At 68.9% G+C, this 224,842-nt stretch carries 223 protein-coding genes, 3 tRNA genes and 2 pseudogenes (2 of these 228 cut by a window edge); 111 read left to right on the top strand and 117 right to left on the bottom strand.

Translation table 11 applies throughout. The features are described from left to right. The 5 genes from BLQ62_RS01655 to dnaB form a co-directional block, all read right to left on the bottom strand. Positions 1–2,471, bottom strand: partial view of a TniQ family protein gene (locus BLQ62_RS01655; RefSeq protein ID WP_082756132.1) — the 5' portion only. The gene continues 145 nt to the left of window position 1, outside the view; the window shows 2,471 of its 2,616 coding nt (coding positions 1–2,471); its start codon is at positions 2,469–2,471; the stop codon falls past the left edge of the window. Then, positions 2,468–3,571: an AAA family ATPase gene (locus BLQ62_RS01650; protein ID WP_068563584.1), complete on the bottom strand. Its 1,104-nt coding sequence runs from the start codon at positions 3,569–3,571 to the stop codon at positions 2,468–2,470. The genes BLQ62_RS01655 and BLQ62_RS01650 overlap by 4 nt, the downstream gene beginning before the upstream one ends. Then, positions 3,568–5,676 (bottom strand): helix-turn-helix domain-containing protein, encoded by a 2,109-nt coding sequence (locus BLQ62_RS01645; RefSeq protein WP_068563599.1) that lies wholly within the window; start codon positions 5,674–5,676, stop codon positions 3,568–3,570. The genes BLQ62_RS01650 and BLQ62_RS01645 overlap by 4 nt, the downstream gene beginning before the upstream one ends. Before the next feature lie 35 nt (positions 5,677–5,711). After that, positions 5,712–6,446 carry a TnsA-like heteromeric transposase endonuclease subunit gene (locus tag BLQ62_RS01640; RefSeq protein ID WP_225536084.1) on the bottom strand — a complete coding sequence of 245 codons (735 nt, stop codon included), beginning with the start codon at positions 6,444–6,446 and terminating at the stop codon, positions 5,712–5,714. 134 nt (positions 6,447–6,580) lie between these two features. Then, positions 6,581–7,987, bottom strand: coding sequence for a replicative DNA helicase (gene dnaB, locus BLQ62_RS01635; RefSeq protein WP_068537264.1), 1,407 nt, complete (start codon positions 7,985–7,987; stop codon positions 6,581–6,583). 537 nt (positions 7,988–8,524) lie between these two features. On the opposite strand from dnaB, the gene BLQ62_RS01630 reads away from it, so the two are divergent. After that, complete coding sequence (locus BLQ62_RS01630) at positions 8,525–9,019, top strand: hypothetical protein (protein WP_068537265.1); 495 nt, start codon at positions 8,525–8,527, stop codon at positions 9,017–9,019. Positions 9,020–9,085: 66 nt separating this feature from the next. Here the strand turns inward: BLQ62_RS01630 and rplI are convergent, their stop codons facing one another. The 4 genes from rplI to rpsF all read right to left on the bottom strand — a co-directional run bounded on the left by rplI (position 9,086) and on the right by rpsF (position 10,734). After that, on the bottom strand, positions 9,086–9,538 hold the full coding sequence (gene rplI / locus BLQ62_RS01625; RefSeq protein ID WP_068537267.1) for a 50S ribosomal protein L9: 453 nt from the start codon (positions 9,536–9,538) through the stop codon (positions 9,086–9,088). A gap of 14 nt (positions 9,539–9,552) precedes the next feature. Further along, positions 9,553–9,810: a 30S ribosomal protein S18 gene (rpsR, locus tag BLQ62_RS01620; protein WP_068537269.1), complete on the bottom strand. Its 258-nt coding sequence runs from the start codon at positions 9,808–9,810 to the stop codon at positions 9,553–9,555. Positions 9,811–9,884: 74 nt separating this feature from the next. Continuing rightward, a complete protein-coding gene (locus BLQ62_RS01615) occupies positions 9,885–10,421 on the bottom strand; it encodes a single-stranded DNA-binding protein (protein WP_068537271.1) in 537 nt (178 codons plus the stop codon). A 28-nt stretch (positions 10,422–10,449) separates the two neighbouring features. Further along, entirely contained in the window at positions 10,450–10,734 is a 285-nt protein-coding gene (gene rpsF / locus BLQ62_RS01610; protein ID WP_068526178.1) for a 30S ribosomal protein S6, read from the bottom strand. A gap of 202 nt (positions 10,735–10,936) precedes the next feature. On the opposite strand from rpsF, the gene BLQ62_RS01605 reads away from it, so the two are divergent. Genes BLQ62_RS01605 through BLQ62_RS01545 form a run of 13 tightly spaced genes read left to right on the top strand, consistent with a single transcriptional unit; the run spans position 10,937 to position 21,279 of the window. Beyond that, positions 10,937–11,791 (top strand): MlaE family ABC transporter permease, encoded by an 855-nt coding sequence (locus BLQ62_RS01605; RefSeq protein WP_068563582.1) that lies wholly within the window; start codon positions 10,937–10,939, stop codon positions 11,789–11,791. A 3-nt stretch (positions 11,792–11,794) separates the two neighbouring features. Continuing rightward, entirely contained in the window at positions 11,795–12,652 is an 858-nt protein-coding gene (locus BLQ62_RS01600; RefSeq protein ID WP_068537274.1) for an ABC transporter permease, read from the top strand. A 3-nt stretch (positions 12,653–12,655) separates the two neighbouring features. Further along, complete coding sequence (locus BLQ62_RS01595) at positions 12,656–13,819, top strand: MlaD family protein (protein ID WP_115391410.1); 1,164 nt, start codon at positions 12,656–12,658, stop codon at positions 13,817–13,819. A 1-nt stretch (position 13,820) separates the two neighbouring features. Next, the gene (locus tag BLQ62_RS01590; protein WP_068563579.1) at positions 13,821–14,840 is read left to right on the top strand and encodes an MlaD family protein; all 1,020 of its coding nucleotides are present in this window, start codon (positions 13,821–13,823) and stop codon (positions 14,838–14,840) included. Then, the gene (locus BLQ62_RS01585) at positions 14,828–15,892 is read left to right on the top strand and encodes an MlaD family protein (RefSeq protein WP_068537279.1); all 1,065 of its coding nucleotides are present in this window, start codon (positions 14,828–14,830) and stop codon (positions 15,890–15,892) included. The genes BLQ62_RS01590 and BLQ62_RS01585 overlap by 13 nt, the downstream gene beginning before the upstream one ends. Continuing rightward, positions 15,892–17,004, top strand: coding sequence for an MlaD family protein (locus BLQ62_RS01580; protein ID WP_231857509.1), 1,113 nt, complete (start codon positions 15,892–15,894; stop codon positions 17,002–17,004). Before BLQ62_RS01585 ends, BLQ62_RS01580 begins: the two co-directional genes overlap by 1 nt. Then, positions 17,001–18,041, top strand: a complete 1,041-nt coding sequence (locus tag BLQ62_RS01575) for an MlaD family protein (protein WP_068563573.1) — start codon at positions 17,001–17,003, stop codon at positions 18,039–18,041. The genes BLQ62_RS01580 and BLQ62_RS01575 overlap by 4 nt, the downstream gene beginning before the upstream one ends. Next, the gene (locus BLQ62_RS01570) at positions 18,038–18,406 is read left to right on the top strand and encodes an MlaD family protein (RefSeq protein WP_068563571.1); all 369 of its coding nucleotides are present in this window, start codon (positions 18,038–18,040) and stop codon (positions 18,404–18,406) included. Before BLQ62_RS01575 ends, BLQ62_RS01570 begins: the two co-directional genes overlap by 4 nt. After that, positions 18,403–18,996 (top strand): hypothetical protein, encoded by a 594-nt coding sequence (locus BLQ62_RS01565; RefSeq protein ID WP_068563569.1) that lies wholly within the window; start codon positions 18,403–18,405, stop codon positions 18,994–18,996. Before BLQ62_RS01570 ends, BLQ62_RS01565 begins: the two co-directional genes overlap by 4 nt. Further along, on the top strand, positions 18,993–19,925 hold the full coding sequence (locus BLQ62_RS01560) for a hypothetical protein (protein WP_139184135.1): 933 nt from the start codon (positions 18,993–18,995) through the stop codon (positions 19,923–19,925). Before BLQ62_RS01565 ends, BLQ62_RS01560 begins: the two co-directional genes overlap by 4 nt. An 18-nt stretch (positions 19,926–19,943) precedes the next feature. Continuing rightward, entirely contained in the window at positions 19,944–20,159 is a 216-nt protein-coding gene (locus BLQ62_RS01555) for a hypothetical protein (RefSeq protein WP_068537285.1), read from the top strand. Further along, the gene (locus tag BLQ62_RS01550; protein WP_231857506.1) at positions 20,159–20,353 is read left to right on the top strand and encodes a hypothetical protein; all 195 of its coding nucleotides are present in this window, start codon (positions 20,159–20,161) and stop codon (positions 20,351–20,353) included. Before BLQ62_RS01555 ends, BLQ62_RS01550 begins: the two co-directional genes overlap by 1 nt. Positions 20,354–20,361: 8 nt before the next feature. Then, on the top strand, positions 20,362–21,279 hold the full coding sequence (locus BLQ62_RS01545) for an oxygenase MpaB family protein (protein WP_068563566.1): 918 nt from the start codon (positions 20,362–20,364) through the stop codon (positions 21,277–21,279). Positions 21,280–21,292: 13 nt separating this feature from the next. Here the strand turns inward: BLQ62_RS01545 and BLQ62_RS01540 are convergent, their stop codons facing one another. After that, positions 21,293–22,483, bottom strand: a complete 1,191-nt coding sequence (locus tag BLQ62_RS01540) for a TetR/AcrR family transcriptional regulator (RefSeq protein WP_068563564.1) — start codon at positions 22,481–22,483, stop codon at positions 21,293–21,295. A gap of 128 nt (positions 22,484–22,611) precedes the next feature. Here BLQ62_RS01540 and BLQ62_RS01535 point away from each other — a divergent pair, with 128 nt between their 5' ends. Then, positions 22,612–23,553 carry an oxygenase MpaB family protein gene (locus BLQ62_RS01535; RefSeq protein WP_082756129.1) on the top strand — a complete coding sequence of 314 codons (942 nt, stop codon included), beginning with the start codon at positions 22,612–22,614 and terminating at the stop codon, positions 23,551–23,553. A gap of 24 nt (positions 23,554–23,577) precedes the next feature. On the opposite strand, the gene BLQ62_RS01530 is transcribed toward BLQ62_RS01535, so the two are convergent. Together BLQ62_RS01530 and BLQ62_RS01525 are read right to left on the bottom strand one after the other, a co-directional pair. Beyond that, the gene (locus tag BLQ62_RS01530; RefSeq protein ID WP_068563563.1) at positions 23,578–24,087 is read right to left on the bottom strand and encodes an SMI1/KNR4 family protein; all 510 of its coding nucleotides are present in this window, start codon (positions 24,085–24,087) and stop codon (positions 23,578–23,580) included. Between the two features lie 142 nt (positions 24,088–24,229). Next, the gene (locus BLQ62_RS01525) at positions 24,230–25,813 is read right to left on the bottom strand and encodes an AMP-binding protein (protein WP_068563562.1); all 1,584 of its coding nucleotides are present in this window, start codon (positions 25,811–25,813) and stop codon (positions 24,230–24,232) included. A 110-nt stretch (positions 25,814–25,923) separates the two neighbouring features. Between BLQ62_RS01525 and BLQ62_RS01520 the strand changes: the two genes are divergently transcribed. Together BLQ62_RS01520 and BLQ62_RS01515 are read left to right on the top strand one after the other, a co-directional pair. Further along, positions 25,924–27,135, top strand: a complete 1,212-nt coding sequence (locus BLQ62_RS01520) for an acetyl-CoA C-acetyltransferase (protein ID WP_068563561.1) — start codon at positions 25,924–25,926, stop codon at positions 27,133–27,135. Between the two features lie 33 nt (positions 27,136–27,168). Further along, entirely contained in the window at positions 27,169–29,340 is a 2,172-nt protein-coding gene (locus tag BLQ62_RS01515) for a 3-hydroxyacyl-CoA dehydrogenase NAD-binding domain-containing protein (protein WP_068537298.1), read from the top strand. Positions 29,341–29,443: 103 nt separating this feature from the next. Here BLQ62_RS01515 and BLQ62_RS01510 read toward each other — a convergent pair whose 3' ends face one another. Genes BLQ62_RS01510 through BLQ62_RS01500 form a run of 3 tightly spaced genes read right to left on the bottom strand, consistent with a single transcriptional unit; the run spans position 29,444 to position 31,999 of the window. Next, positions 29,444–29,893 (bottom strand): hypothetical protein, encoded by a 450-nt coding sequence (locus BLQ62_RS01510; protein ID WP_068563560.1) that lies wholly within the window; start codon positions 29,891–29,893, stop codon positions 29,444–29,446. 49 nt (positions 29,894–29,942) lie between these two features. Beyond that, positions 29,943–31,454 (bottom strand): hypothetical protein, encoded by a 1,512-nt coding sequence (locus BLQ62_RS01505; RefSeq protein WP_068537303.1) that lies wholly within the window; start codon positions 31,452–31,454, stop codon positions 29,943–29,945. Beyond that, positions 31,451–31,999, bottom strand: a complete 549-nt coding sequence (locus BLQ62_RS01500; RefSeq protein ID WP_068537305.1) for a hypothetical protein — start codon at positions 31,997–31,999, stop codon at positions 31,451–31,453. Before BLQ62_RS01500 ends, BLQ62_RS01505 begins: the two co-directional genes overlap by 4 nt. Before the next feature lie 165 nt (positions 32,000–32,164). On the opposite strand from BLQ62_RS01500, the gene BLQ62_RS01495 reads away from it, so the two are divergent. Together BLQ62_RS01495 and BLQ62_RS01490 are read left to right on the top strand one after the other, a co-directional pair. Further along, complete coding sequence (locus BLQ62_RS01495; RefSeq protein ID WP_160126346.1) at positions 32,165–33,277, top strand: sensor histidine kinase; 1,113 nt, start codon at positions 32,165–32,167, stop codon at positions 33,275–33,277. Between the two features lie 14 nt (positions 33,278–33,291). After that, entirely contained in the window at positions 33,292–33,942 is a 651-nt protein-coding gene (locus tag BLQ62_RS01490) for a response regulator (RefSeq protein ID WP_231857505.1), read from the top strand. On the opposite strand, the gene BLQ62_RS01485 is transcribed toward BLQ62_RS01490, so the two are convergent. The 4 genes from BLQ62_RS01485 to BLQ62_RS01470 form a co-directional block, all read right to left on the bottom strand. Next, positions 33,934–34,404, bottom strand: a complete 471-nt coding sequence (locus BLQ62_RS01485) for a DUF3995 domain-containing protein (protein ID WP_068563556.1) — start codon at positions 34,402–34,404, stop codon at positions 33,934–33,936. The two genes, BLQ62_RS01490 and BLQ62_RS01485, sit on opposite strands and share 9 nt — an antisense overlap. Positions 34,405–34,519: 115 nt before the next feature. Continuing rightward, a complete protein-coding gene (locus BLQ62_RS01480) occupies positions 34,520–34,999 on the bottom strand; it encodes a DUF805 domain-containing protein (RefSeq protein WP_068537313.1) in 480 nt (159 codons plus the stop codon). A 106-nt stretch (positions 35,000–35,105) separates the two neighbouring features. Next, on the bottom strand, positions 35,106–35,867 hold the full coding sequence (locus BLQ62_RS01475) for an enoyl-CoA hydratase-related protein (RefSeq protein ID WP_068563555.1): 762 nt from the start codon (positions 35,865–35,867) through the stop codon (positions 35,106–35,108). Further along, positions 35,864–36,883, bottom strand: coding sequence for an NAD(P)H-dependent flavin oxidoreductase (locus tag BLQ62_RS01470; RefSeq protein WP_068563551.1), 1,020 nt, complete (start codon positions 36,881–36,883; stop codon positions 35,864–35,866). The genes BLQ62_RS01475 and BLQ62_RS01470 overlap by 4 nt, the downstream gene beginning before the upstream one ends. Positions 36,884–36,962: 79 nt before the next feature. Here BLQ62_RS01470 and BLQ62_RS01465 point away from each other — a divergent pair, with 79 nt between their 5' ends. Together BLQ62_RS01465 and BLQ62_RS24430 are read left to right on the top strand one after the other, a co-directional pair. Next, on the top strand, positions 36,963–38,453 hold the full coding sequence (locus BLQ62_RS01465; RefSeq protein WP_068563549.1) for an aldehyde dehydrogenase family protein: 1,491 nt from the start codon (positions 36,963–36,965) through the stop codon (positions 38,451–38,453). 305 nt (positions 38,454–38,758) lie between these two features. Further along, positions 38,759–39,844 (top strand): annotated as a pseudogene (locus tag BLQ62_RS24430) (hypothetical protein); the annotation flags it as partial. A 149-nt stretch (positions 39,845–39,993) separates the two neighbouring features. Here the strand turns inward: BLQ62_RS24430 and BLQ62_RS01455 are convergent. The 3 genes from BLQ62_RS01455 to BLQ62_RS01445 are packed head-to-tail and all read right to left on the bottom strand — an operon-like array spanning position 39,994 to position 44,859. Further along, positions 39,994–41,631 (bottom strand): glycosyltransferase family 87 protein, encoded by a 1,638-nt coding sequence (locus BLQ62_RS01455; RefSeq protein ID WP_068563597.1) that lies wholly within the window; start codon positions 41,629–41,631, stop codon positions 39,994–39,996. Between the two features lie 38 nt (positions 41,632–41,669). Continuing rightward, complete coding sequence (locus BLQ62_RS01450; protein WP_068563547.1) at positions 41,670–44,402, bottom strand: transglycosylase domain-containing protein; 2,733 nt, start codon at positions 44,400–44,402, stop codon at positions 41,670–41,672. Positions 44,403–44,460: 58 nt separating this feature from the next. Then, the gene (locus tag BLQ62_RS01445) at positions 44,461–44,859 is read right to left on the bottom strand and encodes a DUF5318 domain-containing protein (RefSeq protein ID WP_082756126.1); all 399 of its coding nucleotides are present in this window, start codon (positions 44,857–44,859) and stop codon (positions 44,461–44,463) included. 221 nt (positions 44,860–45,080) lie between these two features. On the opposite strand from BLQ62_RS01445, the gene BLQ62_RS01440 reads away from it, so the two are divergent. The 3 genes from BLQ62_RS01440 (at position 45,081) to BLQ62_RS01430 (ending at position 47,676) form a co-directional block, all read left to right on the top strand. Next, the gene (locus tag BLQ62_RS01440) at positions 45,081–45,683 is read left to right on the top strand and encodes a PadR family transcriptional regulator (protein WP_068537330.1); all 603 of its coding nucleotides are present in this window, start codon (positions 45,081–45,083) and stop codon (positions 45,681–45,683) included. Next, positions 45,676–46,767, top strand: a complete 1,092-nt coding sequence (locus tag BLQ62_RS01435; RefSeq protein ID WP_068537332.1) for an inositol-3-phosphate synthase — start codon at positions 45,676–45,678, stop codon at positions 46,765–46,767. The genes BLQ62_RS01440 and BLQ62_RS01435 overlap by 8 nt, the downstream gene beginning before the upstream one ends. A 162-nt stretch (positions 46,768–46,929) precedes the next feature. After that, positions 46,930–47,676 carry a hypothetical protein gene (locus BLQ62_RS01430; protein WP_068563544.1) on the top strand — a complete coding sequence of 249 codons (747 nt, stop codon included), beginning with the start codon at positions 46,930–46,932 and terminating at the stop codon, positions 47,674–47,676. 87 nt (positions 47,677–47,763) lie between these two features. Here the strand turns inward: BLQ62_RS01430 and BLQ62_RS01425 are convergent, their stop codons facing one another. From BLQ62_RS01425 to BLQ62_RS01410, 4 genes are read right to left on the bottom strand one after another with little or no spacing between them, the layout of a single operon-like run. Then, the gene (locus BLQ62_RS01425; protein ID WP_068563542.1) at positions 47,764–48,531 is read right to left on the bottom strand and encodes an AIM24 family protein; all 768 of its coding nucleotides are present in this window, start codon (positions 48,529–48,531) and stop codon (positions 47,764–47,766) included. Next, positions 48,528–49,220, bottom strand: a complete 693-nt coding sequence (locus BLQ62_RS01420) for an AIM24 family protein (RefSeq protein WP_068563541.1) — start codon at positions 49,218–49,220, stop codon at positions 48,528–48,530. The genes BLQ62_RS01425 and BLQ62_RS01420 overlap by 4 nt, the downstream gene beginning before the upstream one ends. Before the next feature lie 5 nt (positions 49,221–49,225). Continuing rightward, positions 49,226–49,846 carry an AIM24 family protein gene (locus BLQ62_RS01415; protein WP_068537338.1) on the bottom strand — a complete coding sequence of 207 codons (621 nt, stop codon included), beginning with the start codon at positions 49,844–49,846 and terminating at the stop codon, positions 49,226–49,228. A 38-nt stretch (positions 49,847–49,884) separates the two neighbouring features. After that, positions 49,885–51,090: a TerD family protein gene (locus BLQ62_RS01410; RefSeq protein ID WP_082756125.1), complete on the bottom strand. Its 1,206-nt coding sequence runs from the start codon at positions 51,088–51,090 to the stop codon at positions 49,885–49,887. Between the two features lie 182 nt (positions 51,091–51,272). Here BLQ62_RS01410 and BLQ62_RS01405 point away from each other — a divergent pair, with 182 nt between their 5' ends. From BLQ62_RS01405 to BLQ62_RS01365, 9 genes are all read left to right on the top strand, one after another. Next, positions 51,273–51,848, top strand: a complete 576-nt coding sequence (locus BLQ62_RS01405) for a TerD family protein (protein ID WP_068526211.1) — start codon at positions 51,273–51,275, stop codon at positions 51,846–51,848. A 103-nt stretch (positions 51,849–51,951) separates the two neighbouring features. Continuing rightward, on the top strand, positions 51,952–52,527 hold the full coding sequence (locus BLQ62_RS01400; protein WP_068537342.1) for a TerD family protein: 576 nt from the start codon (positions 51,952–51,954) through the stop codon (positions 52,525–52,527). 94 nt (positions 52,528–52,621) lie between these two features. After that, the gene (locus tag BLQ62_RS01395; protein ID WP_068537344.1) at positions 52,622–53,767 is read left to right on the top strand and encodes a DUF475 domain-containing protein; all 1,146 of its coding nucleotides are present in this window, start codon (positions 52,622–52,624) and stop codon (positions 53,765–53,767) included. Between the two features lie 12 nt (positions 53,768–53,779). Then, complete coding sequence (locus tag BLQ62_RS01390) at positions 53,780–54,979, top strand: coiled-coil domain-containing protein (protein WP_068563540.1); 1,200 nt, start codon at positions 53,780–53,782, stop codon at positions 54,977–54,979. Further along, on the top strand, positions 54,976–56,142 hold the full coding sequence (locus BLQ62_RS01385) for an HpcH/HpaI aldolase/citrate lyase family protein (protein ID WP_068563537.1): 1,167 nt from the start codon (positions 54,976–54,978) through the stop codon (positions 56,140–56,142). The genes BLQ62_RS01390 and BLQ62_RS01385 overlap by 4 nt, the downstream gene beginning before the upstream one ends. After that, positions 56,139–57,377, top strand: a complete 1,239-nt coding sequence (locus BLQ62_RS01380; RefSeq protein ID WP_068563536.1) for a phosphoribosyltransferase family protein — start codon at positions 56,139–56,141, stop codon at positions 57,375–57,377. The genes BLQ62_RS01385 and BLQ62_RS01380 overlap by 4 nt, the downstream gene beginning before the upstream one ends. Next, positions 57,374–58,510, top strand: a complete 1,137-nt coding sequence (locus BLQ62_RS01375) for a cysteine protease StiP family protein (protein ID WP_068563535.1) — start codon at positions 57,374–57,376, stop codon at positions 58,508–58,510. Before BLQ62_RS01380 ends, BLQ62_RS01375 begins: the two co-directional genes overlap by 4 nt. Then, the gene (locus BLQ62_RS01370; protein WP_068563533.1) at positions 58,507–59,358 is read left to right on the top strand and encodes an HAD family hydrolase; all 852 of its coding nucleotides are present in this window, start codon (positions 58,507–58,509) and stop codon (positions 59,356–59,358) included. Before BLQ62_RS01375 ends, BLQ62_RS01370 begins: the two co-directional genes overlap by 4 nt. Beyond that, the gene (locus tag BLQ62_RS01365) at positions 59,355–60,707 is read left to right on the top strand and encodes a TerD family protein (protein ID WP_068563531.1); all 1,353 of its coding nucleotides are present in this window, start codon (positions 59,355–59,357) and stop codon (positions 60,705–60,707) included. Before BLQ62_RS01370 ends, BLQ62_RS01365 begins: the two co-directional genes overlap by 4 nt. A 64-nt stretch (positions 60,708–60,771) precedes the next feature. Here the strand turns inward: BLQ62_RS01365 and BLQ62_RS01360 are convergent, their stop codons facing one another. Then, the gene (locus tag BLQ62_RS01360) at positions 60,772–62,784 is read right to left on the bottom strand and encodes an OPT family oligopeptide transporter (RefSeq protein ID WP_068563529.1); all 2,013 of its coding nucleotides are present in this window, start codon (positions 62,782–62,784) and stop codon (positions 60,772–60,774) included. A gap of 125 nt (positions 62,785–62,909) precedes the next feature. On the opposite strand from BLQ62_RS01360, the gene BLQ62_RS01355 reads away from it, so the two are divergent. From BLQ62_RS01355 to BLQ62_RS01345, 3 genes are read left to right on the top strand one after another with little or no spacing between them, the layout of a single operon-like run. Then, positions 62,910–63,785 carry an LLM class flavin-dependent oxidoreductase gene (locus tag BLQ62_RS01355; protein WP_068563527.1) on the top strand — a complete coding sequence of 292 codons (876 nt, stop codon included), beginning with the start codon at positions 62,910–62,912 and terminating at the stop codon, positions 63,783–63,785. Between the two features lie 27 nt (positions 63,786–63,812). Beyond that, positions 63,813–65,036 carry a sensor histidine kinase gene (locus BLQ62_RS01350; protein ID WP_068563525.1) on the top strand — a complete coding sequence of 408 codons (1,224 nt, stop codon included), beginning with the start codon at positions 63,813–63,815 and terminating at the stop codon, positions 65,034–65,036. Next, the gene (locus tag BLQ62_RS01345; protein ID WP_068563523.1) at positions 65,033–65,677 is read left to right on the top strand and encodes a response regulator; all 645 of its coding nucleotides are present in this window, start codon (positions 65,033–65,035) and stop codon (positions 65,675–65,677) included. The genes BLQ62_RS01350 and BLQ62_RS01345 overlap by 4 nt, the downstream gene beginning before the upstream one ends. Here the strand turns inward: BLQ62_RS01345 and BLQ62_RS01340 are convergent. Together BLQ62_RS01340 and BLQ62_RS01335 are read right to left on the bottom strand one after the other, a co-directional pair. Further along, complete coding sequence (locus BLQ62_RS01340) at positions 65,671–67,173, bottom strand: ABC-2 family transporter permease (RefSeq protein ID WP_068563522.1); 1,503 nt, start codon at positions 67,171–67,173, stop codon at positions 65,671–65,673. The two genes, BLQ62_RS01345 and BLQ62_RS01340, sit on opposite strands and share 7 nt — an antisense overlap. Then, entirely contained in the window at positions 67,170–67,889 is a 720-nt protein-coding gene (locus BLQ62_RS01335) for an ATP-binding cassette domain-containing protein (protein ID WP_068563521.1), read from the bottom strand. Before BLQ62_RS01335 ends, BLQ62_RS01340 begins: the two co-directional genes overlap by 4 nt. A gap of 185 nt (positions 67,890–68,074) precedes the next feature. Between BLQ62_RS01335 and BLQ62_RS01330 the strand changes: the two genes are divergently transcribed. From BLQ62_RS01330 to BLQ62_RS01315, 4 genes are all read left to right on the top strand, one after another. Then, on the top strand, positions 68,075–68,539 hold the full coding sequence (locus tag BLQ62_RS01330; protein WP_068563520.1) for a hypothetical protein: 465 nt from the start codon (positions 68,075–68,077) through the stop codon (positions 68,537–68,539). Positions 68,540–68,722: 183 nt separating this feature from the next. Further along, entirely contained in the window at positions 68,723–70,786 is a 2,064-nt protein-coding gene (locus BLQ62_RS01325; protein WP_068537363.1) for a PhoX family protein, read from the top strand. Positions 70,787–70,868: 82 nt separating this feature from the next. Beyond that, positions 70,869–71,354, top strand: a complete 486-nt coding sequence (locus tag BLQ62_RS01320; RefSeq protein WP_068563518.1) for a MarR family winged helix-turn-helix transcriptional regulator — start codon at positions 70,869–70,871, stop codon at positions 71,352–71,354. Between the two features lie 76 nt (positions 71,355–71,430). Then, complete coding sequence (locus BLQ62_RS01315; RefSeq protein WP_068537368.1) at positions 71,431–72,702, top strand: MFS transporter; 1,272 nt, start codon at positions 71,431–71,433, stop codon at positions 72,700–72,702. Between the two features lie 93 nt (positions 72,703–72,795). Here BLQ62_RS01315 and BLQ62_RS01310 read toward each other — a convergent pair whose 3' ends face one another. Together BLQ62_RS01310 and BLQ62_RS01305 are read right to left on the bottom strand one after the other, a co-directional pair. Then, the gene (locus tag BLQ62_RS01310; RefSeq protein ID WP_068537371.1) at positions 72,796–73,470 is read right to left on the bottom strand and encodes a potassium channel family protein; all 675 of its coding nucleotides are present in this window, start codon (positions 73,468–73,470) and stop codon (positions 72,796–72,798) included. After that, positions 73,463–74,836, bottom strand: a complete 1,374-nt coding sequence (locus BLQ62_RS01305; RefSeq protein WP_068563517.1) for a TrkH family potassium uptake protein — start codon at positions 74,834–74,836, stop codon at positions 73,463–73,465. Before BLQ62_RS01305 ends, BLQ62_RS01310 begins: the two co-directional genes overlap by 8 nt. A 59-nt stretch (positions 74,837–74,895) precedes the next feature. Between BLQ62_RS01305 and BLQ62_RS01300 the strand changes: the two genes are divergently transcribed. Both BLQ62_RS01300 and BLQ62_RS01295 read left to right on the top strand, forming a co-directional pair. Beyond that, positions 74,896–75,579 carry an SDR family oxidoreductase gene (locus BLQ62_RS01300; protein ID WP_068563596.1) on the top strand — a complete coding sequence of 228 codons (684 nt, stop codon included), beginning with the start codon at positions 74,896–74,898 and terminating at the stop codon, positions 75,577–75,579. A 42-nt stretch (positions 75,580–75,621) separates the two neighbouring features. After that, positions 75,622–76,260: an O-methyltransferase gene (locus BLQ62_RS01295; protein WP_068563515.1), complete on the top strand. Its 639-nt coding sequence runs from the start codon at positions 75,622–75,624 to the stop codon at positions 76,258–76,260. On the opposite strand, the gene BLQ62_RS01290 is transcribed toward BLQ62_RS01295, so the two are convergent. After that, complete coding sequence (locus tag BLQ62_RS01290) at positions 76,261–77,442, bottom strand: winged helix DNA-binding domain-containing protein (protein WP_068563513.1); 1,182 nt, start codon at positions 77,440–77,442, stop codon at positions 76,261–76,263. A 120-nt stretch (positions 77,443–77,562) separates the two neighbouring features. Here BLQ62_RS01290 and BLQ62_RS01285 point away from each other — a divergent pair, with 120 nt between their 5' ends. Further along, on the top strand, positions 77,563–79,188 hold the full coding sequence (locus BLQ62_RS01285; protein WP_068563511.1) for an HNH endonuclease signature motif containing protein: 1,626 nt from the start codon (positions 77,563–77,565) through the stop codon (positions 79,186–79,188). Here the strand turns inward: BLQ62_RS01285 and BLQ62_RS01280 are convergent. From BLQ62_RS01280 to leuS, 3 genes are read right to left on the bottom strand one after another with little or no spacing between them, the layout of a single operon-like run. Further along, entirely contained in the window at positions 79,173–79,811 is a 639-nt protein-coding gene (locus BLQ62_RS01280; RefSeq protein ID WP_068563509.1) for a maleylpyruvate isomerase family mycothiol-dependent enzyme, read from the bottom strand. The genes BLQ62_RS01285 and BLQ62_RS01280 overlap by 16 nt on opposite strands. 2 nt (positions 79,812–79,813) lie before the next feature. Next, a complete protein-coding gene (locus tag BLQ62_RS01275) occupies positions 79,814–80,839 on the bottom strand; it encodes a hypothetical protein (RefSeq protein WP_068563507.1) in 1,026 nt (341 codons plus the stop codon). A 16-nt stretch (positions 80,840–80,855) separates the two neighbouring features. Beyond that, positions 80,856–83,705, bottom strand: coding sequence for a leucine--tRNA ligase (gene leuS / locus BLQ62_RS01270; RefSeq protein ID WP_068563505.1), 2,850 nt, complete (start codon positions 83,703–83,705; stop codon positions 80,856–80,858). Between the two features lie 61 nt (positions 83,706–83,766). On the opposite strand from leuS, the gene BLQ62_RS01265 reads away from it, so the two are divergent. Together BLQ62_RS01265 and BLQ62_RS01260 are read left to right on the top strand one after the other, a co-directional pair. Continuing rightward, positions 83,767–84,237: an SdpI family protein gene (locus tag BLQ62_RS01265; RefSeq protein WP_068563503.1), complete on the top strand. Its 471-nt coding sequence runs from the start codon at positions 83,767–83,769 to the stop codon at positions 84,235–84,237. A 4-nt stretch (positions 84,238–84,241) separates the two neighbouring features. Continuing rightward, on the top strand, positions 84,242–85,231 hold the full coding sequence (locus BLQ62_RS01260; RefSeq protein WP_068563501.1) for a bile acid:sodium symporter family protein: 990 nt from the start codon (positions 84,242–84,244) through the stop codon (positions 85,229–85,231). Positions 85,232–85,289: 58 nt separating this feature from the next. Here the strand turns inward: BLQ62_RS01260 and BLQ62_RS01255 are convergent, their stop codons facing one another. After that, complete coding sequence (locus tag BLQ62_RS01255) at positions 85,290–85,658, bottom strand: hypothetical protein (RefSeq protein ID WP_068537399.1); 369 nt, start codon at positions 85,656–85,658, stop codon at positions 85,290–85,292. Between the two features lie 83 nt (positions 85,659–85,741). Here BLQ62_RS01255 and BLQ62_RS01250 point away from each other — a divergent pair, with 83 nt between their 5' ends. Continuing rightward, positions 85,742–86,221, top strand: coding sequence for a MarR family winged helix-turn-helix transcriptional regulator (locus BLQ62_RS01250; RefSeq protein WP_082756123.1), 480 nt, complete (start codon positions 85,742–85,744; stop codon positions 86,219–86,221). 6 nt (positions 86,222–86,227) lie between these two features. On the opposite strand, the gene BLQ62_RS01245 is transcribed toward BLQ62_RS01250, so the two are convergent. Continuing rightward, positions 86,228–87,229 carry an ABC transporter substrate-binding protein gene (locus tag BLQ62_RS01245; RefSeq protein WP_082756122.1) on the bottom strand — a complete coding sequence of 334 codons (1,002 nt, stop codon included), beginning with the start codon at positions 87,227–87,229 and terminating at the stop codon, positions 86,228–86,230. 41 nt (positions 87,230–87,270) lie between these two features. Further along, on the bottom strand, positions 87,271–87,900 hold the full coding sequence (locus BLQ62_RS01240) for a YqgE/AlgH family protein (RefSeq protein ID WP_082756120.1): 630 nt from the start codon (positions 87,898–87,900) through the stop codon (positions 87,271–87,273). A 74-nt stretch (positions 87,901–87,974) separates the two neighbouring features. On the opposite strand from BLQ62_RS01240, the gene BLQ62_RS01235 reads away from it, so the two are divergent. From BLQ62_RS01235 to BLQ62_RS01225, 3 genes are read left to right on the top strand one after another with little or no spacing between them, the layout of a single operon-like run. Continuing rightward, positions 87,975–89,303, top strand: a complete 1,329-nt coding sequence (locus tag BLQ62_RS01235) for an MFS transporter (protein ID WP_068563491.1) — start codon at positions 87,975–87,977, stop codon at positions 89,301–89,303. 1 nt (position 89,304) lies between these two features. Beyond that, entirely contained in the window at positions 89,305–89,838 is a 534-nt protein-coding gene (locus BLQ62_RS01230) for a hypothetical protein (RefSeq protein ID WP_068563489.1), read from the top strand. Between the two features lie 45 nt (positions 89,839–89,883). Continuing rightward, on the top strand, positions 89,884–90,402 hold the full coding sequence (locus BLQ62_RS01225) for a hypothetical protein (RefSeq protein WP_068537414.1): 519 nt from the start codon (positions 89,884–89,886) through the stop codon (positions 90,400–90,402). 13 nt (positions 90,403–90,415) lie between these two features. On the opposite strand, the gene BLQ62_RS01220 is transcribed toward BLQ62_RS01225, so the two are convergent. Next, positions 90,416–91,885 (bottom strand): CCA tRNA nucleotidyltransferase, encoded by a 1,470-nt coding sequence (locus tag BLQ62_RS01220; RefSeq protein ID WP_068563487.1) that lies wholly within the window; start codon positions 91,883–91,885, stop codon positions 90,416–90,418. A gap of 75 nt (positions 91,886–91,960) precedes the next feature. On the opposite strand from BLQ62_RS01220, the gene BLQ62_RS01215 reads away from it, so the two are divergent. The 3 genes from BLQ62_RS01215 to murJ are packed head-to-tail and all read left to right on the top strand — an operon-like array spanning position 91,961 to position 99,026. Next, the gene (locus BLQ62_RS01215) at positions 91,961–92,869 is read left to right on the top strand and encodes an NUDIX hydrolase (RefSeq protein ID WP_068563478.1); all 909 of its coding nucleotides are present in this window, start codon (positions 91,961–91,963) and stop codon (positions 92,867–92,869) included. Then, the gene (locus tag BLQ62_RS01210) at positions 92,866–95,337 is read left to right on the top strand and encodes a glycoprotein (protein WP_139184134.1); all 2,472 of its coding nucleotides are present in this window, start codon (positions 92,866–92,868) and stop codon (positions 95,335–95,337) included. The genes BLQ62_RS01215 and BLQ62_RS01210 overlap by 4 nt, the downstream gene beginning before the upstream one ends. Beyond that, positions 95,334–99,026 (top strand): murein biosynthesis integral membrane protein MurJ, encoded by a 3,693-nt coding sequence (murJ, locus tag BLQ62_RS01205; RefSeq protein WP_068563475.1) that lies wholly within the window; start codon positions 95,334–95,336, stop codon positions 99,024–99,026. The genes BLQ62_RS01210 and murJ overlap by 4 nt, the downstream gene beginning before the upstream one ends. Here the strand turns inward: murJ and BLQ62_RS01200 are convergent. After that, a complete protein-coding gene (locus tag BLQ62_RS01200) occupies positions 98,998–99,876 on the bottom strand; it encodes a hypothetical protein (protein ID WP_068563474.1) in 879 nt (292 codons plus the stop codon). The genes murJ and BLQ62_RS01200 overlap by 29 nt on opposite strands. 112 nt (positions 99,877–99,988) lie before the next feature. On the opposite strand from BLQ62_RS01200, the gene BLQ62_RS01195 reads away from it, so the two are divergent. Continuing rightward, entirely contained in the window at positions 99,989–100,588 is a 600-nt protein-coding gene (locus BLQ62_RS01195) for a DNA-3-methyladenine glycosylase I (RefSeq protein ID WP_068563472.1), read from the top strand. A gap of 9 nt (positions 100,589–100,597) precedes the next feature. Here BLQ62_RS01195 and BLQ62_RS01190 read toward each other — a convergent pair whose 3' ends face one another. Next, on the bottom strand, positions 100,598–104,089 hold the full coding sequence (locus BLQ62_RS01190; protein WP_082756118.1) for a bifunctional proline dehydrogenase/L-glutamate gamma-semialdehyde dehydrogenase: 3,492 nt from the start codon (positions 104,087–104,089) through the stop codon (positions 100,598–100,600). A 265-nt stretch (positions 104,090–104,354) separates the two neighbouring features. Here BLQ62_RS01190 and sigM point away from each other — a divergent pair, with 265 nt between their 5' ends. From sigM to BLQ62_RS01165, 5 genes are all read left to right on the top strand, one after another. Beyond that, a complete protein-coding gene (gene sigM / locus BLQ62_RS01185) occupies positions 104,355–104,933 on the top strand; it encodes an RNA polymerase sigma factor SigM (protein WP_068563594.1) in 579 nt (192 codons plus the stop codon). Between the two features lie 128 nt (positions 104,934–105,061). Next, a complete protein-coding gene (locus BLQ62_RS01180) occupies positions 105,062–105,679 on the top strand; it encodes a hypothetical protein (protein ID WP_068563470.1) in 618 nt (205 codons plus the stop codon). A 104-nt stretch (positions 105,680–105,783) separates the two neighbouring features. Then, positions 105,784–106,740, top strand: a complete 957-nt coding sequence (trxB, locus tag BLQ62_RS01175; protein WP_068537427.1) for a thioredoxin-disulfide reductase — start codon at positions 105,784–105,786, stop codon at positions 106,738–106,740. A gap of 29 nt (positions 106,741–106,769) precedes the next feature. Next, positions 106,770–107,093 carry a thioredoxin gene (gene trxA / locus BLQ62_RS01170; RefSeq protein ID WP_068537428.1) on the top strand — a complete coding sequence of 108 codons (324 nt, stop codon included), beginning with the start codon at positions 106,770–106,772 and terminating at the stop codon, positions 107,091–107,093. Positions 107,094–107,192: 99 nt separating this feature from the next. Next, complete coding sequence (locus BLQ62_RS01165; protein ID WP_068537430.1) at positions 107,193–108,386, top strand: N-acetylmuramoyl-L-alanine amidase; 1,194 nt, start codon at positions 107,193–107,195, stop codon at positions 108,384–108,386. A 180-nt stretch (positions 108,387–108,566) separates the two neighbouring features. Here BLQ62_RS01165 and BLQ62_RS01160 read toward each other — a convergent pair whose 3' ends face one another. The 9 genes from BLQ62_RS01160 to rpmH all read right to left on the bottom strand — a co-directional run bounded on the left by BLQ62_RS01160 (position 108,567) and on the right by rpmH (position 117,682). Next, positions 108,567–109,289, bottom strand: coding sequence for a hypothetical protein (locus tag BLQ62_RS01160; protein ID WP_068537432.1), 723 nt, complete (start codon positions 109,287–109,289; stop codon positions 108,567–108,569). Positions 109,290–109,296: 7 nt separating this feature from the next. Continuing rightward, on the bottom strand, positions 109,297–110,355 hold the full coding sequence (locus tag BLQ62_RS01155) for a ParB/RepB/Spo0J family partition protein (RefSeq protein WP_068563468.1): 1,059 nt from the start codon (positions 110,353–110,355) through the stop codon (positions 109,297–109,299). Between the two features lie 2 nt (positions 110,356–110,357). After that, entirely contained in the window at positions 110,358–111,272 is a 915-nt protein-coding gene (locus BLQ62_RS01150; RefSeq protein WP_068537436.1) for a ParA family protein, read from the bottom strand. Between the two features lie 2,799 nt (positions 111,273–114,071). Further along, positions 114,072–114,827, bottom strand: coding sequence for a 16S rRNA (guanine(527)-N(7))-methyltransferase RsmG (gene rsmG / locus BLQ62_RS01145; RefSeq protein WP_082756134.1), 756 nt, complete (start codon positions 114,825–114,827; stop codon positions 114,072–114,074). A gap of 78 nt (positions 114,828–114,905) precedes the next feature. After that, complete coding sequence (locus tag BLQ62_RS01140) at positions 114,906–115,466, bottom strand: Jag family protein (protein ID WP_068563464.1); 561 nt, start codon at positions 115,464–115,466, stop codon at positions 114,906–114,908. A gap of 50 nt (positions 115,467–115,516) precedes the next feature. Then, positions 115,517–116,686: a membrane protein insertase YidC gene (gene yidC / locus BLQ62_RS01135; RefSeq protein ID WP_068563462.1), complete on the bottom strand. Its 1,170-nt coding sequence runs from the start codon at positions 116,684–116,686 to the stop codon at positions 115,517–115,519. A gap of 107 nt (positions 116,687–116,793) precedes the next feature. Further along, positions 116,794–117,054 carry a membrane protein insertion efficiency factor YidD gene (gene yidD, locus BLQ62_RS24515; RefSeq protein ID WP_165824639.1) on the bottom strand — a complete coding sequence of 87 codons (261 nt, stop codon included), beginning with the start codon at positions 117,052–117,054 and terminating at the stop codon, positions 116,794–116,796. Beyond that, entirely contained in the window at positions 117,051–117,431 is a 381-nt protein-coding gene (gene rnpA, locus BLQ62_RS01125; RefSeq protein WP_231857502.1) for a ribonuclease P protein component, read from the bottom strand. The genes yidD and rnpA overlap by 4 nt, the downstream gene beginning before the upstream one ends. Before the next feature lie 107 nt (positions 117,432–117,538). Beyond that, a complete protein-coding gene (rpmH, locus tag BLQ62_RS01120) occupies positions 117,539–117,682 on the bottom strand; it encodes a 50S ribosomal protein L34 (RefSeq protein ID WP_068526256.1) in 144 nt (47 codons plus the stop codon). Between the two features lie 636 nt (positions 117,683–118,318). On the opposite strand from rpmH, the gene dnaA reads away from it, so the two are divergent. Continuing rightward, positions 118,319–119,815 (top strand): chromosomal replication initiator protein DnaA, encoded by a 1,497-nt coding sequence (gene dnaA, locus BLQ62_RS01115; protein WP_068537575.1) that lies wholly within the window; start codon positions 118,319–118,321, stop codon positions 119,813–119,815. A 59-nt stretch (positions 119,816–119,874) separates the two neighbouring features. Here dnaA and BLQ62_RS01110 read toward each other — a convergent pair whose 3' ends face one another. Continuing rightward, positions 119,875–120,753 (bottom strand): hypothetical protein, encoded by an 879-nt coding sequence (locus tag BLQ62_RS01110; RefSeq protein WP_068563458.1) that lies wholly within the window; start codon positions 120,751–120,753, stop codon positions 119,875–119,877. Positions 120,754–121,209: 456 nt separating this feature from the next. Here BLQ62_RS01110 and dnaN point away from each other — a divergent pair, with 456 nt between their 5' ends. The 5 genes from dnaN (at position 121,210) to BLQ62_RS01085 (ending at position 127,586) form a co-directional block, all read left to right on the top strand. Beyond that, positions 121,210–122,373: a DNA polymerase III subunit beta gene (dnaN, locus tag BLQ62_RS01105; protein ID WP_068537449.1), complete on the top strand. Its 1,164-nt coding sequence runs from the start codon at positions 121,210–121,212 to the stop codon at positions 122,371–122,373. A gap of 37 nt (positions 122,374–122,410) precedes the next feature. Further along, the gene (gnd, locus tag BLQ62_RS01100; protein WP_068537450.1) at positions 122,411–123,295 is read left to right on the top strand and encodes a phosphogluconate dehydrogenase (NAD(+)-dependent, decarboxylating); all 885 of its coding nucleotides are present in this window, start codon (positions 122,411–122,413) and stop codon (positions 123,293–123,295) included. Between the two features lie 18 nt (positions 123,296–123,313). Next, on the top strand, positions 123,314–124,513 hold the full coding sequence (gene recF / locus BLQ62_RS01095) for a DNA replication/repair protein RecF (RefSeq protein WP_068563456.1): 1,200 nt from the start codon (positions 123,314–123,316) through the stop codon (positions 124,511–124,513). 75 nt (positions 124,514–124,588) lie between these two features. Further along, positions 124,589–125,914: a glycosyltransferase gene (locus BLQ62_RS01090; RefSeq protein WP_068537459.1), complete on the top strand. Its 1,326-nt coding sequence runs from the start codon at positions 124,589–124,591 to the stop codon at positions 125,912–125,914. A gap of 1 nt (position 125,915) precedes the next feature. Then, on the top strand, positions 125,916–127,586 hold the full coding sequence (locus BLQ62_RS01085; RefSeq protein ID WP_068563455.1) for an MFS transporter: 1,671 nt from the start codon (positions 125,916–125,918) through the stop codon (positions 127,584–127,586). On the opposite strand, the gene BLQ62_RS01080 is transcribed toward BLQ62_RS01085, so the two are convergent. Further along, positions 127,517–127,978 (bottom strand): hypothetical protein, encoded by a 462-nt coding sequence (locus BLQ62_RS01080; protein WP_068563451.1) that lies wholly within the window; start codon positions 127,976–127,978, stop codon positions 127,517–127,519. The genes BLQ62_RS01085 and BLQ62_RS01080 overlap by 70 nt on opposite strands. Positions 127,979–128,034: 56 nt before the next feature. Here BLQ62_RS01080 and BLQ62_RS01075 point away from each other — a divergent pair, with 56 nt between their 5' ends. Together BLQ62_RS01075 and BLQ62_RS01070 are read left to right on the top strand one after the other, a co-directional pair. Next, positions 128,035–128,877 (top strand): hypothetical protein, encoded by an 843-nt coding sequence (locus BLQ62_RS01075; protein ID WP_139184133.1) that lies wholly within the window; start codon positions 128,035–128,037, stop codon positions 128,875–128,877. Positions 128,878–128,913: 36 nt separating this feature from the next. Further along, positions 128,914–129,456 (top strand): DUF721 family protein, encoded by a 543-nt coding sequence (locus BLQ62_RS01070; RefSeq protein ID WP_068563449.1) that lies wholly within the window; start codon positions 128,914–128,916, stop codon positions 129,454–129,456. On the opposite strand, the gene BLQ62_RS01065 is transcribed toward BLQ62_RS01070, so the two are convergent. Continuing rightward, the gene (locus BLQ62_RS01065; protein WP_068563448.1) at positions 129,453–129,908 is read right to left on the bottom strand and encodes a hypothetical protein; all 456 of its coding nucleotides are present in this window, start codon (positions 129,906–129,908) and stop codon (positions 129,453–129,455) included. The genes BLQ62_RS01070 and BLQ62_RS01065 overlap by 4 nt on opposite strands. Before the next feature lie 277 nt (positions 129,909–130,185). On the opposite strand from BLQ62_RS01065, the gene gyrB reads away from it, so the two are divergent. From gyrB to BLQ62_RS01040, 6 genes are all read left to right on the top strand, one after another. After that, on the top strand, positions 130,186–132,249 hold the full coding sequence (gyrB, locus tag BLQ62_RS01060; protein ID WP_068537577.1) for a DNA topoisomerase (ATP-hydrolyzing) subunit B: 2,064 nt from the start codon (positions 130,186–130,188) through the stop codon (positions 132,247–132,249). A 65-nt stretch (positions 132,250–132,314) separates the two neighbouring features. Next, positions 132,315–134,816 carry a DNA gyrase subunit A gene (gyrA, locus tag BLQ62_RS01055; RefSeq protein ID WP_068563446.1) on the top strand — a complete coding sequence of 834 codons (2,502 nt, stop codon included), beginning with the start codon at positions 132,315–132,317 and terminating at the stop codon, positions 134,814–134,816. Between the two features lie 27 nt (positions 134,817–134,843). Further along, complete coding sequence (locus BLQ62_RS01050) at positions 134,844–135,569, top strand: DUF3566 domain-containing protein (RefSeq protein ID WP_068563444.1); 726 nt, start codon at positions 134,844–134,846, stop codon at positions 135,567–135,569. A gap of 53 nt (positions 135,570–135,622) precedes the next feature. Next, positions 135,623–135,699: transfer RNA gene (locus BLQ62_RS01045), tRNA-Ile, on the top strand. A 19-nt stretch (positions 135,700–135,718) separates the two neighbouring features. After that, positions 135,719–135,780: transfer RNA gene (locus tag BLQ62_RS23655), tRNA-Ala, on the top strand. A 114-nt stretch (positions 135,781–135,894) separates the two neighbouring features. Next, a tRNA-Ala gene (locus tag BLQ62_RS01040) sits at positions 135,895–135,967 on the top strand. 1,338 nt (positions 135,968–137,305) lie between these two features. Here BLQ62_RS01040 and BLQ62_RS01035 read toward each other — a convergent pair. The 5 genes from BLQ62_RS01035 to BLQ62_RS01015 form a co-directional block, all read right to left on the bottom strand. Further along, positions 137,306–138,343, bottom strand: a complete 1,038-nt coding sequence (locus BLQ62_RS01035; protein WP_074850301.1) for a BtrH N-terminal domain-containing protein — start codon at positions 138,341–138,343, stop codon at positions 137,306–137,308. Positions 138,344–138,438: 95 nt separating this feature from the next. Next, entirely contained in the window at positions 138,439–139,110 is a 672-nt protein-coding gene (locus tag BLQ62_RS01030; protein WP_068526269.1) for a transglutaminase-like domain-containing protein, read from the bottom strand. Beyond that, positions 139,107–140,306: an NAD(P)/FAD-dependent oxidoreductase gene (locus BLQ62_RS01025; protein WP_068526270.1), complete on the bottom strand. Its 1,200-nt coding sequence runs from the start codon at positions 140,304–140,306 to the stop codon at positions 139,107–139,109. The genes BLQ62_RS01030 and BLQ62_RS01025 overlap by 4 nt, the downstream gene beginning before the upstream one ends. Further along, entirely contained in the window at positions 140,303–141,694 is a 1,392-nt protein-coding gene (locus BLQ62_RS01020; RefSeq protein WP_068526271.1) for a cytochrome P450, read from the bottom strand. The genes BLQ62_RS01025 and BLQ62_RS01020 overlap by 4 nt, the downstream gene beginning before the upstream one ends. Before the next feature lie 26 nt (positions 141,695–141,720). Then, positions 141,721–142,041 (bottom strand): 2Fe-2S iron-sulfur cluster-binding protein, encoded by a 321-nt coding sequence (locus BLQ62_RS01015; RefSeq protein ID WP_068526316.1) that lies wholly within the window; start codon positions 142,039–142,041, stop codon positions 141,721–141,723. 99 nt (positions 142,042–142,140) lie between these two features. On the opposite strand from BLQ62_RS01015, the gene BLQ62_RS01010 reads away from it, so the two are divergent. Further along, positions 142,141–143,166, top strand: coding sequence for an AraC family transcriptional regulator (locus BLQ62_RS01010; protein ID WP_068526272.1), 1,026 nt, complete (start codon positions 142,141–142,143; stop codon positions 143,164–143,166). Between the two features lie 5 nt (positions 143,167–143,171). On the opposite strand, the gene BLQ62_RS01005 is transcribed toward BLQ62_RS01010, so the two are convergent. Then, on the bottom strand, positions 143,172–143,648 hold the full coding sequence (locus tag BLQ62_RS01005; protein ID WP_068526273.1) for a PaaI family thioesterase: 477 nt from the start codon (positions 143,646–143,648) through the stop codon (positions 143,172–143,174). A 93-nt stretch (positions 143,649–143,741) separates the two neighbouring features. On the opposite strand from BLQ62_RS01005, the gene BLQ62_RS01000 reads away from it, so the two are divergent. Both BLQ62_RS01000 and BLQ62_RS00995 read left to right on the top strand, forming a co-directional pair. After that, positions 143,742–144,356, top strand: a complete 615-nt coding sequence (locus BLQ62_RS01000) for a TetR/AcrR family transcriptional regulator (protein WP_068526274.1) — start codon at positions 143,742–143,744, stop codon at positions 144,354–144,356. Positions 144,357–144,467: 111 nt separating this feature from the next. Then, positions 144,468–147,473, top strand: a complete 3,006-nt coding sequence (locus BLQ62_RS00995) for an MMPL/RND family transporter (RefSeq protein WP_068526317.1) — start codon at positions 144,468–144,470, stop codon at positions 147,471–147,473. 108 nt (positions 147,474–147,581) lie between these two features. On the opposite strand, the gene BLQ62_RS00990 is transcribed toward BLQ62_RS00995, so the two are convergent. Both BLQ62_RS00990 and BLQ62_RS00985 read right to left on the bottom strand, forming a co-directional pair. Beyond that, entirely contained in the window at positions 147,582–147,929 is a 348-nt protein-coding gene (locus tag BLQ62_RS00990) for a hypothetical protein (protein ID WP_068526275.1), read from the bottom strand. A 20-nt stretch (positions 147,930–147,949) separates the two neighbouring features. Next, positions 147,950–149,050, bottom strand: coding sequence for an ImmA/IrrE family metallo-endopeptidase (locus BLQ62_RS00985; protein ID WP_225536079.1), 1,101 nt, complete (start codon positions 149,048–149,050; stop codon positions 147,950–147,952). A 276-nt stretch (positions 149,051–149,326) separates the two neighbouring features. Between BLQ62_RS00985 and BLQ62_RS00980 the strand changes: the two genes are divergently transcribed. The 6 genes from BLQ62_RS00980 (at position 149,327) to BLQ62_RS00955 (ending at position 156,042) form a co-directional block, all read left to right on the top strand. Next, entirely contained in the window at positions 149,327–149,650 is a 324-nt protein-coding gene (locus BLQ62_RS00980; protein WP_139184132.1) for a hypothetical protein, read from the top strand. 170 nt (positions 149,651–149,820) lie between these two features. Next, entirely contained in the window at positions 149,821–150,585 is a 765-nt protein-coding gene (locus tag BLQ62_RS00975) for a hypothetical protein (RefSeq protein WP_068564984.1), read from the top strand. A gap of 121 nt (positions 150,586–150,706) precedes the next feature. Next, positions 150,707–151,891 (top strand): ImmA/IrrE family metallo-endopeptidase, encoded by a 1,185-nt coding sequence (locus BLQ62_RS00970; RefSeq protein WP_244499916.1) that lies wholly within the window; start codon positions 150,707–150,709, stop codon positions 151,889–151,891. Between the two features lie 71 nt (positions 151,892–151,962). Next, positions 151,963–153,213: a tyrosine-type recombinase/integrase gene (locus BLQ62_RS00965; protein WP_068564982.1), complete on the top strand. Its 1,251-nt coding sequence runs from the start codon at positions 151,963–151,965 to the stop codon at positions 153,211–153,213. Continuing rightward, a complete protein-coding gene (locus BLQ62_RS00960) occupies positions 153,200–155,635 on the top strand; it encodes a tyrosine-type recombinase/integrase (protein WP_231857570.1) in 2,436 nt (811 codons plus the stop codon). Before BLQ62_RS00965 ends, BLQ62_RS00960 begins: the two co-directional genes overlap by 14 nt. After that, the gene (locus tag BLQ62_RS00955; protein ID WP_139184131.1) at positions 155,632–156,042 is read left to right on the top strand and encodes a DUF6262 family protein; all 411 of its coding nucleotides are present in this window, start codon (positions 155,632–155,634) and stop codon (positions 156,040–156,042) included. Before BLQ62_RS00960 ends, BLQ62_RS00955 begins: the two co-directional genes overlap by 4 nt. Positions 156,043–156,175: 133 nt before the next feature. Here the strand turns inward: BLQ62_RS00955 and BLQ62_RS00950 are convergent, their stop codons facing one another. Next, positions 156,176–156,436 carry a metal-sensitive transcriptional regulator gene (locus BLQ62_RS00950; protein ID WP_068564978.1) on the bottom strand — a complete coding sequence of 87 codons (261 nt, stop codon included), beginning with the start codon at positions 156,434–156,436 and terminating at the stop codon, positions 156,176–156,178. A gap of 218 nt (positions 156,437–156,654) precedes the next feature. On the opposite strand from BLQ62_RS00950, the gene BLQ62_RS00945 reads away from it, so the two are divergent. The 4 genes from BLQ62_RS00945 to BLQ62_RS00930 all read left to right on the top strand — a co-directional run bounded on the left by BLQ62_RS00945 (position 156,655) and on the right by BLQ62_RS00930 (position 161,238). Then, the gene (locus BLQ62_RS00945) at positions 156,655–158,820 is read left to right on the top strand and encodes an MMPL family transporter (protein ID WP_082756334.1); all 2,166 of its coding nucleotides are present in this window, start codon (positions 156,655–156,657) and stop codon (positions 158,818–158,820) included. A gap of 348 nt (positions 158,821–159,168) precedes the next feature. After that, positions 159,169–159,378, top strand: a complete 210-nt coding sequence (locus tag BLQ62_RS00940) for a YgaP family membrane protein (protein ID WP_082756333.1) — start codon at positions 159,169–159,171, stop codon at positions 159,376–159,378. 73 nt (positions 159,379–159,451) lie between these two features. After that, positions 159,452–160,057 (top strand): DsbA family protein, encoded by a 606-nt coding sequence (locus tag BLQ62_RS00935; RefSeq protein ID WP_139184130.1) that lies wholly within the window; start codon positions 159,452–159,454, stop codon positions 160,055–160,057. A 20-nt stretch (positions 160,058–160,077) separates the two neighbouring features. Next, positions 160,078–161,238, top strand: coding sequence for an NAD(P)/FAD-dependent oxidoreductase (locus BLQ62_RS00930; protein ID WP_068564972.1), 1,161 nt, complete (start codon positions 160,078–160,080; stop codon positions 161,236–161,238). Between the two features lie 70 nt (positions 161,239–161,308). Here BLQ62_RS00930 and BLQ62_RS00925 read toward each other — a convergent pair whose 3' ends face one another. The 3 genes from BLQ62_RS00925 to BLQ62_RS00915 form a co-directional block, all read right to left on the bottom strand. After that, complete coding sequence (locus tag BLQ62_RS00925; RefSeq protein WP_068564970.1) at positions 161,309–161,668, bottom strand: hypothetical protein; 360 nt, start codon at positions 161,666–161,668, stop codon at positions 161,309–161,311. A 63-nt stretch (positions 161,669–161,731) separates the two neighbouring features. Further along, positions 161,732–162,871: a helix-turn-helix domain-containing protein gene (locus BLQ62_RS00920; protein WP_082756331.1), complete on the bottom strand. Its 1,140-nt coding sequence runs from the start codon at positions 162,869–162,871 to the stop codon at positions 161,732–161,734. Positions 162,872–163,007: 136 nt separating this feature from the next. Further along, positions 163,008–163,769 carry a hypothetical protein gene (locus BLQ62_RS00915; RefSeq protein WP_139184129.1) on the bottom strand — a complete coding sequence of 254 codons (762 nt, stop codon included), beginning with the start codon at positions 163,767–163,769 and terminating at the stop codon, positions 163,008–163,010. A gap of 52 nt (positions 163,770–163,821) precedes the next feature. On the opposite strand from BLQ62_RS00915, the gene BLQ62_RS23145 reads away from it, so the two are divergent. The 5 genes from BLQ62_RS23145 (at position 163,822) to BLQ62_RS00890 (ending at position 168,267) form a co-directional block, all read left to right on the top strand. After that, complete coding sequence (locus tag BLQ62_RS23145) at positions 163,822–164,214, top strand: hypothetical protein (protein WP_139184128.1); 393 nt, start codon at positions 163,822–163,824, stop codon at positions 164,212–164,214. A gap of 103 nt (positions 164,215–164,317) precedes the next feature. Then, a complete protein-coding gene (locus BLQ62_RS00905; protein WP_068564961.1) occupies positions 164,318–164,701 on the top strand; it encodes a hypothetical protein in 384 nt (127 codons plus the stop codon). Positions 164,702–164,766: 65 nt separating this feature from the next. Next, positions 164,767–165,822: a tyrosine-type recombinase/integrase gene (locus BLQ62_RS00900; RefSeq protein WP_225536077.1), complete on the top strand. Its 1,056-nt coding sequence runs from the start codon at positions 164,767–164,769 to the stop codon at positions 165,820–165,822. Then, a complete protein-coding gene (locus tag BLQ62_RS00895; protein ID WP_223120764.1) occupies positions 165,809–167,809 on the top strand; it encodes a tyrosine-type recombinase/integrase in 2,001 nt (666 codons plus the stop codon). Before BLQ62_RS00900 ends, BLQ62_RS00895 begins: the two co-directional genes overlap by 14 nt. Beyond that, positions 167,806–168,267, top strand: a complete 462-nt coding sequence (locus BLQ62_RS00890) for a DUF6262 family protein (RefSeq protein WP_220270942.1) — start codon at positions 167,806–167,808, stop codon at positions 168,265–168,267. Before BLQ62_RS00895 ends, BLQ62_RS00890 begins: the two co-directional genes overlap by 4 nt. Positions 168,268–168,303: 36 nt before the next feature. Here the strand turns inward: BLQ62_RS00890 and BLQ62_RS00885 are convergent, their stop codons facing one another. Further along, positions 168,304–169,110 (bottom strand): hypothetical protein, encoded by an 807-nt coding sequence (locus BLQ62_RS00885; protein ID WP_068565158.1) that lies wholly within the window; start codon positions 169,108–169,110, stop codon positions 168,304–168,306. A gap of 294 nt (positions 169,111–169,404) precedes the next feature. Here BLQ62_RS00885 and BLQ62_RS00880 point away from each other — a divergent pair, with 294 nt between their 5' ends. The 3 genes from BLQ62_RS00880 to BLQ62_RS00870 are packed head-to-tail and all read left to right on the top strand — an operon-like array spanning position 169,405 to position 171,850. Next, a complete protein-coding gene (locus BLQ62_RS00880; RefSeq protein ID WP_068565156.1) occupies positions 169,405–170,430 on the top strand; it encodes a hypothetical protein in 1,026 nt (341 codons plus the stop codon). A gap of 40 nt (positions 170,431–170,470) precedes the next feature. Continuing rightward, positions 170,471–170,980 (top strand): helix-turn-helix domain-containing protein, encoded by a 510-nt coding sequence (locus tag BLQ62_RS00875; protein WP_082756381.1) that lies wholly within the window; start codon positions 170,471–170,473, stop codon positions 170,978–170,980. Continuing rightward, the gene (locus tag BLQ62_RS00870; RefSeq protein WP_068565152.1) at positions 170,981–171,850 is read left to right on the top strand and encodes a nucleotidyl transferase AbiEii/AbiGii toxin family protein; all 870 of its coding nucleotides are present in this window, start codon (positions 170,981–170,983) and stop codon (positions 171,848–171,850) included. Between the two features lie 10 nt (positions 171,851–171,860). Here BLQ62_RS00870 and BLQ62_RS00865 read toward each other — a convergent pair whose 3' ends face one another. The 4 genes from BLQ62_RS00865 to BLQ62_RS00850 all read right to left on the bottom strand — a co-directional run bounded on the left by BLQ62_RS00865 (position 171,861) and on the right by BLQ62_RS00850 (position 175,120). Then, on the bottom strand, positions 171,861–172,697 hold the full coding sequence (locus BLQ62_RS00865; protein WP_139184127.1) for a hypothetical protein: 837 nt from the start codon (positions 172,695–172,697) through the stop codon (positions 171,861–171,863). A gap of 298 nt (positions 172,698–172,995) precedes the next feature. After that, the gene (locus tag BLQ62_RS00860) at positions 172,996–173,340 is read right to left on the bottom strand and encodes a hypothetical protein (protein ID WP_068565148.1); all 345 of its coding nucleotides are present in this window, start codon (positions 173,338–173,340) and stop codon (positions 172,996–172,998) included. Then, positions 173,337–174,524 carry a hypothetical protein gene (locus BLQ62_RS00855; protein WP_068565146.1) on the bottom strand — a complete coding sequence of 396 codons (1,188 nt, stop codon included), beginning with the start codon at positions 174,522–174,524 and terminating at the stop codon, positions 173,337–173,339. Before BLQ62_RS00855 ends, BLQ62_RS00860 begins: the two co-directional genes overlap by 4 nt. 107 nt (positions 174,525–174,631) lie before the next feature. Next, positions 174,632–175,120, bottom strand: a complete 489-nt coding sequence (locus BLQ62_RS00850; RefSeq protein WP_139184126.1) for a hypothetical protein — start codon at positions 175,118–175,120, stop codon at positions 174,632–174,634. 104 nt (positions 175,121–175,224) lie between these two features. On the opposite strand from BLQ62_RS00850, the gene BLQ62_RS00845 reads away from it, so the two are divergent. Then, the gene (locus BLQ62_RS00845; RefSeq protein ID WP_068565142.1) at positions 175,225–175,533 is read left to right on the top strand and encodes a hypothetical protein; all 309 of its coding nucleotides are present in this window, start codon (positions 175,225–175,227) and stop codon (positions 175,531–175,533) included. Positions 175,534–175,565: 32 nt separating this feature from the next. Further along, on the top strand, positions 175,566–176,240 hold the full coding sequence (locus tag BLQ62_RS00840) for a DUF6349 family protein (RefSeq protein ID WP_115391456.1): 675 nt from the start codon (positions 175,566–175,568) through the stop codon (positions 176,238–176,240). 56 nt (positions 176,241–176,296) lie between these two features. Here BLQ62_RS00840 and BLQ62_RS00835 read toward each other — a convergent pair whose 3' ends face one another. Continuing rightward, positions 176,297–176,479 carry a hypothetical protein gene (locus BLQ62_RS00835; protein WP_068565138.1) on the bottom strand — a complete coding sequence of 61 codons (183 nt, stop codon included), beginning with the start codon at positions 176,477–176,479 and terminating at the stop codon, positions 176,297–176,299. Between the two features lie 41 nt (positions 176,480–176,520). Further along, positions 176,521–176,739 (bottom strand): helix-turn-helix domain-containing protein, encoded by a 219-nt coding sequence (locus BLQ62_RS00830; RefSeq protein WP_068565136.1) that lies wholly within the window; start codon positions 176,737–176,739, stop codon positions 176,521–176,523. A 106-nt stretch (positions 176,740–176,845) separates the two neighbouring features. Between BLQ62_RS00830 and BLQ62_RS00825 the strand changes: the two genes are divergently transcribed. Then, positions 176,846–177,763, top strand: coding sequence for a hypothetical protein (locus BLQ62_RS00825; protein ID WP_068565134.1), 918 nt, complete (start codon positions 176,846–176,848; stop codon positions 177,761–177,763). Positions 177,764–177,823: 60 nt separating this feature from the next. Here BLQ62_RS00825 and BLQ62_RS23650 read toward each other — a convergent pair whose 3' ends face one another. The 3 genes from BLQ62_RS23650 to BLQ62_RS23140 form a co-directional block, all read right to left on the bottom strand. Next, positions 177,824–177,991, bottom strand: coding sequence for a hypothetical protein (locus BLQ62_RS23650; RefSeq protein ID WP_156483182.1), 168 nt, complete (start codon positions 177,989–177,991; stop codon positions 177,824–177,826). Between the two features lie 116 nt (positions 177,992–178,107). After that, positions 178,108–178,338: a hypothetical protein gene (locus BLQ62_RS00820; protein ID WP_068565132.1), complete on the bottom strand. Its 231-nt coding sequence runs from the start codon at positions 178,336–178,338 to the stop codon at positions 178,108–178,110. Then, positions 178,326–178,790 carry a hypothetical protein gene (locus BLQ62_RS23140; protein ID WP_139184124.1) on the bottom strand — a complete coding sequence of 155 codons (465 nt, stop codon included), beginning with the start codon at positions 178,788–178,790 and terminating at the stop codon, positions 178,326–178,328. Before BLQ62_RS23140 ends, BLQ62_RS00820 begins: the two co-directional genes overlap by 13 nt. A 504-nt stretch (positions 178,791–179,294) precedes the next feature. On the opposite strand from BLQ62_RS23140, the gene istA reads away from it, so the two are divergent. Further along, positions 179,295–181,052, top strand: coding sequence for an IS21 family transposase (gene istA, locus BLQ62_RS00810; RefSeq protein WP_231703188.1), 1,758 nt, complete (start codon positions 179,295–179,297; stop codon positions 181,050–181,052). Continuing rightward, entirely contained in the window at positions 181,049–181,876 is an 828-nt protein-coding gene (gene istB / locus BLQ62_RS00805; RefSeq protein ID WP_068526535.1) for an IS21-like element helper ATPase IstB, read from the top strand. The genes istA and istB overlap by 4 nt, the downstream gene beginning before the upstream one ends. On the opposite strand, the gene BLQ62_RS23135 is transcribed toward istB, so the two are convergent. From BLQ62_RS23135 to BLQ62_RS00690, 24 genes are all read right to left on the bottom strand, one after another. After that, positions 181,873–182,124, bottom strand: a complete 252-nt coding sequence (locus tag BLQ62_RS23135; protein WP_133298647.1) for a hypothetical protein — start codon at positions 182,122–182,124, stop codon at positions 181,873–181,875. The two genes, istB and BLQ62_RS23135, sit on opposite strands and share 4 nt — an antisense overlap. A gap of 55 nt (positions 182,125–182,179) precedes the next feature. Next, on the bottom strand, positions 182,180–182,467 hold the full coding sequence (locus BLQ62_RS00800) for a hypothetical protein (RefSeq protein WP_068563778.1): 288 nt from the start codon (positions 182,465–182,467) through the stop codon (positions 182,180–182,182). A 276-nt stretch (positions 182,468–182,743) separates the two neighbouring features. Beyond that, positions 182,744–183,520: a hypothetical protein gene (locus BLQ62_RS00790; protein WP_068563774.1), complete on the bottom strand. Its 777-nt coding sequence runs from the start codon at positions 183,518–183,520 to the stop codon at positions 182,744–182,746. An 89-nt stretch (positions 183,521–183,609) separates the two neighbouring features. Then, positions 183,610–184,098: a hypothetical protein gene (locus BLQ62_RS00785; RefSeq protein WP_068563772.1), complete on the bottom strand. Its 489-nt coding sequence runs from the start codon at positions 184,096–184,098 to the stop codon at positions 183,610–183,612. A 67-nt stretch (positions 184,099–184,165) separates the two neighbouring features. Further along, entirely contained in the window at positions 184,166–184,339 is a 174-nt protein-coding gene (locus BLQ62_RS23645) for a hypothetical protein (protein WP_156483167.1), read from the bottom strand. Between the two features lie 35 nt (positions 184,340–184,374). Continuing rightward, positions 184,375–185,379, bottom strand: coding sequence for a hypothetical protein (locus BLQ62_RS00780; RefSeq protein ID WP_068563769.1), 1,005 nt, complete (start codon positions 185,377–185,379; stop codon positions 184,375–184,377). A gap of 7 nt (positions 185,380–185,386) precedes the next feature. Next, on the bottom strand, positions 185,387–186,070 hold the full coding sequence (locus BLQ62_RS00775) for a hypothetical protein (RefSeq protein ID WP_068563768.1): 684 nt from the start codon (positions 186,068–186,070) through the stop codon (positions 185,387–185,389). Further along, positions 186,067–186,900, bottom strand: a complete 834-nt coding sequence (locus tag BLQ62_RS00770; protein WP_068563765.1) for a hypothetical protein — start codon at positions 186,898–186,900, stop codon at positions 186,067–186,069. The genes BLQ62_RS00775 and BLQ62_RS00770 overlap by 4 nt, the downstream gene beginning before the upstream one ends. A 30-nt stretch (positions 186,901–186,930) precedes the next feature. Further along, on the bottom strand, positions 186,931–187,104 hold the full coding sequence (locus BLQ62_RS23640) for a hypothetical protein (RefSeq protein ID WP_156483166.1): 174 nt from the start codon (positions 187,102–187,104) through the stop codon (positions 186,931–186,933). A gap of 36 nt (positions 187,105–187,140) precedes the next feature. Beyond that, positions 187,141–187,446 carry a hypothetical protein gene (locus BLQ62_RS00765; RefSeq protein WP_068563763.1) on the bottom strand — a complete coding sequence of 102 codons (306 nt, stop codon included), beginning with the start codon at positions 187,444–187,446 and terminating at the stop codon, positions 187,141–187,143. Between the two features lie 7 nt (positions 187,447–187,453). Beyond that, positions 187,454–188,017 carry a hypothetical protein gene (locus BLQ62_RS00760; RefSeq protein WP_068563761.1) on the bottom strand — a complete coding sequence of 188 codons (564 nt, stop codon included), beginning with the start codon at positions 188,015–188,017 and terminating at the stop codon, positions 187,454–187,456. Positions 188,018–188,020: 3 nt separating this feature from the next. After that, a complete protein-coding gene (locus BLQ62_RS00755; RefSeq protein ID WP_139184123.1) occupies positions 188,021–188,311 on the bottom strand; it encodes a hypothetical protein in 291 nt (96 codons plus the stop codon). A gap of 354 nt (positions 188,312–188,665) precedes the next feature. After that, entirely contained in the window at positions 188,666–188,995 is a 330-nt protein-coding gene (locus BLQ62_RS00745) for a hypothetical protein (RefSeq protein ID WP_068563755.1), read from the bottom strand. 60 nt (positions 188,996–189,055) lie between these two features. Continuing rightward, positions 189,056–189,394: a hypothetical protein gene (locus tag BLQ62_RS00740; protein WP_068563753.1), complete on the bottom strand. Its 339-nt coding sequence runs from the start codon at positions 189,392–189,394 to the stop codon at positions 189,056–189,058. Between the two features lie 37 nt (positions 189,395–189,431). Further along, positions 189,432–189,986: a hypothetical protein gene (locus tag BLQ62_RS00735; protein WP_068563751.1), complete on the bottom strand. Its 555-nt coding sequence runs from the start codon at positions 189,984–189,986 to the stop codon at positions 189,432–189,434. Positions 189,987–190,016: 30 nt separating this feature from the next. Beyond that, positions 190,017–190,334, bottom strand: a complete 318-nt coding sequence (locus BLQ62_RS00730) for a hypothetical protein (protein WP_139184122.1) — start codon at positions 190,332–190,334, stop codon at positions 190,017–190,019. A gap of 57 nt (positions 190,335–190,391) precedes the next feature. Then, positions 190,392–190,676, bottom strand: a complete 285-nt coding sequence (locus BLQ62_RS00725) for a hypothetical protein (RefSeq protein ID WP_068563747.1) — start codon at positions 190,674–190,676, stop codon at positions 190,392–190,394. 18 nt (positions 190,677–190,694) lie between these two features. Continuing rightward, entirely contained in the window at positions 190,695–191,069 is a 375-nt protein-coding gene (locus BLQ62_RS00720) for a hypothetical protein (RefSeq protein WP_139184121.1), read from the bottom strand. 288 nt (positions 191,070–191,357) lie between these two features. Beyond that, positions 191,358–191,597, bottom strand: a complete 240-nt coding sequence (locus BLQ62_RS00715) for a hypothetical protein (protein ID WP_068563744.1) — start codon at positions 191,595–191,597, stop codon at positions 191,358–191,360. After that, on the bottom strand, positions 191,594–192,133 hold the full coding sequence (locus BLQ62_RS00710; protein ID WP_068563742.1) for a hypothetical protein: 540 nt from the start codon (positions 192,131–192,133) through the stop codon (positions 191,594–191,596). Before BLQ62_RS00710 ends, BLQ62_RS00715 begins: the two co-directional genes overlap by 4 nt. 16 nt (positions 192,134–192,149) lie before the next feature. Continuing rightward, positions 192,150–192,461: a hypothetical protein gene (locus tag BLQ62_RS00705; RefSeq protein ID WP_068563740.1), complete on the bottom strand. Its 312-nt coding sequence runs from the start codon at positions 192,459–192,461 to the stop codon at positions 192,150–192,152. A 273-nt stretch (positions 192,462–192,734) separates the two neighbouring features. Beyond that, on the bottom strand, positions 192,735–193,067 hold the full coding sequence (locus BLQ62_RS00700) for a hypothetical protein (RefSeq protein ID WP_139184120.1): 333 nt from the start codon (positions 193,065–193,067) through the stop codon (positions 192,735–192,737). 245 nt (positions 193,068–193,312) lie between these two features. After that, on the bottom strand, positions 193,313–194,512 hold the full coding sequence (locus tag BLQ62_RS00695; protein WP_068563736.1) for a tyrosine-type recombinase/integrase: 1,200 nt from the start codon (positions 194,510–194,512) through the stop codon (positions 193,313–193,315). Beyond that, on the bottom strand, positions 194,509–194,721 hold the full coding sequence (locus BLQ62_RS00690; protein WP_068563734.1) for a hypothetical protein: 213 nt from the start codon (positions 194,719–194,721) through the stop codon (positions 194,509–194,511). Before BLQ62_RS00690 ends, BLQ62_RS00695 begins: the two co-directional genes overlap by 4 nt. Positions 194,722–195,000: 279 nt before the next feature. Between BLQ62_RS00690 and BLQ62_RS00685 the strand changes: the two genes are divergently transcribed. Beyond that, entirely contained in the window at positions 195,001–196,362 is a 1,362-nt protein-coding gene (locus BLQ62_RS00685) for an ATP-binding protein (protein ID WP_068563732.1), read from the top strand. Here BLQ62_RS00685 and BLQ62_RS00680 read toward each other — a convergent pair. The 6 genes from BLQ62_RS00680 to BLQ62_RS00655 form a co-directional block, all read right to left on the bottom strand. Then, positions 196,359–196,583 (bottom strand): hypothetical protein, encoded by a 225-nt coding sequence (locus tag BLQ62_RS00680; protein ID WP_068563730.1) that lies wholly within the window; start codon positions 196,581–196,583, stop codon positions 196,359–196,361. The genes BLQ62_RS00685 and BLQ62_RS00680 overlap by 4 nt on opposite strands. Before the next feature lies 1 nt (position 196,584). Beyond that, complete coding sequence (locus BLQ62_RS00675) at positions 196,585–197,466, bottom strand: ParA family protein (RefSeq protein WP_068563728.1); 882 nt, start codon at positions 197,464–197,466, stop codon at positions 196,585–196,587. Between the two features lie 79 nt (positions 197,467–197,545). Then, on the bottom strand, positions 197,546–199,156 hold the full coding sequence (locus BLQ62_RS00670; protein WP_082756147.1) for a ParB/RepB/Spo0J family partition protein: 1,611 nt from the start codon (positions 199,154–199,156) through the stop codon (positions 197,546–197,548). Positions 199,157–199,459: 303 nt separating this feature from the next. Then, the gene (locus tag BLQ62_RS00665; protein ID WP_068563721.1) at positions 199,460–200,305 is read right to left on the bottom strand and encodes a hypothetical protein; all 846 of its coding nucleotides are present in this window, start codon (positions 200,303–200,305) and stop codon (positions 199,460–199,462) included. Between the two features lie 62 nt (positions 200,306–200,367). Then, positions 200,368–200,760: a hypothetical protein gene (locus BLQ62_RS00660; protein ID WP_139184119.1), complete on the bottom strand. Its 393-nt coding sequence runs from the start codon at positions 200,758–200,760 to the stop codon at positions 200,368–200,370. A gap of 135 nt (positions 200,761–200,895) precedes the next feature. Beyond that, positions 200,896–201,438, bottom strand: coding sequence for a hypothetical protein (locus BLQ62_RS00655; RefSeq protein WP_139184118.1), 543 nt, complete (start codon positions 201,436–201,438; stop codon positions 200,896–200,898). Positions 201,439–201,540: 102 nt separating this feature from the next. Here BLQ62_RS00655 and BLQ62_RS00650 point away from each other — a divergent pair, with 102 nt between their 5' ends. The 3 genes from BLQ62_RS00650 to BLQ62_RS00640 all read left to right on the top strand — a co-directional run bounded on the left by BLQ62_RS00650 (position 201,541) and on the right by BLQ62_RS00640 (position 203,117). Further along, the gene (locus BLQ62_RS00650; protein ID WP_068563715.1) at positions 201,541–201,879 is read left to right on the top strand and encodes a hypothetical protein; all 339 of its coding nucleotides are present in this window, start codon (positions 201,541–201,543) and stop codon (positions 201,877–201,879) included. A gap of 2 nt (positions 201,880–201,881) precedes the next feature. After that, positions 201,882–202,244, top strand: a complete 363-nt coding sequence (locus tag BLQ62_RS00645) for a hypothetical protein (protein ID WP_068563714.1) — start codon at positions 201,882–201,884, stop codon at positions 202,242–202,244. 69 nt (positions 202,245–202,313) lie between these two features. After that, entirely contained in the window at positions 202,314–203,117 is an 804-nt protein-coding gene (locus BLQ62_RS00640; RefSeq protein ID WP_068563712.1) for a DUF6551 family protein, read from the top strand. Positions 203,118–203,326: 209 nt separating this feature from the next. On the opposite strand, the gene BLQ62_RS00635 is transcribed toward BLQ62_RS00640, so the two are convergent. The 4 genes from BLQ62_RS00635 to BLQ62_RS00620 are packed head-to-tail and all read right to left on the bottom strand — an operon-like array spanning position 203,327 to position 207,729. Continuing rightward, entirely contained in the window at positions 203,327–203,908 is a 582-nt protein-coding gene (locus BLQ62_RS00635) for a hypothetical protein (protein ID WP_139184117.1), read from the bottom strand. Positions 203,909–203,934: 26 nt separating this feature from the next. Next, the gene (locus BLQ62_RS00630) at positions 203,935–204,588 is read right to left on the bottom strand and encodes an LGFP repeat-containing protein (RefSeq protein ID WP_068563707.1); all 654 of its coding nucleotides are present in this window, start codon (positions 204,586–204,588) and stop codon (positions 203,935–203,937) included. Continuing rightward, positions 204,585–205,643 (bottom strand): cutinase family protein, encoded by a 1,059-nt coding sequence (locus BLQ62_RS00625; RefSeq protein WP_068563705.1) that lies wholly within the window; start codon positions 205,641–205,643, stop codon positions 204,585–204,587. The genes BLQ62_RS00630 and BLQ62_RS00625 overlap by 4 nt, the downstream gene beginning before the upstream one ends. Positions 205,644–205,665: 22 nt before the next feature. Further along, the gene (locus tag BLQ62_RS00620) at positions 205,666–207,729 is read right to left on the bottom strand and encodes a hypothetical protein (protein WP_068563703.1); all 2,064 of its coding nucleotides are present in this window, start codon (positions 207,727–207,729) and stop codon (positions 205,666–205,668) included. A 448-nt stretch (positions 207,730–208,177) separates the two neighbouring features. Between BLQ62_RS00620 and BLQ62_RS00615 the strand changes: the two genes are divergently transcribed. The 6 genes from BLQ62_RS00615 to BLQ62_RS00590 all read left to right on the top strand — a co-directional run bounded on the left by BLQ62_RS00615 (position 208,178) and on the right by BLQ62_RS00590 (position 213,435). Continuing rightward, the gene (locus BLQ62_RS00615) at positions 208,178–209,302 is read left to right on the top strand and encodes a hypothetical protein (RefSeq protein ID WP_068563701.1); all 1,125 of its coding nucleotides are present in this window, start codon (positions 208,178–208,180) and stop codon (positions 209,300–209,302) included. Next, on the top strand, positions 209,299–209,538 hold the full coding sequence (locus tag BLQ62_RS00610) for a hypothetical protein (protein WP_068563699.1): 240 nt from the start codon (positions 209,299–209,301) through the stop codon (positions 209,536–209,538). The genes BLQ62_RS00615 and BLQ62_RS00610 overlap by 4 nt, the downstream gene beginning before the upstream one ends. Continuing rightward, positions 209,535–210,005, top strand: coding sequence for a MarR family winged helix-turn-helix transcriptional regulator (locus BLQ62_RS00605; protein WP_068563696.1), 471 nt, complete (start codon positions 209,535–209,537; stop codon positions 210,003–210,005). The genes BLQ62_RS00610 and BLQ62_RS00605 overlap by 4 nt, the downstream gene beginning before the upstream one ends. Beyond that, entirely contained in the window at positions 210,002–211,339 is a 1,338-nt protein-coding gene (locus BLQ62_RS00600) for a hypothetical protein (RefSeq protein ID WP_068563694.1), read from the top strand. Before BLQ62_RS00605 ends, BLQ62_RS00600 begins: the two co-directional genes overlap by 4 nt. Positions 211,340–211,429: 90 nt before the next feature. Then, entirely contained in the window at positions 211,430–212,329 is a 900-nt protein-coding gene (locus BLQ62_RS00595) for a DNA-methyltransferase (protein ID WP_068563784.1), read from the top strand. Further along, on the top strand, positions 212,326–213,435 hold the full coding sequence (locus BLQ62_RS00590; RefSeq protein WP_068563692.1) for a hypothetical protein: 1,110 nt from the start codon (positions 212,326–212,328) through the stop codon (positions 213,433–213,435). Before BLQ62_RS00595 ends, BLQ62_RS00590 begins: the two co-directional genes overlap by 4 nt. Positions 213,436–213,457: 22 nt before the next feature. Here BLQ62_RS00590 and BLQ62_RS23130 read toward each other — a convergent pair whose 3' ends face one another. From BLQ62_RS23130 to BLQ62_RS00560, 8 genes are all read right to left on the bottom strand, one after another. Next, a complete protein-coding gene (locus BLQ62_RS23130) occupies positions 213,458–213,718 on the bottom strand; it encodes a hypothetical protein (RefSeq protein WP_139184116.1) in 261 nt (86 codons plus the stop codon). A gap of 4 nt (positions 213,719–213,722) precedes the next feature. Beyond that, on the bottom strand, positions 213,723–215,780 hold the full coding sequence (locus BLQ62_RS00585) for a DEAD/DEAH box helicase family protein (RefSeq protein ID WP_082756145.1): 2,058 nt from the start codon (positions 215,778–215,780) through the stop codon (positions 213,723–213,725). A 126-nt stretch (positions 215,781–215,906) separates the two neighbouring features. After that, positions 215,907–216,032 carry a hypothetical protein gene (locus BLQ62_RS24325; RefSeq protein ID WP_269451309.1) on the bottom strand — a complete coding sequence of 42 codons (126 nt, stop codon included), beginning with the start codon at positions 216,030–216,032 and terminating at the stop codon, positions 215,907–215,909. A 79-nt stretch (positions 216,033–216,111) separates the two neighbouring features. Further along, positions 216,112–216,543, bottom strand: coding sequence for a DUF6262 family protein (locus BLQ62_RS00580; protein WP_068563688.1), 432 nt, complete (start codon positions 216,541–216,543; stop codon positions 216,112–216,114). Continuing rightward, positions 216,540–218,807: a tyrosine-type recombinase/integrase gene (locus BLQ62_RS00575; RefSeq protein ID WP_068563686.1), complete on the bottom strand. Its 2,268-nt coding sequence runs from the start codon at positions 218,805–218,807 to the stop codon at positions 216,540–216,542. The genes BLQ62_RS00580 and BLQ62_RS00575 overlap by 4 nt, the downstream gene beginning before the upstream one ends. After that, positions 218,791–220,008, bottom strand: a complete 1,218-nt coding sequence (locus tag BLQ62_RS00570; RefSeq protein WP_068563782.1) for a tyrosine-type recombinase/integrase — start codon at positions 220,006–220,008, stop codon at positions 218,791–218,793. The genes BLQ62_RS00575 and BLQ62_RS00570 overlap by 17 nt, the downstream gene beginning before the upstream one ends. A gap of 33 nt (positions 220,009–220,041) precedes the next feature. Then, a complete protein-coding gene (locus BLQ62_RS00565; protein ID WP_231857510.1) occupies positions 220,042–221,232 on the bottom strand; it encodes an ImmA/IrrE family metallo-endopeptidase in 1,191 nt (396 codons plus the stop codon). Between the two features lie 61 nt (positions 221,233–221,293). Next, positions 221,294–222,031: a hypothetical protein gene (locus tag BLQ62_RS00560; protein WP_068563684.1), complete on the bottom strand. Its 738-nt coding sequence runs from the start codon at positions 222,029–222,031 to the stop codon at positions 221,294–221,296. A gap of 212 nt (positions 222,032–222,243) precedes the next feature. Here BLQ62_RS00560 and BLQ62_RS23125 point away from each other — a divergent pair. From BLQ62_RS23125 to BLQ62_RS00545, 3 genes and pseudogenes are all read left to right on the top strand, one after another. Continuing rightward, a pseudogene (locus BLQ62_RS23125) lies at positions 222,244–222,633 on the top strand (PcfJ domain-containing protein); the annotation flags it as partial. 192 nt (positions 222,634–222,825) lie between these two features. Next, on the top strand, positions 222,826–223,386 hold the full coding sequence (locus BLQ62_RS00550) for a hypothetical protein (protein ID WP_068563680.1): 561 nt from the start codon (positions 222,826–222,828) through the stop codon (positions 223,384–223,386). Between the two features lie 122 nt (positions 223,387–223,508). Continuing rightward, positions 223,509–224,842: the 5' portion of a helicase-related protein gene (locus tag BLQ62_RS00545; protein WP_139184114.1), read on the top strand. The gene runs 4,351 nt beyond the window's last position; 1,334 of the gene's 5,685 nt are visible here — the first part of the coding sequence; its start codon is at positions 223,509–223,511; its stop codon lies beyond the right edge, outside the window.

The raw sequence follows: 224,842 nt of genomic DNA, 5'->3' as shown, positions 1-224,842 counted from the left end.
GTCTCGCGTTCGAGCCGGAGAAACTGGTTCGTGAGGGTTGCCTGGCTGGTTCCTAACGCGTGCGCAGCTTCGGTCAGCGTGGGGAATCGCGATGCTGCTTTCGCTCGTTCCAGTCGGTCGCGCCCGCCCTGGGCCGCAACAGCAGTGCGCAAGATCGGCGGTACCGTTTTCGCGGCGGCCGCGGCGTCGAGGGCCGCGGTGTGACTGGGTCCGCCGCGGGGTCTCATCGGAATCTCGTGTCTGTTCGCCCACCGAGCCAGGTTCGCCGTGCTCATACCCAGTTCTCGGGCTAGGTCAGGGAGGGTCCGCCTGTTGGTGACATATTGCTGATAGAGCCAGTCACGGTCGACGATGATCGTCGCGCGTTCGGTTGCCGGAATGGTGGGGATCTCGTATTCGGTGAGAAGTCGGCGGATCACCTGACGACTGACTCCAATTCGGTTTGCAATCTGCCGCAGGGTGAGGCGCTCGTGATGGTAGAGCTGGGTCAGAGTTGCCGGGGGCAGCTGTGTTCGAGCGCTGACGTACGGCTGGCGGCCGGTATCGACTGGGAGGGGGTTGACGAGCAGGTCGAGGCGAACTGCCTCGCCAGTGGTGCCGAGGTCGCGGGCGGCGGCGCCGATGGGAAGGTCGCGTTCTCGGATAAGCTTTCGGAGGCGATCACGGTCGATCAGTCCTGGTCGCGGGCCTGGGAGGTCGAGGCCAGCGAGGAGCTCAATTGGCGGCTCCCAGACAACTGGTTCCTCATCGATCCCCGCGGCGTCCAAGAACACCCGTGCGTGGTTGATCAGCTCGTCCCGAAGGTCGGGTGTGAGCTGGCGCGGAAACGCGGCGACCTTAGCGAGCAGGTCTGCGGACCCGTCAACCGTGGGGACGCCTGTGAGTTCCTCGCGAAGAAGTGCCCGCGCAACAGCCGCCCGGGCGGAGCCGCCCGGTGATGGCGTTCCAGTGCGGTGGCAGATCTGCCTCCACTCATCGTCCGTAAGCAAGCCGGTGCAATCGAGTGCCCGGCGGCGCTGGTAGTCGATCGGTACGCCATGCTCAACAACGTAATCGGCAACGCGTGTCAGTCCTGCGCACACATCGCTCCAGTGCTGATCGGACTCCAAAATCTGCAGGAATCGCGATAGGGCGTGGCCAGCCAGGTTACCTCCGACCTGCTGCCCAGCGGCTGTCAGATTCAACCGAGTACCCACCAACTGTACGGCCGCAGACAATGCCAGGCGCATCATTGTGCGCCTGGCCGCCGGGACCGTGAAGGGCAAACTGATTCCGGCCCAAAATTGAGTCGGAGTGTGACGGGCTAGAAGCTCTGCGCGCCCACTGGTCACCAACGTGGGAAGCTCGGAGTGAGTGCGGTAGCGAAGTTGGTCGGACGGGTCGAGCGTCGGTGATAGCGCGGCGAGCTGGACACTGGTCAAGATTGGTGAGATCCGCGTCCCCCAGCCGATGTTCGTCGGTTGAACACTGAGGCCCGTCTCCCGTGCCGAGGTTACTAACCATCGCAGGTGCTCAGCTGCGGCGGCGATGTCCGAGCATTGCAGAACGTCGATCGCGGCACTGACGCCGATCGCAGCGGTGACGGCTCTGGCTGGAGCTTCGAGAGCCGGCTTCGTGCGGCTCTGTCGGACTTGTCCGGATCGCGCACCACTTTGCTCATCGACTGCCCGGTACTCAGCCGCCAGTTCGGGTCCCACTCGCGCTAAGAGCTCTTCGTCAGTGGCGTAGGACAGTACTCGGCCGCCGATGGCGCGAATGTCGGCGAGCACAGAAGGCGCGGGCTGTGGAAAGCGCGCGTAGACCCCGAACCGCACGACTCTGTCGTCGATGATTCGATCGATGAGGGCCTGTGCCCGAAGAGCGGGGTGCGCATCGGGAAGGTCGACGACCTTGGCAGCCATGAGATCGGCGCCGCACCGTCGGGCCTCCCGTCCAATGCCTCCTTCCTGCGCCGGCGATGCGCATCGGCCGGGGATCGGGGTGCAGTGGCCGGGGAGCGGGCGACGGCGTGGGATTCTATGGCAGCGAGGGCATTCGTCGGACAGCAAGCAACGATGCTCGGTGCAGGCGAACGTCCAGCCGAGTCGCCATTCGAGCTTCCATCGGCCGCCGTTGCTTCGGAGGCAGTGCGGGCAGAAGCGGGATCCGGTGCGGCGGGTCCATGCCACTTCGCGGCGCAATTTCCGCGACTCCGAGTCGATGCGCACCGCGGTCCCGTCGAACCGGGTGAGGGTCATCATCGAAAGTTCGGCGTCGGTGCCCGTGGCGGCACGCAGGTTGTCTGCTTCGGCCTCGCTGAGTGCGATGGTCCAGGGCGGGTACCCAAGACCTGCAGGCGCAGGTAGGTCGACTGCTTCGAGGAGGTCTCCCCACGCTGAGTCGGCGCGGAAGGCGATCGCTTCGAGCCAGGAATCGATCGCTTCGCCTGGCACCGGGGCCACCCTGAGGGGAAGCGAACGCGGCACTGTCATCCGGCCCTGCCGATGCGAGTTCTCAGGCAGCCGTTGTCGAATGCCTGGCGCAGTTCTTCGCGGGCCTTCTCAGATGCCTCGTCGATCTTGACCCGATCGAGCAGTTCCTCGTCGAGGCGCTCATACCCAGTCCGGACCGCGCGCTGACATCCCCGGTTGATCAGGGTCATCAGTGAGCCGATCTGGCCGGTACACCGGGCATAGAGGTAGTCAGAGAGATCGTCGGCGATCATGCCCGGATACTTTTCGGCCAGAACCACCCGCTGCTCGATCGCCTTGAGCGTCTGACGCCATGCTCGCCGCCCAGCATCATTGGTGACACCGAAAGGATCCATTGTCAGCCGCGTTGTACGCCGCCCGGTCTGCGCGAGAAGAGCGTCTCGGTCACTACTGCCCTCGGAGAACAGTCCCCGCGCCTCCAGACCGACGCCAGCGAAGATCACCGTCAGCGGAAACTCGTTGGCGATGTACTTGAAGTGGTTGCTGACCTCGACGCCGGAGGTGGATTGCAACCGCAGGAAGTGCAGATCGTCGACGATGAGGATCTTCGTCTCACACGCCAGCACACAGTCCAGGGCACGGTGGGCGAAATCGGCGGCGTTGCCGCGGCGGCCGCCTGGGTGGGCATAGAACGCGAGCATCGCCCGGTTGAACTCGCGCAGTCCAGTGTTTCCGGTCAGTCCCACTCGGCACACCGGCCACCGTTCATGACCTTCCTCGGTCATGGTGCCGTTCTCGGCCACTTCACGGCGGTGGAACGCGCGAGCGAAGCTCAACACTGCGGTGGTCTTTCCGAGCCCCGGGACCGCGTCAATCGCGACCGCGCCTTTCGGTTTGTCCCCGTCCTGGGCATTGGAATCAACTACATCCCACAGATTTTCGTGCACATCGACCAACTGCCGAGTCTTGAGCGGCCCCAGGTTCGCGTGCCACTCGCGGCGCTCACGGTCGTAGTCGGTGCGCTCCTTGTCGGTCAGGGCGTCGAGTTCCTCGCGGTTGAACGCCTCCGGTGGGACGCGAGCGGGGGTGTTGACGAACTTCTGCCACCCCTCCTTTCGCGCGAGGGTCAGATTGTCGAGCGTCGCGGCGGTTCCGGTCATACGTCCTCCAGCGCATCAGAGTAGAAGTCATCGATGTCTTCCTGGTCGAAACGATCGTCGTCACCTTCCTCGCCGGCGTAGTCGAGATCGCGATCAATCGCGGTGTCATCCACTGGCACATCAGATTCGTCCTGGTCGGACGCGAGCACGCGGGCGACCGACGGCAGTCGATCCACACGCGCTTCGCCCTGCGCTCGCTGCGACAGTTCGCCCTCGCGTGACATTCTCAATGCAATACGACGCTCCACTCGGGTCGAGCCCAAGCCGATGTTCCACCGCTCCAACAGGTCAGCTACCGCGAGGCGGTCGTTGGGAAATCGGTACTTCGATGCCGCTAGCTTCCTGGCGTACAGCAGTGCATCCTCGCTGAACGGCATAGCGATCGACGGTGCGTGCTCCCACACCAATGTGTGCCAGGTCCGGTCATCTGGGCGCCGGAAGTACACCTTGGTGATGTCATCGGGATCGCAGTGGATCGGCCATCGTCCCTTGGCCTCACCTGTGAACCGGCTCGCGAGGTTGCGGTAGCCGTTGAGCCCGTCTCCGTTGTAGCGGCGGCCGCCGATCTCGACGCCGTAGTGAAGAATTTTCCGCCATACCGGCTTGAGGAACTCGAATGCCAGGTCCGGATCGCGAGGCGCCTCAATGTATCCGGCGCGAGCAACACCGTGCTCGAACATCGCGGCGGGCGACATACGTAAGCCCGGAACTCGCGGGTCGAGCAGGCTCGAATGCTGGCGGTGGTGGTAGACCTGCGCGACCCACTCTCGGATGATGCTGTCGAGCTCGTCGATGTAGAAGAACGCTCCGCCCTCAGGATCCTCGCCGCGGGCGTGGACATCAGGTCCCTTGTACCCCGGCAAGGCCTGGAGGAGATCTTCACGAATAGTACGAAAGAACCGCTCAACTGGCCCTTTGTCGCGGCCGGTTCGGAGCCGAGCTGGCTGCACCGAAATCCCGAAGCGCTGGCACACGCTCATCACGTGGTTCGAGAGGTAGACCTTGCCATGGTCCACCACCAGCGTCTCAGGGACAATCGCTGGTCCAGCGGCCGCATCCGCTGGCCGCTCCGCAGTCACATCCACAAGTACCGACCGCGGTACTCCGTGAGCTGGCCACACCGCGTATTCCGGCCAGTCCGCGCCGGCCGGACGTGGGTTGAAGACCTCGTACATCACGGTCGCTACATCAACCGATTTCGTGGAAACCGGGGTCAGTCGCAACCCGGTGATGCAGCGGGTGTACCAGTCCATCGCGACGGTCAGTTCGACCTGCACCCATCGCAGCGTCAGAGGATCAAGCCCGAAGACATCGAGCCTGGTTGTGTCCATCAGCATGTACTCGCCAGGCCGAGTTGGACGGAGCTTGCCGTACACGCCTTCTGGCCGCTCAGCGATGTCGCGATTTCGCTTGGCAGACAGTCGAAATGTGGGATAGCGCTGTTCCAGATACTCGAGAACGCGGAAAGCATTTGTCCGAGACGGGATGGCGACGACCCCTTCTCCGAATCGCGCCAAGACCCGTGCCTCCGCGCGTGCCATCACCATCGTGCGGGAAGGTTTCGACTCGGTGGCGTGCTCAACCATGACTTCGACAGCTGTGTCTAACCACCGCCGATCGACAGACGGGAAGGGCTCCGCCTCTCTCGTACGTCGCGCGTCTACCAGGCCTGCGGGCCCTTCAGTGCGGAACTTGGACACCCACCGCTCCACAGATCGCAAGCCGACGCCCAGTTCGCGCGCCTTCGCTGCGTAGCGGTCAGTGAGCGGGCGGTCGCCGGAAAACTCCGGCCTGGGCTCCCCCTTGCTCGCAGTCTCCGCGCTGCCAGATCTGTACCCGGTAAGAATCTCGCGTACGTGCCCCGCGCGTTCCGTCACCTTCTGAAGCTCTGCCGCGGACAACTCACCGAAGATGACGCCTGCAGGCTCGGTTGCATCAGTGCTCGAAACGCCAGGGCCGGTCGGGAGGACCCGACCCCGGACCGAAGACAGCAACTCCGCGAGGCCAACTCGCATGTACTGCCCTGCAGCGCTTTTCCCCAGCACATCGACGACGCCCTTAGCCGTGGCGAGCTCCACGATCTCGAACGCCTCGCCGTCGTACATGTACCGTCCGCCAACCTCAACCCGCTCAACGCCACTCACAAGACCCTCGAAATCTGAGTGCGACTAGTGATTGCGGCGTCAATGTCGACGTGCAGCCGACGCCGCCATATCAAGTGCAGCACCGCCGCTCGCACGCTCGCGTCAGGACGATCTGGCATCCGATCGATGAGAGCACCAATCGTCAATCCCACCTGAGCGACCGCCTGAACCGCCTCGCAATGGTCAGGCACGATTGCACTCTCGCGCCGATAGCCAGCGAGGAATCTGACATTCGCGGCCCTCCGCGGCGGCGGCTCGGTGGCGACCTCGTATCGCCACCCCTTGGCCTCGACGACATCCCGAGTCAAGTTCAAAACCCTTGCAACATCATCATTATCAAGCCGTCGAGCAGGCTTTACGTCAACGACGACCGGGCCGGAATCAGTATCGAGTAGGAAGTCCGGAACGTGCCTCCGCAGGACACCATCGACCTCAGTCGCGAGAAGGAAAGGCTGGGCCACGATGCCCCGAACCCGATCGTCGAAGTCTGCGAGCATCAGGTTAGCGAGCTCCAGGCGGGACTCATAGATCACCAGATCGCGGGTAGTGCTCGACCAGTACCACCCCGAGTAGTGTTTCTGCCCTCGATACCAGCGAAATGTGCGCCACGGCGCTGCCTCGCGAAGGTCCTCCATTGCGGCCGACTTCCACTCCACGGTCCGCTCACAGAGGTCCTCACCGCGGCGGAACGATACTTCCACCGCGGTCCCCGCGGAGCTGCCGGGCGACATGGTCTTGACGGTGCCACTTCCGCCCTCAGATGCGGGGACGTGCCCCGGCGTGTCCCAAACAGTTGGCGGATCCGCCAACTGTCCGCCACGTAGCTTGGGATTCCGCCACGGAATCTGGGACCCTACACCGGGGATCAGCCCTTGGCCATGTCCACAAAGCGCGAGTAGTGCAGCTGGTGGGCGACGGTGACGGTCGCGGTGGGGCCGGCACGGTGCTTGCCGAGGATGAAGTCGGCCTCGCCCGCGCGGGGATCGTCACGCTCGTAGGCGTCGGGACGGTGCACCAGGACGACCATGTCGGCGTCCTGCTCGAGCGAGCCGGACTCGCGGAGGTCGGCGACCTGGGGCTTCTTGTCGGTCCGCTGCTCGGGACCACGGTTGAGCTGTGCGACGGCGATGAGCGGGACCTCGAGCTCCTTGGCGAGCAGCTTGAGCTGCCGGGAGAACTCCGAGACCTCCTGCTGACGCGATTCGACCTTCTTGCCGGAGGTCATCAGCTGCAGGTAGTCGATGACGATGAGCTTGAGATCGTGCCGCTGCTTGAGCCGGCGGGCCTTGGCCCGGATCTCCATCATCGTGAGGTTCGGTGAATCGTCGACGAACAGCGGCGCCTCGGAGATCTCCGACATGCGGCGGGCGAGGCGGGTCCAGTCGTCGTCGGACATCTTGCCCGAGCGCATGTCGGCCAGCTTGATCCGCGCCTCCGCGGAGAGCAGGCGCATGACCACCTCGGTCTTGCTCATCTCGAGGCTGAACAGGACTCCCGGCATGTGGTTCTCGATGGCGCAGGAGCGCAGCACGTCGAGCGCCATCGTCGACTTACCCGCACCGGGGCGCCCGGCGACGATGATCATCTGGCCGGAGTGCAGGCCGTTGGTGAGGGCGTCGAAGTCGGTGAAGCCCGTGGGCACGCCCATGCTGACGCCGCCCTGCGAGGCGATCGCGTCGATCTCGTCCATCGTGGGCTGCAGCAGCTCCTCGAGGACCACGTAGTCCTCCGAGGCCTTGCGCTCGGTCACGTCGTACACGGCGGCCTGCGCCCGATCGACGACCTCGGCGACATCGGCACCGTCGGACCCCGAGTAGCCGTACTGGACGATCCTGGTGCCGGCCTCCACGAGCCGGCGCAGGATGGCCTTCTCCGCCACGATCTCGGCGTAGTAGCCGGCATTGGCCGCGGTGGGGACGGTGGAGATCAGGGTGTGCAGGTAGGGCGCGCCGCCGACCCGCTTGAGCTCGCCCTTACGGTCGAGGGTGGCGGAGACGGTGACGGCGTCCGCGGGCTCACCCGCGCCGTACAGATCGAGGATCGCGTCGTACACCGACTGGTGAGCGGGCCGGTAGAAGTCGCCGGGCCGGACCACCTCGAGCACGTCCGCGATGGCGTCCTTCGACAGCATCATCGCGCCGAGCACCGACTGCTCCGCCGCGATGTCCTGCGGGGGCTGGCGACCGAAGTCCTCGGGCGGCGGACCGTCGGGCGAGGATTCCGCGCGCTTGACCGGCCCCGGAGTGAACTCCTGCTCGTCCGTGACCGACACCGTGCACCCACCTCTCTCATGCCCGCAGCCGCCCGGCGGGCGGCGAGGACTCGCCTGTTCACTCGGTCTACCGCACGGCACCGACAGGTTTCCGGGGAAACCCACGCGGGCGCGCGATCGACGCACGTGAACGCTAGGCCCTCGTCTCGTCACCGCAAAGCGGGCCTGTGGAGGGATCTGTGCATCCAGTGTGGAGGACGCGTGGTCAGGGTGGGGACGCCGGTGTGGACCGATGGGGAAAACCTGTGGAAACACCGTGAGGCTTCCGACATCGATGCAGCTCATGGGGTATGGAGAGAGTACCCACCGCTGTGGATTGAAGTTCCTCAGCGTGTCGCGACGACTCGACATTCGGGCGTGTCGCGAGTGAATCCGTCACCCTCGCGCCGGGAAAACCACCCTCAGTTGTTACCGGCCGGTCACTTCCTGGGGCCGCTACCAGCGCGAACGCGTCACCCACCCCCGGTGCGTCTTCTTCCGGCGCGGCTCGCCGCGTATTCTGAACGCTGCATCAGCCACTGCGGAAGGACCCACCCGATGAACACCTCCACGATCTCGGCGCGCGCAACCGGCGTCGCGGTCGCGCTCGCGGCCACCGCCACGTGCGCCATCGGACCCGCAGTGGCCGCCCCGGCCCCCGCCCCCAAGCCGAAGCCCGCCTCGGTCACCGCCACCTGCACGAGCGCGAACCCCATGTTCGTCGTCGGCGGCCAGATGCTGAACTGGAAGGTGACGGCCACCGCGGGCGCCAACGGCCAGATCCTCGTCTCCGCCAAGGGCGACGCGGGCGCGCGCGACCTGGTGCTGAGCCAGTTCGCCTCCACCGCCACCCTGTCGTGGAACAACACGACCACCGGCAAGTTCGGCAGCGGTCGCCTCAGCGGCACGGGCCAGCTGCCCGTGCTCAACAAGACCCCGTTCACCACCGGCAAGGGCGCGGTGACCTTCAACGTGGTCATCAAGGCCGGCGCCGGCACCGAGTGGATCGGCACGCAGGCCAGCACGCCGTGCGTCGGCACGATCGTGGTCTGACCGACCCCGTCGACACGAAGAACCCCCACCGCCCGGAGGCGATGGGGGTTCTTCCGTTCGTACGCCCTACTGGGCGGCGACGGTGAGCGCGAACTTCGCGCGCACGTCGGGGTGCAGCACCACGACCACCGGGAACGAACCCGTGGACTTGATGTGCCCCTGCGGCAGCTCGATGCTGCGCTTGTCGACGGCGGGGCCACCCGCGGTCTTGAGCGCGGCGGCGACGTCGGCCGCGGTGACCGAGCCGAACAGCTTGCCCGAATCGGCGGTCTTCACGGTCAGCGAGACGGACTCGAGGCCCTCGATGGCCTGCTTGAGCTCGTTGGCGTGATCGAGGCCGCGCACACGCTTGGCCTCCTGGCTACGACGGATGCCCTCGACCTGCTTCTCGGCGCCACGGGTGGCGACGATGGCCAGGCCGCGGGGCAGCAGGTAGTTGCGGCCGTAGCCGTCCTTGACCTCGACGGTGTCGCCGGGCGCGCCCAGGTTGTCGACGTCGGCGGTGAGGATGAGCTTCATTTCTTCACCCCTCCTTAGCGGGTCGTCGACGTGAACGGCAGCAGGGCCACCTCACGCGCGTTCTTGACGGCGATCGCGATGTCGCGCTGGTGCTGGACGCAGTTGCCCGTCACACGACGGCTGCGGATCTTGCCCCGCTCCGACAGGAACCGACGCAGCAGCGTGGTGTCCTTGTAGTCGATCGTGGTGTTCTTCTCCTTGCAGAACGTGCACGCCTTGGCCTTGACGGCCTTCTCGACGCGCACCTTCCGGCCATTGCCCTTACCGGCCATGGTGTTGGTACTCCTTGAGGTCTACTTCGGCGCCCGGCGAACCGGGGCGCCTTCACAGTGTTCGATCCCGGGGATCAGAACGGCGGATCGTCGTTGCCGCCGCCGAAGCTGCTCCCGGCCGCGGGGGCGCTGCCCCACGGGTCGTCTGCGGGCTGGTTCTGGCGCGGAGCCTGCTGGGCCGGCTGCTGGCTGTAACCGCCACCGCCGCCCTGGCCGCCGCCACCGAAACCGCCGCCGCCACCGCCGCGCGGGGTGCGCGTCGGCTTCGCCGTCGCATACTTCAGGGAGGGGCCGATCTCGTCGACCTCGAGTTCCACCACGGTGCGCCGCTGGCCCTCGCGATCGTCGTACGACCGCTGCTTGAGCCGGCCGGAGACGATGACGCGCGTGCCCTTCGTGAGCGATTCGGCGACGTTCTCCGCCGCCTCACGCCAGATGTTGCAGCGCAGGAACAGCGCCTCGCCGTCCTTCCACTCGTTGGTGTTCCGGTCGAAGGTCCGGGGCGTGGAGGCGACGGTGAAGTTGGCCACCGCCGCACCCGACGGGGTGAAGCGCAGCTCCGGATCCGCCGTCAGATTGCCGATGACCGTGATGATCGTGTCGCCTGCCATGGTGTCTCTCCCTGTAGATAGTGCGCGACTAGTTCTGCCGCAGCACCTTAGTGCGAAGCACCGACTCGTTCAGCTTCAGCTGACGATCGAGCTCGTTCACGGTGGCGGGCTCGGCGGTCAGATCGATCACCGCGTAGATGCCCTCGGCGTTCTTGGAGATCTCGTAGGCAAGACGACGCTTGCCCCAGATGTCGACGTTCCCGACCGATCCGCCGTCCTTGCGGACCACGTTCAGGAAGGTCTCCAGCGAGGGTGCGACGGTGCGCTCATCCAGGCTCGGATCCAGGATCACCATCAGTTCGTAATTACGCATGGGCTTTTCGCCTCCTCCTATGGACTATGCGGCCGTGGACTCTCCACGGCAGGAGTGTTGCCGACAAGGCAACCGGACAAGGGTAGCGCAACCCGCCGCCACCAGCGAAATCAGCGCACTGACGAGCACTCCCGGAAAATCATCGCAAAACCCAGCCGGGATAGAGAACATTCCCTAACATGTGCCAGGAAGGAGGTGAACTATGACATCGCGATCGACGCAGGAAGCACCCGCCGCCCGCCCCGGGACGCTCGACTCCCTCCGCCGCAACCTCGACGACAACGCCCTCGGCCCCGTCCGCACCCTCGGGCGCACCGTCGAGCTCGTGCTGCACTCGCTGGTCGCGATGGCCACCGACCTGCTGCGCGGCCGCATCCAGTTCCGCGAGATCGTCGTGCAGGCGTGGTTCCTGGTCAGCGTCACCGCCGTCCCCGCCTTCCTCATGGCCATCCCGTTCGGCGTGATCGTCACGATCCAGATCGGCAGCATCGTCAACCAGATCGGCGCCGGCTCGCTCATGGGCGCCGCGAGCGGCCTGACCGTCATCCAACAGGCCGCCCCCATGGCCGCCGGCCTGCTCCTCGGCGGTGCCGGCGCCTCCGCCATCGCCGCGGACCTCGGCTCGCGCACCATCCGCGAGGAGGTCGACGCCATGCGGGTCATGGGCATCGATCCCGTCCGCCGCCTCGTCGTCCCGCGCATCCTCGCGGCCGCGTTCGTCGCGCCCATGCTGTGCATCTTCATCACCGTCGTCGGCATCGGCGCCGCCTACTACCTGGCCGTCGCCGGGCAGAGCGTCACGCCCGGCAGTTACTGGCTCAGCTTCGGTGCCTACGCCACCACCCGCGACTTCGGCTTCTCCCTGGTCAAGGCCGCGATCTTCGGCATCATGATCGCCGTCCTCGGCTGCCAGCACGGCCTCGAGGCCAAGGGCGGCGCCCGCGGCGTCGCCGACGCGGTGAACACCACGGTGGTGGTCTCCACCGTCGGGATCATCGTGCTCAACTTCGCGCTCACCCAGATCTACACGACCTATTTCCCCATGAGAGTCGGCTGACCCGTGACCATCGCCCCGTACCGCCCGAGAGGATTCCGCGTCCTCGGCCGCCTCGCGGACTCGGCGCGCGGCGCGCTGGCCCGGCTCGGCCAGATGGTCTCCTTCGTGGTCTCCTCCGTCGCGCTCATCCCGCACGCCCTGCGCAACTACCCCAAGCAGACGGTCCGCACCATCACCGACCTCACCTGGGGCCGGGGCGCCGTGATCGTCGGCGGCGGCACCTCGCTGATGATGGTGGTCCTCGGCCTCGCGGTCGGCGGCACCGTCGCCGTGCAGGCCTTCGCGTCGCTCGACCTGCTGGGCATGGGCCCCCTCACCGGAGTGATCGCCGCGCTGGCCAACACCCGCGAGTTCGCGCCGATCCTCGCGGCCGCCGGGTTCGCGGTGCAGGCTGGCTGCCGGATGACGGCCGAGATCGGCGCCATGCGCATCACCGAGGAGATCGACGCGCTCGAAGCGCTCGGGCTGCGCTCGATCTCCTTCGTGGTGAGCACCCGCATGATCGCCGGCGTCGTCGCGATCGTCCCGATCTTCCTCATCGCGATCATCGTCAGCTTCTTCGCCTCGAGCACCATCGTCACGCTCGCCCAGGGCGACGCCGCGGGCACCTACGAGCACTACTTCGAGCAGTTCCTCTCCCCCGGCGACCTCATCGCGTCCATCGCCAAGGTGGTCGTCTTCATCTGCGCGGTCATCCTCATCCACTGCTACCAGGGCTTCTTCGCCGCAGGAGGGCCCGAGGGCGTGGGTGTGGCGTCGGGCCGCGCCGTCCGGGCCTCGATGGTCGCCATCGTGGTGCTCGACATGCTGATGACGATCGGCATCTGGGGCGCCAGCAGCGAACTGGTCTTCCGGGGGTAGACGATGACGACGAGGTGGCCCTCCCCCGTGACGGGCATGATGACGCCCGGCCCCGTCCTGCTCCGGCGCGGCGTCGCGGCGATCCTCGCGGTCGCCCTCGTGATCCTCGCGTTCTGGGCGGGGCGCGCGCTCCTCACCACGCCCCCGAAGGCGCTCACGCTCGTGGTGCGCGACGTCGCCCCCGGCGTCGGCCCGGGCACCGCGGTGGAGATGGACGGCCTGCGCATCGGCGAGGTCACCGACATCGTCGACCGGGGTGCGGGACGGCTGGGCGTGGCGATGCGCTTCAACGGCGCGGCCGACGACCTCGTCACCGACGCGGTGAAGGTCTCCTACGCGCCCGGCAACACCTTCGGCATCACCGTCGTCGCGCTGACCCCGGGCCGCGGCGGGCGCCCCCTCGTCTCCGGCGCCTCGTGGGAGCCGATGTCCACACCGGACGACAGCACGATGGCCACGCTCCTGCGCTCGCTGAGCACCATGGAGCGCGAGAGCTTCCGCCCGCACATGGCGCAGCTGATCGCGCAGATGGACACCACCACGCGGCAGTTCCTGCCCTTCCTCGGCGCCATCGGCGCGATCGCCGAGGCCAACGCCGACACCCAGCGGATCGCCACGTCGCAGACGTTGCCCACGATCGCGTCGACCCTCCAGGCGCTCGACGCATCGACGCGGCAGTTGCTGCCCGGGTTGCGCCAGCTGTGGTCGTGGAGCGGTCCCGACACCCCCGGCTACCCGGAACGGCAGAAGGCCACGATCAACACGTTCTCGTACGAGTTCTCGCCCGCACTCGCCGCGCTGCTGAGCCCGGAGAACGTCAGCGCGCTCACCGAGGTCCTGGTGCCGGTGCGCGAGCTCGCCACGCGGGCCACCGCGAGCTTCCCCGACGCGACGCGCAACGGTCGCCAGATCGAGGAGCTGATCGAAAGGATCCGGCGGTCCATGCCGGACAACGGATCCGGCCCGGTCCTCAACCTCGCCGTCACCTTCCAGCAGTTCCCCGGGCTCGCCGAGGTGCTCCCTCCCCTGCCCGAGTTCTCCGTGACGCCGCCCGGCCGGCCCGCGCCGCCGAAGCCGGGAGCCCCGAAGCCCGGCACCACGCCGAGCGCCACGCCGACACCCACGACATCCGCTCCGACCACGCCGACCACGACGAGGGGCCGCTGACGTGCGAACCGCCCGCAATCCCGGAACCCTGCTGCTGATCTTCATCGTCCTCATCGCGGTGGGCGCCGCGTTCACCGTCCGTGCCCTCACCCGGCCCGCCCAGGACGCGCAGAGCGCCTACAGCGCGACCTTCACCAACGCCTCGGGGCTGCGGGCCGGTGACGACGTCCGCCTGCTCGGCGTGCAGGTCGGCAAGGTCCGCGAAGTCGCCCTCGACCAGGACGACGCCGCCCGCGGCTCGCGCGCCCGCGTCGACTTCACCGTGGCGCGCGATCAGCGGATCACCACCGCCACCACGCTCTCCATCCGCTTCCAGAACCTCACGGGACTGCGCTATCTCGAGGTCGCACCGAGCGACGCGCAGGCCCCCGTGCTCGACCCGGGATCGCGGATCGGCACCGATCGCACCGTCCCGTCCTTCGACGTCACCACCATCTTCAACGGCCTGCAACCGGTGCTCGCGGCGATGCAGCCCGAGCAGATCAACCACCTCGCGCAGTCGATCGCCGCCGTCGTCCAGGGCGACGGTTCCGGGCTCGGGCCCCTGCTCGACGCCCTGCAGACCCTGAGCCGTTTCACCAACGACCGTTCGGCCCTTCTGCAGACCCTCGTCCGCAACCTCAAGACGATCAACGACAGTCTCGGCGGCAAGTCCACCGCCCTGCCCACCGTGATCGGCTACCTGCAGGGCGTCGGCGAGGTCATGCGCAACGCGGCACCGTCCACGAAGATCCTCTCCGATCAGGGCGCGGAGCTGATGACCGCGGCCGACGCCCTGCTGCGCGGCGCGGGCCTGCATCCCCAGGGATCGTCGCTGCTCGAACTCGCGCGCCCCGAACTGCCCCGCCTGCAGGGACTGGTCGATCTCGCCGCGCTCCTGCCCGGCCTGTTCGCGAACCTGACCCAGCAGCAGGTCCCGTCCGCCGGCGGCGACACCGGGTGCAGCCGCGGCGAGGCGCAGCTCCCCGGCGGCGTCCTGGTCTTCCTGCGGGGAACGAAGGTGACGCTGTGTCGGCGCTGAACCTCCCGGTCACCCTGATCCGCGATGGCTACCGGCTCGCGCTCTCGCTCGCCTCGGGTGCCGAAGAGGCCTGGGCACAGCCGAGTTCACGCAACCGGCAGCTGCTGTTCGGCGTCCTCGGCGTCGTGCTGGCCGTGGTGGTGATGGTCGCCAGCTCCGTCCTCGCGGTGCGTCCCATCGGTACCACCACCTACACCGCGCACTTCCCGGAGGCGGGGATGGTCCGCTCGGGTGACGATGTCCGTGTCGCGGGGGTCTCCGTCGGCTCGGTGCAGAGCGTGGAGCTGGACGGCGACCACGTCAGCGTGGGGATGCGGATCAAGAAGAAGGTGCACATCGGCGATCAGTCGCGCATCGCCGTGAAGATGCTCACCGCGGTCGGCGGCTACTTCGTCGACATCGATTCGATCGGCACCGATTCCCTCGGCACGACGCCGGTTCCACCTGCGCGGGTGCGGATCCCGTACAGCCTCGTCGAGACCTTCCAGCAGGCCGATCCGAAGGTCCGGGCGATCGATCCGACGCCGTTGCGCGAGTCCCTGGTGCAGATCCAGCGGGCCACCAGCGGGCAGAGCGGCCAGATGAAGGAGCTCCTCTCCACGCTCGACGGTGTGGTGAAGTCCATTTCGACGCAGAAGGACGAGGTCGGCGGCTTCGTGCAGACCCTCGCCGAGTACTCGGCCGCCATCGACCGCAACGGCGACGTCCTCACCCAGGTCATGCGCGACATGAACATCTACTTCTCCACCGCGCGACTGAACGTGGCCGGCTACAAGCGGTTCATGAGTGCCTTCGACTCCGTGCTCAAGCGGATCATCCCAGCGGCGAACTTCTACCAGGAGAACCTCGCGTCGATGGAGGCGCAGTTCAACCTCATGTCCGGCCAGATCGGATCGCTGCTCACCAAGTACCAGAAGATGATCGACGATGCGATGGCGCTGCTCCAGCGGATCCAGTCCTCGGTCGCCCCCGACGGCACCATCGTCTTCGACGGCTCGGTCCCGACCATCTCGTCCCAGTACTGCATCCCGTTGGAAGGGGCACCGTGCTGATGATCTCCAAGGCCTTCGGCTCGAAATGGCTCGTCACCGCCCTCGCCGTCACCGTGGTCGGGTCGATCATCGCCGCGGCGCTGTACATCTCGCGCACGCCCGACAAACCGCAGGCCCGCTACTGCGCCCTCATGCCCGACGCCATCGGCCTCTACGTCGGCAACCCGGTCACGCGGCTCGGGGTGCCGATCGGGAAGATCACCGGCATCCGCCCCGAGAACGCCGCGGCCCGCGTCGAGTTCTCCGTCGACGACGACCAGTCCGTGACGGCCGGTACCGGTGCGGTCACCGTCGCCGCATCCCTCATCGCCTCCCGCCAGCTCGCGCTCATCGACGACACCCGCAAGGACCCCCCGGCACTGGGCCAGGGCTCCTGCCTGACGAGCACGAAGACCCCGCAGTCCCTCAGCCGCAGCCTCAGCTCCCTCGGCGACGCGGCGTCCGAGCTCACCGCCGGCGGCGGCCCCGAGCAGGCGAAGCAGGTGCAGGACTCCCTCACCTCGCTGGCGAAGTCCGTGGACGGGACCGGACCCGATATCAGCGGGGTGATCGGGAACCTCGCGGTGTTGCTGCAGGATCCCGGCCCGGGCATCGGCGACGTGGGCCGCACGATCGAATCGTTCTCCTCCCTCACCGGCGGAATGACCTCGAACTGGTCACCGCTCAAGCAGCTGCTGGTGACCGCGCCCGACGGCCTCGCCGACGTCATCATTCCCACCGCGAGGACCACGGAGACGCTCGCCGAGGCGCTGATCCCCCTCGGGAAGATGTTGCGCGACCTGATCTCCCACTACGGACACAACCTGTGGCCGATCCTCGACACGGTGATCCCCGCCTCGCGCGTGGTGAGCGCCGGAGTCAAGAACTGGGGCGACCTGCTCGGCGTGTTCCCACCGCTGATCGACGCCTTCACCGTCTCGTTCGACCAGCGCACGCTGGGCCTGAAGGTGACCTACACCCCGCCGTCGACCAAGATGGTGGCCCGCAACCCCGAGCTCACCTGCGCGAACATCAACCGCATCGCGCCGGGGCAGTGCCGCGTCGTCGATCCCGGGCACATCGACGTCGATCTGATCTCCGCCATCCTCCGCGGGACGGGAGCCGCCCGATGAAGCGTTCGTCGTTGCGCAGCAAGGTCGCCCATGCGCTCCTGCTGCTCGCCGTTCTCGTGCTCGGCATCGTCGGGGTCCTGCGGGCCGGACCCGCGACCCTGCCGAGCCCCGGCTGGTCCTCGTCGGGATGGCCGCTGCACGTGGAGTTCTCCAATGCGCTGAACCTCCCGGACCAGGCGCAGGTCCGGTACAACGGTCGGGCCGTGGGCACAATGGACTCCGTCCGGCTCGACGGGGACCGCGCCGTCGCCACGCTGACCATCACCGAGCCGGCGCGCATCCCTACCGACGCCACAGCCGAGCTCCGGCAGGACACACTCCTCGGCGACGTCTACATCGGCCTGGTCTCGGCGCCCTCCTCCACCGCGCAGCCGATCCGCGCGGGCGGTGTCATCCCCCTCGCACAGAGCCGGCCGCCCGATCACGTCGAGGACCTGATGACCAGCCTGTCGGGCTTCCTGGGCAGTGGGGGCGTGGCGCAGCTCGGCAACACCGTCCAGCGGCTCGACGGTGCCTTCCCGGACGATCCGGCGCGGACCAGCAAGATCACCGACAACCTCGCCTCGACCGTGATGGCGTGGGCGAACGACACCCGCTCGCTGGACACCGCGCTGCGCTCCGTGGTCGGCGTGACCGGCGCGATCGCCGACGAGCACGCGATGCTCAGCCAGTACCTCTCCCCGGACGGCCTGCGCCGGTGGGCGGTCATCTCCGAGACCGCGCGGGTGACCGAGGTCTTCGGCTCGCTCGCCCCGGTCCTGCAGAACGCCGCGCCCCTCACGCCCGGCGTGCGGGACCTGGCCGGGCTGTTCACCCAGGTGATCTCCCCGCTGCTGCTCCTCGACCGACCGGTGGGCACGACGCGCCCGGACAATCTCATCAACCTGCGGAACCTGGTCCGGGACACGATCATCCCGTGGGTCGAGCACGGCCCGAAGATCAACGTGGTCAAGATCTCCGACGGTCCGCAGATGCCGACGGCCGAGAAGGCCGAGCAGACCGTACGGGCGATGCGCATGATCGGGATGGTCCGATGAGGAAGGAACTCGTCGCGAACGTCATCACCTTCACCGCGGTCCTCGTGGTGGGCCTGTTCATCCTGCTGTACGGGTACATGGGGCTGCGCCCGGGCGTGCAGTACACGACGCTGTCCCTCCGGCTCGCCCACACCGGTCAGCTCTCGCCCGGGTCACCGATCCTGCTGCGCGGCGTGCGGATCGGCGACGTGACCGGGATCGAGCCGTCGGTCGACGGGGTGCGGGTGAACCTGCGCTACCCGTCCGAGTACCGGATCCCCGTCGATTCGGACCTGGCGGTCGAGCAGCTCAGCGCGTTGAGCGAGCCCTACGTCGAGATCGCCCCCGTTCCTCCGGCGGCGCCGTCTTCGCCTCCGGTGCGGTGATCCCCGCGTCCGCGGTCGCGCAATCGCGCTCCGTCAGTGATGTCTTCGAGGCGCTGGCGGCGGTCAACCGCACCGCGGACGCCGGTGCGCTCGGCGTCATCGTCCGGACCGCGTGGCAGGCCACTTCCGGACGGGAGGACGACCTGACCACGCTGAGCCGGGCGGGCGAGCTGCTCAGTGCGACCGTCCTGAGCCGGATGCCGGCGATCCGCACCATGTTCGCCGACACCCAGGTCTACTCGGCCGATCTCGACTGGACCGCCGACGCGGTCCGCCGCCTCGGCGCCGAGTTCGACAACACCTCCGCGGTGGTACTGAGCGCCGTGCAGGCCGTGCAGCGGATGGTCATGACCCTCAACGCCCCCGCGCCCTTCGTCGAGACCATCGATCCGTTCCTCAAACGGCTGCGCCCGTACCTCGACGAGCTGCTGCCCGCGCTGGCCACCACGGGCGGACCGTTCTTCTCGATCTTCTCCGCGATCAATCGCACCGTGCCGCAGATCGACCTGAGCACCCTGCTGTCGAACGCGCTGCAGATCGCCGGAACCGACGGTGCGCCCCGCGTGACCCTGACCCTGCCCCGACCGTGACCAGAGAGGACCCCATGCCGCAGGAGCACGACGCGCGCGACGAACGCGACGACGCCGACCGGGCCGCCGCCGCCGAGAAGGAGCCGGCCGGCGAGGCCGCCGCGGCCGAGGACGGGCCGGCCGCCGACGACGCCGTGGGCGCGGCGGAGCCCGACCGGGAGGCCGAGGACGGGGAGGACGTCGACGACGAGACGTCGGCGGACGCGAGGCCGGCCCCCTCCTCGCGCCGCACGGCACGTCCCGCCGCGGAGCGCACCACGAGGGCCGCGGCGAAGACGCCGCGGGCCCGCCCGGCGGCCCCCGCGCGGGAGACGCGTCGCGCACCGTCGGGCACGCTGCGCACCGTGCTCGCGACGGTGGTGGTGATCGCCCTCGTCGTCGTCTCGGTCCTGCTCTACCTGCAGACGCGCACTCTCGGCACCGAGCGACGGGCCACGGCCGACCAGGCGCGCGCCGAGCAGATCGCCTCCGACTACGCCGTCCGCGTCGCGACGATGGACTACCGCGACCTCACGCCCTGGCTCAACAGTGTGAAGGAGGGCGCCACACCCGAACTGGGGAAGAAGTTCGAGGGGGTCGCGGACCTCCTGCGCGAGATCGCGACACCACTGCGACTCGTCACCACGGGCAAGGCCTCCTTCGCCAAGACCACCTCGGAGGTCAACGGCCTCTACGAGGTCAAGGTCGCCGTCGAGCTGTCCATCCAGAACATCCAGGCGCCGCAGGGAAGTATCAACACGACGATCTACTCGGTCAGCATGGACCGCAACCGCGACTGGGTGATCACGGCCTCCGGCGAGAACGCCAACCCGTCGGGGATCCCCGGCGGCCTCGGCGGTGCGCCCGCTGCCACCGGATCGGCGCCCGCCGGCCCGCCTCCGACCCCGACGATGCCGGAGCTGCCGGCCCCGTCGACCGCCCCCAACTGATCCCCCGAAGGACGAACGATGGTGCAGCGCTTCCTCGATTACGAGATGAAGGTCTCCGAGTTCATCGGCTTCCTCATCCTGATCGGCATCCCCTACGGCCTGATCGGACTGGTCTGGTCGCTCACCCACATGGATCACCTCGGCGACCTCAGCGGCGCCGACCGCATCGTCTCTTTCCTCGGCGCGATCGTCTGCTGGCCCGTGCTCCTGTTCACGAACGTGACGATGCAGTGATGGCGCTGGTGTGGATCATCGACCTGGTGGTCCAGTACGTGAAGATCCTGGGCGGCCGGCAGCGGGTGCCGGCGGTGGTGCGGCTCGCGGCGTGGCTGGTGCTGCTCGCCGCCGTCGTCGCCGGCGCCGCCCTCGTCGCCGTCGGGCTGATCCGCCTCGACCAGTACCTCTCGACGATCCCGCCCACCCGATAGGAGAGCCCATGTCGCACAAGCACACCCGTGCCGGAGAGCCCACCCGCTCCGACGGTGCGCCGCTCACCCTCGAGCGCACGCGCATCGCGATCCCCGGGAACCGGCGACGACAGGTCTCGCGCGAGCTCGCCGTCACGGACGCGCTCGACTTCTGGGGCTTCGCCGGCGCCGCCGCCAACGTGGCGATGCAAATGATGAATCCCGGTGTGGGGCACGGTGTCGTGGAATCCACGGTGGAGAGCGGCGCGCTCATGAAGCGTCCCTGGAAGCGCGCCCGCACCACGACCCAGTACCTCGCGGTGGCGGTCCTCGGCAGCGATGCCGAGCGGGCGGCGTACCGCGAGGCGGTCAACGTCGCGCACCGGCAGGTGAAGTCGCAGCCCGGGGCGGCGGTGAAGTACAACGCCTTCGACCGGAACCTGCAGCTCTGGGTCGCGGCCTGCCTCTTCGTCGGCTTCGAGGACGCGTACCAGCTGCTCAACGGGAAGCTCCCGGCACACCAGGCCGAGAGCTTCTACCAGTCCTGCGCGACGCTCGGGACGACCCTGCAGGTGCCCCGGGAGATGTGGCCGGCGACGCGCGCGGAGTTCGACGAGTACTGGGTGCGCGCGTGCGGCGAGACCTCGCTCGACGAGCCCGTGGCCGCCTACCTCGACGATCTGCTCAACCTGCGGATGATCAATCCGCCGATGCGCCTCGTGTTCGGCGGGCTGCTGAGGTTCCTCACCGCGGGTTCTCTGGCCCCGTACTTCCGCGAGCAGATGGGCGTACGGTGGAGCGCCGCCGATCAGCGCCGGTTCGACAACCTCTTCCTGTTCGTCGGCTTCGTCAACCGCTTCGTGCCGCGCTTCCTGCGCTTCGGCCCGACCCATGCCCTCATGCTCGACCTGCGCCACCGGATCGCCGCGGAGAAGCCGCTGATCTGAGCGGGCGAGCGCGTCAGGCCGGGAAGAGCACCGCGCAGACCAGCGCGTAGACCTCGGCCTGGAACTCCGGGTCCTGATCGAACCGGCGGGTGCGCCCCACGTCGAAGACGACGGCGAACGCGGCGTGCACCAGGAAGGTGGCCTCGGCGGCGCTGAGGTCGGGCCGGACGCCCACCACCGCGTCGGCGAACGCCGCGATGTTGGCGCGCTGGACGGCGGCCAGCCGGCTGCGGTCGGCGTCCGGCACGTTGCCGATCTCGCGGAAGTAGACCGACATCATCTTCGACGTGCGGAAGGACATCTGCACGTAGGCCTCGGCGAGCGCGGCCAGGCGTGCCCGAGGCTCGGCCACGGCGCCCACGACCTCGTCGATCATGCGGACCGTCGCCTCGCCCGCGCGGTCGAGCGCGCTGACCAGGATGCCGGCCTTGCTCGGGAAGTAGCGGTACATGCCCGACGGGACGATCCCCGCCGCCCGGCCGATCTGCCCCATGCTCACGTTGTGGAAGCCGTGCTCGAAGATCTGCTCGATCGCGGTATCGAGCACCTGGCCCTGCCGCCCGGCGTCCGGCGCCGGCTCGGGAACGGTCTCGGGCGGGGCGGTGTACGGGACGGGCGGCGCCGGCAGCGCCAGCGTCCGGCGGGCAGCGGCGGCGAGCACGGCCTCCGCGCGCTTCTGCGCGAGGACGGTGCGGTGCGCCGTGACGCTGCCGGTGACGCTGATCAGCGCGACGGACCGCAGATCGATCTCGGCGCGCTCGACACCCGGCAGCGCCGGCTGCGCGGCGTCCGAGACCGTGCCGATCATCGCAGTGAGCTGAGCGCGGATGCGTGCGCGGTCCTCCCGCTCGAGCAGGCGCTGCTCCCACCGGAAAAGACCACCGGTGTTGCGGCGCTCGAACGAGACCCGCAGCGCCGCATCGATGATCGCGTCGATCCGCTCCTGCGGCGCCTTCCCCTCGGTCGCCTCGGCCGCGTCGTCGACGGCGTGACAGAGCGCGTCGGAGGCGGAGGTGATGGCGTGCTCGAGCAGCGCGTACTTGTTCGGGAAGTGGCGATAGACGGCCGGGCCGCTGATGTCGAGCGACGCGGCGATCTCCTCGATGCCCACACCGTGGTAGCCCCGCCGGGAGAAGTCCTCCGCGGCGACCCGGGCGATCTGCTCGCGCCGATCCTTGGGCCGCTTCCGCCGCGCCTGCGTCACGTCAACTCCTCCTCCGCCGTACACATCGAGACTACTCACCACCGAGCGCCCGTCCGACGTGTACCGTCAACAGTATAAGTAAGTGAACATTCACACACCGAATCGGTGGAAGAACTGGGAGGACGCGCATGACCGCGAGCGCCGAGCCGAACGTCACCATCCCCGCGACCGGTACCGCGGCACCGTCGGCACCTGCGCGCACCGTCGACCCGGTGGCGCAGGGCTACCGGATCCCCGTCGCCGCACCCCCGCGCCCCGCCCACCTGCTCACCACGCTCGCGGACGCCGCGGACGTCGGCTCGCTGGCGGCCGGTGCCGCGAACGTGGTCATGCAGTTGCTCAACCGGCCCGTCGCGTACGGCGTCATGGAGTCGCCCGTCGAATCCGGCGCGCTGTACAAGCACCCGATCAAGCGCACCCGCACCACGCTCACCTATCTCGCCGTCGCGGTGCTGGGCACCCCGGACGACAAGGTGCGCTACCGCGAGGCGGTCAACACCGCACACAGGCATGTCCACAGCACGGCCGCCAGCCCGGTCAAGTACAACGCCATGGATCGCGGCCTGCAGCTGTGGGTCGCGATGTGCCTGTACGTGGGCTTCGAGGACACCCACCAGCTGCTGCGCGGGCGGATGGACCGCGAGCAGCGTGCGCTCTTCTACCGTGACTCCGCACCGCTGGGCACCACCCTGCAGGTGCCCGCCGAGCTGTGGCCCGCGACCCCGGAGGAGTTCGACGCGACCTGGGTCGAGCTGTGCGCGAAGAAGATCACCCCGGACGAGGACACCCGCGCCTACCTGCGCCAGCTCGTGGATCTCACCTTCGTCGGCACGCTGCCGGGGCCGCTCAAGGCCTTCAACCGCTTCCTCACCGCGGGCTTCCTCGCCCCGCGGTTCCGGGAGGCGATGGAGATCGAGTGGACCGCGCGCGACCAGCACCGGTTCGACCGGTTCTGGCGCGCCGTCGCCCTCGCCAACGGCGTCCTGCCCCTGGCGCTGCGCCGCCTGCCCTACCGGCTGCTGCTCGCCGACCTGCGCCTGCGCGCGAAGCTGGGCCGCCCGCTGGTCTGATCCCGCGCCGGACAGCCGGCGGGACTACCGCTCCATCCGCACGTACGGCTCGTCCGGATGCAGCTCCATGACGTCGTGGAGCCAGTCCTCGTCGAACGCGGCGCTCGGTGCCGTCCCGCCCAGCAGGCCCACGAGATAGCTGATCATGCCGTCACAGTCGTAGTCGATTCCTGCACCGTCGGTGGCGATGACCGGCCAGCGGTCGGGGTTCTCACCGCTCGTCCGCCACAGCAGACTCTGGCCGCAGCCGGAGACGCCGAAGACGAGATAGCTGTCGGTCGCGCACCCGTAGATGTCGTCGGGGGAGCCGTCCCCCACGACGTCCACGTAGCCGGAGCGGTCGGCCGCCTCGCCGCGCAGAAAACCGATCGTCCCGTGCGGTGATTCGTCGCGGGTCGCCGCTATCCATTCCGGCGGCGCGATACCGAGTTCGCCACCCCAGAAGCGGCCCGCGCCGTACACGTCGATGAACAGCTTGTAGTCGGTCGGCAGCGGTCCGAGCCGACGTTCGATCGCCGACCAATCGCGATCCACTGCGGGTGGGCCTGCGGGTGGAGCCACTATCCGTGCGAGATCCGTGAGCTGCGCCTTCATGAACGCACCATTATGCGCGGCCCACGACGCCGGCTGCCACCCCGCGCGACGAGGCCGCGCGGCACCGTCGGGCGAGGGGACGTCACCCGAACTGCTGGCGCAGCACCGGCTTGGTGACCTTGCCCGTGGGGTTGCGCGGGAGCGCGTCGATCACGACCACGTGCCGCGGGTGCTTGTAACGGGCGATGTGGTCGTTGAGGAACTCCGAGAGCGACTCGACCGTCAGCTCGGCCCCCTCGCGCAGCTGCACCACCGCCACCACGGCCTCGCCAAAGCGCTCGTCGGGCTTGCCGATCACGGCCACCTCGGTGACGTCGGGGTGCGCCGCGACCGCGTTCTCCACCTCCACCGAGTAGATGTTCTCGCCGCCCGAGATGACCATGTCCTTCGCGCGGTCGACGACGTAGACGAAACCCTCCTCGTCCATCCGCACCAGATCACCCGAGTGGAACCAGCCGTCGCGGAAGGCGTCCCGCGTGGCCTCGAGGTTGTTCCAGTAGCCCGACATCATGTTCGGGCCGCGGTAGACGATCTCCCCCACCTCGCCGCGGGGGACGTCGTTGCCGTCGGAGTCGATCACGCGGGCCGCGACGGTGCGCACCACCTTGCCGACGGAGCCGAACTTGCGCAGGGTGTCGGCACCGGAGAGCGCGCAGGTGACCGGCGACATCTCGGTCTGCCCGAAGACCGCGCAGATCTCCGCGTCGGGGAACGTGGCCGTGAGGTCGCGCAACAGCGTCTCGCTCGCCGGGGCCGCGCCCCACCACACGAACTTGAGCTTGAGGTCGCGCGGGCGGGCCTTCTGCTCGGCGACCGCGAGCTGCCACTGCATCGGCACCATGAACATGCTGGTGATGCCCTCGCGCTCGAGGGCGTCGAGGGTCTGCGCCGGATCGAACGCGCCCAGCGGGAAGATCACCGAGGTCAGGCCCTGCACGAAGGCGGTGGCCAGCACGCCGAAGCCCGCGATGTGGAACAGGGGGACGGCGACCGCGCCGATCCCGTCCGGATCCACGACGCCGGGCGCGACCAGGTTGTTCCAGCCCTGTGCCTGCATGTTGACGTGGGTGAGCACCGCGCCCTTGGGGCGGCCGGTGGTGCCCGAGGTGTACATGATCAGCGCCGGGGAGTCCTCCGGGACGTCGATCCGCGGATCGGGCCGGCCCTCGGCGATGAGGTCCTCGAAGCCCAGGGCGCCCGCGGTCTCGTCGGCACCGTCGAACCGGATGCGCAGGCCGAACTCCGCCCCCGCGCCCGCCACCCCCGCGATCAACGGGTCGAAGGGCGCCTCGTAGATCACGGCACTGCACAACGTGTCCTGCACCAGGTAGGCGACCTCGGGCGGCGCCATCCGGAAGTTGACGGGGACGGCGATCGCCCCGAGCGCGGTGACGCCCAGCGCCGCCTCGACGTACTCGATCCGGTTCAGGCCCAGGATCAGCACCCGGTCGCCGGCGCCGATCCCCCGCTCGGCCAGTGCCCCCGCGAACGCTCCCACCCGCTCGGCCAGCCCCGCCCAGGTGATCTCGTTCTCGAGGTAGCGCAGGGCCGTCTGCCCGCCGCGCATGACGGCGTGATTGCGAACGCTGTTGTTCCACGTGTTGCGCTGCGAGCTGCGGGGTTCCTCGGTGCGGGGGAACCAGGCGATGTTCTCAAGTGCGGTCATGTATGGGATTGTGTTCTAGAACATGTTCGACGGGAGCCGAATCGCGCAAAGTTAAAGAATAGTGATTCACTTGTGACATTCCCCGAGACAGCACCGATGGAAGGAAGACCGTGCCCGAAGCATTCATCTACGAGGCGATCCGCACGCCGCGCGGCAAGCAGCGCGGCGGCGCCCTGCACGCGACCAAGCCTTTGGACCTGGTCGTCGGCCTGATCGACGAGCTCAAGAACCGCTACCCGACCATGGATCCGTCCGCGATCGACGACATCGTGCTCGGCGTGGTCTCCCCCGTCGGCGAGCAGGGCGGCGACATCGCCCGCACCGCCGCCACCGTCGCGGGCCTGCCCGAGACCGTGGCCGGTGTGCAGATCAACCGGTTCTGCGCCTCGGGTCTCGAGGCCACGAACATGGCGGCGCAGAAGGTCGCGGCCGGCCTCGGCGACGATCTCGTCCTCGCCGGCGGCGTGGAGTCGATGTCGCGCGTGCCGCTGGGCTCCGACGGTGGCGCGATGCACCAGGACGTCACGACCAACTACGACACCTACTTCGTGCCGCAGGGCATCGGCGCCGACCTGATCGCGTCGATCGACGGCTACACCCGTGAGGACGTCGACCAGTACGCCGTCGAGTCGCAGGCCAACGCCGCCGCCGCGTGGGACAACGGCTGGTTCGCCAAGTCCGTCGTGCCCGTCAAGGACATCAACGGCCTGACGGTGCTCGACAACGACGAGCACCGTCGCCCCGGCACCACGCTCGAGGGCCTCGGCAAGCTGCATCCCGCCTTCGACGGTATCGGCGAGATGGGCGGCTTCGACGCCGTCGCCCTGCAGAAGTACTACACCGTCCCGAAGATCAACCACGTGCACACGGGCGGCAACAGCTCGGGCATCGTCGACGGTGCGGCCCTGCTGCTGATCGGCAACGAGAAGGGCGGTCAGAAGGCCGGACTGACCCCGCGCGGTCGCATCGTCGCCACCGCTGTCACGGGCTCGGAGCCCACCATCATGCTCACCGGCCCCACGCCGGCGACCGAGAAGGTGCTCGCCGCCGCCGGGCTGAGCAAGGAGCAGATCGACCACTGGGAGCTCAACGAGGCCTTCGCGTCCGTCGTGCTGCGGTGGATGAAGGACATGAAGCTCGAGCGCGAGCAGGTGAACCCGCTGGGCGGCGCGATCGCCATGGGCCATCCCCTCGGCGCGACCGGCGCGATCCTGGTGTCGACGGTGCTCGACAACCTCGAGCGCACCGGCGGCCGCTACGGCCTGATGACCCTGTGCGTCGGCGGCGGCATGGGCATCGCCACCATCATCGAGCGCCTCTGACCGGCCGGAAAGACTACGGAGACAACAATAGACATGGCTGAGAACATGATCCGCTGGGAACAGGACGCCGACGGCATCGTCGTACTGACGATGGACGACCCGACCAGCTCCGCGAACACGATGAACGACCTGTACCGCGAGTCGATGGGCGCCACCATCGATCGCCTGGAGGCCGAGAAGGACTCCATCACGGGCGTCGTGCTCACCTCCGCGAAGAAGACCTTCTTCGCCGGCGGCAACCTGAACCTGATCCGGCAGTCGACGCCGGAGCAGGCGCAGCAGGTCTTCGACAACGTCGAGAACCTCAAGAAGGACCTGCGTCGCCTCGAGACCCTCGGCAAGCCCGTCGTGGCCGCGATCAACGGCGCCGCGCTGGGCGGCGGCCTGGAGATCGCCCTGGCCACGCACCACCGCATCGCGGCCGACGCGCGCGGCTCGCAGATCGGCCTCCCCGAGGTCACCCTGGGCCTGCTCCCCGGCGGCGGCGGCGTGACCCGCACCGTCCGGCTGCTCGGCCTGCAGGGCGCGCTCATGGGCGTGCTGCTCCAGGGACCGCGGATGAAGCCCGCCAAGGCCAAGGACGTGGGCCTGGTGCACGAGGTCGTCGGCACCGTCGAGGAGCTCGTGCCCGCCGCGAAGGCGTGGATCAAGGCGAACCCCGAGGGCGGCGTGCAGCCGTGGGACGTCAAGGGCTACAAGATCCCCGGCGGTTCCCCGAGCTCGCCGGCCATCGCCGCGAACCTGCCCGCGTTCCCCGCGAACCTGCGCAAGCAGCTCAAGGGCGCCCCGATGCCCGCGCCGCGCGCCATCATGGCCGCCGCGGTCGAGGGCGCGATGGTGGACTTCGACACCGCCAGCGTCATCGAGGGCCGCTACTTCACCTCGCTCGCCACCGGCCAGGTGTCGAAGAACATGATCAAGGCGTTCTTCTTCGACCTGCAGCACATCAACGGCGGCGGCAGCCGGCCCGAGGGCTACGACAAGTACACCGCCAAGAAGGTCGGCGTCATCGGCGCCGGCATGATGGGCGCCGCGATCGCGTACGTCTCCGCCAAGGCCGGCATCGAGGTCGTCCTCAAGGACATCGATCTCGACGCCGCCAAGCGCGGCAAGGCCTACTCCGAGAAGCTCGAGGAGAAGGCTCTGGCCAAGGGCCGCACCACTGCCGAGAAGTCGGCGGAGCTGCTCGCGCGGATCACGCCCACCGTCGACGCCGCCGATTTCGCCGGCGTGGACCTGGTGATCGAGGCGGCGTTCGAGTCGGTCGAGGTCAAGCACAAGGTGTTCCAGGAGATCGAGGACATCGTCGAGCCCGACGCCGTCCTCGGCTCCAACACCTCCACGCTCCCGATCACCATCCTCGCGGAGGGCGTCAAGCGCTCCGAGGACTTCATCGGCATCCACTTCTTCTCCCCCGTGGACAAGATGCCGCTGGTGGAGATCATCCGCGGCGCCAAGACCTCGGATGCGGTGCTGGCCAAGGTCATCGACTACACGCTGCAGATCAAGAAGACCCCGATCGTCGTGCACGACAGCCGCGGCTTCTTCACCTCCCGCGTGATCGGCACCTTCGTCAACGAGGCCATCGCGGCCGTGGGCGAGGGCGTGAACCCCGTGCTGATCGAGCAGGCGGGCCAGCAGGCCGGCTACCCCGCGGCGCCGCTGCAGCTCATGGACGAGCTGACGCTCACCCTGCCGCAGAAGATCCGCAAGGAGACCCGCGCCGCCGCCGAGGCCGCCGGCACCCCGCTGCCCGCGCACGGCAGCGACGCCGTCGTCGACGCGATGGTGGACGCGGGCCGCACCGGCCGCAAGGACGGCGCGGGCTTCTACGACTACGCGGACGGCAAGCGCACCGGCCTGTGGTCCGGCCTGAGCGAGCTGTTCCCCGGCGGCAACGACATCCCGTTGCAGGACATGATCGACCGGATGCTGTTCGCCGAGTCGCTGGAGACGGTGCGCTGCTTCGACGAGGGCGTCATGGACTCCGTCGCCGACGCCAACATCGGCTCGATCTTCGGCATCGGCTTCCCCGCGTGGACGGGTGGCGTGCTGCAGTTCATCAACGGCTACACCGCGCCCGACGGCACCGTCGGCCCCAAGGCCTTCGTCGCCCGCGCGCAGGAGCTGACCAAGTACGGCGAGCAGTTCACCCCGCCCGCCTCCCTGGTCGCCAAGGCCGAGGCCGGCGAGACCTACGAGTAGGACCCACCGCTAGGCCGTAGTACGACGAAGGGCCCGGCACCGTCTTTCCGACGGCGCCGGGCCCTTCGCCCGTCCGGTGCCCCGCGGGCCGGGCGAGCGGAAATCAGGTCACCGTGAACCTTCCCTCGCACCGGCCGTGCGGCGTGACCGGAACGCCGACGGGCCCGGGGGTCGTGGTCCTGGACTCCGCACTGCTCGTGATGCTGACCGGCCCCGTCCCGGTCATGGCGGTGAGTTCGACGAGGTTGTTCGCCGCGCCCTCGAGGTGACCGCGCGCGCCGGTCCGCAGGTTGCGCCAGTCGACGGCGACGGTGGTCGGCATCACGACGCCGGTGTACAACGGCCCCAGGTCCTGCCAGACCTTGACCACGACCCCGCCCGGGGGAAGGTTCCGTTTCCCTACGGACACTTCGATGTTCGGAGCCCTGCACAGGACGACGTCGTGCGCGTCGCCGGGCGTCGGTGGCGTCGCGGACGCCGTCGGGACGATCGCCGCGATCGCCGCGGCGGCGACGCCGAGGGCGCCGCTGAATCGGAGAGTGACATGCTGCACGTTCTCGCCTTTCTTCTCTGTCGGATCGATGGGTGGCAGGGGGCCGGTATCACCCGCCCTCGCGGCGGCCCGGGGCGCCGGTCGAGGCCGCGTACCAGGAACGCAGCGCGGGATGCAGTGCCGCGGCGTAGATTCCGATCTCGCAGACGGCCAGCGCGACGTGCGCGAGGCGCAGCCAGCCCGGCCCCGGGGCGACGGCGGCCGAGATCAGGAGCAGGATCGCGGCGGCGACCGCGACCCGGCGGCACCGCCGGTACGCAGTCGTACTCCCTCGCGCGAGCCGTCGCAGCGCCAGCGGCCAGCTCACCGCGAGCAGCACTCCGAACGTGACGCGCCCCCACAGCTGTGCGAGCAGCGCGGAGCGCGGGGCACCGGGGTCCGCAGCCTGCGCGCGGGCCAGCAGATCGTCGTGCTGGAGAACCGAGACCGCCGCGACGATCACCACGATGGTGACGGTGGCGACGACCGGCGGGATCAACAGTCGCCACGCCGGGGGCGGCGCGGACGCTCCGACGCCGGAAGTGACCGGTGCACCGCGTGATCCGGTGCGCGGGGTGATGCGCCGCGCAGCCAGGGCGACCAGGGCTGCGGCGGCCACCGCGCACAGGATGTTGCCGATGAGGTCCACGGAGCGGGAACCACCCCCGACCGGTTCGTGGGGGAAGGCGATCCAGGCGTACGTGGCCATCGCACCCGCAGTGGCGGCGAGCCGGTGCGGGGATCCCCATCCGCGACAGCGGGACCAGTACCCCAGAGCCCACGCCGACACCCCCGCGACGAGGAACCAGGCGGCCACGCTGATCCACTGGGACCACCCGGCCGGCCAGAACATGACGAGCGCCAACATCGAACTGGTCAGGAGCAGGGTCGCGACTCCGACCAGCCACGGCGGAGGCGCGTCCCGCGCCACCCGCGGCCGGCCGGCCGGGACGACGAAGGCGAGAGCGATCAGGACGACGATCACCGCGATCGACAGCGCGTGTTGCAGCGGCGTCGCGCGGAAGGGGTCCTCGACACGGGTCCCGACGAATCCGATCACCACGCCGGCACCGAAGAGCGCCGCGGCACCCGCGTACCCCGGCCGCGCGAGCCACGGGGTCGTCCGCCGGTCCGGGAAGAGCGCCTCCACGAGGGCGATCGGGACGCAGATGCTCCAGATGACGTGGAGCGAGAGCACCGCCTGCACGATGGAGACGTTGGTCCCCGGCACGGGGAGGTAGGCGTCCCCCGCGAGCGCATCGTGCGCGCCGCTGTAGCCGGGGTTCCACAACAGTTGGTCGACGGGGCCCTCTTCGATCAGTGCGTACGCCGCGGCGAGGAGGATCATCGACGGCCATCCGCGGTGGGCGCGGCGGACCGTCTCGCGGATGAACAGCGCTCCACCCCCGTAGAGCGGGGTGAACAGCACCAGGATCGGCACCTTGTCGAGGGTCAGGTTCCCGAGGAAGAACTCCCCGACGATGGGGGCGAGAACGACGAGCACGACCGCGGGTGCCGCCGAACCCCGGCGCCGCGCGCCCGCATCCGCGTCGCACGCGCCGTCGGAGTCGGCACTCGTCATCGCGCGCCCTTCGGTACCGTCGCGTCATCGGCACTCGCCCCCGGCCGCGCGACGCGCGTGCGCCCCGGCAGCAGTCGGTCGACGAGCACCAGGCCCACGGCGATCTGGAGTAGGCAATCGAGGTAGTGACAGTAGAACGCCCCCACGTACCCCGGCCCGCCCCAGGCATTGGCGGTGAAGGAGGGGTCGAGGCCACCGAGGACCTGCTGGCCCATCCGCCACACGAGGTACAGGCACACCACGAGCAGCACCGTCACGGGTACCGCCCGCAGCGGCGATCGATACACCGCGCGGACCCGCCGCGCGAAATCGGCCGACAGCGGCATCGGGGGCCGCACCGCCGGGTAACGCACCGCCGCCGCGATCCAGGCGAGCGCGACGCCGGTCAGTGCGATGTGCACGCCCCACGCTTCGGTGCCGGGGCTGTGCCCCACAGCGGTGGGTCGCTCGGTCACGAGCTCGCGACCACCGGCGACGACACCGAGGCCGAAGGCGGCCAGCGCCGTCGCGGTGAGCCACGGGGACAGTCGGCACCGTTCGAGCATGGCTCCAGGATTCACCGTCGCGCGGCCCGGACGCATCCTCCCGCGGGTCCGAGTCACCGTCGCCCGGGGTGGAGGTGTGCGACAGTCGGGTGGTCCGGAAGGAGGACCCGCGGATCGTTCGCGGGTCGGGTTCTCCGATCGCGACCTGGTCCTATGGTGGTTGGAGTGGGTACTCGTCGAGCACTGCTGATCGACAGCACGGTGGCGGTGATCTGTTTCGCCTGGGTCACCGGCCCGGAGATCGTGCGCGCTCCCACGGAGTCGTCGGCATGGGCGGCGGGTCTCCTCGGCGCCGCCGCGATCGCACCCACCGTACTGTGCAGGCGATTCCCCGTTCTCGCGCTCGGCTGCGTCTCGGCCGTCCTCGTCCTCGCCGCGCTCGCGGACCTCCGGTTCACCTGGCTGGTGAGCAATGCGGGCCCGGCCTTCGGCATCGCGGTGGGGTGGGCCGCCTACCGGCTGCCCTGGCGTACGTCGCTCATCGTGTGCGCAGTGGCCGCATTCGGCGTCTCCGCGGTCGGCTTCGCGGTGTGGAGCACCTACAGCGAGCACGACCAGGACGCCGTCCAACTGATCATCGCGATCCCCGCGTGGCTCCTGGGCACGCTCCTCGGTCGCGAAGGTACCCATCGCGACCGGCACCTCACCGAACAACGCGAGATCGAGGCCCAGAAGGAGGCCCGGATCAGGGCTGAAGAGCGCCTACGCGTGTCGCGGGAGATCCATGACGTCGTGTCCCACAGCCTCAGCACGATCGCTCTCCGCAGCGGCGTCGCACGGCTGGTGATCGACCGCGACCCGGACGAGGCACGCTCGGCGCTCCGAGCCATCGAGGAGTCGAGCCGAGGGGCGCTCGACGACGTCCGGCGGGTACTGGGCACCCTCCGCGACACCTCGGCCCCGATCTGCCCCGGGTTGTCGGACCTGGAGCCCCTGGTCAGCACGCGGTGGCCGGGCGGGGTGGAGGTCGCGCTGGTGGACCGTACCGACCACGCCGCGCTCGATCCGCAGGTGCAGACCACCGCCTACCGGATCGTTCAGGAGGCGCTCACCAATGCGGTACGGCACGCACGCGCGACCCGTGTCCTCATCGAGATCGCCATGGCGGGAGAGGAACTGACCGTCCGGGTGACCGACGACGGTGCCGGCGCCACGGCGGCGGCGACGCCGGGGCTCGGCCTCACCGGCATGCGGGAGCGGGTCGCGACGCACGGCGGGGTCCTGACGCTGGGCAACGTCGACGGCGGCTACCGGGTGGAAGCGGTGATACCACTGTGATCGAACCGGTTCGCGTGCTGATCGCCGACGACGAGGCCCTCGTTCGTGCCGGCCTGAGGGCACTCATCCAGGCCTCGCCGGGCGTGGAGACGGTCGGCGAGGCGGCCACCGGAGACGAAGCCCTCCGCGTCGCCGCACAGACCGATCCGGACGTGGTGCTCATGGACGTGCGGATGCCGGTCATGAACGGGACGGAGGCGACGGCGCATCTCGCTGCGCGAGGGCTTCGGGCCAAGGTGCTGATGGTGACCACTTTCGACGACGACGAGGTCGTCTTCGCCGCGTTGCGGGCGGGTGCAAGCGGGTTCGTCCTCAAGGACACCACACCGGAGCGGTTGATCGACGCCATCCGGACCGTCGCCGCCGGGGAGTCCCTCCTGAGCCCGTCGGTGACTCGCCGTCTCATCAGTGAGTTCGTCACCCGGCGCCCGGAGGTGAGCCTGGCACACGACCGCTTGGACGGGCTGACCCAGCGTGAATGCGACGTCCTGCGCGCGATCGCCGCGGGGTTGAACAACGACGAGATCGCTTCCGCACTGTTCATCAGCATCACGACCGTGAAGACGCACATCTCACGACTTCTCTCGAAGCTCGGCGTGCGGAGCCGGACCCAATTGGCGATCGCCGCCTATGAGACCGGACTGGTCGTTCCGGGCTCAGGCTGAACGGGTCGTGCGGGTGACCCACAGCCCGGCGGCGAGCGCCAGGCCCCACACCAGGAAGAGCGGATCCCACAGCAGCGCATGGCCGACGGTGGCCGCTGCGTCGTAACCCTCGGCCGGTCGCGGGAGCACCCCGGCGGCGAGTAGCGCGGACGACGCCGTGTTGACCGCGCCCCACAGAATCAGGGCGGCGGCGCCCGCCCACATCGCCCCGCGCAGGAGGCGTGGGATCGCCGTGCACTGCAGGACGAGGACGAGCGGGACCAGGGCGGCGACGCCCTTGGCGGCACCGACGACGACCAGCAGCCACCGTCGCCCCGCGAACCCGTCCGCCACGGAACCGACCGTCTCGAGCTGCGCGTCGCCGCCCAGCCCCCAGTACACACTGAACGCCGCGTGGACCGAGCCGGCCACCGCCGCCACGACGAAGCCGGTGCGGGCGGGGTTCCGGTTCGATCGCCTCATCCGTCCTTCCTCCGTGGCTGCACTCGGGATGGTTCCGCCCGGGAGGTTCCGCTCTGGACGGCGCGCCCCCATGGTGCCGCAACCCCCGGGCGCCGCGCGAGGAGCCCGCCGGGCGCTACTCGAAGGCCTGCGGCGGGGGTGCCGGGTTGCCGCGCCGGATGCCCGCCGGGTTGCTCGGAAGCAGCCCGATGACGAGCAGGGGCACGAGGAACCCGATGACCGGCACGAATCCGACCACGATCGCGAGCAGGTACCACCAGCCGGACAGGTCGGCGTCGTGCAGGCGGCGGACCGACAGCGCGATCGTCCCGATCGCGGCGACCATCGTGATGACGCACAGGACGACAGCGATGACGGCCAGGGCGTCGCCCGCCGTGCCGCCGACCGCCGTCCCGATGCCGATCAGCCCGAACGCGACCGCGACGGGGAGCAGCAGACCGAGCTGCGCCCACCAGTACTCGCTCCGGGAGGCGCGGCCCCGGCCCCGGACGAATCCGGCGGCATAGCGGGACACCGCCTGCGAGAACGTCGCCCCGTACAACGGCGGGTACGCCTCGTACGGCACGGGCTGCGCCGCGACGTGCTGATCGGTCATGAGGTCTCCTTGAAGTTCAGTTTCACGAACTTCAATCAGACCATATCGGATTCATGATGGTGAATTCGGGTCGGCTGCCCCACCTGCCTGCCCGCAACCCGGAGCCTCAGTCGGTGAACCGGGCGGGGCGCTTGCTCAGCATGGCGTCCACACCCTCCCGATGATCGTCCGTCTTGAGCAGGATCACCTGCGCTTCGGTCTCACGGCGCAGGGCGTCGTCGAGCCCGGCGAGGGTCGAGGCGTTGAGCGCCCGCTTTGTCGCGGCGATCGCCTCCCGCGGCCCGGCCGCGAGCTTCGCGGCGGCCGCGGCGACGGCACCGTCGAGCTCCTCGGCGGGGTGCACGGCCGTGACCATCCCCGAGGCCAGCGCCTCAGGGCCATGGATCCGATTGCCCAGCAGCGCCATTCCCATCGCGCGGGTGCGGCCGATGGCGGCCGGCACCAACGCGGTGGTGCCGGCGTCGGGCAGCAGCCCAATGCCCACGAAGGGCAGCAGGAAGTACGCGGTGTCGGCGACGAAGACGAGATCGGCGGAGAGCGCGAGGCCCACGGCCATGCCCGCACACGGCCCGTTCACCTTGGCGATCACCGGGATCGACGCCCCCACGATCGCCCGGATGTAGGCGTTGACGGCCTCGAGCGCCTCCTGCGGCTCCGCGGCCTCCCCGGCCAGATCCGCCCCCGTGGAGAACGCCCGGCCCTCGCCGGTGACCACCACGACGCGGACCGCGGGATCGGTGTCCGCCTCCTCGATGATGCGCGCCAGCTCCCACGCGGCGCGAATACCGAAGGCGTTCATGCGCTGCGGGCGATCGATGGTCACCGTCAGGACGCCGTCCTCGGCGACGCGCCGGAAGTCCTCGCTCATGCCATGACCCCCGCTCCGCTCACTCCGCTCCCGGCACCCTCCACGACCTTCGCCAGCGGCGCGAGACGCCGCTCGATGATCGACGTACCCTCGGCGATCATCCGCTCGATCAGCGCGGCGCAGGTGGGCACGTCGCGGATGATGCCCTGGCACAGGCCGACGCTCCAGATACCGGCCTCCACGTCCCCCTCCTCGAAGACCTTCCGGCCCCGGGCCCCCGCCACGAGATGCCGGATGTCCTCGAACTCGCAGCCCTGCGCCTCCGTCTCGACCACCTCGACCGAGACCGAGTTCTTCGCCACGCGGGCGGTGTTGCCCAGCGTGCGGAAGATGAGCTTCGTGTCCAGCTCGGAGTTCGCGACGATCTGCGCCTTCACCTCGGGCGCGATCGGCGATTCGACGGTGCACAGAAAGCGGCTGCCCATGTTGATGCCGTCGGCGCCGAGGGCGATCGCGGCGACGAGGCCGCGGGCATCGGCGATGCCGCCGGAGGCGAGGATCGGGATGTCCAATGCGTCGGCCGCGGCGGGAATGAGGACCAGGCCGGGGATGTCGTCCTCACCCGGGTGGCCGGCGCACTCGAAGCCGTCGATCGACACCGCGTCGACGCCGATGGCCTGCGCCTTGAGCGCGTGCCGGACGCTGGTGCACTTGTGGATCACCTTGACGCCGTTGTCCTTGAGGTAGGGCAGGAACTTCGCGGGGTTCGAACCGGCCGTCTCGATGATCTTCACGCCGGACTCCACCGCGGCGCGCAGATACTCCTCGTAGGGCGGCGGGTCGATCGTCGGCAGCACGGTGAGGTTCACGCCGAACGGGTTCGCCGTGAGTTCGCGGGTGCGCGCGATCTCGGCGCGCAGGTCCTGCGGCGACGGCTGGGTCAGCGCGGTGAGGATTCCGAGACCACCCGCCTCGGACACCGCGGCGGCCAAGCGGGCGCGACCGACCCACATCATGCCGCCCTGGACGATCGGGAACCGGACACCGAACTGCTCGGTGAAGCGCGTCGAGAACATGCTGCGAAAGCTAGCACAGATGAGAGAACAGTCTCTAACATATCGACCAGATCGCTTGTTCCGAACCTGGAGGACCGCCATGTCAGCACCGCCCCGCACCACGACCGATGAGCTGATCTCGACCGAACCGCGCACCGGCGCGGAGGTGGCCCGCTTCCCCATCGCCGACACCGCCGCCGTCGTCGCGGCCGTCGATCGCGCCCGCGAGGCGGCGCGGTGGTGGGGAGACCTGCAGCCCAAGGCCCGACGGAGTTGGCTGCTGCGTTTCCGCGGCGAGATCGCCCGCCGTTCCGAGGAGCTTGCCCGCGTCATCGCCGCCGAGACCGGCAAGCCGCACGACGACGCGCTGCTCGAGGTCATGCTGGCGGTGGTCCACCTGGACTGGGCCGCCAAGAACGCGGAGAAGGTCCTGGGCCGCCGCAAGGTCGGCACCGGGATGATGGGCGCCAACCTGACCGCCACCGTCGAGCACCGGCCGTTCGGCGTGATCGGCGTGATCGGGCCGTGGAACTACCCGGTCTACACCCCGATGGGCTCGATCTCCTACGCCCTCGCCGCGGGCAACGCGATCGTCTTCAAGCCCAGCGAGCTGACCCCGGCCGTCGGCCAGTTCCTCGCCGAGGCGTGGGCGGCCGCCTGCCCTGCGCAGCCCGTGCTCCAGGTGGTGCACGGCCGCGGCGACACGGGCGCCGCGCTGTGCCGCTCCGGCGTCGACAAGCTGGCCTTCACCGGCTCGGCCCGCACGGCGCGCATCGTCATGGCCGCGTGCGCCGAGACGCTCACGCCCGTCACCATCGAGGGCGGCGGCAAGGACGCGATGATCGTCGACTCCGACGCGGACGTCGACGCCGCGGTCAAGGCCGCGGCCTTCGGCGCCTACGGCAACGGCGGGCAGACCTGCGCCGGAGTCGAGCGCGTGTACGTCGTCGCGGACCGGTACGACGAGTTCGTCGACAAGCTGGCCGCCGCGTCGCGCGCGATCCACGGCGGCGAGAACGACGGCGCCGATTACGGTCCCGCGACCATGCCCGCGCAGCTGCGGATCATCGCCTCGCACATCGACGACGCACTGCACCGAGGCGGCCGCGCCCTCGTCGGCGGCCCGGAGTCGGTCGGCGAGCGCACCGTCCAGCCCGTACTCCTCGTGGACGTGCCGGACGACTCGACCGCGGTCACCGAGGAGACCTTCGGCCCCACCGTCGTGGTCACCCGTGTCAAGGACGTGGACGAGGCGATCGACAAGGCCAACGACAGCACCTACGGGCTGTCGGCCGCGATCATGACGAAGGACCTCACCCGCGGCCGGGAGCTCGCCCGCCGGCTGCGCACCGGCGCCGTCGCCGTGAACTCGTTCCTCTCCTTCGCCTCCGTCCCCGCCCTGCCGTTCGGCGGGATCGGCGACTCCGGCTTCGGCCGGATCCACGGCGCCGACGGGCTCCGCGAATTCAGCCGCCCCCAGTCGGTGGCCGCGCAGAAGTTCGCGCTGCCGATGGACCTGCTCTCGTTCACCCGCACGCAGCGCGACATGAACTCGGTCCGGATGATGCTCAAGCACCTCTACGGCCGTTGATCCCGTCCGAAACCGGGCTGAAACGCGGTCAGGATGCGATATCCGCGGCGTGGGCGCTCCTGAGCCCGGTTTCGGAAACGGATCCGTCGTACCGTCGAGGCGTGAAGGCGCGGGCGGGTCCGACGGCACGGTCGCGAACCAGGGGTGAGCGGCCTGTTCCTCGGTTTCCTGTGGCCGCGGTACCGGGTGATGTGGCCGCTGCTGGTGATCCACGGCGTGTGGAACGCGAACCCGCTGCGGTTCCTCGGCGGAGCGTGACGGCACCGTCGACTGCCCCCACGACCGGGGCCGATAGGGTGGGGCGCATGTCCCGGCCCAGTTTCCGCCCAGATCGGGTGGCGTGGACCGTGCTCGGTCTCACCGCTGCAGCGCTCGTCATCGGCTACCAGATCAAGGCGCAGTGCACCGGCGCACCGTTCGATCAGTTCGGGCGTTCCGAGGACTTCGCCTCGATGCCCGGCCGGATCTGTTACTCCGACATCCAGTTCCTGTGGTCGGGCCGCGACGTCAACAACCACGTCTTCCCGTACCTGACCGGCTGGATCGACGGCGACGGCAGACTGCAGGGCGGCGCCATCGAATACCCCGTGCTCAGCGGGCTGCTGTTCTGGGTCGGTGCGATCGGCGCACACAACGACGCCGAGTTCCTGCTGCACATGGCGCTGTTGCTCGCCCCGTTCGGGCTGCTCACCGGCTGGGTCCTCGCCAAGGTCTCGGGCCGCACGGCGGTGATCTGGGCGGTGACCCCGCCGCTCGCGCTCTACGCCTTCCACAACATGGAGCTACCGGTGGTCGCGGCCGCGACCGTCGGCTTCGGCATCATGGCCTGGGCGGACCGGACCGGCGGCTCGATCCGGATACCGGCGATCGCGACGGCGGCGGTCTTCGCCGTCGGCTTCGACCTGAAGATCTACCCGGGCCTGTTCGTCGCGCCCCTCGTGCTCTACGTGCTCACGCACGGCCGATCCGGGACCGTCGCCCTGCCCGACGGCCCCGGTCGGCGCGCCCGGGTCGACTGGCGCCTGCTCGATTGGGTCGGCGCTGCGGCCACCGCGGCCACCGCGGTGGTGGTGGCCGTCGCCATCAACGTGCCCTTCATGGTGTTCGGCTTCGAGGGCTGGCGCGCCTCGCTGAAGTTCCAGGAGCTGCGCACGGCGGACCTGTCGACGAACTCGATCTGGTACTGGGGCGTGCTCAAGGCGTTCGACGATCCGAAGGACTACGACGCCTTCGTCGCCTCCGCCTCACCGCTGTTGATCGTGCTCTCGATCGCCGCGCTCCTGGTCTACGGCTGGATGTCCTACCGGCGCACCGGGGTGTACCCGTGGCTCGGCGTGAGCGGCGCGATCCTCGCCGCGTTCATGCTCTTCCACAAGGTGCACTCACCCCAGTACGTGCTGTGGCTGCTGCCCTTCTTCGTCCTGCTCAAGGTGGACTGGCGGCTGATCGCGGCGTACCTGGTGTGCGATCTGAGCCTCGAGCTGACCGTGTGGAGCTACTTCTCCGAGCACGCGGCGGATCAGCCGATCACCTGGTGGGTTCAGTGGGGCGTCTGGATCGGCGTCTGGGGCCGGGCCGCGCTCCTGGCGGTCTTCGTCTGGTACCTGCCGCGCTGCGCGCTGCGGCTGCGCAGCCAGGAGGAGTCCGGCGCACCGTCGAGCACGCCGCCCGCGGGATCGTCGAGCGGGGGCGAGTACGGACCCGGGAACGTCGAGCGCACCAGGTCCTCGTCGGGCCGGTAGATCTGCCGGATCACCAGCGCGCACAGGCCGATCACAGCGAGGTCGCGCAGCAGCACGGTGGCCGTGAACGCCTGCTCGGGCAGGCCCTTGTTCTGGATGCCGAGGAAGTACATCATCCGCGGTACCCAGACCAGAGCGTCGATCGTCATCCAGGCCACCAGGATCCGGGTGTGCGGGATCGCGAGCACCGCGAGCGGCACCAGCCACAGCGAGTACTGCGGGCTCCACACCTTGTTCACCAACAGGAAGCCCGCCACCAGCAGGAAGGCGAGCTGCGCGACGCGCGGCCGCCGCGGCGCCTTCAGCGCGAGATAGGCGACGCCGGCGATCACCGCGACGAACAGCACCAGGGTGATCATGTTCGCCAGCGACGAGGCGCCGCCGCGCGGTCCCGCACCGCCGAACACCCAGCCGCCGGTGAAGGAGCTGATCACCGCGTAGATCGAGTCCATGTCGACGGGTCGGATCGAGTTGCGGTGGAAGAACTCCCACCAGCCGCGCGGAGAAGCCACCAGGATCGGCAGGTTCACCGCGATCCACGTCGCCACGGCCGGCGCCGCCGCCGTGAACCACGGGCGCAGTCTGCCGGCGCGCAGGCACAGGAACAGCAGCACCACCAACAGGAATGCGGGGTAGAGCTTCGCCGCCGTGCCCAGGCCGAGCACCACGCCCGCCCACGCGTGCCGCTCCCGCGACCACAGCAACATGCCCACCGCCATCGCGGCGACGGCGATCGCGTCGAAGTTCGTGAACGCGTGCACGATCACCAGCGGCGAGGCCGCCATGAGCATCGCGTCCCAGGGGCGGCGCGCCCCGGGCCGCGCGGCCGAGGCGGCACCGCCGGATAAGCGAGTGGTGGCCCACACGGCGATCAGCCAGAACAGGGCGAGCCCCACGGCGGCGACGGTGAAGAACAGCACCACCTCGATGGCCGCGGGCACGCCCCACCGCTCGTGCAGGTCCGCCCAGAGCTTGGCCGTCTTCATGGCGGCGTACTGGTACATCCCGGTGAGCACCGGGTACTCCATGTAGCGCTCCTGGCGGGCGCCCGTGGGATCGGTGTCGAAGAACTGCGTGACGTAGGGCATCAGGCCCTCGTCGAGGCGCTCGGCCCCGTAGAGCGGCACGGTGTCCGAGTAGCACATCGCCGTGTACGGGCGATTGCCCGACCAGTCCAGCACCAGTTGGTCGCCGTCGGAGCGCTGCTGCAGGCAGCCGGCCTTGGTGGTCCAGCCCAGTGCCAGGAACAGCACCGCGACGAGCAGGATCAGCCGCAGCGGCGTGAAGAAGCGCTGGAAGCCGACCAGCGCGTGTGCGCCCACCGGACCGCCGACCGCCGTCGAGAAGTCGCGCGCGACGGCGTCCGTTCGGCTGGGAACGTCCCGGTCCGGCTCGATGACCGTGGCCGGCTCGAACCGTCCGGGACTGACGTGCAGACGCTCGTCGTCCACGTCCTGCTCCCCCCGAGGAACCGTCACGGCACCGGGTTCGTCACCCGCGGCGGTACTGTGCGGCCACCATTACCGGGGACCGTGCCTCCCGTGCCCGGCCGCGGCCGAACGGTGGTCTGACCCGGGACGTTCGGGTTGCCGGGCTGCGTGGTGGTCGGGTCCCAGGGGAAGGTCGGCATCGGCACGCCGGGCAGGCCCGGAACAGTGCGCGTGGCGGAGCCGCTCTCCCCCGCGGAGGCCGACGCGGACGCCGTGCCGGTCGACGAGGTGCGGGTGCGGGTCTCGACGGGCACGCCCGCCTGGCCGCCGATGGCGCCCGGCGTCGGGAAGGACTCGTAGTCGGTGTCCTCCAGCGCGCCGTCCATCGTCTGCTTCCACACGTCCGACGGGACGCCCGAGCCGTAGATGCTGCCGCCCCACGAGTTGGTGATGGGGCCGCCCTTGTCGTTGCCCACCCAGACGGCCGTCGAGATCGACGGGGTGTAGCCGACCATCCAGGCGTCCTTGTTCTGGCCGGTGTCCTGGTACTGCGCGGTACCGGTCTTCGCGGCCGAGGCGCGGCCGCCGGCCAGCCCGTGGCCGTTCGAGTACGCCGCGATCGGCTGCAGGGCGGCGGTCACGTTGTTCGCGACGTCCTTGCTGAAGCGGCGCTGGCCCGGATCGGTCTGGCGATCGAGAAGGGTGCGGCCGTCCGCGGTGGTCACCTTGGTGATCAGGTGCGGGGCGCGGTAGACGCCCTCCGCCGCCAGGGTGGCGTACGCGGAGGCCATGTCGAGCGGGCGGCTCTGGTACTGGCCGAGCACGACGCCGCCCTCGACGCCGCTGCCGTCGGCCTGCTCGAGCGTCTTCTTGATGCCGCCGAAGCTCTCGGCGACGCCCGCCTTGTGCGCCGCGTCGGCGACGTCCTGGGCCTGGTTGTTCAGGTCCATCATGAGCCGGTAGAACACCGTGTTCAGCGACATCTTCATCGCGGTCGCCAGGTTGCAGCTGCCGCAGGACTCGCCCTCGGAGTTGGTGACGGTCACGCCCTGCGCCTTGAACGGCGACGAGGAGTACACGCGGGACAGGGGGATGCCCTGCTCGAGCGCCGCAACCAGTGCGAACACCTTGAACGACGAGCCGGTCTGCAGGCCGGCCTGCACGCGGTCGTAGCCGTTGCCGTCGTCGCCGCCGTAGTAGGCCAGCACGCCGCCGGTCTTCGGGTCGACGGACACCACCGCGGTCCGCAGGTCGTTCGGCTGGTTCTCGGCCATGTTCTTCGCGGCCTTGACCGCCGCGGCCTGCGCCGCCGGGTCGATCGTCGTGGTGACCTTGAGCCCCTGCGTGCTCAGGGTCAGCTCGTCAATGCCGGCGTCCTTGAGCTCGCGCAGCACCTGGGTCTTGATCAGCCCGTTCGGGCCGAGCGAGAGATCGTCGCCGTTGGCACGGCCCTGCGGGATCGTCTTCGGGAACTGCATCTTGGCGCGCTGCGCGGGATCGACGGTCTTCATCTCGACCATGCCGTCGAGCACGTAGTTCCACCGGCCGGTGGCGTCGGCCAGGTGCGTGGTGGGCTCGTAGAGCGACGGTCCGCGGACCAGTCCCGCGAGCAACGCGGCCTGCTCGACCTTGAGGTCCTTGGCGTTGACGTTGAAGTACGCCTTCGACGCCGCCTGGATCCCGTACGCGCCGCGACCGAAGTAGATGGTGTTGAGGTAGGCCGCCATGATGTCGTCCTTGGACCAGGAGTTGGACATCTTGGTGGACATGATCAACTCCTTCCACTTGCGCGTGAGGGAGGACTCGTCGCCGACCAGGGCGTTCTTCACGTACTGCTGCGTGATCGTCGAGCCGCCGCCCGCGTCCTCGCCGTCACCGGCGACGCCGGGCACGCGCTTCCACACGGCGCGGGCGAAGCCCTTGACCGAGAAGCCCGGGTTGGTGGCGAATTCGCGGTCCTCGGCGGCCATGATCGCGTTCTTCATGACGTCGGGGATGTCCTGCGCGGGCAGGATCTCGCGGTTGCCCTCGTCCGGCACGACGCGCGCGACGGGCGTCTGGCCGTCCTTCATCACGATGTTCGCCACCTGCGTGGTGGGGATCTCGCCGGGCAGCGGCACGTCGGTGCGCCAGTAGCCCACGAGGAAGGCGAGCAGCGCCACCACCATGATCAGCGCGACACCGGCCACGCCGCCGGTCACGACACGTCGGAGGAGTGAACCGCTCACGATTTCTCGGAGGCCCTTCTTGTGGGAGTCGTCATGGTCGCCGTCGTCCGGCTCATCGGGCCCGTCGCCGCCCGGTCCGTCACCGCCGGGGCCGTCGCCACCGGGACCGTCACCGCCCGGCCCGTCACCACCGGGACCGTCGCCGCCGGCGGCCGGGGCCGCGGGACTCTTGCGGATCACCACGGGCTCCTCGGCGGGCGTCTCGGGCTTCTCGCCCGGCGCGCCGGCGCCGCGGTCGGCCTCGGCGGCCAGTTCGTCGTTGTCGACGGGACGCCCGGAGAGCGGCTGGTACGCGGTGCGGGGAGCGCCCGGGTCCGCCGGCCGCCCCGCACCGGGTGCCGGCGGCGTGGCGCCCTGGCTCGGGGCGCCCTGGCTCGGGGCGCCCTGGTTCGGGGCGTCCGCGCCGCTGGGCGGGACCAGCGGGAACTGGGTCGTCTCGGCGGCCTGCGGCGTCGATGGACGCGGCGGCACCGGTGGGGTGGGGCCTCCGGGCCGCGACGGCCCTCCGGCCGCCCCGTTCCGCTCGTCCTTGCCACCCGGGTTCGTCACCGCTGGTTCTCCGCTCGTCTCTTCGTCGTCTCGTACGTTCCGTGCCGGTCGCTGCCGCTCAGCCGGGAGCGGCGCGACGCTTGCGTCGTGGTCGCGGGGGCAGACCCGCCACGTACGACTGCACCAGATGATTCCAGTTGCAGGATCGGCAGACCTCCACGACATGCACGGAGAACTCCACGCGAGTGGATTCCAACTCGCTGAGCTCCGCGTCCGTCCTGGCCGAACCCGATGCCGGGCCGAGCGAATCGCCGAACACCCACGACACGAGTGTCAGCTGCTCCTTCCGGCAGATCGGGCAGAGCACCTCGGACGGACGGCCGTGGAACTTGGCCGCACGCAGGAGGTACGGGTCGGCATCGCACACCGACTTCACCGCGGTGCGCCCGGCGTTGACCGACGCGAGCAGCGATCGCCGCTGCAGCGCGTAGTCCACCGTTTGCCTCTGCGTCCGCACGGATCCAATGTACGTGGCCGGGCCCGGCAACGCCGCGACAAGGGCGTTCCGCCTCGGACGAGGGCGTGCGGCGGGACGCTCGCGCCGCCTGGCGTTCATCGGCGGTTCACCCCTGGGGTATCGTCCTATATATCGGCTCGATACAACTGTCGATCGATTGATGAGATAGATCCACTCGCGTCAGCCACCCGGCTCGGCGCCGTGCCCGGAGGGAGGCGGCAGTGCTCGAACTCGCAGTACTCGGGTTGCTGCACGAGTCCCCCATGCACGGCTACGAGATCCGCAAGCGGCTGACGGAACTGCTGGGTCCGTTCCGCGCGTTCTCCTACGGATCGCTGTACCCCGCTCTGCGCCGCGCGCAGGACGCCGGCTACATCGCCGAAGAAGAAGCGCCCGGCCCCACTGCGACCGCTCGGAAACGTCGCGCGCGCCGTGTCTACGGCCTGACCCCGGCCGGCAAGGAGCGGTTCTCCGCCCTCGTCGCCGACACCGGGCCGCAGAACTTCACGGACGACGGGTTCGGAGTGCATCTCGCGTTCTTCACCGCCACTCCGACCCAGGCCCGACTGCGCATCCTCGAGGGGCGCCGTCGGCAGGTGGAGGAGCGGCGGGAGGAGCTCCGGCGGGCCCTCGCGGCCGGCGGGATCAGCGAGACGTACACGCGGCAGTTGCATGAGCTGGGACTGGAAACGACGGAGCGCGAGGTGCGGTGGCTCAACGAGTTGATCGCCGCCGAGTCCCGCTCCGACCAACAAGATCGGCCCGCGCGCTCCGCTACCGGCGCCGAATCACTGACACCGACTGAAGGGAAGAACGGTGACTGACAACAAGGTTCGCGTTGCGATCGTCGGCGTGGGCAACTGCGCAAGCTCGCTCGTGCAGGGCGTGCACTACTACAAGGACGTGGCCGACGACGCCACTGTTCCCGGCCTCATGCACGTGAAGTTCGGCCAGTACCACGTGCGCGACGTCGAGTTCGTCGCCGCGTTCGACGTCGACGGCAAGAAGGTCGGCTTCGACCTCTCCGACGCGATCAACGCCTCCGAGAACAACACCATCAAGATCGCCGACGTGCCGCCCACCGGCGTCACCGTGCAGCGCGGCCACACCCTCGACGGCCTGGGCAAGTACTACCGCCTGACCATCGAGGAGGCGCCGGGCGAGGGTGTCGACGTCGTGCAGGCGCTCAAGGACGCCGAGGTCGACGTGCTGGTCTCGTACCTGCCCGTGGGCTCCGAGGAGGCCGACAAGTTCTACGCGCAGTGCGCCATCGACGCGGGCGTGGCCTTCGTCAACGCGCTGCCCGTCTTCATCGCCTCCGACCCGGAGTGGGCCGCGAAGTTCCGCGACGCGGGCGTCCCGATCGTCGGCGACGACATCAAGAGCCAGGTCGGCGCCACCATCACCCACCGCGTGATGGCGAAGCTGTTCGAGGACCGCGGCGTGGTGCTCGACCGCACCTACCAGCTCAACGTCGGCGGCAACATGGACTTCAAGAACATGCTCGAGCGCGACCGCCTCGAGTCGAAGAAGGTCTCCAAGACGCAGGCCGTCACGAGCAACCTCAACGGCCCGCTGTCCGGCAAGATCCACGACAAGAACGTGCACATCGGCCCGTCGGACTACGTCGAGTGGCTCGACGACCGCAAGTGGGCGTACGTGCGCCTCGAGGGTCGCGCCTTCGGCGACGTCCCGCTGAACCTCGAGTACAAGCTCGAGGTCTGGGACTCGCCCAACTCGGCCGGCATCATCATCGACGCCGTGCGCGCCGCGAAGATCGCCAAGGACCGCGGCATCGGCGGCCCCGTGATCCCCGCCTCGGCGTACCTGATGAAGTCCCCGCCCGAGCAGATCGCCGACGACGTCGCGCGTGCGCAGCTCGAGGAGTTCATCATCGGCGCGGACTAGTCCGCCGCCCGGCCGGGCTCGCCCGGCCCCCGTCGCAGGGCCCGTCACCGATCCGGTGGCGGGCCCTGCGCCGTGTTCGCCGCCGTTGCGCCGTGGGCGAAAAGTCCGGATCGCACAGGTTCTCATCAGCCGCGCGGAGCCCGCCATGGGTACCGTCGGGTCATGGATCCCGTCCTACTCGTCATCGCCGTCGTCGCCATCGCGCTCGTCGTGGTGCTCGTGGTCCGGGGCAACCGCAACCGGTCCACCGCGCTCGCCGACGCCCAGGCCGACGCCCGCGCCGCCATCGACCGGCTGGCCGGCCAGGTGAACAACCTCGTCGGCTCGAACGACGCGGCCCGCCAGGCCCTGGCCGATGCGGGCGAGCGGTACACCGCCGCCGGGGCCCAGGTCGGCGGCGCCAACACCCCTGCGCAGGCCCGGCTCGCCAAGCAGACCGCGCTCGAGGGCCTCTACTACGCGCGGGCCGCCCGCGTCGCGATGGACCTCGACCCCGGCCCGCCCATCCCCGAGCTCGACGGGCAGCGCACCGCCGGCTCCGTCACCGAGGAGCGGTCGGTCGACGTCGACGGTCGCCCGCTCACCGCGTCCCCGTCGCCCTCGGACCGGACCCCGAACTACTACCCCGGCGGCGTCGTGGCCGGCCGGCCCGTGCCCGCCGGCTGGTACAGCGAACCCTGGTGGAAGCCCGCGCTCGTCGCCGGCGCGTGGGGCATGGGCAGCTACCTGATCTTCAGCTCACTGTTCGCCGGGATGGCCGGGGTCGGCCCCGCCGTCCTCGCCGATCCGGGGGTCGACGGTGCCGGCGACGCCGGGATCGGCGGCGGCACCGACGGCGGATTCGACGGTGGCGGCTTCGGCGACGGCGGCTTCGGCGACTTCGGCGGCGGGGACTTCGGCGGCTTCTGATCGCTCGCCCCACAGCCGCTGCCGATCGCCGTCAACGCTGCCGGCCACTGGCCGCGTTCACGGGTTTCGGCAGCGTCTGCGCCCCGGTTACTGCTGCTGACCGAGCTGCTGCTGGACCGACGCGCTGATCTCCCGCAGGCCGCCGGCGGAGAGGCCGGGCAGCTGGCCGGTGATGTTGCGGACCACGTGCCGGTCGTCGAGCACCTTCTCACTCGACTGCACCAGCACCGTGCCGGAGCCGGTGAAGTCGAACTGCCGCTCCTCGCCCGAGTTCACGCCGAACGCGCGCCCCGCGGCGGCGACGAAGCTCGTCACCCACGCCTGGTCGTAGTGGTGGCTCGGCGAGGGGCAGTCGGCCCAGCCGACGAGTGCCTCCGGGTCCACGCGCACGGGCGGCTCGACGAACATGACCTGCCCGTTCGACGAGGCCAGGAAGCGGCCGGTGCCGATCAGCGTGACGAAGCCCGGCACGATCGACTGCTGCAGCGACAGGTTCGGCTCGAAGGCCAGCAGGTTCGCCGCGCGGATGGTGAGGTTGCCGTTGTCCTCGAGGTCGTAGGCGTTGATGTCGTTGCCGCGGTCGCCGATGATCAGCTTGCCGTGCCCCTCGGCGACGACGAAGTCGCCCAGGTACAGCGGTGCCGAGAACTGCTGCGCCACCATCTGCAGCAGCTGGCCGTGCAGGCCGTGCTGCAGTGAGGTGAAGGTCATCTGCCCGTAGTGGGCGATCATCGCGCCCTTGGACAGGAACCAGGGCTTGGTCAGGTCGATGCAGTACGCGTACTGATTGCCCGGGACGTTGTCGCCGCCGGAGGGCAGGGTGTGCGGATTCCAGACCGTGTCGAGCTCACTCACAACCGGTGCTCCGATGCTTGGACGTAGACCACACCCTGTCCGGTGCAGTCGAGTTGGAAGGCCTCGCCGCCCGTGCGGCCCATGTTCCGCAGGCTCACCGTGGACCGCAGGTTCGTCTGGACCGGGCCGAGCGCCGCCGCGAAGGCCTGCGGGTCGACGGTGACCGGACGGTTCGGCGCGACCTGGAGGGTGATGAAGCCGCCGTGGCCGAGGATGACCGCGGCGCCGACGCCGCTCAGTTGTGTGGTGAACATGCCCTGGCCGGTGGCCACGCCGCCGGCCGCGGACCGCAGCGCGCCCATCAGGCCGCCCCCGCCGCCGCCCCCGCCGGACGCCGCCGTGGACACGACCGAGGCCTGCAGGCCCTGCGTGTACGCGAGCAGCCGCGAGGCCTCGACGCGCAGATCGCCGCCCTGCGGCATCTCCACGACCTCGACCTCGAGGCCGCGGAAGCCGTAGTGCACGGTGCCGTGCCCCTGCGCCACCATCGTGGCCTCGTGCTCGCCCTGCATCATGCGTCCCGCCATGCCGGCGAGCCCGCCCATCCCGCCGCCGCCCATGCCCGGGATCTGGTGCGGCTGGAAGAAGACCTGCCCGGTGTAGAAGAGCATCGCGCCGCGCCGCGCGATGACGGGGCCCGAGCGCGTGAGGTCGATGGAGACGACCTTGCCGTTGACCTTGGTGAACACCGCGCCTACCTCTCCGCCGGCTGGATGGAGACCACGCCGGAGCCGTCCCAGCGCAGCGAGAAGGCCTCACCGTTGCCCTGGCCCACGACGGTCCGCCAGGACACGTCGGTCACGAAGGACTGCGAGAGCTGCCCCCGCGCGCAGACGAAGGCGTCGGGATCGACGACCAGCGGGTACTGCGGCGAGACCTCGAGGTGGATCAGCGGGCCGCCCAGCGAGAGCAGCGCGACCTGGCCGTGTCCCGTCACCGTCGTGGTGAACAGGCCCTGCCCGGACATGCCGCCACGCACGCCGGCGAAGGTCACGTTGGTCGACAGCTGCGGCGTCAGCGCGAGCAGCTGCTCCGATTCCACTTGCAGCGTCTCCCCGTTGAGCTCCACGACGGTGACGGTGGCCGCGTCCTGCGCGAGGTACACCACCCCCGTCCCGGTGCACTCCATGAGCGAGAGCGTCTCGCCCATGCCGCGCCGCTTCAGCCCGGCGAGCACGCCGTCGCCACCGCCGAAGCCGGCGGACTTGAAGCTGATCTGGCCCTCGTAGGCGATCATCGACCCACTCACGGCCCTGATCGAGCTGTTGTTCAGATGCGCCTCGACGACGCGTTTGGTCTTCGACTTCAGTTGCACGGGCTCCCCTCCCCCTCGTCGCACGCCACTCTAGGGCGTCACTTCCTCCCCGGCGTGAAGTTGAGCCCCCAGTTGTAGGCCTCGGCCACCGCGCGCTGCGAGCCGTGGATGTACTGCACCTCGCGCGTCACGGTGAGCTCCCCGTTCACCACGTGCAGCTGGGCGATGGCGCAGGAGACGGCGCGCCGGTCCGGGTTGTCCAGGTGGACCTCGACCTCGGGCCCGCCGGGCGGGTACAGCGTCACGACGCCGTTCGCCGCCGCCCAGTTCGGGGTGCCCTCGTAGATGTAGGCGAAGATCAGGATCCGCACGAAGTCGTCGAGGTGCGCGAGGTTGATGTGCAGGTTCTCGCCGCCCTGGGACCGGCCGGAGCGGTCGTCGGCGTCGAGCGCGATGAAGGGCGGGCGGTCGATGCTGCCGAAGGCGTTGCCGAGCGCCTGCACGCCGCCGCGGTCGCCGTTGCGCAGCTCGTAGAAGCACGCCAGGTCGAGGTCCACGGCGTTCCCGCCGCCGAAGAGGCCCTTGCGGCCCTGCGTCCAGTTCAGGTTGACCCGCATCGTGCCGGTGGGCCGCTCGGAGGACTTGGTCAGCGAGACGGTCGGCGCGGATTTGGTCAGCGTGATCTTGGAGAGGTTGACGGGCGGCGCGGCCGGCGGCGGCGGGGCCGGCGGGAACGACGGTGCCGGCGGCGCGGCCGGTGCGCCGGCAGGCGGTGCGCCGGCAGGCGGTGCGCCGGCAGGCGGTGCGGCGGCGGGCGGGGGACCGTCGACGGTGACCCCGTGCTCGGTGAGCAGCGAGACCAGGCCCCGGTCCCAGCCCGCGCTGACGTTGCGCACCTTCCACGCCCCGCCCCGCCGGTACACCTCGGCGAGCACGGCGGCGCGCTCGGTGGTCAGGCCGGCGGCGGGACAGTCGTCGGTGCCGATCCGGGCGCCGAGCCCGGGGATCGCCGCGAGCGAGCCGGGAACCGCGTCGTCGAGGGCCACCGCCAGCCGGATCGTGCTGATCGCCGCCGGGACGCCGGCGAGATCCAGGGAGAGCGCACCCGGCCCGGTGAGCCGCACCGCGCCCTCGGGCGAGGCCGGGCTGTTGAAGAAGACCAGGTCGGCATCGGAGCGCACCCGGCCGTCGTCGGTGACCTGCAGCGCGAACAGGTCGACCGAGCCCGGGACGACGCCGGCGATCGAGACGGCGAGGGAGGTCTGGGACAGGGCCGCGTTCTGGCCGCGTGCGAGTGACGTCACAGCGTGGTTGTTGCAAGAATCCGGCGTTTCGGCGCGGAACCGACACCGGAGTGACACGTCGTTCCGCCCGCGTTCGCCGCCCGCGAACCCGGCGCCCGACGGTCGCGATCGCGTACTGTGAATTTCGCGACCACGTCAGCGGGCGCCGGTGCGCCGTCGCCCAGATCCTCGGGAGGAATCACATGGGAGTCAGCCTCAGCAAGGGCGGCAACGTCTCGCTCACCAAGGAGGCCCCCGGCCTGACGGCGGTCGCCGTCGGCCTCGGCTGGGACGCCCGCAGCACGACCGGCGTCGACTTCGACCTCGATGCCAGCGCGCTCGCGGTGGACACCGCCAAGCGGGTGCTCGACGACCAGCACTTCGTCTTCTACAACAACCTGCGCTCGCCGGACGGCTCGATCGAGCACACGGGTGACAACCTGACCGGTGAGGGCGACGGCGACGACGAGGTCATCAACGTCAACCTGGCCGGCGTCCCCCCGCAGATCGACGCGGTGGTCTTCCCCGTCTCGATCCACGAGGCCGACAACCGCGGCCAGTCCTTCGGCCAGGTCCGCAACGCGTACATCCGCGTGGTCAACCAGGCCAACGGCCAGGAGATCGCCCGCTACGACCTGTCCGAGGACGCCTCCACCGAGACCGCCATGGTCTTCGGCGAGCTCTACCGGCACGGCACCGAGTGGAAGTTCCGCGCCATCGGCCAGGGCTACGCCTCCGGCCTCGCGGGAATCGCCCGCGACTTCGGGGTGAACATCTGACTCCGCTCACTCCGACGACCCGATTGATATCCGAAACGTCGGTATAGTTGTCAATCACACGCGGGGGCGGTCGGCGTCATCGCTCTACCAGGAGGAACAAGGAATGGGTGTCAGTCTCGTCAAGGGCGGCAACGTCTCGCTCACCAAGGAGGCCCCCGGCCTCACCGCGGTCTCCGTCGGCCTCGGCTGGGACCTGCGCACCACCACGGGTACCGACTTCGACCTCGATGCCAGCGCCATCGGCATCGACGCGAACAAGAAGGTCGCCACGCCCGAGAACTTCGTGTTCTTCAATAACCTGCGCACGCCGGACGGCTCCATCGAGCACCTCGGCGACAACCTGACGGGCGAGGGCGACGGGGACGACGAGGTCATCAAGGTCAACCTCGCGGCCATCCCGCCGAACGTCGAGGGCGTGGTCTTCCCCGTCTCGATCTACGACGCCGACAACCGCGGCCAGTCCTTCGGCCAGGTCCGCAACGCCTTCATCCGCGTGGTGAACCAGGCCAACGGCCAGGAGATCGCCCGCTACGACCTGTCCGAGGACGCCTCCACCGAGACCGCCATGGTCTTCGGCGAGCTCTACCGCAACGGTGCCGAGTGGAAGTTCCGCGCCGTCGGCCAGGGCTACGCCTCCGGCCTGGCGGGGATCGCTCGCGACTACGGCGTCAACGTCTAGTACCGCTCCCCTCGAGCAGAGCGCGTAGACCCGGCGAGCGGATCCCGCACGCCGGGTCCTCGCGCTCCGCACCCCTTCCCGTCGAAAGGCCGATGTGTTCTTCCGCATCTTCGGACTGTCCTTCTTCGTCACGATCGCCGCCCTGGTGGCAGCGTTCTTCTACGGCGGCCCCGAGGCACTGGTCCTCACCCTGATCCTCGGCATCCTCGAGGTCAGCCTCTCGTTCGACAACGCCGTCATCAACGCCACCGTGCTGCAGCGCATGAGCCAGTTCTGGGTGCGCATGTTCCTCACCGTCGGCATCCTGATCGCCGTCTTCGGCATGCGCCTGGTGTTCCCCCTCGCGATCGTGTGGATCACCGCGGGGCTGAACCCCGCGCAGGCGCTGGACCTGGCGCTCAACCCGCCCGCCGACGGCGCCGCCTACTTCCCGGACGGCAGCGCCAGCTACGAGACCCTGATCACCGCGGCGCACCCGCAGATCGCGGCCTTCGGCGGCATGTTCCTGCTCATGCTCTTCCTCGACTTCGTCTTCGATCCGGAGCGCGAGATCACCTGGTTGAGCTGGATCGAGAAGCCGCTGCAGCGCATCGGCCAGCTCGATCGCTTCTCGATCATCGTGGCCCTGGTCGCGCTCCTGGCCACGGGCGTCTGGGCGACGCACACCGTCGACGAGTCGAAGACGGTCTTCATCGCGGGCCTGCTGGGCCTGGTCACCTACATCGTGGTCAACGGCCTCGGCGAGTTCTTCCACGTCGAGGAGCTCGAGGAGGAGGCCGAGCGCGCCCGCTCGGGCCCGTCGGAGCTGGCGAAGGCCACCGGTAAGGCCGGCTTCTTCCTGTTCCTCTACCTCGAGGTCCTCGACGCGTCGTTCTCCTTCGACGGTGTCATCGGCGCGTTCGCGATCACCGCGGATCCGATCATCATCGCCCTGGGCCTCGGCTTCATCGGCGCGATGTTCGTCCGCTCGCTCACCGTGTACCTGGTGGAGAAGGGCACGCTCGCCGAGTACGTCTATCTCGAGCACGGCGCGCACTGGGCGATCGGCGCCCTGGCCGGCATCCTGCTGTACTCGATCTACACGCCGGTCCCGGAGCTCGTCACCGGTCTCGTGGGTGTCGTGCTCATCCTCGCGGCGCTGTTCTCGAGCATCATCCGCAACCGCCGCGAGGGCGGCGGCGACGAGGCACCCATCGCCGACGGCCCGACGGTGTCGACCTCGCAGGCGATCGAGTCCTGAGCCCTCGCGATCGTGGCATCGAATCCGTTCCGCAGGCTGTTCGGCGGGGAACCCGCGAGTTCCCCGCCGAACACGCCGCCGGGCGGCGTCGACACCGGGCTCACCAGTGCCTTCCTCGACGCTGACCGCCGGTTCAGCGCGCTCGACGAGGACGTGCGCACCCTCGCGGCGCAGAACCCGAACGCGGCCGCGGTGCAGCAGTGGCCCGCCATCCGGGACCGCTTCGGCGCCGCCACCGAGCGCTACCTGTGGGCCAGCGGCAGCCAGGGCGGCACGCGGCCTCCCACCCGGCAGGACCAGGACGCGGCCGCCCGCGAACTGGCCGATCTGGCCGCGGTCTTCGACCGGTTCCACGCGGACCACGACCGCGTTCTCACCAACGCCCGCGGCGCGCGGGCGAGCTCCGCGGCGCAGGAGCAGGCGGCGCGAGTGGCCGCCGAGCGCGCCACCGATCTCCTCGCGGCACCGTCGACCGCCCCGTACCTGACGCTGCGCCCCCTGGTCCGGGCCACCGACGCCCTGGTCGAGGCGGTGCGCCTGCTCGACACCGCCCCCGACCTCGTGGCCCGCGACGCGGCGGCGCAGGCGGTCCAGGAGCGAGCGGCGGACGTGACGGCCGCGGTCGAGGCCGCGCCCCGGATCGGGGACGACGCCCAGCGCTCCCTCGCGGCCGCCCGGACCCGGCTGCAGGCCGTCCGCAACCGCGCCGCCGACCTCAAGGACACCCGGTCCGCGCTGCTGCGCGAGTTCAACGCCGCCAGCTCCGCCGATCTGGTCGACAACGACCAGGTGGCCGAGCGCGAATCCGCGGCGGCCGATGCCGCGCTCGAGACCGGGGCGCGCACGCTGCGCGAGGGCACCCCGGACCTCGCGCTCGAGCAGGTGGCCCTGGCCCGTGACCACCTCGACACCGCGGACGCGGCGGTCAACGCCGTCGGCGAGCGGCTGCGCACGCTGCGGGCCACCCGCGCCGATCCCGCAGCGGTCGCCGAGCGGACCCGGTTCGCGCTGCGCGACGCGCAGCACCTCGCCGTGCAGAAGCAGCAGGTGCCCCGCTGGGGCTCGGTGCTCGACGCCCAGCACGCCCGGATCGAGCGCGCCATCGCCGATCTGGACCGCGTGCACCCCGACTACTGGCAGTACCTGCAGACCCTCGCCGACGTCGACCGGGTGATCGGGGACGCGGTCGACCGGATGCGGGGCCGCGCGTGAGCGGCGCACTGCACCACTTCGACCAACTGCCGGACGAGGTCCGCACGCGCCTGTTCCACCGGTCCCCGCGCCCCTTCGACCGGGGATCGCCGCGCGAGGTGCTCGCGCACGCGCTCGGCGCCACGCTGTACGTCCCGGCGAACCGGCCGGACCTCGCCGGCGTCATCCGCCGCCGCCGCGACGACGGGGTGCTCTCGATGGTCATCGACCTCGAGGACGCCGTCGCCGACGATGCCGTCGCCGCCGCCGTCGGGGCCGCCACCACCGCCCTCGCGGAGCTCGCCGCGGCCGCCGAGCCCCTGCCGCTGCTGTTCATCCGCCCCCGCCGGACCACCGAGACGGGCGCCCTGCTGGACGCCCTGGGCGACGGTGCCTCCGCCCTCACGGGCGTCGTCCTGCCGAAGTTCACCGCCGACGCCGGGGCCGTCGCGCTCGACGCGCTGGCCGACCGCGCACCGTCGCACGCCCTGTACGCGATGCCCGTGCTCGAGACCCCGGAGATCGTCTACCGCGAGAGCCGCGACGCGCAGCTGGCGGGGATCTCGGAGCTGCTGCGCGCGCACCGGGACCGGGTGCTCGCTGTGCGGATCGGCGCCACCGACATGTCGGCGCTGTTCGGCATCCGGCGCGACCGCGACCTGACGATCTACGACGTGCACGTGGTCGCCGAGACCATCTCGGCGATCGTGAACCGGCTGGGCCGCTCCGACGGCACCGGATTCGTGGTCACCGGCCCGGTGTGGGAGTACTTCGCCGACCACGAGCGGATGTTCCGGCCACTCCTGCGCGCCACCCCCTTCGAGCGCAACCACGCCGCGCGCTTCCGCGAGCAACTCGTCGGTCGCGACCTCGACGGCCTGCTGCGGGAGACGGCCCTGGACCGGGCGAACGGCCTGCACGGCAAGACGGTGATCCACCCCTCCCACGTGGCGGCGGTGCACGCTCTCTCGGCCGTGACCCACGAGGAGTACGAGGACGCGCTCGACGTCATGGGCGGCGACGCCGGCGGCGTCGAGGCCTCGCGGTACCGGAACAAGATGAACGAGATGAAGCCGCACCGCAACTGGGCGCGGCAGACACTGATCCGCGCGGACGTCTTCGGCGTGACGAGGGCCGAGGTCGGCTTCGTCGACCTGCTCACCGCGCTAGTGGAAGGACGATGATGGCGCCCACCCTGTGCGAGGAACTCGGCATGCACGTGCGCGGCGACGCGGAGCTCACCGAGCTCATCGTCCCGGGCCTGCGGCGCAACCCGCGTCGCGCGCACCTACTGGTCTCGACGGTCCTCGGCAAACACATCCCCGCCGACCCCGGGGCGGTGCGCGCGGCGGCGGATCGGCTCGCGGACCTCGTGGCCGAGCGCCTCGACGGGCCGTGCGTGGTGTTCGGCTTCGCCGAGACCGCAACGGGTCTCGGCCACTGCGTGGCCGCCCGGCTGGGCGCCGCCGTGTACCTGCAGTCCACGCGCCGGCCGGGGGCGATGGTGCACGGCGAGTTCACCGAGGGGCACTCGCACGCCACCTCGCACCTGCTGCAGCCCACCTCGCCCGGCCTGCTGACCGCGGCCGACACCCTGGTGCTCGTCGACGACGAGATCTCCACGGGTGCAACCGCACTCGATTCCATCCGGGCACTGCACGCACTCGCCCCGCATCGGCGCTACGTGGTGGCCTCCCTGGTGGACCTGCGGTCGCCGGAGCACGTGGCGGACAACGAGCGCGTCGCCGCGGCCGCGGGGCTCGACGTGCGGTTCACCGCGCTGGCGCACGGCACCGTCGACCTGCCCGACGGCCTCCCGGCCCGCGTCGCGGAACTGCCCGCCACCCCGTCGAATCCGCGGGCCGCGCGGCCGGGCACAGTGCGCACGGTGCACGCGCCCTGGCCGCAGGACGTGCCCGACGGCGGACGCCACGGGGTGCTCGCCGCCGACCAGCCGCGGCTCGAGGAGGCCGCCACCGCGGTCGCCGCCGATCTCGCCCCCGGCCTCGACGACAGGCCCGTGATCGTGGTCGGTCACGAGGAGCTGATGTACCTGCCGCTGTGCGTGGCGGAGGTGCTGGCGCGCACGGGCCTGCGGGTGCGCTTCCAGACCACGACCCGCTCCCCCGCACTGGTGCGCGACGAGGCGGGCTACCCGCTGCGCCGCGGCTTCGAGTTCCTCGCCCCCGAACCGGACGACGAGGCTCCGCGCCGGTACCTCTACAACGCAGCGTGGCCCGGCGAGGACGCGCGGATCGTGTTCGTCGCCGACTCCCCCGCCGACACCGACCGGCTGCGTGCGCCCGGCGGGCTGCTCGACGTGCTCACGGCGGCCGGCCACGACGTGCTCGCGGTGATCGTGCCGGCATCGGATCAGTCCGCCCTCGCCGCGGCCCGCACCGGGGCGGCCACCCGATGACCCCGGCGATCACCCCGGCGACGCCGCCGCTGCACGGCCCGGACTTCGGCTCCTACGCGCCCGACGAGGTGACGTGGCTGCTCAAGGACCTCTCGGCGGTGGCGCTCGAGGCGGACGTCGCCGAGCGCGAGCGCAAGATCCAGTCGGGTGAGGCGCACTACGCCGAATCGCTGCCCGTGGAGTACCAGCCGAGCGCCGAGTACCGCGCCCTGTTCGACTCCGCGCTCGCCGCCTCCGCGCCCCGCCTGGCCGAGGCCGTCGGCACCGTGACCGAGCTGCTGCTCGACGAACGCGGCCGCGACCTCGTGCTGGTCTCGCTGGCCCGCGCGGGAACACCGATCGGGATCCTGATGCGCCGCTGGGCGCGGCACCGGCACGGGCTGGACCTGCCGCATTACGCCGTGTCGATCGTGCGGGGCCGCGGTATCGACCGCGTCGCGCTCGATCATCTGGTGGCGCACCACGATCCGGCGTCGATCGTCTTCGTCGACGGTTGGACCGGCAAGGGCGCCATCACCCGCGAGCTCGCGGAGGCGCTCGAGGAGTACGCCGCCGCCCGCGGAGTCCGCCTGAACCCGGACCTCGCGGTGCTCGCCGATCCGGGTCACTGCGTGCGCACCTTCGGCACCCGCGACGACTTCCTCATCGCCTCCGCGTGCCTGAACTCGACGGTCTCCGGACTGGTCTCGCGCACGGTGCTCAACGCCGACCTGATCGGCCCCGAGGACTTCCACGGAGCGAAGTTCTACGCCGAGCTCGCACCGTACGACGTCTCCGGCGTGCTGCTCGACACCGTCACCGCCGCCTTCGACGGTGCGGCCCCGTCCGCCCGCGCAGAGGCCGCGCGGCTCGCCGCGGATCCCGCCGCGCGGGAGCCGGACTGGTCCGGTTGGGCCACCGTGGAGCGCGTGCGCGCCGAGTACGGCGTCTCCACCGCGAACCTGGTCAAGCCGGGGATCGGCGAGACCACCCGGGTGCTGCTGCGTCGCGTGCCGTGGCGGGTGCTGCTGCGTGACCCCGACGATCCGGATCACCTGCACATCCGCCGCCTCGCAGCCGAGCGCGACGTGCCGATCGAGATCGTGCCGGACCTCGCCTACGCGTGCATCGGCCTGATCAAGGAGGACGCGTGAGCGCCTTCGTCACCAGCGATCTCGACCGCACCCTGATCTACTCGCAGGCGGCCTCCGGCCCGGCGTTCGCCACCGCGGATCCGGTGTGCGTGGAGATCTACCGCGACGCTCCCCTGTCCTACATGACGCCCGCGTCCATCGACGCGCTGGCCGCGCTCAGCGCCGCGACACCGGTCGTGCCGACCACCACCCGCACGCCCGAGCAGTACCTGCGCGTGCGGCTGCCGGGCGGCCCGCACCGGTTCGCGATCTGCTCCAACGGGGGCGAGATCCTCGTCGACGGTGCGCCGGACCCGCAGTGGCGCAGTCATATCCGCGGTCTCCTCGGGGGCCTGCCCGCCGGCCTCGACCGGATCGCGGCGGAGCTCGAGCACCGCCTCGCGCCCGAGTGGGGCGCGCGACTGCGGCTGGTGCCGGGGCTGTTCGCCTACGTCGTCTCCGAGGTCCGCATCCCCGCGGAGGTGGTCGACGAGTGGCGGGCCCACTGCGCACCGCTGGGCTGGAGCATCTCGCAGCAGGGCCGCAAGCTGTACACGATCCCCGATCCCGTGACGAAATCCCGTGCGGCTCGAGAGGTCCGGCGACGCCTGGAGAGCACCGGTGCGATCACGGCCACCGCGCCCTGGCTCGCGGCGGGCGACGGTGCGCTCGACGCGGACCTGCTCGAGGCCGCCGACGCCGCGATCCGCCCCCGGCACGGCGAACTCGAGGAACTCGGCGTCACCCTGCCGCACCTGTCGCTCACCACCGGCGCCGGCATCACCGCCGGTACCGAGATCGTCGAGTGGCTCGCCGCGCGCAGCGCCACCGCAGTCCCCGTCCCCGATCCGATCAAGGAGATCCGATGACCGCACTGTCCAAGGGCCAGAACGGGCCGCTGCCCGCCGGCCCGGTCACCGTCACCGTCGAGCTGCCCGCCCCCGCGGACGTCTCCGCCCTGCTCGTGACCGACGCCGGGAAGGTGCGCTCCGACGCCGATTTCGTCTTCTTCAACCAGCCCACCGGGCCCGGAGTGAGCCTGACGAACGGGGCCCTGCGCATCGACGGCGCGGCCGTGCCCGCCGACATCGCCCAGGTACGCGTCGCCATCACCCTCGACGACGCCTCGGCCTCCTTCGGGCGGTTCGGCGCCCCCGTCGCCCGCGTGAGGGACGGTGCCGGGGCCCCGCTGTACGAGTACCCCATCGATGGGCTGACCAGTGAGTCCGTGGTGATCGCGGTCGAGGTCTACCGTCGCGGCGCCGACTGGAAGGTGCGCGCCGTGGGCCAGGGCTACGCGGGCGGCTTCGCGGACCTGGTGCGCGATCACGGGGTCAGCGTCGACGACGCCCCCGCCCCGCCGCCGGCCGCCCAGCAGGCACCGCCGGCGCCCGCCGCACCGTCGACCCCGGCCCCGCCGGCACCCGCGCAGCAGCCCCCGGCCGCGGCAGGTGCGCCGATCGACTACTTCGCGAGCGGGACGGCACCGTCGGCCCCGGCGGGCAGCGCGCCGATCGACTACTTCAACACCCCTGCGCCGCAGCAGAACACACCGCCACCGGCGCAGCCCTTCACCCCCACCGCACAGCTCGCCGGGCAGCAGCAGGCGGCCGGGACGGGCGAGGTCAGCCTGACGAAGAACAAGCGGGTCGATCTCACCAAGGGCCAGAAGGTGGTGCTGCGCAAGGACGGCGGCGTTCAGCTCACGCGGATCGCGATGGGGCTGGGCTGGGACCCGGTGCGCAAGCAGGGGCTGTTCGGGTCGAAGGCCAAGGACATCGACCTGGACGCCTCGGTGGTGCTCTTCGCGGGGCAGCAGCCCGTGGACGTGGTCTACTTCGGGCAGTTGCAGTCCAAGGACGGCTCGATCCAGCATCTCGGGGACAATCTCACCGGCGCCGGGGACGGCGACGACGAGGTGGTCAACGTGAACCTGCCGGCCGTGACGCCGCAGGTGACCTCGCTCGTGTTCATCGTCAGCTCGTACCAGGGGCAGCGGTTCGACCAGGTCGACAACGCCTACTGCCGGCTGGTGGACTCCACCTCGGGCGTCGAGCTGGCGCGGTTCGCGCTCGCCGGCGGCATGCCCTACACGGGGATCGTCATGTGCACCATCACCCGCCAGGGCGGCGAGTGGAAGCTGCAGGCGATCGGCGAGTGCATCAACGCCAAGACACCGCGCGACGCGATCCCGCAGCTCGCCCCCTTCCTCGACTGAGAGACGTGTGCCGGACAGTGCTCGCTGAGGGAGCACTGTCCGGCACAGGTCGGGAGAGCGAGGATCAGGCGGGTTCCGCCGCCACCTTCTTGGTGCGGAGGTACAGCCAGGCGCAGATCGCGGCGAACAGGACCACGCCGAGCGCCTCGCCCCAGTGCAGCCAGCCCTCGCCGATGAAGGGCAGCGCCAGCGGCTCCTCCTTGCCGCCGATCACAGGGAAGTCCGGCGCGCGATCGGCGAGCACCACGATGCCGGCGTAGAGCACGCCGAACAGCGACTCGCCCACGATGAGACCGGTGGCGAGCAGCGTGCCGAGCCGCTTGCGGCCCTCCGCGACCTCGCCCTTGGCCGAACGGTCGGCCCAGCGGTTGTAGAAGTAGCCGAGCACGGCGCCCACCGGGATCATCAGCGTCACGCTCATCGGCAGGTACATGCCCATGCCCACGGCCAGCGGCGGCAGCCGGAACTTCGAGGTGCGGGAGAGCACCTCGTCGATCGCGATCACCGCGGCGCCGATGAGTACGCCGAGGCCGATCAGGCCCCAGTCCAGATCGCCGCCGAAGACGCCCTTGGACAGGCTCGAGAGCAGCGAGGCCTGCGGTGCCGCGAGCGCGCTGTCGCCCGCGCCGGGCGCGCCGACGAAGCCGAAGCCGCTCTGCAGCAGGTCGAGCACCGGCGGGATGATCGCGGAGCCGAAGGCCACACCGATCACGAGGGCCACCTGCTGCTTCCACGGCGTGGCGCCGACCAACTGGCCCGTCTTGAGGTCCTGCAGGTTGTCGTTGGAGATGGTGGCGATGGAGAAGATGATCGCCGCGGTGAACAGCGTGTAGGCGACCAGCGCGGTGGCGGTGTCGCCCTCCGCCGGGCCCCACACGGCGCGGATCAGCAGCGCCGCGGACAGCACGACGAGGATGCCGACGCCGGAGACGGGGCTGTTGGACGCACCGATCAGGCCGGCCATGTAGCCGCACACGGACGCGACCACGAGGCCCAGCACCAGGATGTAGACGATGCTCAGGGTGATGATGCCGCCGGCCTGGCCCTCGAGCGCCGTGCCGGAGGTGAACATCCACAGCAGGATGCCGATCGGCACCAGGGACGCGACGACGATGCCCGCCACGTACGGGAACGGGATGTCGCGCTCGGTGATGTCGACGAGCTCGCCGTCGCGGCGCTTGCGCGAGCTGGAGATCGAATCGGCGATGCCGCGCAGCACCGGGCCGAGGATCTTGATCAGCGTCCAGACGGCGGCGATGGCGATCGCGCCGGCGCCGATGAGGCGGACCTCGGTACTGAAGGCGGTCGAGACCACCTTGGTGATGCTGCCGGTGTCCGGCAGCTGCCCCGAGGTCCAGATCGGCAACAGCACGAAGTAGGAGATGACGAGGCCCACGATCATCGCGAAGCCGACGGTGACGCCCACGAGGTGCCCGACGCCGATCAGCGCGAAGGACAGGCCGGGCACGAACAGCGTGCCGCCGTTGCCGATCCGCAGTGTGGTGGACAGGCCCTCGGCGACGATCTTCATCTTCGCCAGCAGCGCGTAGCCGGCGGCCGCGAGCGAGCCGAGGACGATCATCCGCAGGCCGCGCTTGTTCTCGCTCGCGCCCTCCGCGGTGTCGCCGACCTTGAGCACCTCGGCCGCGGCGACGCCCTCGGGGAAGGGCAGATCGGATCCGGTGACCAGGGCCCGCCGCAGCGGGATCGAGTACATGACGCCGAGCACGCCGCCGACCAGGCAGACCAGGGTGGTGGTCCAGTACGGGAAGTCCGCCCACCAGCCGACCATCACGAGGCCGGGCAGGATGAACACGATGGCCGAGAGCGTGCCCGCGGCCGAGGCGATCGTCTGCACGATGTTGTTCTCGATGATGGAGTGGTTCGCGAAGTAGCGCAGCAGCGCCATCGAGATCACGGCCGCCGGGATCGACGTGGCGAAGGTCAAGCCGACCTTCAGGCCCAGATACGCGTTCGCGGCGGTGAAGACCAGCGTGATGATGCCGCCGAGGATGACGGCCCGGGTCGTGAACTCGCGGACGCCGGATTTCGGCGCGGCGGGTACCGGTGTGGACATGGTGTATCCCTTCTCAAGGACGCGGCCGGTTCGGCCGAACGTGAAAACCCTAGGTCCAAGCAGGCGATCGTACGTCGCGAACGCGCCAGGTCGTGCGACGAGGTCACGAGTCGTAGGGTGGACGGGTGCGATTCGGAGTGGTGATCCTGCCCCAGTACCCGTGGCCCGAGGCGCGCCGGCGCTGGCGCAAGGCGGAGGAGCTCGGCTTCCATCACGCCTGGACCTACGACCACCTCTCGTGGCGCACGCTCGCCGATCAGCCCTGGGGCGCGACGGTACCGCTCCTCACCGCGGCGGCCACCGCGACCGAACGCATCCGCCTGGGCACCTTCGTCTCCTCGCCCAACTACCGACACCCCGTCCCCTTCGCCAAGGACCTCGCCGGCGTCGACGAGATCTCCGGCGGCCGCTTCCTGCTGGGGATCGGCTCCGGCGGTACCGGATTCGACGCCTTCGTCCTCGGGCAGCCCGAGCTCACGCCGCGCCAGCGACACGAGCGGTTCGTGGAGTTCACCCGCGACCTCGACGTGCTGCTGCGGTTCGAGCAGCAGGGGCCCATCTCCTTCGACGGTCCGCTCTACCGCGCCGTCGGCGCGCGCATGGTCGGCGCCCCCGCGCAGTCGCCGCGCATGCCCTTCGTGCTCGCGGCGAACGGCCCCAAGGGGCTACGACTCGTGGCCGAGCAGGGGCAGGGCTGGGTCACCACCGGGCCCGACGGTGACGGCGGCGACGCCTGGTGGTCCCGCGTCGCGGAACTCTCCGGCCGTCTCGACGACGCCCTCGCCGATGTCGGGCGCGATCCGCGCAGCGTCGACCGGTACCTGGCTGTCGACTTCAGTGGCACCTACAGCCTCAGCTCACCCGACGCGGCCGACGACGCCGTCGGCCGCGCCGCCGAGCTCGGGTTCACGGACGTGATCGTGCATTGGCCGCGCCCCGACGAGCCCTTCCACGGGACCGAGGACGCGCTCGACGCCTTCGCCGAGCGCCACCTCCGCTAGGCCGGACGAGGGGACCGCGCGGCACCGATGGCGACCACGGAGGGGGCATCCGTCACCGCGGCATCGTCGCGGCACCGGCCGGGCCACGCCGGATCGGTCTGCGGCGTGCCCCGCAGCGACCTGATCTACTTCACCGCTCTGCTGCCCTGGGTGCCGATCGCCTGGTACATCGTCGTGACCCGCGGGAGCCCGGCGGACGGCGCCGTCGCCGCTGCCTGCTACACCGTCGCCGCTGTCGCGGTGCCGTTCCGGCGCCGCGCAGTCGCCGTCGCCGCGGCGGTGACCTTCGCCGCCTTCGCGGTCATGGTGGCGACCCGATCGACCACCAGTCTGGGGGTGTTCCCCCTGGTGATCTGCGTACCCCTGTCCATCGTCGCCGTCGTTCAATGGCATCCGCGGCGATGGCCCGGCATCCTGGCGACCGTCGTCGCCGCCGTGGGCTCCGTCTGGAGTCCGGCGGTTGTCCCCGCCGAACAGAAACAATGGGTGTACGCGCTGCACATCGCGGTGCTGGCTCTGTGCTATTCGTGGGCGAGCCGACGGCGGCTCGAGCGCGAGAACACCCGTCGGGAACGCGAGGACGCTGTTCGGAGGGCCCACGACGCCGAGCGGGAGCGGATCGCCGAGGAACTGCACGACGGGCTCGGCCACGCGTTGACGGCGATCCGAGCGAAGTCCGCGACCGCCGCCGCGGGCACCGCGGACCCGCAACGGATGAGCGAGGCACTGCAGGTGATCGCCCGACTGTCCGCCGATTCCCTGGTGGACCTGCGCCGCACGTTGGGACTGCTGTCCCGGAACGACGGCGGCCGTCCGGACGGATCGTCGGTGCCGCTCCAGCGGTTCCTCGCTGATCTGCAGCGGTGGAACGCCGATCTCACGGTGATCCCGGATCCGGCGACGATCGACCGGATCGACAGCGCGCTCGCACCGCCTGTACGGGCGGTGGTGCGCCAGGTCGTCGAGGAGGCGGTGATCAACGTGATCCGGCACAACGGCGCCGGGTGCCCGGTGACGGTGCAGTTGGACCGGATCCACCGACCGGGCCATGCGGAAATGGTCAGCATCGACATCGCCAATCCCGTGCGGCAGGACGCCGGCCCAGGCGACAGCCGGGGTTCGGGCCGCGGACTGACGATGCTGCGGCAGCGCGTCGCCGACGTGGGGGGCGTGGCGGCGGTGGACGTGGGACGCGAGAGGTTCACCGTCAAAGCGATCATCCCCCTGGCCGAGGCGGTGAGGCACGGATGACCGCAGGCCCCATCCGCGTCGTCATCGCCGACGACCAAGAGGTGATCCGGGATTCGTTCCGCGAATACCTCGACGCGCTGCCCGACATCGAGGTGGTCGCAGTCGCCGAGAACGGTGCCGATCTGGTGCGGCTCGTCACCGAGATCCCGGGCATCGATGTGGTGATCGTCGACGTTCGGATGCCGGTACTGTCCGGCCTGGAGGCCATGCGATCACTGTCCGCCTCGCGCTCGCGTCCCGCCGTCATCGTCGTCACCACGTTCAACGTGGAGTCCTACGTCGAGATGGCGATCACCTACGGTGCCAGGGGCTTCCTGCTCAAGGACTGTGCGCCCGAGGATCTGGCCGACGCGGTGCGCGAGGTCCATGCCGGGGGTGTCGTCCTCGCGGAGTCCGCGACCGCGCACGTGTTCTCGGCCATCCGGCCGAAGGCGGCCACCGATCCGATCGCAACTCGGCTCTCCGATCGCGAGCGCGAAGTCCTCACCCTCATCGGAGCCGGGCTCACCAACGGGGAGATCGCGGAGCACTTGTTCGTCGCGGAATCGACTGTGAAGACGCACGTCCGCGCGCTCCTGGTGAAGCTCCAATGCCGGGATCGGGTCGCCCTGGTGCGGGTTGCCTTCCGAGGGGATCAGTGACGCCGCACCCGGTACACGGATCGCGCGGCGACGATACTCAACGGGACACCGAGCAGCACCGTCAGAGCAAGCACCACCACCATCTCCGACGGCTCGGCCCGTGATCCCCATGCCGTGGGAAAGACCCAGCCGACCGTGTCCTGGAGGACCGTTCCGCCCACCAGCGCCCCGAAGACGGTTCCGATGATCGCCCAGGCGAGTCCGGCGACCTGGCCGGCCAACTCGTTCACGACCGACGCGAGAGCGATGAGCAGCCACCCCGCTGCGCACCACACGAGCACGTGCCGAAACAGTGCGGCACCGTCCGCGTAGCCCCCAGCGCCGAGTCCGATCCCGACGAGCGCACTCATCGCGACCACGACGGCGTCCATCGCTACGATCAACCGCCATCCGAGTCGCTCCGGCACGAGCGAACGCGTGGCCACCGCCCGAATGCCCGTGCGGAGCCTCGCGATCCACAGGGTGGGCAGGACGGCGCAGCCGAGCGGAAGCGCCACGATCCCGAAGAATTCCGCGGCGTCCTCCGCCGGCCGCCATCGGGCGAGGAGGAGCGTGAGCGCGACGGTCGCGACGCACAGACCGGGCACGAGACCGCCGCGGAGGATCTGGACCAGCGCGCCTCCCGGGCCGTGGAGGCGGGCGGTGACGGCGTTCACCAGGCTCGATCCCCGTCCGCGGTGGGAACGCCCGAGAACGACTGCGAGCGAGCGGTACACCGCCGAGCCGGCACCGGCGATGATCAGGGCGGCGAGAGCGAGCGAGGCGATCAGCGGCAGGGCACCACTGGGCAGGGACGCCCCGTCGAGCCCGGTACCGTTCGCATGCGTGCCGATGGCGTCGAGCGGGCCACGCAGTAACCACGCTGGGGGTAACGCCTGCCATCCCGAGGTTTCGACGAACTGCACTCCGATCACGATCGTCGCGAGCGCCGTCAGTGCCGTGCCCGCCACTGGCGCGACCAGACTGATCAGCACCAGCAGCGCGACGTACCACGCATAGCCGATCACCGTCGTGCCGCCGAACCCGAGCGCCCAGGTGAGGGCGCTGCCGAGGGGGAGCCCCTGCGTGGTCACCACGGAGAGCGCGAGCCAGACGGTGATCGCCACGATGTGATTGATGCACGTCCACGTGAAGGCCACAGCGAACCTACCGGAGAGGATCATTCGGCCCGGAACTCCGCGCTGCAGAATCCCGCCCGCGGACTGCCGCGACTCGATACCGCTCATCATGCCGACGGTCAGAGCGGCGAAGCTCGGACCACCCGCGACCACCCATAGATTGAGGTACGCCCGGGCGGAGTCCCAATCCGGGCTGCCGGCGGCGAGCTGAAGTCCGCAGGTGACGACGGTGAAGACTGCCGCGCCCACCGCCACGTACGCCAAGGGGGAACGCCACCAGATCCTTGCCTGCGCACGGAGGTACCCGGGCCAGGAGTAGGCGGTGGAACCGACGGACTCGTGCGGGCGCTGCCGGGTCGCGGGGATCGAGTGGCTCATCGCTCGACCGCCGGGACGCTCGACATCGCGAAGTACGCACGCTCGATGTCGCCGTCGGGTGCGAAGTCCGCGAGGCGCCCCTCGAACCGTGTTCGCCCCGAGACGATGCACCCGATGTCGTCCGCCGTCTCCGCCACCTCGCCGAGCAGATGACTGCTGAACAGCACCGCCCGCCCGTTCGCCGCGTACGACCGCATCAGCTCGCGCATGAAGCGGATCCCGGCGGGGTCGAGACCGTTCTGCGGCTCGTCGAGGATCAGCAGGTCGGGATCGCCGAGGAGCGCGATCGCAGTGGCGAGCCTGCTCTTCATCCCGGTCGAGTAGCCGCCCGCGCGACGATCCGCCGCATCCGCGATGCCCACCCGGTGCAGTACGTCATCGATGTGGGGTGATCCCAGTCCGAGGAGATCGGCGTGGACGCGGACGTTCTGCCGGCCCGAGAGATGCTGGTACAAGGCGGGCCCGTTGATCGATGCCCCGACCCTGCGCAGCGCGGAGCGTGTCCACGCCTCGCCGAACAGAGTCATCGATCCTGCAGTGGGCGTGAGCAGTCCGGTGATCATCGACAACGTCGTCGACTTGCCCGCACCGTTCGGACCCAGCAGCCCGTACACGCGGCCCGGGCGCACGACCATCGACACGTCCAGGACTCCGGTGCCGTGGCCGAACGTCTTACTGACGGAATCCAGGATCAGGCTGGGCGCAGAGGATCGCATGCGGTCAGTCTCCCCAGTCGTCGTCGCCCGGACATCCTCCTGTGGGGGGATTCGGCGGAGAGCCCACCCCACATTCGCACATCGCGTCGATGGAATTCCCCCTCAGGGAGGATGTCTCACTCCGCCCTCGCACCGTTGACTACGAGATGAAGGCCGGATCCCCCGGTCGAAGACAGGAGGAAGTCATGAAGCCGAACGTGGTGGGGTGGGTCGCCGCCTGGGTCGCCGCCCTGGGATCACTGATCACTCCGACGCTGTGGCTGGTCGACAAGCTCACACGAACCATTCCCCCGGACGAGCTCGCCGACGCGAGGCGCAATGTCGGGCCCGAGCTGACGGCCGAGACATTGCGATCGAATCAGGTCACGGTGTCCGTCGCGATCCTCGCGGGCTACCTCGTCCTTGCCGGCGCGTTCCTGGTGGCGGGCTACTTCGCGGCGCGGGGAGGCGCGATCAGCGCCGTTGTGATGGTGATCTGCTGCGTCATCGGGGTCGTGATGTGGTCGGGGTCGGCGATCGACGGAACCGCGGGATGGGCACTGCGCGGAGTCATCACCGTCGCCGGCATCCTGGCGACGGTCCTCCTGATCGCCGATGGACGCCACCGCCGTACCGAGTTCTCCCAGCGCCGGGCGATGGCCGCGATGTAGGGCGCGGATCGCAATGGAGGAGAAGAGCCAGGGCGCGATCGCCCCTGTTCGCGGACCCAGAAGGAAGTAGCGTCCACGCGACTGTTTACCCGAGCTTTGCCTGCTGATCACGTGTCACTCCTACATTGGCGGGGATTCAGCCCAGCCCACCCGATCAGCCCAGCTCAGCCCCAGGGAGACCTCATGCGCCTGCCCAACCTGCGCCTGCTCACCGACCACGACGGTAAGTCCGCGCGTTCGCACACCACCTGCAAGTACAAGTGCGGCAATCAGTGCTTCCGCGAGCACGACAACCAGTCGGAGAACGAGTACTTCGGCGACATCACCCGGCGCACCGTGCTGCGCGGCGCCGGCGTGGCCGCGCTCGGCGCGGGCGCGGTCACCGTCCTCGCGGCGTGCGGCGATAACGGCTCGAACGGTGCCGGCGCGTCCTCCAGCGCTGCGGCCGGCGCACCGTCGGAGAACGTGAACGCCCCGGGCCTGAACTTCTCGTCGATCACCCCGAACAAGGCCGACGCCGTCACCGTGCCCGAGGGCTACGAGCAGGCCGTCGTGATCCGCTGGGGCGATCCGGTGCTGCCGGGCGCGCCGCAGTTCGACTTCGACAACCAGACGCCCGAGGCGCAGGCGCAGCAGTTCGGTTTCAACAACGACTTCACCGATCTCATCCCGGTGGACGGCAAGCCGGACACCTTCCTCATGGTGTGCAACCAGGAGTACACGACCGGCGTCCACATGTTCAAGGGCTACAAGGAGGGCGACCCCACCGAGAACCAGGTGCGGGTCGAGATGGCCGCGCACGGCATCACCGTGGTGGAGGTCAAGGGTGAGCCCGGCTCGGGCAAGCTGACTCCCGTTCTGGGCGAGTACAACCGGCGCATCACCGCGTCGACGGAGTTCGAGCTGCGCGGCCCGGCGGCCGGCACCTTCTTCACCAGGACCGCGGCCGACCCCACCGGCACCCGCGTGCTGGGCACCATCGCGAACTGCTCGGGCGGCATCACCCCGTGGGGCACCATGATCTCCGGCGAGGAGAACTACACCAACTACTTCTCGGGCGCCGAGACGCCGCCGCTGGACGGCCTCAAGGAGGGCTGGAAGCGCTACGGCGTGGGCAAGGACGAGGACGCCCACCACTGGATGAAGTACGAGGACCGGTTCGACCTCTCCAAGGAGCCCAACGAGGTCAACCGTTTCGGTTACCTGGTCGAGGTCAACCCGCACGACCCGAAGTCGACGCCGATCAAGCACTCGGCGCTCGGCCGGATGAAGCGCGAGGGCGGCAACATCTACGTCACGCCCACGGGCGAGGTGGTCACCTACTGCGGCGACGACTCGAAGTTCGAGTACATCTACAAGTTCGTCAGCTCGCGGAAGATCCAGCCGGGCAAGGGCGCCGCGGCCATGGAGTCGAACATGCGGATCCTCGACGAGGGCACGCTGTACGTCGCGAAGTTCGAGGGCCAGAAGGTCGAGAACGGCAAGGTCCCCGAGGGCGGCTACAAGGGCACCGGCACGTGGATCCCGTTGCTCACCACCAAGGCCGACGGCAGCGCGCAGTCGCACGTCGACGGGATGGCGGCGGAGAACGTCGCGCTGTGGACCCGCGTCGCGGGCGACAAGGTGGGCGCCACCAAGATGGACCGGCCCGAGGACATCGAGCCGAATCCCAAGACCGGCAAGATCTACTGCGCGCTGACCAACAACAGCGACCGGGGCGTCAAGGAGGGCCAGCCCGGCATCGACACGCCCAACCCGCGCGTGAAGAACAAGAGCGGCCAGCTGCTCGAGATCACCGACGAGCACACCGGCACCACCTTCTCCTGGGACCTGCTGCTGGTGTGCGGTGACCCGGCCGCGGCCGACACCTACTACGGCGGCTTCGACAAGAGCAAGGTCTCGCGGATCAGCTGCCCCGACAACGTGACCTTCGATTCGCACGGCAACCTGTGGATCTCCACGGACGGCACCAACGACACCTTCGACAGCAACGACGGACTGTTCGGAGTCGTGCTGGAGGGCAAGGACCGCGGCCTCACCAAGCAGTTCCTCACCGTGCCCTTCGGCGCCGAGACCTGCGGCCCCGTCGTGCGCGACAACCGCGTGCTGGTCGCCGTGCAGCACCCGGGCGAGACCGACGACGCCACCGCCGACAAGCCCTCCTCGCACTGGCCCGACGGGGGCTCCTCGCAGCCCCGCCCGTCGGTGGTCGCCGTGTGGAAGAAGTCGGGCACCATCGGGGCCTGATCCCCGGTTCCTCCGGTCCGACGGTGCCGGGCGCGCCCGCGGGTGCGCCCGGCACCGTCGTTGCAACCTTTAGTATCGGATCATGACCTCCGCGTCCGAAGCACCCGACGCACCGTCGGCCCCGGCGCCCGACGCCGCGATCGGCGACCTGGCCTCGCGCCTGCGCTCGCCCCTGCTGCAGCTGCACTTCCTGGTGCGGCGCAACACCCCCGGCCCCGATCTCACCCCGGCCCAGCAGGCCGCACTGCAGAGCCTGCTGTTGCTCGGCCCGGTGCGGATGGGTGAGCTGGCCCGCTACCTGCGGATCCGCCTGCCCTCGGCGACGAGCGCGGTCGACGGGCTCGAGCGCCTGGGACTGGCCGAGCGCAGCCCCGATCCCGACGACGGGCGCGCGGTCGTCGTGCAGCTCTCCGAGCACGGAACGCGGCTGACCTCCGAGTTGGTGGAGGCGCGCAACGCGGTGCTCGCCGGGCACCTGGGAGAGCTCACCGATGAGGACCGCGCGAACCTGGACCGGGCGATTCCGGCGCTGCACCGCCTGATGGACCGGTACCGCGAGGACCTCTGACCCGACGAATCCGTCACAGGGCTTGATCTTCGCCGCCCTAATAGTTAGAGTTTCGTAGTATTCGAGAGGAGCTGCGATGACGACCACCGCCGCCGGTCACCAGACCGAGCACGCGCACCCGAGCCTGCGCGAGACCCTGTCCCATCAACCCAAGGCGGTGTGGGTGACCGCCTTCGCCGCGGTGATCGCCTTCATGGGGATCGGCCTGGTGGATCCCATCCTGGTCTCGATCGCCGAATCGCTGCACGCGACGCCGAGCCAGACCACCCTGCTGTTCTCCTCGTACCTGGGCGTGCAGGTCGTGGCGATGCTGTTCATCGGCTGGTTCACCTCGATGTTCGGCGCCAAGCGCACCGTCATCGCCGGCCTGCTGCTCATCGTCATCGCCGCCGCGGCCTGCGCCCTGGCGAACTCCATCGGCGTGCTGGTGGCCTGGCGCGCCGTCTGGGGACTGGGCAACGCGCTGTTCATCGCCACCGCCCTCGCGGTGATCGTCTCGGCCGCCACCGGCGGCCAGCAGGGCGCGATCCTGCTCTACGAGGCCGCTCTGGGCCTCGGCCTGGCCGTGGGGCCGCTGCTGGGCGCCGTGCTCGGCGGGGTCTCCTGGCGCGGCCCGTTCGCCGGCACCGCCGTCCTCATGCTGATCGGCGCCGTGCTGTGCGCCACCATGCTGCGGTCCGATGCGGCCGAGGCGAAGGAGAAGCGGCAGCGCGAGGGCACCGTCTCCCCGCTCGCGCCGCTGCGCGCCCTGCGCCAGCGCGGCCTGTTCCTCACCGGCCTGGGCTCCGCGTTCTACACCGCGGCCTTCTTCACGATCCTCGCCTGGTCGCCGTTCGTGCTGCACCGCAGCGCCTACTTCGTCGGCGCGGTCTTCGTCGGCTGGGGTCTGTTGGTCGCCGTGAGCGGCGTGTGGCTCGCCCCCAAGGTGGCTGCGGCGCTCGGCGAGCGGGCCGGGTCGATCGCCGCCGTGCTGGTCTACGGCGCGCTGCTCGTGGTCGCCGCCGTCGGGCACGAGAACGTCGCCGTCGTGGTCACCGTCGTGATCCTGTCCGGCATCCCGTCGGGCGTGCTGAACACCCTGTTCACCGGCACCGCGATGTCGATCGCCGACGCCCCGCGTCCGGTCGCCAGCGCCGGCTACAACTTCCTGCGCTGGGCCGGCGGCGCCCTCGCGGCCACCCTCGTCGCCCACTTCGCGACCTGGTTCGGCAGCCCCGCGGCACCGTTCTACATCGGCGCGATCGCCTGCGTGATCGCCGCGGTCATCCTGACCCGGGTGAGCGGCAAGGGCGCGGACTCCCACGAGGTGCCCGCCGAGGCCGCCCTGGTGGGCGACGCCGAGTTCTGATCCTCTCCGGCACGGCGCACCGCCTCCCGTACGCGGGAGCGGTGCGCCGTCGTCGTTCCCGGGGTCGACGGTGCGCCGTCGCGCCCGGGGGCCTCAGGAGAGCCCGGCGAAGTCCTCGACGGACTCCTCGCGCCCGGCCACGATGAGCAGATCGCCCTCGGCGATCACCGAATCGAGCCCGGCGTGGAGGAACTCGCCGTCGCCGTGTTTGATGGCCACGACCGTGACGCCGTAGCGGGCGCGGATCCCGCTCTCGCCCAACCGGACCCCGATCACCTCGCGCGGCGCGCGGGTCTTGCCCATCACGTAGCCCTCTTCGAATTCCACGTAGTCCAGCAGGCGGCGCCCGCCGACGAGGTGTGCCACGCGCACGCCCATCTCCTGCTCCGGCAGGACCACGTTGTGCGCGCCGATCCGCTGCAGGATCCGGCTCTGCTGTTCGGTGTTCGCCTTCGCCCAGATGTCGCGCACACCCAGATCGACGAGCAGCGAGGTGGTCAGGATGCTGGCCTCGAGGGAGTCACCGATCGCCACCACCACGTGCTCGAACGCGCTCAGGCCCAGCTGCCGAAGGGCCTCGAGGTCCGAGGTGTCGGCGACGGCGGCGTGGGTCAGCTGCTCCGCGTACTGCTGCACCAGTGCGCGATTGGAGTCGACCCCCAGCACCTCTGTGCCCTGCTCGACCAACTCGGCGGCGAGGGAGGCCCCGAACCGGCCGAGCCCCAGCACCGCGACGCGGTCACCGTCGTACGTCTGTTTCCTAGCCAATGATCGGACGCTCCTCGGGTCGGTCGTACCTACGGGAACGCTCGCGGAGTGCGAGCGCGGAGGCCAGGGTGATCGGTCCGATCCGCCCGACGAACATCAGCACCACCAGGATCAGCTGGGCCGCGGCGGGCAGCTTCGGCGTGATCCCGGTGCTGAGGCCGACGGTGGCGAACGCCGAGATCGACTCCATCAGCACGTCATCGAGGCGGAACGGGGTCAGGTACTGCAGAGCCAAGGTCGAGGCCATCACGGCGCCCACGCCCATGAGGGCGACGGTGATCGCCTGCCGCTGCACTTCCGGCGCGATCTTTCGACCGAGGGCGTGCACGTTCGGCTCGCCGCGGACCTCGCTGTAGATGACGAAGGCGAGCAGCGCGAAGGTCGTGACCTTGATGCCGCCCGCGGTGCCGGCGCTGCCGCCGCCGATGAACATCAGGACGTCGGTGACGAGCAGCGACTGGGTGTGCATGCCGCCGATGTCGATCGCGTTGAAACCCGCGGTGCGGGGCGAGAGCCCGGAGAACGTACCGGCGACGAGCTTGGACCACCAGTCCATGGGACCGAGGGTGGCCGGGTTCGCCCACTCGGTCGCGATGATGGCGACGACGCCGATGACCGCCAGGCCCGCGTAGGTGATCAGGGTGAGCCGGGTGTGCAGGGTGAACCTGCGCGGCGCACCCGCATCGGCGCGGGCGCGGCGGATCGCGCGCAGCACCTCCACGATCACCGGCAGGCCGAGCCCGCCGATCACCAGCGCGAGCGCGATCGGGCCGAGGATCAGCGCATCGGAGGAGAAGCCGATCAGATTGTCCGAGAACAGCGCGAAACCCGCGTTGTTGTACGCCGAGACCGCATGGAAGATCCCGAGGTACGCCGCCCTGCCCAGCCCGTTGTCGTAGTGCAGCCAGAACCGCAGGGTCAGCGCCACGGCCACGGCGGTCTCCACCGCGAGGCTGATCGAGATGATGCGCAGCACCACCGTCCGACCGCCCGCGAGGGTCGGCGTGCGCGTCTCGGTCTGCGCGACGAGCTGCAGCCGCAGCCCGATCCGCCCCGCCACGATCAGCCCGAGCAGGGACGCCAGCGCCATCACGCCGAGGCCGCCGATCTGGATGAGCGCGAGGATCACCACCTGCCCGAAGGTGGACCAGTGCGTCGCGGTGTCGACCACCGCCAGGCCGGTGACGCTCACCGCCGAGGTCGCGGTGAACAGGGCCGGCACGAACGCCGTGACCGTGCCGCCCACGGAGGCCAGAGGCGTCATGAGCAGGCCCGTGCCCACGAGCAGCACCATCGCGAATCCGCCGGCGATCAGCCTGGTGGGCGATTCCCGGCGAGCCGGGGAACGGCGTCGCGTCAGCGCCATGCCTGCACTCCCCTCGGTCAGGAGGCGAGTGTAGTCGCCGGTTCGCTACCGTGGGCGCCATGACCGACGACGCCCGCCCCCTCGCCCTCGTCACCGGCGCATCCCGCGGACTCGGCGCGCACATCGCGCGCCGGCTCGGCGACTCGCACCGCCTGCTCCTCGGTGGGCGCCCCTCCCCCGCGCTCGACTCCCTCGTCGCCGAGTTCGACGGTGCCGCACCCTTTCCGGCGGATCTCACCGACCACGACGAGGTGCGCGCGCTCGCCGCGCCGATCGAGCGACTCGACGTGCTGGTGCACAATGCGGGCCTCGGGCGGATCGGCCGGATCAAGGACACCCCCACCGCGGACTGGCGGGAGATGTTCGAGATCAACCTGCTCTCCGTGGTGGAGCTGACCAAGGCTCTGCTGCCGGCGCTGCGCGAGGCGGGCGGGCACGTCGTGCTCATCAACTCCGGCGCGGGCAAGCGCGCGAACCCCGGCTGGGGCGCCTACGCCGCGAGCAAGTTCGGGCTGACCGCTTTCGCCGAGGCGCTACGCGCCGAGGAGCCCGCCCTCCGCGTGACCAGCGTCTTCCCCGGACGCATCGACACCGAGATGCAGGAGGGGATCTTCGCCGCCGAGGGGCGCGCGTACTCCGCCGCGGGCCTGCTGCGCCCGGAGACGGTGGCCGGCGCCGTCGCCCAGGCGGTCGCCACCCCGGGCGATGCCCATCCCACCGAGATCGTCCTGCGGCCCCGCTGAACCCCGTGGCCCGGGGCGGACGATCGGCGTAGGGTCGGGGCCGTGAGCAGCGAGTCGTGGGCAGAGACGGACGACTACCTGGAGCGGACCGTCGCCGTCGATGCGGCCGAGTTCGAGCCGATCCGCGTCGCGCAGGCCGAGGGCGGCCTGCCGGACATCGCCGTCTCCGCCACGCAGGGCAAATTCCTCTACCTGCTGGCGAGCATCGCCCGTGCCGACCGCGTCCTCGAGATCGGCACGCTGGGCGGCTACAGCACCGCGTGGCTCGCGCGGGCGGTCGGCCCCGAGGGCTCCGTCGTCACCCTCGAGCACTCCCCCGAGCACGCCGAGGTGGCGCGGGCGAGCCTCGACACCGCGGGCCTCGGGGACCGGGTCGAGATCCGGGTCGGCGCCGCACTCGACACCCTCCCGTTCGTCGACGGGCCGTTCGGTCTGGTCTTCATCGACGCGGACAAGGCGAACAACCGCGCCTACCTCGATTGGGCCCTGCGACTGAGTGTTCCGGGCACGGTCATCGTGCTCGACAACGTGGTCCGTCGCCTGCACGACGAGACCGCCGACGGCGAGGGCATCCGCAGCGCGCTCGAACGGCTCGGCACCGACCCGCGCCTGGACTCCACCGCACTGCAGACCGTCGGGATCAAGGGCTGGGACGGCCTGGCGATCGCGGTGGTGCGCTGATCAGCCGTCGTACGCCGGCAGCGTGATCGGGGACTTGTAGATCGAGTTCACCCGCTGGCCCGCCAGCCACTCCTGCAACCGCACCGCCTCCACGTCGAGCGCTGTGCGCGCGGCGCGGGGCGTCCCCGGCGCCAGTACCAGCTCGACGGAGCCGTCCTCACCCTGCGTGTACGCCCCGACGATGCGCCCGTCCCACCATGCGGTGGTACCCGCGTTGCCGGCGCGGTCGAAGATCGCCGGAGCGAACGCGGGATCGAGGTAGAAGTCGCGCTCCTTCCACCCCATCGACGTAGGGTCGAGCGCGGGGAGCAGCGCGGCCCAGGGTTCGATCGGGGTGACCGGCTCGACGTCGTCGGGCAGCACCCAGCCGGTACCCTCGCGCTCCAACCGCACCGGCACGGCGCCGATCTCGGCCAGCGCAGCGCGGATCGCGGCCTTGGTGGCACCGAACCACCACACCACGTCGGTCTCGGTGGCGGGCCCGAAGGCGCGCAGGTACTCGCGCACCAGGATCGCATAGCCCGCTGCGGGGTCGACGGTCTCGATCGGCCCGCCCAGCCAGTCGTCCGCGCGGGCCCACCGATTGCGGTTCACCCGCCAGTGACTGGCGTTGTGGGCGCGCGCGAGAGCGCCCGTCGCGCCGAGCCAGGTCAGCACGCGGGGCGCGAGATGCGAGTCGCCGCCGTACTTCTTGCCCTCGAAGAGGGTCACCCGGCCCGCGAGCTCGGGCACCGTCTCCCGCAGCTCCTGCGCACTGAGCTCACGCCCGCGCAGGGCGTCCAGGACCGCTCGGCGCGCCTCGGCGAGCCACGCGGCACCGTCGTCGGCGATCCCGCCCGCCTCCGCGTCCTTGCGCACCTTGGCGTGCTCCTGCACCGCCACCCGCGCCGACGGTGCGCCGAGCGCCGCCGGCAACAACTCGCGGGGGAAGACGAACATGGTGCGGCGCATCGCGAGTTGCTTGACCAGGGACCGCCGGTCGTAGAGCTCGCACTCCAGGTCTCCGATCGCGAAGCCGTCCGTGCGCGCGTGGACCGAAAGGTACGGGGTCGCCGGCTCTGTCGCGTGCAGCACGCCGACTGCGCGCACCGCGTCGAGAACCGTACGCACGCGGTGCTGCGGGGCGAGCGCGTGGCGGCGTCCCATGCGGGCGCGGCGTTCGGCGTCGTCGATCAGTCGCATCCGGTTCCCCCTCGTCGTTCACCAGGCTAGAGCATTCGGTTCGTCGTCGCTACTACGTTCTATTCCATGGCACTGCCTCGAATCTCGGCGTAGACTTGCGATAGTGAGAGGGGGTGGCCGATGGTCGAGACGGACACTGCTGCTGAGTATCTCGATGCGCTCGCCTCCTTCGAACAAGCCTCGGAGAGGCTCGCGGCGGCGAACCCCGTGATGTTGTCCTCCCCCGAGGTGCTCGATGCGCTCCGTCGGCTCGAGTGCGCCGCCCGGAAGGTCCCCAGCAGCCAGCACTGGCTCACCGAAGTCGGCATCGAGCAGGGCCTGCACTCGCAGCTCGGTTACACCGGCGCGAAGGAGATGCTGATCGATCATTTGCATCTGGCCGGATCGGAAGCGCAGGACCGTATCCGGGGTGCCCGCTCCCGCGCACCGCGGCAGGAGCACGGCCACGCGCCGGGGCCCGTCCGTGCGGTGCTCGCCGCCGCCCAACGGGAGGGACTGCTCTCCGAGCGGCACGCGGTGTCGATCGAGAAGGCACTCGACAAGTGCTCGCGCAAGCTGTCCCTTCCCAAGCTCCACGACCTGGAGGACATGCTGGTCACCGCCGCCGTCGGCGGGTGCACTCCGGACGACATCGCCGCGCTCGGACGTCGCGCGTACGAACACATCGATCCCGACGGTGCCGAGCCCTCCTCCGAAGACATCACTCGCGCCCGCGAGCTCACCGTCGGCAAACAGGGTGACGACTTGATGTCGGCGCTGGCCGGAGCGCTGTCGCCGGAGGCGCGTGCGCTGATGGACGTGGTGCTGGAGAAGCTGGCCCGGCCCGGCGTGAACAACCCCGACGACGCGGACGCGCCGGTCGACACGGACGACGCCGATGCCGTTGCCGCGGCGGCGAAGCGGGATCGCCGCACCGCGGCGCAGCGCAATCACGACGCGCTCGTGGCGGCGCTGCGGGCCGTGATCGCCTCCGGCGCGCTCGGGCAGCACCGCGGACTGCCGTGCGTGCCCGTGATCACCCTCGACATCGATCAGCTCGAGTCCGAGACCGGCATCGCGACCACCGCCACGGGTGGGCGACTCCCCGTCGAGGACGCACTGCGGATGATGGGTGCGAACCCCCGGTACGTCCTGCTGCTGGATGTGGTCGGACGCCCGCTGTACCTCGGGCGGGAGAAGCGGCTCGCCTCGGCGGATCAGCGCATCGCGCTGTACGGCTCGGAGAAGGGGTGCAGTGCACCGCGTTGCGATGCACCGGCCACGCGCTGCCAGGTCCATCACATCACCGAGTGGGCGGACGGCGGGCGCACCGACATCGACGTCCTGACGCTCGCCTGCGACGCGCACCACGGCAAGGTCGTCCCCCGCCGCGACGATGTCCGGCGGGGCTTCGAGACCATCACCCTGCCCGAGGGCGATGACTCCGCGGGCCGCACGGGCTGGCGGCGCACCGCCGATCCCACCGGAGAGTTCCGAGTCAATCACCAGCACCATCCGGAGGAGCTCTACCGCCTCGCCGTCGAACACCACCGCCAGCGGCACCAGCAGTACGCCGATGCCTGGCGAGAGCAGGACGAGCGCGCGCTGTACCGCGAGTTCGTCGGCACCATCCACGACGACATCGCCGCGATCCTCGACGGTCCGCACGGCCCGCCCCTCCTCGAGGATCTGCTCGCCCAACACGACACCGACAACCACTGGCGCGTCGATCCGCCGTGGCCGATGGACGATTACGCTGCGGCGTGACCGAGGTTGCGCGCCAGTCGATCCCATCCGGGACCGGTGAGGTCGCGGAGGGCGTGACTGCGCCCGCCGAGCGCCATGAGCACCGCCTCGCCGGGGCCGCGCACCTCGGGGCCGCGACCGAAGGCCCAGTCCAGATCGTCGGCGATCAGGCGCACACCCCTGCCGTGCACCACGCCACGGATCGGCGGCGCCCAGAGGGAGAAGTCCAGCGCGGGCCGCAGCCGCTCCTCGGGGATCGACCGCGGCAGGCCGAGAGGGCGACGGACGTCCTGCTGGTGGTGCATGCCGTCGGTCAGCGCGACCCGACAGCCGAACGCCGTGACGATGCCGCGCGGATCGAGGTGTCGGCGGACCGTCTCCACCAGTTCGTCAGTGCTCTGATCCGCGAGGTACTCGATGCCCAGTGCGTTCGGGCCGCCCGGGTGGCGCAGGCCCGTGATGATCCGCCGGGCCGTCTGGCCGGCGGTGAGCATGTCGTAGCTGAAGTGATGGGCCACCACGTCCCGCACCGTCCAGCCCTCGCACAGGCTCGGCGTGGCCCACTGGTCCGGGGTCAGGGTCTCGATGAGTTCGAGCAGGCTCGCGCGCTCCGCGAGTGCCAGTTCCCGAACCGAGCCGATCATGTTCACTCCTCCGCGGGATGCCACAGGTCGTCGCCCTCATCCTTGACGAAGACCCGCCCCTGCGGTTCGACTTCCACCACATCCGTGAGCCAGAACGTCTCCCCCGGCGCCCACCCCGCGATCACCGAGTGCACCCCCGGGCCCACCTCGATCGCCGTGCCGCTCGCCGCCAGATAGGCACCCACCTGCAGGTGCACCGCGTCGAACTCCCGCGCCACCGAGCGCCAATCCGGCATCGCCCAACGGGTACTGGACAGACCAGTAGTGCGGTACCAGTCACGGGATTTCGTCTCTGTGGCGTCGAATGCATGCGCCCTACACAGCCGTGCCCAGACGTCGACGGAATCGATCTCGAGGACGCGCGGTGATCGCATGCGAGCGCAATGAACAGTCGCTTCCGTCTGGCCCCACCCGTCCTCGACCAGGAACAACCCACTCGGCTCGCCCGCGGGCGCCGGACAGGTCCGAATCAGACCGAACGGCGGCACCGACCACCAGGCGGACAGGTACCCGGAGGGCTCACCCACATCACGGCGACGGAACGCATCCGCGAGGATCGTCTCCGCGGGGGCGTCGATCGCAGCGACGTGGTCGACCGGCAGGAACCGCACCTGGTACTCCACGGGCGACAGCGCCGCCGTCCACCACTCGGCAGCGGGGCTCTGAGCGATGATCCCCGCGATCCTGGCGAGCGCCGGCTGCAATTCCCGGCGCGATGCGAGGAGGCCGCGGGGCTCCTGCCAGTACATCGCTTCGTCGACGACGCACTCCAGCGCAAGCCTGACCCACAGGCCGTCGATCGCACAGACGCCCGCCAACGCGCCGACGAGGGCCTCCACCTGACGCTCCGAGCCCTGTTCGAGCACGATCGCACCCGATGAGAACCAGCCCGTCTCGACCGTGGTGTCGAGCCTGGTCGCGATCACCCGATCCGCTTGCGAGACGCGCTCATCGGCGAAACATGCGGCGAGCAGACACAGCGCGCGCCCGCGGGGACCGGCCATGAGCTGCTCGGCGAGCGAGGTCATGGCCGGTACTCCCCTGCTACGGAACGATGTTGACGAGCTTGCCCGAGACGACGATGACCTTGCGAGGAGCACCGTCGAGCAGCTCGGCGATCTTCGGGTCGGCCAGGGCGGCCGCTTCGAGGGCCTCGTCGGAGGCGTCGGCGCCCACGGTGATGCGGCTGCGGACCTTGCCCTTGACCTGCACCGGGATCTCGACGGTGTCCTGCACCAGCCACTGGCCCTCGGCCACCGGGAAGGGGCCGTGCGCCAGGGACTCGGTGTGGCCCAGTCGGTTCCACAGCTCCTCGGCGATGTGCGGGGCGACCGGCGCGAGCATCAGTGCCAGCGGCTCCGCCAGCGCACGGGGTGCGCCGCCGGGGTACGCCTTGGTGAGGTGGTTGGTCAGCTCGATCAGCTTGGCGATGGCGGTGTTGTCGCGCATCTCCGCGTAGTCCTCGCGCACGCCGGCGATCGTCTTGTGCAGCACCCGCATCGACTCGTCGGACGGTGTCTCGTCGGTGACGCGGACGGCACCGGTCTCCTCGTCGACCACCGCGCGCCAGGCGCGCTGCAGGAAGCGCTGCGCGCCGACGACGTCCTTGGTCGCCCACGCGCGGTCCTGATCCAGCGGGCCCATGGACATCTCGTAGACGCGCAGGGTGTCGGCGCCGTACTCACGGGCGATGTCGTCCGGGGCGACGGAGTTCTTCAGGGACTTGCCCATCTTTCCGTACTCGCGGTTGACCTCCTGCTCGCCCAGGAAGAACTTCCCGTCGCGCTCGACCACCTCGTCGGCCGGCACATAGACGCCGCGCGAGTCCGTGTAGGCGTAGGCCTGGATGTAGCCCTGGTTGAACAGCTTCCGGTACGGCTCGCGGGAAGTGACGTAGCCCAGGTCGAAGAGCACCTTGTGCCAGAACCGCGCGTACAGCAGGTGCAGCACCGCGTGCTCCACGCCGCCCACGTACAGGTCCACGCCGCCGGGATCCTGGGCGCCGTTGACCTCCGGCCGCGGGCCCATCCAGTACGCCTCGTTCTCCTTGGCGCAGAACGCCTCCGAGTTGGTCGGATCCACGTAGCGCAGCTGGTACCAGGAGCTGCCGGCCCACTGCGGCATGACGTTCGCGTCGCGGGTGTAGTCCTTGAGGCCGTCGCCCAGGTCCAGCTCCACGTGCAGCCAGTCGGTGGCCTTGGCCAGCGGGGGAGAGGGCTCGGAGGCGGAGTCCTCCGGATCGAAGGCCACCGGCGCGTAGTCCTCGACCTCCGGGAGCAGCACCGCCAGATCGGATTCCGGCAGGGCGTGCGGCGCACCGTCGGCGTCGAAGACGATGGGGAAGGGCTCGCCCCAGTACCGCTGGCGCGCGAAGAGCCAGTCGCGCAGCTTGTACTGGACGGTGCCGCGGCCGGCGCCCGTCTTCTCCAGGTACGCGATCACGGCGGCCTTGGCCTCGACGATGCCCAGGCCGTTGATGTCCAACTCGGCGTTCGCGGAGTTCACCGCGGGCCCCTCGCCGGTGAAGGCCTCGTCGACGACACCGGCCTCGTTGCCGATGACCTCGATGATGGGCAGGCCGAACTTCGTGGCGAACTCGTGGTCGCGCGCGTCGTGGCCGGGCACGGCCATGATGGCACCGGTGCCGTAGCCCATGAGCACGTAATCGCCGATGAACACGGGGATCTCGGCGCCGCTGAGCGGGTTCACCGCGGTGGTTCCCAGGAAGACGCCCGTCTTCTCCTTGCCCTCCTGGCGCTCGAGATCGGACTTCGCCGCGATCGACGCGCGGTAGGCGGCGACGGCCTCGGCGGGGGAGGCGGCGCCACCGGTCCAGCGCTCGTCCACGCCGGCGGGCCAGGCGGCGGCGGTCAGCGTCTCGACCAGCGGGTGCTCGGGGGAGAGCACCATGTACGTCGCGCCGAACAGGGTGTCGGGGCGGGTGGTGAAGACCTCGATCCGCTCGTTCGCGGCGACGAACGCGACGCGCGCGCCGCGGCTGCGACCGATCCAGTTGCGCTGCATGGACTTGACCTTCTCGGGCCAGTCCAGCACGTCCAGGTCGTCGATCAGGCGGTCGGCGTAGGCCGTGATCCGCATCATCCACTGCCGCAGCTGCTTGCGGTAGACGGGGAAGTTGCCGCGCTCACTGCGGCCGTCGGCGGTGACCTCCTCGTTGGCGAGGACGGTGCCCAGGCCCGGGCACCAGTTCACCAGCGAGTTGCTCTCGTAGACCAGGCGGTGATCGTCGAGCACCGCGGCCTTCTCCGACGCGCTCAGCGCGCTCCAGTCCCGCCCGTCGTCCAGCGCGCGGGCGCCGGAGTCGAACTCGGCCTCCAGCTCGGCGATGGGCCGGGCGCGGTCCTGGTCCGCGTCGTACCAGGAGTTGTAGATCTGCAGGAAGATCCACTGCGTCCAGTGGTAGAACTCGGGATCCGTGGTGGAGATGCGGCGCCGCTCGTCGTGGGCCAGGCCCAGCGTGGCGATCTGCTCGAGGTAGCGCGTGATGTTCTTCTCGGTGGTCACGCGCGGGTGGGTGCCGGTCTGCACCGCGTACTGCTCGGCCGGCAGGCCGAAGGCGTCGAAGCCCATCGTGTGCAGCACGTTGGCGCCGTTCATCCGGTGGTACCGGCCGAAGACGTCCGTCGCGATGAAGCCCAGCGGGTGCCCGACGTGCAGGCCCGCACCGGACGGGTACGGGAACATGTCGAGGATGAACAGCTTCTCGGCGGGGAGCGCACCGTCGCCCTGCAGGGGCCCGACGGGGTTCGGGGCGTGGAAGACGCCACCGTCGCGCCACTGCTCGCGCCACCGCTGCTCGATGGTGCCCGCGAGCTCGGCCGTGTACCGGTGAGCGGGGCCGGCCGAGGGACTCTGTTCAACGTTCTGCGTCACCCCACCAGCCTAAATCGTGCCCCTGATCGGACGAAATTCGCGCCGAACCTACACTGGAGGGGTGTTCGTGCTGGTTGTGATCCTCGCTGTGGCCGCCGTGGCGGCCGTCGTCGTGGGCGGTGCCGGGCTCGCCGGCCGCCTGCCGGAGAACGGCGTCGTCGGCGTGCGCACCGAACAGACGCTCTCCGACCCGCTGCTCTGGCGTACCGCGAACCGCGTGGCCGGCCCGGGTCTGGTGGGTGCGGGCGTCATCTTCGCCGCCGGCGCGCTGATCGGTCTCGCGATGGATGCTCCCTGGTCGTTCGTCACCGTCGGCGTCGCGGTGCTCGCGGGCCTGTTCCTGGCCGGTTTCGGCGCGCTGCAGGGCGCGCGGGCCGCATCGATCCAGGCCCGCCTGCAGATGCCGGAGGCCACCTGCTGCAGCGCGGACGAGGCACCGTCGGACGACCCGGCCGCCGATTGCGGCGTGACCGGCGGTTGCGGCGCGTGCGCCCTCAAGGGCATGTGCGACCACGAGGCGCGCCCCGCCTGACGCGATGAAGAAGATCCTCGACAAGCTCTCCATCGACGGCTTCATCCTGGCGATCTTCGCCGCCGTCGGCATCGCCGCGCTCTTCCCCGCGCAGGGGAGTGCGGTCCCGGTGGTCGACGGCGCCGTCACCGTCGCCATCGCGGTCCTGTTCTTCCTGTACGGCGCCCGGATCCACCCGAAGGAGGCCCTCGCGGGCCTGAAGCACTGGCGCCTGCACGTGGTGATCCTGAGCTTCACCTTCGTCGTCTTCCCGATCATCGGCGTGCTGCTGCGGTTCGCGCCGGAGGTGCTGCTGCGTCCCGAGCTGTACGCGGGTGTGCTGTTCCTGACGCTGCTGCCGTCGACGGTGCAGTCCTCGATCGCGTTCACCTCGATCGCGGGCGGCAACGTACCGGGCGCGATCGTGAGCGCCTCGGTGTCCAACCTGCTCGGCGTCTTCATCACCCCGCTGCTGGTCCTGGCCCTGATGGCGACCACCGGCGAGGTGCAGTTCCACAGCAGCTCGATCATCGACCTGTGCCTGCAGCTGCTCCTGCCGTTCCTGCTCGGCCAGCTGCTGCGGCCCTGGGTGGGCGGCTTCGTCACCAAGCACGCCGCGGCACTGAAGTACGTCGACCGCGGCTCGATCGTGCTGGTGGTCTACTCCGCGTTCTCGGCGGGAATGCGCGAGCACATCTGGAGCCAGGTCTCCTGGGTGGGCGTCGTCCAGCTGATCGTGCTCTCGGTGGCGCTGGTGCTGCTCATGCTGTGGATGACGCGTGCGACCGCCGAGAAGATGGGCTTCGACCGTGCCGACATGATCGCGGTCCAGTTCTGCGGCACCAAGAAGTCGATGGCCACGGGCCTGCCGATGGCCGCGGTGCTGTTCGCCGGACAACCCGTGGGCCTGCTGGTACTGCCGCTGATGATCTTCCACCAGCTCCAGCTGATGATGTGCGCGTGGCTGGCCGCGCGGTACGGGCGCGAGCTCGAGCCGGAGCGCGTCGCGGCCTGAGCCGCGGCACCGGCTGCGCACCGACCCATCCCGCCCCGCGATGCGCGGGAGGGCGGCGTCAGGCCGCGGCGGGCTCGGGTCTCGGGTGCGCGCGGAGCATCATGATGGCCGCCGGGACGATCGCCAGATCGACCACGACGTCGACGGTGTTCAGCGAGCCGGCACGGATCGCCCCGCAGTAGTCGCCGAGCACCACCGCGGTGAGCGGGAACACCGCCGCCGCGGTGTATCCCCACCGCTCGCCGACCAGCACCATCAGGAGGATCACGCCGTAGGCGAGGGCCAGCCCGATGCAGGTCGTCTTGTACGAGCTCATCGGTATCGCCAGCGCGCGGGCCAGGTGCACCACCACCGCCGTCGCCAGCAGGACCCCCAGCACCGTCCGCAGACGGCGGTGCCCGCGCAGCGGTTCACCGAGTCCGAACATTTCGATACACCTCCGTACCGGAAAGAACACTGGCTACACTCGTTGTCACTAGCTGAGGTAATAGTACGGGTAGACTGACTATCATGTCCAGACGGAAGTTCAGCGCGATCGATGAAGTGACGTTCATCGATCCGCCGCCCACCGCGCGGATCCACATCCTGGCCCGCCGCGTCGGCGTGATCATCGCCGATCTCCTACTCGAGACCGTCCACGAGTACGAACCCCGTCTACGCCCGGGCCACATGCGGGTGCTCGCCCTGGTGAACGAAGCACCGAAGCGCCTGATCGACATCGCGGCCAGCCTCGGCAGCACCAAACAGTCGGTGGCGCCCACCGTCGCCGAGCTCGTGGACTGGGGCCTCGTGGTCCGCACCGTCGACGATCGGGACCGGCGCGCGCGCACGCTGGCGCTCACCCCGCACGGCGAGACCGTGACGTCGGCGATGCTGGGCCGGTCCATCGCGCTGGACGAGGAGTGGGGCCGCCTGCTCGGGGAGGACGTCGAGATCTGCCGCTCCGCGCTGTGGCGGATCATCCAGTCGCAGCGCCCGACGGACGGGTGAGGCCGGTCAGGCGACCGCCGGCTGTGCCGCAGCCGTCACGAACAGCGGCTCGAGCCGAGGCAGGATCCACTCCCGGCTCAGCGGCGTGGGCTGATTCAGTGCGATGACGGTCTGCAGGTCGACGACCTGCGTCGCGCCGCCGCTGACCTGCGGCAGGCCCGCATACCCGGGCAGGCGCTGCAGATCGGCGGCCGTCGCGCCGTTCGGGTAGATCACCATGAGGTTCGAGGCGATCCGGGGGAGCAGCTCCAACGAGACCGGGGTGCGCCCGCCCTGCGCGCCCGCGCCGGTCGCGAACTGCGGATCGTCCTTGATCGCCTTCGGCAGCGTCATCCCCAGTTCGGCGAACATCGTGTTGGTCGGGTCGGCGGTGGCGGAGACGAAGTTGAACGTGCTGTTCGCGGCGAGGTACTGCGCGAGCACCGCCGACTTGCCCTGCAGGCCCGGGTGCCGCTCGCGGACGGCAGCGAAGCGCGCCTCGTCCTCGGCCAGGATCCGCGCGACGGCGTCCTGCTCGCCCAGGATCCGTCCGAGGGCGCGCAACTGCACGTCCCAGGCTGCGCGCGATCCGTTCTCCTCGATGCCGCCGAGCACCTTCGTCACCGCGGAGAGCCGGTCGAACGTGCCCTGATCGAGCACGTAGTCGTCGCCGACGAACAGGTCCGGCCGGTACTTCGCGATCTCCTCGACGGGCATCGATTTCTTGTCCGGGGAGGTGATGACCGGGATCCCGTCGAGCCGCGTGCCGTGCCACGGGGCCGGCAGCGGGAGGCCCGCCTGCACCACGGCGACCGGCGTGATGCCCAGGGCCAGCAGGTTGTCGATCGAGTAGCCGGTCGCCACGATGCGGGCCGGCCCCACGGGGAACTCCGTGACGCCGTTGACCTGGGTGATCGTGACCGTGCTCCCGGCGCGGGCGGCACCGTCGGAACCCGTTCCACCGCAGGCGGAGGCGATCAGCCCGACCACCGCCAGGGCCGCGATCAGCCCGATGCGCATCCGTTTCATGAACCCTCCTCGTAACAGGAAGGCCAGCCTAACCTAACTGATCAGTTGACGGAAACGTCCACCGGATGGGTGGCGAGCAGCGCCGTCGGCAGGCCCTGCCGGCGCAGCACCTTGCCCCACAGATCCACGCTCGACGGGACCAGCACGTCGGTGTGCAGGGAGCCGCAGGGGATCCAGTCGTCGCGGCCGAGCTCGTCGTCGAGCTGGCCCATGCCCCAACCGCTGTAGCCGGCGAACACGCGCACACCGTCGAGCAGCTCGTCCATCATCTCCACGTCGGAATCGAGATCGACGAGCACCACCCGGCCGGCGACGGGCTGCAGGCCGCGGATGCCGCTCGCATCGACCCCCGCCTTCACCACGCCGAGGCACAGCGCCGCGGTCTGGTTGACGGGCCCGCCGACGAAGACGGCCTTCGGCTTGGCCGCGAGATCGTGCCACCGGGGGAGCACCCCGTGGACGGCGGACTCACTGGGCCGGTTCAGCACCACGCCCAGGCTGCCGGACTCGTTGTGCTCGATCAGGTAGACGACGGTGCGCGAGAAGGTGGGCTCGATCAGCTCGGGGGAGGCCACCAGCAGCGTGCCGGGGGACACCTCGAAGCCCGCGCCCGCGGACTCGCCGGAGGACGCGCCGCCCGGTGCGGATTCATTCGAACGATCGGGACCCACACCCCCATCATGGCACGCGGAGCACCATCCGGGTCCGCCGACGGGGAAGGCTTCGCGCCGATACGCTGTAGCACGTGACGACCGGCCGAGCGGGCGCGCCGACGGCCGCCGCGAAACCCGCCTGGCGGACCTTCCGCGACCTGCCCGACCTGCTGCGCCTGCTCGGCGTCCGGTTGCTGAGCCAGTACGCGGAGGGGCTGTTCCAGGCCGGGCTCGGCACGGCCATCGTCTTCAACCCCGAGCGGAGCGCGTCGCCGGCGGACATCGCCGCCGGCCTGGCCGTGCTGCTGCTGCCGTACTCGGTGATCGGCCCGTTCGCGGGTGCGCTCCTGGACCGGTGGGACCGGCGCCGGGTGTTCGTCGTCGCCAACCTGGTGCGCGCGCTGCTCATCGCGGCGTGCGCGGGCGTCCTCGCGTCGGGAGCGGGGGAGACGGCGATCTTCGTGGTCGCGCTCGCCGTCGGCGGCGCCGGCCGGTTCGTCGGCTCGGGTCTGTCCGCCGCGCTGCCGCACGTCGTGGACCGGCCACAACTGGTCGCCATGAACTCGGTGACCACGACCCTCGGGGCGGGTGCCACCGCGCTGGGCGCCAGCACCGCCGTGGGCCTGCGCGCGGTGTTCGGCTCCGACGACGCCGGCGGCGCCGGGGTCCTCGCCTGCGCTGCGCTGATCGCGGTCCTCGGCGCGCTGCTCGCGACCCGGTTCCCGGCCGGCATCCTCGGCCCCGATCACGACGTCACCGGCAAACACGAGAAGCCGTCGACCGCACTCGGCGAGGTCGCGACCGGCCTCGCGCACGGCGCACTCGCCGCCTGGCGCGCCCCGTCGGTCGCGGCCGCCCTCACCGGCATGGGGGCGCACCGCATCGTGTTCGGCTTCAACACCCTGATGCTGCTCCTGCTCACCCGCCACCACTTCACCGACGGGGCGCTCGGGCTCGCCGGGTTCGGCGCGGTCGCGGGCGCGACGGCGGTGGGGATGTTCGCCGCGGCCGTGCTCACCCCGATCACCGTGGCCAGGTGGGGGCGGCGGAACACCGTGGTCGGCGCGCTCGTCGCCGCCTGCCTGACCCAGCTCACCGTGCTGACGCTGCACTTCGCGGTCCTGGTGGCGGCCGCAGCGGTGCTCGGGCTCGCCGGTCAGGTGGTCAAGCTGTCGGGCGACGCCGCGATGCAGATGGACGTGCCCGACGAGCGTCGCGGCCAGGTCTTCGCCTTCCAGGACGCCCTGTTCAACGTGACCTTCGTGGGCGCGGTCGCGTTCGCCGCCGCCGTGGTCCCGTTCGACGGTGCCTCCCGGCCCCTCGCCGCCGCCGGTGCCGTCCTCTACGCCCTCGCCGTCGGCGCGGTGGTGCTGCTCTACCGCCGCACGGGAACCCCGGAGGTCGCTGGCGCGTCCAATTGATATGGGGGACGAGCTGATCGAGTACTGGTTCGGCGACGGCGGCGCCGTCACCCGCTGGACCTCGCCGGGGGAGCAGGGGGCGGTGCTCCTCGACTTCGACGGGGACGGCCTGCTCGACGATGCGATGCTCGACCTGGACGGGGACGGCCGCGCCGACGTCGCGGCCCTCGATCTCGACGACGACGGCACCCGCGAGGCGGCCTTCCGCGACGACGGATCCGGGCTCTGGGCGCAGGCCGCACCCGGCGCGGATCGGCCGACCGGCCCGGAGGGACCCGGTCCCGGCGCCGGGCCGGAGCAGGGGCGCGTCGAGGCCGTGGAGCGGGCGACACCGTCGACCTGCCCGATGCCGGGCGTCGCGCGGGTGCCGCAGGAACCCGGCCCCCCGGCGACGGTGACCCCCGTGCCGGCGGAACCGGGGCAACCCGCCCGGCAGGCCGTCGCCGACACGGACGCCGACGGTGCGCCCGACGTCCTCCTCTTCGATACCGACGGTGACGGCACCGCCGACGGCGCGACCGATCTGCACCAGTAGGAATCAGATCTTTCGCCTGGTGCGCGCGGCGGATAGGCTCCTGGCATGCGTACGTCTCTGCGAGCCGCCGCGGCGGTCACCCTGCTGGTCGCGTCCACGACGGCCGCGGCGGGCGGCGCCACCGCCGCGCCCACGCCGGCCCCGACCCCGGCGAAGACCGTCGTCGTCGACGTGCGCACGCACGTCTTCCTCGTGCCCGCCGACGAGGTCGCGCCGCGGACCACCGTCTACGCCGACGGCCGCATCATCACCAAGCCCGTCTCGTCCACGGCGTCCGGAAGCGGCCTCGTCGAGCTGCGGGGCACGCCCGCCGACGTCGCGGACCTGCGCTCCATCACCGAGAAGGTGCTGCGCAACCGTCCGGACTACGACCGGAAGATCCAGATCTTCGACGGGTGGATCGTCTCCGCCACGGTGCGCACCGCCGACGGCACCGTGCTCAAGGCCACCGTCGACAATCCCGAGCCGCGCGGGTGGGCGGCCCTGTCCAAGCTTCCCAGCGAGCTCGACAAGCGGATCGCCGCGATCCCCGGGCCGCGCACGCCCTACGCCGAGCCTCGCTGACCCGGCCGCCGACTCAGCCCCGGCGCTCGGCCCACCACTTCTGCAGTTCGGCCTCGGCCTCGTCGCGGTCGAGGGGGCCGCGGTCCAGGCGCAGTTCCTTGAGGAACTTCCACGCCGCGCCCACCTCGGGTCCGGGCTCCAGACCGAGCAACTCCATGATCGCGTTGCCGTCGAGATCGGGCCGCACGCGCGCGAGATCCTCCCTCGCGGCGATGTCCTCGATCCGCCGCTCGAGCCCGTCGTAGGTGGCCTGCAGCCGCGCGGCGCGCCGCTTGTTACGGGTGGTGCAGTCCGCGCGGACCAGCTTGTGCAGCCGGGGGAGCAGCGGTCCGGCGTCGGTGACGTAGCGGCGCACCGCGGAATCGGTCCACTGCCCGTCGCCGTAGCCGTGGAAGCGCAGGTGCAGGAAGACCAGCTGCGCGACGTCCTCGATCACGGCCTTCGGATACGCCAGCGCCCGCATCCGCTTGCGCACCATCTTCGCGCCCACCACCTCGTGGTGGTGGAAGGAGACGCCGCCGTTCGGCTCGTGCCGGCGGGTGTCGGGCTTGCCGATGTCGTGCAGCAGCGCGGCCCAGCGCAGGATCAGGTCCGGATCGGACTCCTCCAGGTCGATGGCCTGCTGCAGCACGGTCATCGAGTGCCAGAAGACGTCCTTGTGCTGGTGGTGCTCGTCGATCGCCAGCTTCATCCCGGGGATCTCCGGGATCACCCGCTCGGCGAGCCCGGTGTCCACCAGCAGCACGATCCCGTCCACGGGGTGCTCGCCCAGGATCAGCTTGTCCAGCTCGGCCCGCACCCGCTCCGCGGTGATCCGGTCGATCTCGGACGCCATGTCGGTCATCGCCGCGGACACGCGCGGCGCCACCGCGAATCCCAGCTGGGAGACGAAGCGCGCGGCGCGGAGCATGCGCAGGGGATCGTCGGAGAAGGACTCCTCCGGCGTGGCCGGTGTGTCGATCTCGCCCGCGAGCAGCGCGTCGAGCCCGTTCAGCGGGTCCTGGAAGTCCTCGGCGCCGTCGCGGCCGATGCGCACGGCCATCGCGTTGATCGTGAAATCGCGGCGGACCAGGTCGTCGTGCAGGTTCTCGCCGAACTTCACGACGGGATTGCGGGTGACGCGGTCGTACGCCTCCGCGCGGTAGGTGGTGATCTCGATCTGCTGGTCGGCGAAGGCCGCGCTCACGGTGCCGAACTCGATACCGGTGTCCCACATCGCGTCGGCCCAGCCGCGCAGCAGCGCCTGCACCTGCTCGGGCCGCGCGTCGGTGGTGAAGTCCAGATCGCTCGTCAGGCGGCCGAGCAGTGCGTCCCGCACCGAACCGCCGACGAGGTAGAGCTCGTGCCCGGCATCGGCGAAGCGGGCGCCCAGCGGCGCCAGCACGTCGGACAATCCGCGCAGCGAGATGTGCGCCGCCGCCAGGAGGCGGGTCCGGCGCTCGGCGCGCGCGTCCGCGGGGCCGTCGGGAGAGCTGTCGGTCACGACCGGTCAGTCTACTGCGGCGCGGAAAACACGACGGTGGCGTATGGGAGCGCAACCGGCCAGTAGCATCGGGGGGTGACCTCCGCCGAATCCGCCGACTCCTCGGGCCGCCCGCAGCGCCCGGGTCCCGTCGGCGACTCCGCGGCAGGAGCGCCCTCCCGGCCGCGCCGTCGGCGGCGCCGCGGGGGCCGTGGTCGCGGTCGCGGCCAGCTCTCGGCGGTCACCGAGCAGAAGCCGTCACCGGAGAGCGGCGAGGCACCGTCGGAACCCGCTCCGGCCGTCAAGCCCGCACGCAAGCAGGGCACCCCGACCTCGAAGGCCAAGCGCCCCGCGCCGGGCCGCGTCCGCCCCGATCCGCGCATCCGGACGGTCCGCGAGACCTCCGCCGGCGGCCTCGTGGTGGCCGGGCTCGACGGTGACGACGAGCTGCGCGCCGCGCTGATCGGGCGCGTCGACCGCCGCGGCCGCACCCTGTGGTCCCTGCCGAAGGGGCACATCGAGACGGGCGAGACGGCCGAGCTCACCGCCATCCGCGAGGTCGCGGAGGAGACGGGCCTGACCGGCGCCGTCCTCGCACCCATCGGCAAGATCGACTACTGGTTCGCCGTCGAGGGCCGCCGCGTGCACAAGACCGTGCACCACTTCCTGCTGTCCTGGCAGAGCGGCGATCTCTCCACCGAGGACTACGAGGTCTCCGAGGTCGCCTGGGTGCCGCTGGGCGAGCTGGCGACCCGGCTGACCTACTCCGACGAGCGCAAGCTGGTCGCCACCGCGCGCACCGTCATCGAGGATCTGACCGCGGACCCGCAGGAGCTGGCCGCCCGCGTCGCCGCCGCGCCGCGCAGCGAGCCCTCCGCCTACGAGCGCGCCGCGGCCGAGCGCAACGCCGTGCGCAACGATCCGCCCAAGCCCCGGCGGCGGCGGGGCGGGCGCCGCTCGCGCGGTCGCCGCAGCAGCGGAGGCGGCGGGGGCGGTCAGACGTGAGCCGATCGGCCCGCCTCCTGTGCGTGCTGACGCTCCTGATCGCGATCACCGGCCTGCCCGTTCCCAGCGGCGCCGGTCTCCCGGACGCCCAGTTCGTACGGATCACCGTCGACGAGGTCACCTCCCGGGTCACCGAGAACTCCCCCAACGAAGTGGTGGTGCGCGGCGACGTCGAGAACTTCGGCGACCGCGACGTCAGCGACCTGGACCTGCGGATCCAGCGCGCGCCCGCGGTGTCGACCTCGGCGCAGCTGCGCTCGGACCTGGTCGCCGACAACAACGTCTACGACACCCTCGGCCGCTTCGAACCCGTCTCGAAGGTGCTCAAGCCGGGGCAGCGCACCGCGTTCACCGTCACGATCCCGGTCCGCGCCACCCCCACCACGCGCGGGCCCACTCTCGGCATCGACCGCCCGGGCGTCTACCCGCTGCTGCTCAACCTCAACGGCAAGCCCGCGTACGGCGGCACCGCCCGGCTCGACGACTCGCGGACCCTCCTGCCCGTCCTCGGCCTGCCCGAGGGCGGCTCCGACGACGCGGGCACCGTCGACAAGGCCGTCACGACGTCGCCCGCCCAGGTCACGCTGCTGTGGCCACTGGCCGACAATCCGAAACTCGCGGGCGGCGTACCCGGCGGCGGCGACACCCCGGTGCGGCTCGTCGACGACGCGCTCGCCGGCTCCCTCGGCGAGGGCGGCCGGCTCGACGGCCTGCTGTCGGCCTACGAGGACGCGACGCGCGGGCCCGACCCGCGGCGGACCGCGCTGCGGACGGCCGCCTGCCTCGCGATCGATCCGGACCTGCTCGTCACGGTGCAGGCCATGACCGCGCCGTACCGGGTCGCCCGCAATCCCGCCGACCCGCGCGGCCCGAGCAGCGCCGGCACCGGCAGTGATGCGGCGGGTGCCTGGTTGGAGCGCCTCAAGCGGGTCGCCGCCGATTCCTGCGTGGTCGCGCTGCCCTTCGGCCAGGTCGACCTCGAGGCGCTCGGCCGCTCCGCCGAGCCGTCACTGCAGCGCGCCGCGCTCGACACCCCGTCCGACGTCATCGACTCGATCCTCGGCGTGCAGTCCGTGCGGGGCGTCGCGATCCCCGCGTCCGGGCAGCTCCTCGCCGACGGTGCCGGGCAGCTGCGCGCCTCCGACATCGGGGCCACGGTCGTAGCGGCGACCACCGTGAAGGCGCCGGCCCAGGGGCGGGGCACCCCGTCGGGCATCGTCAACGTGGGCCAGGGCATCGGGGCCGCGGTGTTCGACCCGAGCGTCTCGGCCGCCCTCGCCGCGATGGGCGACGTCCCCGACGGGGCGGAGCGCGGGGTCGTACCGGGCCCGACGGGGACCGTGCCCACGTCATCGACCTTCACCGTCGGCGAGGAGTCGGCGGTGATGCGGCGGCAGGCCGCCGTCGGGGCGGTCACCGCGGCCGCGCTCGATCCGACGCAGCGCTACGCGCCCCCCGACGGGTGGGCGGCCAGCACCGCCGTCGATCCCGTCGCACAGGTCACCGGCCGCACCACACTGATCGCACCGCCGCAGGTGTGGGCCGCGGGGCCGCAGGACGCGCGCGCCGTCCTCGACGCCGTCTCCGCGCAGTTCGGCGCGGGCCTCGCGCAGCCGCGCACCTTCCGCGACCTCACCGCCTCCGCCCAGTCGACGGGCCGCGACCCGGCCCGCGCCGCCGATCCCTGGACGCTGCGGCAGGCGCCCGAGAGCGCGCCCTCCCGCGTCCCGGACCGGATCGTCACCGCCGCCGCCGCGCACGTCCGGCAGGTCGACCAGCTCGGCGCCGCGCTGCTCCCCCTGCCGAAGACCCCGCTCACTCCGCGGATGTACACCTCGCCCCTGCGCGAGGACGCGGTGCGTGCGCTGCGCTGGGCGCCGTCGCGCTCCGCCGTCGACGGTGACGCCTCCATCCGGCTGTCCGCCACGCGCGCTTCGATGGCCGCACAGCTGCGCTCCGTCGGCTTCGTCACCCCCGGCGGGGCGTACACGCTGGCCTCGGACAAATCGCCACTGCTCATCGTCGCGCGCAACGACCTGCCGCTGCCCATCCGGACCGTCATCGACTGGTCGGCCCCCGAGGGCGTCACGATCGACGCCTCCGAGGTGCAGGAGCTGCCCGCACGGGGCACCCGGCAGATCGAACTGCCGACGACCGTCGACTACTCGCGGCAGATCTCCGTGCAGCTGACGCTGCGCTCGTCCAGCAACATGCCGCTGGGCGACCCGATCTCCGTCTCCGTGCACTCCAACGCTTACGGCAAGTCGCTGTTCTGGATCACGTGCGGCGCCGGGATCCTGCTGGTCCTGCTCGCCGGGCGGCGCCTGTGGCGCCGCTACCGCGGCCGGCCCGACCCGGCGGATGCGGACCGCCCCCCGGCCGACGAGCACGAGAAGCGGATCGCGAACAGTTACGCTGCACATCGACCGCCCGCACCGCACGAGACCCCGGAACCGAAGGACACATGAGCCGCGCCGAGCCCCGGCACATCCCGCCGAGCAACCGCCCCACCAGCGGCGGGAGCACCGACGGTGCGACGGACGGCGGCGGCACCAGCAGCCTGCTGCGTTCCACCGGCTCGGTCGCGGTCGCCACGCTCACTTCGCGGGTCACCGGCTTCCTGCGCACCGTTCTGCTCGCGGCCATCCTCGGTCCGGCGATCGCCTCCGCGTTCAGCGTGGCGAACCAGATGCCCCAGCAGGTGTCCGAGCTGGTCCTCGGGCAGGTGCTCACGGCGTTGGTCATCCCCGTCCTGGTGCGGGCCGAGATGGAGGACAAGGACCGCGGCCAGGCCTTCTTCGAGCGCCTGTTCACGTTGTCACTGACCATCCTCGGCGTGGCACTGATCGTGTCCCTGGCGCTCTCACCGGTACTGGTCGGCCTGTTGGTGGGGGATTCGAAGGTCGACGAGGGCCTCACGCAGGCCCTGGTCGTCATGTTCCTGCCGCAGCTGATGTTCTACGGGCTCTCGGCCCTGTTCACGGCGATGCTCAACACCCGTGACGAATTCAAACCCGGCGCGTGGGCACCCGTGGCGTGCAACATCGTGCAGATCACCACCCTGGTGACCTTCTACTTCATGCCCGGCGAGCTCACGATCAACCCGACGGACATGAGCCAGCCCAAGCTCCTGGTCCTGGGCATCGGCAGCACTCTGGGCGTCGTCCTCCAGGCCCTCGTGCTGCTCCCCGCGATGCGCCGCTCGGGGATCAAGCTGCGGCTGCGGTGGGGCGTCGACGATCGGCTCAAGCACTTCGGCAGCATGGGCATCGCGATCGTCACCTACGTCTTCATCTCGCAGGTCGGTTGGTACGCGGTGACCCCGATCCTCTCGCACGCCTCCGGCGGCGGTCCGGCCGTGTACCAGTACGCGTGGATGGTGCTCCAGCTCCCGTACGGCGTCATCGGTGTCGCGCTGCTGACCGCCGTGATGCCACGACTGTCGCGCAACGCGGCGAACGGCAACCGCAACGCCGTCCTCGACGACCTGGCCGTCGCCACCCGCATCACGATGGTCGCCCTGGTCCCGATCGTCGCGTTCATGACGGTCTTCGGGCCGTCCATCGGGCGCGCGCTGTTCAACTTCGGCCAGTTCTCCCGCGACGACGCGAACTTCCTGGGTACCGCGATCACGTTCAGCGCGTTCGTGCTGATCCCGTACGCGATGGTGCTGATCCACCTGCGAGTCTTCTACGCGCAGGAGCGGGCCTGGATCCCCACCGGGATCGTCGTGGCGATCGTGATCGTGCAGGTCGCCCTGTCCTACCTCGTGCTGGTGGTCACCGATGACGACCACCGGATCGTCGAGCTCGTCGGTACGGCACGCGGCCTCGCGTACACCGCCGGTGCGATCATGGGCTGGTACCTCTTGCGACGGACTCTCGGTCCGCTGCACCTGACCAACGTCGCGCGCACGCTGATCCAGACGATCACCGTCTCGGTGCTGGTCACGGTGACCGTGTACGTGATCATGCAGCTGCCCGTGCTCAAGGCGATCGATCGCAGCGGTCCGCTCGGCGCGTTCCTGTATCTTGCAATCGCAGGCGTACTCTGCCTCACGTTGATCTATGCGCTACTCGCCCTCTGGCGGGTACCGGACGTGCTGGCGATCCTGGCACCCCTGCGGCGCATCGCGGGCCGGTTCATCCCGGCGCTGCGGCCGAGCGCACCGTCGGAACCGGAGCGCGCGGCCTCCCGCGCCCCGGACACCCGCGAGATGCGCCTGGATGAGCTCGAGGCCTACGCGAGCCTGCGCCGCGAGGAGATCACCGCCCAGCTGCCGCGGATCGCCGACGACATCGGCCTCCCGTATGCTGGTCAAAGCCATGTTCCCCGGCGCCCGCGGGCGGGCGAGCAAACACCGACCACGGGCCTTCGATACCGCAGAAGAGGAGCATTCGCAGTGACCGAGGACGACTCCGCACGCACGTCCGGCAACGAGGCACCGGGGACCGGACAGATGCGATTGCCGTCCGCGTCGCCGGCTCCGCAGGCCGGCCTGCCGGCCTCGCCCGAGCCCGCCGCACCGTCGTGGGACGAGGACGATGCGCCCCGCGGCCCCGAGCTGATCCCGGGCGCCGTCGTGGCGGGCGGCCGCTACCGGCTCATCGAGCACTACGGCGGGATCCGCGGGCTGCAGTTCTGGCAGGCGCGCGACATCAACCTCGACCGCGACGTGGCACTGACCTTCGTCGACTCCGAGCAGCGCGCCCCGGTTCCCGAGCGCGGCGCCCAGATCAGCATGCGCGGCGAGGGCCCGCAGTCGATCCTCTCCCGCACGCTGCGCCTGGGCCGCGTGCACTCGAACGGCCTGGCCCGCGTCCTCGACGTGGTGCGCGGCAGCTCGGGCGGCATCGTGGTCGCCGAGTGGGTCCCCAGCAGCTCGCTGGCCGACGTGGCCGGTACCCATCCGTCGGCGATCGGCGCGGCGAAGGCCGTGCGCGCCCTGGCCGGTGCCGCCGAGGGCGCTCACCGCGCCGGCGCCGCCCTCTCCATCGACCACCCGGACCGCGTGCGCATCTCGCAGGACGGGCACGCCTACCTCGCCTTCCCCGGCACGCTGGCCGACGCCACCAAGGAGTCCGACGTCCGGGGCCTCGGCGCGGTGCTCTACGCCCTGCTGCTCGAGCGCTGGCCGCTCGACGATGCGACGGGCCGCACCGTGACCACCGGGACGGGCACCGTCGCCGGCATCCGGCAGGCGGACGCCGACGCGAACGGTAATCCCGTCGAACCGCGGGACGCCAAGCGCGACATCCCGTTCGAGATCTCGGCGGTCGCCACCCGCACGCTCGAGGGCGGCCAGGGCATCCGCACCGCCGCCACGGTGCAGCAGCTGCTCGATCAGGCCTCGGTCGTCGACGTGAAGACCGACCTGCTGGCGGCCGTGCGCACCGAGCCCCCGCGCGAGGCACCCCGTCAGGCGCCGCCCCGCTCCGAGCCGGCCGTGCCGCTGTCCCAGCAGCCCACTCCCGCCAAGCGGATCCAGTCCAAGCCCACACTGCTGCAGCGCATCTCGGGCGGCAAGAAGAACGTTCCCCTGCTCGTGATCGCGGCGTGCGCGGTCGCCCTGCTGGTGATCATCGGGCTCACGCTGCTGATCAGCAGCCTGACGGGTGGCAAGGACACGCAGTCGGGCGTGAGCTCGCTCTACACCACGAGCGCGACGGCCGAGCAGAGCGCGGCGCCGGCCCCGGCGCCCGGCGTCGGCGCCCCGGTGAAGTCCACCGACGTCGCCCTCGTGGACTTCGCCTCCTCGAAGGACCCGGCGACGAACCTGGCGAACGTGCTCACCGGGAAGACCCCGTCGTGGAAGACGGACACCTACCGGGCCGGGCCCGCCTTCGGAAACCTGAAGAAGGGCGTCGGATTCCTGGTCACGCTCGACAAGGCGGTCTCGCTGACGCGCGGCACCATCACCTCCCCGAGCGCGGGCAGCACCGTCGAGGTGCGCACGTCGACGAAGGACTCGGTCAAGGAGCTGGGCGAGACCTCGCTGGTGTGGTCCGGCACGCTGCGCCCGGGCGCCAACGACTTCCACGTCAGCACCGTGGCCCCGCGCGCCCGGTACGTGCTGGTGTGGATCACCGGTCTCACCAAGGAGTCCGGCAACTCGTGGTACACCACGATCAATCAGGTCGCGTTCCAGGGATCCTGATGACCCGCGCCGCGGTTTCGATCCACGCGGGCCCCGTATCGGGCACCGAGATCACCAGCGGCCGACCGGATTCCACGTCCCGGTAGTCGAGGAACCTTACGCGCCAGCCTGTTCGAGTCCGCAACGCGGACTCCACCCGGACCTCCTCCGGGATCTGCATCCCCCGTTCGCGAGCGTGCTCGGCCGCGACGGCGCGGGCCCGCTCGGGCGTGCGGCCCGGCACACCCTCGTAGCGCGGACCGTCGCCCGTCCACTGGGTCAGACCCCACTCGCGCAGCCGGAGCCATGCCTCGTCGAGCATCCGCTCCGGTGCGAAGCCGCCGAACGCGGCGCGCCACGAGGCGGCGTCGAGCCACTCGTACTCGCACATCCGGACCACGTGCTGCAGTCCGTCGCCGTTCTCGAGACGTCCGGCGAGGGCGGCCACCACCTCGTCCGCGCTGCCGACCGGGGGGAGCGGCGCACCGGGCTCCGGGGCCTCCCCGGCATCGAACCCGCCCCCGTCCCAGACCCCGGCCCAGCCGTACCGGCCGGCGCTGAGCCGGTGATCGAGGGCCGACACGTGCTCGAGCCACGACGGTCCGCCCGCCATCCGCTCGGCGGCCCCCGGCGCTCCCGGCACGTGCCACCCGAGATCGCCGCAGGAGAGCACGGCGCGGTCCGGGCCGAACCAGGCGAGCGTCGCGCCGGCGGTCGACGAGGCGTCGTACCGGGCGACGCCGCGCTCGGTGCCGTCGACGGTGACCCGGAAGGGTAGCGGCGCGCCGCCGGCCGCGAGCACGGGCTGCGCCGCCGCGAGCAGGCACCAGCGGGCCCGCAGCAGCCGGAGCGGGTCGGTTCGGACGGACATGGGCCGATCCTCGTCGATGCCACTGAAGGGACGCTTACGGCGGACTTGTCGGTGTCGTGCCCTACGGTGCGAGGACGGCGCCCGCCGGGCGCGCTCGATCGAGGGGGACGAGATGACGGAACACGACGACGGTGTGGTGATCGGCGAGGACGGTCTGGCGCGACCGGCCTGGGCGGCCGAGGGCCTGCTGCGCGAGTACTACGACACCGAGTGGGGCATGCCGATCCGCGACGAGCGCGGCCTCTACGAACGCATCTCGCTGGAGGGTTTCCAGGCGGGACTGTCGTGGGCCACGGTGCTGCGCAAGCGGCCGGCGTTCCGCGCCGGCTTCGCCGACTTCGATCCCGATGCGGTGGCCGCGTTCGACGAGGGGGACGTCGAGCGCCTGATGGCCGATCCGGGCATCATCCGCAATCGGCAGAAGATCGAGGCCACCATCGGCAACGCCCGCGCCGTCCTCGCGCTGCGCGAGGACGGCGGGCTGGTGGATCTGGTGTGGTCCTTCCAGCCCGAGCGCACCCCGGCCCCGCGCACCATGGCCGAGGTGGCGGCCACGTCGCCGGAGTCGATCGCGCTGTCGAAGGAGCTGCGCCGCCGGGGTTTCCGGTTCGTCGGGCCCACCACCATGTACGCGCTGATGCAGGCGGTGGGCATCGTCGACGATCACCTCATCGGCAGTCACCGGCGGGGCAGCTCCGGCGTGTGGGCCTAGCGGGCGCGGCTACGCGGTGCCGGTCCCTCCGGTGAGGTGCCCGTAGCGGTGCAGCGTGGTGCTCACGGCCTGCTCGCGCAGCACGCTGAGCAGCTCGCGGCGGCCGGAGAGCAGCACCTGTCCGCGGAGCACACTGTGCCCGTGCGCGGCCGCGGCGGCGGCCACCTCCGGTTCGGGGGTCCCGAGCACGCGGATGCGCACGGGTTCGGCCCGCCGGGCGAGGCCGTCGGCGTACTCCTGCGCCGCGTGTACCGGCGCGTCGAAGGGCAGCGGCGGGGCGTCGGGGCTCGCCGTCACGTCGAGCCGGGTGCCGGTGCGGGCCGCGGCGAGCTGCAGCCGCACCAGGTCGCGGGGGCGGGCCTCCGCGCCCACGCGCACCTCGAGGTGGGGGAGCGGCCGGTAGCGGAAGACGTTCGCCTCACTCGCCAGTCCCGTCGGGTCGTGCTCGACGCCGAACTCGGCGTCCCACGCCCGCTGGTCGGACGCGGCCGCGGCGTGCAGCCAGGCCACGTCCTCCGCGGTGAGGTGCCGCGCTCCGGCGATGATCCGCTCGCTGAACACCGTCGGCGCGACCTCGGGTGCGGACGGCACGACGGTGTCGGCCCACCGCCCGAACTGGGCCACGTAGTTGGGTCCTCCGGCCTTGGCGCCCGGGCCGATCGAGGAGCGCTTCCAGCCGCCGAAGGACTGCCGCTGCACGATGGCTCCGGTCATGTGCCGGTTGATGTAGAGGTTGCCCGCCTCCACCTTCTCGCGCCAGTGGGCGATCTCCTCGGGGTCGAGGCTGTGCAGGCCGGCGGTGAGGCCGTACCCGGTGGAGTTCTGCAGGCGCAGCGCCTCGTCGAGGCTCGCGGCGCGCATGATGCCGAGCACCGGGCCGAAGAGCTCGGTGGTGTGGAACCAGCTGCCCTCGGCGACTCCGTCGAGCACGCCGGGCGACCAGAGGCGGCCGGCCGTGTCGAGGCGGCGAGGCTCGACGAGCCAGCGCTCGCCCGGAGCGGGCTGCGTGAGCCCGCGCAGCAGCTTGCCCGCAGCGGGTTCGATGAGCGGGCCGACCGTGGTGCCGAGGTCGTGCCCCTCGCCCACGGCGAGGGTGCGGACTGCGTCCTGCAGCTGGCCGAGGAAGCGCTGCGAGTCGCCGACACTGCCCACGAGGATCGCGAGCGAAGCCGCGGAGCACTTCTGTCCGGCGTGCCCGAAGGCGCTGCGCACCAGGTCGTTCACCGCGAGATCGGGGTCGGCGGCCGGCGTCACCACCATCGCGTTCTTGCCGGACGTCTCGGCCAGCAGCTCGAGCTCGGGCCGCCAGCCGCGGAACAGGGCCGCGGTCTCGCTGGCCCCGGTGAGCACGACCGCGTCGGCCTCGGGGTGGGTGACCAGCCGGCGACCGGCATCGGCCTCGTCGGCGTTGACGAGCTGCACGAGGTGCTCGGGGACTCCCGCGGCGTGCAGGGCGGCGATCGCGGCGGTGCCGCAGCGCAGGACCTGCGGGGCGGGCTTGATGATGACGGCCGCGCCGGCGGCGAGGGCGGCCAGCACGCCGCCGAGCGGGATCGCGACGGGGAAGTTCCACGGCGGGGTGACGACCACCAGCCGGTGCGGCGTGAACGCGGCCTCGTCGTCCTGCAGCGCCGACGCGCTGTGCGCGTAGTACCGGGCGAAGTCGATGGCCTCGGAGATCTCGGGATCCGCCTCGGTGACGGTCTTGCCCGCCTCGTACGACATCACGGTGAGCAGGTCGCCGCGGCGCCGCGCGAGCTCGTCGGCGACACGGTGCAACTGGGCCGCCCGCTCGCTCGCCGGCCGCGCCGCCCACGCCCGCTGGGCCTCGAGCGCCGCCGCGACGGCTCCGTCGACTGCGGCCGGATCACTCACCTGCGCAGGGGGTTCGACATCGTCCGGCCGCGCGAGGGCGGCGCAGGCCCAGGCCCGGTTGCCGGGGGTGGACGGGTCGGTGTCCGGCTCGCCGGTGAACGGGCCGTGCTGTGCGAGCACCGTCTCGGTGCCGCGGTCCTGCACGCGGTTCGGCCCGTCCTGCACCGCGTGGCGGCGCGCGACGGCCGTGCGGAAGCGCTCCTCCTCCAGGGCGATCGCGCCCGGGTCGGGGCTGAACATGGAGTACAGGAAGTTCTCGCTCGACGCGTTCTCCTCCAGGCGCCGCACCAGGTAGCTCACGGCCACGTCGAAGTCCCCGGTCCGCACGACCGGGGTGTAGAGGATCAGCGAACCCACGTCCGCGCGGACGGCGGCGGCCTCCATCGGCGCCATGCCCTGCAGCATCTCGATGTCCAACTGCCGCTGCACGTTCCGCTGCTCCGCCAACTCGACCGCGTACGCCACGGAGAAAAGGTTCTGCGAGGCGACGCCGATGCGCAGAGCGTCGGCGTTCTCCTGCCGCAGCGCGGCGTCCACCATCCGCAGGTAGTCCGCGTCGACGTCGGCCTTGGTGCCGTAGGTCGCGAGCGGCCAGTCGTGCAGCTCGGCGTCCACCCGCTCCATCGCGAGGTTGGCGCCCTTGACCAGGCGCACCTTGATCGGCGCGCCGCCCTCGGCCACGCGGCGCCGGGCGAACTCCGTGAGCCGGGCCATCGCGCCGGGAGCGTCGGGAAGGTAGGCCTGGAGCACGATTCCGGCGGTGAGGGAACGGAACTCGGGCTCGTCGAGGAGCGCGGTGAAGACCTCGAGGGTCAGGTGGAGGTCCTTGTACTCCTCCATGTCGAGATTGACGAACTTCCCGCCGTCGCGGGCGGTGCGGTACAGCGGTCGCAGTCGCTCGACGATCCGGTCCCGGTTGCCCTCGAGATCCCACGGGTTGAGCTGCGCGACGACGGAACTCACCTTGATCGAGACGTAATCCACGGACGGGTTCGAGAGCAGCTCGTGGGTGCGGGCGAGCCGGTTGTCGGCCTCGCCCTGGCCGAGCACGGCCTCGCCGAGCAGGTTGAGGTTCAGCCGCACCCCGGCCTCGCGGGCGCGGCGCAGGCGGCGCTGCAGCTTGTCGCCGTCGGCGTCGAAGACCAAGTGCCCCACCAGCTGCCGCAGTCGCAGGCGGGCCACGGGCATCGCGATCGACGGGGCGATGCCGGCGGCGACGGTGCCCGCGCGCAGCAGCGCGGCGTCGACGGGGCTCATGAACGCGCGTCCGGGAGCGCCACCGGCGGCGGGGGAGACGAGCCGGCGCAGCGCCTTCGCGGCGACGTGATCGTCCTCGGGCCGGGCGACCTGATCGACGAAGCCCATCGTGAACTCGACGCCACTCGGATCATGCAGCAGCGCTGCGAGACTGGATGTGGCGGCCGCTTCGCGCCGCCCGACGTCGGCGGGGCGGGGACCGCGACTGACCTGCAGCCAGCGGCGGGCACGACCGACGGCGGCGTCGACGACGGCACGATCGGTGCCGGGACCGGTGCCGAGGACGGCGCCTGTGCCGGATGAGGAGAGTGGGGAGCCGGGCACAGCGCCGGTGGGCACGGACGGGGACGGACGGGACGAATCGACCATGAGAGGCCTCCTGATAGCTCGCGCAGTGAAATGGAGAATCCACAGCGACGGGTGCGCCACCTGGCCTTGCGCTCCAGTGTAAGACCGATCACACGCCGAACGCGAGCGGATGCGTGATCGCAAAGATCCGCGCGTTTTCGATATCGGTGATCGAATTGCAAAGAAACGGTCTCAGAACGGTATCGGGCCCCTCTAACATCCGTGCATGACCGAGTGGGGGAACACCATCTCGCGGCCCGCCGGATCGGGGGATCCGGTGACCGATATGCACGGCACAGACCCGACGCCGCCCTGGGATCCGACGGGGCCGGCCTCCGACCACGCCTCCGACGAGCGGCTGCTCGCCGATGCCTCCCGCGGCGACGGTGACGCCTTCGCCGAACTCTTCCGGCGGCACAGCCGGCAGCTGCGCGCCACGGCACTGCGGACGATCCGCGACCACACCGACGCGGAGGACTGCCTGCAGGACGCCATGCTGCGCGCCTACCAGCTCTCGCCGAGCTTCCGCGGCGACTGCAAGGTGGCGAGCTGGTTGCACCGCATCGTCGTCAACGCCTGCCTGGACCGGGCCCGCCGGAACCAGGTACGCACGTCGCTGCCCATGCCCGACGACCTGAGCGGGCTGGCCTCGGACGAGGGTCGCGGCACCGAGGAACTCGACCGCCGGCTCTCGGTGGAGTCCGCGCTGCGGATGCTGCCCGAGGATCAGCGCGCGGCGATCGTCGCCGTCGACATGCACGGCCTGTCCGTGACCCAGGCGGCCGAGCTGCTCGGCGTGGCGCCGGGCACCGTCAAGAGCCGGCGCGCCCGAGCCCGCGTGCGGCTCGAGCGCCTCCTGCGCTGAGCGTCTCCCCGCGTCGTGCACCCCGCCCCGGATCCGGGCGGGTCGTTCGCATGACGCACAACGAGTATTGAAAGCGGTGGGAACCGATCGGTGGGCTGGTGCGTCCAATTCAAGAGAGGAGGTTTCCGATGGGGGAAGCAGGACCGCGTGCGGACGACGACGGGGACGAGCGCCAACGGCTCAGTCGCGCGGAGGAGGAGCGGCTCGACGCCGCGCTCGCCGAGTACCGCGATCGCATGTACGCGCAGTGGTCCGCGCCCGAGGGCGCGCACGCCGACAACCCCCTCGGAGACCGGCGCATCGAGGCCGCGATCCGCGCGGCGCCCGCTCCCGCACCGTCCCGCGTGCGACGGCGGTACCTGCTCGGCGCGGCCGCCGCGGCGGTGGGGGTGCTGGCCATCTCCGTGGCGGTGAGCACCGTGCGGGACGTGCCGGCCGAACCGGAGAGCGGAGTCCTGCTCGCGGCCGCGGTTCCCGGTGGCGATCGCGGCCCCTTCACCGACCCGCCCGCGCTGCGGCGCTGCCTGGACGCGGCATCGGTGCCCACCCGCCAGCGGACGCTGCTGGGCGCCGGATCGATGCAGCTGCGCGGCGCGCACACCACGGTGCTGCTGCTGCCCGGCGGAAAGCTCGGAGAGCTGCGGGTGCTCGCCGTCACGCCGTCGTGCGCGCAGGGGGAGAGCTCGTCGGTGCTGGTGAACCGTGTGCTCAGCGGTGCCTCCGCCGCACGCGCCGGCACGCCGTAACCTGGACGGGACGGTGCGGGAACATCCAGAACCCCGCCACCGTTGGCACACATGTCGGCCCGGGGGAAACCGCCCGGGCACCCCTTCAACGGTTGGATAGGTAGATGACTGCAGCTGGCACCGATATCGCGGACGTGATCATCATCGGATCGGGTCCGGCCGGGTACACGGCGGGCGTCTACGCCGGTCGCGCCGAGCTGAGCACCATCCTGTTCGAGGGCACCAACTTCGGTGGCGCGCTGATGACCACCACCGAGGTGGAGAACTACCCCGGCTTCCAGAACGGCATCATGGGCCCCCAGCTCATGGACGAGATGCGCGAGCAGGCGCAGCGCTTCGGCGCCGACCTGCGCATGGAGGACGTGGAGTCCGCGCAGCTCGACGGGGAGATCAAGGAGGTCGTCACCTCCGAGGGCACCTACCGCGCGCGCGCCGTCATCCTCGCGATGGGCGCCGCTGCGCGCTACCTGGGCGTGCCCGGTGAGGAGGCCCTCCTCGGCCGCGGCGTGAGCGCCTGCGCCACCTGCGACGGCTTCTTCTTCCGCGATCAGGACATCGCGGTGGTGGGCGGCGGCGACTCCGCGATGGAGGAGGCCATCTTCCTGACCAAGTTCGCCAAGTCCGTCACGCTCATCCACCGCAGCGAGAACTTCCGCGCCTCGAAGATCATGCTCGACCGCGCGCGGGCGAACGAGAAGATCCGCTTCCTCACCGACTCCAAGGTCACCGCGGTGCAGGGCGAGAAGTCCGTCGAGTCGCTGCTGGTGGAGAACACCGTGTCCGGCGCCGTCGAGACCCTCGAGGTCACCGGGCTGTTCGTGGCCATCGGCCACGATCCCCGCTCGGGTCTGGTCGCGGGCCAGGTCACCGTCGACGACGAGGGCTACGTCCAGGTCGAGGGCCGCAGCACCGCGACGGGCGTTCCCGGCGTCTTCGCCGCGGGCGATCTGGTCGACCACACCTACCGCCAGGCCATCACGGCGGCCGGCAGCGGCTGTGCCGCCGCGATCGACGCCGAGCGCTGGCTCGCCCACCACCGCGAAGTCGCGGCCGCCCAGTAATCCCCTTCCACCGCCCGAGGAGTTCAACCATGGCCGAGATCGTCACCCTCACCGACGACACCTTCACCGAGCAGGTGCTGCAGTCCGACAAGCCCGTGCTCGTCGACTTCTGGGCCACCTGGTGCGGCCCCTGCAAGGTGGTCGCACCGGTGCTGGAGCAGCTGGCCGCCGAGCACGGCGACAAGGTGACCTTCGCCAAGATCGAGGTCGACCAGAACCCCGGCGCGCCCCGCGACTACCAGGTGCTCAGCATCCCCACGCTGATCCTGTTCCAGAACGGGAAGCCGACGACCAAGTTGGTCGGCGCGAAGAGCAAGTCCGCTATCCTCAAGGAGCTCGACGGCCTGGTGTGATTCGCCGTCGCGTTGGCCGGTGGGCCCCGAGGCCGTATCGTGTACACGATTTCCCGTCCTCGGGCCGCCGGCCCGTAGGAAGCTAGCGAAGGGTGCTCCATGCCACGCATCAGCCTCGGTGATCACGGTGGCGCCGTGGCGGAGATCCGCGGCATCCTCGCCGATCAGGGTTTCCTCCGCGACTACGTGGCCCCCACCGAGTTGGTGGTCGGGGGCTGGACGGCCCCCGAGGCGGTCTTCGACCGCCGGCTGGATCGCGCCACGCGCGCCTTCCAGCAGCAGCGCGGTCTCCTGGTCGACGGTGTCGTCGGTCCCGCCACCTACCGTGCGCTCCGCGAGTCCACCTACCAGCTGGGCGCGCGCACGCTCAGCTACATCGCCTCCGCGCCCCCCTCGGGCGACGACGTGGCGGCCCTGCAGGCCCGCCTGCAGAACCTCGGCTTCTACGCCGGGATGATCGACGGCCTCTTCGGCCCGCAGACCCACCTGGGCCTCTCGGCCTATCAGCGCGAGTTCGGCCTCGTCGCCGACGGCATCTGCGGCCCGGCCACGCTGCGCTCGCTCACCTTCCTCGGCTCGCGCGTGACCGGCGGATCGCCGCACGCGATCAAGGAGGAGGAGCACGTCCGCAGCTCCGGTCCGCGCCTGTCGGGCAAGCGCATCGTCATCGACCCGGGCCTCGGCGGGCCGGACCGCGGCCTCGCCGTGCGCGGCCCCGACGGCCGGCCCGTCACCGAGGAGGAGATCCTCTGGGATCTCGGCTCGCGACTCGAGGGCCGGATGGCCGCCGCCGGCATGGAGACCTACCTCTCGCGCCCGCGCGGCATGGACGCCGACGACAGCACTCGCGCGTACACCGCCAACACCTTCGACGCCGACATGATGATCGCGCTGCGCACCGCGCACTACCGCAACGACCGCGCCCACGGCGTGGCCTCGTTCCACTTCGGCAACACGCACGGCGCCAGCTCGAACATCGGCCGCAACCTGGCGGGCTTCATCCAGCGCGAGATCGTCGCGCGGACGCCGCTGACCGACTGCCACTACCACGGCCGCACCTGGGACATCGTCCGCCTGACGCGCATGCCCACGGTGCAGATCGACGTCGGCTACGTGACCAATCCGCACGACGCGGCGGTGCTCGCCTCGCCGCAGATGCGCGACACGATCGCCGAGGCGATCCTCGTGGCCGTCAAGCGGCTGTACCTGCTGGGGGAGAACGACCGCCCCACGGGCACATACACTTTCGCCGAGCTACTCGAGCTCGAGGAGAGCGCCGAGAACCGGGCCTGACGGTCCGCTCCGCTGCCCGGCACCCTTCGAAGGTGCCCGACGCCCCGGCCCCCGCCACCGGATTCGGAGCGCCCGGACGGCCGCGAGCAGGAACCGGCCGATCCGCGCTGAGAAGTCGGCGTGGCGGGCACGCCGCCGGGCGGCGGCACCGCGCACGGGCCTGAGCGGCCCGCTGCGGCGTCAGTGCTCGCCGACCCTCCCGACGGGTGCGGCGGCGTCGCCCGTGTCCTCCAGCGCGTTCCTGAGGGCCGCCTCGGCGGCGCTCGCGGCGAGCAGCTGCTCCAGTGCGTGCTCGACGCCCGCCTTCCACCCGAGGCCCTCGGAGAGCTCGAGTCGCAGGCGCGGGAAGCGATGGTGGGGGGCGACGGTCTCGAAGCCCATCTGTTCCAGGAAGTCGGCGTCCGTCAGCGGTAGGGTCTTGCACCCACACGGACCGCAATCCAATTGCGCCACAACGTCTTCCGTCAACATGCCGACCGGAGTGAGAAGCGCGAAGGCCTCGATCGCGCGCACACCGCGGCGCACCAGATCGGTGCACACCGCGGAGACCAGCTCCTCCTTGACTCGCACGTCCATGCCCGGTTCGGAGCCGACCCACGTCAGCAGCACCGCGTCGGGGCTGATGGGCGCGGTGGGGAAGTGGGCGGCCCGGGGGACGCTGCGCGGCGGGGCGTAGAAGGCGACGCCCACGACCCGCGTACTGCCGTCGACGGCGTGATCGATCGCGACCTGGCCGCACGAGCCCCACTCGAGCATGAGCATCGACAGCCACGCCTCTTTGTCGAACTCGGTGTCCGTCAGGGTCTCGCCGTCCGGCGCGACCTCCCAGTAGACGCAGCGGCGGATGTGCCGGGGGAGGTCGTCGAAGCCGCCGAGGGTGAGCGGGACGATCGTCAGTGCCATCGGGATCTCACCTCTCGGCGAGCAGGGCGACGATGCGTTCGAGGTCCTCCGTCGAGCCCACCTCGACGACGATCTTGCCCTTCCGCTTACCCATCGACACGGTGACCTTGGTGTCCAGCCGGTCCGCGATCCGGTCCGCGACCTCCCGCAGCGCGGGATCGGCCGGCTGCCGGCGCGGCGGTGCCGCCGGCGCGACGGTGCCGTCCCCGCGGTTCGCGAGGGTGACGGCCTCCTCGGTGGCGCGCACCGACAGGCCCTCCGCGACGATCCGGGCCGCGAGGGCGTCCTGGGCGTCGGTGCCGGCCTCCAGCGAGAGCAGCGCGCGGGCGTGGCCGGCGGAGAGCACCCCCGCCGCGACGCGGCGCTGGACTGCGACGGGCAGGCGCAGCAGCCGGATCGTGTTGGTGACCACCGGCCGCGAACGGCCGAGGCGGGCGGCCAGCTCGTCGTGGGTCACGCCGAACTCCTCGAGCAGCTGGGCGTAGGCCGCCGCCTCCTCGAGCGGGTTCAGCTGCACGCGGTGGATGTTCTCGAGCAGCGCGTCACGGAGCATGTCGCCGTCGGCGGTCTCCCGCACGATCGCGGGGATCGCGGTGAGGCCCGCCTCCTGGCTGGCGCGCCACCGACGCTCGCCCATGACGAGCTGGTACCGCACATCGCCCTCGGGGCGGGGGAGCGGCCGGACCACGATCGGCTGCATCAGCCCGAACTCGCGGATCGAGTGAACGAGCTCGGCGAGGCCCTCCTCGTCGAAGACGGTGCGCGGCTGCTGGGGGTTCGGCTGGATCGCCGCCGGCGCGATCTCCCGGTACACGGCGCCGGAGTCCGCGAGGTCCGTCGGTGCCTCCTCCGGCTGGCCCTCGGCGACGTCCGTCCGACCCTTCGCGGCGCCCGCCCGGCCCGGCTTGTCCGCCGGTGCCGTGGGCGCCGCCTTCGACGGTGCGCCGGGGCGCGCGCCGATGATGAGGTCGGCAGCGTCGCTGCCCAGGCGCGGGCCCTCGTCGGGTCCGGTGGGGATGAGTGCGGCGAGGCCCCGGCCGAGGCCGCCCTTCTTCTGCCCGGCCACGATTACACCGCCTGCCCGGCGCCGCGGAAGGCCAGCTCCCGGCCCGCGTCGAGGTAGCTCATCGCGCCGCGCGAACCGGGATCGTAATCGAGCACGGTGGTGCCGTAGCCGGGCGCCTCCGAGACCTTGACGCTGCGGGGGATCGTCGCGCCCAGGACGCGGTCGCCGAAGTGGTTGCGCACCTCGGCGGCCACCTGGTCGGCGAGCTTGGTGCGGGCGTCGTACATCGTGAGCAGCACGGTGGAGACGTGGAGATCCTTGTTCAGGTGCGACTGCACGAGCTCGATGTTCCGCAGCAGCTGCCCCACGCCCTCGAGCGCGTAGTACTCGCACTGGATGGGGATGAGCACCTCCTTCGCGGCCACGAGCGCGTTCACCGTGAGCAGGCCGAGCGACGGCGGGCAGTCGATGAAGATGTAGTCCAGATCGTCCGCGGCGGCGCTGCCGAGCGCGTTCTTCAGCCGCGTCTCGCGCGCGACCATGCTCACGAGTTCGATCTCGGCGCCGGCGAGGTCGATCGTCGCGGGCACGCAGTACAGGTTGGGGGAGTGCGGGCTCTGCGCCATCGCCTCCTCCAGAGTGGACTCCCCGAGCAGAAGCTCGTAGGTCGACGGGACGCCCGACCGGTGATCGACGCCCAGCGCCGTGCTCGCGTTGCCCTGGGGGTCGAGATCGACGACGAGGACGCGCAGCCCCTGGAGCGCGAGCGCCGCCGCGAGGTTCACCGCCGTCGTCGTCTTGCCGACACCGCCCTTCTGGTTGGCGATCGTCAGGACGCGACGCTCCGTGGGCTTGGGCAGGGTGCCCGCCGCTCCGGGGGTCAGGACCTGGCTGGCGCGGCGGGCGGCCGCGGCGATCGGGGTGTCGTCGTCAGCGGTTCCACGTGAAACGTCGAAACCGGAATCGTGATCAGTCACGCGCTCTCCTCAGCAGTTGCCCCCATCCTAGTTTCTCCGTCGGGGTGCGTCAGCCCGGTACCCGCGAGCCCGCGTCGGAACGCCGGGCGAGCACGGCCGCGGGCGTGGTTCCACGTGAAACGTGGCCTCTCCGGGCGCCGGATCGAGGTGTGTTCGGCACATCGGGCGATCGCGGGCGGCGGGGCCCGTCGCGCCAGTGTCGTCGTCCGAGCGCGGCGGGCCGACGCTGCCTGCCCTCGCGTCGGACCATCGGGCCATCGCGCCCCGCCGCTGTCGGGCGGGTCCGGGGTCGGCGAGGACTCCGTCGCTACTGAACGTCTTCCGCGCAGCACGCAGCGGGCGGTGCGGCCCGCCGCAGTCCGCGACGCGAGGCGACCTGGGGCCGAGCGCTCCGTGCCCCGGTGCCGCGCGGCGACGGGTCGGCAGTGCGGCGGGCGGTCAGGGCGGCGACGGGGTGGTGCGATGGCCCGGCAGACGGCGGTTGCGGTCGAGAGCGAACACACACCCAGCGTCCCGAGTCGCGCCCCTCCGAACGCGGACCGTCGTGCTCACCGACGACCCCGCCGTCTCACCGCTCGGCCGAGGCCGTGTGCGATGGGATCGCTCAGGCCGTCACGCCACGGTCCGCTGCCCGTGACAGACGTGGCGCTCCACCATCGACGAGCTCGCGCGCCCGCACGCGAGGAACAGGAGCTACGGCCCTCGCGCGTGGCGGTGCGCCCGCGCCCATGAATTCGACGTTCCACGTGAAACCTCGCAGTGTCCGTGCCGTCGACCCCCGATGCGTGCTCCTCCTGGACTCCCGCGCACTCGTTCACGGCGCATACACGCGGCTCCCGTGTTCCACGTGAAACACGATTGCGGCGACGGCACACGCCACACCGGTCCAGCGGGCCTGGTCGGCGGCGCGCTCCGTACCGCACCCCGCACGACGGATCCCGCTCGAGGCCCCGCATCGCCGTGTCTGTGCCCGCGCCCGTCGCCCCGATCCCGCCCTCGACCCTCGCCGTCACGGGCGCCGGCGGGACCGGACCGACCTCCCGAGAACCGCCTCACCAGTCCCAGCACCGGGGGAGCGGGCTCGGGCGGTCACAGAGCGGACGCGCCACCCGTCGGAGGTCGACGGCGCGTCCGCGATCCTGTCGCGCACTGTCGCACCACAGGGCCGGTTCCGGCTCCCTCGTCCCAGGCAACCGCGGGGCACCCCGGTGGCTGGATATCGTCGAACGCCACGGCACGGTCTCGCGCCGACGGAACGGCCCGCGGGGTCGCCGACCACCTCCCGCCGGAACCGGCCCCGCCGTCAGGCTCCGGCGCTGCCCCATGACACCGCGAGCCGCACTCGACCCGCGACGCCCCGCGGGGCACCGACAGTCTCCACTCCACGCGCGCCACCGCGCCACGCAGTCCTCGCACACATCCCCCGATCGCGCGCGTGCCCCATCCCCGCGGCGGCAGCAACGCGACGGGCGGTCACTGTGGAGCACGTGGTTCGACGTCACGCGCGGCGCTCTCGCTCACGCGGCGGGGAAGAAGGCGCACGCGACCGTCCCGACGGCGGGACGATCGTCGTGCGTGCACGCCGCGGCGCGTGGGGGAGTCGCCCCCCTCGTCTCCGACCGGAGCCGGTGTGGCGAGCATGTCAGCCGTGCATCCCGCCGCGCTCGACCGATCCACCACAGTGGCCGTCTCCACCTCTGCACGCGCCCAGCGGCGTGCCCGTGCCGAGGCGATCCCGAGCGGGTTCGTCCGACACGTCGCGGCGTGCGGTGGCCCGTACGCTCCGTGGAACGTCTTCCTCGAAGGCCCCGCGTTTCACGTGAAACGCGCCCCGTCGAGTCGCGAACCTGCCGGAGAGCCCGATCGGACAGGGGGCCTCGATGGAGCGATCGTCCGTCGCCCAGTCATCCGCCCGCCCCACCGTCCCTCCGCCACCGGGCGCATCCGCGGCGCATGACCGCCCTCCGATTCACGTGCCCCGACCCCGCGGTGCTCACTCTGACGACGGCGAACCACCCCATTCCTGAGTCGGTCATGCCCCTTCCACCGGACGCGCCCGCACCGACACCGAGGGCACACCACCCCCGCCGGCCGGCGCTCGGCCGGCATCAAGCCGGGCAGCCACCACGTCGTCTGCAAGTGGCCCACCACGGATCTCCGATCGGCGTCGCCGACACCGGGCGGGCGCGGCCAATGGCACTCGGGCACCCGTCACAAGGCGGGCTTCTGGGAACAACACATCCAGACGGGCACCATCGGCACGACACCCCTCTCACGGATGGTCGCCGCCAGTCGACCGAGGTACCTGGATGACGCCCTCGGCAGCCCGGTCGAGCGAGCGGCGTCGCCGGGGAAGGGTCGATCTGGCGCCGGTGCCGCCGGGGCCGACCGCACGCGAGACGGGGAGCCCGCACCGCGGCATCACTTCGCGACCGGATTGCCTCGCGCCGATCCACTGCGCCGCGCCCGCGGGATCACCGACCGTGTGAGTGGAGGCGACAGGGCGACGGCGACCGGAGCGATCCACCTCTGCCGCCGACGCACGCGCCATCATCGGCGAGGCGGCCTTCCGTCCTGATCGGATCGGCGTGCGGCCCGGACCGATCGCACCGCCGAACGGCGCGGGCAACCCTCGGCACGCGCGCCGGGCGGCTTCTGCGACGTGCGAATTCCAGGACGGACGTACCATTCCTTCGCCGTCGGACGTCTCGGTGAGCCGGTCGGAAGCGCCGTGCCGTCACGTGTCGAAACAGACCGTGGGTGGTTGGGCGTCTCGAAACTACGCCGGAAATGCCCGATTCAGTAGGAGCGGCGAGCCTTCGTGCGCTTCTTCGGCGCCGGCGCGCGACGCACCGCGCGGACCACGGTGGTGGCCGGGTCGACGACACCGACTCCGCACAGGACCACCTCGGGATCGCGGAGCCCGGCCTTGGTGAGGATCGCGCCGTGCTCCTCGATCTCCTCCGCCGCGCGCGAACCCTTGAGTGCGAGCAGCCGACCGCCGTCGCGCAGCAGGGGAGCGGACCACGGCGCGAGCTTCGGGAACCCGGACACTGCGCGAGAGGTCACGGCGTCCGCGCCACCGACCGCCTCGACGACGGACCGCTCCTCCGCGCGCCCGCGGACCACGCGGACATTCGGCAGCCGCGGACCGCAGAACTCCTCGAGGAACACCGCACGCCGCAGCAACGGCTCGACGAGCACCACCTCGACGTCGGGGCGGGCGATCGCCACCGGCACCCCGGGCAACCCGGCACCGCTCCCGATGTCCACGAGGGTCTCGCCGGAATCCAGGAGCTCACCGAGCACGGCGCAGTTGAGCACGTGCCGCTCCCACAGCCGCGGCACCTCGCGCGGGCCGATCAGGCCGCGAACCACACCGTCGGTCGCGAGCACGCGGGCGTACTCCTCCGCGAGCTCGAGCCGATCGCCGAATACCTCGCGCGCGACCGGGGGAGTGGGAGGCAACGCTTCCGCCGTCGTCCCACTGTCGGCAGGCGTACCCGCCTCGTCGCGCTGTTCCACGTGAAACCTCTCCTGCCACACGGCTCTCATCCAGTCGGGCACCACGCCCGGAAACGACGATGGGCCCCAGGCGCACGGCCCGGGACCCATCGTTCACCTACGTCCAGTCTAGGCGTTGGGGAGCACCACGACGCGACGGTTCGGCTCCGCGCCCTCGCTCTCCGAGTGCACACCGTCGACCTTGGCCACGGCGTCGTGCACGATCTTGCGCTCGAACGGCGTCATCGGCTTGAGCGACTCCTTCTCACCGGTCGACGCCACGCGCTCCGCGACCTCGGTGCCGAGGCCCGACAGGCGCGTGCGGCGGCTCGCGCGCCACCCGGCGACGTCGAGCATCAGCCGGCTGCGGTCGCCCGTGGACTGCTGCACCGCGAGGCGGGTGAGCTCCTGCAGCGCGTCGAGCACCTCGCCGCGCTGGCCCACCAGCTTGGTCAGGTCCTCGCCGCCGTCGATCGCGACGATGGCGCGGCCGCCCTCCACATCGAGGTCGATGTCGCCGTCGAAGTCGAGGATGTCGAGCAGCTGCTCGAGGTAGTCGGCGGCGATCTCGCCCTCCTCGACCAGCTCGTCGTCCTCGTTCACGGGGCTCTCGACGGGTGCCTCGACCTGCGCCTCGGCGTTCGCCTCGGTCGCGGTCTGCTCCTCCTCGACGGTCACGTCGTCAGGCATGGGTACTCCTTGGGAATTCGATCATCAGGGGTTCGTGGGGGCTGCGGCGCTCAGCGCTTGCGCTTCTTGCTCCGATTGCGCTGCTGCTGGTTGCGCTGCTGCTGCCGGGCGTTGCCCGAGGGGTGCTGGGCCTTCGGCTTCGCGCCGGGGGTGGGCTTCGACGGTGCCTTCTCCTCCGTCGTGCCCTCGGCATCACCGGCCGTGGTGTCCGCAGCCGCGGTGTCCGCGGCCTTGGTCAGCGAAGTGGCGGCGCCGCCCTTCTTGGGCTTCGCGCCGGGCTTCGGGGCGTTCTCGGCCCGCTTCTCCTGCGCCAGGCGCTTCTTCTCCTCGTCCTCCTTGTCGAGCTTGCCGAAGACGATGTGCTGCTGGAAGTACGTCCAGATGTTCTGGGTGACCCAGTAGATCAGGATGGCGACGGGCAGGAAGAAGCCACCGACGAGCACACCGATGGGGAAGACCCACAGCATCAGGCGGTTCATGATGGCCGTCTGGGGGTTGTCCAGCGAGGCGACGGGCTGGCGGGCGATCGAGGCGCGCGAGTTGAAGTGCGTGGCCAGGGCGGCGACGATCATCAGCGGCACCGAGAGCGCGATGATCCACCACTTCTCGAAGTTCGGCTCGATGTAGGGGATCACGCCGTTCGCGTCGGGCGGGCTCACGGGCATGAAGGCCTGGAACTGCTTCACCGGTTCCTGCACGTACGAGGAGAGCGGGACGCCGAACAGGCGGGCGTCGAGGAAGCTCTGCACGTCGGTGGCGGAGAAGAAGTAGTTCGCGGTGTGGCGCGTCTCGTACGCGTTCATGTCCGGCGAGCCGAACAGCTGCGTGGTGCCACCGCTCATCCGGTTGAACGACCGGAGAACGTGGAACAGGCCGATGAACACCGGGACCTGGAGCAGGGCGGGCAGGCAGCCGAGCAGCGGGTTGAAACCGTGCTCCTTCTGCAGCTTCTGCATCTCCAGGGCCAGCTTCTGCCGGTCCTTGCCGTACTTCTTCCGCAGCGCCTGCATCTGCGGTTGGAACTCCTGCATCTGCCTGGTCGTCTTGATCTGCCGGACGAAGGGCTTGTACAGGATGGCGCGCAACGTGAGCACCAGGAAGATCACCGAGAGGGCCCACGTGATGCCGCTATCGGGGCCGAGGCCGGGCACGAAGGAGAACACCTTGTGCCAGACCCACATGATGCCCGACACCGGGTAGTACACGTAGTCCAAGGACATCGGATTGAAACTTGACACGGGGCGGTGCTCCTTGCCGATCTATTTCGAACAGGTTCGTGAGCGCGGTGATTCGCGCATCGGGCGGTGAAAGCCGTTGCCGGCGGGGGTCACTCCGGAACGGGGTCCCAGCCGCCGCGGTGCCACGGCCCGCACTTGAGCAGGCGAATGGTACTGAGGTACACGCCCTTGACCGCGCCGTGCGCCGAAAGTGCCTCCACCGCATACTCGCTGCAGGTGGGAGTGAAACGGCAGGTGGGCGGCCGCATGGGGGAGATCCAAGTCCGGTACAGCTGTACCACGGAGATCAATGCGCGCCGGGGCAGCGCTCGCAGCGCGCCTCCCGTGCTCACCGAGACCTCCTCGCTCACAACGCCCCCAGCTTCGTCAGACCGGAACGCAGTTGCGCCGTCAGCTCGTTCGCATCGGCGTCGGAGGCGGAGCGCAGCGCGCGGATCACGACCAGCGCACCGTCGTCGAGATCGGCGGTGACCGATGCGGCGGCGGCGCGCAGCCGGCGGGCGACCGCGTGGCGGACCACGGCGTTGCCCACGGCCTTCGAGACGATCAGGCCCACCCGCGGCGCCGGCGTCACCGGATCGTCTGCGGACACGACGAGGCCCGGTCCCCCCTCGGAAGGGGCGACCGGGCTCGTGTTCGTCGCTGTCGCCACGTGCACCACGATGGAGCGGCGACCCACGCGGCGCCCACCCTTGACCGCCGCGCCGAAGTCGCGCGACGAGCTCATGCGGTTGCGAGCGGGAAGCACTGCCTGCCTGCCTTCTCCATCGTCTTTGCAGCAGCGCCACCGCGCCCGGCGGACCGGTACGCGGTGGCGCTACGCGAGAGGCGGAATCAGGCCGTCAGCTTCGCGCGGCCCTTGGTGCGACGCGCGGAGACGATGGCGCGCCCGGCACGGGTACGCATACGAAGACGGAAGCCGTGCACCCGCGCGCGGCGACGGTTGTTCGGCTGGAACGTCCGCTTGCCCTTGGCCACGGTGACACTCCTTGTTCAGTGGGCGGCGCTGGTGCGCCGCCGATCGATGGACGGAAACTTCTTCGGCGGCACATGAAGCTCGACTTGAGGTCGAACCCGTCCGACGAATCGGTGTGCGCACAGACCGGTCAAGACTACTTATCCCCACTGACAAGGTCAAACCGGGGCCCCGGGCGCTCCGTGACGCGTCTCACAATCCGTCGGGCGCGACACGCCGAACGTCGCCGACATCCCACCGCCGCCTGGGACTATGTGCTTCGTGTTGAGGACCGCGCTCCACTCTGTTAACTTTGCCGAATGCGATTGCTGAGCACGGCCGCGGCACCCCGTGGACCCCGAGCACGGCAGCTTCGGGCCGATGGGCGCCGGGCGTGTAGCGGGCTCGGTGCTGCACCCTAATCCGGTCCCTCCGGAACGCTGACCCTGCAGTCCTGCGACCTCGCTGTTCAACGGCCGAACCATTCGGCCGACACCCCTGTGCTCCGGTCTTCCACACCTGTGGATGAACCTGTGGAGTACAGTTCGTTCGCAGGTCGGGTGGGGTGCGGTTATGCACAGCGCGACATGGAACCTGTGAACGAGTACGCCGGTCGGAAGCCGGGGACCGATGGCTTCGAACCCGGTGTGGAGGACCTGATGACCGTTGATCCGCTGATCGAGACGTGGACCGCCGTGGTCGACGAGCTCTGCGGAGACAACACCGATCGCACCCTCACCAAGCAGGAGAAGGCCTGGCTCCGGCTCGTCCAGCCGCTCACCCTGACCGAGGGCTTCGCGCTCGTGGCCGTGCCCTCCCAGCTCATGAAGGACGCGATCGAGCGCAGTCTCCGCGAACCCCTCGTCGCCGCCCTCACCACCCGCCTCGGCCAGGACGTCGAACTCGGCGTCCGGATCTCTCCCGACGCGACGCCGCCGGCCGCGCCCGCCGCACCTGCGGCGGCCATCCCGCCCACCGAGGGGCCGTCGGGACCGAGCACCGCCGATCTGGCGGTCCCCGTCAGCGAGATCGCCGCCGGCATGCCCGGCGCTCCGTCACCGTCGGTCCAGCTGCCCCCGCCGATGACCGGCCCGGTCACCAACGGCACGGAGATGACCGGCTCGTCGGGCTCGAGCCTGAACCAGAAGTACACCTTCGAGACCTTCGTGATCGGCGCCTCGAACCGGTTCGCGCACGCCGCGGCCTTCGCGGTCGCAGAGGCCCCGGCCCGGGCCTACAACCCGCTCTTCATCTGGGGCGAATCCGGGCTCGGCAAGACCCACCTCCTGCACGCCGCGGGCCACTACGCCCGCCGGCTGTTCCCCGGGATGCGCGTGAAGTACGTGTCCACGGAGGAGTTCACCAACGACTTCATCAACTCGCTCAAGGACGACCGCCAGGTCCAGTTCAAGCAGCGCTATCGCGACGTGGACATCCTGCTGGTGGACGACATCCAGTTCCTCGAGGGGAAGCTGGGCATCCAGGAGGAGTTCTTCCACACCTTCAACACGCTGCACAACGCGAACAAGCAGATCGTGGTCTCCTCCGACCGGCCGCCGAAACAGCTGGCGACGCTGGAGGACCGGCTGCGCACGCGGTTCGAGTGGGGCCTGATCACCGACGTGCAGCCGCCCGAGCTGGAGATCCGCATGGCGATCCTGCTCAAGAAGGCGCAGATGGAACGCATCCACGTGCCGCCGGACGTGCTGGAGCTCATCGCCACCCGCATCGACCGCAACATCCGCGAGCTCGAGGGCGCGCTGATCCGCGTGACGGCCTTCGCCTCGCTCACCCAGACGGACGTGACCTACGAGCTCGCCGAGATGGTGCTGCGCGACCTGGTGCCGGACACCACGACCATCGAGATCTCCTCCAGCACGATCCTTTCGGTGGTGGCGGAGTACTTCGAGATCTCCGTGGCCGACCTCAAGGGCACCGAGCGCGCCCGCGCCGTGACGCATGCGCGGCAGATCGCCATGTACCTGTGCCGCGAGCTCACCGAGCTCTCGCTGCCGAAGATCGGGCAGATCTTCGACCGCGACCACACCACCGTCATGTACGCCGAGCGCAAGATCCGCAAGGAGATGCCGGAGCGCCGCCGCGTCTACGACCAGGTGCAGGAACTGACCACCCGCATCAAGCGGCGCAGCCAGTAGCCGCCCGGCCGGCGACCCCGCGGATCACCGGCCGGTGCATCGGCGCAGGGCGCCCGGCCTCAGCGGCTCGCGGTGCAGATCAGCGGCCCGGCGGACCCGCCGGTGCTGCGCTCCTCGGCGACCGTCGTCCCGTCACGGGTGATCGTGCACGACGCATCGCCCGTGTACCCGATGACGGTGACCGTCACCAGGAACGAGTCCGAGGTGAACTCCTTGGACCACGGAAGCGGTTGCGAGCCGAACAGATTCGTTTCGGGGATGCCGACGGTGACCAACTGGGCCGAGCCGCTGCCGGTCACCTCGACCCGCCACTTGCGCGCGTTCGGTCCCGTGGACTCGCCGCCGAAGATCGGCGGGATGGAGATGCCCGACGGGATCTCACCGGGCAGCGTGATGCCGCCCGGCTTCCCGCTCGTGGTGGTCGTCGGGGGCGCGGTGGTCGTCGTGGTCTCCGAGGCCGTACTGCTCGACGGTCCGCCGCTGGTCGCCACGAGCGCGACGATCACGGCCAGCACGAGCGCGAAGACCACCGCGGCCGCGGCGATCCACAACAGCTTCTTGTTGCCGCCGTTCCCGCCGCCCGAGCCGTCGCCGCCGTCGCCGGGACCCCACGGACCGCCCGGGCCGGGAGGAGGACCCTGGGGCGGCGGAGCGCCGTACTGATCGCCGTACGCGCCCGGCGCGTAGCCGAGCTGATAGCCACCGTCGTACTGCTGCGTGGGCGGGTCCTGCGGGCCGGGGACACCGGGTCCGCCCGGGCCCGCGGGAGGCGGGGGAGGGGGCGCCGGCGGGCCCTGCGATGCGCCGGGATCGGCCGGTCCGGCGTCGGGGCGCTCGTATTCACGCGTGGGTTTCGGCACGTTCGGGCCCTGTGGCCCGGCGGGGTAGTTCTGGCCGCCGGGGTGCTCCCCGGGGCGCTGCGGATCCGGATATCCCATGGTCACACCGTACGCGCCGCGCGGCGGCGAGCGAACGACGAATTACTCACCAGTACTGCACACACCCTGTGGATGAATCGGGGAAATCCCAGGAGTGACCTGGGGAGAGTTCATCCACAGGTATCCACAGACCCGGTTCGTCACCAATCACACCGATGTAGTTCCACAATCCCTGCGGCGCGTCGTCAACACCCCGACACGCCACCCGCGCTGCGCGGACTCGGAGTTTCCACATCCTCCACAGGGCTTATGACGATGACATATTTCTTCTCTAGATCCTTCTTTTGAAAAGAGGGGACGTGAAGGTCCGGCGCGCTCCGCTCGGCCGGACCCGTGGTTCGGGCCGGGGGCGACCTGAACGCCACCGGATGAGCCCGGCTCCTATAGCATCGAAGGCCTCACGGTCGTGCCCGCCACGCCGTACCCGAACGACCCCCATCGAAAGGCCCCGTCGGCATGAAGTTTCGCGTCCCGCACGAGGAGTTCGCCGAATCCGTCGCGTGGGTGGCGCGCAGCCTGCCGTCGCGCCCTCCGGTGCCGGTTCTCGGCGGCGTCCTGCTCACCGCGGGTGACGACGGCCTGACCGTCTCGGGATTCGACTACGAGGTCTCGGCGCGCGTGCGCGTCGGCGCCGAGGTCGCCGACGAGGGCCAGGCGCTGGTCTCCGGCCGCCTGCTCGCCGACATCACCAAGGCCCTGCCGAACAAGCCGGTCGACGTGCAGCTCGACACCACCCGCGTCGCCATCACCTGCGGCAGCGCGAAGTTCTCGCTCCCGACGATGCCCGTCGAGGACTACCCGCAGCTGCCCGAGCTGCCCCAGCAGACCGGTGCCATCGAGCGCGGCACGTTCGCCGAAGCCATTGCGCAGGTCGCGATCGCCGCCGGCAAGGACGACACGCTGCCGATGCTCACGGGCATCCGCGTCGAGATCGAGGGCGAGAAGGTCGTGCTCGCCGCCACCGACCGGTTCCGGCTCGCGGTCCGCGAGTTCGACTGGCAGCCCGGCACCTCCGACGTCAAGGCCGCCGTCCTCGTCCCGGCGAAGACGTTGTCCGAGGCCGCCAAGACCTTCGCCGTCGATCCCGAGGTGGGCATCGCGCTGGGCGCCGGATCCGCCGTGGGCGCCGACGGCCTGCTCGGCGTGGTCGGCGCGGACCGTCGCACCACCACTCGCCTGCTCGACGCGGACTTCCCCAAGTTCCGTCAGCTGCTGCCGGCCTCGCACACCGCGCTCGCCACCATGGAGATCGCGCCGCTGCTCGAGGCCATCAAGCGCGTGGCGCTCGTCGCGGACCGCGGCGCGCAGGTCCGGATGGAGTTCGCCGACGGTACGCTGCGCCTCTCCGCCGGCGGCGACGACGCGGGCCGGGCCGAGGAGGAGCTGCCCGCCGACTTCCAGGGCGAGCCGCTGACCATCGCCTTCAACCCGGGCTACCTCCTCGACGGCCTCGCCGCGATCCACACCGAGTCGGTGACCTTCGGATTCACCACGCCCAGTCGCCCTGCGGTGCTGCGGCCCGCAGTGGAGAATGGCTACGAGCCGGACGACTCGGGTGCGTTCCCCGCGCCGCAGAGCCCGTACACGTACCTGCTGATGCCGGTGCGCCTGCCCGGCTGATCGAACCGTCGTCTCCGCACGGAAGGGTGCCTCGCACATGCAGTTGGGTCTGATCGGTCTGGGCAAGATGGGCGCGAACATGCGCCAGCGGATCCGCAACGCCGAGCACGAGGTCGTCGGCTACGACCCCCGCCCGGAGGTCACGGACGTTCCCTCGCTCGAGGCGTTGGCCGAGGCGCTCACCGCGCCGCGCACCGTCTGGGTGATGGTGCCCGCGGGCGAGCCGACCCGCGAGACCGTGCGGAAGCTGGCCGACATCCTGGAGCCGGGCGATCTGGTCATCGACGGTGGGAACTCCCGCTACACCGATGATCACGTGAACGCGGAACTGTTGTCCGAGAAGGGCATCGGCTACCTGGACTGCGGCGTCTCGGGTGGTGTGTGGGGGCTCGAGAACGGCTACGGCCTCATGGTGGGCGGTTCCGACGCCGACGTCGAACGCGCCATGCCGATCTTCGACGCGCTGCGCCCGGAGGGCGCGCGGGAGGACGGTTTCGCGCACAGCGGCCCCGTCGGCGCCGGTCACTACGCCAAGATGATCCACAACGGTATCGAGTACGGCCTGATGCAGGCCTACGGCGAGGGCTACGACCTGCTCGAGGCCGAGCCGCTGATCGAGAACGTCGCGGGCACGATCCGGGCGTGGAGCAAGGGCACCGTCGTGCGTTCCTGGCTGCTCGACCTTCTGGTCAAGGCCCTCGAGGAGGACCCGGGGCTGCAGGAGATCACCGGCTACACCGAGGACTCCGGTGAGGGCCGGTGGACCGTGGAGGAGGCGATCCGCCACTCCGTGCCGGCGCCCGTCATCGCGGCCGCGCTGTTCGCGCGTTTCCAGTCCCGCCAGGAGGATTCGGACACGATGAAGGCGGTCTCCGCCTTGCGCAACCAGTTCGGCGGACACGCCGTGCGGCGCGCCGACTAGTCAGGGCCGACTGCTCTTTTGTACGTCCGCCGCCTGACCCTGCACGACTTCCGGTCCTGGGACGACGTCACCGTCGACCTGGAGCCGGGCGTCAGCGTCTTCGTGGGCCGCAACGGATTCGGCAAGACCAACCTCATCGAGGCGCTCAACTACCTCGCCACCCTGGGCTCGCACCGGGTGGCCACGGACCAGCCGTTGATCCGCGTCGGCGCAGAGAGCGCCTCGGTCGCGGCGACGGTGCACAACGCGGGCCGCGAGCTCACGGCCGAGGTCGACATCATCGCCGGGCGGGCCAACAAGGCCCGGATCAACACCGCCCCGTGCCGGCGGCCGCGCGAGCTGCTCGGGATCCTGCAGTCGGTGCTCTTCGCCCCCGAGGACCTGGCGCTGGTGCGTGGGGAGCCGGGCGGTCGGCGCCGTTTCCTCGACGATCTCGCCATTCTGCGCACACCGCGCATCGCGGCGGAGAAGGCCGACTACGAGCGGGTGCTCAAGCAGCGCAACGCCCTGCTCAAGACCGCGTACGCGGCGGCGCGACGGGGCGGCGGGGACGCCGAGGCGATGCTCTCGACGCTCGACGTCTGGGACGCGCAGTTGGCCCGGTTCGGTGCCGAGGTGCTGGCGGCGCGGCTCGAGGTGGTGGCCTCGCTCGCACCCCACCTGACCGTCGCCTACGCCTCGCTCGCGCCGCACTCGCGCGCCGCCACGATCAGTTACAGCGGGTCGCTGTTCGAGGGCTTCGACGGCGATCCGGCCACGGCCTCCGTCGCGGAGCTCGAGCGCCTGCTACTCGACGGGTTGGCGGCCGCGCGGCCGCGGGAGATCGACCGGGGGATGAGCCTGGTGGGTCCGCACCGCGACGACCTGGATCTGCGGCTCGGGAACGAGCCGGCCAAGGGATTCGCGTCCCACGGCGAATCCTGGTCGTACGCATTGGCATTGCGGTTGGCGTCGCTGGAGCTGCTCCGTGCCGGCGGCTCCGAGCCGGTGCTGTTGCTCGACGACGTCTTCGCCGAGCTCGACGCCAAGCGCCGGACCGCGCTCGCGGAGGTGGCCGCGGGAACGGAGCAGGTGATCGTCACCGCCGCCGTGCCCGAGGATCTGCCCCCCGTCCTGCGCGCCGCGAACTACGAGGTCACCGTCGAGGGGCCCGCCGAGGCACGGGTCTCGCGGCTCTCATCCGGAACACGTTTCATTGGGGAACGGAGTGTGCAATAACCTCGGACGGCGTACAGTTCGTGTGTTTCCGCCGGACAGCATCCCCACCGATTAGGTGACCTCGACAGAAAGGGCATGACGATGCGCATCGCGATCGCATGCATGGGCTCACGCGGCGACATCAGTCCGCTCCTGGCCGTGGCGCGGATCTTCGCCGACCGCGGCGACGCGGTGAAGATCGGGTGCACGGTGGAGTCGCAGGAGTACGTCCGGTCCTACGGCTTCGAGCCGCACGTGCTGACGACGCTCAACCTCAAGGAGTTCCTGCAGTCCCCGCAGGGCCAGAAGAAGTTCTTCGGTGCCAGCACCACGACGCAGCTGCGGGAGCTGGGCAAACTCGCCGATTCGCACGGCGACGAGTTCGACGACCGGTTCGCCGAGTTCTGCCAGGACGTCGACTGCGTGATCAGCACGCGGATCCTCGAGGAGCAGGCCGCGGTGATCACCCACCGCGAGAACACCCCGCTCGTGATGCTCGAGTACTTCCCCGGAGACGTCCACAGCGCCGTCCCGAACCCGCTGCTCGAGCCGCGCCTGCAGGACTTCACGGCGCGCATCCCGGCCATCCTGCCGCTGACCTACCGGATCTTCAACGTCGGCTGGGCGCTGAGCATCTTCACCAAGACGGTGGCACTGGCCCGGCGAGCCGGGTATCCGCGGCGCATCATCAATCCCCGGTCGGTGCTCGACGGGCGCGACATCCTGCGCGTCGAGGCCTTCGGCCGGGCGCTGGTGCCGCCCCGCTCGCGCTCCGACGTCAGACAGCCCCGTATCGGCTTCATCCGGATCGGCGGCCGCCCCGCCTCCCGCGCGGAGCGCGACGCCCAGGTCGACGCCTGGCTCGCGCAGGACGAGCGCCCCGTCGTCTACGTCGGATTCGGGAGCATGCCGGTCGTGGACTTCGATACCGTCGTGGACGGCCTCGCCGAGATCCTGGCGCGGGACGGGATCCGCGTGCTCGCCGTCCCCGGCTGGTCGCCGAGCACCCGTGAGGACATCGTCGCGACGCCGGACCTGTTGGTGGTGCCCGATGTCGACCACGACCGGGTCTTCGCCCGCTGCGCCGCGCTGGTGTACCACGGCGGCGCCGGCACGACGGCCATCGCCGCCGCATCGGGACGTCCGTCGTTGATCTGCAGCCAGGCCTTCGACCAGCACTTCTGGGGTCGCCGCATCGAGGCGGCCGGGGCGGGCGCGGTCCTGCCGCGGCGCCGGATGACGGCGCGGACCATCGCCGACGGCGTGCTCGGGCTGATCCGCGATCAGCGGATCGTCGACGGTGCCCGCGCGACCGGCGCCCGCGCAGCCGCGGACCTGGACGGGCGCGAGGAGTTCGTGGCCGCCTTCGACGCCTTCCTCGCCGAGGTGGGCGACGCGCGCGCCGCCACCCCCGATCGCTGACATGAGCACTCCCGCGCGTCCGTCGTCCGCTGCGACCCGGTGGATCTCACTCGGCACACTGTGCATCGCGGTGCTGATGACCGGCATGGACAACAGCATCGTCACCATCGCGCTGCCCACGCTGAGCGAGGAGTTCGGCGGCGGGATGAGTGCGCTGCAGTGGATCGTGGACTCCTACACCCTGGTGTTCGCGGGCCTGCTTCTCGCCACCGGTTACTTCGGCGATCGCCTCGGCCGGCGCAAGGTGCTCATCACCGGGCTGGTGCTCTTCGTGGTGATCTCGGTGCTGGCGACGCGGTCGACGTCACTCGCGGAGCTCATCACCGCACGCGCGGCACTCGGCGCCGCGGCGGCGCTGATCTTCCCCGCGACGCTCGCGATCATCTCGAACCTGTTCCCGGAGAAGGAGGAACGGACCAAGGCGATCGCCGTGTGGTCCGCCGCGGCCGGCGCGTCGATCGCGATCGGACCGGTCGTGGGCGGCTACCTGGTCGAGCACTTCGCCTGGTCCTCGGTGTTCTGGATCAACGTCCCCATCTCCATCGTCGCGATCATCGGGTGCCTGGCCCTGGTGCCCGAGTCGTTCGGGTCGGAGCGCCCCTCCTTCGACGTCGTCGGTGTGCTGCTGTCGATCTCGGGCATCACGCTGCTGGTGTGGGGCCTGATCGAGGCGCCGAACTTCGGCTGGGGCAGCCCGCTGATCGTGGGGTCGCTGATCGGTGCGGCGATCCTGGTGCTGGCCTTCGTCGGTTATGAGCGGCGGCACCACAACCCGGTGCTCGACGTGACCCTGTTCCGTTCCCGCGGATTCGCGATGGGCTCGTTCGCGATCTGCGCCGGGTTCTTCTGCCTGCTGGGCTTCGTGTTCATCACGATCATGTACTTCCAGGCGGTGCTCGGCTTCGGGCCGCTGGAGACCGCGGTGCGGGTGATCCCGTTCGCGCTCGCGGCCGTCGCCGTGACACCGCTCGCCGCCCTGGCGAACACCGAGCGGCGGATGCGCTTCACCATCGCGGTCGGCCTGGCGATCATGGCAGCGGGCTTCGTGCTGACGTCGCGGCTGACCGAGTCCGCCGACTACCTCACGGACATCCTGCCGGCGATGTCGGTGATCGCCGTGGGCCTGGGCCTGCTGCAGGGCCCCGCGACGACCTCGGTGATGACGTCGGTGCCGTCGGAGGAGGCCGGCGCGGGCTCGGCGGTCAACGACACCACGCGCGAGGTCGGTGGCGCGCTCGGCGTCGCGATCCTGGGTTCGGTGGTGGCGCACCTGTACTCGGCCAAGGTCGCCGAGGACGTCACTCGCCTGCCGCTGGCTCCCGAGGTGCGGGCCGAGGCGGAGTCCTCGGTGATCGGCGGTATCCGCGCGATCGGGGCGGCGCCGCCGGAGCTGCAGGCCGCACTCGGCCACTCGGTGCAGCAGAGCTTCGTCTCGGCCATGCAGTCCGCCAACCTGGTGGCGGCCGGCGTGGGCGTGGTCGCGTGCGTACTCGTCGCGATCTTCCTGCGGACCCGGCCGCCGGCACGGCACCGTCATGCGCCCACCAGTGGCAAGGTCAGCGTCCAGGACCTCCTGCTCCGCGAGTCCGAGGACGTGACCGCTCAGATCGTGCTGCCGGGCCTGCGGAGCAGGAGCACCCCGAGCAGTCCGCACGACCACGCCACCAGGTAGCCGGCCGCCAGCGACAGCGGGATCACCGGCTGCCCGTACTCCTGCAGGAACACCGGCGCCAGGACGGGGATCGCCGCGAGGCCCAGGGTGAGGGCACCCCGGCGCCGGGCGGTCGCCGCGCGCCGGCGCGCCCACCGCAGGTTCGCCCACCAGCAGAGCAGCCCGACGACGCCGACCACCACGAGGTAGCCGTACAGCGGCGCGCTCTCGCCGTACTTCCCGACGGGGTCGTACAGCGCGTGCAGGTGCCGCTCGAGCCCGCCGAGGGCGAACCCGTCGGCGAGCGCGTACCCGAGTCCGGCTGCGGTGGCTGCGGCGCCGAGGCCGTACGCGAGCACGGTGCGCTCGGTGCCGGTCGACGGTGCCGGGCGTGCGAGGGTCGGATGAGCCATGATCGTCTCCTTTGGAACACGGAGTACCAAGTTGGTACACCACGTACCATATGCACATGAGCAAGAGTATGGAACCCCGAGTACCAAAATCGGGGTCCACCCCGAGGCGGCCGCGGCTCGCGCTGGAGGAGACGCGGCGCCGCGTCCTCGCCCGCGCCGTCGCCCGGGTCCTGGACGAAGGACCGGGCAACGGGCTCGACCACGTGCGGCTCGAGGACGCCGTGCGCGAGGCCGATGTCTCCCGGACCGCCGCCTACCGCTGCTGGGCGCAGCGCGAGGACTTCCTGGCCGACGTCCTCGCCGCGCTCGCCGAGGAGGCGCTGCCGGTCGCGTCGACCCGGGGGGCGCGGGCGACGGCGGTGTTGCGGGACGCGGTCGGGAACGACGCGGGGGCGCTGCGCACCGTGGCGGACCGGCGCGCCGCGCTGGTGCGGGCCGTGACCGCCTCGGCGGACGACGATCTGCTCGCCGACCGGAATGAGAACCGCCGGTGGCGGCTGTACCTGACGCTCGCGGTGGCCGTGCCGACGTTGCCGGAGGGGACGCAGCGCGAGCGCGTCGTGGCCGCCGTCGAGCGCGCCGAGGCGGCGGTGACGGATCGGCTCGAGACGAACTACCGCCGCCTCTTCGAGCTGTTCGGTTTCACCAGCACCGTCCCCTACCGGGAACTGGCGACGGTCGGCCTGGCCCTGATGCGCGGATACGTCCTCGGCGGGCGGACGGGCGCGGCGGGAGCCTCGCCCGGCCGGGGCTACGCGCTGCTGGCGGACGGCGCCGCGACCCCGTCGGACACGGGGGAGTGGGACGAGGCGCGCGCCCGGGGCCTGCTGGAGGCACTGGCCGCACCGGACGTCTTCGACGCGCCGTTCGGCCGGGAACGTGTCGGTGGTGAGGAGTAGCCTGAACATCAGGTATTGCGGGCGCAAGGAGGTGTCATGACCGGGCAGAACGAGGACGGCCGGCTGCACGGTTCCGACATCGCGCGGCGGGCCCTCGAGGAGGCGCGCGCGGCCGCGAAGGCGGCGGGCAAGTCGGTGGGTCAGGGCCGCTCCGAGCCCATGACCGGCGGCGTCCGCCGGCTGCGCAGCGGCTCGAAGAAGTGGAGCGGACCGTCGCCGGACAACCGCGATCCGCAGGCCTTCGGCGCCCTCATCGGCGGCATCGCCAAGGCCCGCGGGTGGGATACGAAGGTCAGCGAGGGCACGGTCCTGGGGTGCTGGGACACCGTCGTCGGGGCCGATGTGGCGGCGCACGCGCGCGCGGTGAGCCTGCGGGAGAAGGTGCTGTACGTGAGCGCCGAATCGACGGCGTGGGCCACGCAGCTGCGCCTCATGCAGTCGCAGCTGCTGGCGAAGATCAACGCGGCCGTGGGCCAGGGCGTGGTCACGTCCCTGAACATCACCGGGCCGAGTGCGCCCAGCTGGCGCAAGGGTCCGCTGCACGTCCCGGGGCGCGGCCCGCGGGACACCTACGGCTAGGCCAGCGGGCCGTCCGGCAGGAACTGTGCGAGGTCCACGCCGCGCGCGGCGGCCAGGGCCTGCAGCTTCGCGGCGTCGTCCACCTGCACGCAGACGCAGGCGTGCAGCCCGTCGTCCTCCTCCCGCACGATGTAGTACGCCGTGCTGTCGGTGAGCGGTGCACCCTCCGCGTCGCGGAAGAGCCAGCGCACGTGGACCAGCGCGATCGCGCCGGTGAGGAACGTGGTGTCCAGGAGCTCGTGGCCCACCGACGCCAGCCCCAACGCGCGGTAGAGCGGGTAGGACCGCTCGAGCCCGCGGGCCATGGCGGCGCGGTCGTCGAGGACGCCGGAGAAGCGGTCGTCGACGATCATCCCGGGCTCCGCCCAGAGGCCGGCGGCGGCCGTCGCGTCGAAGCGGGCGAGCGTCTGCGCGTACCGCGCGAGGTAGTCGTCGATCGCGGCGTGATCCATGCCTCCGACTCTACGATCGAATGCCGGTTCATGCCCCAGCGTCGCCGTGTGCGCGTCGGCTTGCGGTTCGGACTGAATCGACCGAAACGAGGTTGATCGCGCCTGCGACGCGATGAGGGCGTGGCAAACGCATTCATCGTCGTGAAGAGGAGTAGACTGGAAGGGCAAGAGTGCCCCGTCTCGTCGGGTCACTGTCCGATCGCCATCGCGGCGGCCCGGCCCGTGGAAGTTCACGGCCGTTCGCCCGGTGGTTTCGACGAAGGAGCGCCAACACATCGTGGCGGCTGACAACAACGCGGACAAGCCCAAGGGCTCGTACGGCGCGGATTCCATCAAGCAGCTCGAGGGCCTGGAGGCGGTGCGCAAGCGCCCCGGCATGTACATCGGCACCACCGGACCCCGCGGCCTGCACCACATGATCTGGGAGGTCGTCGATAACTCCGTCGACGAGGCCATGGCGGGCCACGCGACCAGGGTCGACGTGAAACTGCGCGAGGACGGCGCCGTCGAGGTCATCGACGACGGCCGCGGTATCCCCGTCGCGATGCACTCCAAGGGCATGCCCACCGTGCAGCTGGTGCTCACCTCGCTGCACGCCGGCGGCAAGTTCGACTCCGACGCCTACGCCGTCTCGGGCGGCCTGCACGGCGTCGGCATCTCCGTGGTCAACGCGCTCTCCAGCAAGGTCGAGGTCGAGATCGACGTCGACGGCTACCACTGGCAGCAGAACTTCCACTGGGACGAGAAGAAGCGCGACTCCGTCGCGGAGGAGCTGATCAAGGGCGAGCCCACCACCCGCACCGGTACGACGGTGCGGTTCTGGGCCGATCCGAAGGTCTTCACCGAGACCACGCACTACGACTTCGAGACGGTCTCGCGCCGCCTGCAGGAGATGGCCTTCCTGAACAAGGGCCTGACCATCACGCTGACCGACGAGCGGCCCGTGGCCGTCGAGGTCCCGGACGAGGCCATCACCGAGGAGGCCCCGTCGGCGCACGAGGACGACGTCGCCGCGGCGCTCGCCGAGGTCGCCCCGAAGAAGCGCGAGCGCATCTTCCACTACCCCGACGGCCTCGTCGACTACGTCAAGCACATCAACGCGCGCACGTCCAAGACGCCGATCCACAACTCGATCATCTCCTTCGAGGGCAAGGAGAAGGGCCACGAGGTGGAGATCGCGATGCAGTGGAACTCGGGTTACTCCGAGTCCGTGCACACCTTCGCGAACACGATCAACACCCACGAGGGCGGCACCCACGAGGAGGGCTTCCGCACCGCTCTGACCGGCGTCGTCAAGGCGTACGCCAAGGACAAGAAGCTGGTCAAGGAGAAGGACGGCGATCTCTCGGGCGACGACATCCGCGAGGGTCTCGCGGCGGTCATCTCGGTCAAGGTCGCGGAGCCGCAGTTCGAGGGCCAGACCAAGACCAAGCTCGGCAACTCCGAGATCAAGGGTTTCGTGCAGAAGGTCTGCCGCGAGCAGCTGCAGTTCTGGTTCGACTCGAACCCTGCCGATGCCAAGACCATCGTGCAGAAGGCCGCCGCGTCCGCGCAGGCCCGCCTCGCCGCGCGCAAGGCGCGCGAGCTGGTGCGCCGCAAGAGCGCCACCGACATCGGCGGCCTGCCCGGCAAGCTCGCCGACTGCCGCAGCAACGACCCCGACAAGTGCGAGGTCTACATCGTGGAGGGCGACTCCGCCGGCGGCTCCGCCAAGAGCGGACGCGACTCGATGTACCAGGCGATCCTGCCCATCCGCGGCAAGATCATCAACGTCGAGAAGGCCCGGATCGACAAGGTGCTCAAGAACACCGAGGTCCAGTCGATCATCACGGCCTTCGGTACCGGCATCCACGACGAGTTCGACATCGCCAAGCTGCGCTACAAGAAGATCGTGCTCATGGCCGACGCCGACGTCGACGGCCAGCACATCTCCACCCTGCTGCTGACGCTGCTCTTCCGTTTCATGCGTCCGCTCGTCGAGCACGGCCACGTGTACCTGGCGCAGCCGCCGCTCTACAAGCTCAAGTGGCAGAAGGGCGCCGACCCGGAGTTCGCCTACAGCGACGCCGAGCGCGACGTGCTGCTCGCCGACGGCCTGCAGAACGGCAAGAAGATCAACAAGGACGACGGCATCCAGCGCTACAAGGGCCTCGGCGAGATGAACGCCAAGGAGCTGTGGGAGACCACGATGGACCCGACCGTCCGCGTGCTCAAGCAGGTCACCCTCGACGATGCCGCCGCCGCCGACGAGCTGTTCTCCATCCTCATGGGTGAGGACGTGGTGGCGCGCCGCTCGTTCATCGCGCGCAACGCCAAGGACGTGCGGTTCCTCGACGTGTAGCCGGGACACCCCGCCCCTCGGGGCGGGGCCGCGCACCGTCGAACCGATGAACTGAAGGACTTGAAATGACTGACACCACCCCGCCCACCGAGACCGGTGGCCACGACCGGATCGAACCGGTCGACATCCAGCAGGAGATGCAGCGCAGCTACATCGACTACGCCATGAGCGTGATCGTGGGCCGCGCGCTGCCCGAGGTGCGCGACGGCATGAAGCCGGTGCAGCGCCGCATCCTGTACGCCTCCTACGACGCCGGCTACCGGCCCGACCGCAGCTACGTGAAGTCGGCCAAGCCGGTCGCCGAGACCATGGGCAACTACCACCCGCACGGCGACAGCGCGATCTACGACGCCCTCGTGCGTCTCGCGCAGCCGTGGTCGCTGCGGTACCCGCTGATCGACGGCCAGGGCAACTTCGGCTCGCCGGGTAACGATCCCGCGGCCGCCATGCGTTACACCGAGGCCCGCCTGACGCCGCTGGCGATGGAGATGCTGCGCGACATCGACGAGGAGACCGTCGATTTCACGCCGAACTACGACGGCAAGACGCAGGAGCCGACGGTGCTCCCGGCGCGCGTGCCGAACCTGCTCATGAACGGCTCCGGCGGTATCGCCGTGGGCATGGCGACCAACATCCCGCCGCACAACCTGCGCGAGCTCGCGGACGCGATCTTCTGGTGCCTGGAGAACTTCGACGCCGACTCCGAGGCGACGCTCGAGGCGTGCATGGAGCGGATCAAGGGCCCCGACTTCCCGACCAGCGGCCTCATCGTGGGCAGCCAGGGCATCAAGGACGCCTACTCCACCGGCCGCGGCTCGATCCGCATGCGCGGCGTGGTCGAGGTGGAGGAGGACTCCAAGGGCGCAACGGAACTCGTCATCACCGAGCTGCCCTACCAGGTGAATCCCGACAACCTGGTGCTCTCGATCGCCGAGCAGGTGCGCGACGGCAAGATCGCCGGCATCAGCAAGATCGAGGACCAGTCCTCCGACCGCGTGGGCATGCGGATCGTGGTGCGGCTCAAGCGCGATGCCGTCGCCAAGGTGGTGCTCAACAACCTCTACAAGCACAGCCAGCTGCAGACCAGCTTCGGCGCGAACATGCTGTCCATCGTCGACGGGGTGCCGCGCACCCTGCGCCTGGACCAGATGATCCGCTACTACGTCACGCACCAGTTGGACGTCATCGTGCGGCGCACCCGGTTCCGGCTGCGCAAGGCCGAGGAGCGGGCCCACATCCTGCGCGGCCTGGTCAAGGCGCTCGACGCCCTCGACGAGGTCATCGCCCTCATCCGGCGGTCCGAGACCACCGAGATCGCGCGCGCCGGCCTGATCGAGCTCCTCGACGTCGACGAGCTGCAGGCCAACGCGATCCTCGACATGCAGCTGCGCCGCCTCGCGGCCCTCGAGCGGCAGAAGATCATCGACCAGTTGGCCGAGATCGAGCTCGAGATCGCCGACCTCAAGGACATCCTCGAGCGGCCGGAGCGCCAGCGCGCCATCGTCCGCGACGAGCTCGGCGAGATCGTCGAGAAGTTCGGCGACGACCGGCGCACGCGGATCATCGCGGCCGACGGCGACGTGACCGATGAGGACCTCATCGCCCGCGAGGACGTGGTCGTCACCATCACGGAGACCGGCTACGCCAAGCGCACCAAGACGGACCTGTACCGCAGCCAGAAGCGCGGCGGCAAGGGCGTCAAGGGCGCCGATCTCAAGCAGGACGACATCGTCGCGCACTTCTTCGTGTGCTCCACGCACGACTGGATCCTGTTCTTCACCACCAAGGGCCGCGTCTACCGGGCCAAGGCGTACGAGCTGCCCGAGCAGAGCCGCACGGCCCGCGGGCAGCACGTGGCGAACCTCCTGGCCTTCCAGCCGGAGGAGCGGATCGCGCAGGTCATCCAGATCAAGAACTACGACGACGCGCCCTACCTGATCCTCGCCACCAAGAACGGCCTGGTGAAGAAGTCCAAGCTCGAGGACTTCGACTCGAACCGCAGCGGCGGCATCGTCGCCATCAACCTGCGCGACGAGGACGAGCTGGTGGGCGCGGTGCTGGCCTCGTCCGAGGACGACCTCCTGCTGGTGAGCAAGAACGCCCAGTCGATCCGCTTCCACGCGACCGACGACGCGCTGCGACCCATGGGCCGCGCAACCTCCGGTGTGCAGGGCATGCGGTTCAACGGCGATGATCAGCTGTTGGCCCTCAACGTCGTTCAGGACGACACGTACCTTCTCGTCGCGACCTCGGGCGGTTACGCCAAGCGCACGGCGATGGAGGACTACCCTGTCCAGGGGCGTGGCGGCAAGGGCGTGCTGACGATCCAGTTCGACCCCAAGCGGGGCGAGCTGGTGGGCGCACTCATCGTCGACGACGAGACCGAGCTGTACGCCATCACGTCGGGCGGCGGTGTGATTCGCACCGCGGCGCGGCAGGTCCGCAAGGCGGGCCGCCAGACCAAGGGCGTCCGGCTGATGAACCTGGCCGAAGGCACTACGCTTTTGGCGATCGCCCGCAACGCCGATGAGAGTGACGAGCCCGAGCAGGCGGACGGCGAGGCGTAAGCCGCCGCGAAGCACGAAGGAGCGCATGTGAGTACCCCTGGAACCGGTTCCGGCCAGTCGCCGGAGTCCGGACCGGAGGCGGGCCGGCAGCCCGTCCGCATCCCGCGACGCGACACCGACGTCGGCCGCGTGATCGACGCCCCCACCGAGGGCGTCGAGCGCGACGAGCTGCCGAAGAACCTGCCCGACCTGGACAAGATCCATCACGTCGCTCCCGCGGCCGCCCCGACGTCGCCGATGCCCGCGCAGGCCTCGGCGACGCCGGACCCGGCCCCGGCGTCGGCGCCGGCGGAGAAGGCCGAGCCCGCCCCGGCGGGGGAGGCGGCACCGTCGAACCTGCACACCGTGGGCGGCACGCCCGCGCGTGCGGCGGGTGTGAAGACGCAAGCCGCGGCCGGTCCGGTGCGCGCGGGCATGCAGCTGCGCAGCATCGACCCGTGGACCACGTTCAAGATCTCCGGCGTGATCTCCGTGGTGCTGTTCTTCGTGTGGATGATCGCCGTCGGCGTGCTGTACATCGTGCTCAGCGGCATGGGCGTGTGGAGCAAGATCAACGACAGCTTCCAGACGCTCACCAACGAGCAGGCCGGCGTCAGCCTGCTGACGGCGGGCAACGTGTTCACCTACGCCGGCCTCGCCGGCCTGGCGAACGTGATCCTGCTGACCGCGCTCGCCACCGTGGGCGCGTTCATCTACAACCTCTGCGCCGACCTGGTCGGCGGCGTCGAGGTGACCCTCGCCGATAGGGATTGACCAGCTGTTTTGTAGAACTCGAGGTGCGCTGGTAATGTTCCACCTCGGTTCACGGGCCTATAGCTCAGGCGGTTAGAGCGCTTCGCTGATAACGAAGAGGTCGGAGGTTCAAGTCCTCCTAGGCCCACCACACCCCGTCCCGGGGCCTTAGCTCAGTTGGTAGAGCGCCGCCTTTGCAAGGCGGATGTCAGGAGTTCGTGTCTTATCTCCAGCTGACAGGCTTGGTAAGGGGTTGACCAGCAGGGATGCTGTGGTGGACATGTCCGTCACGAGGTCGTAGTTTGGCGGTGGGACGGTGCCCAGCAGCGGGTGCACAACCACACACGGGGGCTTAGCTCAGTTGGTAGAGCATCGCCTTTGCAAGGCGAGGGTCAGGGGTTCGAATCCCCTAGCCTCCACAGATATGATGAGTTTCTGACTGCTGTCAGCTAGGAGCCCCCCCCGGATCGCCGGCCCCGGGGGTTCTGAGCGTTGGGAGGTCCAGCAGATGACGAAATGCTTGACTGGCCATGAGGCTGGTCCGGCGAGTCCGTGATGGTGGCGGGTGCGCGGGGTGACTATTGTGGCGTCATGGCTCCGACGCAGCGTACGTATCGATGTGTGGAGGCCGACGTTCGCCGACGAAGCCGACGTGAGGCGTTCCTGGACGCCGCGCTCTGTGTCTTCACCGCGTTTTGTCGACGGTGCTCCGCGAACACCTCCAAGTCCTCCCCGCCGCTTCACAGGCCCTGATCTGCCAGAGCGCATAAAACCTAGTCAGAGCACTCGATATCGCACCGCTACTCAGTGGAGGAATCAGCCTCAAAACCGATCCTCCCATGCGCGCCATCCACGACGATGCCCGTGATACTCAGACGGCGAACACCGCCTCTACCGATCCCCTCGCAGCCGACACCACCACAACCAAGTTAGGGCGCCCTCGGGCCTGACTGTGTCGGATCGGTGACAATCGACAACGCCTTGCGGTGCCGGTGAACCACATACGACACCGACCACCGCGACGTCAGATCCTCGAGCTGCTGCTCCTCAAGCAACTTCACCCGCACCCACAGATGACTGCTAAGCCCCGGTATCCCGAGCGATCACATGCTCGGCATACGCGCACACCGAAGCCCGATCCCACCCTGACGGGACAACGACCGTCCGCCGAGAAGGCATCTGCAGATCATCCTCCCCATCCACATCCACGAACCTACGACCAAACGCGGCCACCCGCCTACAGTCGGGGCCAAATCACACCGCCCTGGTTGGAGCCAGACCAACTTGACATAGCCACCCGCTGGCGGGGTGTACTGCTGCGAGCGAGCAGTGATTCGAGATCTCCCGGTGTCCCGATCCACCCCGGGGACCACAACCGTTGCGCTGACCCGCAACGGTTGCTTGATCCAGTCGGGGGGAGCGCTCACCGGGCCGGTAAGAGCGCGAGGACAGGCGCTTGGCAACCACGCCCCTCGAGGCCGTGTTCGAGCATCACCTGGCCATCGGCCTCGTCGGCCGCGGTCCACGATGGGGGACTTGTACGACCGGATCCGCCAGTCGTCCGTCGCATCGCCCCGACGCACCGTCTATGGCGTCGACGGCGATGGCTCGCAGCGTGTCGACAGATCGCCACGACGGATCAGGACCCAGGTGAGCGGGAACCGGCGTCCTGCTCACGGTGGTGCTCCTGCGTGCGTTGTGTGAACGCGGCGGCCCTGCTTAGCGCCCTACTCGCGGACTTCCCGCGACTGGCCCGGTTAGCCTGACAAGGATGCTGCGGCCTTTCGCAGTGACGCCTCCAGAGTCGCTTCCGCCTCGGGTAGAGCTGCCGCGAGGGTTGTGACGGATCGGAGCCGCTCGGATGAGGCGTGATCCTTCTGTACTGCTGCGCGTGCGACTGCAGTCCAGGATGTCGCCGCATGGTGGGCGTTGGCTGCAAGGATGGCGGTTGCGTGATCGCCGGTGAGGCGTGCGATTTCATCGCAGCCCTGTGCCAGCAGTCGGCGGAAGAGGCCACCGCCGGTCCCCGCTTTCTCGATGAAGGCGCCGAGGCTGAATAAGTGCATCTCGAGGTCGTCGGTGGACAGGGCTCCCCAGCTGCAGACGTCGGATGCGAGAGCGCTGGCCGCGTCGAGGCCGTGTGACCCATGTTCTGCGGGCCCGGCGATCGTCGATGCGCCTGGGGTGCTCAGGCTCGCTGCGGATTGCGCGAATGCCTGTGCGGCCACCTCGATAATTGAAGGCGGCGTCTGTGGCCAATTGATACGAAACTGCGTGTGTCGGGTTGGCTCCGGGAAGGAGGTCGAGCGGCGCGCGCGTGCGAGTGCGTCCAGTGGGACGCGTTGAAGATCTTCGCGATCGTTGTCGGCGATGTACGCGATGCCTTGCGTCTCGTCGTAGCCGACTACCACGATGTCGTGGCGGCTCATGCGCAACTGGACCCGCAGATAGGGGAGTTCTGCGATCTCCGCCCAGACCAGTGCAGGGCGGCCCTGATCGATCTCGCCACGAAGGTTCTCCCAACCCTCGGCCGGGTCGTCGGTGGCAAGCACCTCGACGGTGCCGCCCAGACGGCGGGGGAGGTCCACCTCAAAATCAGGTCCTCGTCCGACCAAGTACACGGGTGGCATCAGCGCGCTTGATCGAATGTAGGTGAGGGAGAGGGCTCCGCCGAGGGCAAAGACGAGGCCCTCATCGGGTGGGCCGTCGAAACCGAGCCCGGTCCACTCCATGAGGTCTCGCATCGCACCGGACCCACAGTGGCCGCCCATTCGGTGCGGGTAGGGGTCGATCATCGAGGGGCCGGACACTGACACGAGTCTCCTGTGTTGAGGCGGTGCGGATCTTGTTCGTAGAGTCGATTGCCGGCCGACGACTGAGGCAGGTCGGGTTAGGCGTGGAATGCATCTAGTGGCGTCGCACGCTGCGTGAATATCAGAGGGCCATAGGCCTGTTTGAGAGCCGCCAGGATGTTGTCGAGAGGCAGGTCGTTGTACGTACCTCTTTCGCGGACGTACTCCATGTGTGTTGAGCCGTCCGCGGAGTGAGCGTGGAGCAACGCGTCGCTGTCGCCGGTGAAGTCGATCGGGGCAACTCCGAACCGTGCGCACAGTTCCGAGTTGAACGCGGGTGTTGCCTTGAGCCACCGTCCGTCGATGTAGACGTGGCTGTACCCGTGATAGACGAAGACGTCGGTTCCCATCAGCTCACGTAGGGTGCCCGTTTGGAGGTGGTTACGGACGTCGGCGAAGCCGAACCGCGCTGGGATCCCGGCGGCGCGAAATGCGGCGGTGAGCACGACGGCCTTGGGGACGCAGTATCCACGTCCGGATTCGATTACGTGGCTGGCCCGGTAATGCTCTGGGTCGTTGGAGACGGTGTACGGGTCGTAGCGGATGGCGTCGCGTACCGCGGTGAACAGGCGGCGAGCTTTGTCTTTGTCGGTGGTCGCGTTGCCGACGGCTTCGCGTGTGAAGGTCGCGACGGTGGCGTGCTCGATGTCGAGGAAGCGTGAACCCGTCAGCGCCGCCGGGCTGACCGCGTTTGTCGGTGATGTGGTCATGGGGTCGCTCCGATCAATGCGGACCTGACGATCGGCGCTCGTTGTGCAATGGCGCGCTTGGCGTTCACGAAGTCAGCGGGTCTGTTGACGCAGTCAGCTGCAATCAGTTCTCCGGCGGAGAAATAGTAGCAGGTGAAGTCGCGGCCATGGGCGGGGTCGCCGCTGACCAGCACCTCGTCGTATCCGGTGTTGAGCCCGGCGATCTGGAGTTTGAGGTCGTATTGGTCGGACCAGAACCACGGCAGTGCGGCACGACCGGTTGTGTTGTCGCAGATTGTGGCCGCCGCGATTTTGGCGTGCTCGGTTGTTGCGGACACGCACTCGAGACGAACACGTCTCCCGTACCGCTCGATTCGGTGGTTGGCGCAGTCGCCGGCTGCGACGATGTCAGGATCGCTGCTACGAGCGCGGTCGTCGACGAGGATGCCGTTTTCGACGTCGATGCCCGCAGCTGCTGCGAGCTCCGTGTTCGGAATGACGCCGACGCCGACGATGACCAGGTCAGCGGCCAGCGTTTCTCCACCGGCGAGGACAACGCTGGCGACTCGTTTGTCGCCGCGGAACCCCTCGACGATTGCGTCGATCCGTACGTCGACACCCTTCTCGCGGTGAATTCGATCGAAGAATTCCGACACGACGGGCGCCGTGACACGTTCGAGTACGCGTCCTGCCGCCTCCAGGACGGTCACTTCGACACCCAGGGTTCGAAGCGAGGCCGCTGTCTCCAGGCCGATGTACCCGCCGCCGACAATGACGACCCGCGAACCCGGGACCGCGGCGGCGCGGATGGCCTCGACGTCGGTGGCGGTGCGCAGATAGTGCACGCCCGGCAGATCGGCCCCAGGGACGGGCAGTGCGCGAGCTCGAGCGCCGGTGCACAGGGCCAACTTCGAGTAGGACACCGCGTCGTTGTTGCCGAGAGTGACGGTTCGTTCGGCACGGTCGATCGAGGTTACGGTTCCGTCGACGAGCTGGATCCGTTGCTTGTCGTAGAACTGGTGGCTTCGGATCGCGACATCGTCGAGATGGCAATCGCCGGCCAGGTATGCCTTGGACAGCGGCGGCCGCTGATACGGCAGGCGGCCCTCGTCGCCGATCAGCAGGATGTCTCCAGCCCACTTCTCCTTGCGCAAATTGGCCGCCAGCTGTGCGCCGGCGTGGCTTGCGCCGACGATCACGACCCGATCAGTGCTCACGTCTCCTGCTTGGGAGTCAGACGGACCATCATCTTGCTGATCCCACGAACGAAGTTGGACTGCACGTACTCCGGATCACCGACCACCGCGATGTCGTCGAAGCGCTCGAGGAGTTCTTCCCAGAGAATGCGCAACTGCAATTCGGCCAGGCGGTTTCCCATGCAACGGTGCACGCCGAAACCGAACGCGATGTGGTTGCGAGCGTTGGACCGATCGATGATGAGCTCGTCCGGGCGGTCGAACACTCGCTCGTCGCGGTTGCCGGAGGCGTACCACATGACGACTTTGTCGCCTTTGCGGATGAACTGACCGTTGAGCATCACGTCCTTCTTGGCGACCCGGCGCATGTACGCCAGGGGGGTTTGCCACCGGATGATCTCCGACACCGCGTTGGGGATCAGGTCCGGATTGGCTTTGAGTTTCTCGAACTGGTCGGGATACTCGTTGAGAGCCAGCACTCCGCCGCTCATCGAGTTGCGGGTGGTGTCGTTGCCGCCGACGATCAGCAGCACGAGGTTCCCGAGGAACTCCATGGGGCTGTCGTCGAGAAGGTCTTTGGTGTCCTCGTTGCTCTGCAGCATGGTGATGAGGTCGAAACCAGGCTCCTCGCCTGCCGCGGTCCGCGCGGCCTTGTCTCGCCATAGCGCACTCAAGCCCTGTGCCATCGCGACCATCTCGCGGAAAACTTTGTCGTTGTCTGATGGTCCGCCGTTGGCCTGCTCCATCGACGTGGCCAGATCCGACCACTGGACGAGTTTGTGGCGCTGCTCGTAGGGGTAGTCGAGCAATGTCGCGAGCATCCGCGCGGTCAGTTCGACCGACACGGTCTGGACCCAGTCGAACGGTTCGTCGAGCGGTAGCTCGTCGAGGACTTCCCGGACGCGCGACCGGATGAGGCCCTCCATCTCGCGCAGGTTCTTCGGTGCGACGACTCCCTGGACGGCGGCGCGCTGCTTGTCGTGCCGCGGCGGGTCCATGGCGATGAACATCGCGATGTCCATGAAGCGGGGCGGCCGACCGATGATGATGAACGGTTCGGCGGAGAACGCGTCGTGGTTCTTGTCGACAGCGATGATGTCGGCATGTCGAGTGACCGACCAGAACGGCCCGAAGGGACTGCGGGGCTGGAAGTGAACGGGCGCCTCATTGCGCACACGCTCGAAGTAGGACCGCCACCTGCCCTGTCGGTAGAGGAATGGGTTGCTCAGATCGATGTCGGTGAGTTCGACTTCCTCGACAGGCGGGATGGGGGTCTCGGTGAAGATCTTTTTGCCGTCGGTTCGGGTGACGATCCGGCGGGCCTTGTCATAGACGTGGGCGCCACGGATTTGTAGATCGATCGGGATCATGGACTGCGCTTTGTCGGCGAGGGCAGTTGAGATGCTCATAGATGTTGCTCTTTCGCTTTAGACGTTCACAACTGGAACTCGGGAAGGCGAACGGTCAGACCGTCCCACTCGTTGTTGGCGGTCATCTGGCAGGCCAGTCGCGAGTTGGCCTCACGTTCGGGGTGCATACTCAACATGCCTTCTTCGACGTCTGTGCTGTGTCCGACGGTGTCGATCCACGCGCTGTCGACGACGACGTGGCACGTTCCGCATGCCGCCTCACCGCCACAGTCGCCATCGATCCCCGGTATCGCCTCGTCGACTGCAATCTGCATCAGTGACCTGCCGGGCGTCACCGGCGCGGGGTAGTCCTCGCCGTCGTGGGTCACGTAAGTGATCGTGGCCATGGCCACCTCCTTGTTCGTGGGTCGTAGAGGTGAGTGTGCACGCGGCAGATGTGCTTGATCCAGGCTCGGACGTCGCGATGTCTTGTTAAATTGGCTCATGTGAGCCTTGTCGAGTTGGGGATACCGCCGCTAGCGTTCGCGCAGCTCCTCGACAGCGGTGCCCTGGGCGCGGCGGAGACGCGAGCGTTCGGACGCATCATGGCCCGCGAGGGCGTCGATCTCGCGGTCGTCATTGCGCGACAGGGCCAAGTGCCTGTCCGGTGGTTTCACGAGGTGTATCCGGCGATGGACGCCCAGCAGGGATTCCGGTTGGGCGTGGCGTTCGCCGAGCACGCCCAGCTGACCTCTTTCGGCCCCCTCAGTTTGCCGCTGGTCAGTGCGGGTTCCGTCCTCGAAGTTGTTCAACTGCTTCGGTTCTTGCCCCTGATATCGACCGCGCTGAGCACCGAGTTCCAGCACGGAGACTCTGGACTGACGATCGCTCTGGCCGGGCGCACAGATAGCCCCGGCACCGATTGTCTCGCCGTCACCTACGGTGGTCTGGCTGTCCTGCGGTTGGTGGACATGCTCGCCGGTGCCGTCCCCTCCGTGGAGCTTCATCTGACATGCCAGGCGCCGGCAGACCTGATCGTCGTGGGTGAGATCGGCCATCGGATCCTTTTCGACGCGCGCGCGGCGTTCGTGCATATACCGGCTGCCGTGCTCTACGACGTGTGCCGCTTCTCCGACCCCGTGGCCTACCGGATCGGTATCGCCGAGCTTCGACGCGTCTACGAACAGCGCAGGCCCAATTCCTACACGCAGCTGGTCCGCGCACAGTTCGATGCTGACCCTGCGCGCGCTGACGGCGCTCGTATCGCGGCGGAGCTGGCGACATCGGTGAGCACACTCAAGCGACGCCTGCACGCCGAGGGCACCACCCTGCGTCGCCTGCGGCAGCAGTTCGCCCAAGAACGAGCCACCGCGCGACTGCTGGATCCCGGCATCAGTGTCGGCGAGATAGCCGCAGAACTGGGGTACTCCGAGGTCGCCAGTTTCTCCCATGCATTTACACGGTGGGTCGGGTGCTCCCCGACTCAGTTCCGCCGCGCACCGTCGAATCAGCGGGCAGCGCCGGGCATCTGAGCAGGTCAGTCCGCGCGGAGGAAATTGACGAAAAAGCTGTCTACCGTGGAGGTGTCGGCGTAGCGCGCGAAGTGCGTGAGATCGACTTTCACGAACTCGCTAGTGGCGGAAAAGTAGGTCTCGCCCTCCACGGTCCCGCTCGCCCCGATGTGCAGGGTGTGATCGGCGTCCTCGTCGATCCACGCCGTGAGGCGTACTGGTACGTGGAGGGGTACCGGTCGGCGGTACTTGACCGTCAACGTGCGCGTGACGGCCGGGGTGCCGGCGATCCACAGCGTAAATCCCATGATGTCGTCGCACGCGGCCGAGATGGCCCCTCCATGCGCCAGACCTGGTCCACCGGAATGCTTTTCGGTGAAGGAGTGATCTGCAAAGACTCGGTCCTCGTCGCGGTAGACCTCGAGCTGCAGGCCGCTGGCATTTTCCGGCCCGCAGCCCATGCACGATGGGGAGTGCGCGGGCAGTCTGCTGGGTGCTGACATCACAGTCCTCGAATCGATGCTCGTGCCGGTAGCGGACCGCTACTGACGGTATCGTTGGCAGGATGCCACATACGTGGACCAACAGCGAGAAGAATGCGGGTAGCGGTGAGCATCGATGGCCTCGACGACGTCGATCCGCGGCGGGTTCGTTCCAGGAACCGTCTACTCGACGCCACGGCGGTGTTGCTGCGCAGAGGGGGAGTGGAGGCTGTCACCGTCGAGGCGGTCACCAGCTTGTCCAGGGTTGCCCGCACAACCCTCTACCGGCACTTTGGCAGTACCACCGACCTGGTCGCCGCTGCCTTCGAGCGTTTGCTGCCCCAGGCCGATCGCCACGAACTCTCGGGGTCGGTGCGCGAGGACTTGATCCGGTTGATGGATCGTCAGGCGGACGTCATCGAACAGGCGCCGCTGCAGGTCACCACGGTCGCGTGGTTGGCGATGGTGCCCGAACGGGCCGGCGAGCAGAGCAACGCCCTGGCCCCACTGCGTGCGCGGGTGGTCGATCACTACCGCGAACCGTTCGACCGATTGCTCACCAGTGCCAGTGCCGTCGACGAGCTCGACGATTTCGACCTGACCCTGGCCATCACCCAGCTCGTCGGACCGCTGATCTTCGCCAAAATCACCGGCATCCGGGCCGTCGACGCCGATGACCGCCGCCGCATCGTCGACGACTTCCTGACGGCGCATCGCCGCATGCCCTGACCGCTCGCACGGTCCACGCCGAGTCCGAAGACGAGCGACCGCGCCACCGCTTTTCGCTACATCATGTAGCGTACCGATCCAGGTAGTTCCGTTTCGGCAGGAGTGGTGTTGATGGTGGTGCACCGGCGATCGGCTGGCGCGCGGTCAGAACGCGCGGAATACAGCGCCACGCTTGCGCGGGTGGCTCGGTACGCGCTAGCGCACAAGGTTGTCGTCGTCGGCGCGTGGCTCGCGGTGGGTGTGGTGCTGGCGCTGGCGTTCCCGCAGCTCGAGACAGTCGTGCGCCAACAATCGGTCGATCCGATCCCTGCGGGAGTGCCGTCATTTCAGGCTTTCGACCGGATGGGTACGGCGTTCGGGGAGAAAGGCGCCAAGACAACGGTTTTCATCGCCATGGAGAACCGTGGCGGCCTCACCCCGACGGTGCGCGTACGCTACGACGAGCTTGTTCAGAAACTTCGTGGCGCCACCGCCGATGTCGCTTCCGTCCGTGACCTGGTGGGGGATCCGACGACGGCGTCGCAGGCGGTGAGCCGCGACGGGACGGCCTGGTACCTGCCGGTGGGGCTGACCGGAACGCTGGGCGGCCCCGCCGCGACTCGCGCCTTGGATTCCGTGCGCGACCTCGCCTATCATTCGTTCTCCGGCACCGGTACAACCGTACACGTCACCGGGCCCACCGCCACCTTCAGCGATCAGATCGTCACGGCCGAAAAGGACCTTGTGGTGATCACCATGGCCACGGTTCTGCTGATCGCGTTCATCCTGCTGGTGGTCTACCGGTCGCTGTTCACCGCGCTCGTACCCCTGCTGGTGATCGGGATCAGCCTCGGGGTGGGTCGCGGTGTGGTGTCAGCGTTGGGCGAGTTCGGAATGCCCGTTTCACAGTTCACCGTCGCGTTCATGACGGTGATCCTGCTCGGTGCCGGCGTCGACTACACGGTCTTCTTCATCAGCCGCTACCACGAGCGATTACGGTCGGGCGCCGAGCACGCACCTGCGCTCATCGACGCCACCGCTACGATCGGGCGCGTCATCCTCGCCTCCGCCGCAACCGTCGCCCTGGCGTTCCTGGCGATGGTGTTCGGAAAACTGAGCGTCTTCTCCACTCTCGGGCCGGCATGTGCGATCGCGATCGTCATCGGGTTCCTCGCCACGGTCACCCTGCTACCGCCGGTCCTGCACGCCGCCTCCCACCTCGGGTGGGGTGCACCCCGCGCGGACCTGACGCGGCGCTACTGGAACCGCATCGCGGTACTCGTCGTACGGCGCCCCGCCTCGCTACTGGCTATGACACTCGTCGCTCTGCTCGCCCTCGGCGCAGTGGCGTTGGGCATCACCATCACCTACGACGACCGCAGCGGACAACCCGCCACCACTGACAGTAACGAGGGTTACGCACTGCTCGACCGGCACTTCCCGACCAACACTACCGTCCCGGAATTCCTCGTGATCCAATCCCCGAACGACATGCGTACCGCGAAAGGGCTGGCTGACCTCGACGACCTGGCATCACGCGTCGCGCAAGTCCCGGGAGTGACCCGGGTTGTCGGCGTGACCCGACCCACCGGCAGCCGCCTCGAACAAGCCCAGCTGTCGTGGCAGAACGGACAGATCGGTGACCGACTCGCCGCGGCAGTCAGTGACGGCCGATCACGCACTGGCGACCTGTTCCAACTTCGAGATGGCGCCGACCAACTCGCGACCGGCCTTGCCACGCTCGACAGCCAGATCCGCGCCAACCTGACACCGCTGTTGCGAATTCTCGACCAGGCCACGACCGCGGGACAACAGATCCAGCAATACCGACCACTGCTCGGTCAACTCCGCACAACCGCACCCGCACTCGACCAACTCATTGGGCAGGCACCGCAATTGGCCACCGCGGCAAGGCAGGCATCCGACGCCTTGAGTCTCGTGACCGCCGTGCGGCCCTTGCTCGACAACGCTCCCTGGTGCGCCCCGATCCCTCAGTGCGCCGCCGTCCAACAGCAACTCCGGACCCTGGGCACACTGCGGGATTCCAACTTCCTCCTCCAAATCGGCGCTCTCTCCGGGCAACTGGGCAACCTCGGCACACCCATCACCACCATCACCGCGCAACTCACCGCCGCAGTGGACACATTGGACACAACGCTGGGTGCTGTCACCGCGCGCGACCTCCCCGCACAACTCGCCCAGCTTCAGAACGGGGTGAGTCAACTCGCTGCTGGCTCCCGCGCGATTGCCGGGGGAGTCGCCGCACTCGTCGACAGCAACCTGCAACAGTTCGCCGGGATGGCCACCCTTGCCGCGCAACTACAGACCACCGCCCGCGAAACCCGCGGCTCGGACGCCGCCACGGGTTTCTACCTACCGCCTGACGCGTTCGTCAACCAAAAGTTTTCCGACGTTGCTGCACAATTCGTCTCTCCAGACGGGCGGACAGTGCGCTATGCCATCCAAACCGACGCCGATCCCTACAGCAGCCAGGCGATTGAACTCACCAACGCCATCACCACCGCAGCCCAGACAGCGAGACCCAACACCGCCCTGCAGAACGCATCGGTGTCGCTAGCGGGATTCCCCGCCATCAACGCCGACCTGCAACGCCTGCTCAGCCACGATTTCCGGCTACTCGCCCTGGCCACCCTCATCATCGTCGGCATCATCCTGATCGCACTACTCCGAGCGCTCATTGCACCGCTTTACCTGCTGGGAACCGTTATCCTGAACTACGCTGCAGCCCTCGGCGTGGGGGTGGTGATCTTCCAATGCATCCTTCGCACCGAGATTGCCTGGCCTGTACCGCTTCTCGCGTTCATCGTGCTCGTCGCCGTCGGCGCCGACTACAACATGCTGTTGATCTCCAGGCTGCGTGAGGAATCCCACCGCAGCATTCGCATCGGAGTCCTACGAACCGTCACCAACACCGGCTCCGTCATCACCTCCGCCGGCCTCATCTTCGCGGCAAGCATGTTCGGACTGATGGTCGGCTCGATCGCCATCATGACCCAGGTCGGCCTCATCATCGGTGTCGGACTACTCCTCGACACCTTCGTCGTCCGAACGATCGTCGTACCCGCAATCGCCACCCTGGCCGGACCAGCGAGCTGGTGGCCAGGCAAACACGGGTGACCCGAATCCACTGCGCCCGCATGACGACGAAACATAACGGTCGGCACGCGGCCCGTCGGCCCCACACCCAGCTCGCTATCTGATAACGCACACCGTAAGATCGACAGATTAAATAACTGGATGACGGTCGCAGGACTTGGTCGTAAGACCGCGGGCGTGTGCTTCGCGCCAGGCGGCGGCGAGGTTGTCGGCGCGGCTGTGCCAGGTCATCTCGCCGAGGTACTCGGCGTGCTTCCTCGTCGCATCGGTCCACCGCAGCTCCGCGTACAGGCGCCGGTACTGGCACCGGAGGACCACCCGCCCCAGCGCGTTCGGTGCGGTGCGGATGGCACGGTTGTGGCGGCCGCCTGCGGCGTCGTCCTGCTCTTTGGCCTGCACTGCCTTGTTCGACCCGTGCGGGACGCGCCAGTGGTGGTCTTTGACCGCGTCCTTGCTGTTCCAGCCCCACCGTGACATCCCTGGCGTCCCCCGCGCTGTTAGACGACGGTCAGGTGACGGCTGCCGGCGGTGGCACCCTCGGGTGCGCCGAACAGGCTGGTGCGGTTCTCGGCGGTGAGCAGTGTCAGGGCGTCGAGCTCGGTGGTGCTGTATCCGTCGGTGGCGAGCTGGGCGAGAACATCGCGGGCGAGCTCGGGTGTCTCGGTCGGGACACCGGGCCGGGTGCCGTACATCCGGCCGGTTTCGTTGAGTAGTCGGAACATCGCCCGGTACTGCCGGTCGGAGAGCACGCCGCGCTCGCGTGCTCGGACAACGAGCGAGGACTCGCTCACGCCCCAGTCCAGGCGCAGCTCGTCGAGCTCGTGCACGGTCCGGGTCGAGACCCGGTCCAGCGCCGGGCCGATGTCGTCGACCGGGGCGAGGAACTCGGCGGCGAAGACATTTGCCCGTCGCTCGGTTTCGGTGGGGCTGACCAGGGTCATCGCATCCATCACCAGGTGCCCGAGTTCGTGCGCGAGGGTCATGCGCATCCGGTCCGGCGGTAGTGCGGCGTTGACGTACACCAGGTGCGGGTGATGCGCGGTGGCGCGTAGGGTGACCGCGTCGATCTCGCGGTCGTGGAAGTCCTCGACGACGACGAAGACCCCGGCCGCTTCCAGCAGTTCGGTCATCGACCGGATGGGGCCGGCGATGCGCCAGAGCCGGCGCAGGACTTGCGCGACCGTGATTTCGCCGAGATCGGCGGCGTAGTCCCCGGGGTCGAGATCGGGCAGCGCCAGTTCCGGATCGAGATCGGTGTGGGCGACGACCCGGCCTAGCCGCATCGCGACCAGGTTGGCGCGCGCCCAGACGCGGTCACGTTTCCACTCCGCTGTGGTGGCGTTGGCGCGGAAGTGCGTGCCCTGCGCAGGTGAGCGCTCGAACGCGACGCACAGCGCCTCGACCGGGCATTGCAACGCCCGGGCGTAATCGTCGAGCGCCTTACCTGCCAGCGGCAGAGCGCCAGCCTCGACCCGGGTGACGTGCGATCCGGAGATCCCGGCCTCCTCAGCGAGCCGCTTCTTCGACCAGCCGTGCGCCAGTCGTGTCAGCGCAACCATCACCGGGTTCGCCTCGGCCTGCGAGAAGAGTGCCGTCACCCAGATCGCCTCCATATCCTCGATCGATCCCTGCGTTCCACGCTATCGCGGTAACAGCCGAAATCTGCGCAGAAACACCGTGTGAACTGCGACTTTCTGCCCGACGCGGTTATCTCCATCCGAAACGCAAGTGACTGATGTGACGTCCGTCTCGCTCGCGAGAGCGAGGCGAGACGGTTTGGCCAATTCTGCAGGTCACGGCGTGTTGTCTTGCTGAGAACTGTACCACGTTAGGCAAGATTCCATGCAAGTAATTACATCGATGGGAGACAGATCGTGACGGCACTCATGGACGACGACATCAACCCGCTCGACGCGGGAGCGGTTTCTCGGAAGGAGGCGCAGCGGATCCTGCGCCCGGTGACGATCGGCGTCGGCGCGCTGCTGCTGGCCGCGGTCGATCACTGGAACACGCTGACCGCGGGGCAGCCGGCGCACTTGCGGACGGTGCTGCAGCCGCTGCTGCGGGGTAGTCACGTTGCGGCGTTTGTCTCCGCCGGCACCAACGTGTGGCTGAGCACCCAGGGGATGCACCCGCCCGGGCACCTGGTCAAGCGGCCGTATCAGTGGTCCGAGGTGAGTAGTCACGGCCGTACTTGAAGGCTTATCAGTAATTACTCTGCCGGACACGGAGATTCATCCCAGTCAGCGCTAGTTTTTATCTTCCGCTACATGTAGGATTAGATACATGTCAGTGGTCGGATCTACCGTGAAACGCGATGGTGGGCGAGCCTCTTGCGAGTGGAGGGTTTCCGTGCAATTATTTCGCTATGGCACTCCATGGGGAGCTTCAGAAGACGCTCGAGGCGTTCGTCGAGCAGCATCGTCCCGCGTTGGCGACCGTGCGTCTCGATCTGCCGGTGGCGATCACCGAGGTCGGGGCGATGTGGTCGCCGCGGCATGCGGATCCGGCGGAGGTGTCCGGCGATGCGTTCTGCTCGGCGGTGCGGCACACGATGCGCGATATCTGGAAGAACGAACGAAACGACAGGCCCGGAGTCAATCTGCGGTGCATCCGGGGTCAGGGCGGTGGCGCCGTGTTTGTGAATCTGGGTACGGAGTTTCGGCTCCGGAAGTTCCTGTCCAGGCATCTGCAGGCGGCGGTCGACCGGGAGGTCGTGCTGCCGCCGGAGGTCGAGCAGAAGATCGCGAACGGCGGGCTGCGGCCGGAGCAGATGAATCTGTTCGCCGGACCTGGCCAGATCCCCAAGCCCGCGAAGCGCAGCGCCAGCGGGGACGACGAGGACCAACGCGAGCACGACGGCATCTTCGCGTTGTGGTCGACGACGGACAACACAACGTTGGAGGCGCTGCACCTGGCGGTGGTTCGTGGAGTGGACAACCCGAGCAGTGCGGAGATCTTGGCGTTGGTGCCGTTCCCTCCGGTGGAGGAGTCACCGTTCTACGGACTGCAGAAGCCGAAGCCGATCGGCGGCGCCCCGTCGGACGACTTCGGGACCTACGACAAGCGCGCTCAGGGCACCGGCGACGACCACGACGACGGTGGGCCGGATACCACGCCCACGCCTGCGTAGCCGTCATAGCAGGGGGAAACTGGTATGCAGCGGGGACCTGCAGCGTTGAATCGGATGTGCAATGAGGGCGACGGTGAACGTATACGGACGCCGGGTGCGTCAAGCCCGGATCATGCGGAAGATGACCGCGAAAGCGCTGGCAGCTGAGTTGAATTGGCCGTCAGCGGCGCGACTGACCCGCTTGGAGAAGTCGATCACGAGCGAGATCAGTACCGGTGAACTGGAGGCGTTGACGACGATTCTGCGATTCCCGCCACGGTTCTTCACCACGGAGCCGCCGATGCGGATCCACCCATCGGACTTGCTGTTTCGGGCGCCGCAGTCGACGACGAAGACTGAGCAGGAGTATCTGACGGATTTCGCTTCGATGGTCGGGGAGTTCCTCGACGAGCTGCATTCACGGTGGCAGCTGCCGGCGGTGAAGATCCCGATGGTCGATCCGTCGGTGCCGGTCGCGGAGGCTGCCGGGCGGGTACGTGATGCGCTCGGTGTGGGCCGGGACGAGCCTATCGACTACCTGACCCACAACATCGAGCACGCGGGTGTGCCGATCGTGATGCGACGGATGCTCGCTGCCGCGACCCTGCGCGACGGCGGCGCAGCCGCATCGGAGAAGCACCTCGGGTATTCGACACGGGTCGGTGAGTTCAAGGCGCGACCGCTGATCGTCGTGAGGCAGTCGACTTCCTGGGAGCGGACACGGTGGACTCTCGCCCATGAGCTGGGCCACCTGAGCTTGCACTGGAGCGGCGATGTCACTGAGGACAAGGAGGAGCAGGCTTCGCGGTTCGCCTCGGAGTTGCTCGCCCCGTTGGCGCAGGTACGCAAGGAGGTGTCCCGGACGCCGTCGCTGATGTCGTTGGTGCCGGTCAAGCAGAAGTGGGGCATTTCGATCGGCGCGTTGCTACGGCACCTGCACACCGGTGGCGTGCTCGACGACGACCGGTTCCGCAGCTTGCAGAAGCAGCTCTACCAACGGGTCAACCCGGATACCGGGCGGACCTGGGGCCGGACCGAGCCGGGCTGGGACGACCGAGCCGTGGAACGGCCGCGGTTGCTGAGCAAGTGGATCGAGCTGGGATTTTCCGTGCAGTCACCGCAGTTGTTGGCGACCTACGACCTGATCTTCCCCGGAGATATCCTCGCCGATTTCCTGGTCGGGCAGCGGCCCGCCCCCTCCACCACCTCGTCCCCCCCTCCTCTTCCCCCACCTCTTCCGGCGCGGCTCCCTCTGCGCCGGCCGTCGACGCCGCCGCGGGTTCGCGGGGCGAGGACCGGGGTGCCGGTGACGGTTCGGCGGATGTGATCGACTTCCGGCGATTCCAGCAGCGGTCCCGGCGAGCCTGACCCGAGACGAACCAGGCAGGGACGCGAGCGGTGGCGAAGGTGCAGCGGGTGCGGTTCCCGGACCGGCCGGGCACGTACATCGTGGTCGACGAGCTGGACCGGCCGATCAAACCCGCCCGGGAGTACCTGCGGTTTCTCACCGCGAGCGCGGCGTCACCGAACACGGTCCGCGCCTACGCCGCGGGTTTGGCGCAGTGGTGGACGGTGCTCGATCACAGCGGGCACCGGTGGGATGAGTTCCCCACCACCTTGTTCGGGCAGTTCCTGACGTTCCTGCGGACGGGGGATCTGCCCGGGACCCGGCGGATCGGCCCCGAGATCGTCGGCGGATCGTCGACAGCGACGGTGCAGCTGCGGGCGACTGCGGTGCTCAGCTTCTACCGGTTCCAGGCCGATGCGCACCATCTGCTGGGCCCGTACGAGAAGCTGTTCACCTCGCACGGGCAGTGGCGCCGACGGTCCCGGTACGTCGGGTTCCTCGACGGTGTCGGCCCCAGCCACCCCACCGATCACCCGATCTACCGGGTACGGCAACCCAACCGGGCCGCCACCCCGGTGCTGCTGCCGCGGGAGGTCACCGCGATCCTCAACGCCTGCGCCACCCATGACGGCACCCGCTGGTCCGGCGCCGGCCCTGGGCTGCGGAACCGGCTGCTGTTCGCGATCCTCGCCGAGACCGGGATGCGGCTCGGTGAGGCGTTGTCGGTGCGGCATCACGATTTCCACATCGGTGGCGGTGGCACCCCGTACGTGGAGGTCGCCGGCCGCCAGGACCACCCGCACGAGGTGCGATGCAAGACCGGGCCGCGGCGGATCTACGTCGGCGACGACCTGGCGGCCCTGTACTCGGAGTACGTGTGGGCGTTGATCGACGACAGCGCTGATCTGGAAGTGCCCGGTTTCAGTACGCATTTCGTGTTCGTCAACCTCACCCACGGCACCCGGTTCGCGCCGATGCGGCCGGAAACGGTGTACGCGGCGGTCCGGTCCATCACCCGCCGCTGCAACCACCCCAACAACGGCGCCCACACCGATACAGAGCCCGGGCAGCGGGTGCTGCAGCCAGGGTGGACGCCGCACTGGCTCCGCCACACCCACGCGACGGCGTTGCTGCTCTCCGGTGTCGCTCCGCACGTGGTGATGCGCAGGCTCGGTCACGCGGATGTGCAGACCACCCTCTCGACCTACGGGTGGGTCACCGAAGACGCCGAGATGCGGTCGATCGCACAGTGGCGCAACTACGTCGCCGGATGGAAAGGCCTGCACGATGACCACCCCTGAGCCTGCGCCGCGGCTGTCCGCGGCTGCGGCGACCGCGTTCACCTGGCAGGCGCAAGCCGCCCTTGTGCCGACGGCGTGGCGGGAGCCGATCTACCAGATCGACTCGCCCGAGCACCGGCAGGTGTTCCGGCAGAACTCGCGCTATCTCGGCCGTCGTCTGGACTTCACTCCGCAGGGCTGCCCGCCGCGGTTCGCCCGGGAGGTGGCCTGGTTCGTGTGGCTGTGCGCCACCGACCAGATCGGCAAGATCGAACCGGCGTACCTGCGGTGGTGTTGCGAGGCGATCTCCCTCGCCACCCAGAGCTTCATTAAGGAGCATGGGCATCCGCCGGTGTCGATCACCGACCTGACGTCGGCGGCGTTGCTGCGGCACGCCCTGCTCGCGTATGAGGCCCGCAACAAGCGGCTCCCGCCGGTGAACACTCGTCGCAGCATCACGCATCTGATCGAGCAGCTGCACCTGTACCTGTCGGTGCGGTGCACCGACCGCTCCTGGTGGGAGCACGACATCTGGGACCTGCGGGTCGATCCGCGGATCCCGCAACGCGAACACGAACCCAGCCACGACATGGCCGCACGCCTGGGCGGCATCGAACCGGGGTGGCTGCGCGAAGGGGTGCGGTTCTGGCTGCGCGTGTCCATCACCGCGGAGTTGCTGCGCTGGTCCTCCGCGGTGGAACGCTCGAGGATGGCGACCCGGCACCTGGGACGATTCCTCACCGACACCGGGCACACCGACGACCCGGTCCTGGCCGACGACCCCGCGCAGCTGCGCATGATCTTCACCGAGTTCGCCGCGTGGCTGCGCAGCCCGGCCGCCTCCGCCCGCCCGAACCGACGACTGACCGGCTCGGCGATCGAAGCGACCGTGTCCCAGACGCAGGTGTTCTACACGTTCATGGTCGACCACGCCGGCGAGGCGGCCGCCGCGACCGGCATCGCCCGCTGGGGCGACGTCGGCCCCGCGCACACCCGCCTGTGGGGGCCGGCGTTCCGCCGCCGCGCCACACCGAGGAACCGGGAACTGACCTGGTACAGCACCGGCGATCTGCAGCGGATGCTGTGCTACCTCGACGTCCTCGCCACCGACCGCGGCCGCCACGTCACGCTCACCCACCCCGACGGCACCGTCTCCCTCGTCGCCGGCCTCGGGGACCCGCAGGCGGCACGGATCTGGCTCCTGCAGGCCCTCACCGGCCGGCGGGCCTCGGAGATCCTCATGCTCGACGTCGACCCGATCGAGCCGATCCCCGGGTTCGAACGCCCACCCGCCAACCCGGCAGAGCACCCCGCGAACAGGGTTACCAGCGGGGACGGGATGGGGAAGGAGACTGTGGCCAGCGACGACGACGGTGACAGCGGGGTGTTCGTGGCGAAGTTGCGGTACCAGCAGACCAAGGTCGACGGGGTGATCCCGACGATCCTCATCGAGCAGGCCGTGGTCAACGTCATCGCCGAGCAGCGGGCCTGGCTCGCCGCGCAGCACCCGGACTGGTCACCGCGGTATCTGTTCGTGCCGCTGCGCGATCACCACCAGGGCCGCCGGCACCGCCCCTACAACAGCTACCGGCAGGCACTGAGCAACCTCGATCGGATCCATGGACTCACCGACAGCACCGGGCGGGCCTTGCGGTTCACCCAAACTCACCGGCTGCGGCACACCCGCGCCACCGAGCTGCTCAACGACGGGGTGCCCTTGCACGTGGTGCAGCGCTACCTCGGGCACAAGAGCCCAGAGATGACGCTCCGGTACGCCGCCACGCTGGCGGCGACGTCGGAGGCGGAGTTCCTCAAGCACAAGAAGATCGGCGCCGGTGGCGTCGATATCGCGCTCAGTCCCAGCGACATCTACGACATGACCCAGCTGGCCAAGCGCACCGACCGGGTCCTGCCCAACGGGGTGTGCCTGCTGCCGCCGGTGAAGACCTGCGACAAGGGCAACGCCTGCCTGTCCTGTGGGCATTTCGCCACCGACGCAACCCACCTCGACGAACTGCGCTCGCAGCACGCGGCCACGACCGCGTTGCTGCAGGCCCGTCGTGAGCAGTTCCACGCCCGGACTGGACGGGCGTTGACCGACGACAACATCTGGGTGCACCAACGGCTGCGGGAGCTGCATTCGCTCGAGCAGATCATCACCCGGCTCACCGCCGAGGCCCAAGGCTGCGCAGGCCAGGGCCGCACGGGCCAGGACGAGCACAGCCACACTGCAGGGACGGTGACCGGTGCCGGCGCCGCCGATCGGCTGCCGATCCTGCAGATCCAGACCCGCGGGAGCCACGAATCAGCCCTGCGCACCGCTGCAGGCCGCGCTGCGGACACTGCCGCGGGCAGCACACCGGCTGACGGTAGAGCCGGTGAAGTCGATGGCAGCAATGTCGATCCCGGCGGCGATACCGCCGGTGAGGACGGCGGCGCGTGAGCGCCAACGAAGCCTCTCGTGCCGCGTTAGCCGCGAGCGCCGAGCTCCGGTCCGAGGCATCGCAGCGCAGTATCGAAAAGGCACTCAAGGCGATGCGCCGCAACGGGGAAACCATCAACGTCCAGGCCGTCGCGCGGCGGGCCGGGCTGGCTCGCTCGACCGTCTACCGGCACAAGGAGCTGCTGGCGAAGGTTCACCGCCAGCGACGCACCGCAGCGACCCCGCCGCCAGCTGCTGCCGGCCACGAAGCGGCCGCAGCGGATCCGGCGACCGGTGTCCTCGCGGCCATGCATCTTCGGATCCAACAGAAGGACGCCAAGATCGCAGAGCTGACCCGGCAGATCAAGCAGCACGAAGCGACGATCGCCCGACTGCACGGCGAGATCGACGACCTGTCCCCGGACTGAGCGAACCCTCCCCGGGGGTATTGCCGCCAGCGAGCGCACTCTACGGCGGCCAGCGTAAGCACCCTCGCGAGGCTGCGGGGCCGACGAATCGCCCACCGGATCATATCGCGGTCTGACGTCAGTGGCGGTCGACTTAGGCGAGCGCCAGGAAGAGCCTTTCGAGTTTCTGTTGGTCGACGTTCTCGGGGCCTTCGGTGCTCATGCAGTGTTGGAGGCCGGTGGCTACGAGGGCGTATCCGCTGCGTCCGAGGGCCTTGTTGACGGCGGCGAGTTGAGTGAGGACGTCTTCGCAGTCTTGGCCGTCTTCGAGCATCCGGATGACGGTGGCGAGGTGCCCGTGTGCGCGCTTGAGCCTGGTGAGGATGGGCTTGGCGGCTTGCTCTGGAACCTTCACCGAGCGCCGCCGTCGATGCGCGCCAAGCCTTCTCGCACATCTAACGCGGCCTGCGCATACGGCACACATAGCGCTCGTCGAGTGATCGTGAATTCGTTCATGGGCTCATCTTCCTTGAATACCTAAAGGCCACCGCATCCAGTATTGCATAACCCCCTAGGGGGATGTTAACTTCGGGACAACACATCCCCCTCGGGGGTTATTTGAGGAGTGATGGAATGCCCGAGACAGTCACAGATACGGCAGAATCGGCTCCTGGCACGCCCAGGTCATCGTTGACCGGCGCGTTGGGGCGTCTTGGCGTCTGGGTGACCGGGCACGGCCGGGTTGTCACAGCAGTGTGGGTGCTGCTGGTTGTGGGACTCGGGATCTTCGCGCCGTTCGTGGAGAAGAACCTCTCCGGTGCGGGCTGGCAGGCCGATGGTTCGCAGTCGGTGCAGGTGCGCGAGCTGGCGCAGAAACACTTCGGTGGCAACGCCAGCCACGCGATCCAGGTGGTCGTGCACAGCGACACCGCGGCGTTGACCGAAGGTCAAGGGCCTCAGATCCTGGAGCGGGTGACCTCCGAGCTGAGAGCGGATCCGCGGATCGCCCAGGTCGTCGCGCCACAGCCGGGCGCCACACTGAGCGGGGACGGCAAGACGGCGATCGTCCTCGCCGGCGCAGGGGCCGATACGAATGAAATGGTCCGGGCTGCGACCGATCTCAAAGGGCCGCTCAGTGCACTATCGACGGAGACGGTGTCGGTGAATCCGACCGGCTCGTCGGTGCTGTGGTCGGATTTCAACGCCGCGAACCTCGAGGCGATGCTCACCTCGGAGATGCTTTCCTGGCCCGTCACTTTGGCGATCCTGGTGATCGCGTTCGGTACGTTGGTCGCCGCCGGTCTGCCGTTGCTGTTGACGTTGGCCGGGTTGGTGGCCTCGGCCGGTGCGTTGGTGCTGATCAACGAGATCGTGCCGGTGTCGATCTGGGCGATGAACTTCGCGATGATGTTCTCCCTCGCGCTGGGCATCGACTATGCCCTGTTCCTGGTGGTGCGGTACCGGGCGGCCCGGTTCGGGCAGGGGGCTTCGCCGCGCGAGGCGATCACGCAGACGATGAATACCGCCGGCAAGGCGGTGCTGCTGTCCGGGGTCACCGTGCTGATCTCCCTGTCCGCGGTGATGCTGGTGCCTTCACCGTCGTTCCGGTCGATGGCTGGTGGGATCATGCTCTCGGTCGTGTTCGTCCTCGCTGCGACGCTGACCCTGCTGCCGCTGGTGTTGGTCAAGCTCGATGCGCGGATCAACGCGCTCGCGTTGCCGTGGGCCCGCGTCGGTGAGCACCACTCACCCGTGTTCGAGCGATGGGGACAGCGGCTGTGGAAGCGTCCGTTCGCCTGGGGCGCTGCCGCACTAGCAATCCTGATCGCATTGTCGATCCCGTTGGCGGGACTGAAGACCGCGATGCCATCGATCGCGGTGCTACCGTCCGATGCCAACGCGCGAGTCGGCTACGACCAGGTCAAGCAAGCCTTCGGCCCCGGCGCTCCTGGAACACTGCAAATCATCACCCCGTCCTCGACCGCAGCACAGGCGCACCAGGTGCTGGCCGGTGATGCGGGAATCGCCGGCGCGATGCCGCCCGTCGCCGCAACAGATGACAGCGGCCTGTCGCTGATCTCCGCGGTGCCGAAGGTCGATCCCTCCGACCCGAGCCTGACCGCGACAGTCGACCGGCTCCGCTCCGACCTTCCCGAGGGCACCTTGGTCGGTGGCGCGGCAGTGGAGAACCTCGACCTGAAGGCCCAACTCGACACCTCCACCCCGATAGTGATCGCGGTCATCCTCCTGCTGGGCTTCGCTCTGCTGCTGGTCGCGCTACGGGCGCCGCTGATCGCTCTGATCGGCACCGGGGTAAGCCTGCTGTCCACCGCAGCGGCATTCGGCGTGGCCCGCCTGGTGTTCCAGGACGGCATCGGCGCAAGCCTGCTCGGCTTCGAATCGCAGGGCTTCCTCGACGCCTGGGCACCGGTCTTCTTCTTCGCGATGATCTTCGCGATCGCCATGGACTACACAGTGTTCCTGCTTTCGTCCGCCAAGGAGCACTGGGAACGCTCCGGTGACCCGAAAGAGGCGATGATCGGAGCTGTCTCGCACTCCGGTCGCGTGATCTTCGCCGCTGGGGGCGTCATGGTCGCCGTGTTCTTCACCTTCGCCCTGTCCGGGCCGCTGCCCCCGAAGGAGATGGGCGTCATCCTCGGCGTCGCGGTTCTCCTCGACACCTTCCTCATCCGCCTCGTTTTGCTCCCCGTCGCACTGCGTCTGGCCGGCCGCGCCGCATGGGCCTGCCCGGCCTGGCTCGCCAAAGTCCTGCCGAACATCAGCTTCGCCCATGACTAGTACCCGACTGACCGACACCCGAGGGAACCCGCGTGAGCGATATCCCCAACACCCCCCTTGGCGACCTCGCGGTCGCATCCGGCGCGAACGCTTCCGCGAGGTCACCAACACCGCCCAACAGTCTGTCAAGGAGCGAAACCAGCAATGTGTCACGCCACTCGATGCCGCACCTGCGACAAGATCACCTGGGCCGGATGCGGAAGCCACATCGATGCAGTCCGCCGCACCGTTCCACCCGAAAGCTGGTGCCCAGGACACCCCGACGCCTCCGGTGCGCGTCCCAAACGGCGCTGGTTCTAACCACCTGAAATCTCTACCACTCCGACCGACAGGGAACGGCCACCCACCATGCGCAAGCTCGCCATCGACCGAGCAGTTCTGCTCCTCGCCGGAACACTGAACCTGACCGGCGTCGCCCTCAGCGTCACCGCGTCATCCTGGTGGATCCTCCTGGCGCTGTTTGTCTCGGTGAACCTCATTCAATCAAGTCTCACCGGGTTCTGCCCAGCAGCGAGGCTTCTCACGAAGACAGGGATGCGATCCGGAAAGGCGTTCTAGGTAGGCCGCCGCTCAGAGTGGACTTGCTACGACCAGCGATCAATCCAGTGGAGAACAACTGAAGGAGAGAACAGTGAACCGACCGCTTGCCCTCACAATCTGGCTGGACCCGGTGTGCCCGTACTCGTGGACCACCGCACAGTGGCTGCTGGCCGCTGTCGACAATCCCAACGAACTACAGTGGAAACAGATGAGTCTCGCCCTCCTCAACGAGGGACGCGAACTACCCGAACCTGCCCGCAAGCGGATGCAGGATTCCCGGGCGGCGGGCAGACTGTTCGCCTCGCTGGCGCGCGAACTAGACAGCGAGCGGATGTGGCAGGCCCTGCGAACGTTCAGCGACCAGTACCACCGAGACGGCGGCACGATCGACGATCAGTCAGTGCGAGAAATGCTACTGGAGCTCGACCTGCCCGCACACCACATCTCGAGCATCGACGACCCGACCTTCGACGCCGCGGTGCGCGATGCACATACGCTCAGTCAAGAAGCCGCGGGCGAAAGCGCAGGAAGCCCCCTGATCGGGATCGGCGAGACCGTCTTCCACGGTCCCGTGCTCACCGCGATACCGGCCCCCACCGCCGCACGCGACTTGCTCACCGCTCTCGAAACACTCGCCACCGTCGAGACCTTCGCATCCGTACAACGGTTTGCACACCCTAGTAACAGCCACCTCTGAGAACGGAGCAAATCGAGATCATGAATAGCAAACGAATCGTCATCGCCGGCGCCGGGATTGGCGGGCTCAGCGTGATCAAGGAGCTGCGCGAATCGGGCGCTCCCCTCGACAACACCGACATCACCTTGGTCGACGAGAACTTCGAGCACTACCTTGGCTTTACCCTGCCGTGGGTGATGCGAGGCTGGCGCACGCCAGCGAGCGTTCCCATCCGACCGTCCGAGAAGAACCTCACCGGAATTCGCACGGTGCGCAGCACTGTCTCCGGTGTCGACGTCGCCGACAGCACCGTCATCCTCGACGACGGTGAGCGCGTGGACTTCGATGCGCTCGTGCTCGCGCTGGGTGCCCGCAATGCGACGCATCGAGTGCCCGGTCTCCAGGAGGCGGCAGACGCAGGCGTCGCCGTGCACTATTACGCCACCGCCGACGCCGCACGTGCCCACCGCGCTCTGACCGCGTTCCCGGGCGGCCGACTGGTCTTCCTCGTCGCATCGATGCCCTTCCGCTGCCCCGTCGCACCTTACGAGGGCGCCTTTCTCGCGGCAGATCTCCTGGCCGAACGCGGCGTGCGGGACAATACAGATATCGCTGTGTACACCCCGGAACCGCAGCCAATGCCGTCCGCCGGACCCGATGTCGGCAGGGAACTGGCCAAGCGCGTCAGAGCCTCAGGAATCGACCTGCACCCACAACACCAGGTCGAACGAGTGGACCATCAAACCAAGACCGTGCACTTCACCAACGGCGAGCACGTCACCTTCGACCTGCTGGTTTTCGTCCCACCGCACGAACCCGCGTTAACACTGGACACACCGGGGTGGATTCCCGTCGACCGAGCTTCCATGCTCACCGACCACCGCGGCGTATGGGCGATCGGCGACCTCTCCGCAGTCACCTCCCCCACGAACAGGCCCCTCCCCAAGGCCGCCATCTTCGCCAAAAACGGCGCCGCCGCGGTGGCCCGAAACGTACTGCACTACCTCGGGCTCGCCGAATCCCCAGCGTCTCTATCAGGGCAGGGATATTGCTACATCGATACCGGCGCTCACCAATCAGCCCGGGGGCAGGGCGATTTCTTCGCCGAACCGCACCCCGACGTGGTGCTCACACCCGCATCTCCACAGCTGCACCAAGAGAAGATCCGCGAAGAACTCGACTGGCGCGCCTACTGGGAATGACCGCGAGATCACACGTGCCTGGCGCCGGCCGTGGACAACTGCGAAGGCGCGGCTCACGGCGCGGACGACTCTAGCGTTCACCGCCGGGGCAGTCGAGCGCTTCCGCGCGCAGCTGTTCACGGATCTGCGGCCAGGCCAGGCGCCCTTCGCGGGTGGTGAGTCTATGTACGTGCACCAGATCCCAGGCGTCACGCAAGTTGGCCGGGAAAGTGCGGGCGACCACCTCGCCGAGCATCAGCTCGCGGCGACGGCCACGCTCGCGCCAGATCAGGAAAGCATAGGTGCGGCGAGCTTTTCGACGCCTGGCGACCTTGATCCTGCCGAGTGCGATCACACCGTCATCGCAGATGATGCGCCGGCGCACCTCGCCGCCGGCGGCGGTGTCCTGCTCGGTTTGGTGCTCACGCAACGTCGCGGCGGCCGAGTGCACTGCATCAGGAGGTAACGGTGCCGGACGCCACTTCCGGCGGACGACCCGCACGAGCTGGATGGGTTAAACGCTGCTCAGCTGCGGTCGCAGCCGCGGGAACGGCCACGAGTCGCCGAACACGTCCTGCAGTTCCCGCGGTCGGGTCGCGGTGATCGCGGCGATGTCGGCGACGGCGTAGCGGCTGCTACGCAACGAGGTCAGGAACTCGGCGGCCGCCTGCGGCCGGACCGGGTACGTCGAGCGTCGCTTGTCCCGCAGCAGATTCCGGGCGTTGAGGGTACGGAACCAGTACCGATACTGCGATTCAGTGATGTCGGCATGCACGTGCGCGCGACGCACCAACGCCGACAAGCTCACACCCCACCGGCGCCGCAGATCATCGAGGGCATCGATCCGCGCCGGCGTGATCCCCCGCAGCTCATCGCGCAACGATCCGTACGGGGCGAGGAACTCCGCGGCGAACCGATCCGCACGGTTCTCGATCTCCTTGAGCCCCAACGACACACCAGACAGTTCATCCATCACCAGGTGCCCCAGCTCGTGCGCGAGGGTATGCCGCTGCCGATCCTCCGGAGTGTCGGGGTTGAGCAGAATCACCGCAGTCACCGGGCCGGTGGTGCGGACACTAATCGCGTCGACCTTGTCCACATCGGAGGGCATCGGCAAGATCATGATCCCGGCACTCTCGAGCAGACCAGCGACATCGGAGACCGGGCCATGCAGCCGCCACGCCTTGCGCACCAGCTGGGCGGCCTCCTCCGGGCCCTCGTCGAGCAGGTCCACATCCAACTGCGGCACCGACCGCGGATGCACCGCGGTCGCGAGCGTGTCCTCATGGAGCCGATTGAGCATCCAGCCCGCGAAGTTCGCGTGCTGAATCAGCCTGTCCTGCAACCGTTTGGTGACGGCTTGACTGCGGAAGTGCACCCCCTCAGGCGGTTCCTGCGGCAACACCGTGCACAGCAGTTCCTCGGTCACATCGAGCACCTGCGCCCACAACGTCAGGTCCGCTCCGCTGATTGATCCGTCGCCGCTCTCAGCGCGCGAGACGTAACTCGGCGATCGCCCCAGGGCGTCAGCGACCTGCTTGGCGGTCAGCCCGCGGCGCTCCCGAGTGGCGGTCAGCGTCGCGGCCACCGCGCCGCGGCCGGTCGACAGCGGCGAACGCGATGCCCGCGAATCAAGATCCGTCACCGTTCCCATGACCAGAATCGTAGACCTTCCCACCCACACCGATCACGCTGACGTGCCGAACACCACGCAATGATTCCCCGCACACCGGTAATCTCTGCCGTCACACCAGCCCCACCGGGAATCGGCCGGGAGGTACGCCCAGCTTCTAATCGTCTGCTGCGGTGCCCTCGGCGGCGTTCGGGTTGGTGGGGATCTCGAAACGGCTGCGCTCCGCGACCAGGCCGGCACGTCGAGTCAGGACGGCGATGTCAGCCTCGGCGCGGAAGAGCCGGTCCCGCAGATCCTCATTCTCGGCACGCAGCCGAGCCGCCTCCTCACGGGCTTCGTCCGTCGCAGCCAGCACCAACGCACGATCGGAGGTCATCAACCACGGCACCCGCCGCCGGCGCCAGGACACCAGCATGCGGCGCGCAGCGTCCATATCCACCTCATGCGGCGCCCACAGATACCGCTCACCGAGGCGGGTGCGGGCCTGAACCCCAGTGATCCGGTTCGCGTCGTTGAGCGTCCCCGATAGGTCGACGTTGGTCACCGCGAACTCGGCAGTACTGACCACGTCGAACGGCAGCGTGTAATCCTGGCACTGCTGCTTACGCAGGCGCTGGCGTTCGCTCTGCGATACCTGCCTCCAGGGGGTGTCCCGCTCCACCTTCACGTGCAGGTTGCCGTGCACGATCAGCTCGGTCCAATTGTGCGGCTCATGCAGCCGCACCTGCGGCGGGTTCACCTCGTTGGTCCACTCGCGCAGCCCCTCCGACCACACCATCGCGGTCAGCAGGCCCCGCGACTTCGAGTCGTACCGACGTCGCGACGCCGGATCCAAGTACAGCGCCTCGCACAGCTGCGTGCACGCCTCATCCGCAGCGAGCGCGATCGCGGCGATCGGCACCATGTGCGGCCGCAGCATCCGCAGCGCCTGCGTTCGCGGCGCCCTCGGACGCAGTCCCTCGATTCGCACCATGACGCCCCCAGAAGTCGTTACCAAACTTGCTGTCCATCTTGCAGAGGGGGTAACGATCCTGCCGTTCGGACACGCCGCAACGCGACCACTCGAAACTCGACGGCCCGACCGGGCCGAGGAGAAGGCAGGGGAACCGATCACCAAGCCGATGCGTCCAATAAGAGTGAGCACCAATCGCGACTTACCCAACGACACCGAGCACAACATCCGGGACGACTTCTACGACGGAGTCACAGTGCTGCCGCCCTGGGCCGAAGCCTGGTTCGCTCAGGAACGCGCACGCCACCGCACCGCCCTCGGCGAGACCCACCCCGACGGAGACGACTGGAACCACTGGGAAGAACAGCTCAGCAACGACAGCCCCCACCACCGTCCACTACAGCTCAGATAACACCGACGCAGACGTACACTGCTTCACCTCAGAACACCGTCCGCTACAGAGCGAGACGGCCAGCAAGTAGCTACAGATAAACCTGGCGATCCATCACAAGGAGATGGAGGGCACCAACACTCGGCGCAAGGCCTTCATCAAGCAGGACTCGCAGACTCTGCAGCTGGTGGGCGATCCCACGCACTGCGAGCTGACCTGGGACTACGACGCGGCGACCGATTCGCACGTGCGGCGGATCTGGGTCAGCGCCCCCGGGGTGCAGTGGGAACGGTTCGAGATCCCGATGGACCAGGTGCAGCAGAGGTACGCCGCGTGGCGCAAGCGGGACGTGCGCTGGCTGCCCGGGCGGCTGCCCGCTGCGTCGATCGCCGACGCCGCGATCGCCGATGACGTGGTCATCGATGTGCGTGACGAACAGCAGCGTCGGCGCACTGACATCACGACCCGCCGGCCGCGCCGCGCCGACGGCCTCGAGGACCAGCGATGAGGGCCGCCCCGGTCACGGTCCACGGGGTCCGGTCGTGGACCGTCGTCGACCAACAGGGTTTGCCGGTGCTCGAGATCGAGCAGTTCCTGCATTGGCAGCGGGCGATCGGACGTTCTCAGAACACCGTCCGCTCGTACGCGCGGCACCTGAGTCAGTTCTATCGTTGGCTGGCTGCGCGGGGAATCGTTTGGGATGAGCTGGATTTCCGGCAGCTTTGTGACTTCGTCGCCGTTCTCACCGCTGGACTGCCGCCGCTGCCGTCGCGGTGCGGGGGCCGTGCACCCGGCACGGTGAAAGCGGTCAGCGCCGCGGTGCGGGAGTTTTACGAGTTCCACCGCGTCGAGGGCCGGGGACCGCAGGATCTGGTACTGACCCGCAACCCGTCGAAGCTGCCGCGGCGCGCGCACAGCTTCCTTGCGCACCTCGAACACCGCCGTCCGCGCGAAGTCTCCCGCCTGGCCCGGCCCGACCGGCAGTCGGCAGAGACCGTGCAGGTCATCGACTTCGAGACCGACTTCGCCAAGCTGCTCGCCGCGGCGTCGACCACCCGTGACCGACTGCTGCTGTCGGCGCAGTACGACCTGGGCCTGCGGGTAGGCCAAGCGCTCGGCCTGCGCCACGGCGACTTGAACCCGATGCGCAGGCAGGTGATGATCCGCCGGCGTGACGACAACGCCAACGGGGCGCTATCAAAGCAGAAGACCCAATTCATCGTCGAGGCTCCGCGGCGGTTCTTCGACCTGTATGCCGCGTACCTGCTCGGTGAGATCGCCCACGTCGACAGCGATTACGTGTTCGTCAACCTCTCACGCCCACCCGTCGGTGGTCCGATGACCTACTCCAACGCCTACCAGCTCATCGAACGGATCGGCGCCGCCGCCGGGATCGACGACCTCAACCCGCACATGCTCCGCCACACCCACGCCACCGCCCTGGCCAAAGCCGGATGGACCGCGGCCGAGATCGCTGCCCGCCTCGGCCAATCCCATTCGGCCAGCGCCGACGTCTACATTCACCTCGCCAGCGACGACCTCGCCGAAAAGCTCCGCACCACCGAGCATCTGGTCTGGCGAGAACCGCAGCAGTACCGACTGAAGGGAGACGGCGATGGCGCGCGGTAACGGCGAGCGCGCCCGGTCCGGGCCCCGCGGCGTCCCCGCTCTGCAGGTGCCGGACGGGCCTTGGTGCGCATCGACGTGGCCGGTCGTCGACATCGCCGGCGACCGCCGCCGCGCCGCCACCGACCCGTGCGCCGTCTCCGACTGCGACGGCGAGCGGTACTGGCTCGGCGGCCCCGGTGGACGCGCAGCCGCCACCTCGGGGCTGTGCTATGCCCACTACTTCCAGTGGTTCCGCGCTGGACAGCCCGCCGACTTTGACGCCTGGGCCACCACCAGCGCTCTGCCCGTCGGCGTGCCCCGTGGACGGCCCGCCACCACGCAGGTCGTCGACTTCCGCCGCATCCCAGCGGCGGCCGCCGACGAAGTCCGGTTCGTCGCCGCAACCAAGATCGGCCGCGGCGACTGGACCCCCAACGCCGGCCTGCGCCGCGCCCTGATCGTCCTCATCGAGGTCGCGCACGGGCGTATCACCAGCTCCCTGACCGAACGCCCCGTCGACGACTGGCTGCTGCTGTGCAGGCAGCACTGGCCTTACACCAACTTCGACTCCCTCTGCGCTCCCTACATCCGGAGGTTCTTCCGACTCCTTCACGGGGCCACCGACCCCGACCCATGGGCCGCGGATCACTGGCGGTGGCGCGACGGATTCGAGTTCGTCCTCGACGCCACCCAAGCCGGGGCGACACGAACCGCTGTCGACTGGGCCACCATCCCGGTGCCCTGGCTCAAAGAGGCCGTCAAAAGCCTGGCCCGCCAACAGTTGTCTACCTCCCGCATGTCCTGGGGAACGCTCACCCAGTGGCTGCGCGCCACCCGCCAGCTCGCCCAGTTCCTCACGCTCGACGGAACCGTTCCCGAACCGTCTGCGGTCACTCGGACGGCGTTCCTGGACTACCTCGAATGGACGCGCCGCCCCGACACCAAGGCAAGCCCCCAGCTCGCGAACACCGCGGCCTACCTGCTCGAAACACTGCGCGACTGCGGACTCGTCGACGACCTGGGATCAGCGATCTTCCTGCGCCGCGGCGAGAACGTCCACCGCAAGACCCGCCGACCGAGGCCCTTTCCACCCGATGTCATCGAACGCATCGACACCCTGATCGTCGACAACCCGGCCACCGACCCCACCCTCCGGGCGATGATCGCCACCACACGATGGGCGGGGTGCCGCATATCCGAACTCGTCGCCCTCCCGATCGACTGCCTCCAACACAGTGAGCAGGGCCACTGGATCGAATACTGGATGACCAAAACCAGCGCCTGGCGGCGGCTTCCAGTCCCCGAAAGCCTCGCCGAGATCATCCGCGACCAGCAGACCCGCGTCCGCGACACCTACGGCCCCGACGCCGAGCACCTCTTCCCTGGCGCCCGGTCCAGCGCCATCGCCGGCCGCACCCAGCCCTGGTCCACCAGCGGGCTACGACACCGCCTCGCCGCACTGTTCCGCGAGCACGGCATCACCACGTCCGTCGCCACCGGCGAGAAGATCTCCGGAGGCGACGTCCACCGCTTCCGCCACACCATCGGAATGCACCTGCTCAACAACGGATGGACCCAACCGGAAGTGCGCGACTTCCTCGGCCACCACAGCGACACCATGACCGCGACCTACGCTCGCATTACCGACGACACCCTCGCCCGCAAAGCCCGCGAATTCTGGGACACCAACCCCGACAAGGGCGTCGACGCCACCGTCGAGCGCCTGCGCGCCCGCTTCACCACCGCACTGCCCAACGGGTTCTGCACGCTCCCCGCGACGCAGCGCTGCGAGTTCCGCCCGAACCCCTGCATCGACTGCTCCTTCCACGACCCCGGCGGCCGCACCTTCCTCGGCGCACACATCACCCACCGCGACCAGCTCAGACAGCTCGCCGCCCAAGCACAAGACAACGGCGACCGCCAGGCAGCGGACCTGAACAAGACCATGCTCGACAAGGTCACCAGGCTCATCGACGAAATCGACTCAGACACGCAGGAATCCAGGTGAGCAATGGCGACCGCGATCACCGCACTGCACGCCTCACCGCGGCCGCCGCCGCCCGCACAACCAGCGCGACCGCCCGCGCACGTCGAGCCATCACCCGGCTGCACAACACCGGACAACCCGTCACCTTCGTCGCTGTCGCCAGAGCCGCCGACGTCTCAACCAGCTTCCTCTACAAGCAAACCCAGCTCCGGCAGGATATCGACGCGAAGCGCGGCACCGCCACCGCCGGAATAGAACGCTCCAGGGCAGCCAGTGCCGAATCCCTCCGCACCAAGCTCGCAACCGCGATCGACCGCAACCGCGAACTGACCGAACAGCTCGAGCAACTACACACCGAGAACGAGGCGCTCCGAAGCCGACTCCTCGAACTGGGAACCCGGCCGCCGGCCAAACAAGAAGCCCGTCGAGGAGAACATGCAGATAATCCGTCCGCCACAGGGCCACAACAGCCACGATGAGACCCGTCAGCCACGTCGTGGACAGTCAGGAGGCTCCTAGAGATATCGCTGCTCCTCGTCTCGCCATTGAGCCTCGGCGGCATCGGTGGCGAGACCATGCTTGAACTGGGCGTCTTCGAACGCTTCGTGTGGCGGGACGTCCTCGCGCATCGCTGCAGACCAGTCGTAGTCCTCGAAGGCCTGGTGCCCAGCGGTGATGCCAGCGGCCCGCGCCGCCTGGTCGACTTCCCGGAGGTAGGCCGCCTTCTCCCATGCGAACTCTTGTCCTTCGAGCGCGCTCTTGATGTTCGCCGACATCGCACCGTCGATGGTGCCGTTGAACTCGCGCTCGAAGCGGTAGTAGTGGCGGATCGTGCTGTCGTGTGCCATCGCACCGATACGGGTATCGAAAGGGCTCTCGATCGGATGCGTGGCACCCTCGTTCGCGCGGTCAAACCACTCGACGAGCTGCGGCGACGCGGGGCCGTACCGATGCAGAGTGCGCCACCCTTCACTGAGTTGCGCGGCGCGGCCTTCGACGTACCGGTCCGGGTACGCGGCCGCATCCGTGATCGCGGTGCGGAACCACTCGTACACGTTGTCGTCGGGCTCCACGTGATTCAGCTCGAACTCCCGGTAGCGCCGCTCGGCCTGCATCTCCTCGGTGGATACCTGCAGCTGGATCTCGCGTCCCTCGCCGCGGCTCTCGTCCCAGAAGCCCATCCGCAAGCCGCCGGCATCGTCGACCTCGAACTCGTCGAGCCCGATCCCGTCGTCCCCGAGGTCGGTCACCTGCTCGTCGATCATGCTCTTGAGCCGGGCAAGCAGCTCAGGCACGGTCATGTCGTTGATCCGGTTCACCATGACGCCACCGCCTTCCCGATCGCCGCCGGGCCGTGATGGAGCAGGTGATGCCGCGGCCGATGTGCCTGCGGCGCCGTCAAATGGGGCATGCGCTTGTCCTTCGATTCGGTTGTGCGGCAACGCCACTACACGTCGCCGAGCGCCCGGGCTCAGAGCCGGGATGGGGAGGTGCCACTACACACCACCCGCACTCATTGTCGCTGGTCGCCTGGCCCGAGGGCAACAGACCGACCGAGGACAACAGATCAGCCCGCTCGGGTGTCCAACACCCATTTTTGGGCGTACACTGACCGTATGGACGTGAATACGCTGCTCGGCTCCACCGGGACGAAGATCCTCGCCGCACTCACGCGGCGCACCCTCGACGGCTACGAAGACGTGGATTTGACGGACCTCATCAAGGACACCGGAGAGCCCCGCACGACGGTGCGGCGCGCCGTCGAGGATCTCGCCGAGCGCGGCGAGGTGGACCTCGTGCGCGCCGGCCGCCGCGCGCTGAGCGTGAAGCTGGCCGCTACGCCCGCGGTGCTCGCCGGCCTCGAGCACCGCATCGAGACGCGGCAGGGGCCGCGCTACGCCGGGCAGTTCTACCGCACGGAAGGCCCGTACGACGTCGACCCGTGGCACGGGGTCGACTACAAGGACCATCCCGAGCTGGTGGTGCATGCGGACCTGGAGCTGCCGGGGGAGCAGTACACCGACCGCGGCACGCTGCCGATCACGCACGCGCGGATCCTCGCCGACCACATCGAGCGGATCCTCATCCCGCTGTGGTCCGTTGAGCCCGCTCTGCAGGGGGCCTTTCGCGTCGGCCACTCGGATCGAGCACGCGCGCTGTGCCGATGGGCACTCAGCTCGATCGGGGCTCTGCCGACCCCGCACATCGTCCTGCGGCACGCCGCCGGATACGCCGAGCGCAGCGGCCACCACTCGATCGGCGTCAAGGCCGAGCTGCGTGTCGCGCTCGACCTCAAGCTCGCCGCGGCGCGCCTGACCAGATGGGCCGAGGATCTGCACGAGCTGACGCGCGCCGCACATCAGCGCGACGACGAGGCCCGCGAGGTGGCTCAGCTGCGCGGCCAGCTGCTCGCCACCGCCGCCGACGACGACCCCCGCTACCGCGAGCACCTCGCTGAGCAGATCCAGGTCCACGAGCGCCGACTCGCCGCGGCGCGCGAAGGGCTCATCCTGACCTCCGAGCGGACCTCGGGTTTCGGCGGACCCGCCGACGACGTCGGCAATGCCGGCGAGGCGCTGCTGTCGGGCCTCTTCGACCGCGTAGCCCAGAACCTCACCGAGGTCGCCGAGAGCGACTTCTAGGCCCAGTGCGCTGCCTGACCTGCACTGTTATGATTTGACCATGGTTTCAACACTCGCTGGTTCGCCTGTGCTGCAGCTCCTGGAGGACGAGTTCTCTCAGGAGGAGCTGGCCGCGGCCCTGAACGTGAGCCAGGCCGCCGTCAGCAACTGGGCGCGCGGCACCCGCAGCCCGCAGCCCGAGTACGCCGATCGCCTCGATCGCGCGATCGCCGCCACGGACGCCCAGGCCGACATCGTCGACGCCGGACTGCGCCGCGGGCCCGTGCGGCTGCCCAACGCCCTCTGGGAGCCGGTGTTCGCGCCTCAGGGACGATTCCGACTCCCGCTGCACCTGGAGTGGTCGGGCACCGCCGAGCAGCGCTGGCGCCGCGCCGACGACCTGCCGTCGCTGCTCATGGCGTACGTCATCGTCATGACCGAGGGCCGCGTCAGCGACATGATCCGCTGGATCGACCCGAAGATCCTCGCCGCGCACATGGACGAGGTGATCTGGCCCCGCGGCTACGAGCCGGTCTGGCGGGCCGCCCTCGAGGAGTGGGGACTGCTGTAGATGGCGCTGAGCAGCGCGCAGGAGGCCGCGGCCGTCATCCTCCTGGCAACTGGTGCCGGGGAGATCAGTCTCGCCGGCGGCGCCGGCCTGATCACCCACGGCGTCATCGACCGCGACACCGAGGACCTGGACGCCTTCACCCGGCACATGAAGACCAGCACCCACGAGCTGGCCGACCGGGTGCGCGGCGCCTTCGAGCGCGCCAATTACCGCGTCGTCGACGACAGCGCGTACCCCGACGCCACCCTGCGTCGGCTGCTCGTCACCCCGCGCGCCGTCGACGGCGCCACGCGCGCGGCCGCCGGACGCAAGCCCGAGACCGTCAAGGTCGAGATCGGCCAGGATTTCCAGGCGCTCCCGGCGATCGTCACCCCCATCGGGCCCGTGCTCGACCCGCTCGAACTCGGCGCGAACAAGATCCTCACCGTCTACAACGTCACCCGGGCCCGCGACGGTGACGACCTGGCCCGGCTCGCCACGCGGTACCCCTTCGCCCGCATGCTCGAGGTCGCCGATCAGAAGGAAGTCACCCCGCTTGACCGCGGAGTGCTCGCCGACCAGATGAGCCTGTTCGCCCGGCTGCCCGACTCGGAGTTCCCGTGGCTGCGCGCCGAGGAAGCCGACGCGGTCAAGACCTACATGACCGCCGCTGCCGAGCAGCTCCGCGCGGGCCGACCGGTCGACGTCGTCAGCCCATACGCCGAACCGTCGGAGGACCGCGGCGCCGCGCTGCGCAACCTGCTCAACGCCACCCAGTCGCCCCAGGCGCAGCGGAGCCGCGAGCATCGCGTCGATCCCACCGTCGGCACGTACCGGCCGCAGCAACAAGCCCCCGGCCGCGAGGAACGCGACCGAGGGCTTGAGCGGTAGTTCGCTGGACTCACCCGCTCTTCTGTGCGAGGGCGGCCGCGACCTCCTCGCCGTTGAGGTTCGCGCCGCCGGCCGATGCCTCGAGCTGGAGCCGCAGGAGGCCGATGCGCTCCTGCTCGGCGGCGACGATGCTGCCGGCCCGTTCGCGGGCGTGCGCGAGCAGGGCTTCGGTGGTCAGCTCGCCGGTGTAGCCGCTCGGGGCCAGGCCCACCGCCTGGATGAGGTACGTCAGGCTCGTCGTCTTGAGCAGATCGTCCTCCGCGCCCCCGTCATGAATCCCGCGTCGGAGCTCGTCGACGTGCGAGGCCACCGTCACGATCATCCGCCGCATGTACACATCGACTGACGCCTGCGCATCGACGGCATCCGGCCAGTGCGCAACGATGTGTCCGGAGCCGTCGTGGACGTTGACGCGGATCTGAGACACCGTGGCGCCGAGGTGGTCGGCGACCACCGCGTGCACCGCCTCGTGCCGCGCGACCCTCACTGCCCTGCTCGCGCGCTTCTCCCGCTCGGCCTCGGTCTCCGCGCCGATCAGCGCCGCTGCCGCCGGCCCCAGGGTGACCGACGTGTGGACGGTGGTGCGCCGGAACGGATACACCATCATCAGCACGACCTTGCGGAGCACGATCCAGAACACCGCCAGGACGAACACGCCCTTGACGAAGGCGTCCTGCGTCGCGGTCAGGTGCTGCAGCACCGCCCACGCCGCCGCCCCGGCACCGCCGAACCACAGCTGCATCGCGAGCACCGCGATCCCGACCGTCAGCACGAACCGGGCGACTCCGCCGACGCCCACCCGCTCCCATGCCTGGGCGAGTAGTTCCTTGATTCTCGTAGCGTTCATTGCGCTTGTCTTTCTGTTGATTTCATCTGATCGAGGTGCTGCCACTACACAGCGACTCGACGACTATGTGGTTGAGGCCCGCGGGCTAGGGAGGTCCTTGCTCAGACCGGATCTCGCGCCGCAGGTCACGTGCGAGGGACGCGAAGACCGCCGCCATCAACACCAGGAAGCCCGCGAAGAAGAATCGGGACGTGCCCCAGCTCTGCATGCCCACGATCCACCAGACGGCGGCGAAGCCGAACAGCAGCGCGGTTCACCACGTGCGCTGCGATCTTCACCCGTTGCGTGTTCATGACGCTCAGTCTCTCCGAGAGGTCTGACAGCTTCGGTTCTCTGCGGCCTCGGCAGTCTTCCGGCGCTCTCGCATCCGCACCGGGGTGAGCGCGGCGCCGCCGATGAACGAGAACGCCGCCGCCGTCTCCGTCACCCAGATCGCGTAGCCGCCGAACTTCCGCCAGAACTCCGGGCCTTCGGTTGCATCGTGCGCCATCCCCGACGCCGCGATGAGGTAGAAGACGCCCGTCAGTACGACGCAGGTGACGATCGCCGCCACCGCGCCGCGCGGGTACGCCAGCGCGACACGGCCGATGAAGCCCGGCGGGCGCTGCTCGCTGGACTGCGCGGTCTCCTGGTCAGTGCTCATTGCTCGACCGCATGCTCCGGCTCGACGGTTCGCGCGAGGTCTAGGTGCTCCACCATGGTGGTGATCTGCTCGGTCAGGACCTGCGCTTCGGCGGTCAGCTCGCTGAGGCGGTCGGTGGCGTACTCGTCGGCGCCGAGCTGTCGCGCGAGCTGGTCCACTTCGGGGGCGAGCCCGATCGCCGCTTCCAACCGTTGGAGGTCCTTGATCCGTGCCTGCAGCTCCTCCAGCGAGGCCCGGTAGTCCCACATCGCGGCGACCCTGTTTCGCAACGACGCGGTGAGGCCGTCGAGGATCTGGAGCTGCTCGCCGACGAGGGCACTCGCCCGGCTATCGCGGCCGGCGAGATCACGCTCGTCGACGCCGAGCTTCCTGCGCATCAGCAGGATCTGCGCGGCGTGACGGGACACCTGCACCGCATCATCGGCCGGCGAGTACGTCAGCCGCGCGCGATCGAGGTAGGGGGAGGACCAGACCGGCATCGCCTCAATCGACGATGCGAGGTAGTCCGCCCACGCGGCGCTTCGCGTCTCGCTCACGTCCTGGTTGAACCGGAACGTCGCCGCCCTGACGGCCCGCCAGTCTGCGGCCGTGAACCGTACATCCTTCGGAGCCTGGCGCTCGACGCGGTCACCGACGATCACGCTCACCAGGACGGCGAGTGCCGCGACGATCCCCGCTATTGAGGTGGCGATCGAGGAGCTGATGACCGCCGAGGCGGCAGCTTTGCCGAGGAGTCCGATGAACAGGAGTAGGACCACGGCCGCGACCGCTGAGGCTTGCGGATTGCCCATCTCATATGCGAAGTCGACGAGCCGGCTGCGACGGTGCCAGTTCAGTACGAGCGCGCTCTTGCGTACCGGCACACCACCGGGATCACCCACACGCCCGCGGAGCCACGGGCCGCGGCTGGGTGGCGTCTCGTACTGACCGCTCGCCTCGAGGGCGCGGATTTTCGCGAGCGTCTCTGGGGGCAGCCTGTCCTCCTGCAGCGCCGCCCCCAGGCGGAAGGTGACGCCCCCGATGAGGTCATCGTCGTCACCGTGTGGGGGGAGAGGTTCGGCGATCGCGGCCAACGCTGCGGCGCGCCGGGCATCGGGGAGCGCGGCGAATCGTGGGCCGGCCTCGATCGGAGTGAGATCATGCTCGCCGGGCAGCTGAGTATCGTTCATGCGCTTGTCCTGCATCGTCGTAGTCGGTGGCCGAGGATCGCCACTACACGCCCCGACCTGCTGATCAGTGTTTCGGACGGGAGCCCGGTTGGCAACCTCCCGGGTTCCGTGGCCTTCGCGGGCTACCACAACATCTCCTGTCGCCCCACGAGCAGCGCCTCGTGCTCGCCGTTGATCGCGGCCAGCGTTACCGCCTTGCGCGTCGCGTAATCGCGCGCCGCGGACAGGTCCTCACGGACCTGCGGAGGCAACTGCTCGGCCCATTGCCGCATACGGGGCAGCGCGATGGAGCACTCGAAGAGCAGAGCGCCCTCGCGCCACCTGTCGATGTGCCCGCCGTCGTCGGTGTGCGACCACCGCTCGCCGCCGTCGCAGTAGAACGGGCACGGGCGCAGCACCACGTCGGGTAGGAACTCGTGCTGGCGCGCGACGATGTGCCCGCGCCGCTCCAAGGTCGAGTACTCCCACCCGTGGCCGCCGCCGCCCGCAGAGGAAGTGCGGAGGTTCGCGACCCCGCTCGCCGGGTGGCAGATGACTGAGGCTGTGCGGCCCCAAATGTAGCCCAGCAGGGTCTTTTCATCATCGGTGAGAATCACTGCACGCTTGCTCATTTCGCCTTCCTTCGGCACCGTTCCGATCTCGGTCTAACCTGTTGCTTTTAATCTACATCTACTGTAGACTAAAAGCAACAGGTTAGACCGAGAAGGGACCAGAAATGACCACCGCGGACGCCACTGAGATCACCGACGACGAACTGCACATCCTGCGCACCAACATCTACCTCCCTGCCAGTGCGCTCGTCTGCATCCCGCGCAACGCGTCCTGCTGGATCCGGCTTGCCGACGGACGCACCATGACCTCCCGCCGGATGGAGGAAATCTTCACCACCATCCCGCAGGAGTACCGCGATCGCGCCTACGAGGCCTGGCGCCGCCATGGTGACCACCGCGAAGCCCAACCGGAGTTCGAGACGATCGCGCGCGAGTGGCTCGACAGCACCTGCAGCCAGCCCGGTCTCTGGTAATCCGCAACACCCACCTTCCGAAAGGAGTCCCCGTGAAGCGACAGACGATGCAGCTCGACATGTTCGAGATGCTCGCCGCCGACGAGAAGGCAGCGACCACCGCCGCCAAGCTCGCCACCGGCATCCCGAAGCTCTACGCCCACCCTGGCCGCGGCCTGCGCGCCCGCCTCGCCGCCTACTCGGCCTGGATGCAGGAGTGGAAGCCGATCGTCCCGTTCGGCTGTGCCCTCATCGTCAAGGGCTGGGACACCCGCTTCCCGATCGGCGACCCGACCGAGACCTGCCAGCCCATCGTGCTCAGCGCCGACCTGCGCTGCGATGCCCCCGGTCACCGCTACGGGGTGAACTGCTACTGCATGGGTGAGCTGGTCCACCGCGCCTTCTGCCTCTGCTGCGACTGGGAGGCTGACGGAGAGCACATCGAGCGCGAGCGCGCCGCCATGGATGGGCTCGACCACGCCCACCCCGGCTGGCGCGAATCCCCCATCGTCGAGCCACGTCAGTACGACGACCGGATGAACGCCACCAAGACGTGGACCACCATGGTCGACAAGGCATACGGTCCGCGCCCGCACGGCTGGCCCATCATCACCCGCCGCTACCGGCCCCGCCACGGCATCGGCGCCGTGCAAGGGCGCTCCCCCTGGGGTGGCTACGACATCGCCGCCCAGAGCCTCGAGGAGTACCCCCTCAACCCGACGAACTAGGCACGGACACGATGAAGGCTCCGCAGCACCCAGGGCTGCGGAGCCTTCATCGCGTTCTACTGCTCGGGAAACCAGACCTCCGGGGCCTGCCGAGGATCCGCCGCCGCCCGCTCGGTCCCGCCGAACCAGCTCGCCGGCGCCTGCGGCGGATTCGCTGCCGCCTCTATCGCGCTCTCGTCGAACCAGGCCTCCGGTGCCTGCGGCTGGGTCTCGTCGCGCGGCTTCTCGTGCTTGCTCATGACGCCTCTCCTCTTCGATCGCTCGCCAGGACCGACCCTCGTCAGTCGGGGATCAGGCGGCCGAGCTTGACGCCATAGTGGTCCGCGAGCTTGTAGAGCGTGGCGGTGGTCGGGTTCTTGGCTCCCTGCTCGATCTGGACGAGATTGGAGCGGTCGATCTTCAGGTCGCGGGCTACTTGCGCCTGGTTCAGGCCCTTCTTGTCGCGAGCGGCAGCGAGCCGCCTGCCCAGCTCGACGAAGCGGTCCTCGTATTCCCTCATGCTGTGGACTATACCCCACATTGCATGTTGCTTAAAACCCTCTAGCACTGTAGACTATAATCAACAGTCGGGAGGTGCCCGGCGAATCGAAAGGCAGGAATCGAAGATGGATCTGTGGATGAGCGGCGACGACGATCGCATCCTGTGCGGCAAGCACATTGGTGCGGAGCTGCGCGCGGCGATCGGCGGCATGCAGAAGGGGCAGTTCAAGGTCCGCACGGACTCCCAGGGGTGGTGGACGCGATTCTCGCCGACGATGGCCACCCTGGAAGACCTCTCGTGCGAGGTGTGCGGCGCGGAGCCGGCATTCTCCGGGCTGGGCTCGGATCCGGCCGTGGCGATCGACTGGCGCTTGTCGGGCGACCCTGAGTGGCAGCGGGTTCCGTTCCCGGCGGGGTGGATCGACGACGTCGCGTGGCCATGGCTGGTGCAGGTCGCACACGGCATCTATCGCGCGAACGGCCTCGCCATCACGGATGTCGAGCAGGACTTGCGTCGGGAGTGGCGCGAGCAGGAGGACGGGACGCTGCACTACCGCGGGTACCTCGACCAGTACCGGCTGGAGCTGGTGACCGCTCCCGCCTTCGGTTGCTGGTTGCGGCTGCTGACGGTGCCGGTCCTGCCCGGGCGTCCCGGGTCGGTGCAGCGCGAGGAGCAGGTCATGGTCGTTCCGATGCAGGGTGGCCTGCAGGACCCGGCGACGTTCGCGCGGACGCTCTATCACTTCGCGTTCCCGGGGCTCATGGAAGGCATGGAGTGTGCGGGGCCGATCGGCGGCTACGACCTCACCCCGACGGGGTCGTTCACGGTCACCGCCGCCGACGGTGCCCAGCTCGCCCGCGGGCTTGACGCTGACGCCGCGCTGACGCAGTTGCAGGAGCTGGCGGGCCGCGATGGGACGGTGCACGTGGTGCGGAACGTGATGAAGGCATTCCACCGCCTGCCGGATCCGAACGGCGCGTCGTGGCTCGATCACGGACACGGCCGACTCGTCGCCACGGCAGCGCGAGAGCCCGTCGAGTAGTGAGCATCTGATGCGCCCCGCCCTCATCGAGGGGCGGGGCGCAGTCGTGTATTGGGGGCGCTAGATCACGAGAACGCTGACGACGAACGACACTGCCAGGCTTGCCTTCACGAGAGCGAACGACTGCACCCGCAGCATCTGCCCCAGTCGCAACGCGACCAACGCGCACCCGAGGATCACCCCGAGGATCTGCCACTCCTCGCGGCTGAACATGAACACCTCGAACATCTACCTACCTCCGCTCCTGGACGAACGAGCCGAAACCCTAGATCCTCGACATCGGTACGCAAGGCTGTACGGTAACGGTCCTCAGACGGTACGCAACTATCGAGCCGAAGCCGTGTTCAGTCGAGCGTTGTATACGTCAGATCGCCCGGCACGTTCGGGTGAAAGAAGTGTTGGCCGACCCGATAGCCGAAGACCCCTCGTAGCTCGAAACGGAAGTCGGCTGCGGACGCCTTGTTCGGCCCGACGTCTTCCGCGGCCCGGCTGATCCCCACAAGCTCTGCGATGTTGCCATCGTTGTCGACGATTCGGTCGCCCTCTCTGAGCTGCGCCGCTGTCACCTCTGCCATGACTCTCTCCCTCGAGTGTTCGCGTCACAAACGCTACCGCTCCCACTCGGGGCCTGGTGCCGCACCGCGAGCACGTGGGCCGCGATCAGCACAACAGCCAGCAGCGCGCCGTCGGCACGACGCTCGCACTCGAGGCCGGCGTCGACGGAGACGGCGAAGAGCGCACCGCCGAGGATGCACTCGTAGATGACGGCCGCGTCGTGGTCGCCGCGGTCGACGAGGAGCCGGCCGTCCCAGTGCGCGGTGTCGTGGTCGCCGGCGAAGTCGTCACGACGATCGGAGGCGGCACCACCTGAACGGTGATCGGAGGCAGCGCCAGCGGTGCTGGCACCGTCGACGTCACCGTCTTCGTGATCGCGACCGGCGGCGCCGGGGCTGCACCAACCGGCGGTATCGGCGTCCCGGGCGGTGCCGGCGGCGTCGACGGCTGTGGAGCTGCCGGGCTCATCCAAGGCCAGACCGGACCACCGTCCCCGGCCGGTGGATTCTGCTCGCCAGGCCGTGGCTGCTGCTCGGAGGTGCCGCCCGCGGCGAAGGCTCCTGGTTGCGCGCCGGAGGTCGGGGTTTCGGCCGCGACGGGCCGCTCCGCTGTGGAGGATCCGCAGCCAGCGGCGAACAAAGCCACGGACGCTGCGCCGAGCACGAGCAGTGCTCGGTGGCGCGCCTTCAGTTCAGATGTCATGCGCTTGTCCTTGCGTTGAAGGGGTGAGCCACTACACACACCCGTGACCAGTATGGACGATGGCGCCATGCGCATCGACAAAGCCTGCTAGAGCTGATCGACGGCGCGCTGAATGCTTTCCAGGTTGGCTATGACAGCTTGAAGAGGCCCCGGCTCGACGGCTAGACCTGGCCCCGTTTGCGACTCGCCGGTGGTGTTGCGACGGTTTGATCTGGCCCCACCTGATGGTTGCTCGTGAACATCGTTTCCGAGCCGAAGCAGGTGGTGGCCAATGATGGGATCGAAGGTGGAGCTGTTCGCGCAGATCCGGCGGGACGCCCGGGTCGAGGGCATGAGTATCCGGGCGTTGGCTCGCAAGCATGGCGTGCACCGGAGGACGGTGCGGCAGGCGTTGTCATCGGCGGAGCCGCCGCCGCGGAAGACGCCGGAGCGGTCGTCGCCGCGGTTGGACCGGTTCAAGGCGGCGATTGATGAGATGTTGCGGTCGGATCTGGATGCTCCGCGTAAGCAGCGGCACACCGCGACGCGGATCCGGGAACGCCTGGCGATCGAGCACGATGCGGTCGAGTTGTCGTATTCGACGGTGCGGGACTACGTGCGGGTCCGGCGGGCGCAGATCGAGGTGGAGGCCGGCCGCCGGACGGAGGTGTTCATCGCCCAGGACCACGCCCCGGGCGCGGAGGCGGAGGTCGACTTCGGCGAGGTCTGGGTGATCCTGGGCGGGGTGAAGACCAAGTGCCACATGTTCGTCTACCGGCTCTCGCACTCGGGCAAGGCCATTCACCGGGTCTATCCGACCGGCGGGCAGGAAGCGTTCCTCGAAGGGCACGTCGAGGCGTTCCGCGAGCTCGGCGGGGTCCCGACCCGGCATATCCGCTACGACAATCTCACCTCGGCGGTGGTCGCGGTCCTGCAGGGCGGAGACCGGCGGCGACAGGAGAACCCGCGGTGGACGTTGTTTCACTCGCACTACGGATTCGATCCGTTCTACTGCCAGCCCGGCATCGCCGGGGCGCACGAGAAGGGCGGCGTTGAAGGCGAGGTCGGATGGTTCCGCCGCAACCGGCTGACCCCAATGCCGCAGGTCGAGTCCCTCGATGAGCTCAACGAGCAGATCAAAGCCTGGGAGGACCGCGACGAGGGCCGCCGGATCGACGGACGACTGCGCACCATCGGCCAGGACTACGAGCACGACCGAGCAGCGCTCGCGCCGCTGCCGGTGGAGGATTTCGACCCGGGCCTGATCCTCACACCACGGGTCGATCGGTCGGCGATGATCACCGTTCGGATGGTGAAGTATTCGGTGCCGGCGCACCTGATCGGCCGCCGAGTCCGCGTCTCACTACAAGCCTCCCAGCTGCTGGTCTACGACGGCCGGACCCTGGTCGCGCGGCATCCACGGGTCGCCGGCCGCGGCACCGCGAAGATCGACCTCGACCACTACCTCGAGGTGCTCAAGTTCAAACCCGGTGCCCTGCCGGGATCAACGGCGTTGGCGCAGGCCCGCGCTGCCGGGGTGTTCACCGCCAGCCATGATGCGTTCTGGGCCGCCGCCCGACGAGTCAACGGCGACACCGACGGCACCAGCGAGCTGATCGACGTCCTGCTGCTGCACCGCAGCCTGCCCGCCGCGGCGGTGATCGCCGGCATCGATGCTGCATTGCGGGTCGGGGCGGTGAGCGCCGAGGTCGTCGCCGTTGAGGCTCGCCGCGCCGAAGCCCGCCTGCTCGCGCACGCCTCGGTCGCTGCCGACCAGACAGGTGGGGCCAACGCTGGCCGTCATCTCGATCGCCATGCCGAACGACGCGAGCAACGAGTTGTCAGCCTCACCCAACGACGGCTCGCAGACCCCGCGGCGGTGATCGCCGGCCTGCCACCCGACCGGCGACCGCTGCCCAGCGTTACGGCCTACGACCGCCTGCTCCCGCAGCACCGGCGACGCACTGCCTCCGACGCGCTACCTGCGTCGCTGGACCCACCACCGATTGAGTCGCTGGACCCACCACCGATTGAAAGGCCCACCCGGCTATGACCGCAACCGCCAATAAGAACCAGACGAATGCGCTGGCCCCGTCGTTGCGCCGCCGGGGCGGCCTCACCGAAGAAGCCGCCCTCGCCGCCGTTGACCAGGCCTGCCGGCGCCTACGCCTGCCGACAGTGCGGTCGATGATCGACCAGCACCTCACCGCCGCCGCCAAGCAGCAATTGTCCTACCAGGGGTTCCTCGCCGAACTCCTGCTCGCCGAAGTCGACGACCGGGACCGCCGCTCCACTGTTCGCCGCGTCAAAGCCGCGGGGTTCCCGCGGGAGAAGTGGCTGGCGGACTTCGACTTCGACGCCAACCCCGACATCGAACCCGCCACCATCCACCAGCTCGCCACCGGCGACTGGATCCGCCACGGACTGCCGCTCTGCCTCATCGGCGACTCCGGAACCGGCAAATCCCATCTGCTGATCGGATTGGGAACCGCTGCCGCCGAGCAAGGCTTTAGAGTCCGCTACACCCTCGCCACCAAACTAGTGAACGAGCTGGTCGAGGCCGCTGACGAGAAGCAGCTCGCGAAGACCATCAACCGCTACGGCCGCGTTGACCTGCTCATCATCGACGAGCTCGGCTACATGGAACTCGATCGCCGCGGCGCCGAACTGCTCTTCCAAGTCCTCACCGAACGCGAAGAGAAGAACAGCGTCGCGATCGCTTCCAACCAGTCCTTCTCCGGCTGGACAGACACCTTCACCGACCCACGACTCTGCGCCGCGATCGTCGACCGGCTCACCTACCGCGGCACCATCATCGAAACCGGCACTCACAGCTACCGCCTGGCTCACACCGAAGCAGCAGCTACCGCGGGCTAAGCGCGGCGTTCGTCCTTGACTACCGACAGATGCCGGCGCAAGGCCCGGTTCTGGTGAGTGACATAAACCACGGTCCACCGGGTCGTCAGGTTCGGCAGTGGCTCCCCGTCTTTAATCTTCACCCGGACCGATACCTGATCACCGAGCTGATCATCACGCGCGATCACGAACTCGGCATACGCACGCACCGACTCGCGATCCCAACCAGTCGGCGCAACCACACTGCGCACCCGCGGCCGCCCATCCACACCCCGGACTCTAGCGGCTCAGGGCCCCACTCAGGTGGGGCCGAATGAAACCGCCCTACCGGGGCCAGATCAACTTGACATAGCCATCCAGGTGGCGCGCCACCCGCGCCTGCATGAGGCGGGCGGGCGTCCGGACCTGTGCCGCAACGGAGAGCTCGTCGAGCACACCGTCGAGCTGCGCCGCGGCCTCGTACGCCTGGGCCGGGGTCAGCACCGCCACCGTCTCACCGACTCGGATGCGGACGGCGCGCCCATCCCGCCGAGCTTCCACCACCACCGCGGCGGCCGGATCACCGAAATCGGCAGAGCCAAGATCCTTGGAGCGACCAGTGATGCCAGTCATGCCTACGACTGTCCCAGCTGGGTCTGACACGCCCGCGCGTCTTGCGCCCGGCACCTGGGGACCCGACGAGGCGTTAGAAGGGCGCTGCGGCCACAGAATCGTCGTCCCCGTGGGCCGCTTCGAACTGTTCGTCGCACTCGGGGGCGTGAGGATCGGCGAAGTGCTCACCGCACGCGGTGCACAGCAGGCTCTCGTCGTAGTAGCGATCCTCTGGGGCGGTTGGCGAAGGCGCGATCTGTTCGTCAGGGCTCGGATACGCGGACATCGTCGGATCCCCTATGCCTCGATCGCCAGGTTCAGCGACGGTGCGCCGATGCTCTTGAGCCACGGATTGAGGGACTTCTCGATCTGTACGGTCACCTCCTGCGGCGGGCGGTGGTGCAGGTCGCCGAGGATCTTGGAGATCTTCAGCACCTGGGTGCGGCGCTCTTCCGCCGACGTGCCGCGATCCCGCGCCGCCGTGAGCAGCCGCTGTGCGGTGTCCAGTCGCGCGGCATCCGCATCGCTGAGAGAGCCGATGCCCTTCGTCCGCGCGTTCTTCTCGGCAGCGCGCCAGGCATCGCGCGTCGTGCGAGCGAGCTGCAGAGCCGCTTCGGCATCCGCCGCTGACTTCGGCTGAGCCGCCGGGAACCGCGCGTCGAAGTCCTCTTTCGCATCCAGCCATGCCGCGGTCAGTGGTTCGCTGACGTCCTTGAGCAGGCACCGCTTGAACAACTGGTCCTCGAGGGCGTTCTTGCCCACCTCGAACTCGGTGAAGCCCTCCACGAACTCGTCGCGCGCCGCGCACGCAGACTTCCACGTCGCCGCGATCTCCGCCAGGGGCTCCTTGTCCCGCACCGCCGCCGTGACGGTCGGCCGCTCGACGGGGCGATCGCGGTAGATCACCCTGCTTCCGCCGCCAAGGAATACGGCCTTGATCAGGACGTAGGCGAGCCAAAAGCCCCCCACGATCATCATGATGGGGAGCATGGTCTGCAGCATCGTCTGCAGCATGTGATCGGCGATCGAGGCTGGCTGCTGCGGGTCCGCGGCGTACATCGTGTCAGTGATCATGAGCGCTTGTCCTATCTGTCTGTGACCGCCACTACGCAGCCACGTCGTTGTTCATCATGCCCGGTAGGGCTGACATGTTTTGGTGGGTGCTATGCGCCCGGGCCGCGCCGGGGCCGTGACGCGACAGCGTCGTCGTAGAGCGCGCGGATCTCGGGTCGCAGTCGCGCGATCATCGCGTGCTGCCTCGGGTGTAGCCACCCCTCGCCGTAGGTCGCATGGTTGGCGGTCAGGTCGAGAGCGATGCACCAGGTCCGCCCGAAGCGTCCGTCGTGCCATTCTCCGTCCTCGTCCCGGGTGAGGTAGTGAGGTCCGATGCCGTGGTTCTGCGAGAGCAGGTAGTCGTTGGCTTCCCAGCCCTCGCACGCGGGGCAGATCCACACCGTCGTCGTCTCGGTCTTGACGTTGTAGATCCCTGCGGCCTCTGCCTCGGCTGCCGTCACCACCGCCGTGCTCACGAGCTGCTCGAAGGCCGCGGCGCGCTCTGCGGCGAGCGCGGCCTGCGCGAGCTGCGCCTGCTCCTCAGCTTCGACCTCGCCGAACAGGTCCAGTTGTACCGTGCCTGACGTGCCTGCATTCATGGTGCACACCTCCTTATCTGTTGCCTATAACCTACACTAAGAGCGGGTTATAAGCAACAGTCTTCGGTTATGCGCGGTGCATGTTCACCACCATCGTCCCCTCACGCTCCGGGCGAGGTGCATTCCGCAGCGCCGCGACGATACGTGCATCCAACTCGGGACTGTCCGGTACCGGATCGAAACGGCCAGCCTCAGCGGCGAGCAGGGCATCGAGTGCTCGCGTGAGCAGTTCATCCTCCATACCGATTAGACGCACCAGCCACCGGCTCGGTTCCCTCAACCTCGTGCGTTCTCCTCCTCGAGGATCCGCAGCAGATCCTCGAGACGACGACTCGCCTCAGCTTCGACTGCGTCGAGGACATCGTCGACGTCAGCGAGCGCCGACTTCGCGGCGCGCCGCGCGGCGAGGCCCCGCTCCCAACTCTCCGGATCGAGGGGCGCCGGCGAAGGCTCCTCCACCACGTCCGGGGCTGGCGACGAACTCGGCGCGGGCCGCTGCGCGACGCGACGATGAGGCGGCGCGCCGCCCGTCAGATGAGCGCGCAACACCGATGCGACGATCGGCCCGCTCAGGTGCACGCTCGTGTCGAGCGGCGGCACGCCCCACCCGTCGAGCGGCACGAACAGCGGCGCATCGTCGGGTGCCGCCGGCACCCTGGGCGTTGGGTCACCACGCAGCGCGGAGGCGGTCACGCTCGGACTGGGCACGTGGTGCTGCAGCGCGCGCAGCGGCAGCCATTGCTCGAGCACCGCCATCGGGGAGATGCCGAGGTCCACCAGAGCCGGATCGGTTGCGAAGTCCCCCGCGCCGTCGGCCGCGATGTGGAGCTGGTCAGCGTGGTCGTCGACGAACACGTCACCGACTCGCAGCCGTGCCAACGCGGCCGACCGGATGCCGCTCGTCGCGAGCACCAGCAGTAGCGAGTCACGCAGTGCGAACAGCTCCACAGGCCAGCCCTCCGTGGGGAGATGCTCGACGACGTCGGCCGCGATCGCCGTGAGTTGGCGGCGCCGCGCGGCCCTCGAAGCGTCGATGTGCTCACGCACCACCTCGGCCAGGCCCGGCGGCCGGTGACCGGCCCGACGGTGCGCCGCGTTGATCACCGCGACCCGGCGGCGCTGCGTGCCGACGGCGGCAGGGTTGGCCGCGATGAACTGGGCGAGCTGCTCAGGTTCAGCCGGCACCGGGACGCCGCCGACGGCGGTACACCAGTCCACCCACAGGGACCACGTCGCGCGATCGCGCGGCCCAGTCTGCTCGGAGCTGCCGTCGCCGATCATGCCGAGGTCAGGGAACGGGCCGGTCCGGGACCGGATCGAAGACCAAGCCCGGCAGATCCGGAAGAAGCCGGCGGCAGTCCGTCTCGGCGCTGCCGATCAGCACGCCCAGCAACGCCTCCCGAGGATTCCCCGGAGCGAAGTAGCCGTACGACGCCTCGTCAGCGAAGGTGCGGGTGCCTCGGCCGCGGGGAAAGCGGGTGTGGATCTCGCGGCCCTCGTCGACGTAGGTGCACGCGTAGCCCGTCGGATCGACGCCGGGACCGGCGATCGCCCAACTCGGTTCGAGGCGGTGTCCGTCGAAGATCAACACCGCGGCGACCTCCCGCGAGGGCGGGTACTCCCACGCCTTGTCCTCGAAGGTCGACCCGAAGAACGCACCTGAGCCGCGATAGTCCAGTCCCGCCGACAGCGCCACCGCGAGCTTGTCGAAGTCGAAGCCGCGGTAGACCAGTCGCGCACCGTCGCGCCCGGGAGGCCAGTACGGGCACTCGCGCGCGGACACCAGCTCGGTGTGCCAGATCTCCACACCGCCGTAGACCGCGACACGATGCGCGTCACGGCTCGTCCGGAAGCCGTGCTCCTCGAGGCGCTCCGCGTCCAAGAGCTGCGGCTCGCAGATCAGGGTGCTGGTGAACGTGGCACTGGGGCGCGCGGGCCAGGCCGCCAGGTGCGGCGTCTTCTCCCGTCTCATCGCCGCTCACCACCACGGCGCCACCACCGACGCCGCGGCGCGGCATCCGCCCGCACACCCGGATCGGGAGCCGGTGTTCCTACCGGCGCTGCGGGCGCACGGCCTACGATCTCGAGCTGGCCAGCGTGCCCGTACTTCATGAAGTCCTCCAGCGCGGCCAGCAACCCCTGACGCGATGCACCGCTGGGGATCGCTAGCCGCTCCGAGACGAGCACCGTGGCGATCTGCAGATCTGCGGGCCATTCGGTGGCCTCCACATCCAGGGTGTACCCGCCGTTGAGTCTCACGTGGCCCGTCGTGATGTCGAAGGTGCCCACCATCTTCGGCATGTCGGGCAGGACCGTACCGCCGGTCATCTTGAACCATCCCTCGCTGGGATCGCCGAGGCCATGGATGCTGCCCAGCACCTTCCACTCGTCGTTGACGCTCATGCGCGTCAGGTGCACCTGGTCGACCGACGGATTGACCACGATCACCAGAGCGTTCGGTGCGTCAGCCACGGGCATCGCAACGCCGAAGTACTGGTAGGTCGAAGGCGCGATCAAACTCGCTCCGAAGCTGAGAAAGCCACGGTTGGGCGCGCACTCGAGATGCGCGGCGTACAGCGCGACGACGCCCGCGAAGGGGCTTCCGGTCTCCGCCGGCACCGTCGTCGCGACCGTCAGCGTCCGCGCACCATCCCGGACGCTCGGCGCCAACGGCACCTGGCAGATCGGGCACTCCCCGGCCGCCGTGTAGCGACCGACGACCTCCCGCTCGATGAGCTCCCGCCCGAAGGCGCCGACGACATCGTCGTGGAGAAGGAAGTGCGCGGGTCCAATCACAGCCATACGTCGATCCTCACTGACGGAAAGAGGTGGTCAAGGTCGGACTCGGTCGAGGACTTCCTGCGCGGCCGACGCCAGCCACTCGGCCTTCATCTCCGCGCCGCGGCGATCATCCTTCCCGAGGTAGTAGATGATGTCGTCGAGCCGCCCGCGGATCTCGCCCGCGAGGTCCTCCATCGAGTAGCCCTCCCACGACTCGTTCGCCATGAACGATGCCTCCTGTTTCCGCTGGTCGTCGGTCAGTTAGTCGTTGCTTGCCGATCGAGCCGCTGCCCGGCCCTTCGGGTGCAGTCGGCGGAAAAACCACCGGTACAACGGATAGTTGATCAGAATCGCCACCCAGACCATGCCGCCCGCGGCCGCGACGGTCAGCACCGTCCCGATGTACTCCCCTGCTGTCGCCGCGAACACCGCGTACACGATCAGCGTCAACGCCGCGAACACGCCCGCGACCGTTGCCAGCGTCGGCCGCTGCAGCGCCGTCGCCATCGCCATACACATCACGAACAAGAGCCCGATCCAGAGAATCCACACGCCAGGTTCCATCATGACCCCTTCAGATCTCGTCGTCAGCGTCGCGCCCGGCGCGGTACCGGCTTGGGTCGAAGATGAAGACGCCTGCGCGAGCACGCTCCTCATCGGTCATCGCGAGCACGCGATCCCGCTTGCTGACCGTCGAGCCCGACCGGCTGTCGCCGTCGATCGCGGCCTGCGCTGCCTCGCGCGCGATCTCGATCCCGGGTGCAACAGCCACCTGAAGGGAGTCCACCACACTGAGTGCCAAGCGGCGTTCCACGGCATCGAGGTCCTCCTCATAGAGGCCACCGGTATCGACGAGCCGCAGGCCGGACGGAAGCGGCGCCAGGTTCTTGCCCCAGCGCCACGGCAGCAGCCGCTCCTTGAGCGGACGCACGAACGGTGCGCGGTGGACCAGCCACTCCTCGAAGACCTGCCGAGCCTCAGCAGGAGTATGCGGCTCCTCCAGCCGGCGAATCGCCGAGCGCACCCACACGTGAAACTCGCACTGCATCGGAGTGTCATGGGCGAACAGACGCCGCTCGCAGCTCAGCCGACCGCGCAGCTCGTCGGTGGTGATCGTCGACTTGCTCCGACTGCTCATGGTCTACCGCCCCTCGCCCGCGGACGACGCACGAGCAGGGATCGCGAGCTTCAACCCGGTCCACATCAGCCCCACACCGAAAGCGAACGCCGCGCCGAACAGGGTCAGCCAGGTCCCATACGAGCCGAACAGCCGCCAGAACTCCGGACCGTTCTGAGCGTCCTGCTTCATGCCGGCCACCGCCACGCAGTAGATGAACACCGTCATCCCCAGGCACGTCAACGCCGCGTACGCAGCACCACGCGGATACACCCGCGCCGCCGCGCTGAAGGGGATCTTCCTCTTGATCGTCATGCGCTTGTCCTCGTCCTCGTGGACACCGCCACTACACGGCGTCCCGTCCACCCATCGTCGCCGATGGGGCTGACATGTTCCTATGTTCGGCCGAAAAGCCGAGCCAGCAGCCCAGGCTTTCGCTGTGGCCGGATCAGTGGCGCAGCGATCAACTCGCCCCACGTCCCATCGGGTTCCTGCCGGCGCCACGTCTCGCCCTCGTCACGGTGATCCCACGGATCGCCGCCGCTCCACCCGGTCTTGTACATCGCCTCGGACCACGTCGCCCCGAGCACGACCTCCCGGGGGCCACCAGTCCAGTAGAACGTGTACGGCCGCTGCGGCGGCACGCTGGCCGCCGCGACCCCGTCACGCTCACTCATCGCCGACCTCGCCCACGCGCACCAGGCGCACGATCCGCTCGGTGTCGGTGTCCTCAATCGCCACCACCCGGCCGAGCGGAGTTCGCCCCTCGATGAGGCTGAGGTTCCAGACGATGTCACCCACCTGTGGCACCGTCGACAACTTGCCGGGCGAGACCTCCTCGCCGTCAACGAACATCCGCAGACGCCGCGACGACCGCGGCCCGTTCGTGCGCTCACGCAAGTCGGCGATCGCGCCCTCCGTGAGGTACCTCTCGACGCCCGGCGCGTACTGCCCGTTTGCGTCGAGATTCACCAGATCCACAGCGGTGCGGTTGATCACTGAATCGTTGCTTCGTGCCATGACTACTTCCTTCTCTTCCTGGTAGATCTGTGCGACTACTCACACGATGGCGCGGACCGTGTCGAACCATCCGCGAGTGCGCAGGTGTCCGGTCTCGGCGTCGACAGCACCGCCGTTGACACCCCAGAGGCTCGCCGCCCAGGTGTCGAGCGCGGCGGTCTCGCTGCCCGAGACCTCGTCGACAAGCGCACCGTCCTCGAGAACCAGGGCGACGCCGACAACCTCGCCGCTCGACCACGTGTGTCTGAAGGGCCCCCAGCCCTCGGCTCGCACGAGCTGCACACGCTCGCTCAGGTCGTCCGCGCGATGCTGGCGGTCCTCCTCGTCAGGTACCGCCGCAAGTAGCTCGGCGAGCGTCCGAGGCTCGTTCGTGGTCATAGTCGTAATCCTCTCTGAGAATGGCCTATTGGCAGTGCTAGCGGGCGATAGAGTCGAGCACGGTGGATACCTGATCCCGCGGGCCTCCGATGACGACCGCCAACAGCGCTTCAGGAAGGTACTGCGGTGAGATCCAGTACCCGTAGTAGCTTTCTGCGTCCGCGCTCGTCGCGCCCCGAAGGGCCTCCCGATTGAAGCGGGTATGGACCACGCTGCCGTCAGCATCGGTGTACTCGTAGGGGTAGACGGACTTGTCCGGCGCGATAGCCGCAGCACCGTCTTCGTCGGGAAGGAAGAAGCTCCGCTCCGCGACCGCCCGGTCGAGGACCAGGAGCACAGCCGGTGCCCCGTCGCTTGCCGCGTACTCCCACGGCTTGTCCGGAAGCTGTGACGCGAAGAACGGCTCTCCCGGTGGCACGTCGATTCCGAAAGTGATCGCCTGCGTCAACTGCTCGGCCTTGATGCCCCGGTAGAGGGCGTCCCTTGCGGTCAGCGTATAGAGCCCCTTGGGCGTATCGGAGGGGGAGGCAGTTCCGGTGTGCCATACGGCCGTTCCGTCGGACGTGTGGCCGACCAGTTGCGGTGCGTTCATGGGGGATCCAGGCCTTCGCTTGGTTTCGGATTACGGGATGCGCTCGATGTCGGGACCGATGGACTTGCCCGGGTCGGAGCGCTTCTCCTGCGCGGGTCGCGTGAAGACCAACACGATCACCGCCCCGAGCGCCCCAATCGCGATCGTCACCAGGACCACGCTGCCGAGCCACACACCCCACGATTCGCTCGTCCGCAGCGCGAAGAAGCTCGCCACGCCGGCCACGGCGATCGGCACGGAGATCCACCCCGAGAGGTCGCGCGTGATGGACGGAGCCCGATAGACCCACACGCACACGACCACAACAGCGAGTGCCGCGACCGCGGTGAACACCTCAGATAGATTCATGACTGCACTCTCTCCTGCGGGTGTGACAGGTCTCGTTGGTGGATTCCGGACGCCACATCAGCGCGCGACCTCGTAGCCGAGCTGCGCGAGCAGATCGGCGTGAGTCGCTGTGGGGTGCCCGATTCCTGCACCCGGAACAGATGCGCCGTCGGCGGCGGACCACATCTGCATGGGCATCGACTTCCCCCAGGTGCCGACCGGGTCGATCTTGCCGATCGTTACCACCTTGACGCCAGCGTGCGGCGGGTCGAGCAGGTAGCACGCGGCACCGGGCGCGAGAGGAAATCCGTCCCGGCCGCGGGGCGCAACCTCCGCCAGGTGCGCTGTCTTCCGAACGCTCATCGTGGTCTCCTTCGGTTCCTATGTGATGCCGGCGGCTTCGGCCTTGACCTGCCCTACCTCGTCGTAGATGGTCTTTCGGACCGTGTGCTCCGAGTATCCGCCGACGACGACGCGGCTCGCGCTTCGTTCGACGACGTGTGCACGCGCTCCGGCCGGCACTCGGTTAATGACGTCCCAGGCGAACTCTTCTGTGAATCCGTCTTGAGGTGTCCACGAGTACGCGGTAGGCGTTTCTTCCATCTCACGATCGACATCACCTACGGGCCAGGTCTCGACCCTCGGTTCGTACCAAACGTCCGCGCTAGCAGCGAGCGCTGTGACGTATGCGGCCGCCTCGACCTTGTCGAGGAAGACTCGGCGTATTCCGTACTCGCTGTAGTTGCCCGACGTCACGATGTGAACTTCGGTGGGCGCAACTGGCTCCATCTTCATCCCCTCTCCATTGGCTGCTGGACTAGGCGGTGCAGATCCGCTACTCGCCGCAGATCGTCTGCGGTGAAGACCAACAGTGGGTGCGTGACCCGCCGGTGCTTCAGTGCGTGCACCTCGGCAAGGTTGACGCCAGCTCGTCGCGCGCCAAACGCGTTCAGCGAGAGGTGCAGGGGCCTCGGTGGTTTGACGCCAAGTGCGATGCCAGTGGTGCTGTTTAGCTTTCGCTCCATGCTCTGCTCCTTGGTGGCTCTAGATCGAGGCTGGTACGACGTGTGGACCAAGAACTGCGACTACCACGAGCACGACGGAAGCCACAACTGCGTGCCAGGCGGCCATGTCGACGATCCCCATCGAGCGGAGGATCCACACCGCCGGCACGCCCACGATGACCAACGCGACGCGGAAGATCGTCTCGGTCCAGACCTGCCACCGAGGCCGATCATCGCGCAGGGTGGCCGGTGTCTCGTCGAGTCGACCAGCTTCCGTCATGGTGACTCTCTCCTCGTGGGCTCGGTGTAGCGCGCTCTGGTCGTCGCGGCGGCGTGTGCGGCGGCTGCAAAGATGGGATCCATGTTCTGCCAGGGCGTCTGGGAGCGCGCTACCCCGTCGTCGATGGCGGCCGTTGCTGCAAGGAATTCGGCCTGGTCGATCAGTTCAGCGCGCCGGCGAGGGTTCCGCTCTTGTTCGAGTTCTCCGTCGATGCGCAGTCGCGCGATCGCCGTCTCGACGCCGCGCGCGCTCGCGTTGAGACGGAAGATGCTGTCGACGATGTTGAACTCGAGGTCGTCCTCGGGCTCTTCCGCCGCCGAGGCGATCGCGGGGTGCGCTCGGGGAGTGGAGACGCTCTTGACGTTTTCCCACTCGACCCATGCGTAGACGGCGAACCAGACCAGCAGATCCGCAATGAGCACGACGGCGCTCACGTTCGTCCCGTACGTGGGAGCGACCCAGAGGACGGTCAGTGGAATCACGCCGAGCACCACCACGACTGCGAGACCAACGGCGAGCCACTTGGCGCGGTTCATACGGTCTTCCTTTCGATCAGCGGATAGGGCCGTCAGGGAGCAGTAGCCCGACGTCGAACATCTCCGCCTGCTCGTAGAACGCAGGAATCGTCTCGGCAGGCACGCGGGAGATCGCCGGCTCCAGCTCGTAAGTCCACGAGCGCCCTTCGTGGTCGACGACGACGTACTCGATCCCGTCGTACTGGAGACGATTGCCAGGCGGGGACCACCTGGAGAAACTCGCGACCGGTGGCAGAGGGCCGGGCGCTGGTGCGTCCGGGAACTCCGTGAATTCGCCGTGCTCGCAGCGGAACAGCCCGCGCTCGCGATCGATGACGTCTACGTGCATCAGGTGCCTCTTCTCATTCTTGAACGGGTTCGATTTCCAGACGTCTACTGGACTGCCAGGTTCGGCAGGATGCTGGTGTCCTCGTCAGGGCGCCCATCCATCGCGGGGACCGGCCGCTCGGGGTCACCGCCCCACAGCCAAGGACACGCGTTGTAGTGCCTGGTGCCACAGACGTGACAGGTACGGCATTCTGACTCCACCATCCGCCTCCTTCGATATCAAGACGATTTGCTGCTGCTCATTCTCAGACGCAGGTAGGGTCGACAAGCGCCATCATTCATCGTCACCACCGCCGGCGACCGGTACTCCGATACGACGTCCGCGCAATCTGTCTACCAGCGTGAACGCGCCCAGCGCGCTCAGTATCAGCGTGGCAGCGCCGAGGGCTACGAGCACGTACTCCACCGTGCCGCCCGGCGGGGTCATATAGCACCCGGTGGGGTCCGAGGGCGGAGGACACGCACCCTCCCAGTTCCACATGCCCCACGTCATGAACGCCACACCGACGGCGAGAGCCACCGCGGCACGCCGCATCATCACCGCGAAAACGCGGCGATCATGATTCTTGGGCTGCATAGCTTTTCGGTCTTCACTCTGTTTCAGCATGATGGTTTTACCCTACAGTTTCGGCGGGTTATAGTCAACAGCTATTCGTGTGTTCACCGGGAGAGATGAAGGGCCGGTCGATCGGGCCATGCGCTTGTCCTTAGATCAGGGAAGTGAGCCACTACACACACTTCTGACCACAGTATGACCGATCGTTGCCCTGGGTGAGGACCTGGTCACGCGGCATCTGGGTTCACCAGCCCTTTCCGGACGGGCAATCCAGACAGTGAATGTGGACCGCGAGGTTACAAACCGAGGTGGTTGACCGCGTTGCCTAGCAAAGGCGCCGTCTCGCGGCGGTACCTGTGCACCATCGCCTCGGTGCTGTGGCCGGTCTGGCGCATGACAGCGGCGGCGTCGGCGCCGTGGCGCATGGCCTGGGTCACGAACCCTGCACGAAGGGAGTGTCCGCCGAGCTGCTCGACGACTTCGGGGCTGTAGCCAGCCCGGGTCGCGCGGCGCTGGATGATCGAGTGCACCGACGCCCCCGACAAGGCGGTCGCAGATAGGAGCCCGTTTCGCGCGATCGCCCGGAAGAAGGGCCGGCGCCCGGCGACCCAGCGTCCCGCTGCCGCGTCGAGGTCGGTGCACGCGTGTCCGAGCACGGGTGGATCGGAGAGCGCACCCGGCCGGCTGAGCAGCCGGATGATGCCGGGGCGGCCGTAGCGATCGCCGACCGCCACGACCTCGGCCCACCGCACTGCTGCGCAGGCAGTGCAGCGTGCGGGATCCTCGGCACGCGGGACGGCGCGTAACAATCCCTGGCCTTCCTGGTCGCTCTTGGAGCGCCGGATCTGGATGTGCAGACCGTCGATCTCGTGCAGCGCCACGTCTGCGCCGCAGAGGGCGCCGAGTTCGGAGCGACGGCTGGCGCTCGCGTAGCCGATCAGGAGCAGTGCGCTGTCGCGGCGCTCATGCACTGCGTCGGCCCAGCCGAGAACATCCTCGCGGGCTGCGGCGACCAGGGCAACGATGTCGTCGGTCAGCAGCGGGGCGCGTGGCCGGCGGCGCCGCTCCCCGGCGTCGGCGTACTGCCGGCGGATCCCGGCAAGGGTGGCGCGCACCAGCTCGTGCGCTGTCGGCGGCTCGGCGACCCCGGCCCGACGGTGCCGATCGGCGATCGCGCTGAGCCATCTGCCGAGCGTCGACGGCGCGTACGCCTTCCCGCCCTCTTCGGTGAGCGTGCGGGCCGCCGACACCAGGTACGCCGCCACGGTGGCGGGATGAGCCGGGAGCGCCGCGTACCCGTGTTCTTGGCACCACTTCTCGAACCGAGCCCAGTCGCCGGCGTAGGCGCGTTGCGTGCTCGGCGACTGCGATCGCTCGACGGCCGCAGCGATGTCCGCCAGGACGTCCGCTGGTAGAGCTGGGACTTCCGGGGTCGCGGATTCCGCGATCGCGGCCGGTAGGTCACGTGACGCAACAAGGCGCGCCGGATCAGTCACCCCTCACCGCCTGGTACTTCGACCTCGGAACGGGTGAGCCCGGACGCCGGGCAGCGGAGGCGACCGCGCGGCGCCGGCAGCGGATGATCGACGATCACCGGCTCGGTCTCGCCGGGCCACACCGTCGTGGCCACGTCGGTCGCGCACCACGGGCACGCTGTCGCCGTGGCGGCCGCGGGCGCGTCACGAGCACTCACCTGCACCTTCATACCCGTAGACGCTATCAAATGCCTTGTGACCTGCATAGTGTCCAATTTGCTTGCGGTAGGAGCAATTATCGTTTCCTGTCGCACATGAACAGGATGGGACTGTGTGGTGCGCGGGTGATCGGGGCCGAACTTGTCGGATACCGCAGCTACGCTGCAGGGATGCCAGGGTTCCTGGTCATCGTCTCTGGGGCGACCCGCTCGAGGTGCTGTTCAGATAGGTTCAAATAACTAGGGCCGAGTTATCTGCGCCTATTTGCCGATCGGGGTAGCGTCGCACCTGTGACCGCGCCCCAGCCCAGTCCCTACACGCCCGGTACCGTCGCCGATCACGATTTCGGCCTCCCCGGGCGAGCCTCCCAGGGGGAGGCGATCAACGAACGCCTCTCGTACGTCAGCACCTTCCAGAAGTTCAACGGCCGCATCCGCGTTGATGTCGGCCCCCGCGGCGTCGGCAAGACCAGCCTCCTGCGAGCTGCACAGCACGCCGCAGAGCAACAGGGCTTCGCCACGGTCTTCGTCACCGCTGGCGATGACGTGCCGTTCCTCGAGGTCCTCAGCGCAGAGTTCACCGAGCTGAGCCACCGCTGGCAGGACACGGCACGCGCTCAAATAGCGGCTGCAGCAAAGAATCTCACCATCGCGGTAGGACCGCTCAGCCTCAAGACCGCTGGCCCGGTTGCCGTCGCGGCCGCCCGCCGTGGCGCGAGCCGAGCCCTGCAGACCCTCGTTCGCGCCGCCACCAAGGAGGCACAGAACGACGGCGCCGTCGGGCTCGCTATCTTCGTCGACGAGGTCCAGGCTGCGGACGCCGACGGCCTGAAGGCCCTCGCCTACGCCTGGCAGCACATGCAGTCCGAGGACGCAGACCTTCCGGCTACGACCTTCGCCGCTGGCCTGAGCCACAGCCCAGACGTGATCCGCTCCGCGGTCTCCTTCGCGGAGCGCTTCCAGTACAAGCACCTCCGCAACCTCGATGACGGCGCCGCGGCCGCGGCCCTCTCGGGCCCAGCGAATCGCCTCGGCGTCACCTGGACGCCCGAAGCGGCGACTCGTGCGCTCACCTTCGGCCGGAACTACCCGTACTTCATCCAGCTCATCGGTGATGAGACATGGAGAGCTGCCGGCAACCCAGCGGCCGGCACCGTCCTCACCACAGAGCACGTCCAGCGGGCCGAGGAGGAGTTCGCGAGCACCCAGCGGGACTTCTTTCGCGGACGGTGGAACGATGCGAGCGACGCGGAGATGAGGATGCTCAGCGCGATGGCACTTCTCGGCGAAACGGATATCCGCCGACGAGACATCGCGGCGGCACTCAACGTCCGCACCGAGTCGCTGAGCTTCGTGCGCAGCTCGCTGCTCGACAAGGGACTCATCGAGGACACCAGCTACGGGCGCCTGTCCTTCACGGCTCCCGGATTCGCCGAGTACATCCGCGTCGAGGTCCTCGGCCGCGACGCCGATCTCGTACCAGGCGAGGAACCCGACGAGGACAGCCCACTGGACCGGATCCTCGCCGCGACCCAATCCATCGGGCCGAGCCCGTCGAACAGCGGGCCGGCAATCGAGCCCACTCCCCCGCCGGCCGCGCGCGATCCGCAGGTCGATCCGCGCGGTACGAACGACAACGAGCGCGGGGACTAGGCCGGGCGCCCCGGAGGCAGAGGCGTTTCGTCCGGGGTGATCGGGCGCCCGTCGTTGTAGTCCCTCGAGACCTGTCTCAGCTGCGCGATCGTCGCCTCCCGGAAGAACTGGGCAAGGGTGTACCGCCTCCCTGTCTTGCGCTGCACGATGCGTACCGCTGCACGGGCCAGAGCAAGCAGGTCGGTGTCGATGTTCGTTGGCGACGTGGCCTTCTGGCTCATGTCAGGATGCGACGCGCTTGCGCTGCTTGAACAGGCCCTGCTTGATCTGGTGGTCCACGACCGCCTGGTAGTCCCGCACGATGGGCTTCGCGCGGTACCCGTAGTAAGGCAGCGGCGTGTAGTTCGTGTACGCCTCGTCGACGATCACGGTGTGCCGGACCGGCGGAGCGACCAGGTCTCCGAACGTGTATCGGAGACCCTCCATCTGCTGCTCGTACACGGCTCCCTTGGCCGGCACCAGGCACGGAACGATCGAGACCAAGTCGATGTCGGCCTTGTACATCTTCCGAAGCACGCGGATCTGATCGAGTAGATCCGGGATGCCCTCGGTCTCCTTACCGCTCGGCTTCACGCAGGTGATCAGCCCCCGGTCCTCGCCGTCCTGATCCGCGGCAAGGAGGCCAGCGGTCACCAACAGGTTCATGCTGCCCGGGCAGTCGATCAGCGTCACGTCGACCTTGTCCGCCGACGCCAGAGCATCCTGCAGGTTCATCACCATGCCGGGCTGGCTCGCGATCTCGACCGGGAGCTGATCGAGCGAGCTGCGGATCGCCGGCACCACGGTCAGATTCTCGATCACGTGGGCATCGTCGTAGACCGCCTCGCCGGTCTCCTCGACGATGTCCTGGACGATCCGCGCGGGGCGCTCCACATCGGAGACGGAGGCCTTCGCGCGCAGCACGTCAGCCACAGATCGCGGATCCGCCGAACCCGGCTCATGACCGGCGTGAGGATGGCCGAGCAGCGTCGAGGCGTTTGCCTGCGGATCGAGGTCCACCAGGCGTACGCGCTTCCCCATCGCAGCGAGCAGCGCCGCCTCGGTCACGGCTGTGGTGGTCTTACCTGAGCTTCCCCAGTTTCCTGCGTAGATGTACGTTCCCATTTCAAGTCCTTTGCTTCGTGAAGTGAAGTCTGATCAGAAGTTCGAGGGCCGATATGCACCGTGCATATCGACGCTGGCGTTATGCACCGTGCATAACGCGGCGCTCCCAGGCAGTCGGCTGGTAGGAACGGACGCGGGTGGCGAGCAGCTCTACGTACGTGGCCTGCGCAGGCCCCCAGTGCTCCCCTGCCGCCGCCGCGGCGACCTCGTAGCCCGCGAGTACGCGGCGCCATGCCACGGCGGCGTGGGCGCCGTATGAGCCGCCGCTGGCCTTGCCGTCACCTGTCGGTGGCCATACGTCGGCCTGAGCCTGCACTCGTGACGAGGAGGTGTCGATGCCGTGCGCGATCGCCGCGGCGAGGATCTCGACGAGGTCGTTCTTCCCTGGCACCTGCTGCACCGCCGCCGCGCACGCAGCCATGCGGCCTTCGGCGGCCTCGGCACGTTCGTCGGCCTCCCGATCGCCAGGGGCCTGAGCGGGAGCGCTGTCGGAGCGCGACGGATTCGTCGCCGCATCTGCGACCTTCTCGCCGGCCTTCGTCTCCTTCTTCGGCTTGCGCGGCGGCGTGGGATCGCTCTCCGTCGTTACGCCCTCGGACGCGGGCACGTCCTGCACCGTCGCAGGAGGCGCTTCGGCGTCCACGTCGTCCGCGGCGAACTCAACGGTGGTCGCAGTCCCCCACAGCAGCAGGGAACCGGTCACCGGGTCGATCGTGCCGACGACCGAGGCAGGGTCGGCGCTGTCCGAGTCGACCTCACGGACTGGACCGCCGAGCTCCACCGCAGCGTCCGCGACGACCTTGATGCCCAGCTGCGCGGCACGGCGGCGTGATGTCCGCTCGTCGCGGACCCGTTCTGCCGCTCGCGAAGCGGACTCGTTCCCGTCGAGGATGCGGACCAGGGCGAGCGCCTGATCCTGGCGACGCTCCTCGGAGTTCTGTTCGCCGGTCCGGCCGGCCTTCTGCCAGGCCCGCACTGGCCCGTACGGCAGGGTGCCGGCCAAGGCGGCCGCGGCGGTCGCCGACAACTGGCCGGACTCGACCGCGGCGACGGCTTCCTCGCCCAGCAGCAGCAGTGCCAATCGGCGAGAGACGGTGGTTTGGTTGAATCCCAGCCGATCGGCGATCTTCTCCTGCGTCAGCCCCACTTCTTCGGAGTACCGGGCGAACATCCGTGCTTCTGCCATGGGATCGAGATCCTCGCGGCCGATGTTCTCGAGCGCCATCAGGTCGAGGTCGCCGTTGTTCTTCATCACCTCGTCGTCGACGGCGGCCGGCATCGACGTGAGCCCGGCGGCACGAGCTGCTGCCGCGCGCCGATGGCCGTAGATGACGACGTAGGTTCCCTCGGGAAGCGTGTCGGCCAGATTCGGCCGAGCCGCGAGAAAGGCGTGACGGGTCACCACCAGAGCGGGAAGACGAACGCCCTGTGCCTGGACACTCTGCAGGAGTACGGGCCACTTCTCCCCTGCGTTCTCCTCGGATCGCTTCGGATCGTTGAACGGGTGTGGGATCAGGTCCTTCGGATCAACCTGCCGCACGCGGTGGCCAGCGACTGCCTGCGCGGCAGCAAGGCCTCCGACGACGCCGCCAGGAGCGCCGACGTCCGAAGTGTCGTCGGGATCGGAGTTGCCGCCTGCGAGGTGGCGATATCCACCAAGGCGGGAGACGGTCTTCTTCTTGGTGCTCATCAGAGCCTCCTAAATACCGGTATTACCTATATTGTTTCAAGGGGCCGACCGGAGGTCAAGACCTTCACGGTTCGGGATATGCACGGTGCATAAGGGCGCAGTGGCGGGATGCAGTTCGGGTGAGCGACGCGATTCGCGCTCGGCTGCCGATAGTGATGACGGTACCGCTCCCCCGCTGAGGACTCGGCCCGACACGCCCCCGCGGGAGCAAGATGGGGCGCTCTCGGCGACCGGATTCGTTATGCACCGTGCATAACGCCGAGCCTCGGAGTCCCGGTTATGCACGGTGCATAACGGCTCGGCCTACGCCAGCGCGGCCAAGGGCGTCGTGTGAAGCGGGGTGCCCGAGGGCCGGCTGATCAGCTGCGCGAGGTATTCGAGCTGTCCCTGCAGGTTGGCGTCGAGGCCTTCGAGGTCGACCGCGGGGGTGCTCGCTGTAGCAGGCGCGTCCTCGCTCGATCGGACCTGCGCGATCGCCGTGATCTGATCACGCAGGTCCTCGGCGGCGTGTGCTGAGGAGGTGAGCTGCACAGCAACATCGCGGTTGGCGAGGAGCGCTTCGATCTGGACCAGCCCCAGGTGGTAGCTGCGAAGGGCCGCGACGCGCTCGATGACTGCCGCCTCTGCGACCTCGTAGTCCTCCTGGCGCTCCGCGACCGCGGCCTGGAGCATCACGGTCGCCTCCGATGCATCCCGGACGTCGACCTCCCCTCCCCCCATCTGCGCCAGGTGGTAGAGGTCCGCGCACTGCGACAGCACGTGGAACCGCTCGACCGCCAGGTCGATGCGCACCCTCTGCTGATCCAGTTCGGCAGCCTTCCAAGCGGAGCTGCCGGCGATGTCTGCGATCACGTCGATCACCGTCGCGGCCAGCGCCTGCGGCACTCCGGTCAGTGAGGCCGCGGCCACGTCCCACCTGCTCTGCGTGCTCGCCTCGGGAGCAGCCTTCTGGCGGGACCACCAGCGCTTGCGTGGCTGCGTGGGAAACCCGGTACGCCGATCAGGAAGCGCGCTCACCATGATCCGAACGTAAGTCGCAGGTACGGCGCGCTTCGCGTACGTCGTCACCCGATCACGGACCCAGCGCTCGGTCTCGGCCGGAGTCGCGAGCGCCGCGACGCCTCTGTGCTCATCTGATGTCTTGCTCATTTGCCGTTTCCTCTCCTTGCGCGACTTCTCCTCCTAGCCGAGGGCCGCCGCGTGATTCCAGTCTAGGATTCGCCCCGCGCGGCGCGACCTTCCTTGACGAGGTCACTCGCGCGCTGCTTGGAGACCTCGAGCACCGCGGCGACGTCCTCGATCCCCTCCTTCGGTGCATCCTCGGGGCCGCGCAGGTCGACCGCCAACCCTCGTCGAAGTGCAGCGAGCCGCTTCTTGGATGCGTTGATGTTCGCGGCCTCGTTCTCCGACTCGTCCAGCACGTCCTGAATGTCCGCTGGCCAATGCCAGACCAGCTCGACACCGGGATCAACCAGCGCGGCGGCGAGCCGCCGCAGGTCCCGAAGACGGCCGCGCACGGAAGGCCCAGTGCCGATCGTCACTGCCCACACGCTCGGTTCGTCAGTCCGCGTGACCCACGCGTCGGCATCGGTCTGATCGCTCACGGAGAGCCCTCCCATCGTCGTCTTGCTCGCACATCGTATGTGTCGAGCCGACGGAGGCCGACTTCCGCGCAACCCGGCGCCGTTATGCACGGTGCATATCGCCCGCGCCCGCGGCGCGTTGTGCTCCGCGCCCATCTACCGCGCTACCGTCCGGCTCGGGTCCGCGGGATCCGGCAGCGGCCAGAGCGGCGGCGCATCGGCGAAGATCCCCGGGAACTCCGCTCCGCTCTGCCGGGCAAGGAGAACGTCACGCAGAGTACGGACCACCAGCGTCGTCGCACCGTCGACTCCAGGAATCGGGACGGCCCGCACGACGCGGTCCGGGGCGAGCACGCGAATCCATGTGCCCCAGGTCGGGTTGGTCACCACGTCGACGTGATCGAACCCGTTGCCGTACATCCACAGGTGGATGATGCTGCCGTCCTCACGCACGAACCAGTCGGTTTCGAGCGCGGCCACCTCGTCGAGCACGTCCATCGGTGTCCAGTGGAAGCGGAAGTTGACGTTGGCCTCGTCGCGGATCCACGCGAGCATGTCTGCGCGCGCAGTGGAGAGCCAGTCTGCCGGGAACGCAACCCGGCTCCATTCGTAGGGATATGAGCTGTCGGACATGCGGTTTCCTTTCCGTGCAGCCCGATCCGGTGGCTGCTGACGACGAAGGTAGCCGTCTGAATTCATATTTGTCAAGTGTACCCTTGACAAGCCGAGTGAGCGGGGCAATACTGGGCCTATCCGCAGTGCGCAACGCCTCGGATTACCCATCAGAGAAGGGAATTCATCGTGTCCACCAAGTACAAGTTCGGAGCCGCACGGTTCTCCAACTACTACGCCGCACCGACACCGAGCGCTGTCGCGGACCTCGAACTGGCCGACTACGAAGCCGTCGGTATCGAGGGTGAGGTTGTGCTCCTGCTCTCAAACGAGGACGGCGAAGGCCTGATCCTCAGCGGGACCTCCGACGAGGTGGTCGACTACCTGACCCTGGCGCTCAACCATGCGATCGCCCGACGCGCTCTCACGCCGCCGGCGCCGCAGCTCGACGAGATCCCCGCAGACCTCGCCGAAGCCCGCGACACCGCGCTCCTCGCCCGCGCCGCGCACCGGAAGGAGGTGGCGTAGCCATGACCGTTCACCCGTTGATGCGTACCGACGCGAGGGCTGCATTCCTCTCCGACCTCTGGGATCTGGCCGTGCGCAGCATCGGCTCCTGGGCGCTCGAAGTCGAGAGCACCCCGGCACCGTCGATGACCATCGTCACCTGGGCCGAGGGAGACGAGGTGGAGTACAAGGTCGACCAGCCGCTGATTGCCCGCGCGCTGAACTGGATCGCGACCGGGTCGTTCGCGGCCCTCCATCCCTCCGACCGCCACGCGCTGCTCACCGCCCGCAGGCTCGACAGCGTCGACGACCTGAACCGGCGACAGGTGAGCACCCTCATCCAGCTCGGGCTGTGGAGGGAGGTTCGGTATCCCGACGCCAACTAGACGGTCACGTGACGAAACACCCCGAGACTATCCGTATACAGCGAATTCAAGAAGGGAACGACCACCACCATGACCACCATCGAAGCCCCCATCAACGACACGACCCGGGACGTCTTCCACGCCGCGATCGCGCTCGATGAGATGTTCGTCGACCGCCGGTATCAACGCGACCTCGACGAGCGTCGAGCACGCAAGATCGGCGCCGACTGGGACCGCCGCCTCGTCGGCATCATCGACGTCTCCGACCGCGGAGAAGGGGAGGACCCGCGCTACGCCGTCGTCAACGGGCAGCATCGCTACGCGGCCGCTTCGCACTCAGGCAAGGCCTCACATCTGGTCGCCGTCGTACACACCGGCCTGACCCTCGAGGAGGAGGCCGCCCTGTTCCGCGACCTCGACGCGACCACTAAGAAGCTGTCGGTCTGGGATCGCTGGAAGGCCCGTCGCGCGGCCGGCGATCACACCGTCGTCGGCATCGACCGCATCGCCGAAGGCTTCGGCTTCCGGGTGATGCAGGGCGGCAACCCCGCCTACCTGACGTGCTTGTCGACGCTGGAACGGACCTACCAGGACGATCCCCAGTTCCTCAGTCAGACACTCGAACTCATCACCGACGTCTGGCCCGACGATGCCGCAGCAACGAAGGCCGGCATCGTCCGCGGCCTCTTCGAGATCGTCCGCACCGAGCGCTGCGACTCCGGCCGTCTCGCCGACACGCTCAGCGACGTCACGCCCAGCCAGGTCCACGCTCGCGCCGTCGACTCCACCAAGACCTACGGCGGGCAGCAGTGGCAGGCAGTCGTCCGCGTGATCGTCCACCTGTACAACAAATCCGGCCGCTCCAAGGTGCACGTCGCCGAGGTCCTCGAATAAGGGAACGACACGCGATATGCACCGTGCATATTCACCGCCGCCAACGCCGGGCACGACATCATCAGGCGATGGTGGACCAGCGGGAATCTGGTCCACCACCACCCTCTGATCTAACCAAACCCGCGGCGACGGAAGAAGAACGAGGGCCGTCCGTCAGAGCATGTAGTGTGCTCCGACGGACGGCCCTCGCGGTCGCCGTGTGACGACGTTTAGATGCCCTGCCCGGCGTACTCGGCCCCGTCGGACATGACTCGCTGGACGTACACCGCGGTCTGGTCCCTGTCGGTGGAGTCCTCGGCGCGGACCTTGGTCACCAGCTCGACGGTGCGGTTCACCCCGGCCCAGAACGCGGCGACGTAGACCGCCGGCCGCTGTACCTGCGCCGCCTCGGCCTTCCCGCCGAGACGCTCGTCGACCTGCTGCGCCACGTCGCACAGGTACCGGCTCAGCGCGATCGTGCCGTCGACGGGTGAAGTCGCGGACTCACCCGCTCGCAGGTACTTCTCCTGCTCGACCTTGCCGAGCTGTCCCGGCCCGACGCGGTCGGTCACGCTCCTAGCGTTGGCATCCCAGGCCGATTCGTTGTTGACGATGCTCGCGACGAGCGCCGAGTCGATCTGCGAGCACGTGGTGCCCGCGGTCTTCACCGCGGCCGCGTACTCGGCCGGCACCGGCTTGACCGGCTCAGCCTGCGCGGGCCCGGCCCCGAGGCCGACCAAGCCCGCCGCGACGACGGTCACCACGAGCGCTGTACGCCATGGATTGCGTTGGGGGAGTGCGTAGTGCATCACGTCTTCTGTTCCTTCGTGTCGATCGGCTACTGCGCGGGGCTCTGCGCCGGCGGGTAGGTGATGGTGGCCTTCTCGAACTGCTGAGACCATCCCGTCGCCGTTCGCTGCTCCTCCGCGACGGGCCAGCCGTACTTGCTCGGGCCGCCGTTGCGGAGGAACTCCTCGCGGATCTTGCCCCAGACGATCTGCGCACCCGTCGACGGCGACCACATGATCGAGCCGCCCTGGAAGTCGTTCCACGCTCCAGTGACTCGGTGCCCGAGCGCGATCGGAATCTTCACGCCGGGGAAGGTGAAGGTCTCGGTGATCCGGAGCTCGTCGCTGATCGGATAGCCCAGCGCGCCGACCTCCCAGTTCTTCTGCCCCCACCGTGCCCGGATCGCACCTCCGACCTGGAAGGCGTTGTTCAGGGGCGCCAAGCCGGGGCTCCAGTAGATCGACGAGTCGAGCTTGTACGCCTGGAAGCGGCCGCCGCGGCGGTCGGGCAGTTCCTCGGTGACGGGATCGCCCAAGCCTGCAGGCCCACTCAGCGAGAAGTAGGTGGTCTCGATCTGGCCCTGGACCTTCTTGCCTGCGACGATCTGATCCGCGGAGGCCACCGGGCCGGCGGCCGAGCCGATGACCGCGACCGCCGTGACGGCGATGGCACTGCGCCACCGCCAGCCCCGTCCCCGGGTCACCGGCCCAACCCGAAGATGCCACCCACGGTCTGCCCGATCCCGTTGCCGTTCACGTTCGTCAGGCCCGTTCCCGCACCGGGCGCCGGGGCGAGCGGAACACCAGCGACAGCGGTGGAGGCCGGCGCCAGGGGAGTGGCGTTGGGCGCACCGGCCAGTCGGCTGACGGACGAGCCGAGCGCCGACTGGCCGCCGAAGTTCGTGCCCTGGCCGTACATGGTGTGGGCGGGCAGACCTGCGAACGATCCGAGCGAGTCCGCGAGCTTCTGCGGCAGCCCGTTGCTACCGGCCCAGGGCCACTTGAAGTTCAGGAAGTCCTGGGTCATCTGCCGCTGGGCGAAGCCCGAGCTGCCGCCGAGGCCGGAGGCCACGTCCTGTGCGCGGAAGCTGCAGTACGGGTCGCCGATGTTGCAGGCGCTGTAGGTGCGGTTGGCCAGCTCGCCGTAGTCGCGGCCGTTGCCGAGTGCGCCAGCACCGGGCGCGTTCGGGCCACCCATGTTCAGGTCGGTCGAACCGCGGCCCGGGTCGCCGAACAGCTCGCACGAGCGGATCTGCCGGGCAGCGACGCCGGGGACCTTGCCGTTGCCGATGCCGCTGCACAGCGAACCCGCCACCTCGGCGCCCTGGCTGTAGCCGGCGAGGACGATGGGGGTGTTCGGGCAGTTGCGGGCCGCGGTCTGGACCTGCGTCATCATGTTCTGCACGCCGATCGCGCGGGACTGCTGGAGCGGCATGGAACCCGCGAACGGCCCGACCTGAGCCGGGTACGGCGTCATCGTCACCTGCGCCCCGGGCACCTTCTGCTGGAGCTGCTGCCCCCAGCCGCCGAGCATGCCACGAGCCTCGTTCGGGCGAGCGTTGACGCTCGTCTCCGTGGTGCCGGGCGCCGCGATCACCTGCATGGTGCCGCAGCCGCCCGTGTTCTTGAAGGTGGCCGGCGCGGGCGCGGGGGCCGGGCCGGGAGCTGCTTGCGCCGGAGCACCGCCGAAGCCCATCAACGCGAACGCGAAGAGGAACGCTGCGACGACGGCACCAGTACGCCGTGAGTTCGAAACCATGGGTCCTACATCCTTTCGTGAGTTAGCGCGGTGCACTGGTCGCTCCGCCGCCGTTGGCCGCGCCGCCGACGCCGCCCTGTCCGAGCCCGGGAAGGGTCGGAATCTGAAGCCCGTTGGTCAGGCTGCTGAGGATCGAGCCGCTGCCGTTCGCGGCGCCGAGGTTGATGCTCTCGCCGAAGCCCGGCAGACCAGGCAGCTGGAGCCCGTTGGCCCCCATGAGAGGCAGGGACGCCGCGATGCTCTTCGGATCCTGCGCATCCAGGCCCCAGAGAGCCCCGTCAGGGCGCTTCTTGGGATCCGCCGGGGTGACGGCCCCGGGGACCTGCCGTAGCTGGTTCAGATCGGCCGCGGAGAGCATCTGGGTCTGGTCCATGGTGAAGGACTTGCCGTTGATCGCGCACTGCGGCTGCTGCATCAGCACGGGCCCCTGCGCCGAGGCCTGCTGCCCAACGCCCGGCGCGACCGTCTGCGCCGGGTACTGCTGCTGGCCGCCGGCCTGCGGCGCCTGCGTCGTGGTCGGAGTTGCGGTCAGCCAGTCCAGGCCACCGGTCACGCCCTGCGGCGCCTGCGTGGTCGTGGGCGCGGAGGGGGTCTGCGTCAGCCACGGCAGGTTCACGTTGCCGCTCGAATTCTGCTGGCCGCCGCCGAGCCACGGGAAGTCGCCGCGGTTCTGCGCCTGCGTGATCTTCGTGTCCTGGGTCTGGTAGCCGGTGTTGAACGCGGTGCTCAGTCCACTCGCGCCGCCGTTGGCGCCCATGAGGCACCCGAGGTTCGCCGTCGTCTGCAGGTCCCGCAGCGGCTGCGAGATGCCACTGTTGCCGCCGAGCTTGCCGCCGTCCACAAGCTCGGATCCTTCGCCGGGCAGGCTGGTGATGCCGCCCGTGATGATCTTCGTCTGCATGTTGGTCAGCGCCTTGGGGTCGACCAGCGTCTCCCCGCCGAACTCGAGGGTGTCGGAGCCGGTGAACGCGTAGACCGCCGCCATGAACAGCTGGAGGCCGATCTCGACGGCGCCGACTGCAGCCTTCGGGGTCGCGGAGACGTCGCCGGCCGCCGCCTTGCGCACGGCGTCGCCGAAGACAGCGATCGACTTGCCGATCCAGATCTCCGACAGCTTCAGGATGAAGCGCGAGAGGGTCTTCATCATGCCCAGGAACTCCTTGTTCTCGCGGAGTACCTTCGGCAGCTTCGAGACCACCTTCTTGCCAATCACGCTGTCCGGGTTGAGGATCGCCGAGAACTCCGCGAGCTGCGGGAACGCCGGATTGTGCTCCCAGATGTTGATGAGCTTGCCCGCGATGACCGCCGCATCGCCGGCCGCCGCGATGCACACCGGAGCAGCCGAAATCGCAGCCGGCGCCGCGGCCGCCGCGGCCGCCCCGCTGGTCCCGCCGGCCATGGCGCCCGCGGCCGCAGCCTGGGCGATCGCCACACCGCAGCCGACGCCGTTGGTGATCACCGATGCGACGTCGGGGCCCTCGATGCCGGCGAGCAGCGTCGGCAGCGACAGGAACGCCATCGCGACCTTCTGCGCGACATCGCGCCGCACCTTCGTCTCGACCAGGGAGTCGACGATCGCGCACGGCAGACCGCTCTGCAGACTCGTCTTCGCGCCGTAGAGGCCCTCACCCTGCAGGGTGTCGTCGAAGGCGCGGAACTCCGGGAACGCGTTCTTAGTGGGGAACTTGCTCTCGTCGATCCCGATCATCTTCGCGGCCTGGCTGATGAGCGGATTCGGACTCAGCCGCTCCGAACCCTTGAACAGTTCGGTGCGCGACTGCCGCTCCGTCGGCAACGCACCGGCCTGGATCCGCGCGTCCGGATCCGGCGTGTACTGGGCGCAGGCGTCCGGACCGGAGTCGCGGCCGGTCGTCGCGGCAGCCGCGCCGGGCGTCGTCGGCGTCGTGGGGTCCGCGAGCGCCATCGGCGCGCCGAGCAGGCTCACCCCGAGAGCTGCCGTGAGCCCGAGAGTGGCGACCCGCTTCGACTGCGCGCGGTTGAGGCCGGCACGGCGCCGGGTCGATCGGTTGGGGGAGTGGTCGGCGGGCCCGCGACTGCGAGCCCGCGCACGATTGGGAATGATCATGAGCGCTTGTCCTATTCACACGTCGACCACGAGCAGTCCTGCGCGCCGTGTCGAGATGTTCAGGACGAGGACCGCTCGCCATGGGAGATTCGGCGCCACTACACGCCGCCCGGTGTCCTTCCACCAGGACTCCCACACCTGCAGTGTGCCACACCTGTTCAGCAATCAAAACGATCAAATCCGCTGGTAGCGTGGGTGTTTGACACACACCGCGATGGGTGATTGACACCCACGTGGCCTGAGCGCCGCGCCCCGTTGGGAGGCGATTTCAGAAAGTCGCAAGTCAGGGGCTGTGCCGATCTCCTGAAAGACGTACAATTCGATCAGGTAGCACGGGTGGCTAGACCCGAACTGCCAGAGAAGAAACGGCAAACGACTCACCGAACGGATCTCAGCCTCGCGTTGACACAGCTCCGTCGTCGGTGGGTCGACTGACACGGGAGTCGCTATGACTGCACCGTCGCTCGACCGCGTCCGAGACGCATTCGAACAGGTCGCCGGGCCTGGCAAACAGTCCGGCCAATGGACCCTGTTCTGTTGCCCATGCCACGACGACCACCACGCCAGCGCCGCGATCACGCACAACATCAGCGCCGGCCGCACCGTGGTCAAGTGCTTCGCCGGGTGCGACAGCCGAGATATCCTCGAGGCGATCGGCGTCCCAGTGCGCGACCTCTATGACGAACCGCGCCAGCACCCCCGGGGGCCGCAGAGCCCACGCGAGGCCGCCGCCCGCCGCGCCGCCGCCGAACAGGCCCGCCGCGAGGCCCAGGCCCGCCGCGAGCGGACTCAGCAGGAGATGGCCGTGCGCCGCGCCGCGCTCGCCGCCGAACGTGGCCCGCAGACCGGGCCGACCCGCCTCGTGCGGGCCTACATCTACGAGCAGGCCGACGGCACGCCCGCCGGATCGGTCTGCCGCTACGTCACCCCGCACGAGCACAAGGACGTGAAGGACTTCCGCCAGTTCCAGTGGGACACCAAGCGCCGCAAGTACATCGCCCACGGATTCGACCCGGTGCTCTACCACCTTCCCGAGGTACGCCAGGCCGTCGACGAGGGCCGCACCATCGTCCTCGTCGAGGGCGAGAAGGACGCCGACCGCGGCCGCGCTGAGGGCTTCGTCGCCACCTGCAACGCGATGGGCGCCGACACCTTCATCGCCGATCACGCCGCACAGCTCGCGGGCGCCGCGCGCGTAGTGATCGTCGCCGACCGCGACCAGGCCGGCTACCGCCACGCAGCCCACGTCCGAGACCTCATCAGCGGCACCGTCGGGGCCGTCTACACCGTCCGCGCGGCCGAGGGCAAGGACCTCAGCGACCACCTGGACGCCGGCCACCCAATCAGCGCACTGGTGCCCTGCGACCCCCTCGCCGAGCTCCACGCCCTCACCAACCCCGCCACCAGCGAGAAACGGGCCGCAGACACCGCCCAGAAGCTCATAGCCGCCACGACGACGCATCCGACACCTCCACGGTGCGTAGCCCCCTCAGCGGCCGCCACAGCACCGATGGGCGCCGCGGCGCCGCGACTTGAGCAAGGCGCGACCGCACAGGTGGGTATCTCGCGATGAGCCGGCCGAACAGCACGTCCTGGGACCTCGGCGCCATCGACCCGGCAGACCGGCAGATCTGGCGTCTCCACCGTCGCGAGGGGCTCGCGATAGCCGATCTCGCCCGCAAGTTCGGCGAGCCCGTCACCGCGATCAGCCAGCGCATCCGTGCATACGAGGCTGCAACCGACTTCACCGCGGCGCTGGAGGCCAGAACCATCCCCTTCCACCCCGCACGCTTGGAGAAGCACACATGAGCCTCGTGAACCTCGATCCACCCCAGGGCCTGAGTCTTGCCGTGCTGCGGTTCGTGCGACACCTGCAAGGACAACGACGTGGCGGGTCGGGGGTCACGCTGACCCAGCTGTCCGCGTTGCACACGCTCGCCGACGGCGGGCCGATGACACCGACTCAGCTCGCTGAGCGCGAACGAGTGCAGGCGCCGAGCATGACTCGCCTTCTGGGCAAGCTCCACGACCTCGAGCTGGTAGATCGCCGCCCGCATCCCACGGATGGGCGCCAGATGATCGTTGCTCTCACCGAAGCGGGGGAGCGGGCGATCGCGGCCGAGGAGCACGAGCAGTGGCTTCCCAACCAACTGCGCGCACTCACCGCCGACGACCGAGCGACCCTCGCGAGTGCGGCGGCGATCCTCAATGGCATTCGACTTGGCGACGGACTTTGCGAATCCGCGAGCGACCGAGTGCAGGCAGGTTCCCTATGACCTCCACTGAAGGCACCAGGATCATCGAAACCTGGCATGACGTCGTCGAGACGCACGAACTCGACGAGTACGCACGCGACGCACTCGCCGACCCCACCCGCGTGATGGATCCCACCACCGTGGGCCGCAGCGCACGGGTGGTTCTGCTCGTCGATCGCCACGGCCGCAAGGCTGTAGCACGCAAGGTATCGGAGAAGATCCATCTGCGCCGGGCCAGCGGCCGCGAATGTGTCTTCTGGAGGACCCTCCACCAACGCACGATCACCCGCACCGCGGCGGGCATGGTCGTCGAAACCACCACCACAGGCGGATATTCACGTACCAGCACTTCGCTACGACTATTCGCCACCGACACCGCCGATGCCGTGCAGGTGGTTCGGGGCTCCCTCGGCGCGGGCCGCGACTACCTCGCGACGGGTGGCCAGGTCACCTCTGTTCGTCGTCGACTGGAGAACACCATCGGCCCCGCGCCGATCATCACGGAACGGTTTCCGCTACTGGCGTCAAACGACAGCAGTGGGTTTGCCACTACGCTGAGCACAATCGCCACCGCCTCAGCCCACATTCAAGATCCCTGGCTCGACTCGATCGACGCCGCACAGGTCGCCCGAAAGCTGTACGGAGCGCGGAACTACCGTCGGCCGATGGCTCGCGAAGTTGCCCGGCTGGACCCCTACACCCTGAGCTGGTACGCCGTTTTCCGCGGCCTCGTTCCACCGGACTGGATCGTCGATGCGCTCCGTCGCGTCCCCGATGATCACCCGAGCCCGCAAGGACTTTCGTCGACCCAAGTGAAGTCCCTCCGCGCGCTTCTCGTGCGCACGCCCCAACCCGTCCTCCGCCGCCTCCTGAAGGAGCCTCTCGGACCGCTCTCGATGGCAATGCGTGATACCGCAGACCTCATGCGCAGCTTCGCGGTCAGATTCCGTGGAGACGACGATATCGCCAGATTGCTGGCGCTCGCAGGCCAGCGCAACATCAGGTCGTCGACTGATCTGCACAACCTGGTGATGACGGTTCCGTCCAATCCTGAACTGCTGCTCCGGAACACGGCCCGCGCCGCCGCCACAGGAAAAGTGATGGCCATGGAGCGGGAACTGCGTTACCTCCTTGACCGACTCAACGAATGTCGAGTGGAAGAGGACCTTGAGCTGGTCGAGTGGCAGACCTGGATCGGTTTGACCACAGACGAGCGCGCACAGCTGCTCAACGATCTCGACCAACGCGAACTCGATGCGGAGCGCTTATCTGTAGCTGGTTTCGTGGTGTATCCGACTGCTGCGATCGTCCAGGTGTGCATGCCGCCCGGCCATTCAAGACATATTTATCTGTAGTACTGTCGCGAATGACGGAGGGTATCGACCCCTCGAGTTCGGGTCAGGTCGATCACGTAGTTGGGGGGTGGCTCCGACTACGCTGAGCGCATGCCGCCGCGTCGTATCGGACCCCCGAAGTTCAGCCTCGACACCTTGTTTGAGCAAGGTGTAATGCACGGGGACGCGCTCGACTACCTCCCGAAGCTTCCCAAGAGCAGCGTTGACCTCTTCTTTACATCGCCGCCCTACGCGGACGCACGTGCCTACAGCAGAATCCATCCGGACAATTACGTCGAGTGGTTCATGCCGTTTGCTGAGGCGATGTTTGAGGCGACCGCCGACTCAGGCAGTCTCATTGTCAACATCAAGAATCGGGTCGCGAACCGGGGCGAGCTGCGAGGCCAGCGGCACCCCTACGTGTATCAGCTGGTCCTTGCGATGCAGGAGATGGGTTGGCGCTGGATCGAGACGTATATCTGGGCAAAGCCGAACGCGGTTCCCGGACGATTTGGGCCGCGGACAAAAGATTCGTTCGAGTACGTGTATCACTTCGCACGGGGCGACAAACCATTCTTCGACCTGGACAGCATCCGGGTACCATACAAGGCTAGTAAGGCTGAAATCGAGAGACGGAAGCAGGACAAGTTAGGACGCCGATCGACAGAGGCTGGCTTCGGTCGCGACCGCACGAAGACTTATCTCCTTGGCGGTGCAGATCCCGGCAATGTTGTGTCCGTCCCGCAGACGTACAACCAGCACAAGGGAGTAGCTCACACGGCAGCCATGCCGGAAGGCCTTGCTGAGTTCTTCGTCAAGGCGGCTTCCCCGGATGGTGGCGTCGTGGTTGATCCGTTCGCCGGCAGTGGAACCACAGTCGTTGTTGCCCGGCGTCACGGACGCCGCGCCGGCGGTTTTGAGCTCCACGAAGACTTCGTCACTGAAGCGCGCCGCCGGATCCGTGACGACGAGGCGGACGACCTCCCGGGGTCGATCGCAGCCTTCGGATGAGCGACGACGCAGTGAAAGCCACGGTCGCTGAAATCGCCTTGGCGGCAACGTGGGAGGAGCGAATCAAGCGGATTCGACTGGTGCCGCAAAAGCATGGAATCGCCGAGCATGCCGAGATCTACGCGACAGTCGCGCGGGTCTTGTACGTGCCGAACTTGGCCCCCGACTTCGCGTACATCCACGGCGACGACTTCTACGACCTGCCCTACTTTCAGCAGACCTACGACGCGGCGATCGCCGCGACCAATGGATTCACTGCTGTCACAGAAGCCGATCTCGCGAGGATCATCCAGGCCGATCCGCGCACTTTGCTGCCTCTCCGAACGATCATGGGGTTCACCAAGACCGAGTTCGCGCATTCAACGACCCTGGTCGCAGGTCCCTTAGGGCTGGCGCCGCTATCGGCGGCGAAGGTCGACTCGATGGAGCGCAAGGGGAGCACGACCAACGCGGCGCAAGCCCAGGTTGCCGCGAAGACCCTGGTCCAGGTGCTCAACGGGGCGCTGTTCGGAGCACCTCCCGCCGGTGTGCGGAGCAAGCAGGACAAGCCGGACACAGCGCAAGGCTGGGCCACGGTTCAGCAGTTCGCTCAGCGCGGAGTGCCGTTCGCGACGTTCCTGCACCAGCGGCACTATGGTGGCGCGTTTCGCCAAGTGCTCGATGCCACCTCGACTCGTCGCGGGGACATGATCGAAGACGCCGTGGAGGACCTGTTCAATGCACACGGCGTCGATTTCATCAGGACCGGCTCGACCAACCAAGGTGAGATCGCGGAACGGTTCGAGATCCACGTTGCTCCCGCACCTGACTTCGTTGTGTTCAAGAAGCAAGGCGGGACGGAAGTGGTTCGAGCGATGCTTGAGTGTAAAACCATCAACGACGGAGGCACTGCTCGCGACAAGGCCCCGCGTTTCAAGAACCTACGAGATGAATGCACAAGATTGGGCGGAATTCCTCTAATAGGAGTTCTGGGCGGGATGGCGTGGACTCGTGTGAACGACACCCTCGGCCCGGTCATCCGCGATACCGACGGACGAGTGTTCTCGCTATCCAACCTCGACGAAATGCTTTCGGTATCGCCGTTTCCTGATCTTGTAACGAGATAGAATAACAGGTTTTCTCCGTTCTCTACACCGATGCATCAGCAGGGGGGGTCGGTGACGGAATGTCGATCTTGGAATGCAGGTCCGCCAGGAAGCGGTCAGCATTCGACAGGATTTCAGCGGCACACCGCGCACAGTACGTACTTCGACGTTGGGGACCGTCCGAAATCTGCAGGCAAGGTTCGCCCTTCGAGATCAGGTGCAGCTTCGGGTTGCGGCTACATTTTCGGAGTTTCCCTGCAGGGACGACCTCGACGTGTTTCAGTATGTTCTTCACCGAAGCCATTGATTCACCCTTCGAGAGCGAGTCGGATGGACTCTGCGACCTGGTCGCCGATTTCGTCCAGTGAGTCGTAGGCGATCTGAAGCTGATCGAGTGTCCACTGATCGCGGGTGCTCTTATTCTCCCCAACGAAGGCGTTGATCTCGCTGTTCAGAAGCCCGTACAGGGCGTCAGAGTTGTTCCCGCGGGCATGCTTCATCGCGCGGCTAAGGTCGAATCCCGCCCGGGCGAGTCCGAGGTCGTTCAGTACGCGCTGGTGGATGGACTTGGAGCGGCTGTCGAGCCGGCTCCGCAATGTCTTTCGATGTACCTGCGGCTGGACGGGCACCGCCTCAGCCGGCGACTCCTGCCGCGTCTGGTGGTTGGCGAGGGTGGCGCGGAGCACCTCAGCAGGGACTCCGAGCTCGCGGTAGGTCACACCGCCGGGCCCCTTCTTGTCGAGCAACGCCTCGATGTCGCGCTCGTCGCTTGAGTCGATGAAGGGCTGGCTGATGAAGTAATCGAGCTTCTCGTCGTCCGCAACGGGTGCATCGAACCGTAGCGCTGTCTGATCGTCGTCGGCTTCACCGCGGCCTCCTGAGCTCGCGCCGCCGCGGCCACGGGTCCAATCCGCGATGATCTTCTTGTCCTCGTTGTCGAGGTCGCGGAAGTCTTCCCACTGCTCCTCGTTGTTCAGTCCGACGTGCGAGACGACGAAGCCCTGGTTGTTAGGGCTATCAGGGTCATTGAGTTCGACAGTTCGCATGACGCGGCCGACGAACTGCACATACGGTGCCAGCGATCGATACGGGCGGAAGATGGCGGCGACACTCAGCGGTGGGTGATCGAAGCCCTCGCCGAGCATCGCGACCTGAACGATGACGTCGATCTGGTTGTTGCGCAGCTTGGCGAGGACCGCCGCCTTGCGCTCCTCAGGCATCTTGCTGTGGATGGTCTCAGCCTGCAGCCCCATCTCCTCGAAGATCCCCCGGACCTGGTTCGCGTGGTCGATCGTCATGGCAGAGGCCGCGATCTGATGCGGGAAGCCGGTCGCGGCCCGCAGCGCTTGCCACTTCTCAAGGGCCTTCTCTGCGATGTGCCGGTTGCACTCGTCGGACAGGGCCACGCCGCGGCGAAACCACGCTTCGTCGTTCAAGTCGAGAACCTGCTCGAGCGTGTAGGTGTTCGTGCCGTCGCGGTCGGTGAAGGTGATCTCCGCGGGGTGTGCAGAGGCCGACACGATGTGCTTGATGTAGCCGTTGACCATCGCGCGAGCGAAGGAGTACCGGTAGACGATGTCCCCGAGAAGGTCCTGATTGTCTGACCGGAACGGAGTCGCGGTCAGGCTCACGAAGAATGCCTGCGGAAACGCACGCACGACCCTCTGCCAGCTTTCAGCGGCGACATGGTGACCCTCGTCGATGATCACCAGGTCGAAGAAGTCGGGAGGGAACTGAGACAACCAGCGGTCGGCACTGCCGGCGAGCTGCTGAATGTTGGCGACCACGATGTGACTGTTGACGCAGTCATCCATGTTGGCCTTGGGGCCGTCAACCAACGCGGTGAACGGCCCTGAGGTGAACGAATCCAGGATGCTGGCCTTCTTCCAGAAGCAGCCGGCGTTCGAAATGTTCACCTCCGCATAGAGTCCCGCGCGGATCGTGGTGTTCGGTGCGACGATGAGGGTGCGCCTGCGCGATAGCCCGAAGGGCAGGATCGCCGCCACACCTGTCTTGCCGCAGCCCACCGGTAGCTGCACGATCGCAGGGGTCGTGTGGTTCTCGAAGTGGGCGACGACAGCCGCGTACGCCTCCTTCTGCGGCTCGCGAAGTTGAGGGTTGCCGTCGATGAATGCATCAGCGTCGCCGAAGAAGTCAGCGACGGCGTCGGTAGCCACATCGGCCGTGTTGTACTCCAAGCGGAAGGCCTCCAAGTCCGAGGTCAGGTAGTACCGATACGCGCTTCCAGGTCGACGGATCGGGGTCAGCTTGCCCGCTGTGTCCCATCGACGAAGGGTCGCCGGAGAGACGCCTACGTAGGTAGCTGCTTGGGCGATGGTGAGGTACTCATCTGAGGATTCACTCATGACCGGAAGCCTACCACAACACTTCGCAACCTTGATCAACTCAGTCGCCAAACTGGACTCGGTGGTGCCGCGGGCCTGTCGATGGAACCGAGTGTGGCTCTGATGCGTCTAACAGGTATGGGGAGTTCAACGGGTGACCAGGACGATGTCCTTGGCGGCGATGGAGATGAAGTGGTGGCAGTACTTCCACCCTGGGTCGAGGCGTGGTTCGCTCAGCAGCGGGCGGCGCACCGTCGCCTTCGAGGTGAGCACCTGCCCGTGGGGGAATGCTGGTCGTACTGGGAGTCCCAGCTTCGTTGATGCATGCATCCAGCGCGAAGGTGCAGTCGAATCACGGTGTGAGGCGCTCGATCTCGGCATGGGCGATCGCGAGTGCGTCGTTACGTTCACGGACGGTACGACGGAGTTGCGCGATCTCCTCCTCTCTCATCCGGAGCTGGTTGCGGAGGCCCGCGATGATGCTGTTGTCCGCAGTAGCGGGCGGCGCGACCTCGGCGGGAGAGGCGGTGCCAAGGCTGCGCTGAGCGCGGATCTTTGCTGCTTGCTCAGGGTGCCGGTAGATGGTGGCGCGCGAGAGGCCAGCAGCTTCGGCGACCGTGCTGATATTGACCGGCTTACGCGCGCGTTTGAGACGCAGGCGAGCCTGGTCTATGCGGCGGGCGGTCGCCTCGTAGGTGTCGCTGGCGTACGCGAGCAGGCCTTCGTAGGCCGCGGATCCACGTCCTTCGGCGTCAGCGGCGTCGTCCGCATCCACGTTGGTCATGATCGCTTGCTCCCGCGCGCCTGAGGGTCACGGACGGTCGGTGGGGCTTTGTCGAGAACGACCTCGTGGCTCCCTCGGGTCGCGACAACCAATAACGGCAGCCGATCGCGGGTGCCGGCGCCTGCGATCACCACGGGGGTCGTTGCTGCGCTTTCGGCAGCTTCTGCATCGAGGCGCTCAATGACGGCCTGTAGAGAGCTGAGCTCGCGTATCCGTTCGCGTGCCCATACGTTGTCGTCGGTCAGCTCGCGCCCGGTGCGTGCCAGTACCTGTTCCTGGCGTGCCGCGAGCAACGCCTCAGTGCGGCGGTGTTGGTCGCGGAGTTCGTCGAGGTGGGTGAGGTCGGTAGCAAAGTGCCCGCAGGACAGGCACGCGTTGCCCTTGTCGCAGGTTTTCAATGGCGGCAGCATGCAGACGCCGTTCGGCAGGATCCGGTCTGTGCGTGAGGCGAGCTTGGTCATCGTGTAGATGTCGATCGGGCTGATCGTGATGTCGCGCCCCTCGGCGCCGATCTTCTTGTGCTTGAGGAATTCTGCCTCGGCGGTTGCGGCGAGGGTCGCTGCGTAACGGGCGGTCATCGCCGGGCTCCGATGCCCGAGGTAACGCTGGACGACGTGCAGCGGCACGCCGTCGTTCAGCAGCTCTGTCGCTCGGGTATGCCGCAGACGGTGGGTCTGGGTGAACCGCAGTGGGTGACCAGCAGCATCGGTGAGGCCGTGCAACTTGTCGAGCTTGCCTAGGGACAGTCGGTAGGAGGCTTGAGGCCGGGGCTCGCGGCCGCGGTACTGGTGCTTCACACCGATGAACAGGTATCTCGACTCGATTCCGGGGTAGGTGTCGGCGAGCCACTCCTGCTGCTCCCGGATGACATTCACGACTGCTTGCTCGACCAGGATCGTCGGCACGACACCGTCGACCTTGGTCTGCTGGTATCGGAGCTTCGCGACGAACGTCTCTTCGCCCGGCGGCTCGATGGACGCAGCCCTTTCGACACCAGGAATAGCTTCGAGGGGGTCGTAGTCCAGCATCAGGATTTCGGATGCGCGGCGCCCCGTCATGGCCTGCAGCAGCCAAGCTCGGGCAGCCTGAGGGTCGTCGAGGCCGTGGACGTAGGAGTGGCTGCCGTCGGGATGGGTGATGTCGACCATGGTGTCGCGGGGAGCTGCGAGCACATCGAGGTACGCCAGCATCCGCTGAAGATCGGAGGTGGCGTACCAAGTCAGCTCCCGGGTCCGTGATCCTGGACGGGTGCGGTACGCCGGACCCCAGAGGCGGGTGTGTGCCGCCGTCAGCTCACCCCACCTCGTATCGCCGGTCGCGGCAACCGCTTCGGCTGCATGGTCGAACATGAACGTGTAGAACGATTGCGTCTGGGATTCGATCTGCTCGATCGCGGATGCGGAGAGCCTGCCGCCTTTCGCTGATGCTTCGGGGCCGCGAAGCTCGGCGCTGAAGTCAGCGAACACCCCACGCAGGTGAGCGGGATCAGTAGTGATCGGCGGGCCGGTTATCTCTCGCCTGGACAGGAACGGCCCCAGGTGACGGGCGGTGGAGTTGCTTCGCTCGGCCGCCGTTGACCAGCGCAGCATTTCGGTACTGAGCGCGATTCGTAGGTGGAACCGCATTCCTTCGCGCAGCCAGGCAGGTTCGATGCGATCGAGCTGGAAGACGTCGCGTACGGGCTCGTGCTCGCGGCGGGGGATCCGCGGATCTGCTCGCAAGTCCCAGGTGTTGTGCGCCCACCACGGTAGGTCTCGGCACCGGACACTGAGGTACAGGTGGAGTTGGCCGACGATCCGTTCGATGTGCTGGCGCCGGGTCCTGCTGGGCAGGCGTTGATTTCGTCTCTCGAACGCGGCGAACGCCTGCCGGTTGACTTCGGCCGGATCGAGATCAACGATGCTCGAACACCGACTGCCTCGGGCCGTTCCGAAAGCGTAGGTCTTGGCGATAGCCTCGGACACCATGCGTAGCGACGATGGGTCGAGCCGTCGGCTGCCCTCGGTCCAGCTGACCCAGACCCACCATGCGAGCTCGTCTGCGAACCGCTGTGGGCATTCGGCCGGCGCGAAGTCGTGGACCGGGTCCTCGCCAGAGCGGGAGAGGAAGTAGTCATTCTGAGTGAACAGGTCGCTGTAGGGCTCTTCCGAGATCCGATACGCAGGTATCCGCCACCCCTGGGGAACTTCATCCCACTGCCGCCGCCACGGCTCATCCGCGGCGTCCGCGGCGACGAGCCGGCGGTCGTTACTCTCGGTCGCCATCGACGCGCTCCTTCCAGCCAACGGCTGCTGAGCGCCACTGCGCCGCGGCCCTCATCTCGGCTTCGTCCGTGACCCAGCCATAGGTGTCGATCGTTGTAGTCACGTGGGCGTGACCGAGCCGGCGGCTCACGACATGCACATCGACTCCACCGAGGAGCAGGGTCGTCGCATGTGTATGCCGGAACCAATGCGGAGTCCAACTCGGCGGCAGATCCCGCCCGGCCTTCGTGCTGATCGCCCGGATTCTGCTGTACACGGTCTCCGGTCGAAGGGGCCGGTAGCGCTCTCCTGCACCGAGGTTCACGAAAACGAAATGCTCAGCCAGGCTGGGTACCTCAAGGTCAGCGCCATCGTCGATCAGCGCCCACACATACTGTGAGTACAGGGCCTCGAGCTCGTCGGTGACGAAAATCTGCCGGGCGCGGTACGTCTTCCCTCGCACGCCGTGGGGGTGGTCCTGTCGTCCCACCACCTCCACCCACGGGGTTCCACCGGACCCGATGTGGAAGTCCTGGTGCCGCAGTGACAGCACTTCGCCGAGACGCATTCCGGTATCAGCGAGCACCGCGAATAGTAGTCGGTCTCGCAGGCCTGCAAGGCCTCCAGTCCAACCGCCTGTGTCTGTTGGTGAGGCGCAGGTATCGAGTATCAGATCGATCGCCTTCGGCTCAAGTAGCGGCGGACGCTTACGAGGGCCGGAGCGAACAGGAAACACTGGACTCCGGGACTCCCGCTCCGGACCGACCCCCTCGAGGAACGGTCGGTGCGAGGTCGCAGTACCGCTGTATCGGGCGCGTCGACGCGATGAGTACAGCCGGTCATACGGCCCCTCAAGGCCTTTGGCGTCACGAAAGTATGTGTACATCGCTAACACCGCGGCAGCACGCTGCTGAACCGTCGAGGCAGCGGCCGGCTTCGCCGGTTCGCCGATCCGAGGAGTGTCCGGAAGGTCTCCTGATCGGAGATAGGTCAGGAACGTTCCGAAAACGGTGGGCGGAAAGTCGTCCCATTTGCTGCCGGTGGCTTCCAGGACTGTCCACCATTTCGCGAGACCATGGGCGTAGGCGCGGAGCGTATTCGGGCGGTCTGTCGACCTCAGGTACCGCAGGAACTCCTGCGCCGGCGCGATCGGCAGAAGGTCGGATCCGAGGACGGTATAGTCCGGGCCACGCTCACCCTTCAATCGTTGGACCGTCGCCATGTTCGTCACCCCTCACCGCACCGACCAGCGGGGCTACGCCCGCTGCTTGCGGTATGCCTGGAAGTCCACCACGTCACCGCGGGCGACCTGCGTCTTGCTGTCGTTTCCAGGACCGCTTCGCTGCCCAGTAAGGAACTCGGAGACCAGGTCTCGCTCCCACATGTTGTCCTTGGCTGCGACGACACCTGCCGAACTACTGCCGTGAATCTCCTCGAGCCACCGGCTGAGCAGCCGCGGCCGCTCAGGGAGCCGGTCGTTCCAGCCGGGCTCGGTCCGTCCCCAGGTGTACCCGGTTTCAGCATTGACGCGCGTGTACAGCTGGGTGCGCAGCGTCTCGTAACGGTCGTCGGGTAGTTCCCCGGAGTCGTGGAGGTGCCGCAGCAGCGCACCCAGAGAAATGCCCCACTTCTCCTTCACTGGAAGAAGGTTCAACAACGACGGACTTGTTGACAACGACTCGCGCACCTCCGCCATCGGCGCCAAGAACTCGGAGGCAAAACGGGAGGCCTCCTCTTCGTGGTCGTCGCTCAGCTCGGCGATATTCCCGTGAAGCATCAAGTGCCCCAACTCATGAGCGACCGTCCAACGCGTCCGCTCCCATGAGTCCAGCTCCCGAAGCACCATGATCGGGCGCTCACTGAACTCTCCGAACCATGCTGCGCAACCCAGGTGCTTCTCAAGACGCCCCCGCGAGTTGTCCTCACTAGCACTGCCGCTGAACCGTTCACGACGCATCACGACGGTCACCCCCGCGCGCTCAACCATGTACGTGACGTTGCCGATCGGCTGGCCTGTTTCGATGAGTAGGTTCTTGCGAGCCAACGCCGCTGCGGCGACTGCATCCAGCCCCGGTGCGGGGCTCAACCGAACGGGCGGAAGCTTGCGCTGCCTATCGAGCTCGAGCAAGAAGAAGTCGCCGACAAGAGCGATGAACTGGGCCATCCGCTCCTTCTCGGTCATGGTCGTCGACTTCGGAGCGCGGAACAACAAGTGATCGGACTCAACCCTGCTGAGCGGTGCCGTCGTGAAGAACGACTGCGGATATCGCAATGCCTCCGCGAGCCGCTCGAACTCATCCTCAGGCACTGTGACTGTCTCGGTGCGCTCCAAGCGGGTGAGCTTCGCGCCCTTCCAGCCGACCATATCCATCAAGGCCTTCGCCGTGAGCCTCCGCATCAGGCGAGCCTGACGCACCCTCAGACCGTAGATCTCCACCGTGTTCACCGTTGCCTCGCTTTGTCGCCACCGGCGACGCTAAACCAAGGATCCGACACATTCCAAACACTCAGGACTCGCCGGTCGACTCGTCGTCGTGCTGGTCCAAGATGTCGTCGAAGTTGTCGTCGGCGGCCGTGTCGATTTGGGGCGTCGTTGTCGACGATCCGCCTGCACCGATCAGTACCGGCAGAGGACTCTTCGCGTACAGCACAGGCTGAGAGTCGTCGATGCCGTGAACGGCTGCAAGGTAGGCGCTCGCAACTTGGCTGCGCTGTGGGTCCGTGCTCCACATGACGAACCAGCGGAACTCGATGTTCTGGTCTGGGTCCACCACCAAGTGCCGCTCCAGATTCTCGAACACGCCACCATGGAAGCTGAGCTGCTTCCCAACAGATGCGGCATCGTCGACCGCAACCTCGGGAGAGGTCGAGCGGCGAGCCGCCGACTCCTCCGGCGTGCGCTCGCGGACGACCACGAAGTTTCCCTGGTCGCGACGCACACGCATGTCCATCCCGTGCCCGTCGCCGATCAAGGCTGACATCCCCGCGCCCATGTTCGTCGTCAGTGCCCCGCGACCACCCGGTGGGACCTCCGTGTCCCGCCTCATGCGCCGTGTGATCAACACGCCCCGCACTGAAGTGCAGTACATCATCCCAGGCATGTTGGTCGGTGCTCCGAACTCCGGCTCCCACGTGTTGCCGACGCACACCACCGCCGCGTTGAGGTCCCGCCTCAGCTGACCGAGTTCCTCGCTGTGGAACTGGACAAGACGGTCGCACGCCGCCCGCACCTGTTTCAGGTTCATGAGGGAAGGATTTCACATGGATACCTACATCGCAATAGGTATCCATGGCAGAAATTTCGGGATCCGCCAGGTGTTCCATGACTCATACAATACATGTCGCAGACGAAATAATCTATTGGAACACAGGTAGTTTCGTGATCTTGACGCGGCTACGCACCAGTTAAGCCTTCCGATGCCAGGAAAGGGCACGGCTCAACCGCCTTGCGACCGAAGCCGATCGCGCCGACTGGGCCACGCGCCTCACCGAGCAGATCCAGACGCGCCCGGTCTTGGGCGGGTTGGACGTCACAGTGGCGAGCACTCCGGCGGAACTCGCCCAATGGGGTGCCTTGATGCGGACCTGCATCGGTGGCTACAGCAACGAACTTGGGCTGGACGTACTTCTAGGCTTGTTCCGTGACGGGGACCTCGTCGCCAACGTGCAGATCACCCGCGCCGAAGGTGTTGTCCAACTGCTAGGCAAGTACAACCGAGGTTTCGCCGCGACGAAGGACCTCGGCGCAGACCTCGGCCGGATGGTCCTCGCGGACCTCCAGGCGCTCGGTGTGCCAGCAGCGAAACATGGTTGGGGGCTGCGTGATCTTCAAGAACGCGCAGCGTAGGAGCACCGCGCCGACGCACGTCTTCTTCCTCACGGGCCCCGCGTTTCGGTAGCCGGCCGCCGCCGGGTGTGGTGTGATCCGAGAGGTCAACTGAACACCGAAGAGAAGAAACGGCAAATCATCTCATGGCGACAGACAACCAGCGTGAGCTGGGTATTTTTGGCATGCACGAAGAAGGAACAGGGGAACACGATGACCGGAATTCGGGAAGCGCTGCACGATCGGTACAGCCAGGAGCTGTCGACGATGGATCGGGCGGGGTACGAGGAGATGCTCGACCAGCGGACGGCCGAGCTGGAGCTGCAGGTGGAGCAGGCGGCCTCGGCGATGGAGCGGACGCTGAGCAGCCAGTGGCTGCAGGAACATCCGGGCCAGGCGATCGGCTACATGGAGAAGTTAGGCCTGCTGCAGACGGCGCGCCAGAGCGCGACCGAGCAGGTGCTCGCACAGCTGTGGGAGGGCGCGTCGACGTCGACGGACGAGGAGCCGGCGCAGCCCCGGACGTGGACGGAGCGCTGGGACAGCGAGGAGGCGACGGCGCCGACGCAGGAGATCGAGGACCTGGTTACGACGCTCTGGCCGGAGGAGGCGACGGAGACGCGGTTCCGGGTGCTGGCAGGGGATCTGCTGCAGGCACGGGACGAGGACGGGGAGCAGCTGCCCGCGGGCCCGAGCGACCCGCTCGCGACGACGCTGCGGGAGCTGGTCGAAGCAAGGGTCGCGGCAATCGCCGAGGCCGTCGACGAGAAGTAGACGACGCCCAACTCTCGCTGTTCGATCCGGGGGACGAGGACTTCCGGATCCCGACCAACCCCGCGTCGATCGACCCGGGCGGCACGGACCTTCCCTCGCTCGATCCGACGGAGCTGCCGACGGTGCCCCAGGAGGAGATGGGCGTCCCGCTCTCGCAGATGACGAAGGTACGCACCCAGGAGGCCGTGCGCCCCGATGGCTCGCGGGTCTGGATCGAAGCGAGCACCGTCATCGCCGGCCTGGAGACCGACCTCGAGGATGCCGACGTCGACGATGCGGACGACGAGGACCAGGCGGACACCGACCACACGGTCGACGACGGCGCCGATGACGCGGCCAGCGCGGTGGAGCAGCATCCGTACGTCCCGCCGCGCAGCTACGCGCACCCCGGTGAGGTCACGGTTCCGTCGGGCGAGAAGAGCCGCGTGCGAGCCAACATCGCCGCCCTCGAACTCGTCGCGCAGCTCGAAGAGCAGCAGCGGTACGCGACGCCGGACGAACAGGACGTGCTCGCCCGCTGGTCCGGCTGGGGCGGCGCCCCGACGGTATTCGACGAGAGCCGGCCCGAGTGGAAGGACGACCGCGACGCGCTGTACGCGGTCCTGACCGACGACGAGATCCGCGCCGCGAAGCGTTCCACGCTCAACGCCCACTACACCGATCCCGCGATCACCACGGTGATGTGGGACATGCTCGAACGGGCAGGCTTCGAGGGCGGCCGGGTCCTCGAGCCCGGATCCGGCGCCGGCACCTTCATCGGTACCGCACCGTCGTCCGCAACGATGGTCGGCGTCGAGCTGGACCCGGTCTCCTCCAAGATCGCCCACTACCTCTATCCGGGCGCCCAGGTCCGCAACGAGCCCTTCGAGCGCACCCGCGTCGGCGACGGCAGCTTCATCGCCACCATCGGCAACGTCCCGTTCGGCAGCTTCTCGCTCGTCGACCCTGTCCACAACCAACGCGGCCACTCGATTCACAACCACTTCATCCTCAAGTCTATGCACCTGACCAAGCCCGGCGGGTACCTCGCGCTGATCACCAGCACGCACACACTCGACACGCTCGGCGCGACCGCCCGCCGCGAGATGCACGAATCGGCCGAACTTGTCGGCGCCTTCCGGCTTCCCGCGAACACCTTCCGCCGGGTCGCGGCCACCTCGGTCGTGACCGACCTGCTGGTGTTCCGGCGCCGCGCGGAGGACGAGCGCGTCCCGCATCCCGACACCGTCGACTGGCTCAGCTCGGACCAGACCGAGCTGGAGATGCCCAACGGCGCGATGGCCACGGTGCCGGTGAACCGCTACTTCGCCCAGCACCCGGACCACGTCATCGGCCGCATGCACGCGGCCACCGGCCAGTACGGACCGGAGATGCGCGTCGACGCCGAGGACCTCGAGCAGGTGCCGGCGCGGCTGCGTCAGGCTATGGCGCCGATCATCGACGACGCCGTCGACCG

The sequence above is a fragment of the Tsukamurella pulmonis genome (genome assembly GCF_900103175.1).
Lineage (GTDB): Bacteria > Actinomycetota > Actinomycetes > Mycobacteriales > Mycobacteriaceae > Tsukamurella > Tsukamurella pulmonis.
The sequence above is the reverse complement of the archived record's forward strand: the minus strand, read 5'-3'. Positions and strand labels throughout refer to the sequence as shown.

What these genes read in the sequence shown, in the direction of transcription:
- BLQ62_RS01400 (WP_068537342.1), top strand. Translation starts at nt 51,952, where the DNA reads ATGGGTGTCAGTCTCGTCAAGGGCGGCAACGTCTCGCTCACCAAGGAG.
- BLQ62_RS00560 (WP_068563684.1), bottom strand. Translation starts at nt 222,031, where the DNA reads ATGAACCTGAAACAGGTGCGGGCGGCGTGCGACCGTCTTGTCCAGTTC.
- BLQ62_RS00675 (WP_068563728.1), bottom strand. Translation starts at nt 197,466, where the DNA reads ATGGGAACGTACATCTACGCAGGAAACTGGGGAAGCTCAGGTAAGACC.
- BLQ62_RS01475 (WP_068563555.1), bottom strand. Translation starts at nt 35,867, where the DNA reads ATGAGCGAGGACTTCCGGCGCGTCGCCGAGGACGGCGTCCTGACGGTG.
- istA (WP_231703188.1), top strand. Translation starts at nt 179,295, where the DNA reads ATGGGATCGAAGGTGGAGCTGTTCGCGCAGATCCGGCGGGACGCCCGG.
- BLQ62_RS00600 (WP_068563694.1), top strand. Translation starts at nt 210,002, where the DNA reads ATGACCTCCACTGAAGGCACCAGGATCATCGAAACCTGGCATGACGTC.
- trxA (WP_068537428.1), top strand. Translation starts at nt 106,770, where the DNA reads ATGGCCGAGATCGTCACCCTCACCGACGACACCTTCACCGAGCAGGTG.
- BLQ62_RS00615 (WP_068563701.1), top strand. Translation starts at nt 208,178, where the DNA reads ATGACTGCACCGTCGCTCGACCGCGTCCGAGACGCATTCGAACAGGTC.
- BLQ62_RS00860 (WP_068565148.1), bottom strand. Translation starts at nt 173,340, where the DNA reads ATGAGCACTGACCAGGAGACCGCGCAGTCCAGCGAGCAGCGCCCGCCG.
- BLQ62_RS01535 (WP_082756129.1), top strand. Translation starts at nt 22,612, where the DNA reads ATGACCGCGAGCGCCGAGCCGAACGTCACCATCCCCGCGACCGGTACC.
- BLQ62_RS01375 (WP_068563535.1), top strand. Translation starts at nt 57,374, where the DNA reads ATGACCCCGGCGATCACCCCGGCGACGCCGCCGCTGCACGGCCCGGAC.
- BLQ62_RS01110 (WP_068563458.1), bottom strand. Translation starts at nt 120,753, where the DNA reads ATGGGATATCCGGATCCGCAGCGCCCCGGGGAGCACCCCGGCGGCCAG.
- BLQ62_RS00945 (WP_082756334.1), top strand. Translation starts at nt 156,655, where the DNA reads ATGCCCGAGACAGTCACAGATACGGCAGAATCGGCTCCTGGCACGCCC.
- BLQ62_RS01015 (WP_068526316.1), bottom strand. Translation starts at nt 142,041, where the DNA reads ATGGCCACGATCACTTACGTGACCCACGACGGCGAGGACTACCCCGCG.
- rsmG (WP_082756134.1), bottom strand. Translation starts at nt 114,827, where the DNA reads ATGAGAGCCGTGTGGCAGGAGAGGTTTCACGTGGAACAGCGCGACGAG.
- BLQ62_RS00915 (WP_139184129.1), bottom strand. Translation starts at nt 163,769, where the DNA reads ATGCTGCGGCCGCACATGGTGCCGATCGCCGCGATCGCGCTCGCTGCG.
- trxB (WP_068537427.1), top strand. Translation starts at nt 105,784, where the DNA reads ATGACTGCAGCTGGCACCGATATCGCGGACGTGATCATCATCGGATCG.
- BLQ62_RS01080 (WP_068563451.1), bottom strand. Translation starts at nt 127,978, where the DNA reads ATGGCTCATCCGACCCTCGCACGCCCGGCACCGTCGACCGGCACCGAG.
- BLQ62_RS01030 (WP_068526269.1), bottom strand. Translation starts at nt 139,110, where the DNA reads ATGACCACATCACCGACAAACGCGGTCAGCCCGGCGGCGCTGACGGGT.
- rplI (WP_068537267.1), bottom strand. Translation starts at nt 9,538, where the DNA reads ATGAAGCTCATCCTCACCGCCGACGTCGACAACCTGGGCGCGCCCGGC.
- BLQ62_RS00765 (WP_068563763.1), bottom strand. Translation starts at nt 187,446, where the DNA reads ATGATGGAACCTGGCGTGTGGATTCTCTGGATCGGGCTCTTGTTCGTG.
- BLQ62_RS01545 (WP_068563566.1), top strand. Translation starts at nt 20,362, where the DNA reads ATGTCGCACAAGCACACCCGTGCCGGAGAGCCCACCCGCTCCGACGGT.
- BLQ62_RS01230 (WP_068563489.1), top strand. Translation starts at nt 89,305, where the DNA reads ATGGGGGACGAGCTGATCGAGTACTGGTTCGGCGACGGCGGCGCCGTC.
- BLQ62_RS00740 (WP_068563753.1), bottom strand. Translation starts at nt 189,394, where the DNA reads ATGACCACGAACGAGCCTCGGACGCTCGCCGAGCTACTTGCGGCGGTA.
- BLQ62_RS01090 (WP_068537459.1), top strand. Translation starts at nt 124,589, where the DNA reads ATGACGATGCGCATCGCGATCGCATGCATGGGCTCACGCGGCGACATC.
- BLQ62_RS00820 (WP_068565132.1), bottom strand. Translation starts at nt 178,338, where the DNA reads ATGGCAGAGGTGACAGCGGCGCAGCTCAGAGAGGGCGACCGAATCGTC.
- BLQ62_RS00680 (WP_068563730.1), bottom strand. Translation starts at nt 196,583, where the DNA reads ATGAGCCAGAAGGCCACGTCGCCAACGAACATCGACACCGACCTGCTT.
- BLQ62_RS00715 (WP_068563744.1), bottom strand. Translation starts at nt 191,597, where the DNA reads ATGACGGAAGCTGGTCGACTCGACGAGACACCGGCCACCCTGCGCGAT.
- BLQ62_RS01335 (WP_068563521.1), bottom strand. Translation starts at nt 67,889, where the DNA reads ATGCGATCCTCTGCGCCCAGCCTGATCCTGGATTCCGTCAGTAAGACG.
- BLQ62_RS01300 (WP_068563596.1), top strand. Translation starts at nt 74,896, where the DNA reads ATGACCGACGACGCCCGCCCCCTCGCCCTCGTCACCGGCGCATCCCGC.
- BLQ62_RS00775 (WP_068563768.1), bottom strand. Translation starts at nt 186,070, where the DNA reads ATGAGACGGGAGAAGACGCCGCACCTGGCGGCCTGGCCCGCGCGCCCC.
- BLQ62_RS01000 (WP_068526274.1), top strand. Translation starts at nt 143,742, where the DNA reads ATGCGGGTAGCGGTGAGCATCGATGGCCTCGACGACGTCGATCCGCGG.
- BLQ62_RS01255 (WP_068537399.1), bottom strand. Translation starts at nt 85,658, where the DNA reads ATGTTCGGACTCGGTGAACCGCTGCGCGGGCACCGCCGTCTGCGGACG.
- BLQ62_RS00800 (WP_068563778.1), bottom strand. Translation starts at nt 182,467, where the DNA reads ATGACTGGCATCACTGGTCGCTCCAAGGATCTTGGCTCTGCCGATTTC.
- BLQ62_RS00570 (WP_068563782.1), bottom strand. Translation starts at nt 220,008, where the DNA reads ATGGCGACGGTCCAACGATTGAAGGGTGAGCGTGGCCCGGACTATACC.
- BLQ62_RS00830 (WP_068565136.1), bottom strand. Translation starts at nt 176,739, where the DNA reads ATGAGGGAATACGAGGACCGCTTCGTCGAGCTGGGCAGGCGGCTCGCT.
- BLQ62_RS00855 (WP_068565146.1), bottom strand. Translation starts at nt 174,524, where the DNA reads ATGCAGGACAAGCGCATGAACGATACTCAGCTGCCCGGCGAGCATGAT.
- BLQ62_RS00580 (WP_068563688.1), bottom strand. Translation starts at nt 216,543, where the DNA reads ATGACCAACGTGGATGCGGACGACGCCGCTGACGCCGAAGGACGTGGA.
- gyrA (WP_068563446.1), top strand. Translation starts at nt 132,315, where the DNA reads ATGACTGACACCACCCCGCCCACCGAGACCGGTGGCCACGACCGGATC.
- BLQ62_RS00920 (WP_082756331.1), bottom strand. Translation starts at nt 162,871, where the DNA reads ATGGGAACGGTGACGGATCTTGATTCGCGGGCATCGCGTTCGCCGCTG.
- BLQ62_RS00625 (WP_068563705.1), bottom strand. Translation starts at nt 205,643, where the DNA reads ATGGTTTCGAACTCACGGCGTACTGGTGCCGTCGTCGCAGCGTTCCTC.
- BLQ62_RS01250 (WP_082756123.1), top strand. Translation starts at nt 85,742, where the DNA reads ATGTCCAGACGGAAGTTCAGCGCGATCGATGAAGTGACGTTCATCGAT.
- dnaN (WP_068537449.1), top strand. Translation starts at nt 121,210, where the DNA reads ATGAAGTTTCGCGTCCCGCACGAGGAGTTCGCCGAATCCGTCGCGTGG.
- BLQ62_RS01630 (WP_068537265.1), top strand. Translation starts at nt 8,525, where the DNA reads ATGAACACCTCCACGATCTCGGCGCGCGCAACCGGCGTCGCGGTCGCG.
- BLQ62_RS01360 (WP_068563529.1), bottom strand. Translation starts at nt 62,784, where the DNA reads ATGTCCACACCGGTACCCGCCGCGCCGAAATCCGGCGTCCGCGAGTTC.
- BLQ62_RS01480 (WP_068537313.1), bottom strand. Translation starts at nt 34,999, where the DNA reads ATGACCGATCAGCACGTCGCGGCGCAGCCCGTGCCGTACGAGGCGTAC.
- BLQ62_RS01570 (WP_068563571.1), top strand. Translation starts at nt 18,038, where the DNA reads ATGAGGAAGGAACTCGTCGCGAACGTCATCACCTTCACCGCGGTCCTC.
- BLQ62_RS01640 (WP_225536084.1), bottom strand. Translation starts at nt 6,446, where the DNA reads ATGTCGCCCGGCAGCTCCGCGGGGACCGCGGTGGAAGTATCGTTCCGC.
- BLQ62_RS01285 (WP_068563511.1), top strand. Translation starts at nt 77,563, where the DNA reads ATGGTCGAGACGGACACTGCTGCTGAGTATCTCGATGCGCTCGCCTCC.
- BLQ62_RS01615 (WP_068537271.1), bottom strand. Translation starts at nt 10,421, where the DNA reads ATGGCAGGCGACACGATCATCACGGTCATCGGCAATCTGACGGCGGAT.
- BLQ62_RS00970 (WP_244499916.1), top strand. Translation starts at nt 150,707, where the DNA reads ATGACCGCGAAAGCGCTGGCAGCTGAGTTGAATTGGCCGTCAGCGGCG.
- BLQ62_RS00710 (WP_068563742.1), bottom strand. Translation starts at nt 192,133, where the DNA reads ATGAACCGCGCCAAGTGGCTCGCCGTTGGTCTCGCAGTCGTGGTGGTG.
- BLQ62_RS00880 (WP_068565156.1), top strand. Translation starts at nt 169,405, where the DNA reads ATGGACGTGAATACGCTGCTCGGCTCCACCGGGACGAAGATCCTCGCC.
- BLQ62_RS01515 (WP_068537298.1), top strand. Translation starts at nt 27,169, where the DNA reads ATGGCTGAGAACATGATCCGCTGGGAACAGGACGCCGACGGCATCGTC.
- BLQ62_RS00785 (WP_068563772.1), bottom strand. Translation starts at nt 184,098, where the DNA reads ATGAATGCAGGCACGTCAGGCACGGTACAACTGGACCTGTTCGGCGAG.
- BLQ62_RS01365 (WP_068563531.1), top strand. Translation starts at nt 59,355, where the DNA reads ATGACCGCACTGTCCAAGGGCCAGAACGGGCCGCTGCCCGCCGGCCCG.
- rnpA (WP_231857502.1), bottom strand. Translation starts at nt 117,431, where the DNA reads ATGAGCTCGTCGCGCGACTTCGGCGCGGCGGTCAAGGGTGGGCGCCGC.
- BLQ62_RS00670 (WP_082756147.1), bottom strand. Translation starts at nt 199,156, where the DNA reads ATGAGCACCAAGAAGAAGACCGTCTCCCGCCTTGGTGGATATCGCCAC.
- BLQ62_RS01160 (WP_068537432.1), bottom strand. Translation starts at nt 109,289, where the DNA reads ATGGCACTGACGATCGTCCCGCTCACCCTCGGCGGCTTCGACGACCTC.
- BLQ62_RS00975 (WP_068564984.1), top strand. Translation starts at nt 149,821, where the DNA reads ATGGCACTCCATGGGGAGCTTCAGAAGACGCTCGAGGCGTTCGTCGAG.
- BLQ62_RS01085 (WP_068563455.1), top strand. Translation starts at nt 125,916, where the DNA reads ATGAGCACTCCCGCGCGTCCGTCGTCCGCTGCGACCCGGTGGATCTCA.
- BLQ62_RS23645 (WP_156483167.1), bottom strand. Translation starts at nt 184,339, where the DNA reads ATGGAGGATGAACTGCTCACGCGAGCACTCGATGCCCTGCTCGCCGCT.
- BLQ62_RS01525 (WP_068563562.1), bottom strand. Translation starts at nt 25,813, where the DNA reads ATGACCGCACTTGAGAACATCGCCTGGTTCCCCCGCACCGAGGAACCC.
- BLQ62_RS00620 (WP_068563703.1), bottom strand. Translation starts at nt 207,729, where the DNA reads ATGATCATTCCCAATCGTGCGCGGGCTCGCAGTCGCGGGCCCGCCGAC.
- BLQ62_RS01325 (WP_068537363.1), top strand. Translation starts at nt 68,723, where the DNA reads ATGCGCCTGCCCAACCTGCGCCTGCTCACCGACCACGACGGTAAGTCC.
- rpsF (WP_068526178.1), bottom strand. Translation starts at nt 10,734, where the DNA reads ATGCGTAATTACGAACTGATGGTGATCCTGGATCCGAGCCTGGATGAG.
- BLQ62_RS01035 (WP_074850301.1), bottom strand. Translation starts at nt 138,343, where the DNA reads ATGATCGACCCCTACCCGCACCGAATGGGCGGCCACTGTGGGTCCGGT.
- BLQ62_RS00870 (WP_068565152.1), top strand. Translation starts at nt 170,981, where the DNA reads ATGGCGCTGAGCAGCGCGCAGGAGGCCGCGGCCGTCATCCTCCTGGCA.
- BLQ62_RS01340 (WP_068563522.1), bottom strand. Translation starts at nt 67,173, where the DNA reads ATGAGCCACTCGATCCCCGCGACCCGGCAGCGCCCGCACGAGTCCGTC.
- dnaA (WP_068537575.1), top strand. Translation starts at nt 118,319, where the DNA reads ATGACCGTTGATCCGCTGATCGAGACGTGGACCGCCGTGGTCGACGAG.
- BLQ62_RS01430 (WP_068563544.1), top strand. Translation starts at nt 46,930, where the DNA reads ATGGATCCCGTCCTACTCGTCATCGCCGTCGTCGCCATCGCGCTCGTC.
- BLQ62_RS00780 (WP_068563769.1), bottom strand. Translation starts at nt 185,379, where the DNA reads ATGATCGGCGACGGCAGCTCCGAGCAGACTGGGCCGCGCGATCGCGCG.
- BLQ62_RS00755 (WP_139184123.1), bottom strand. Translation starts at nt 188,311, where the DNA reads ATGACGATCAAGAGGAAGATCCCCTTCAGCGCGGCGGCGCGGGTGTAT.
- BLQ62_RS01005 (WP_068526273.1), bottom strand. Translation starts at nt 143,648, where the DNA reads ATGTCAGCACCCAGCAGACTGCCCGCGCACTCCCCATCGTGCATGGGC.
- BLQ62_RS00610 (WP_068563699.1), top strand. Translation starts at nt 209,299, where the DNA reads ATGAGCCGGCCGAACAGCACGTCCTGGGACCTCGGCGCCATCGACCCG.
- BLQ62_RS00655 (WP_139184118.1), bottom strand. Translation starts at nt 201,438, where the DNA reads ATGAATTCAGACGGCTACCTTCGTCGTCAGCAGCCACCGGATCGGGCT.
- BLQ62_RS00665 (WP_068563721.1), bottom strand. Translation starts at nt 200,305, where the DNA reads ATGAGCAAGACATCAGATGAGCACAGAGGCGTCGCGGCGCTCGCGACT.
- BLQ62_RS01180 (WP_068563470.1), top strand. Translation starts at nt 105,062, where the DNA reads ATGGGGGAAGCAGGACCGCGTGCGGACGACGACGGGGACGAGCGCCAA.
- BLQ62_RS00690 (WP_068563734.1), bottom strand. Translation starts at nt 194,721, where the DNA reads ATGAAGGTGCAGGTGAGTGCTCGTGACGCGCCCGCGGCCGCCACGGCG.
- BLQ62_RS00960 (WP_231857570.1), top strand. Translation starts at nt 153,200, where the DNA reads ATGACCACCCCTGAGCCTGCGCCGCGGCTGTCCGCGGCTGCGGCGACC.
- murJ (WP_068563475.1), top strand. Translation starts at nt 95,334, where the DNA reads ATGAGCCGCGCCGAGCCCCGGCACATCCCGCCGAGCAACCGCCCCACC.
- BLQ62_RS00550 (WP_068563680.1), top strand. Translation starts at nt 222,826, where the DNA reads ATGACCGGAATTCGGGAAGCGCTGCACGATCGGTACAGCCAGGAGCTG.
- sigM (WP_068563594.1), top strand. Translation starts at nt 104,355, where the DNA reads ATGCACGGCACAGACCCGACGCCGCCCTGGGATCCGACGGGGCCGGCC.
- BLQ62_RS00885 (WP_068565158.1), bottom strand. Translation starts at nt 169,110, where the DNA reads ATGGTGAACCGGATCAACGACATGACCGTGCCTGAGCTGCTTGCCCGG.
- BLQ62_RS00725 (WP_068563747.1), bottom strand. Translation starts at nt 190,676, where the DNA reads ATGAGCGTTCGGAAGACAGCGCACCTGGCGGAGGTTGCGCCCCGCGGC.
- BLQ62_RS01470 (WP_068563551.1), bottom strand. Translation starts at nt 36,883, where the DNA reads ATGTTCTCGACGCGCTTCACCGAGCAGTTCGGTGTCCGGTTCCCGATC.
- BLQ62_RS00730 (WP_139184122.1), bottom strand. Translation starts at nt 190,334, where the DNA reads ATGAATCTATCTGAGGTGTTCACCGCGGTCGCGGCACTCGCTGTTGTG.
- rpsR (WP_068537269.1), bottom strand. Translation starts at nt 9,810, where the DNA reads ATGGCCGGTAAGGGCAATGGCCGGAAGGTGCGCGTCGAGAAGGCCGTC.
- BLQ62_RS01245 (WP_082756122.1), bottom strand. Translation starts at nt 87,229, where the DNA reads ATGAAACGGATGCGCATCGGGCTGATCGCGGCCCTGGCGGTGGTCGGG.
- BLQ62_RS01225 (WP_068537414.1), top strand. Translation starts at nt 89,884, where the DNA reads ATGCGTACGTCTCTGCGAGCCGCCGCGGCGGTCACCCTGCTGGTCGCG.
- BLQ62_RS01200 (WP_068563474.1), bottom strand. Translation starts at nt 99,876, where the DNA reads ATGTCCGTCCGAACCGACCCGCTCCGGCTGCTGCGGGCCCGCTGGTGC.
- BLQ62_RS01555 (WP_068537285.1), top strand. Translation starts at nt 19,944, where the DNA reads ATGGTGCAGCGCTTCCTCGATTACGAGATGAAGGTCTCCGAGTTCATC.
- BLQ62_RS23130 (WP_139184116.1), bottom strand. Translation starts at nt 213,718, where the DNA reads ATGGCTTCGGTGAAGAACATACTGAAACACGTCGAGGTCGTCCCTGCA.
- BLQ62_RS00590 (WP_068563692.1), top strand. Translation starts at nt 212,326, where the DNA reads ATGAGCGACGACGCAGTGAAAGCCACGGTCGCTGAAATCGCCTTGGCG.
- BLQ62_RS00995 (WP_068526317.1), top strand. Translation starts at nt 144,468, where the DNA reads ATGGTGGTGCACCGGCGATCGGCTGGCGCGCGGTCAGAACGCGCGGAA.
- BLQ62_RS00640 (WP_068563712.1), top strand. Translation starts at nt 202,314, where the DNA reads ATGACCACCATCGAAGCCCCCATCAACGACACGACCCGGGACGTCTTC.
- BLQ62_RS00790 (WP_068563774.1), bottom strand. Translation starts at nt 183,520, where the DNA reads ATGATCACTGACACGATGTACGCCGCGGACCCGCAGCAGCCAGCCTCG.
- BLQ62_RS01505 (WP_068537303.1), bottom strand. Translation starts at nt 31,454, where the DNA reads ATGACGAGTGCCGACTCCGACGGCGCGTGCGACGCGGATGCGGGCGCG.
- BLQ62_RS01485 (WP_068563556.1), bottom strand. Translation starts at nt 34,404, where the DNA reads ATGAGGCGATCGAACCGGAACCCCGCCCGCACCGGCTTCGTCGTGGCG.
- BLQ62_RS00645 (WP_068563714.1), top strand. Translation starts at nt 201,882, where the DNA reads ATGACCGTTCACCCGTTGATGCGTACCGACGCGAGGGCTGCATTCCTC.
- BLQ62_RS00575 (WP_068563686.1), bottom strand. Translation starts at nt 218,807, where the DNA reads ATGGCGACCGAGAGTAACGACCGCCGGCTCGTCGCCGCGGACGCCGCG.
- BLQ62_RS00595 (WP_068563784.1), top strand. Translation starts at nt 211,430, where the DNA reads ATGCCGCCGCGTCGTATCGGACCCCCGAAGTTCAGCCTCGACACCTTG.
- BLQ62_RS01345 (WP_068563523.1), top strand. Translation starts at nt 65,033, where the DNA reads ATGACCGCAGGCCCCATCCGCGTCGTCATCGCCGACGACCAAGAGGTG.
- BLQ62_RS01350 (WP_068563525.1), top strand. Translation starts at nt 63,813, where the DNA reads ATGGCGACCACGGAGGGGGCATCCGTCACCGCGGCATCGTCGCGGCAC.
- BLQ62_RS00705 (WP_068563740.1), bottom strand. Translation starts at nt 192,461, where the DNA reads ATGCACGTAGACGTCATCGATCGCGAGCGCGGGCTGTTCCGCTGCGAG.
- BLQ62_RS01380 (WP_068563536.1), top strand. Translation starts at nt 56,139, where the DNA reads ATGATGGCGCCCACCCTGTGCGAGGAACTCGGCATGCACGTGCGCGGC.
- BLQ62_RS01140 (WP_068563464.1), bottom strand. Translation starts at nt 115,466, where the DNA reads ATGCCTGACGACGTGACCGTCGAGGAGGAGCAGACCGCGACCGAGGCG.
- BLQ62_RS01465 (WP_068563549.1), top strand. Translation starts at nt 36,963, where the DNA reads ATGTCAGCACCGCCCCGCACCACGACCGATGAGCTGATCTCGACCGAA.
- gnd (WP_068537450.1), top strand. Translation starts at nt 122,411, where the DNA reads ATGCAGTTGGGTCTGATCGGTCTGGGCAAGATGGGCGCGAACATGCGC.
- BLQ62_RS00835 (WP_068565138.1), bottom strand. Translation starts at nt 176,479, where the DNA reads ATGAGCAAGCACGAGAAGCCGCGCGACGAGACCCAGCCGCAGGCACCG.
- BLQ62_RS00770 (WP_068563765.1), bottom strand. Translation starts at nt 186,900, where the DNA reads ATGGCTGTGATTGGACCCGCGCACTTCCTTCTCCACGACGATGTCGTC.
- BLQ62_RS01165 (WP_068537430.1), top strand. Translation starts at nt 107,193, where the DNA reads ATGCCACGCATCAGCCTCGGTGATCACGGTGGCGCCGTGGCGGAGATC.
- BLQ62_RS01405 (WP_068526211.1), top strand. Translation starts at nt 51,273, where the DNA reads ATGGGAGTCAGCCTCAGCAAGGGCGGCAACGTCTCGCTCACCAAGGAG.
- BLQ62_RS00875 (WP_082756381.1), top strand. Translation starts at nt 170,471, where the DNA reads ATGGTTTCAACACTCGCTGGTTCGCCTGTGCTGCAGCTCCTGGAGGAC.
- BLQ62_RS01260 (WP_068563501.1), top strand. Translation starts at nt 84,242, where the DNA reads ATGAAGAAGATCCTCGACAAGCTCTCCATCGACGGCTTCATCCTGGCG.
- BLQ62_RS01070 (WP_068563449.1), top strand. Translation starts at nt 128,914, where the DNA reads ATGACCGGGCAGAACGAGGACGGCCGGCTGCACGGTTCCGACATCGCG.
- BLQ62_RS23145 (WP_139184128.1), top strand. Translation starts at nt 163,822, where the DNA reads ATGACGCCCCCAGAAGTCGTTACCAAACTTGCTGTCCATCTTGCAGAG.
- BLQ62_RS00865 (WP_139184127.1), bottom strand. Translation starts at nt 172,697, where the DNA reads ATGAACGCTACGAGAATCAAGGAACTACTCGCCCAGGCATGGGAGCGG.
- BLQ62_RS00585 (WP_082756145.1), bottom strand. Translation starts at nt 215,780, where the DNA reads ATGAGTGAATCCTCAGATGAGTACCTCACCATCGCCCAAGCAGCTACC.
- BLQ62_RS01550 (WP_231857506.1), top strand. Translation starts at nt 20,159, where the DNA reads ATGGCGCTGGTGTGGATCATCGACCTGGTGGTCCAGTACGTGAAGATC.
- BLQ62_RS00930 (WP_068564972.1), top strand. Translation starts at nt 160,078, where the DNA reads ATGAATAGCAAACGAATCGTCATCGCCGGCGCCGGGATTGGCGGGCTC.
- BLQ62_RS00850 (WP_139184126.1), bottom strand. Translation starts at nt 175,120, where the DNA reads ATGAGCAAGCGTGCAGTGATTCTCACCGATGATGAAAAGACCCTGCTG.
- BLQ62_RS00895 (WP_223120764.1), top strand. Translation starts at nt 165,809, where the DNA reads ATGGCGCGCGGTAACGGCGAGCGCGCCCGGTCCGGGCCCCGCGGCGTC.
- BLQ62_RS00760 (WP_068563761.1), bottom strand. Translation starts at nt 188,017, where the DNA reads ATGAGCAGTCGGAGCAAGTCGACGATCACCACCGACGAGCTGCGCGGT.
- BLQ62_RS01330 (WP_068563520.1), top strand. Translation starts at nt 68,075, where the DNA reads ATGAAGCCGAACGTGGTGGGGTGGGTCGCCGCCTGGGTCGCCGCCCTG.
- BLQ62_RS01190 (WP_082756118.1), bottom strand. Translation starts at nt 104,089, where the DNA reads ATGGTCGATTCGTCCCGTCCGTCCCCGTCCGTGCCCACCGGCGCTGTG.
- BLQ62_RS01650 (WP_068563584.1), bottom strand. Translation starts at nt 3,571, where the DNA reads ATGACCGGAACCGCCGCGACGCTCGACAATCTGACCCTCGCGCGAAAG.
- BLQ62_RS00990 (WP_068526275.1), bottom strand. Translation starts at nt 147,929, where the DNA reads ATGTCACGGTGGGGCTGGAACAGCAAGGACGCGGTCAAAGACCACCAC.
- istB (WP_068526535.1), top strand. Translation starts at nt 181,049, where the DNA reads ATGACCGCAACCGCCAATAAGAACCAGACGAATGCGCTGGCCCCGTCG.
- BLQ62_RS23640 (WP_156483166.1), bottom strand. Translation starts at nt 187,104, where the DNA reads ATGGCGAACGAGTCGTGGGAGGGCTACTCGATGGAGGACCTCGCGGGC.
- BLQ62_RS01275 (WP_068563507.1), bottom strand. Translation starts at nt 80,839, where the DNA reads ATGACCTCGCTCGCCGAGCAGCTCATGGCCGGTCCCCGCGGGCGCGCG.
- BLQ62_RS01320 (WP_068563518.1), top strand. Translation starts at nt 70,869, where the DNA reads ATGACCTCCGCGTCCGAAGCACCCGACGCACCGTCGGCCCCGGCGCCC.
- BLQ62_RS01645 (WP_068563599.1), bottom strand. Translation starts at nt 5,676, where the DNA reads ATGTACGACGGCGAGGCGTTCGAGATCGTGGAGCTCGCCACGGCTAAG.
- BLQ62_RS00825 (WP_068565134.1), top strand. Translation starts at nt 176,846, where the DNA reads ATGGATCTGTGGATGAGCGGCGACGACGATCGCATCCTGTGCGGCAAG.
- BLQ62_RS00735 (WP_068563751.1), bottom strand. Translation starts at nt 189,986, where the DNA reads ATGAACGCACCGCAACTGGTCGGCCACACGTCCGACGGAACGGCCGTA.
- yidC (WP_068563462.1), bottom strand. Translation starts at nt 116,686, where the DNA reads ATGTCCTTGGACTACGTGTACTACCCGGTGTCGGGCATCATGTGGGTC.
- BLQ62_RS01020 (WP_068526271.1), bottom strand. Translation starts at nt 141,694, where the DNA reads ATGAGCATCTCAACTGCCCTCGCCGACAAAGCGCAGTCCATGATCCCG.
- BLQ62_RS23650 (WP_156483182.1), bottom strand. Translation starts at nt 177,991, where the DNA reads ATGTTCGAGGTGTTCATGTTCAGCCGCGAGGAGTGGCAGATCCTCGGG.
- BLQ62_RS01580 (WP_231857509.1), top strand. Translation starts at nt 15,892, where the DNA reads ATGATCTCCAAGGCCTTCGGCTCGAAATGGCTCGTCACCGCCCTCGCC.
- BLQ62_RS00700 (WP_139184120.1), bottom strand. Translation starts at nt 193,067, where the DNA reads ATGCTGAAACAGAGTGAAGACCGAAAAGCTATGCAGCCCAAGAATCAT.
- BLQ62_RS01315 (WP_068537368.1), top strand. Translation starts at nt 71,431, where the DNA reads ATGACGACCACCGCCGCCGGTCACCAGACCGAGCACGCGCACCCGAGC.
- BLQ62_RS01290 (WP_068563513.1), bottom strand. Translation starts at nt 77,442, where the DNA reads ATGCGACTGATCGACGACGCCGAACGCCGCGCCCGCATGGGACGCCGC.
- BLQ62_RS01595 (WP_115391410.1), top strand. Translation starts at nt 12,656, where the DNA reads ATGACGACGAGGTGGCCCTCCCCCGTGACGGGCATGATGACGCCCGGC.
- BLQ62_RS01305 (WP_068563517.1), bottom strand. Translation starts at nt 74,836, where the DNA reads ATGGCGCTGACGCGACGCCGTTCCCCGGCTCGCCGGGAATCGCCCACC.
- BLQ62_RS01500 (WP_068537305.1), bottom strand. Translation starts at nt 31,999, where the DNA reads ATGCTCGAACGGTGCCGACTGTCCCCGTGGCTCACCGCGACGGCGCTG.
- BLQ62_RS01605 (WP_068563582.1), top strand. Translation starts at nt 10,937, where the DNA reads ATGACATCGCGATCGACGCAGGAAGCACCCGCCGCCCGCCCCGGGACG.
- BLQ62_RS01075 (WP_139184133.1), top strand. Translation starts at nt 128,035, where the DNA reads ATGAGCAAGAGTATGGAACCCCGAGTACCAAAATCGGGGTCCACCCCG.
- BLQ62_RS00940 (WP_082756333.1), top strand. Translation starts at nt 159,169, where the DNA reads ATGCGCAAGCTCGCCATCGACCGAGCAGTTCTGCTCCTCGCCGGAACA.
- BLQ62_RS01280 (WP_068563509.1), bottom strand. Translation starts at nt 79,811, where the DNA reads ATGATCGGCTCGGTTCGGGAACTGGCACTCGCGGAGCGCGCGAGCCTG.
- BLQ62_RS01195 (WP_068563472.1), top strand. Translation starts at nt 99,989, where the DNA reads ATGACGGAACACGACGACGGTGTGGTGATCGGCGAGGACGGTCTGGCG.
- BLQ62_RS00845 (WP_068565142.1), top strand. Translation starts at nt 175,225, where the DNA reads ATGACCACCGCGGACGCCACTGAGATCACCGACGACGAACTGCACATC.
- BLQ62_RS00605 (WP_068563696.1), top strand. Translation starts at nt 209,535, where the DNA reads ATGAGCCTCGTGAACCTCGATCCACCCCAGGGCCTGAGTCTTGCCGTG.
- BLQ62_RS01065 (WP_068563448.1), bottom strand. Translation starts at nt 129,908, where the DNA reads ATGGATCACGCCGCGATCGACGACTACCTCGCGCGGTACGCGCAGACG.
- BLQ62_RS01575 (WP_068563573.1), top strand. Translation starts at nt 17,001, where the DNA reads ATGAAGCGTTCGTCGTTGCGCAGCAAGGTCGCCCATGCGCTCCTGCTG.
- BLQ62_RS00905 (WP_068564961.1), top strand. Translation starts at nt 164,318, where the DNA reads ATGGAGGGCACCAACACTCGGCGCAAGGCCTTCATCAAGCAGGACTCG.